The organism is Rhodococcus sp. 05-339-2, assembly GCF_002258965.1.
Taxonomy (GTDB): domain Bacteria; phylum Actinomycetota; class Actinomycetes; order Mycobacteriales; family Mycobacteriaceae; genus Rhodococcoides.
Map to the genome: position 1 here is coordinate 576,716 of NZ_NOYW01000018.1, position 230,686 is coordinate 807,401.

A 230,686-nucleotide genomic window follows, 5' to 3' on the forward strand; every position below is an offset into this window, starting at 1 on the left:
CGATTGCTTCTTACTCAGCGCTGACCTCGGCGGGTGCCTCGGAAGCATCGGCGGGAGCAGCCGCGTTGTCGTCCTCGACGGGAACGAGGCTGATCTTGCCGCGGTTGTCGATGTCGGCGATCTCGACGCGCAACTTGGATCCGACGCTGACGACGTCCTCGACCTTGTTGATGCGTTTGCCGTTGCCGAGCTTGGAGATGTGCACCAGTCCGTCGCGGCCCGGGAGCAGCGAGACGAATGCACCGAAAGCCGTTGTCTTGACAACGGTTCCGAGGAATCGCTCGCCGACCTTCGGCAGCTGCGGGTTGGCGATGGCGTTGATCATGTCGATCGCGGCCTGTGCGGACGGGCCGTCCGCTGCACCGACGTAGACAGTGCCGTCATCTTCGATGGAGATGTTGGCACCGGTCTGCTCGGTGATGGAGTTGATCATCTTGCCCTTGGGCCCGATGACCTCACCGATCTTGTCGACGGGCACCTTGATCGCGGTGACGCGAGGTGCGTACGGGCTCATCTCGTCCGGGGTGTCGATGGCCTCTGCCATGACCTCGAGGATCGTCGTGCGAGCATCCTTGGCCTGCGACAGCGCGCCGGCGAGCACCTTGGAGGGGATGCCGTCGAGCTTGGTGTCGAGCTGCAGAGCCGTGACGAAGTCCTTGGTTCCGGCGACCTTGAAGTCCATGTCACCGAACGCGTCCTCGGCACCGAGAATGTCGGTGAGTGCGACGTAGCGAGTCTCGCCGTCGACCTCGTCGGACACGAGGCCCATCGCGATACCGGCGACCGGGGCACGCAGCGGCACACCGGCATTGAGCAGCGACAGAGTCGATGCGCAGACCGAGCCCATCGAGGTCGAGCCGTTGGAGCTCAGCGCCTCGGAGACCTGACGGATGGCGTACGGGAACTCCGCCTGGCTGGGCAGCACCGGCAGCAGAGCGCGCTCGGCGAGTGCGCCGTGCCCGATCTCGCGACGCTTCGGCGAACCGACGCGGCCGGTCTCACCGGTGGAGTACGGCGGGAAGTTGTAATGGTGCATGTAGCGCTTGGACGTCTCGGGCCCGAGCGAGTCGACCTGTTGCGCCATCTTGACCATGTCGAGGGTGGTGACGCCCAGGATCTGGGTCTCCCCGCGCTCGAACAGGGCCGATCCGTGGGTACGCGGGATGATCGCGACCTCGGCGGAGAGCGAGCGGATGTCGGTGATGCCGCGGCCGTCGATGCGGAAGTGATCGGTGAGGATGCGCTGGCGAACCGACTTCTTGGTCAGTGCGCGGAACGCCGCACCGATTTCCTTCTCGCGACCGGCGAAGCTGTCTCCGACCGACGTCAGGACCTGAGCCTTGACCTCGTCGAGCTTGTTCTCACGCTCGGCCTTGCCGGCAATGGTCAGCGCCTCGTTCAGCGGGATCTTGGCGGCGTTCTCCACGGCCTCGAAGACGTCGGACTGGTACGCCGGGAAGACCGGGTAGTCGCCGGTGGGCTTGGCTGCCTTGGCGGCGAGCTCCTGCTGCGCGGTGCACAGCGCGGCGATGAAGGGCTTCGATGCCTCGAGGCCCTCGGCGACGACGGTCTCGTTGGGGGCGGTGGCACCACCCTCGATGAGCTCGATGACGTTCTCGGTGGCCTCGGCTTCGACCATCATGATCGCGACGTCTGCGTCGGCACCGGAGCCGGAGACGATGCGGCCGGCGACGACCATGTTGAACACGGCCTTCTCGAGCTGCTCGTTGGTGGGGAACGCAACCCACTGCTTGTCGATCAGTGCGACGCGAACGCCGCCGATCGGGCCGGAGAACGGCAGTCCGGCGATCTGCGTCGAGGCCGATGCCGCGTTGATCGCGACGACGTCGTACAGATCGGCCGGGTTGAGGCTCATGACCGTGATGACGACCTGGATCTCGTTGCGCAGTCCGTCGACGAACGTCGGACGCAGCGGCCGGTCGATCAGGCGGCAGGTGAGGATGGCGTCGGTGGACGGACGTCCCTCGCGGCGGAAGAACGATCCGGGGATGCGGCCCGCGGCGTACATGCGCTCTTCGACGTCGACCGTCAGCGGGAAGAAATCGAATCCCTCACGGGGGTGCTTACCTGCAGTCGTTGCCGACAGCAGCATGGTGTCCTCGTCGAGGTACGCGGCGACTGCGCCTGCGGCCTGCTGTGCGAGGCGGCCGGTCTCGAAGCGGATGGTCCGCTTGCCGAACGTGCCGTTGTCGATGATCGCAGTTGCTTGGTAGACGCCTTCTTCGACGTCCAATGTTGTGGTTTCCGACATGTGTTCTGTTCTCGTCCTCTCGTCTTTGCCGTGCCCGCGTGGACACACCACGAGCCCTCCTGGCTGTGGCGGCATACCTGTGCCGTCCATCTCCGAGCTTCTCTCGGGACGCGGCTACGCGGAGGCGGCCATCGATCGAAGCCCACCGGATCTCGTATCCGAAAGGCCACTACCGAAGACCGTCACCACGGCGTGACAGGCATACACGGCGGTGTGCGGATGCCGTGCATCCGCTTTCTCGTGCTGGTCGAACTGTTTCTTGCGGTACAAACACAGATAGCCAACGAGGAACAGTCTAAGCACTGCCTCGTTGGCTACTGCACTATTGCTGCGAGTCGGGTGCGCACCGGCGCGTCGAACGGTGCATCGGTGACATCCTCGCGTCTCCGAAGACTATCGACGCAGACCCAGACGCTCGATGAGCGAACGGTAGCGGGTGACGTCGACCTTCGCGATGTACTTGAGCAGACGACGCCGACGTCCGACCAGCAGCAGCAGGCCGCGGCGGGAGTGGTGGTCGTGCTTGTGCGTCTTGAGGTGCTCGGTCAAGTCGACGATGCGCTTGGTGAGCATTGCAACCTGCGCCTCGGGCGAGCCCGTGTCGGTGGGGTGCAAGCCGTACTCGCCGAGAACGGCCTTCTTCTGTTCGGTGGTCAATGCCACTGGTACTACTCCTGATCAATGACGTCCGCGTGAAAGGAAGCAACGCGCCCCGATCGAACGACCGAGGTCGACACGACGGGATCGAAGCCGGTACAGCCGCCACGGACCGCAGCGTGCACCGAGGGGACAGCCTATCAGGCCGTGCTCGCCGCCAGGATCGAGCGGGCACGCTCGGCGTCGCGGCCCATTTCCTCCACGAGAGCTTCCATCGAGTCGAACTTCTCCATGCCCCGTAGTCGGTCGACGAAGTCGACTGCCACATGTTGCCCGTACAGGTCGGCCTCGCCGTCGAGCACGAATGCCTCGACGGTTCTGGTGCGCCCCGAGAACGTGGGATTGGTGCCCACGGACACCGCCGCAGGGTGCCGCTCCCCCGGAGTGACCGTCCCCATGATCGGGCCGGGCCCGAGCACGGTGAACCACGCCGCGTAGACGCCGTCCGCAGGAATGGCCGAGTACATGGGCGGCGCGACATTGGCTGTGGGATAACCCATCTGACGACCCCGGCCGTCGCCGTGCACGACGACACCCTCCACGCGATGCGGCCGTCCGAGCGCGGCGGCGGCTGCGGCGACGTCTCCGGCATCCACGCACGATCTGATGTACGTGGATGAGAACGTCACGGCATGCTCGGCGAGCAGGTTTACTCCGTCCACCGCGAATCCCGATCGTTCGCCGATCTTCCGGAGCATCGGCACCGTGCCGAGCGCCTTCTTGCCGTAGGTGAAGTTCTCACCGACGACGACCTCGGCAACGTGGAGCCGTTCGATCAGGATCTCGTGCACGTACCGCTCGGGGGTGAGTTTCATCAACTCGGGCGTGAACGGCATCACACAGAACACGTCGATTCCCAGTTCCTCGGCGAGTTCGGCTCGTCTCGTCAGGGTGGTCAACTGCGCGGGATGACTTCCCGGCCGCACGACCTCCATCGGGTGCGGATCGAATGTCATGAGCACGCTGGGAACGCCGCGCTTCTTCGCGGCGCCCACCGCTCGCTCGATCAGCTGTGCGTGCCCGCGGTGAACGCCGTCGAAGACGCCGATCGTGAGCACGCATCTGCCCCAGTCGGCAGGTACATCGTCGAGACCTCGCCATCTCTGCACACCGCGAAGCCTACGGCCCGACGGCCGCTCGGTCACTCTCGGACAGGCGTGTCGCGTGCGGTAGCTATGGACAAAAAGGTATCCCCACGGTAAATATTTCGGGGTGCCTAACTTATTTCTTCGCCAGCGTGGATTTCACGCCGGACGGATTCTCGCGAGCTGGGCCGTGGTTGGACTACTGGTAGCAGCGTCGACGGGCTGCGCCCGCGCCGTCGGAGAGGACGATCCGACTGTGCTCGACGACGACAGACCCTTGGTTCTGACGACCTTCACCGTCCTCGCCGACATGGCCGCCAATGTGGCCGGCGACCACCTTCGAGTGGAATCGATCACAAAAGCCGGCGCCGAGATCCACGGCTACGAGCCGACACCGGGAGACCTACGCACCGCGGAGCAGGCCGAGTTGATCCTGGACAACGGGCTCGGGCTGGAGGCCTGGTTCGAGAAATTCGTCGAGCGCATCCCCGCACCGCATGCCGTGGTGAGTGCGAACGTGGATCCGATCTACATCCGCGACGACGCGTACGCGGGCAAAGCGAACCCCCACGCGTGGATGTCCCCCGTCGTGGCCGAGACGTACGTCGAGAACATCGCCGACGCGTTCGTTGCGCTCGACCCCGCCAACACCGACGACTACCGCGCGAACGCAGCGGCGTACGTCGAGCAACTCCGCCGGGTCGGTGCCGAGCTGGACGCCGATCTCTCCGGACTGCCCGCTCGTCAACGTGCGCTGGTCACCTGTGAGGGCGCATTCGGGTATCTGGCTCGTGACTTCGATCTGCAGGAGGCGTACCTGTGGCCGGTCAACGCCGAGCAGGAAGGCACGCCGAAACAGGTGGTGCGCACCATCGATTTCGTTCGTGACAACGACGTACCCGCCGTGTTCTGCGAGTCGACCGTCTCGGACAAGGCGCAGCTGCAGGTCGCCGAGGACACCGGCGCGCGGTTCGGCGGACAGCTCTACGTCGATTCACTGAGCGATGCGGCCGGCCCCGTCCCCACGTACCTGGACCTACTGCGCTACGACGCACGGTTGATCGCCGACGCACTGGTGGGAGAACGATGAGCGAGCACACTGGCGCCCCGAATCACAGGGCCCCGCACGAGAACGAGGCAGCGCTTGCGGTGGACACCGTCAATGTCCGATACCGCGACGTCGTGGCGCTCACCGATGCCAGTCTGACGCTCGCACCGGGCCGGGTGTGTGGGTTGGTCGGCATGAACGGATCGGGCAAGTCGACGCTGTTCAAGGCCGTCATGGGAGTGGTCAAGCCGAACTCCGGATCGATCACCGTGTTCGGCGGCGACCCGGCTCGGGCGCGCAAGGCAGGAACGGTGAGCTACGTACCCCAGGCCGAATCCGTCGACTGGACGTTCCCGATCAGCGTGCGCGACGTGGTGATGATGGGCCGATACGGGAAGCAGAATTTTCTTCGCACTCCCCGAGCAGCCGATCGACGGGCCGTCGACGAGGCTCTCGAGCGCGTCGACCTGGCCGAACTCGCGAGCCGACAGATCGGTCAGCTCTCCGGCGGTCAACGCAAGCGTGCGTTCGTCGCCCGCGCCATCGCCCAGGAGGCGTCGTTGCTGTTGCTCGACGAGCCCTTCGCCGGCGTGGACAAGAAGACCGAAGCCACCATCACCCGGCTGCTCCGCGAACTCGCCGCACACGGCGCCTCGGTTCTCGTGTCGACGCACGATCTCCATGCTCTGCCGGATCTGTGCGACGAGGCGATTCTGCTGCAGCAACGGGTGCTGATGCACGGCAGTCCCGCCGAGGTACTGCGTCCGGAGAACCTGGCGCTGGCCTTCGGCATCGACCCGTCGAAGGTCGACCAACTCGGTGCAGGCAATCGAACCCAGGCCACCCCGACCACGGAAGCGAGCTGAACCGTGTATCTCGTCGATTTTCTCGTCGAACCACTCGAATACACCTTCATGCAGCGGGCCCTCCTGGTGACCGTGACCGCCTCGATCGTGTGCGCGGTGCTGAGCTGCTGGCTCGTTCTCATCGGGTGGTCGCTGATGGGCGACGCCGTCTCGCACGCCGTGCTGCCCGGCGTCGCATTGTCCTATCTGCTCGGTGCACCGTTCGCGATCGGCGCTCTTCTGTTCGCCCTCATCGCGGTCGGTGCCATCGGGGTCGTGCGCAACACCACCATCGTCAAGGAGGACGCCGCCATCGGCGTCGTCTTCACCACCTTGTTCGCGCTCGGTGTCGTCCTGATCTCCAAGTTTCCGAGCCAGATCGACCTCAACCACATCCTGTTCGGCAATCTGCTCGGCGTCTCGCAGGCGGACATGATCCAGGTGTTCGTACTCGGCGGCATCGCGTTGGCCGTCATGATCGTCAAGCGTCGGGACTTCACTCTCTTCGCCTTCGACCGCACCCAGGCCCGCGCCGTCGGCATCAATCCGACGGTGATCTCGGCCGTGATGCTGACCTTGCTGGCTTTGACGACCGTGGTGGCACTTCAGGCCGTCGGCGTGATTCTCGTGGTGGCCATGCTCATCACCCCAGGTGCATCGGCATATCTGCTCACGCACAGCTTCGGCCGCATGCTGGTACTGGCACCGCTTGTTTCGGTGGGTTGCGCGCTGGTGGGAATCTACGCCAGCTTCTATCTCGACGTGTCCTCCGGTGGCAGCGTCGTGCTCACTCAGGGGTTGGTCTTCGTCCTTGCCTACCTCTTCAGCCCCTCACAGGGCATCGTCGTCCTCGCCGTGCGCCGACGCGGACAGGTACCGGTGGCTCCGGCCGGGTGAGATGTCTTTTTCCATTGGATTGCCTAAGCTCGGCGACGTGGCGCAACGAAAAGACGATCCCGCACCGGCCGACGAGGGCGTCCAGCTGTCCGCGGTTGCGCAGGATTACCTCAAGGTCATCTGGACGGCCAGTGAGTGGAGCGAGGACTCCGTCAGCACCAAGATGCTCTCCGAGCGCATCGGCGTTTCCGCATCGACGGTGTCCGAGGCGATTCGCAAGCTCGCCGACCAGGGCATGGTCGACCACGCCCGCTACGGAGCCATCTCGTTGACCGAGAAGGGCCGCCTGGCTGCCATCGGCATGGTGCGTCGGCACCGTCTGATCGAGACCTATCTGGTCCGGGAACTGGGGTACGGCTGGGACGAAGTGCACGACGAGGCAGAGATTCTCGAACATGCAGTCTCGGATCTGATGATGGATCGAATCGACGCCAAATTGGGTCACCCCGAACGGGACCCGCACGGCGACCCGATTCCGTCGGTGGACGGTGCGATCGAGACTCCGTCCGCGACTCGCCTGAGCGAGTACCTCGACGGACAATCCGGCCGAGTCGCCAGAATTTCCGATTCCGATCCGGCCATGCTCCGCTACTTCGATTCCGTCGGCATCACGCTGGACCTGCCGATCACGGTGGTCGAACGACGTGACTACGCCGGCACCGTCGCCATCGAGCTCGCCCGCACCGACGCCACCGACTCGATCGACCTCGGGCACCGCGCCGCCGAAGCGATCTGGATGGTTCCGGCGAACTGACGTCGGTTCGCTTCAGTGTCCGCGCAAGGTCGCGGGGCGCACCACCATGACCGAACTGGCGCGCTTGCCCTTCTCCTGAAGCAGAGCGATGGTGTGACCCGTGGGATCGACCGCCGCGTACACCCCGTCGATTCCGACCGGATCCAGCCACCTTCCCTGGCTCAACGACTCCGCCTCACCCGCGTCGATCTGCCGGTGCGGAAAGGCCGTTCGCGCCGCCTGGTCGATGTCCAGGCTCACGGCCGGGTTCTCGGCCAGCTCTTCGAGCGTCCGCGCATGGTCGAGGGTGAAGGGTCCGACGCGAGTGCGACGCAGCACGGTCAGGTGGCCGCCGACGCCGAGTGCAGCGCCGAGATCGCGCGCCAGGGCACGCACATACGTCCCGGACGTGCAGTCCACCTCGACATCGAGGTCGACGAATGCCGATTCGTTGTCCGCGACATCGCGCCTGGCCGTCACGTCGAATCGGGTGACGCTGACCTTGCGGGCGGCGAGGGTGAACTCCTCACCTGCGCGGGACAGTTTGTGGGCGCGTTGCCCGTCGACCTTGATGGCGCTGACGCTCGCAGGCACCTGCTCGATGTCGCCCGTCAGGGCAGCGATGGCGGCCTGGATCTCGGAGTCGGAGACGTGCACGGCCGAGACATCGGCCAGCACGTCGCCCTCGGCGTCGTCGGTCGTCGTGCTCCGGCCGAGCCGGATGGTCGCGGTGTAGGACTTGGTGGTCAGCGAGAGCAATCCCAGCATCTTGGTCGCACGCTCCACGCCGAGCACCAGCACGCCCGTCGCCATGGGGTCCAGAGTCCCCGCGTGGCCGACCTTCCTGGTGCGCAACAGTTTTCGACACGACGCCACCACGTCGTGGCTCGTCACACCCGGCCCCTTGTCGACCACCAAGAGGCCGGCACCGACGAGACCGGACGAAATCTTTTCACGGGCACTCACGAGAGAGCATTGTGCCAGGCCCGCGAATCCGGCCGTCACATCACCGAGATCGCCGTCATCACCAGACCGCCGGCCACCATCCAGCGACCGTCGAACGCCGACAGAGGCGGGCCGGAGACGGTGTCGCCCGGCACCAACAACTCGGAATGGAACGTTCCCGAGAGGTCGTCGCCGGAGCCGGTTCGCTCGAAGGTGATGTGCGCGTCCTCGAAACCGAGCCACCGTCCGGTCAACGGCTCCCAGGCCTTGTACGTCGCTTCCTTGGCACAGAACAACACTCGGTCCCAGTGGATGTCCTCACGACCGGCCGTCTCCAGCCACTCCCGCTCGGCCGGCAGGCTCACCGCCTCGAGCACGCCGTCGGGCAAGGGGCCGTGCGGCTCGGCGTCGATCCCCACCGACCGCACCTGCATCGAATAGGCCAGCACCGCGCCGCGATAGCCGTCGCAGTGGGTCAAGGATCCGACCACACCCTTCGGCCACTGCGGTGCACCGGACTTGCCGCGCATGATCGGCGCGGGCTCCACGCCCAACTTCTCCATCGCCACCCGAGCACAGTGTCGAGCCGAGGTGAACTCACGCTTGCGCTTGTCCACCGCCTTGGCCACCAGCGGAGCTTCGAGCGGATGCGGCGTCAAACCCGGTGGGTCCGCGAACAATTCGGCCGAGACGACGCCGTTGGGAAGTATCGATTCGATCACTTGCCTGCCCTCATCTTCTCTACCTCTGCCTCCATCTCGGGCGTCACCGTGAAGTGTCCGCCCCACTTGTTCAACGCACCCGGCGGATACTCGGGGACCGGAAGAATCTGGCGCAGAACGTTCTTCGGCAGGCCGCGGCGCTGCCATTCGCGCGGGTAACCCACCGACACCTCCTCGAAGCGAACGCCGTCGTAGTAGGTCGTCCGCGGGATGTGCAGGTGTCCGTACACCGAGCAGATCGCGTTGTACCGCGTGTGCCAATCCGCCGTCAGAGTGGACCCGCACCACAGCGCGAACTCCGGGTAGAACAGCACCTCGGTGGGCTGCCGGACCATCGGGAAGTGGTTGATCAACACGGTCGGAACGGAGGTGTCCAACGCATCGAGACGCTCCCGGGTGGCGTCGATCCGCGCGTGGCACCAGGCATCTCGCGTCGCGTACGGCTGCGAGGACAGCAGGAATTCGTCGGTGGCGACGACGTTCTTCTCTCGCGCGATCGCCAGGCCGTGCTCCTTGTCGCGCGCTCCCTGGGGCAAGAACGTGTAGTCGTACAGCAAAAACATCGGCACGATCGTCGCCGGGCCGCCTTCACCCTCCCAACGCAGGTACGGATCCTCCGGGGTGACGACGTCGATCTCGCGGCACAGGTTGACCAGGTACTCGTAGCGGGCGGCACCGTGGATCTGGACAGGATCTTTCACCGTCGTCCAAAGCTCGTGATTTCCGGGAACCCAGATGACCTTCGCGAAACGGCTACGGAGCAGTTCGAGCGCCCACTTGATGTCGTCGGTCTTCTCCGACACGTCGCCGGCAACGATCAGCCAGTCGTCGGGAGATTCGGGAAAGATGTCCTCGGTCACGGGTCGGTTACCCCGATGTCCGACGTGAATGTCGCTCACTGCCCACAGCTTCGCTGCCACTGAAAATTCCTTCCGATGCGCTCGGCCGCCGGCGTCGAATCGCCAGAACCGTCCGAGAACGTACCAACGTCCAATACTCCATGCAGATTCCGCGCAGTGTCCGGGCGGGGTGACGCGGCGATTCGGTCGACGACCGGACGGTGTTGCTCACCGACACCGAGATCGAGTCGGAAGACCCGCAGATTCGGGTATATGGTGCCTCTCATGACTTGTTTGCGGAAGTTTTCTGGGATTGCGCCCCGATGACAGTGCCCCCGGTCCGCGTTCGTGACGCCGCAGCCCTCCTCGGTGTCAGTGACGACACCGTGCGCAGATGGATCGACAGCGGAGCGCTGCCCGCGCTCGAGGACGAGACCGGACGCAAGGTCATCGCCGGTCGCGACCTCGCGGACTACGCACGCGAACATGCCGTTCCTCCGCCCGAGATCTCGTCGGGTGGCAGCTCCGCCCGCAACCGGCTCGTGGGTTTGGTCACCGAGGTCGTCTCGGACGCGGTGATGAGCGAGGTGAGCATGCAGTGCGGGCCGTTCACGATCGTGTCGCTGATGAGCACCCGATCGGTTCGCGAACTGGGGCTCGAGCCCGGCAAGGTCACCGTCGCTGTCGTCAAGGCGACCACCGTCATCGTCGAGACACCGTAGAACGCAGGAGATGTTCGTGAAGACAATGCGCCAGGTATCCGCCCTCGTGGTTGCAGCCACCCTGATGCTCGTCGGATGCAGCTCGCAGTCCGATTCGACAACGCCCGATGCGGCCTCGGACGCCCATGCAGTCGGAGGCGAGATCACGGTCTTCGCCGCAGCATCGCTTCGCGCGACGTTCACCGATCTCGGTACCCGCTTCGAGGCCGAACACCCCGGAACCTCGGTGGAGTTCAGTTTCGCGGGTTCGTCCGATCTGGCCGCACAGCTGATCTCCGGCGCGCCCGCCGACGTCTTCGCCTCCGCGGATACGAAGAACATGACCGCGACGGTCGACGAGAATCTGGTGGCCGGCAGTCCCGTCGACTTCGCGTCCAACACTCTGACCATCGTGACCGCCCCCGGAAACCCGAACCGCATAGCCTCGTTCGCCGATCTGGCGAACCCCGATGTTCTGACCGTGATCTGCGCGCCCCAGGTGCCCTGCGGTGCGGCGACGGCCGCGGTCGAGACCGCAACCGGCACGCTCGTCCCGGCCGTGAGCGAGGAATCCTCGGTCACCGACGTACTGGGCAAGGTCACCTCGGGGCAGGCCGATGCCGGACTGGTCTACGTCACCGACGCCGCCGGAGCAGGCGCAGCCGTGACCACGGTGCCCTTCGAGGAGTCGAGCGAGGCCGTCAACACCTACCCGATCGCGACACTGCGAGGTTCCGGCAACCCCGACACAGCGCGCGCATTCACCGAGTTCGTCACCGGACCCGACGGCCGAGACGTGCTCGGTCGAGCCGGTTTCGCGGCACCGTGACCGCCAGAGCCGTCGACGGCGGGCAACCATCGGCAGGACGCCGTCCGACCGTCGGGGTACCGCCGTGGATATTCGCACCGGCCGCCGTGGGCGCCCTGCTCGTCGTGTTGCCGTTGGCCGCGATGTTCACCCGAATCGACTGGTCGAATTTTCTCGAACTCGTCACCTCCGAATCCGCCGTCGCAGCACTGGTTCTGAGCCTGAAGACAGCGACGGCCAGCACCGCAGTGTGCGTGCTTCTGGGCGTGCCGATGGCAATCGTGCTCTCGCGCAGCTCGATTCGTGGGCTGTCGATCCTTCGCTCTCTCGTCGTACTGCCCTTGGTTCTTCCCCCGGTGGTCGGCGGCATCGCGCTGCTCTACACCTTCGGACGCCAAGGCCTGTTGGGCGAGCACCTCGAAGCCTTCGGTATTCGAATAGCGTTCACCACCTCGGCCGTCGTGTTGGCGCAGGTGTTCGTGTCGCTCCCCTTCCTCGTCGTCGGCGTCGAGGGTGCCCTCCGTACGGCCGGCGACCGATACGACGTGGTGGCTGCCGCCCTCGGTGCCACCCCCACGACCGTCCTACGGCGGGTCACCGTTCCACTGATTCTTCCCGGACTGATGTCCGGAACAGTCCTCGCCTTCGCCCGCGCACTCGGAGAATTCGGCGCGACGTTGACCTTCGCCGGTTCTCTCGAAGGTGTGACCAGGACGCTACCGCTGGAAATCTACCTGCAGCGCGAGAGCGACCCCGATGCCGCGGTGGCGCTGTCGCTGGTGCTGATTCTGGTCGCGGCACTCGTTGTCGTCACCGCACGCGGCACCCGATCGTCGGGAACGCTGTGAGTTCACTACACCTGAGGGCCACCCTCGGTATCCGCGGCATCGATCTCGAACTCGATGCCCGCGAGGGCGAGACGGTGGCTGTTCTGGGGCCGAACGGGGCGGGCAAATCGACACTGCTGCAACTCGTCTCGGGCGTGGTGGCACCCGACCACGGAATCGTCCGACTGGGCGAGGACGTGTTGACCGACACCGCCTCGAACACCGCCGTGCCGATTCATGCGCGAGGCGTTGCGACCCTCGCTCAGGAAGCTCTGCTGTTTCCTCACATGGACGCTCGCACGAACGTGGCCTTCGCACCACGCAGCGCCGGCGCGGACCGCGCCACCGCCCGGACAGTCGCCGATACCTGGCTCGACGCCGTCGGAGCCTCCCACCTGGCCGATCGCCGCCCTGCGCAGTTGTCCGGCGGCCAGGCCCAACGTATCGCCATCGCGCGCGCTCTCGCGGCCGATCCACGCCTGTTGCTGCTCGACGAACCCCTGGCGGCACTGGATGTCGACACGGCACCGGGCATTCGGCGCGTGCTGCGCACAGTGTTGCGCGAGAGCGGTCGCACGGCCTTGATCGTGACCCACGACCTGCTCGACGTCGTTGCACTCGCCGATTCCGTCGCAGTCGTCGACGGCGGGCGCGTCGTCGAGCGAGGCTCGGTCACCGAGGTCCTCACTGCCCCCCGCAGCGAATTCGGTGCCCGCATCGCCGGGGTGAACCTGATCTCGGGACGGGCCGTCGACGCCGACGACTCGACGTCCCTGACCACCGCCTGGGGAGTGACGGTGCACGGCTCCGGGCGGCACGCCACCGACACTCCACTGGTAGCGGTGTTCTCCCCCGCCGCTGTGTCGGTACACCCGACACCACCGCATGCAAGCCCCCGCAACGTGTTCGAGGTGGTGATCGAGGAGATGGAGGTGCAGGGCTCCGGCATTCGTGTTCGGTCACGTCCGCAACCCGACGGTTCCCCCGGCATGGCCGCCGACATCACCCCGGCTGCGGTAGCGGATCTCGGGCTCGAGCCCGGACGCAGCGTGTTCTTCGTCGTCAAGAGCCACGAGGTGGCGTTGCACCCCGCGTTGCCGTCGCAGCCCTGACCGACGGTCAGTGGCGTAGTTGGCGGTCGCTGCCGACGACCAGCCACTTACCGGACAGCACCCGTCCCGCGACGGCGAGCATGCGTAGCCCGACGAAGACCCCGAGCCCGGTCCAGATCCCGACCAACCCCCAGTCGAACACCAGAGCCGACCAGATGAACGGTAGAAAGCCCACGACGGCGCACGCCATTGTCGCGTTCCGCAGAAACGCAGCATCGCCACTGCCGAGCAGCACTCCGTCCAGCGCGAACACCACGCCCGCAACGGGAATGATCGCCACGAAGATCCACCAGATCGCATGCATCTCGTCGATGACCGATGCGTCGGTGGTGAACAACTCCGGGACGAACGAGCGTCCGACCGCGAACACGCCTGCGAGGACGACCGCGAACACCGTCGACCATGCGGTCAGCCGCCACGCGAGTGCGCGCGCGTCGTCGGTCCTGCTCGCGCCGAGGGCGGCACCCACCAGGGTCTGAGCGGCAATCGCCAAGGAATCGAGCATCAGGGACACCAGGTTCCACATGTGCAGGACCACCTGATTGGCGGCGACCGACGCCGCACCGAAGCGCGACGCGACCGCGGCGGCAGACAGGAAGCAGGCCTGGAACGCCAGGCTGCGCACGATCAGGTCGCGTCCCAACACCAGCTGCGCGCGCATCACCGACCAGCGCGGGCGCAACTCGGTGCTCGCTCGCACGACTGCGAACACGAACAGCGCACCGGCGAGGCCCTGCCCGATCACGTTGGCCACGGCCGATCCCACCAGCTCCAGACGCGGGAATCCGAGCAGCCCATGAACCAGCAGTGGGCACAGAACTGCCGACACACCGAAGCCGAACACGACGAAACGCAGTGGGGTCACCGCGTTCTGGACTCCGCGCATCCATCCGTTCCCGGCCAGAGACACCAGGATGAACGGCACACCCAGCAGAGCCACCCGTAGCCACGCGAGAGCCTCGGCGGCGATGTCGCCGCCTCCGGTGAGTACCGACACCACGGGCTCTGCCGCGAGTTGCATCACCGCGACGATGGCGATACCGATCGCGAAGGCCAACCAGGTTGCCTGCACACCCTCGCCGACAGCATCACGTTCGCGACCGGCACCGTGCATACGAGCCGCTCGCGCGGTCGTGCCGTAGGACAGAAAGGTCAGCTGGGTGCTGACCTGGGCCAGCACGAGCCCGCCGATCGCCAGGCCCGCGAGGGCCAAGGCACCCAGCCTGCCGATCACGGCTGCGTCGAACAACAGGTAGAGAGGTTCGGCGGCGAGGACGCCGAGGGAGGGCAGCGACAGGCCGAGAATCTTTCGAGCGGTGACCGGAGTGGAGCTCACGACGTGGACAAGGCTCCGCGCAGCGCTTCGATCACGTCGGACAATTCGCCGGTCGCGGTGTAGCCGGCTGCATTCCGGTGCCCGCCGCCGCCGAGTTCGCACGCCACAGCCGAGACGTCGACCTCGGTCTTCGAGCGCAGGGAAACCACCCAGATCGAGCCGAAGTCCTGTTGCTTGAGCACGGCGGCCACCTCGGCTTCGGAGGTGGTGCGCACGATGTCGATCACGCTCTCGATCTCCTCGGAGCGCAACCCGGCCGAATCCTCGCTGCGAATCACGGCGTACACCAGCCCGCGTCCGTCGACGGCATCGGGAATCAGCGAGGCCGAACCCAGCACCGAACCGAGCATCGGGAGCCACTCGAACGGATGGGTGTCGAGCAGTTTGCGAGCGATGTGGGCACCGTCGATGCCCGTCGCCAGCAGTCGTTCGGCCAGCAGGTGCGACCCGGGACGAACCCACCGGAACGAACCGGTGTCGGTGACCAGGCCCGCGAACAGCAGGTGCGCCAGATCTGCGTCGATCTCCACACCCCACTGGTCCAACATCCGCGCGATCACAGCGGTGGTCGACTCCGCGGAGGCATCCACCACGTTGACCGTTCCGAATCGGGTGTTGCTGCGGTGATGATCGATCACGAGGCTCGCCGACGCGGAATCGAGCCGATCGCCCAGCGAACCCAGCCGACCCCGACTTCCGGCGTCGACGGTGACCACCAGGTCGACGGTGTCCGTGACCTTGTCGGCGTCGACGAGAAGGTGCCTTCCCGGCAGCTCGTCCATCGACTCGGGCAGAGACGACGGAGCTGCGAACGCCACCTGGACCCTCGCACCGCGACGTTCGAGTACCGAACCGAGCGCGAGCCCACTGCCGATCGTGTCGGCATCGGGCTGAACGTGACACAGCACGGTCACCGAGGATGCACGTTCGAGCATCTCGATCGCCCCGGTCAGATCCTCGTCGGTCTCCGACACCGACCCCGAACCATCGGCCATGTCAGTCGGCTTCGGCGGGCTCGACGTCTGCAGGCTCGCGCGGGGCTTTGTATGGGTCGGGGTCGCCTGCGGGCTTGGCGTTCGCACGGGCGCGGGCCAGTTCCTCGTCGGCCACTCGGGCGCGTTCGAGAAGGTCTTCCATGTGGCGTGCGGTGTCGGGCACCGTGTCGGTCACGAACGTCAACGTCGGCGTGTACCGCACACCCGTTCCTGCCCCGACCTTCGAGCGCAGGACGCCCTTGGCCTTCTCGAGTCCTGCTGCGGCAGCCTGCAGGTCGGGCGGAGTATCGAGGTCTTCACCCATGACGGTGTAGTACACCGTTGCGTCGTGCAGGTCGGCGGTCACCTTGGTATCGGTGATGGTCACGAACGCCAGCCGGGGATCCTTGATCTCGTGATCGATCGCCGTCGCAACGATGGCGGCGATTCGCTTGGACAACTTTCGAGCCCTGGCCTGATCCACCACGACAATCACACTCCTCTTTCATGGCCGGACGTCGATTCTCGCGACGTACCGACGGTTGTGCACTCCACCTCTGCCGGACAGTGCTCGGCACAGGCACCGGATCAATCCTCGGGTCCGAAGATTCTCCGGCGTACCGCCAACAGTTCCAGATCGTTGCGTTCGGCGACATGCCGTTCGCACTCGTCCAGTTTGTCGTGCAGTAGATCTACATCGGTACCGGCTGCAGCGACCCCCAGCAGGGACCGCCGAATACGTTCTCGCTCACCGGTTTCGGCCGCCGACACTCCCAGCCGTTGGAGATCACCGAGGACCGGTTCCACCATCGACCTTTTCTCGGCGAGCGAACGCACGTCCCCCAACAACACGTCCAACTCCAAAGCACCCAGATACACGCTGACGTCCTTCGATCAGCTTCGACGACAAAGCCGGTGGTGGTACAGCTGTCGTACCACCACCGGCTCGAAAGTCGGAGCGCAGTGTCACTCCCCTGGCTTCACCACCGAGCCGACGCGACCGGATGCGGAGCCGAACGGCTCCGCATCGGTTCTAGTCGCGCGGCTTTTCACGGAGTTCGTACGCCTCGATGACATCGCCCACCTTGATGTCGGAGTACGTCACCGTCAAACCACACTCGTATCCCTCACGAACCTCCGTCGCGTCGTCCTTCTCGCGGCGGAGAGAGGAGATCGTGACGGTTTCCGCGACAACTGCACTGTCTCGGATGAGCCGCGCCTTTGCGTTGCGACGGATCGTACCGGAGGTGACGAGGCAACCGGCGATGTTTCCGACCTTGGAGGAACGGAACAGCGCGCGGATCTCGGCCTGCCCGAGGGCGACCTCCTCGTACACCGGCTTGAGCATGCCCTTGAGGGCCTTCTCGATCTCGTCGATGGCCTGGTAGATCACCGAGTAGTACCGGATGTCGACGCCTTCGCGGTTGGCCAGCTCGGTGGCCTTGCCCTCCGCTCGAACGTTGAAGCCGATGATGATCGCGTTGGATGCCGACGCCAGGTTGACGTTGGTCTCCGTGACGCCACCGACACCGCGGTCGATGACGCGCAGCTCCACCTCGTCGTCGATCTCGATACCGAGCAGCGCCTCTTCGAGTGCTTCCACGGTTCCCGAGTTGTCGCCCTTGAGGATCAAGTTCAGCTGCGAGGTCTCCTTCAGAGCTGCATCGAGATCGTCGAGGCTGATGCGCTTGCGGCTCTTGGCAGCCAACGCATTGCGCTTGCGCGCATTTCGACGGTCGGCGATCTGACGGGCGATCCGATCCTCGTCGACGACCAACAGGTTGTCGCCTGCACCGGGCACCGACGTGAAGCCGATGACCTGCACCGGACGGGACGGCATCGCTTCGGTGACGTCCTCGCCGTGCTCGTCGACCATTCGACGAACGCGTCCGTACGCGTCGCCTGCGACGATCGAGTCACCGACCCGGAGCGTTCCGCGAGCGATGAGCACGGTCGCGACGGGGCCACGACCACGGTCGAGGTGCGCCTCGATGGCGACACCCTGCGCGTCCATGTCCGGGTTGGCACGCAGATCGAGCGACGCGTCGGCCGTCAGCAGCACCGCTTCGAGGAGGGCATCGATGTTGGTGCCCTGCTTGGCGGAGATGTCGACGAACATCGTCTCGCCGCCGTATTCCTCGGCGACCAGACCGTATTCGGTGAGCTGCTGCCGGATCTTGTCCGGGTTCGCGCCTTCCTTGTCGATCTTGTTCACCGCGACCACGATCGGCACGTCGGCCGCCTGGGCGTGGTTGATGGCCTCCACCGTCTGCGGCATGACGCCGTCGTCGGCTGCGACCACGAGGATCGCGAGGTCGGTGGCCTTGGCACCACGGGCACGCATGGCCGTGAAGGCCTCGTGACCGGGGGTATCGATGAACGTCACGAGACGCTCGTTGCCCTCGAGCTCGGTCAGCACCTGGTAGGCACCGATGTGCTGCGTGATTCCGCCTGCCTCGCCTTCGCGCACCGTGGTGTTACGAATCGAGTCGAGCAGTCGCGTCTTACCGTGATCGACGTGGCCCATGACGGTGACGACCGGGGGACGCTGTTCCAGGTCTTCCTCGCCGCCGGCATCCTCGCCGTAGGTGAGGTCGAACGAGTCGAGCAGCTCACGATCCTCGTCCTCGGGGCTGACGACCTGAACGACGTAGTTCATCTCGCCGCCGAGAAGCTCCAGCGTCTCGTCGTTGACGGACTGCGTCGCGGTGACCATCTCGCCGAGGTTGAACAGGGCCTGCACGAGTGCGGCTGGGTTCGCGTCGATCTTGTCCGCGAAGTCCGACAGCGATGCGCCGCGGGCGAGACGGATGGTCTCACCGTTGCCGCGGGGCAGCCTGACGCCGCCGACTGCGGGAGCCTGCATGCTCTCGTACTCGGCGCGTTTCGCCCGCTTCGACTTGCGGCCACGACGAACTGCTCCGCCGGGACGACCGAATGCACCTGCTGCTGCGCCGCGCTGACCGGGGCGTCCACCGCCGCCGGGACGGCCGCGGAAACCACCTGCGGGAGCTCCGCCTGCGGGGGCACCACCGGGAGCACCGGGAGCGCCGCCGCCGCGGTAACCACCGCCACCACCGCCGCCGCCGGGACGTCCGCCCGGAGCGCCACCGGGACGACCGGGACGACCTGCTGCGGGACCGGGACGTGCCGAACGGGTCGGCATGGCACCGGGGTTGGGGCGAGGAGGCATCGAGCCCGGGCTCGGACGAGGTCCGGCCTGGCCCGGTGCGGGACGGGGCCCACCCTGGCCGGGAGCCGGACGAGTGCCACCGGACGGTGTTGCGGGACGGGGTCCACCCTGTCCGGGAGCCGGCCGTCCGCCACCGGGGCGCGGAGCACCGGGTGCGGGACGGGGAGCCGGTCGCTCCACGGGAGCCGAGGAGTACGGGTTGTTACCGACACGCGGAGCCTTGGGACCGGGCTTGGGGCCGGGACCTGCTGGCTTGGGAGCTGCCGGGGCCGGTGCAGCGTCGCTGGTCGCAGCCGACGCGGCCGGAGCCTGCTCGACCGGAGCGGCGGGCGCTGCTGGCGAAGGGGTCGGCGCTGCCGGGGCCGGAGCCGGTGCGGCTGCCGGAGTTGCGGGTGCAGCGGGAGCTGCCTCCGCCGGAGCTTGCGCTGCGGGTGCTTCCGGCTCTGCCGGACGGGGTGCCGGCTTGGGGCCGGGACGGGGTCCGCCCGGTTTCGCTGCGCCCGGCTTCGCGGTGCTGCCTGCAGCGCGATCGGCCGCTGCGCGACCGTTCGGTGCAGCTGCGGCGGGTGCGGACGCGTCCGCACCGTCGGACGGGAAGGATTCACGAAGTCGACGTGCCACTGGGGCTTCGACTGTGGATGATGCGGACTTGACGAACTCGCCCTGCTCTTTGAGCCGTGCGAGTAGTTCCTTGCTGGTGACACCGAGTTCTTTTGCCAACTCGTGCACGCGGGCCTTGCCTGCCACTGCTCTCCTCACTGAGAGGCCGAGCGAGGCTTGGTGCCCGCACGACCTCGGGTTATCTCCGATGGACGTTCATCGTTGGTGCTTCACGGTGTGCTCATCAGTGCTGTTGCCTGTTCTTGTCGACGGGTGTTGCTCTTGTCGTGTTCTCGGCCTGCAGCTGCTCGTACTCGTCGAGCACGACTGTCACTGCGGACGAGTCCACATTTCCCGATATCCGAAACGCACGACCGAAGACTCGGCGTCGTTCCGCATTGTGCAGGCATTCTCGGCTGTAGTGCAACCACGCACCACGGCCGGACATCGAATGCCGGACGTCGGGGACGAGAGCGAATTCGTGCGAACCAGCTTCTCGAACCACGATCCTCAACAGATCGGCGGCCGGCAGTCGCTCCCTGCACCCGATGCATGTACGAATCGGCCGGCTTGTCACCACCGGATACTCGCGTTCATGCCTCTGGGCCGAGAGGTCGTTACCGAACCATCGACCACTCTACCGCTGTATTGCCCCGAACTCCGCATTCCGGCCCTATGCGCTGGTCGTCTCGGGTGCCGCCGCATCGCTGCGGATGTCGATGCGCCAGCCGGTCAATCGAGCGGCAAGTCGAGCGTTCTGCCCTTCCTTGCCGATGGCCAGAGAAAGCTGGTACTCGGGAACCACGACCCGGGCCGCGCGAGCAACCGCGTCGACGACCGTCACAGAGACAACCTTCGACGGGGACAGTGCATTCCCGACGAACGTGGCCGGATCCTCGTCGAAATCGATGATGTCGATCTTCTCGCCGGCAAGTTCGCTCATCACGTTGCGCACGCGCTGCCCCATCGGCCCGATGCACGCGCCTTTGGCGTTGAGACCGGACACGGTGGAGGCAACGGCGATCTTCGAGCGGTGCCCCGACTCGCGGGCCACTGCGACGATGTCGACCGAACCGTCGGCGATCTCGGGCACCTCGAGGGCGAACAGCTTGCGCACCAGATTCGGATGGGTGCGCGACAACGTGATCTGCGGACCCCGATTACCTCGGGCGACTCCGACGACGTAGCACTTGATTCGTTCGCCGTGCTCGTAGCTTTCACCCGGCACCTGCTCGGCGGGCGGCAGGAGGCCGTCGGCTCCGTTGGCGTCACTGCCGATGCGGACGATGACGGTGCCCTTGGCGTTGGCGCGCGTGTCGCGCTGGATGACGCCGTTGACGATCTCGCCCTCGTGTGTGGCGTACTCACCGAACGACCGCTCGTGCTCGGCGTCGCGCAGGCGCTGCAGGATGACCTGACGCGCCGTGGTCGCCGCGATGCGTCCGAAGCCTTCCGGGGTGTCGTCCCACTCGGAGATCACATTGCCGTCGGCGTCGATTTCCTTGGCCATCACTCGAACGGAACCGGTCTTGCGATCGACGTCGATCCACGCGTTGGACTGGTGCCCCTCGGTGTGCCTGTAGGCCGTCAGCAACGCGGTCTGAATCGTCGAGATCACCATCTCGATCGGAATTCCCTTGTCCGCCTCGATGGCACGCAATGCGGCAATGTCGATATTCACTTGTCCGACCCTTCTTCCGGTGCTTCCACGTCCACGATCTCATCGGTGTTCGCGGGTGACGGCCGACCTCCGACCACACCACCCGCCAGGTCCATCTCTTCGGCACTCGGCCGCGAGAACTCCACCTGTACAACAGCTTTCACTACATCGGACAGTGCAACGGAGCGAGTCGCCAGCACACCCTTCTCCTTGGTCACCACGGTGACCGAATCACCGTCGAGCACGCCCACGCGACCGTCGAACTTGCCGTCGCCGAGCTCGATACGCACCTTGCGTCCGCGGGCCCGACGCCAATGCCGAGCCTCGGTCAGCGGGCGGTCGATTCCGGGGGTGGTGACTTCCAGGGTGTACGGGGCTTCCCCGAAATCGGTCACGGCATCGAAGGCGTCCGAGATCTCGCGGCTCAGTTCCGGGAGCGCGTCGAGGTCGATTCCCTCTTCGCGATCGACCATGATCCGCACTGCACTGTGTTTTCCTGCGGCGACGACGTTCACGTCTTCGAGGTCGTAACCCCGTTCCCGAACGAGGTCGGCGAGCAGTTCGACAACCCTTTCCTTGGACGGAACAGGCATGTCGCGAACTCCTCGTGTGTAGTTGTGGGCGATCCGGCGTGCGGCAGCCGGACTGCGTTTGGTGAACCAACAGCCTACCGCCCCGCAGGCACTGCTCGTGACCACGATCGGTCGACGCGACACACGGGCACGGCGCGTGCCGGCGCTGCGGTCTGGCACGATATCGGAGTGCCAACGCCGACCGTCCCCTTCGCGCTCAGTCGCCGCGGGTTGTTCCGACTCGCCGGTGCCGCCGTACTGTCGGCGACCACCGTTTCCACGATGGTCGCCTGCGGCAGAGAAGAGATCTCGGGTCCTGCCCTCGATACTCTGACCGCGCAGTTGCGCGCAGCCCGAGCCGATGCCGCCGATGCGACCGCGGCCGCGGCCGTGATCGCCGACTACGCGGCCGCACTCGGAATCGTTGCGGCGCAGCGGACCGAACACGCCGATGCGCTCGACACCGAGATCGCCCGCGCCACCGGCACCTCGGCCGACACGTCGTCGGTCACGGCCACCACCACACCGGCTCCCACGACGCCGCCGCCCGACCTGGCCGCCGTACGGGAGATGTTGACTGCGTCCGCTCGCAGCGCAGCGGATGCGGCTCGCAACGAAAGTGGTTACCGGGCAGGCCTTCTCGGATCGATCAGCGCCTCGTGCACCGTCTCGGCCCTGGTGGTTCTGGCATGAGCGATCTCGGTCCGGAACAGCAAGGCCTGGTCGACGCCCTGCACGCGGAGTACGCGGCGGTGTTCGCCTACGGCGTCGTCGCGGCGTTCTCCAACCCGACGCGCGCCGAGCTGGTGGCGTCGAACACTGCCGCTCACCGCGCGCGCCGAGACGCGACCATCGATGCGCTCCAGGCGGCGAGCGTCACTGTGCCACTGCCCGACCCGGCGTACGCGTCCCCGTTCCCGGTGACCGACGCGATCTCGGCTGCGCAGTTGGCCGCGCAGGCGGAGATCGACACGAGCATCGCGTGGCGTTCGTCGATCGAACGCAGCCGGTCGGGAGCGACCCGCGACATGGCGGTGCAGGCACTGACCGACGCCGCGGTTCGCCTCGCGACGTGGCAGCAGATTCTGGGCGTCAGTCCGTCGTCGACGGCGTTTCCCGGCCAACCGTGATCGCGCCTGCCGGTCCGGCGGAACGTCCCGGCATGAACAGCGCCGCCACGAGTCCGATCGTCACTGCCCCTGCACCGACCAGCAGTGCCGGTGCCAGGGCGTCGGTGTAACCGGTGGGCGTCAGTGATCCACCCGCTCCGATGAACACCGCAGTCAGCACCGCGATGCCGAGCGCGATACCCACCTCCCGCACGGTGGAGTTCGCGCTGCTCGCGGTGGCGTGATCGTCGTCCTTCATATCGCGCAGCACCGCCGTGGCGGACGGAGCGAACGTCAGTCCCATGCCCACTCCGGCCATCAGCAACGCCGGGACCATCGCCGGGTACTCGGTATCGGGTCCCAGAATCAGCGCCATCCACACGAGCGAGACCGACTGCAGCGCCAGGCCGCCGACCAGTAGTCCGCGCAGGCCGACGCGCTCGGCGAGCAGACCGGCGATCGGTGCGACCACCATCGGTGCGGCAGTCCACGGCAGTGTGCGTAGTCCGGCCTGGAACGGCGTGTAGTTCATGACGATCTGCAGGTACTGCGCGAGGAGGAACACCGCACCGAACATGCCGAGCGAGAACATGATTCCGATGATGTTGGCGATAATGAAGCTGCGCGAACGGAACAGGGCAAGGGGCAGCACCGAGTATCGGGTGCGCGAGGCACGCAGGACGAAGGCCACGAGCAGTACCGCCGAGCCGATGAAGCCGGCGAGCACCGTCGCCGACGCCCACCCGTCGTCGTTGCCGTGCACCACCGCCCAGATCAGGAGGAAGACTCCGCCGCCCGAGAGGAGCACGCCGAGCAGATCCAGCGGTTGGCTACGCCCTGCGGTTTCCTTCAGCGCGATGTACGCCAGCGGTATTGCGACGAGTGCCACCGGTACGTTGATCCAGAAGATCGCCTGCCATGAGATCCCGTCGACGACGGCTCCGCCGACCACCGGCCCCAGTGCGACGCCGAGGCCGGAGACTCCTCCCCAGATACCGATTGCCATCGCACGCTTGCCCACCGGCACGACCGCGGCGAGCAGGGCCAGGGACAAGGGCATGATCGCGGCAGCACCGATTCCTTGTACTGCGCGTGCCGCGATGAGCATCGCTGGAGTCGTGGCGAGCGCGCTGGCAACAGAGGCGGCGGTGAAGACGGCGATTCCGCCGAGGAACACCGCGCGTCTGCCCCATCGGTCACCGAGCGTCGCCGCTGTGAGCATGAACGTCGCGAAGCTGAGGGTGTACGCGTTGAGGAACCACTGCAGTTGTCCGACAGAGGCGTTCAGATCCTGCTGGATGACCGGGAGTGCACTGGTCATCACGAGATTGTCGAGCGTTGCCATGAACATCGGCAGGGATGCTGCGACGATGCCGAGCCACACCGGAACGTTCCGAGTGGCCGGTTGCACTGCAGGCGGAGAGGTTGTGGCGGTCATGGTGGACGTCCCGTCTCGGAGCTTGTAAGCATCGAATGATTACTTAATCCAGACCGTAAGTTATCGACTGATAACCTGTCAACATGTCCGACGCCTCGATCGCCAAGCCCAGAGCCACCCGGATGGACGCGGCCGACCGCCGCGAACTCGTCCTCGACGCCGCGACACAGGCGTTCGCACGCGGGGGTTACGCCGGAACGAGTACCGACGCAGTGGCGAAACTGGCCGGCGTATCGCAGCCGTACGTGGTCCGTATGTTCGGAACCAAGGTCGAATTGTTCCGGCTCGTGTTCCAACGCTCCATCGACGGCATCATGACGGCGTTCGACCGAGTCCTGGCTTCGGGCCCCCTCGACCCGACCGACGACCGGACCTGGGCCGACCTCGGGGGTGCCTACGCCGACCTGGTGGCCGATCGTGACCTGTTGATGGTCATGATGCACGGGTTCGGCGCAGGGGCGGTACCCGAGATCGGCCGGCAGGCCCGAGAAGGAATGGGCGCGATCTACAGCCAGATCCGCAACGGAACGGGCTGTTCGGAAGATCAGGCACGCGCGTTCATCGCGCACGGAATGCTTCTCAACGTCCTGATGTCGATGCAGGCACCGGAGCATCCCGAGGACAGCGCCGGACTGCACGAGATGACGATGTGCGCGTTCGGGACGAAGCTCGTTCCGACCGATCCCGGAGCGCTGTGACGATCAGGGACGCATCTCGTACCGACCGTCGTACGAGACGACCTCGTTCCAGACCGTCTCGAAACGGCCTTCGTCGACCACCGGCTTGCGAATCGCATCCAGAGCCCACTGTTGTTGTGCAGCAGTCGACGACGGCTTCCCGTACAGCGCGACGGCGTAACCGGAGAAGTCCCTGATCTGGAAATCGAAGATCTGGTCCATCATCTCGGTCGAGATCTCGTCGGCCTGCTCGAGCAGAAGGTGACCGTAGACGACGAGCGAGAACAGGTGGCCGACCACGAGCAGGAAGTCGAGGTCCTTCTGCTGCGCTTCGTCGGGCGCGCACTCGGCGAGAAACGCCCTGAACGCCTGCGCCTGCTCGTAGAACCGTCCGACATTGGGGATACCGGAGTGCTTCCGGTACACCGGATTCCAGTCGTGGAACCGCACCGAACTCGCACCCCTTGCCGGGCCCTGAGCGAAGAAGAAGCTGTCGTCCACCGGCTCGGTCCGAGTGCCGACATCGGGGTAGTCGGTGGGCGAGAACATGTAGGCAGGCATGAACTTGAGCATCAGGGCGACGTTGACGTGCACGGTGCCCTCGAGTTTGGGAAGTGTTCCGATCAACTGGGCTGCCTCACGGAAGTAGGTGTTCTTCTCGTACCCCTTGGCCGCGATGACGTCGTGCAACAGACGGACGACCGTTTCGCCCTCCGAGGTGACCTTGGCCTTGGTCATCGGATTGAACAGGAGGTAGCGCCGATCCTCGGCTCCCGCGCCGCGGAAGTAGTCCAGCGCCCGAGCACTGAACAGCTTCATGGCGATCAGACGCGAGTAGCCGTCGACGAATGCGCTGCGCACGTGCGGGAAGTCGGTGACGCGATTGCCGTACAGAATTCGGTTGTTCGCGTGCGTGATCGCCTCGTAGAACGCGTGCTCGCAGATGCCGATGGAGCCGGTGCAGAGGTTGAATTTGCCGACGTTGACCGTGTTCAGCGCGGCCGAGAACGCATCGGAACCGGTGTGCAGGATGTCCTGCTGCCGGACGGGGTAGTTCTCGAGCGCGAACGTGCTGACGTACATCTGCCCGTGGACGACGCTCTCGCGAAGCCGATAGGCCGGATGCGAGCTGTCGGCCACGAAGAACACGTACGAATCGGGTCCGTCCACGTCGGTGCGTCGGCCGAACACCGAGACCATGCCCGCAACGTTGCCGTTTCCGATGTAGTACTTCTCCCCCGACGCGGTGAACTCGAGCTCGGAATCCTCGGACGCGGGCGTCAACAGCATGTCCGTGGAGTAGACATCGGCTCCGTGTGCGCGCTCGGACAGTCCGAACGCCATCACACCGCCGCGGTCCAGCTCGCGTGCGGCGCGGCGTTTGGCGTCGTCGTTCGCACTCATCCAGATGGGGCCCAGACCCAGCACGGTGACCTGCCAGGTGTACCAGTAGGCCAGTCCGTAGAACCCGAGAACCTCGCTCAGGGCAGCGTTGCGTGCAGCGTCCCACCGCGTGTTCGGCGATCCCTCCGCGTACGCGGCGGGCGTGGAGAAGGTCGCGAACAGCTTCTTCTCGGCGACGAATTCGAGAAAGTCGGCCGGCCAGACGCTGTCCAGATCGTCGGCCAGGAGTCTGCCCTTGCCGCGACTTTCGAACCACTCGATCAGTGCGCGCAGTTGTCGGCGAGATTCCTCGTCCAGTTCGGCCGGATCGAACGTTGTCGGATCGAACAGCGCATACTGAGCCACGGTGTGACCTCTCCTAGTCGGTGACCCGAAGCTACCAGCGGGTAAACGACCGCGCAGAAAGATCGCGAGACTGTCCTACGGTGTGCGCCGCACGGCCTCGACGATCCCCTCGACCGCCGAGTCGATGTCGAGTTCGCGACTCTCACCGGTGAAGCGATCACGGATCTCGACCTTGCCGTCGGCCCAACCGCGGCCGAGAACGACCACCAGCGGAACACCGATCAGTTCCGAGTCCTTGAACTTCACTCCGGGCGAGGCCTTGCGATCGTCGAACAGCACCTCGATGCCCTGGGAATCGAGTTGTGTCGCAATGGATTCCGCACCCGCTCGCGCAGCGTCGTCCTTGTTCGCGATCACCAGGTGGACATCGGCAGGTGCAACCTCCGACGGCCACCGCAGACCCTTGTCGTCGTGCATCTGCTCGGCGATCACGGCGACCAGACGCGAGACGCCGACGCCGTAGGAACCCTGAGTCAGGCGAACCGGCTTGCCGGTCTCACCGAGGACGTCGACAGAGAACGCATCGGTGTACTTGTAGCCGAGCTGGAAGATGTGTCCGATCTCGATTCCGCGAGCACTGACGAGCGGTCCACGACCGTCGGGAGACATGTCGCCGTCACGCACCTCGGCTGCTTCGATGGTGCCGTCGGGAACGAAATCGCGACCGGCGACAAGGTTCACCACGTGCTTGCCCTTGACGTCCGCGCCGGTGATCCACGACGTGCCGTCGACCACCCGGGGATCGACGAGGTACCGAACTCCGTTGGCCTGCAACGCACGAGGCCCGATGTACCCCTTGACGAGGAACGGATTGGCCGCGAAGTCCGCGTCGGTGAGCAGAGCGAATTCGGCAGGCTCGAGTGACGCTTCGAGGCGCTTCTCGTCCACCTCGCGGTCACCGGGCAGGCCGATGGCGAGCAGTTCCCACTCCCCTTCGGCGCCCCGCACCTTGAGCAGGATGTTCTTGAGTGTGTCCGCGCCGGTGACGGTGCGTCCGAGATCGGCGGAGTTGGCCCACTCCACCAGGGTCGCGATGGTGGGGGTGTCGCCGGTCTCGTGATCGACGGCAGCGGGCTGCCCTTCGATCGGCAGCGGCGCAGGTGCCGGCGTGGTGACGGCCTCGACATTGGCCGCGTATCCCGACTCGATGCAGCGCACGTAGGTGTCCTCACCGATGTCGCTCTCGGCCAGGAATTCCTCGGAGGCGCTGCCTCCCATGGCACCGGACGTCGCGGCGACGATGACGTAGCTGACCCCGAGGCGGGCGAAGATGCGCTGGTACGCCTCACGGTGGGCGGCGTAGGACTTCTTCAGTCCGTCCTCGTCCATGTCGAAGGAGTACGAGTCCTTCATCACGAACTCGCGGCCACGCAGAATGCCGGCGCGGGGACGCTCTTCGTCGCGGTACTTGGTCTGAATCTGGTAGAGCGTGACCGGCAGGTCCTTGTACGAGTTGTACTCGGCCTTGACCGTCAGCGCGAACAGTTCCTCGTGCGTGGGACCGAGCAGCATGTCGTTGCCCTTGCGATCCTGCAACCGGAACAGGGCGTCGCCGTATTCGGTCCACCGATTGGTGGTCTCGTACGGCTCGCGCGGCAGCAGTGCGGGCAGGGATATCTCCTGCGCACCGATGGCGTTCATCTCCTCGCGCACGACACGCTCGACCTGCCGAAGCACCCGCAGACCCAGCGGCAACCAGGAGTAGACGCCCGGCGCGATACGGCGGACGTAACCGGCGCGGACCAACAACTTGTGACTGTCGACCTCGGCGTCGGCCGGGTCGTCGCGAAGGGTACGAAGGAACAACTGCGAAAGACGGGTGATCACAGGTTGTCAGACTAGTCGCTCACGCAGTGGCTGTGAGCAGGCGGCCGTGCAGTGAGTAGCCTCGAGCCCGTGCTGATTCTGCTGCCTCCCTCCGAGACGAAGTCCGACGGCGGTTCCGGAGCACCCCTGGATCTGGACCGACTGTCGCTGCCCTCGCTGACGCCGCTTCGTCGAAAGCTCGCCGACGCGCTGGTGGAACTGTCCAGCGACGTCGACGCATCGATCACGGCGCTCGGCCTCGGCCCCACTCAGGTCGGCGAGATCGAACGCAACGCCCGGTTGTGGACCTCACCCACCACACCTGCGCTGCAGCGGTACACCGGCGTGCTCTACGACGCCCTCGACGCGGCGTCGTTCACCCGTGCCGGTCGGGCCCGAGCGAACGCGAGGCTGTGGATCGGCTCGGCACTGTTCGGGGCCGTCCGTGCCTCCGATCCGATTCCGTCCTACCGTCTCTCCGGTGGCTCGACCGTTCCGAATTTCGGGACGCTGCGATCACATTGGAAGCCCGAACTCTCCGATGCCATCGACGCCGAGGACGAGGGGATCGTCGTCGACCTGCGATCGGGCACCTATCAGCAACTCGGTCCCGTCGCGGGCGCGATCACCGCAACGGTACTCACCGAGAAGCCCGACGGCAGCCGATCGGTGGTGAGCCACTTCAACAAGCATCACAAGGGTCTGCTGGCACGCGCATTGACCCTGACCACCGCCGAGCCGAAGGACGTGAAAGCTGTTGCGCGCGTTGCATCCAAGGCCGGCCTTCGGGTCGAAGTGGCGTCGAGCACCGAATTGATCGTGCTCACCGAATGAACGACATTCCGGGACTGCTCCGCCTCGGTGCCGACGCATCGGTCGGCAAGACCAGGAGCCAGCGCGTCGCCGACGACGTCGCGGATCGGCTGGTGTCGATGGACGCGACAGAACTCGGCTCTCGGGCGCTGACGAACATGATCGAGGCGATGTACGAAAACGGCTGGCAGCCCATGGATCTGGTGCATGTCGTGCGGCGTCAGCACACGGTGGCCGTCGCCGATCTCGCTGCCGCGGTGCTGCTGCATCAGGCCGACCTCACCGACGCCGATGCACGGGCCCCGCAGGACTGGGTGGATCAGATGTCCACGATCTGTGAGCAGTTCCCCAAGGTTGCGGCGCGGGTGGAGGCCACGCCCGATTTCCTGACCGCGTACCTGGCCTCCTCGGGTAAGTCCGATTACATCGCAGCCAGTGATCAATGGCTCGACGTACTCACCCTGCTCGGCCGATGGCAGACGCTGCCCCGGTGGCCTCAACTCGGCCCCAAGCCGTCCCAGTGGCCGCGCACTCGTCCCACGGTGACCGGTGTCGCCGGTACCGACTCACCGAACACCAAGATGCTGAGCAAGATTCGCGGTCTGCTGGCCAAGGCCGACGCCACGGATTTCGAGGAGGAGGCCGAGACACTGACGGCCAAGGCGCAAGAGTTGATGACGCGCTACTCCATCGACACCATGCTGCTCTCTCAGGGCCACATCGACATTCACGGCCGACGGGTACATGTCGACGGCCCCCATGCGCCCGCCAAGGCGCAACTGCTGCACGTCGTCGCAACCGCCAACCGCGTCAAGGCGATCTGGGATCCGGAGTTCGCCGTCGCAACCCTGGTCGGGGCTCCGGTGGACGTGGAACAGACCGAGTTGCTGTTCACCTCGCTGCTGGTTCAGGCAACGCGCGCCCTCGGGCATTCACCGCAGGCGAAGAAGCGCAGGAAAGCCGGATCGGCGGCGTTCGGCAAGGCGTTTCTGTACGCCTATGCCGTCCGCATCGGAGACCGCCTCACCGATGCCGACGCGCTCGCACTCGAAGAGGCCAGTCACGAATCAGGTGATCTACTACCGATTCTCGCCGCGCAGACCGTCGCCGTCGAAGCCGAGTTCGATCGACTGTTCCCGACGGCGAAGCCGATGCGCGGCCCCCGCCTGGACGCCGAGGGCTGGGATTCGGGGCAGGCTGCGGCGGATCGAGCGGACCTCTCGCGCTGAGGTGTTCGAGTCCACCGCTAGTACGCAAGGCAAAATGGTTCCGTGCCCGAAACTCTCGACGACATCATGACCCGTACGTCCGATCTGCTGACCGACCGCGACATGGCCGCCCTGTCCACCCTGATGGCCGAGCTGTCGACCACCGATGCGGTGCGCATGCTCGAGCGGGTCGACTCGTCTCGACGAGCGGTGTTGTTTCGTCTGCTGCCGAAGGACGAAGCGGTCACCGTCTTCGAGCGGTTCGACGCCACCGTTCGCGGCGAGTTGTTCGAGAGTCTTCGCAGTGACGATGTGATCGCTCTGTTCGAGGATCTCGACCCCGACGACCGTGTCGAACTTCTCGACGAACTCCCGTCCAACGTGGCACATCGACTGTTGGTTGGCCTGTCTCCCGACGAGCGCGCGCTCACCGCCCCCATGCTGGGGTACGAGCGCGGGTCGGTCGGTCGCCGCATGAGTCCGGAGTTCGTTCGGCTGCGCAGTGCCGCGACCACTGCCGACGCACTCGATGCCGTGCGACGCACCGGCTCGGACGCCGAGTCGGTGTACCTGTTACCTATCACCGACGATCACCGAACTCTGCTGGGGGTGGTGACCCTCGCCGATCTGGCGACTGCGGCACCGACCACTCCCGTCGGCAAGCTGTACTCGGATCATCCGGTGGTCAAGGCCGATTCGTCGGCGGAGGAAGCTGCCCGGCTGTGCTTCGAGCACCGCAGTCCTGCAGTGGTCGTGGTCGATTCCGAGCAACGGCTGATCGGCATTCTCACTCTCGAGCAGTCGTCACGAATCCTGGAAGAAGCCGAGGACGAGGACGCTGCCCGCGCCGGCGGCTCGGAGCCGCTGCGCAGGCCGTATCTGTCGACGCCTGTGCTGTCCATCGTTCGCTCCCGCGTGGTGTGGTTGCTGGTGCTGGCCCTGTCGGCGATCCTCACGGTGCAGGTGCTCGAGATCTTCGAGCACGCGCTCGCCGCCGTCGTCACTCTCGCGCTGTTCATTCCGCTGCTGACCGGAACCGGGGGCAACACCGGCTCGCAGGCCGCGACCACCGTCACGCGGGCACTCGCGCTCGGTGACGTGCGACCGCGAGACATAGCCGCGGTGCTGTTTCGCGAGATTCGGGTCGGAGCGACGATGGGTGCGATGCTCGGCACCCTCGGCTTCGTGATCGCAGGACTCGTCTACGACTGGCACCTCGGGCTCGTCATCGGTACGACGCTGTTGTCGATCTGCACACTCGCAGCCACTGTCGGCGGAGCGATGCCGCTGATCGCCAGGAAGATCGGTGTCGACCCGGCGGTCTTCTCGACACCCTTCATCTCCACCTTCTGCGACGCGACGGGATTGATCGTCTACTTCCTCATCGCCAAGGCCGTCCTCGGCGTGTGATCGGCGCTGCTGGTCACCCCTTCTGGGCGTTTTCCTGAGCGGCCTGGGCCTGTGCGACCTGCTGCGGGGTGAAACGAATGAACACCGCAGCGATTCCCGCGATCACGGCGCAGACGGCGCAGCAGAACAGCGCGAACATGTAGCCCGAGCTCAACGCATCGAGCTGGGTGTCGTTCATCAGCGTCGCCGGTCCGGAAATGCCGCCCAACGACAGGGTGCGGGAGGTCACCAGCGCGCCGATCACGGCCAGCGCCAAGGGCCCGCCGAGGGTCTGAGCAACCAGGGCGATGGCGGTCAAGGGGCCGATCTCGGTGGGGCTCACTCCGGCGATGGCGCATAGCGGGAGCGGCACGACCGTCAGGCCGACGCCGAATCCGATGCCGATGACGGGGAAGAACAGTCCGGGGAAGTACGACGAGTCCGCGTTCATGGTCGCAACCGACACCATCAGCCAACCGACCATGATGACGGCACCGCTCAGAATCAGCCACCGTGGGGCGATGCGCGTCACCAGCTGCGAGGCCAGGAATGCGGCGGCACCGAGCCCGAAGGCGAACGGCACGAACGCCAGGCCCGCGTGCAACGGGCTGTATCCCAGGATGTCCTGAACGAACAGTGCCACGTACGCGGCGAGGCAGAACATCACCCCACCGGCGAAGAAGATGGCCACGAACGTCGCCACGCGGTCTCGGCTGCCGAACAGCGAGAACGGAAGCAGTGGGTTGTCGGCGCGTCGCTCGACCATCAGGAACAACCCGAGGAACAGCAGGCCGGCGAGCAGCGAGACGATGACGATCGGGTTGGTCCAGCCCAGTTCGGTGCCCTCGCTCAGAGCCAACACAACGCCGGTGCAGCCGAGCGTCGCCAGAATCGCTCCCGGCACGTCGAGCGGTAGCCTCGCCCCAACCGTCTCCTGGAGCGACACGACTGCGAGCACCACGATGACGACACCGATGGGGACGTTGATCAGGAAGATCCACCGCCACGACACCTCGGTCAACGCACCGCCGATGATCAGCCCGGCGATGGAGCCGACACCGGTCATGGCCGCGTAGATCGCGATGGCCTGATTTCGAACCGGGCCCGGCGCGAACGTGGTCGCCACCAAAGCGAACGCCGTGGGCGACGCCACCGCGGCTCCGACGCCTTGGAGCGCACGAGCCGCTACCAGCGTCGCCTCGTTGACCGCGAGCCCGCACAGCAGGGAGGCGACGGTGAACAGTACGACACCGGCCAGGAACATCTTCTTGCGGCCGAAGGCGTCACCGAGTCTGCCGCCCAGGAGCATCAGCCCGCCGAAGGCGAGGGCGTACGAGGTGAGCACCCAGTTGCGTCCGGCATCGGAGAGACCCAGATCGGCCTGCAACGGTGCCAGAGCGAGATTGGCGACGGTGCCGTCGAGCACCACCATCAACTGCAGGCCGCTCAGGACGATGATCGCCAACCCGAACGCGCGGGTCGTCACCGGGTACTTGACCTCGGTGCTGGAGGTATCGGGCATCGATGATTCAGGCACGGGCGTTCACGTTACCGGCGTGTACAGAGAAACCGGCAACGGTTCCGATGACCACGATGGCCGGAGGCCTGATCTCCGCGTCGCGAACAGCATCGGCGACGGTGCTCAGAGTGGCGCGCACTTCGCGCTGGGTGCGCATGGTGCCTTCCTGAACGACGATCACCGGGGTGTCGGACGGCCGACCACCGGCGATGAGAACGTCGGCGAACAGACCGATGCGTTCGACGGCCATCAGCAGCACGATGGTGCCCTTGAGCTTGGCCAGCGCATTCCAGTCGACGAGCGAATCGGGATGGTCGGGTGCCACGTGGCCGCTGACGACGACGAACTCGTGGGTGACGGCGCGGTGCGTCACCGGAATCCCGGCGGACGAGGGCACCGAGATGGCGCTGGTGATTCCGGGCACCACCGTGACCGGGATTCCCTCGGCGGCGAGCGCTTCGAGTTCTTCGTATCCCCGACCGAACACGTAGGGGTCGCCGCCCTTGAGCCGGACGACGAACTTGCCTGCCTTCGCTCCGTCGATCAGCGCCTGGTTGATGGCCTCCTGCGCCATCGCGCGGCCGTACGGAATCTTCGAGGCATCGATGACCTCCACGTGCGGACCCAATTCGGCGAGCAGCTCGGGCGGTGCGAGCCGATCGGCCACCACGACGTCGGCGTAGGCGAGCAACCTGCGGCCGCGGACGGTGATGAGGTCCGGATCGCCCGGTCCCCCACCCACCAGTGCCACGCCGGTCAACGGCGCATGCGCCGAATCGGCGACCACACCGGACTGCAGAGCGTCGATCACGGCATTGCGCACCGCGGCCGATCGACGGTGCTCACCGCCGGCGAGAACGCCGAGGGTCAGACCGTCCCATTCGGCCGACGCCGGGGTGACGGCGGTGCCGTCCTTGGCGATATCGGCTCTCACGCAGAAGATTCTGGACGCGGTGGCCTCGGCGACGATCGCGATGTTGGTCTCGGCCTCGTCGGTGCAGGCGACGGCGTACCAGGCGTCGGCGAGGTCGCCCTCTCGATAGTCACGCAACTCCATCGTCACCTGTCCGAAGGTCGCCATCGCCTCGACTGCCGGTGTGGCCTCGCGCGTGATGACGTGCACCACGGCACCACAGGAGATGAGCAGTGGCAATCGACGCTGCGCGACGGTGCCGCCACCGACCACGACGACGCGTCGACCTTCCAGATTGAGGCCGACCAGATAGGGAGAATCAGTCGCGTTCACGAGAGGAAACGCTACCGCGCGCGCTGCACCCGCTTCTCGTCCCATACGGGCTCATCGGATTCGTAGGCCTGACCGGTGCTGCCGAACACGAGGAATCGGTCGAAGCTCCGGGCGAACCACCGGTCGTGCGTCACGGCGATGACGGTGCCGTCGAACGCGGCGATCGCGTCTTCGAGTGCATCGGCCGACATGAGGTCGAGGTTGTCGGTCGGCTCGTCCAGCAGCAACAGGGTGGCACCGGACAGTTCGAGCAGCAGAATCTGCACGCGCGCCTGTTGGCCGCCGGAGAGGTTGTCGTAGGACTGCTCGGCGGCTCGGGCCAGACCGTAGCGGTCCAATGCCCGTCCTGCGGCCTCGCGGCCCATACCGTCACGATGTTCGTTGCCCATGTGCAAGATGTCGAGCAGCGTGTTGCCCGCGAGATCCGGACGAGTGTGGGTCTGCGCGAACAGACCGGGCCGGACGCGCGCGCCGAGCACCGCGGTGCCGGTGTGCGGAACCGGATCGAGTGCCAGTTCTTGAACCGGCTCGTGCTCCTTCTCGGGATCGGTGCCACCGTTGGCCAGCAACCTGAGGAAATGCGATTTACCGGAACCGTTGGAGCCCAACACCGCAACGCGGTCGCCGTACCAGATCTCGGTGTCGAAGGGCTTCATCAGTCCGGTCAGTTCCAGCGCCGTACACACCAACGCGCGCTTGGCTGTTCGGCCGCCACGCAGCCGAACGGTGACGTGCTGCTTCAGCGGCACCGCCTCGGGCGGCCCGGCCTCCTCGAACTTGGCCAACCGAGTCTGCGACGCGTGGTACCGAGCAGCGACACCGTCGTTGAACTTGGCCTTCTCTCGCAGGCGCAGCACCAGCGCCCGAAGTTTCACCAGTTCCTCGTCCCACCGCCGTCGTAGTTCGTCGAGCCGAGCATTCCGGTCCTCACGCGCGGCGTGATACGTCGCGAACCCGCCGCCGTGCACCCACGAGGTGGCCCCGCTGACGCCCGGTTCCAGCGTCACGATCCGGTTCGCGGCGTTGGCGATGAGTTCCCGGTCGTGGCTGATGAACAGGACGGACTTGTCGGAGTCGCGGATGGTCGCTTCGAGCCAGCGCTTGCCCGGCACATCGAGGTAGTTGTCCGGCTCGTCGAGAAGGAGCAGATTGTCCGAGCCGGCGAACAGAGCCTCGAGCACGAGACGCTTCTGCTCGCCGCCACTGAGGGTCGACGCAGCGCGCCACTTCGCGCGGTCGAACGGCATTCCGAGTGCAGCAGTGGTGACCTTGTCCCAGAACGGCTCGAGGTCGTAACCGCCGACGTCACCCCAATCCGAGAGGGCCTGCGCGTATCTCATCTGGGTCTTCTCGTCGTCGACCTCGATCATCGTGTTCTCGGCGGCGTCGAGGGCCGCAGCGGCCGTCTGCACGGCCGGCGACGCAACCGACAGCAGCAGATCACGCACGGTCGAGTCGTCTCGCAGCTGACCGACGAACTGCCGCATCACCCCGAGCGAGCCCGAGCTCGACACCGATCCTTCGTCGGGGGTCTCGTCCCCCGCGATGATCCGCGTCAGTGTCGTCTTGCCGGTTCCGTTGGGACCGATCAACGCCGTCTTGGCACCGTCGCCGACGCGAAACCCGACACCGTTGAGCAGCTGCCGTCCGTCGGGCAGGAAGTAGACGATGTCGTTCAGTTCGAGGTGGGCCACAACGAACCAGCCAACCTCATCGGCCCGGCGATGGCCAATCGTTTACTCGCCCGCTAGGCGAGGGCCAGGACCGACGTCTCCGTGAGCACCTGTTTGCCCGCATCGTCGACGTGCGCGTGGTGCACTCGCAACCGGGCCGAGTCGCCGTGCAGGGTCAGCAACATGACACCGTTGTCGAACCAGGGGCCCGCCTCGGCCTCCCACTCGACACCGGACGGGCCCACGTGTGCCGCCCGCGCCAGCTTCGACAGAATGCGGGCCGCGGGACGTTTGATGGCCAGCTTGTTGACGGCGCGAATCGGCAGATCGAGCGGATTGCGGAACGGCGACATGGTCAGCTGATACGTGGCCGGTACCTCGCGCCCGCCGACCCCGAAGTCCGCGTTCGCCACGTACGAGCAGTGCACGTCGCCCGAGAGCCACATGATCGAGGCGGGTGTGTTCTCGCCGCGAGAGAGCTCACGCGTCAACGCCGCCATGTCGTTGAAGGAGTTGGTGAAGGCCGCCCAGTGTTCGAGGTCGAGGCCGATCCGCATCTTCTCGGCCACCTTGGCCGACATCGACCCCCAACTGCCCTGTGCCACGGCCTCGTTCCACTGTTCGAGGTAGTGCAGGGCGGGCAGCATGAGGTAGGGCAACGACGACCCGAACAGCAGATGTCGCGGGGTCTTCTCGAGTGCGCGCTCGCGTACCCACGCCCACTCCTTCTCGTCGACCATCTCTCTGTTGTTCGGATCCAGATTCCGCGAGCACCGCGAGTCGATCATGATCAGCCGAGTGTCGCCGAAATCTCGGTAGAAGCTCCATCGTCCGGTCTCGGGCCTGCGGTCGACACGTAACGCGAAGTCGGCCAACAGCTTCTCCCGCTCGGCGTCGGTGTCGGCAGACCGAACTGCGGCGTACATCTCGTCCTGCGCCAGCTCCTTGGGCGAGAGGTTGCCCAGGTGCTGGTACACCCAGTAGGACGAGTACGCGCCGACCACACGATCGTTCCACCACGGCCGTGTCACGATGTCCCGACGCCAGGAGGCCGACGAGTTCCAGTCGTCGCGCAGATCGTGGTCGTCGAGGATCATGCACGACGGGATGCTCGCCATCAGAGTCCGTACCGGCTCGAGTCCCCACGATTCCCGGTACAGCCAGGAATACTCCTCGAAATCGCAGATCTCGTTCTCCGCGTCGGTACCGATGGCGCTCTGCGGTCCCTCGCCCGAGCTCCGGCGCGCCTGGAGTCGTTCGACGATCTCCGGGGACGGGTCGTCGGCGTAGACCTGGTCACCGAGGAGCAGCAGCGCCTGCGGCCATCGACTCGGATCCTGCTCGATCAGCGCGTTCCCCAGCCCGGCCAAGGCGTCGGCCCCGATCTGCTTCAAGGATTCGTCGCTGTAGTTGTCACCGCGCCGACACGAGCCGAAGGCCAACGTGACGGGTCCCTCGGCGTCGACGGTGTGGATGGCCGCCGTCCGACCTTCCGGGGGCCACACGCGACGCTCGTCGACGAACACCTCGTAGTTCACCGTTGCGTTGGCCGGCAGTCCTTCGAGCGGTACCAGCGCGTAATGGTGGCCGTGCACTCCCCACGTACGTTCGGAACCCCGGACGCCGGCGTCGGTGACCACGGAAACCGTCGACGATTCGGCCATCTCGAACCACAGGGTCGCCGTCTCGGTGCCGACGTACCGGACGATCGGGCCGAGCAGGACGATGCTGTCGGAAGTCATTGGATCCACATTGCCTGCGTCGGCCCGCTTTCGCCAGTCGGTGGCGCGGATCGGTCCTCAGGAACGGGCTGCGACCACGACCTTTCCCCGTACGTGCCCGGTCTCGACCAACCGATGTGCCTCGCGTAGCTGCTCGGCGTCGATCGGAGAGAGGACCGTCGTCGCGGTCGTCCGCACCGAACCCGCATCGACGAGTTCGGCCACCCTGGTCAGTAGCTCGTGCTGACGAATCAGATCCGCAGTCTCGTGCATGGGGCGAGCGAACATGAATTCCCAGTGCCAGGAGATCGCCTTCGTCTTCAGCGGGAGAACGTCGAGTGTCTCGGGATCGTCGATCGCCACTATCTGTCCGAACGGCGTCAACAGGTCTGCATAGATCTCGACCTGGCCGGCGGAATGTGCAGTGAACACGTAGTCGATGCCGTCCGGTGCCACTCGACGTACTTCGTCGCGAAGATCGCGGTGGTGATCGACCACCTCGGCTGCTCCGAGAGAACGAACCCACTCCACCGCGTCCTCACCCGCTGCCGTCGCGATCGCGCGCACACCAGGAACCAGGGTCCGAAGTAGTTGCAGCACAACAGATCCCACACCTCCGGTGGCACCGACCATCAGCAAGGTTCCGGTGCTCTCGGCAGTGATGCGGAGCTTGTCGAACAGTCCTTCCCATGCGGTGATCACGGTCAGCGGTAACGCCGCGGCCTGTGCGAAATCGAGGGTCGTCGGTTTCTTCGCCACGATGCGTTCGTCCACCGCATGGAACTGCGAGTCGGTCCCGGGTCGGCCGATGTCTCCCGCGTAGTAGACCTCGTCCCCCGGCGCGAACATGGTGACGTCGGCGCCGACAGCGCGCACCACACCAGCGGCGTCGAACCCGAGCACCTTCGGCTCGCCCTGCGGATCGTTGCCGGCACGGACCTTGACATCGACCGGATTCACCGACACGGCTCGCACCTCGACCAGCAGGTCTCGCGGCCGCACGGCGGGTACGTCGACGACCACATCGGTGAGGCTGGCAGGGTCGTCGATCGGAAGCGAGCGGGTGTAGGCAACGGCTGTCATCGTCTCGGTCATACCTACAGGATGGCCCGAACCCCCGGTCCACCGTCAAGGCAGAGCTCGACCACGGCAACGGTGACACCGGCCGAACCGAACCTGGGCACCGTCAACTGCGTCGAACCGCCGGCCAGCAATGCCGCCGCCTCGGCGACGCTGGCACTTCCGACGGCACGGAGCACCCGAACCGATGTCGTCGGCGTGACGACGGTCGACAGTTCCCTCGCCGAGTAGGTCACTCCCCGAACCCCCATGCTCGACGCCACCGCCGCCACCAGTTCTGCTTTCCGGTCGATCGAGGCGATGGCCTCGACACGCCAGTCCGGTTGCAGCACCGTGGCGATCGCGGCCACGACGGCGGCGGAGCCGACGCCGGCTCGGGCACCGATTCCGACGACCACCCGCATCTCGCGACCTCTCTTACACGCGCACGTAATCGACGGCGGCCGAGACGAATCGGGTGATCGACTCGGAATTGCCTGCGGCGTGGGTGTGCAGATACGACGCGTGGACGCCGCCCTGCACGAAGCCCTCGCGCACTGCAGTTCTGCCGTCGGGGTTCTGCCTGTGCCAGCCCCAGGCGGCCGGCACCGCCTCGCGCACGTCCCTGGATCGGTTCGTTCCTGCAGGCTCCACTCCCACGACGAGCTTCGTGCGATGGAACTCGTGGCCGGTGACGCGGGTACCCGCGTCGAACAGTGTCGACGATTCGAGGGCAACCGCGTCGCGGTATCCCAGAGTGAGGGTGTTCCCGAATTCCGCGTCCACATCTACGACCCCGGCCATGGCATGACCGTCCAATCGCCGTGCCAGATACAGCAATCCGGCGCATTCGGCGTGGATCGGCAATCCCTGGGCCGCCGCGGCTCGAATGTCGGCGAGCAACACCTCGTTCGCCGACAGTGCGGCTGCGTGTTCCTCCGGGAATCCGCCGGGTAGTACGACTCCTGCTGTGCCGGTGGGCAATCCGTCACGCAGCGGGTCGAACACGGCCACATCGGCCCCGGCCGCGCGGAGCAGTTCGACGTGTTCGGTGTAGCCGAAGGTGAATGCCGGTCCACCCGCCACCGCTATCACGGGCGATCCCTCGCAGGTGCGTACCTCGTCCTCCGGGGACCACTGCGGCGCGGTCACCGACGATCGAGCCAGTGCGCTCACAGCCTCGATGTCGACGAATCGGGAGACCAAGGCGCTCATTGCGTCCACGGCATCGGTTGCGGCACCACCGTGTTCGACCGCGGTGATCAGCCCCAGGTGCCGTGACGGGACGACCAGTTCGCTCATGCGCGGCAGCGCGCCGAGTACCGGAACACCCACCCGTTCGCACGCTTGACGCAACACGTCCTCGTGCCGCTGACTGCCGACGCGATTGAGAATCACACCCCCGATGCGGACGCTGGCATCGAACGTCGAGAACCCGTGCAGCACCGCGGCGAGCGACTGACTGTGCCCGCGGGCGTCCACAACCAGGATCACCGGCGCACCGAGCATCGCGGCCACCCGTGCAGTCGATCCCTCGGCAGACGCCTCCCCGGGGCCGGTCATGTCGATCTTGCCGTCGAACAGTCCCATGACGCCTTCGACGACCGCGATGTCGCAGCCTCGACTGCCGTGTCGGAACAAGGGTCCGATGCGGTCGGCACCGACCATCACGGCGTCGAGGTTGCGGCCGGGGAGCCCGGCGGCGAGCGAGTGATAACCGGGGTCGATGTAGTCCGGCCCCACCTTGAACGGGGCGACGGTGCGGCCGGCGCTGCGCAGCGCACCCATCAGCCCGGTTGCCACCGTCGTCTTTCCGCTGCCCGACGCGGGGGCCGCAATGACCACGGCGGGGCACGACGGAGTCACCATTCGATGCCTCGCTGTCCTTTGCGGCCGGCATCCATCGGGTGCTTGACCTTTGCCATCTCGGTCACGAGATCCGCGGCCTCGATCAGCTCATGGGGCGCATCCCGTCCGGTGATGACGACGTGTTGGTTGCCCGGTCGATGGGTCAGAACCTCGACCACCTCCGCGACATCGACCCAACCCCACTTGAGCGGGTAGGTGAACTCGTCCAACACGTAGAAGCGGTGTGACTCCTGCTCGATCCGCCGGGCGATCTCCCGCCAACCCTCTGCTGCCGCCTCGGCGTGGTCGACGTCGCTGCCCTTCTTGCGGGTCCACGACCACCCCTCGCCCATCTTGTGCCATTCGACGGCTCCGCCGACCCCGGTGCTCTCGTGCAGGTCGCCGAGTGTGCGAAACGCCGCTTCCTCCCCGACCTTCCACTTGGCGCTCTTGACGAACTGGAACACTCCGACGTCGAATCCTTGATTCCAGGCCCGCAACGCCATCCCGAATGCGGCCGTCGATTTCCCCTTGCCCGGTCCGGTGTGCACCGCGAGCACGGGCAGATTGCGGCGCTGACGCGTCGTGAGGCCGTCCTGCGGAACGGTTCCGGGAGCCGGTACACCCTGAGGCATCGCGTACTCCTACGCCGCTGCGCGAACGACAGCGGCGACCTGCTCGGCCGACAGGTCCGCGAGGGCCACGTAGCCACCGCCGAGGCACGCCGCGAAATCGGCAGCGAGTCCGAGGCGGACCATTCCCGATTCGCAGTCCACCACGACGGAGGCGATCTTGTCCGACGCGACGCGCCGGGCGGCAATGCGGGCCCGGCCGACCGGATCGGTACCGCCGGTGGCCCGTCCGTCGGTGAGCGCGACCAGCAGAGCGCGGCGCAGCGGATCTCGAACACGCTCTCGCAGAACGAGTTCACGCGCCTGCAGAAATCCCTGCGCCAGTGGCGACCTACCGCCGGTCTTCATCTTCCGCAATCGAGTGACGGCCACGTCCACCGACGACGTCGGTGGCAGTACGGTCTCGGCTTGCGTGCCGCGCACGGTGATCACGGCAACCTTGTCGCGGCGCTGATACGCATCGCGCAGCAGCGACAGCACCGCACCGGTCACCGCGGAGAGCCGATCTCGCGCAGCCATCGATCCCGAGGCGTCGACGACGAAGACGATCAGGTTGCCTTCACGCCCCTCCTTGATCGCGCCCCGCAGGTCCGCGGGCTCTAGCTTCAACCGGCCGGCGGTGCGGCCGCGGACGACCTGCTGCTCGGCCGCGGCGAAGAGGGTGCCCACCAGGTGCAGACCTCTGCCTGGCTCCACAGTGGGCCGTACCGACCGTCCGTGCGAGGACCGCGACCGCGACCGTCGGCCGGGCGCGCCCTCGCCCACTCCTGGAACCTCGAGCAACCGCGCTCTGAACTGTGCTCCCGGCGTGCCTGCCTGCTTCTCGCTGCCGGCACCCGAGGACGGCGGTGGTTGCTTCGACTCGTCGCGTGAATCGGAGGACTCGGAGTCGGAGGACTGGGACTGGGACTGGGACTGGGACCCATCGTCTGGGGCCTCGGGCTCGGGCGCTCCCCCGCCGTCGGGATCGGGCTCCGGGTCGGGATCGGGCTCCGGGTCGGGTTGTTGCTCGGCCTGTTCCGCAGCGTCGCGCATGGCGTCGTCCAACTGCTTGTCGTCGATTCCCGGCTCGTCGAAGGGGTCGCGCCGACGCCGGTGCGGCAGAGCCAGTTCGGCGGCGATTCGCACGTCCTCCTCGGCCACCTCGCTCGCCCCTCGCCAGGCGGCGTGCGCGGACGCGGTACGCGCCAGCACCAGATCGGCGCGCATGCCGTCGACGTCGAAGGAGGCACACAGCGCGGCGATACGACGAAGTTCCTTGTCGCTCAACACCACGTCGTCGAGAATCTTCCGGGCGGCCAGAATCTGCTCGGCCACGGCGATGTCGTCGTTGCGGAACTCTGCGGCGAACGCGTGCGGATCACGCTCGTAGTTCATCCGGCGGCGGACGACGTTCATGCGGACGTCCACGTCCCGCGATGCCGTCACCTCCACTGCCAGACCGAACCGGTCGAGCAGCTGCGGACGTAGCTCGCCCTCCTCGGGATTCATCGTGCCGACGAGCACGAATTGTGCAGGGTGAGAATGAGATACACCGTCCCGCTCGACGTGTACCCGGCCCATCGCGGCCGCGTCGAGCAGCACGTCGACCAGATGATCGTGCAGCAGGTTCACTTCGTCGACGTAGAGCACACCACGGTGCGCGGCCGCGAGGAGACCGGGTTGAAAAGCACGTTCGCCGTCGCGCAGAACCTTCTCGAGGTCGATGGACCCCACCACTCGGTCCTCGGTTGCGCCCACCGGAAGTTCGACGAGTTTCGCCGGGCGCGACCCGTCCTCGTCGTCCACGGCGGGCAGTAGGGTCGCGAGCGCCCGCACCACCGTCGATTTCGCGGTGCCCTTTTCTCCTCGAACCAGTACGCCGCCGATACCGGGGTGTACGGCGCACAGAATCAGCGACAACCTCAGCTGATCCTGACCGACGATCGCACTGAACGGATATCCCGGTTCGGGAACACTCCCATTTCGCTGCACAGCCAATTCCCTTCGTGCCCGGAGTTCCGCGCCGGACGTTCGGTCGAGATACACGAAGCCGGGCGGCGATCTGGCTGACAGGGGAATCTTCCGATCGAAGAGTCTCCTGAACACAGTGGCGGGACCGCGCCTGATTGACACAGGACTTCTCCGCGACCGACTTCGAACGGAACACTACCGCCGAACGAACGAATGCCACACACGGTGTGGACCGGGTGTGGCATTCATTCGTCGAGTACTACAGGAGGTCAGGCCTCGCTCCAGGCGGTGCCGCCGCCCCGGCGCATCGGGGTGTGCGGGATGCCGTCCTCGAGAACTTCCTCGCCGTCGGGCAGGAACCCGTGCTTGGCGTACATGTCGACGAGGTAGCTCTGCGCGTTGATCCGGCACGGCGCAGAGCCGACCTCGGCAAGCGCCGCGCGCAGAATTCGCGTCGTGTGGCCCTGTCCCCTGGCGGAGCGTTGCGTGCAGAGCCGGCCGATACGGAACGCCTTCTCGCCGTCGTCGTGCTCCTCGAGCAGGCGAAGGGTGCACACCACTTCGCCGTCCCGTTCGAGCCAGAAGTGTCGTGTCTCGGTCAGTAGGTCACGCCCGTCCAACTCCGGGTAAGCGCATGCCTGCTCGACCACGAACACCTCGACACGCAGCTTCAACAGGTCGTACAACGTGCTGTTGGACAGGTCTAGTGCCCATGATCGTTTGAGAGCTGCTGCTTGCGTATTCATACCTTTTGCTATCACACACCCGAGGGCTGTGCGAGCTCACGAGCATTTTCCAGTTCCAGCGTCTTCGACGTCCAGGCCCAGACCTCGTCGAACAGGGAGCTGTTCTGCGCCAGCTTGACCCCGAGCGAGGGAACCATCTCCTTGAGCTTGGGCTGCCATGCGTCGTACTTGTCGCCGAAGCACCGCTGCAGCACGTCCAGCATGGCCGGAACGGCGGTGGATGCGCCGGGCGATGCACCGAGCAGTCCCGCGATCGTGCCGTCCGCAGCGTTGACCACGGCCGTGCCGAACTCGAGCACGCCGCCGCGACCCTTCTTGCGGATCACCTGCACGCGCTGACCCGCGGTGACGAGCTCCCAGTTCTCGCCGAGCACCGAGGGTGCGAACTCGCGCAGCGTCTCGACACGATCCGCCTGCGACTGAGCCAGCTCACTGACCAGGTACTTGACGAGTCCGAGTTCGGTCACGCCGACTCCGAGCATCGACATCAGGTTGCCGGGCTTGACCGAGCCGGGCAGGTCGGTGATCTTGCCCTGCTTGAGGAACTTGGGCGACCAACCGGCGTACGGGCCGAACAGCAGACCCTGCTGGCCGTTGATCACGCGGGTGTCGAGGTGCGGCACCGACATCGGCGGAGCGCCGACCGACGCCTTGCCGTACACCTTGGCCGAATGCTGCTCGATCAGTGCCGGATCGGTGCATCGCAACCACTCGCCGCTGACCGGGAAGCCGCCGAATCCCTTGATCTCCGCGATCCCGGACTTCTGCAGCAGGTGCAGTGCGCCGCCGCCTGCGCCGACGAACACGAACTTGGCGTTGACGGTCTTCTTCGCCCCGGTGCGCTGGTTGGCGACCTTGACGTCCCAGGTGCCGTCGGACTGCTTGGTGATGTTGCGCACATCGTGCCCGAAGTGCACGGTGCCGCCCGCGGACGACAGGTAGTTGAGCAGCTGCTTGGTGAGCGCACCGAAGTCGACGTCGGTGCCTTCCTGGCTCCAGTTCAGCGCCACCGGGTCGGAGAAGTCACGGCCCTTGGCCATCAACGGCAGTCGCGCGGAGAACTCGTCCTTGGAGTCGATGTACTCCATGCCTGCGAACAGTGGGTTGCCCACGAGCGCCTCGTACCGCGCCCGGAGGTACTTCACGTTCTCTTCCCCGTGCACGAAGCTCACGTGCGGAATGGGGTTGATGAAGTTCTTGGCGTCGGAGAGAACACCGGTTTCGATACCGTGTGCCCAGAACTGACGCGACACCTGGAACTGCTCGTTGACGTTGAGCGCCTTGGCGATATCGACGCTGCCGTCCTTGTTCTGCGGCGTGTAGTTCAGCTCGCACAGGGCCGAGTGGCCGGTGCCCGCGTTGTTCCACGCATCGCTGCTCTCGGCTGCGGCCGCGTCTAGCCGCTCGTAGACGTCGATCGACCAGTTCGGCTCGAGCTGACGGAGCAGCGCACCGAGGGTGGCGCTCATGATTCCGGCACCGACCAGAACGACGTCGGTCTTGATCCGCTTACCCTGCTCATCTTTGGACACTGGAGAATCGACTTCCTTGTCTGTCGAGATCTCGGCCGGTGGCGGCATCGACCGAAGAACTCTGTTGTAGAGGGGCTACTCACCCGGTGCGGTCAGGTTACTAGCTGGGCCTACCCCATCGGACACCACGTCAACCCGGTCTCGATTGTGCTCCTCGGACGCCGCTCGCGGCGCCCACTACAGTTGTGATCTGTGACTACCTGGGTGCCCGATGTCCTCGGCGACGGCTACGAACAGACGACCATTCCACTCGGTGACGATCCGGACGGCGAGGGGCAGGTCGAGGCCACTCTCGTGCGGTATCAACCGTCGGGCGCCGCGAACGTCGAGCGCGCGGTGATCTACGTCCACGGATTCACCGACTACTTCTTCCAGCGACACATCGCCGAACACTTCGCCGCGATGGGCTACGCCTTCTACGCGCTGGACCTACGCAAGTGCGGACGGTCGCGCCGTGAGGGTCAGACCGCGCACTTCGTCACCGATCTGGCGATGTACGACGCCGAGCTCGACGAGGCTCTCGCCCTGGTCCGCGCCGAACGCGCCGATGCCCCGGTGCTGCTCATGGCGCACTCGACGGGCGGACTCGTACTGCCGCTCTGGCTCAACCGCCTCAACCGCCGAGAAGGCGGGTCGGCCGGCCTCGGCCTGTCGGGCGTCGTGCTCAACAGCCCCTGGTTCGATCTGCAGGGTCCACCGGCGATACGCAGCGTCGGCACCGCAGCGATCGACGTGATCGGACGGTTCCGAGCCAAGGCGCAGGTGCCGGGCAGCGGCCTGGACACCTACGGACTCTCGCTCGCCGCCTCCGAGAACGGCGAATGGGACTACGACCTCGACTGGAAACCGCTCGCGGGCTTCCCCATCACGTTCGGCTGGATCCGCGCTGTCCGCCACGGTCACGCCGAACTGCATCGCGGCCTCGATATCGGCATTCCGTCGCTCATCCTGCGCTCGAAGGTGACGCACTTCTCACGCCGGTACAGCTCCGCGGTCGACGCCGCAGACGCCGTCCTCGACGTCCGCCAGATCGCCCGCTGGGCCGGCTGCCTGGGCGACCGCACCACCATCGTCCCCATCGAGGGAGCCCGTCACGACGTGTTCCTGTCCACCGAGGAGCCACGTGCGCGGGCCTTCGAGGAAATGGACGAGTGGATCGAGTGGTTGCATCGAAGCGAGGGCACCGACCACGCGTCGGGCAAGGACCACACCGAGAGCGGGCACATCTCATGACCGAGCATTTCGACGTCGCGATCATCGGCTCCGGATCGGGCAACTCCATCGCCGATTCGCGCTTCGAGGACAAGAAGATCGCACTTCTGGAAGAGAACTCGACATTCGGCGGCACCTGCCTCAACGTCGGCTGCATCCCGACGAAGATGTTCGTCTACGCCGCCGAAGTCGCCCGTACGGTGCGTGATTCGTCCAAATACGGTGTCGACGCCCATGTCGACGCGGTGCGCTGGCCGGACATCGTCGACCGCGTCTTCGGCCGCATCGACCCCATCTCGGAGGGCGGCAAGCGCTACCGCGCCGAAGGCAGCCCCAACGTCACATTGTTCGAGGGCCACGCGACGTTCGTGGGCCCCCGCACGATCGACACCGGCACCGGCACCGTCATCACTGCAGACCAGGTCGTCATCGCGGCCGGATCCCGGCCGGTGGTGCCGCAGTCCATCGCCGATTCGGGTGTCAGCTATCACACCAACAGCGATGTGATGCGGCTGCCGGAGCTTCCCGAGCATCTGGTGATTCTCGGATCCGGTTACATCGCAGCGGAATTCGCGCACGTGTTCTCCGCGCTCGGCTCGAAGGTGTCGATCGTCGCCCGCAAGGACACCTTGTTACGCGCACTGGACGCCGACATCTCCAAGCGGTTCACCGAATTGGCCCGCGCCAAGTGGGACGTCCATCTCGACTCCGGTGAGACCCGCGCCGTCACCGAGGGCGCGCTGCACGGCGTCGAATTGGCCGACGGCACCAAGGTTCTCGGGGACGCGTTCCTGGTGGCCGTGGGCCGCGAGCCGAACGGCGATCGGCTGGATCTGGACACGGCAGGCATCGACATGGACGACGAGGGCCGCATCGTGGTGGACGAGTTCGGCCGCACCACCGCCGAGGGCGTGTTCGCGCTCGGCGACGTCTCCTCGCCCTACCAGCTCAAGCATGTGGCCAACCAGGAAGCACGAGTGGTCCAGCACAACCTGCTGCACGACGCTTGGAACGGTGACACCGCCGCGCTGCGCGCCAACGACCACCGTTTCGTTCCCGCGGCGGTGTTCACCGATCCGCAGATCGCCGAGGTGGGCATGACCGAGGAGCAAGCCCGTGACGCCGGCCTGGACATCACCGTCAAGGTCCAGAACTACGGCGACGTCGCCTACGGCTGGGCGATGGAAGACAGCGAAGGTCTGTGCAAGATCATCGCCGAGAAGGGCACCGGGAAGATCCTCGGCGCGCACATCATCGGCGCTCAGGCCCCGACCCTGATTCAGCCCATCATTCAGGCGATGAGCTTCGGTCTGTCCGCACAGGACATGGCCCGCGGTCAGTACTGGATTCACCCCGGCCTGCCCGAGGTGGTCGAAAACGCTCTGCTGGGACTCGACCTGTAGTTCCGGTCACCACGGGCTGGTGCGGAGCACGATTTCCGTTGCCAGCGCGGCCGGCTCGTCGGCGACGACGTTCACGCTGCCGTCTAGCTGGACCACGCGAAAATCCGAGTAGACGAACCGGCCGCTCGCGTCGGCGGATGCGCGGCCCAGCGAGGACCCGACGACCAGTGTGGTCGGCAACTCGACTGGGGGGCAGTCCGCGGCGCGCACGGCGCCTTGCTCGTCGGCGATCGCGGGGTGGCAACGGTTCACCACGATCAGACTGGCGAAGCGCCCGAAGGTCTTGGCAGCCAGCGTCCACGCCGACTCCGCACCTGCCCCGCTGCCGACGAGGTGCACCCACGACAGCTTCAGCTCGTCGAGAACCGCCAGGATCGTATCGTCGCTGATGCCGTCGATGCTCTCCAGCGCAACGGTTTTCAGATCCGAGTTGTGCAGCCGTTCACCGACGGCGTCGTACACGTCCACCGAATCGCCTGCATCGGGAAGCAAGAGAACGGCGTGCCTGCTGTCCGGGCCTGCGACCCGAACCGAACATTGCCCACCCGCAGCACTCACATGCGTGAACTCCATGGGGACGACGGTACTGCCTGCGGTCGAAGCGGAGGAAGAGCAGGCCCCCCGACCGACCGACTCACGAACCGAAGGCCTGGTCGGCCTACCGGTGTGTCTCCGGCCGATCACGACACGCGGCTGACGATCGTGTCGAGCCTCGGATCGACACCGTGCTCGATGAGGTCGAGCACGGCGTCGACGTCGAGGTTGTCTTCCACCAGATCCGCCAGCAGGTCCAACTGCTGCTCGCGCAACGCAGCGACCGATGTCGCGGGGGCCACCACGAACCCGGAACGGCCCGATTTCCCTGCTACCCAGGTGAGGAAAGATCGCCGGAAATCATCGGACTCGAGCAGGCCGTGCCAGTGGGTTCCCACGACAGTGCCGCGCACACTGCCCTCCGGGATGTCCGACGCATCGGCAACGAGCGCGTCGTCACCGTTCCGCACGACCCGACCGTGGTGAATCTCGTAGCCCGACACGCTGTTCGAGCCGAATTGGTTCGATCGCCCCGTCACCTGCGTCAGTATCTTCTCGACGGCGAATTCGATATCGAGATCCAACAGACCCAGGCCCTCGACCACACCGACCCCCGACTCCACCGCATCCGAAATCGTTCGACCCAGCATCTGATACCCACCGCAGATCCCCAGAACCGGACGTCCCGCAGCCCCGCGTGCGGCGATCGCATCGGCAAGACCGCTGCGCCGCAGCCAGTCCAGATCCGACACGGTGGACTTGCTACCCGGGACGACCACCAGATCGACATCCTCGAGCCGGGACGGCTCGGTGACCCAGTGCACAGACACCCCGGGCTCGCAGGCCAACGCCTCGACATCGGTGGTGTTGGAGATTCTCGGCAGACGCACCGCCGCGACGCGCAGCCACTGCGAGCCGTGCGGTGGACGCGGGCGCCCCACCGGAGCATCGGGGACGGTTCCGAGCGAATCCTCGGCGTCCATCCACAAGCCGTCGGCGAACGGGACGACACCGTACGTCGGCCGACCCGTCAACGCGCGCAACTGGTCGAGACCGGGTGCCAGCAGAGCTGGATCGCCCCGGAACTTGTTGATCACGAACCCGGCGACGAGCGCCTGATCCTGCGGAGACAGCACGGCCACGGTGCCGAACAGATGGGCCAGCACTCCCCCACGATCGATATCCCCCACCACGATCACCGGAAGGGACGCAGCCGTCGCCAACCCCATGTTGGCCAAATCCGTTGCGCGCAGATTGATCTCGGCGGGCGAGCCAGCGCCCTCGCAGATCACCACATCGAAGTCCGAACGCAGAGAAGCCAATTCGTCCGCCACCACCGCGCGCAAAGACTGCCGATGCTCGATGTAGTTGCTCGCACTCACCTGCGCCACGGCCCGCCCCCGCACCACCAACTGCGATGTCCGGTCACTCCCCGGTTTCAGCAACACCGGATTGAAACGCACACTCGGCTCCAGGCCACAGGCCGCCGCCTGCATCGCCTGGGCTCGACCGATCTCGCCGCCGTCGAGCGTGACCACCGAATTGTTGGACATGTTCTGCGCCTTGAACGGAGCCACCCGCACACCCCGACGCGCCAACATTCGGCAGAGCCCGGCGACCAGCACACTCTTGCCCGCGTCGGACGTCGTCCCGGCGACCAACAGAGCGCCTTTCACGGCGCTACCAGATCTCGATTCGCTACGCAGGCTCGGCTCACGGCAGTGTCAGGATCTCGCTACCCGTCTCGGTCACCACGAGCGTGTGCTCGAACTGCGCGGTCCACTTCTTGTCGTGCGTGACCACCGTCCAGCCGTCGTCCCACATCTCGGCGTTGATCGTACCCAGGTTGATCATCGGTTCGATCGTGAACGTCATCCCCGGTTCGATGACGGTGTCCACCGACGGCTGGTCGTAGTGCAGCACGACCAGACCGTTGTGGAAGGTGGTACCGATACCGTGGCCGGTGAAGTCCTCCACCACGCCGTAGCCGAACCGGTGCGCATACGACTCGATGACGCGGCCGATCACGTTCAGCGCGCGACCAGGCTTGACGGCCTTGATGGCCCGCATGGTGGCCTCGTGGGTGCGTTCGACCAGCAGTCGGGCCTCCTCGGAGACGTTGCCCGCCAAGAAGGTTGCGTTGGTGTCGCCGTGGACGCCGTCGATGTACGCGGTGACGTCGATGTTGACGATGTCGCCGTCCTGGATCACCGTCGAATCCGGGATGCCGTGGCAGATGACCTCGTTGAGGGAGGTGCAGCAGGACTTCGGAAAACCCTTGTAGCCCAACGTGGACGGGTATGCGCCGTGATCGATCATGTACTGGTGGGCAATGCGGTCCAGCTCGTCGGTGGTGACGCCCGGTGCCACTGCCCGGCCCGCTTCCTGCAGCGCCCTGGCCGCGATCTTCGACGCCACCCGCATCTTCTCGATGACCTCGGGGGTCTGAACCCAGGGCTCGCTGCCCTCGGCCACGGTCGACTTCCACGCGTATTCGGGGCGCTCGATCGACTTGGGCACCGCGAGGACGGGCGAGACGACGCCTGGTACGAGTGGCTGACGGGGCTTGCTCTCGGCGGTCACAGACATGGACCCAAGAGTAGTCGGCTCGCACTCGGCCGCGGACCGCAGCGCAGTGCCCGTACCAGTCGAAACAGCACATGCCGGTGCAGATATGATCTGGATCACGTTCGTCGCTCGTGCAGTCGACACGAGAAAGGAAGCCCCGTGGTCCATTCGAATTTGTTGCGGCCCCGCGACGGTGATGCCCTGCGCGCGGAGCTGCGCCAGGTGGCAGCAACGTCCGAGGTACCCGTCGTGTTCGGCGGCGAGGTCTCCTCGGAGACCCTGTACCTGAGTGAATTCCACGGAACCAGAACCCGAGGCCTGGACGGACTCGCCATCCCACCCAGATCCGGCCTCGGCGGTCGAGTCATGGAACAGCGCAGGCCCGCGGCCGTCAGCGATTACGGCGCATCGATGTCGATCACCCATCACTTCGATCGACCCGTGCTCGGCGAGGGCCTCAAATCGATACTGGCGGTACCGGTGGTCGTGGCCGGAGTCGCGCGAATAGTGATGTACGCGGCGCTGCGCGAACGCGGCCCCCTCGGAGATCGTGTCGGCGACATCATGACCACCGCCGCCAGGCGTCTCGGCCAGGAGATCTCCGTACGGGACGAGGTCGACCGCAGGATCCGTCTGCTGGCGACCATCCGCTCGCCGCTCGACTCGGATGTCTCGCGGACCGCCGAGCTGCGCAGTGTCCACGAGGAACTGTCCGATCTCGCCCGGTCGGTCGGTGACGCAGCGATCCGGCGCAGACTCGACGCAGTGGCAGCTCGCGTGGCCGCGTCGTTCGGACAGAACACGCCCGACGACCCACGAGCCCAGGAGGTGTCGCAGTCGTTGACGCCACGCGAGGTCGACGTCATCTCGCAGGTTGCCCTGGGCTGCACCAACGTCGAGGTCGCTGCGCGCCTGTCGATCGGTGCCGAGACGGTCAAGTCGTACCTGCGCAGTGTCATGCGCAAAACCGATTCGCACACCCGATACGAAGCCGTGGTGGCGTGCCGTCGACTCGGCGTTCTGCCTTCCTGATCGAACGCCGCAGCGTCGTCAGTACCCAGGTGGAAGTTGCTCGAACATCTCTCGGGTCACCGCGACCGCGTTGTCCGAGCTGCCGCCGCGCACCACGAGGGTGGCGAAGGCGATATCGCCGCGGTAACCGACGAACCACGAGTGCGAACCGCCGTCGACCTCTGCTTCGCCGGTCTTTCCGTAGACCTCGCCCTGGTCTGCGATGCGTTCGGCCGTACCGCTGGTGACCACCGACCGCATCATCCCGCGCAATCCGTCGACCATCGCCGGTTCGATCGGCGGATGATCTCCGGTGATCACGGTGTCGCGTCCGACCAGGAGGTTCGGCACCGGCGTCGAACCGTGAGCCACCGTCGCGGCGGCCAGGGCCATACCGAACGTCGACACGACCACCCTGCCCTGACCGAAGCCGTCCTCGGTGCGCTGAACCAGTTCTTCGGCCGGCGGCACCGAACCGGAGTCGGTCGGCAATCCGACGACGTCGTAATCCGGGCCGACGCCGAATTGAGAGGCCGCGACGGTCAGCGCATCGGGTGTCATCTCGCTGGCCAGCTTGGCGAACGAGGTGTTGCACGATCGAGTGAAGGCGGTACTCATCGTCACGTCACCCAGTGAGAACTCGTTGTAGTTGGGCACACTGCGCTCACCGATCACGATGCGCCCCGGACACGGGACGGTGCTGCCCGGAGTCGCGAGTCCGCTCGCGATGGCGGCACCGGCGGTGATGATCTTGAACGTCGATCCGGGTGGGTACAGGCCGGCCGACGCCACCGGCCCGTCCCGATCGGCAGCCGGGTTCTGTGCCACCGCCAGGATGGCACCGGTGGACGGCTGGATGACCACCGTCATCGCCTGCTCGGTGCGCGCATTCACCGCTCGCTGTGCCGCGACCTGAATGTTGCGATCGAGACTGATCGAGAACGACGGCGAGGGCTCCGGCGGGGTGTCGGTGAGGACATCGATGTCGACGCCGTTGCGGTTCGTGGTCACCACGCTCCACCCCGCCTTGCCGTCGACCTCGTCGATGACGGCCTTCTTGACCTGGCCCACCAGGTCCGGCGCGAACGTGGGGTCGGTGGACACCAGATCCGATTCGTCGGACGCGGTGACTCCGGGGATCTCGGTCAGTGCGGCCGAAATCGGCTGGTAGTCACTGTCTCGAAGCAAAACCACCGGGTAGTCGCCGTCGACCGAGGTGGCGGATTCGACGATCGACTGCGCAGTGATGGACGCATCGAAAGGCGTCAGCAGCGTCGACAGCGCCGTTGCCGAGGCGACCACGTTGTTCGCATCAGCGGCATCGAATTTGATTCGGTGCACCACCCCTGGCACCAGCACGTCGGTCCCGGAGCGTTCGTTGACCCGAGCCCGCGGAGCCGCCGTGGACCGCAAGGACATCGTCTGAGTGTCGCCGAGCTTGGGATGGATGTCCGACGCCGTCCAGCGCACCACCCACTCACCTTCGCTGCGGCCCATGTTCAGCTGACCGTCGTACGTCCACACGCGATCCCTCGGCAGCTGCCACGTGTAGGTGTAGCCGACCGTGGCCGTGTCGCCGTCGACCTGTACCGACGTCGTCTCGGCTTCGAGCGCCTCGGCCTGGAGGTTGGTCCACGCCTCGGTCAGTGCCGTCGCCGCTGCGTCGGGCTTGTCGGTATCGGCAGCCGCGGCGGCGATGTCGTTGGCCTCGAACGCGGCGAGAAATGCCTGGGCGGCCGGCTCCGGGCCGTCGGGCTTGGGGGTACATCCGGTGAGGGCGGCGGCAACGACGGCTGCGACCACCGACACCGCTCCGACTCGATACCGCACTTCGGTTGCACCACGTGATCTCATTGCGCCCCATCGTAATAGGGCGCTGCCTTCGGCCGCGGCAACGAATCGCGGTTCGCCACGACCCGATCGAGCGACGTCGGAGTCAGTCGAGGAGGACCGTCGTGAAGGTCGCCACCTGGGTCAGGCCGATCTTCGCGTATGCGCGCCGGGCGACGTAGTTGAAACTGTTGACGTACAGGCTCGCGGTGCGGCCCTGGCGGACCACCGAGTTCACCACCGCTGCGGTACCGGACGCGCCGAGGCCGTGCCCGCGCCGATCGGGATGAACCCACACCCCCTGGATCTGACCCACCGTCGCCGACTGCGATCCGATCTCGGCCTTGAACACCACCCGACCGTCCTCGAATCGAGCCCACGCACGCTGCGCGGCAATGAGACTCGAGATCCGTCGCCGGTATCCACGGCCGCCGTCGTTCTGTCTCGGGTCGACGCCCACTTCCTCGATGAACATCGCCACTGCCGCACTCAGATACACGTCCAGTTCCTCGGGACGAACGAGGCGTACGTGCGGATCGGGCGTGATCGACGATCGAACCGACGTGGCCAGCAACGGCTGCTCATCGCGAACCTCACGGGCCGGGCCCCAGTCGGTCTCGAGCATCTCCCACAACGGCAATGTCAGTTCGGCTCGACCGACCAGTGACGAACACAGCCGCGGGCCGCGGCACGCGCGATCGGCGAACGAGCGCAGATCGTCGCCGGATCCGAGCAGAGGAACCAGGTTGGCACCGTAGAAACACAACGACTCGTCCGGTCCACCTCGGCTCCACATCTCACCGTGGAACGACCTCGGATCCAGCCCGGATTCCTGCACCCGAGCGGCAACCATGCAGGTGGCGACCGGGTCGGCGTCGAGCACCCGCAGGACGTGCGCAACATCCCGATTACCGAGAGGCTTCGCACCGAGGAGCTTGAGCACCTACCGACCTCCTGACCACCTACCGCATACACACCGACCGAGCGTGTACCGAATCATTCCAGAGAACCCGTTCCGCCGGTGGCAGAGCGGCAAACCGGACACCGAACCGGTCGAACCCGCTCAGCTGACGGTCACGACCGGTGCGCCACCGTCTGCGGTCTCATCCTTGTCGAATTCCTCGGCGATGCGCATTGCTTCCTCGATCAAGGTCTCGACGATCTGCGCCTCGGGCACGGTCTTGATGACCTTGCCCTTGACGAAGATCTGGCCCTTGCCGTTGCCCGATGCCACGCCGAGGTCGGCATCGCGCGCCTCTCCCGGACCGTTGACGACGCAGCCCATGACGGCGACGCGCAGCGGAATCTCCATGCCCTCCAGGCCTGCGGTGACCTCGTCGGCAAGGGTGTACACGTCCACCTGTGCCCGCCCACACGACGGGCAGGAGACGATTTCGAGCTTGCGGGGACGCAGGTTGAGCGACTGCAGAATCTGGTTGCCCACCTTGATCTCCTCGGCGGGCGGTGCCGACAGGGAGACGCGGATGGTGTCGCCGATTCCCCTGGACAGCAGGGCACCGAACGCCACCGAGGATTTGATGGTGCCCTGGAACGCCGGCCCGGCTTCGGTCACGCCGAGATGCAGCGGGTAGTCACACTGTGCAGCGAGCTGCTCGTAGGCAGCGACCATGACGACCGGGTCGTTGTGCTTGACGGAGATCTTGATGTCCCCGAATCCGTGTTCCTCGAACAGGCCCGCCTCCCACAGCGCGGACTCCACGAGCGCCTCCGGCGTCGCCTTGCCGTACTTCTTCATCAGCCGAGGGTCCAGCGATCCGGCGTTGACGCCGATACGAATAGGAATGTTCGCGTCACCGGCCGCCTTCGCGACCTCCTTGACGCGGCCGTCGAATTCCTTGATGTTTCCCGGGTTGACGCGCACCGCGGCGCAACCGGCGTCGATCGCCGCGAAGATGTACTTGGGCTGGAAGTGGATGTCGGCGATCACCGGGATCTGACTCTTCCTGGCGATGATCGACAGCGCGTCCGCGTCCTCCTGTGTGGGGCATGCCACACGGACGATGTCGCAGCCGGACGCCGTCAGCTCTGCGATCTGCTGCAGCGTGGCGTTGATGTCGTGGGTCTTGGTGGTGCACATCGACTGCACCGAGATGGGGCTGTCGCTTCCCACTCCCACCGACCCGACCTGGAGCTGCCTGGTCTTTCGACGCGGCGCGAGTACTGGAACCGGCGGTGCCGGCATTCCCAATCCGACTGACACGGACACAGTGGCCTTCTTTCCTAGCTACGACTGTCGAGTCTACTTAGAACAATTGAATCGGGTTGACGATGTCCGCCGTGAGTGTCAACAAGGAGAACCCGATGAAAACGACGATCACCACGTAGGTGACCGGCATGAGCTTCATGTAGTCCACCGGCGCACCGTCGGGCAGGCCGCGACGGTTGCGGAAGATGTTGCGGATCCGCTCGTACACGGTCACCGCGATATGGCCACCGTCGAGCGGCAGCAACGGCACGATGTTGAACGCTCCGAGGAAGAAGTTCAACGACGCGAGCAGTCCGACGAACGTCGCCCAGTTGTTCGTCTCGGCAGCCTGACCGCCGATGACACTGGCACCGACGACACTCATCGGAGTGTCCAGTCCACGCTCGCCGCCGAAGATCGACTCCCACAGGGCCTCCACCTTCGTCGGCAGCTGCACGAGAGCCTTACCGGTCTGGACGAAGATCTCTCCGGTGAAGGCGAACGTCTCGGGGACCGCCTCGATCGGGTTGTATCGAATGGGTGGAGGGGCGATCGTAGAGCCGCTGACCCCGACCGCGCCGACCGTCGTCGACTCCTTGGCTCCGGTATCCGGGTCGGTGACGTAACGCTGCACCTCGGTCACGGGAATCGTCAGGTCGATCGACGCTCCGTTCCGCTCGACCGTCAGATCGACCGATCCCGACGACGCCTGCACGGCCTCGACGACCTCGGACCAGTACTGAGCCGGTACACCGTTCACCGCGGTGACCACGTCGCCCGTGCGGAGCCCCGCTTGCTGAGCCGGGCTGGCTCCCGAGCACGGCGCGAGTTCCCCGTCCTCGGACTGTGTCGGCGCGATACACACGACGTCACTGACCCGAACGGTCGGCGGCGTCACCCGATCCGGCGTGCCCCAGCCGAGTACCAGGGCGTAGACCAACACGATGCCGAGCACGAAGTTCATCGCGATACCGCCGACCATCACGACGATGCGCTTCCACGTCTTCTGGCGGTACATCGCCCGCTCGACCTCGTCCGGTGCGAGCTCGTCGATCGCCGTCATTCCGGCGATGTCACAGAATCCGCCGGCGGGGATCGCCTTGAGCCCGTACTCGGTCTCGCCGCGTCGGAAGGAGAAGATCTTGGGGCCGAAGCCGATGTAGTAGCGGCGGACCTTCATGCCGAGCGCTTTCGCGGTCCACATGTGTCCCGCCTCGTGCAGCGCGATCGACACACCGATGCCGACGGCGAACAGCACCACACCCAGAGCGAACAGCATGTGAGTCTAGAAGCCCTTCTGTTTCAGAAGCTCACGCGCGTGTGCGCGAGCCCAGGAATCCGCTGCGAGGACGTCGTCCACGGTAGTCGGCACCGCCGACCAGTCCCCGCCGCCGTCGTTCAGAACCGACCGCACCGTGTGCACGATCTCGGGGAATTCGATGCGACCGGACAGGAATGCGTCGGCGGCGATCTCGTTGGACGCGTTGTACACCGCAGTCATGCACCCGCCCATGATTCCGGCCTCGCGGGCCAGCTGTACGGCGGGGAAGACTCGATCGTCCAGTGGCTCGAAGTCCCAGGAGAACGCTGCAGTGAAATCGAGTGCGCGCGCGACGTCGGGCACTCGATCCGGCCATCCGAGCGCCAACCCGATCGGCAGCTTCATGTCCGGCGGGCTGGCCTGCGCGATGGTGGATCCGTCCACGAACGTGACCATCGAATGGACGATGGATTGCCGATGCACCGTGACGTCGATCTTCTCGTAGGGCACCCCGAACAGCAGATGCGCCTCGATCAGCTCGAGGCCCTTGTTGACGAGAGTTGCCGAGTTCAACGTGTTCATCGGGCCCATCGACCAGGTGGGATGAGCTGCGGCCTGAGCAGGGGTCACCGACTTCAGTTCCGCTTCGCTCCAGCCCCGGAACGGTCCACCCGATGCGGTGAGGATCAGGCGATCCACTTCGCTCCGGTGGCCACTGCGCAGGCACTGCGCCAGCGCCGAATGCTCCGAGTCCACCGGAACGATCTGACCCGGCGCGGCGGCAGCGAGTACGAGTTCGCCGCCTGCCACCAGCGATTCCTTGTTGGCCAACGCCAGCCGAGCGCCGGTCTTCAGCGCCGCCAACGTCGGTTCGAGACCGAGCGAGCCCACCAACGCGTTGAGCACCACATCGGCCTGCGTCGACTCGACGAGCTCGGTCACCGCACCGGGCCCACTCAGCACCCCGGGGAAGTCGAGCTCGGCGGCAGCGGCGGGGTCGGCCACAGCGACACGTCGAACACCGGTCTCGGCGATCTGACGGCGAAGGAGGGCGATGTTTCCGCCGCCCGCCGCAAGACCGACGACGACGAAACGGTCGGGGTCGGCGGCGATGACGTCGAGCGCTTGGGTTCCGATCGAGCCGGTGCTCCCCAACAGCAACACACGAATCGGCTCGGCACGATCCGAGGAGGTCGTTCGCTCACGATGGTCTGGCACCGGTCCATTGTTGCCTACCGAGGCTGAGAAACCCCTATGCGTCGCCGTAGCTGGCACGCTGGAGGGCATGGACGTCTCGAAGTATCGCGCGGCACCGTTCAACTACGCCGATGTGGGGGCGACGAGCGGCAGGCTCCCGGCCGGCTACCACCACGTCGAGACGTCACGGGTCATCGGATCCGGAGTCGAGGACTTCGTGGCCGCGGCCGACGCGCTGATGCGCTGGGACATGCATCGCGGCGCCGGACTGAAGGTTCACTCCAGCGTCGACCACGCCGTCCCCGACGCCGTGGTCGTTCTCGGACTCGGGCCCGTCCGCATCCCGTGCCGGGTCGTCTACGTCATCGACGAGGCCAACCGTCAGGGCTTCGCCTACGGCACACTCGACGGCCATCCCGAATCCGGCGAGGAGCTGTTCCACGTCGACTACTCCCCCGAGGACGGGACCGTCTCCGCGCAGATCACCGCGTTCTCGAACCCGGGCCGCTGGTACACCAAGCTCGGCGGACCGGTGGGCAGGCGGGTCCAGGCCCTGTTCACCGATCGCTACCTGAGTGCGTTGGAAACGCAGTGTCGGTCGCCGCACTGACCCGAGACCTCCATCAGGACACGGGTGGGTGCACCGCGCGCCAGTGCTCGGCGATGTCTATTCGTTTTGCGACCCATACTTTCTCGTGGGACTGAACGTGGTCGAGGAAACGTTCGAGGGCGGCGATACGCGCCGGCCTGCCGACCAGCCTGCAGTGCAGTCCGACCGAGAGCATCTTGGGACTGCCGTTCTCCCCCTCGGCGTAGAGCACGTCGAACGCGTCCCGCAGATGCGCGTAGAACTCGTCCCCGGTCGAGAAGCCGCCCGGCGAGGCGAACCTCATGTCGTTGGTGTCGAGGGTGTACGGCACCACCAGATGATCGACCACGTCCGAGCCGCGAGTCACCTTCTCCCAGTACGGAAGATCGTCGGCGTAGGAATCCGAGTCGTACACGAATCCGCCGTGCTCGACCACGAGCGACCGGGTGTTCGGAGAGTCACGACCGGTGTACCACCCGAGCGGGGCCGATCCGGTGAGGCCCCGGAGGATGGCCACGGCCTCGGCCATGTGCTCGCGCTCGACGTTCGCGTCGATCTGCTGGTAGGACAGCCACCGCAGTCCGTGACAGGCGATCTCGTGGCCCATTTCGGCCAGGGCGGCGACCACTTCCGGGTTTCGTTCCATGGCTTTCGCAACGGCGAAGACCGTCAGGGGTAGGTCTCTCTTCTCGAACGCCCGCAGCACTCGCCATACGCCTGCCCTCGAGCCGTACTCGTACAGCGATTCCATGCTCATGTGGCGATTCGGAAAGGCTTGTGCCCCGATCATTTCCGACAGGAACGTCTCGGACTTGGTGTCACCGTCGAGGACGTTGTTCTCGGCACCTTCCTCGTAGTTGAGGACGAACTGGACGGCGATGTTGGCCTGACCCGGCCACTGCGCATGCGGCGGCGTGCGGCCGTACCCCACCATGTCTCGTGGGTAGCTCAGCGGAAACTGGGTCAACGGATGCGGAAGGCGCTCGGACGTCACCGCCGCAGTCTCTCACCGAACTCGGCAGTCTCGCCGAGTGAGCGCGCAACCCTGATGGCTACGACGGACGGTCGTATGCCAATATTGTCCGAACGCGGCAGGCTCGACGCCTCGTGAACAGCGACTTCGAGAATTCATCACCCGAGAGGACCGACCGGTGGCAAATACCGAACTGGAATCCGCTTCGTACGACCCGGTCGTCGATACCCGCAACGAGGTGCCGGACGTGCCGTCCGCCGAGTGGGGTTGGAGTGGTGAATCGAACCGCGCGATGCGCGTGGCCGCCCTCGTCGTCGCCGCGTTCCTGCTGTTCATGATGATCGGAAACCACACCGGCAAGGTCGAGGATCTGTGGTTGATCGGATTCGCTGCCACGCTGGTCGGGCTCGTCGTGCGAGATGTGATCGTCCGCCGCAAGCCCCGCTAGCAACCGATTCAGTTCTCGGCTGCCAGCTGACCGCACGCCGCGGCGATTTCCTGACCGCGGGTGTCGCGGACGGTGCACGAAACACCCTGGGCAATCACCCGTCGAACGAATTCTCGCTCCACCGGCTTCGGGCTGGCGTCCCACTCGCTGCCCGGAGTCGGATTCAGTGGGATCAGGTTCACGTGGACCCGGGATCCGAGTGCCTTGTGCAGCTTCTTTCCCAGCATGTCGGCCCGCCACGGCTGATCGTTGACGTCTCGGATCATCGCGTATTCGATGGACACCCGTCGTCCCGTCTGGTCGGCGTAATACCGCGCTGCGGACAGCACCTCGGCAACCGACCAACGGTTGTTGACGGGAACCAACGTGTCGCGGAGTTCGTCGTCGGGTGTGTGCAGCGATACCGCCAACGTCACCGACAGCCCTTCGTCGGCCAGCTTCCGAATCGCCGGTGCCAGACCGACCGTCGACACCGTCACCGAGCGCTGCGAGAGGCCGAGCCCGTCGGGTGCAGGCGAGACGATCTTGCGCACTGCGGCGACGACGCGTTTGTAGTTGGCCAGGGGCTCGCCCATCCCCATGAAGACCACGTTCGACAGACGACCCTCCCCACCGGGGACAACACCGTCGCGCATGTCCGCGGCCGCCGACCGCACCTGGTCCACGATCTCGGCCGTCGACAGGTTCCGGGTCAGACCGGCCTGACCGGTGGCACAGAACGGGCAGGCCATTCCGCAACCGGCCTGGCTCGAGATGCACAGCGTCGCGCGGTCCGGGTAACGCATGAGGACGCTCTCGAGCAGAGTGCCGTCGTTGGCTTTCCACAGGGTCTTGCGGGTGTCACCGTCGTCACACGCCAGATGTTTGATCGCCGTGAGCAAAGTTGGAAAAAGGTCGGCTCCGACCTTCTCTCGCGCCTCGGCGGGAAAATCCGTCATCTTCGTCGTGTCGGCTTCGAGCCGGCCGTAGTAGTGCCGAGCCAATTGATCGGCACGGAACGCAGGCAGGCCGAGTGCCTTCACGGCCTCGCGCAATCCCTCTCTGTCCAGATCGGCGAGGTGGCGCGACGGCATACCGCGACGTGGGGCGGTGAAGACCAGGGGGAGATTCGGCCTCTTCTGCTCGGTCGATGTGTTCGTTGCGTCGGGGGCCTCACTCATACCTCCATTGTCCACCCGTTTGCCTCGCAGTCCTATTCGCGCCGGTTTCCGTCCGTTATCCGATGGGTATCGAGGTCGTGGCCGGATGCGCGTGCATTCGGCCTTCACGTGCGGAAGGATCATCGACATGGCCACCAGAGCTGACGACAGTCACGAGACATCGCTGGACAAATCAGGCGCGGTTCATCCCGGCGACCACAGCGCCTCGGGTGACCTCGCGCCCATCACGACGCCGGATTCGGACGGTCGTTCGGCACCGGATCCGGAGTTCGCCCCGGAGCCACAGGCAAGCACTTCGACCGACGTCGCTCACACCCGCACCGCTGCGCTGTGGACCGGCCTGGTGGTCGGAGCCGTTGTCCTCGTCGTTCTGCTCGTCTTCATCGTGCAGAATCTCGACTCCGTCACCGTCCAGATCTTCGCCTGGCAGCTCGATCTGCCACTGGGCATCAGCATGCTGCTCGCAGCGATCGCAGGCGCACTGGTGATGGCGATGGTCGGCGGAGCGCGAATCCTTCAGGTCAGACGCGCAGCGAAGAAGAAGTAGCGGCACGGACCGTGAACACTATGCACAGAAGGTGGCGCTGATCGACTGAATCGATCAGGATTTCGGGTGCCCCACTTCACTCGAGGAGCATGACGTGACAACTTTCATGGAGACACCCGTGGCATCCGGCGTTGCCCCCGACCGCGCACGGTCCTGGCTGCTCGTACCGGCCACCAAGCCCGAAACCTTCGGCGACGCCGTCGCGTCGGGAGTCGACGCAGTCATCCTCGACATCGAAGACGCAGTCGCTCCGGCCAAGAAGCCGGCCGCGCGCGAGGCCGTCGTTCGATGGCTCGGTGAAGGTAACTCGGCGTGGGTCCGCATCAACGACGCCACGACCTCGTACTGGGCCGACGATCTCGCCGCGTTGTCCGGCCTGCCCGGACTGGTCGGAGTCATGCTCGCGAAGACAGAGAGTGGTGGCCAGGTCGAGGCCACAGCTGCTCGCCTGGCACCCGGCACCCCGATCCTGGCACTGGTGGAGTCGGCGATGGGCCTCGAAGCCGCCACGGAGATCGCCCGCGCGGATTCGACGTTCCGACTCGCATTCGGTAGCGGGGACTTCCGCCGCGACACCGGCATGAGTGACGACCCCCTGGCGATGGCGTACCCGCGTTCGCGCCTGGTCGTCTCCTCACGCGCAGCGCGCATTCCGGGACCGATCGACGGACCGACGCTGACGGCCAACGACAGCATCCTCGGACGCGATGCCGCACTGACCCTGTCCATGGGCATGACGGGCAAGTTGTGCATGCATTCGGAGCAGGCTGCCATCGTCAACCGCGAGCTCGCCCCGTCACCGACGGATGTGTCGTGGGCCCGTGACGTCATCGATGCCCTCGGTGCCGACGGAGCGCACGTCAAGGACGGAAGCGACCTTCCGCGTCTGGCGAAAGCACTCAAGATCAACGAGTTGGCCGAGATCTTCGGGATCTCCGCCGCTTCCTGACAACGCCCGCGGTCGAGGTGCTTCGGCCGAATCCGACCGGCTCGTTACCGCACCTCGATTCCGGTCGGCTTGTATCGGACGTGCACTCGATACCGCACGTCGAACGAGACACCGTCCACCGACTTCACCGCATCGCGCGCAACGCGTGGCCCGAACTCGATTCCCAGCACGTCGCGCAGTATGCGTCGGTTCGGAAACGTCCACCTCGTGTCGACGCGGGTGAGCGCGAAACCCTGTGCTTCGAAGAACGCCTCGACCGTCGACGGGGCGTAGTGCGGTAGATCCGCCCGCATCCAGTCCCCGTACGGCGACGCGGTCGCGTCCAGATCCACCACGACCAGCGCTCCGCCCGGCCGGAGTACTCGCATGGCGTCGACGATTCCCGGCCCACAGCCTGGTCCGAAGAAGTACGCGGTGCGCGCATGGACGACGTCCACGGTGCCGTCGCCGATCGGGAGTGAATCCGCCCGCGCGGTCTTCACCTCGACGTTCTGCAGGCCCGCGACTCGCCTTCTCGCCGCGTCGGCAAGTGGTTCGTGCGGCTCGATGCCCAGCACCCGTTCGGCGTCGGCCGCGAACACCGGAAGATGAAAGCCGCTTCCGCAACCGACGTCGACGACCGTCCTCGCTGTCCAGTCCGCTACCGACCTGATCGCATCGAACACAGCACCGTCGACGTCCTGAGCGCGATTCTCCGCCTCGTACAGGTGCGGCCAATTCCAGATGTTCGGGCTGGGAATCACCCCGGTGACATCACTGCGCACGCCGGACAGCAGTCCGCTCAGAGGAGCACGGTGAACACGAGCCATGCCACGAACGCCGAGGGCAGCAGCGAATCGAGCCTGTCCATGATGCCGCCGTGGCCGGGCAGCAGCGTGCCCATGTCCTTGATGCGAAGATCACGCTTGACCTGCGACTCGATCAGATCGCCCAACGTGCCGGTCACCACGAGCACCACACCGAGAAGGATGCCGATCAGCGAGTTGGCCTCGAGAATGAGCGTGACGGTCAGCAGACACCCGATGATGCAGAAGATGAGAGACCCGACGAGCCCTTCCCAGGACTTCTTCGGGCTGATGGCCGGTGCCATCGGGTGCTTGCCGAACAACACACCGGCGATGTAACCGCCGACATCCGAACAGACGACTCCGATCACGAACACCAGGATGCGTCCTGCCCCGTTGTCCTGCAGCACCATCAGAACGGCGAACGAGGCCAGGAGTGGCAGCCAACAGGCCACCAGGACGGTCACGGAGAGTTCTTCGAGGTAGTTCTTCGGTGCTGTGCCGAATCCTTGGCGCAGCAGCAGCCACACCATGCAGACCACGACGGTTCCGACCGCGGCACTGAGTACGCCGACCGCCCCGAACGGCCAGCCCAGCCAGATCATGGCCTGCCCGCCGAGAATCAGTGGGATGCGCGGAACCAGCACACCGCCCTCACGCAGGCGCTTGGACACCTCGTACGTCGCGACGGCCAACGCAACCGCAACGACCCCGATCCACACCAGCGGGACGAACACGAGCACGAGAATCAACCCGATACCCAAACTGCCGCCGACGCCGATCGCGGCAGGCAGATTACGGCCGGCTTTCCCGGCGGACTTCGCTGCGGCGACACCGGACGAGGCAGCGGGCGTACCGCTGCCCTCCTGCCGATCCGGTCCCACCACTGTCGTCATCTCCTCGAAATTCATCGTCGTCCGTCTCGAAAAAGCAGCTGTCGAGGTCGAGTCAGACCTCCATCAGCTCGCCCTCTTTGCGCTTGACGAGTTCGTCCACGGAGGCGGTGTACTTCGCAGTGGTCTTGTCCAGATCGTTCTCGGCGCGGACGACCTCGTCCTCGCCTGCCTCGCCGTCCTTCTGGATCCGCTTGAGCTCTTCCATCGTCTTTCGGCGGACGTTGCGAATCGACACCTTTGCGTCCTCGCCCTTGCCCTTGGCCTGCTTGACGAATTCGCGGCGACGTTCTTCCGTGAGCTGCGGAACTCCGATCCGAATGAGGTTGCCGTCGTTGGTGGGATTGACGCCGAGGTCGGAGTTGCGAATAGCGGTCTCGATGGGTCCGAGCTGGCTGGACTCGTACGGCTTGATGACCACCAGGCGCGCTTCGGGGACGCTGATACTGGCCAGCTGAGTGATCGGCGTCGGAGCACCGTAGTACTCGATGACGATGCGAGAGAACATTCCGGGGTTGGCACGTCCGGTGCGAATCGAGGACAGATCGTCACGCGCAACCGATACGGCCTTTTCCATCTTCTCTTCGGCATCGAAGAGAGCTTCGTCAATCACGATCTGTCCTCCATCGTCTTCGTCTTCGATTCGCTCGCGTCACCGTCGGCAACGATCACGACGTGACCAGCGTGCCGATCTTCTCACCGGACACAGCGCGAGCGATATTTCCCTGAATCAGCAAATTGAACACCAGCATCGGCATCTGATTGTCCATGCACAGACTGAAGGCCGTCGCGTCGGCAACCTTGAGTCCCTGTTCGATGGCCTCGCGATGCGTGATGGTGTCGAACATCGTCGCATCGGGATCGAGGCGCGGATCGGCCGAGTACACGCCGTCGACTGCCTTGGCCATCAACAACACCTCGGCACCGATTTCCAGGGCACGCTGCGCAGCGGTGGTGTCGGTGGAGAAGTACGGCATGCCCATGCCGGCTCCGAAGATCACCACGCGCCCCTTCTCCAGGTGCCGTCGCGCGCGAAGCGGAAGGTACGGCTCGGCGACCTGACCCATCGTGATCGCCGTCTGCACCCTGGTGGCGACGCCCTGCTTCTCCAGAAAGTCCTGCAGCGCAAGACAATTCATGACGGTACCGAGCATGCCCATGTAGTCCGAGCGAGACCGGTCCATGCCGCGCTGCTGCAGTTCCGCACCACGGAAGAAATTGCCACCACCGATCACCACGGCGACCTGAACCCCGGTGGCCACCACCTCGGCGATCTGTTCGGCAACGTTGTTCACGACATCCGGATCGAGACCGACCTGGCCGCCTCCGAACATCTCCCCACCCAGTTTGAGCATCACGCGGCGGAACCCGGGACGGTCAGGGGCCGGATCGGTCATAGCTCTCCTCGGTACTCGTCGAACACTACGGTTTCCTCTTGGATCATCCTGCCCTATCGAGGCCCGGGCGATGGACAGGGCTCCTGCATGCACACCCACCTGCCCCGCGCACGAGCGATGCCGCCCACTCGATGGAATCGAATGAACGGCATCGCCTCGACCGAACCGGTACGCAGACTAGCTGGCACCGACCTCGAACCGTGAGAAGCGCGTGATGGTCACGCCGGCCTCGTCGAGAATGGCCTTGACGGTCTTGTTGCCGTCCTGCACCGACTTCTGCTCGGTGAGAACGACGTCCTTGAAGAATCCGTTGACGCGACCTTCGACGATCTTCGGCAGCGCCTGCTCCGGCTTGCCTTCTTCGCGAGCGGTCTCCTCGGCGATGCGACGCTCGGCGGCAACGAGATCCTCGGGGACCTCGTCGCGCGTGACGTACTTGGCCTTGAGGGCCGCGATCTGCATCGCGGCGGCACGCGCAGCATCGCCCGCGGCATCGCCGTCACCGGTGTACTCGACCAGCACGCCGACGGCAGGCGGCAGGTCCGCGCTGCGCTTGTGCAGGTACGTCGCGGTGTTGCCGTCGTAGGACACGACGCGGCGCAGTTCGAGCTTCTCGCCGATCTTGGCCGACAGCTCGTTCAGAGCCGTTTCGACGGTCTTGCCGTTCAGGTCGAGCGCCTTGAGGGCGTCGACGTCGGCAGGCTTGCCTGCTGCAGCCGTCGACGCGACGGACGCGGCGAACGTCTGGAACTCGTCGTTCTTGGCCACGAAGTCGGTTTCGGAGTTGATCTCCACGAGCACTCCACCCTCGGCGACGACGAGGCCTTCGGCGGTGTTGCGCTCGGCGCGCTTGCCGACGTCCTTGGCACCCTTGATACGCAGGTACTCGACGGCCTTGTCGTAGTCGCCGTCGTTCTCGGCGAGCGCGTTCTTGCAGTCCATCATTCCGGAGCCGGTGAGCTCACGGAGCCGCTTGACGTCGGCGGCAGTGTAGTTCGCCATCGTGGGCGAGCCTCCTCAAAAGTCTGGGTACGGGCGTTGACGAAAAATGCTGTTCTCAGGGCGTGATCGACGAGCTCGCAACGGAGCCGGACCGATCACAACCCTGACATACCGAAGCGGCCCCGGCCCACCCCTGAGGGTGAACCGGGACCGAATTCGATCAAGCCTGAGCGGCCGGTGCTTCTTCTGCAGCCGGTGCTTCTTCTGCTGCCGGTGCGTCGGCGGCCGGAGCCTCTGCTGCCGGGGCGTCCGCTGCGGGAGCGTCGGCTGCCGGTGATGCCTGTGCGAGCTGCTCGAGCTCCCACTCGGCGAGGGGCTCGCCTGCGCCGACCTCGGGCTTGGCGTCGGACGCGGTGTTCTGACCCGCGCGGGCCTGCACACCCTCGGCCACTGCGGATGCAACGACCTTGGTCAGCAGCGCTGCGGAACGAATGGCGTCGTCGTTGCCCGGGATCGGGTAGTCGACCACGTCGGGATCGCAGTTGGTGTCGAGGATCGCGATGACCGGGATCTTCAGCTTGCGCGCCTCGCCGACGGCGATGTGCTCCTTGTTGGTGTCGACGATCCAGATGGCCGAGGGAACCTTGGCCATGTCCCGGATGCCACCGAGGGTGCGGTCCAGCTTGGTCATCTCACGCGTGAGCATGAGGATTTCCTTCTTGGTGCGACCCTCGAAGCCACCGGTCTGCTCCATGGCCTCGAGCTCCTTGAGGCGGAGCAGACGCTTGTGGACCGTCTGGAAGTTGGTGAGCATGCCACCGAGCCAGCGCTGGTTCACGTAGGGCATACCCACGCGAGTTGCTTCAGCGGCGATGGACTCCTGCGCCTGCTTCTTGGTACCGACGAACAGAACCGTGCCACCGTGGGCGACGGTCTCCTTGACGAACTCGTAGGCCTTGTCGATGAAGGTCAGAGTCTGCTGCAAGTCGATGATGTAGATGCCGTTGCGGTCGGTGAAGATGAATCGCTTCATCTTCGGGTTCCAGCGACGGGTCTGGTGTCCGAAGTGTGTGCCGCTGTCGAGCAGCTGCTTCATTGTTACTACAGCCATGGCTGAAGAACTCTCTTTCGATGGTGCGGTTGACGCAGAGTGTCGGTGACCTCTGCCCTGGCGGCCGCTGAAGTTGCCGGACCCGACATCACGAAGATCTCGGGACCGCCGACAACCGGTTCTCGTATCGTCGATTCTGCGCAAGGCAGACGATGCGATGGAAGCGGACGCGCGAAGTCGACCCGTGCACGCACAGGCCGCAGTACGAGTGTAGACCTGCCATCGCCCCCGTCATAACCAGGCCCGTCTGTCAAGAGTTTCCGAGACCTGTGGACAAAGAAATCCCTTGTCCACAAATCTCCTCCACGGTCGTTCGGTCGGCCCGATCCAGGAGATGGTCGACGGGTGAACGTCTGCCTCCCGCGCCGCACTTTCGCGGTGTGCCTCGCGACCGCGGTTGCACTCTCGACGCCGGTCGCATCGGCACAGCAGGGCACATTCGCCTGGCCGCTGCAGCCGAGGCCGCAGGTCGTCACCCCCTTCGACCGCCCGGAACAGAATTGGCTGCCCGGCCATCGCGGTGTCGACCTCGCCGCACCGGAAGGCCGATCGGTACTGGCCGTCGCCGACGGCACCGTGGTGTTCGCCGGGTCGGTCGCGGGAAAGCCCGTCGTATCGGTGGATCATCCGGGCGGACTGAGATCGACGTACGAACCGGTGGTGGCCTCGGTTGCCGCCGGCGCGCGTGTTCGGCGAGGGACCGTGCTGGGTTCGTTGGCGTCGGGGCACGAGAGCTGTCCGTCGACGTGCCTGCACTGGGGCGTCAGACGTGGCCGCGAGTATCTCGATCCCACGGCGTTGGTGCGCGTGAGTCCGATCAGGTTGAAACCGCTCGACGAGGACGGCAGATGATCGTCAGCGCTGTGGGCCGGAGTGTCTGCCGGACGCCGCGGGAAAGTCGTCGGCCACCATGGCAGCGAGTTCGACGAACGCGCTTCGAGTCTGGGGGCGCAACTGGTCCAGATCGACCACGGCTCCCTCTGCGAGGTGTTCGTCGAACGGAACCACCAGCACGGCGCGACAGCGCTCGAGGAAGTGCTGCTGCAACAAGTTCATGTCCACCGCCGACGAACCCGGGCGAACCGAGCTGATCACCACCACGGTGCGCTCGACCAGATGGCCGTAGCCGTGCAGCTCCAGCCAGTCCAGCGTCGCGGCAGCACTGCGAGCACCGTCGACCGCAGGCGAGCTGACCAGAACCAGCGCGTTCGCCAGTTGCAGCACCCCGTTCATCGCCGAGTGCATGATCCCGGTACCGCAATCGGTCAGGATCAGGTTGTAGTACACCTGCAGCATGTCGATGACGGCGCGGTAGTCCTGCTCGCCGAACATCTCCGACGCGGCGGGGTCACGTTCGCCGGCCAACACCTCGAGTCGACTCGGTGCCTGCGAGGTGTGCTCGCGGATGTCGGAGTAGCGACGAATGTGCGGTGCCGCGGCCAGCAGATCTCGCACGGTCGACGACGTCTGACGCGGAACTCGCTCCCCCAGAGTGCCGAAGTCGGGATTTGCGTCGACAGCGATGACGCAATCTCCGCGCAGGGAAGCGAAAGTCGAGCCGAGGCCCAGCGTGGTCGTTGTCTTGCCGACACCACCCTTGAGCGAGAGGAACGCGATCCGGTAGTCGCCGAGCACCGGCTGCCGAATGCGTTCGACCTGGTTTCGGTACCGCTCTTCGGCCGTCGATTCTCCGGGGCTGATGACCCCGCCCGTGAGCCGGTGCACCCCGCGCCGCCAGCCCGAGCTCGACGCTCGCTTGGGGCGCTTGAGCAACGAATCCGCGCCCAGCTCCTGACTGTTGGGGCGGTAGGCGTTGGGCGCTCCCGACCACGGTTGCGGCGACCATCGATCGGGCTGCGCTCGAGCATCCTCGGTGTACGGCGGCGCCGGCAGATACCGGTCCGGCTGCACCGGCGGTGGCCCGGGCTCGAGCGGCACGGGAGGGTTGTACCGCGGCGGCAGGGGCTGCCGGTCGCCCGAGTCGGGCGTCTGCCACGGTGGTGGCTGCCGAGGAGTCGAGCGAGGTGCAGACATCGAATCCGACGATACGGGCCTGTCGCCGGTGTCGCGTGCGTCGTCCGACCGACCGTCGGGACTCCGTCGGTCGGCGGAAGAGCCGTTACGGACATGCATGGACCACGTCTCCGAAGTACCTTGCGGTCGGTCGCGGTCCACGGTCCCCCGTATTCGGTGTCGTCAGTCGGACACGACGCTACCAAACGTTGTGCCGCCGACGCTCGGCTCAGGCTCGGGGATGCGCCTGATCGTGCACGGCCCGCAACCGTTCGACCGACACGTGAGTGTAGATCTGGGTGGTCGCCAACGACGCGTGACCGAGCAGCTCCTGCACCACTCTCAGATCGGCTCCTCCCTCGAGGAGGTGAGTTGCCGCGGTGTGACGTAGGCCGTGCGGACCGAGGCTGGGACCACCGGGGACGGTCTCGAGTACCGCGTGCACCGCCGTTCTGGCCTGCCGTTGATCGAGCCGTCCACCTCGACGTCCCAGCAGCAGGGCCGCACCGGATCGATCACAGACCAGTTCGGGTCTGCCGCTGACCAGCCAGTTCTCGATTGCATGTGCCGCCGGCGCACCGTACGGAGCCGAGCGTTCCTTGTTGCCCTTGCCGATGACGCGGATCAGGCGGCGATCGGTGTCCACGTCGTCGACGTCGAGGCCGCACAGCTCCCCCACCCGCACTCCGGTCGCGTACAGCAGTTCCACGATGGCCCTGTCCCGCAGCGCGATGGGATCGAGCTCCGCGGCACCCGATTCGGCAGCGGCCAAGGCCTGCGCCGCCTGGCTGTGGCGAAGAACACCGGGCAATGTGCGATGGCCGGCCGGGCCGGCCAGGCGTTCCGCCGGTGCTGCTGTCACCGCTCCCACCCGCTCGAGCCACTTCCCGAAGGTCCTCGCCGACGAGGTTCGCCTCGCCATCGACGTTCTGGCCGAGCCGGCTGCAGAGTGCGTGGCCAACCACGAACGCACCGCGCGGAGGTCGAGGTCGGCGATGCTCGCATCCGGAGAGGACTCCGCGAAGTGCGCGAGCAAGGAACGCGCATCGGAGACGTATGCCCGGATGGTGTGCTCCGATCGCTCTCGACCGAGTCGCAGGTGCTCGGCGAATTCCTCGACGTGAATCTCGAGGTGCGGCGGCAGCGAATCGGTCATCGACTCAGCTTGAGCGCCCGCAGGCCGGGCGACAACCGGACACGCCGTCGGAGGTGGTTCGTCGTGGGATCAGGCGTCGACTGCGGATTCGGCCTGTGCGAGTTCGCGCTTCCACACTCGGAACGTCTCCTCGGTTCGGCCGCGACGCCAGTAACCCGAGATCGAGGCCCATTCGGCACCGACCCCCCGCTCCTTGCGGATGTAGGGCCGGATGTTGTGCATGACGGCCTGCGCTTCTCCGTGCACGAAGACCTGCGCCTGCCCGGGCAGCCATTCCGTTTCCTTCACCGCTGCGATCAACGGCGCATTGTCTCCGGCCCGGTCGTCTCCGACCTCGTTCGAGGACGCACCTCGGTGGACCCAGGTCACATCCACGACGGCGAGCGTCTCCATGTAGATCTCGTCGTGCCGGTCGGCAACTTCGATGAAAACCTTGGCGACGGCGTCTTCCGGAAGCGCCTCGACGGCAGCCGAGATCGCCGGAATCGCCGATTCGTCGCCGGCGAACAGATGCCAGTCCGCGTCGGGGCGCGGGGCGTACCCACCGGACGGGCCGTAGAACGACATCTCGTCTCCCGGCTTCGCCCGAGTGGCCCACGGCCCGGCGACTCCTTCGTCGCCGTGCACCACGAAATCTATGGCGATCTCCCGCGCGCCGGTGTCGACCGACCGAACGGTGTATGTGCGCATGATCGGTTCGTCGTCGGTCCCGAAGAACAACTTGACGTAGGCGTCGGTCTCGTCGATCGCATCGAAATCGTCGAAGTTGGCCCCACCCAGGTAGACCCGGTGCATGTGCGGGGTGAGCGCTTCGGTGCGCAGGACGGACAGGGTGGTTTTCTTGCGTGGCACTTCGGACCCCTCTTCGAGCGAACGACGCCGATACCCGATGCATCGACTAAGCATTACCTAACACCCTACCGTTCGGGCTCGAGGTCGTGGTGCGCTCATCCACGCACCACGCGGAACCATCCGGTCTCGTCGCTGGCCACGAATCCGTCCATCTCCAGTACAGGCAGGGATGCACGCACCTTGCTCAGCGGCACACCGGAGTGCTCGGACAACTCTCGACTCGACAACGATCCGGTCGCCGGCAACGCGTCGTAGATCAACAGGGCGGTGTCCGAGAGCGCATCGGTCTCGCGAAAGAGCTCGGGCCGAGACTCCTCGGGCGACCCGAGTGCGCCCGCCTCGGCGACCACGTCGTGAGAGCTCGACACGAGCACGGCCTCGCCCTCTCGGATCATGCGATGACAACCCGTCGAGGTGGGTGAGGTGACCGGACCGGGTACCGCGAGCACCGGACGGCCTAGTTTGGCTGCCCACGCCGCCGTGTTGCGTGCACCGCTGCGCCACCCGGCCTCGACGACCACCACAGCCGATCCGAGTGCCGCGACGAGCCTGTTGCGAGCGAGGAAGCGATGCTTCGCCGGGGTCGTGCCCGGCGCATATTCGCTGAGAACCAGTCCGCGAGCAGCGATCTGCCGCAACAGCCGCGAATGGCCCGCTGGATACGCACGATCGACACCACAGGCGAGTACCGCCATCGTCGTCCCCTCGACTCCGAGAGCCGCTCGATGTGCCGCGGCATCGATGCCGAAAGCCGCTCCCGAGATGACGGTCCAGCCGTCGAGCGCCAGATCGGACGATATCTCCGCCGTCACATGATCACCGTAGGGACTCGATGCGCGTGTCCCCACGATGGACACCGATCGCTCTGTGATCGTAGCGACCGGACGAGTTCCCAGCGCCCACAATGCAATCGGTGGACAGGTGTCCACCCCTGCGGTCATACCCGGTCCGTCGAATCCGAGGAAGCGCCACGCCGGCCACTCGTCGTCGTCCGGGGTGATCAATCGGCCTCCGAGCGCAGCGATGTGATCGAGGTCTGCTGCCGCAGTGTCGAGGTGGGCGCGAACCGCGAGCCGCTCCCCCAGCCCACCGGCCCGCACCGCTGCTGCCGTCGATTCGGGACCGTGAGCTGCAGCATGATCGACCACCGGTCGATGCGGGCCCTGCGCCACGCGGGAGAGATACGCCCAGGCCAGTCGTCGCGAGTCGTGTGTCATGCCACTCCCCTGTCCCTGAAGTCCAACGCGGCTCCTACCTCGTCGGCACCGGGGACCGCGCCGCCGGCGAGATCGTTCAGCGTCCACGCCACCCGAATGGCTCGGTCTGCGCCGCGCGCGGTGAGCGATCCGTTGCGCAACGCCCGCTCGACCGGAGCGAGCGTCGAGCGCGCCAATCGAAATCGTTGGCGCAGAGCGGGTCCCGGCACCTCTGCATTGGTCCTCCACCCGAACTCCCGCCACCGCTCCGCAGCGGCGTCCCTGGCCCCGGTCACGCGTGCGCGTATCTCGCTCGTACCCTCCCCCACGTCGTCGACCAGTGCGCCCGTCGCCACACCCATCATCTGTATGCGCAGATCGACACGGTCGAGCAACGGCCCGGACAGCTTGCCGAGATACTTGCGCCGCGCTGTGGGCGGGCAGACACAGTCCACTTGTCGCGCCGGCGCACACGGGCACGGATTGGCTGCGAGAACCAACTGAAATCTGGCCGGGTACCTGGCAACACCGTCGCGGCGAGCAATGCGAATCTCACCGTCCTCCAACGGAGTACGCAATGCCTCGAGTACCCGAACGCTCATCTCGGCGCACTCGTCCAGGAACAGGACTCCCCGATGTGCTCGGCTGACCGCTCCCGGTTTGGCCATTCCGGTTCCGCCCCCGACCAAGGCACTCACCGAGGTCGAATGGTGTGGCGCGATGAACGGCGGCGACGTGATCAGAGGCCGCGCCGTGGTCAACAGACCCGCCACCGAGTGAATGGCTGTCACTTCGAGCGCTTCCGATTCGGTCAGCGGCGGGAGAATTCCCGGAAGCCGTTGCGCGAGCATCGTTTTTCCTATTCCCGGCGGCCCGGTCAGCATGATGTGATGCGCGCCCGCAGCGGCGACTTCCAGGGCCCATCGCGCATCGGCCTGTCCGGCGACATCACTGAGATCCGGGTAGGCCTGCTCGTGCCATTCGGTCGGGACGGGCGACTCGAGGGCCTGCTCACCACGAAGCCACGCCACCACGTCCCCGAGCGAACCCGCACCCAGCACCTCGATTCCGTCCACCAGACCCGCCTCGGGTAAGCACTGCAGCGGAACGACCACCCTCTGCCACCCCGCACTCTTGACCGCGAGCACCCCGGGCAGGACCCCACGAACTGCGCGCAGCCTGCCATCGAGTGCCAACTCACCCAGAAATACGGTGTCGGACAGGCATCCGCGCGGAATCGCCTTCGCGGCATCGAGAACCGACAACGCGAGCGCAAGGTCGTACACCGATCCGCCCTTGGGCAACGTCGCGGGTGACAGCGCGAGAATCACCCGACTGTCCGGCCAGGTGCCACCCGAATTCTTCACGGCGGCTTTCACGCGATCACGCGATTCGTTGAGAGCAGTGTCGGGCAACCCGACCAGATGCGTACCGGGCAGGCCCTGCCCGATATCTGCTTCGATTTCCACCAGCACACCGTCGACCCCGTTGACCGCCACCGAATGCGCTCTCCCGAGCGGCATCAGAATGCCGACCGAACGTGCGTGACGACCGGTTCGTCGTGCGGACCGACCACTATCGCGATCACGTCGAAGCGGATCTGCACCCACGGTCCCTGCTGCAGAGAGAGCCACCGCAGCGCGAGCCCTCTGATCCGAGTCCGTTTCGCGTACGTCACCGCTTCGGCGGGCGTTCCGTAACCGATTCCCGATCGGGTCTTCACTTCGACGAACACCACTGTCTCGCCCTCGCGCGCAATGATGTCGAGTTCACCGGTTCGATGCCGCCAGTTCCGCTCGACCACATCCAGGCCGATGTCCTCGAGATAACGCACCGCGAGTTCCTCACCGCGCGCACCGAGTTCCTGGTTGGTTGCCATGTCCGCCATTCCTCCACTCTCCGACCGCTCAACGCGGTCGATTCGGTCGCCTCGACGGTGGCACGACCCGGAAGAGCAATAGCGAAGAAAGCGCAGGTGGACGATTGCCCTGTGGACAACTGTTCGGCTGGGGAACAACGGTCCGATCATCAGCGGCGATTCAACCGCTGTGTCGGACGGCCGTGCTAGGGCTCGAGCACGTCCGAGTTACCGGCCGAGAACTGACCCGACAAGCAAAAAGCTCCGTCCGGATTCGGACGGAGCTGATGCGGTGTATCGGTACGACGGCGAAAGTACCGATACGAAAACGGTGCCGAGACCTCGCGCCTCGGTTCGAGAAGAACGGTCAGTGAGCAGCCTCGTAGGCCGCCTGCACATCCTGGCTGATGCGGCCACGGGCACTGACCTCGTGGCCGTTCTCGCGCGCCCACGCTCGAATATCCGACAGATCGACCTTGCCGCGAACCGGTGCTGCTCCAGCGCCGCCCTTACGGGTGCGGCGGCCGGAAATCTTCTCGGCATGCTCGATCCAGAATGCCAACTGTTCGTGCAATTCGTTCGCATGCTTGAGATTCAAATCGATGCGGTACTGGTTTCCACCGATGCCGAATTCGATGGATTCACCTTGGCCTTCTTTGATGACCGAACCGTCTACATCGTCGATCATCTGCACAAGTGTCTTGCGTGCCATCTCGTACCTCTTACACGTCTGGGGGATGTGATATTCAAGTTGTACCACCCATTCTCGTTTTCACGCAAAGAACTGCAAGCGTTTCGCGACGTGTCGAATCGACGAATATCGGTGCAGAAATTCGACGGTTTTTCGAGTGAGTAATCGCTGATATCGAACAACCCTGTTGCGCAATCGTTTTCACCTGCACTACCCACCTGCACCGTTCGACGCAGAACAAATCTTCGGGACATCGAACACAGAAACAGAACATGCGGACCGATTTGGCCGGGTGTCCAGCTTTTCGTCCGGCAATACGATCGGAACTTCGACGATCGATTCGAATCAGGCGGTTCGCAGCCGGTCCCTCCGAGCCGGATGTGCGGCACGTTCACTCGAGCCCGATGTTCGGGCCGCTCGGCCACGCCGCACCGTCGGACGAGGAGAGCTATTCCGGCAGGCGAAGATCTGGTTTGTCCAACTCTTCGATGTTGACGTCCTTGAAGGTGATCACCCGGACATGCTTGACGAATCGGGCGGGGCGATACATGTCCCACACCCACGAGTCGGACATTCGCAATTCGAAGTAGATTTCACCGTCGGCGTTGTGCGGAATGAGTTCGACGGAGTTCGCCAGATAGAACCGACGCTCGGTTTCGACGACGTAGTTGAACTGACCCACGATGTCCCGGTACTCGCGATACAGCGAGAGCTCCATCTCGGTTTCGTACTTTTCGAGATCTTCGGCACTCATCGGTTTCTTTCATCCTCCAGTCGGGCGTGAACTGCAATCATCGCGTACCGGCGTCGCCGCAGTCCATTCGCCCCAGGGCGTCGACGGCGTCACGAGAGAGCCCTGCGGCCGCCGCTGCGACATTCGCGTAGGACATTCGATGTTCGCAGCTCGGGCCGAGGGCGATCATCGCGGCGGAATGTGCGCGCGTGCTGTACCCCTTGTGCACGGCGAATCCGTAGCCGGGAATCGACTCGTCCATCTTCACCATCGATCGATCCCGGGAGACTTTCGCCAGCACGCTCGCCGCGGCGATGCACGCCGCGGTGGCGTCGCCGCCGATCACCGGTAACGACGGAACCGGAAGACCGGGTACTCGAAAGCCGTCGGTGAGTACGTAGCCCGGGGTCATGCCGAGCCCGGCAACCGCGCGTCGCATTCCCTCGATGTTCGCCACGTGGACTCCGATGCGGTCGATCTCGGCCGCATCGATCGACACCACGCTCCATGCCAGTGCCAGCCTCTGGATCTTGGGAAAGAGTTCCTCGCGTCGTCGCTCGGTCAGCTTCTTCGAGTCGTCCAGGTCCGCGAGAGCGGCATGAGCCCGCGCACCGAGAACACACGCCGCAACGGTCAGTGGACCGGCGCATGCTCCTCGTCCCGCCTCGTCCACTCCAGCGACCGGTCCGAGACCGTTGCGCTCGAGCGCGGATTCCATCGTCCGTAGGCCTGCCGCTCGGCGGATGACCGGACGCGGCGGCCACGACGACCGAGTCAGGGTTGCGCGCGCACGCGGCGCACGCCTGGGGGTCGAAGTCATCGACCTTGGATGTCAGGAGAATCCAGGATGCCGGTTCGTGACGGCGGCAGCGCGATGAACACGGCCTTACCGATCACGTTGTCGAGGGGAACGGTGCCGGTGAGCTCGTCGGTGACGTGATACCGGGAATCCCGCGAGTTGCTCCTGTTGTCACCCATGACCCAGATGTTGCCCTCCGGCACGGTGACGGGGTCGAAGCACCGTCCGGACTTCAACTCGGTGTCGCACGTCATCGTCCCCGGGGTGAACGGGAAATCCATCTGGATGTACGGCTCGTCCAACGGCTGTCCGTCGACGAGGACTCGACCCTGGTCGTCGCAGCATTCGACGGTCTGACCGCCGGTGGCGATGACGCGTTTGACCAGATCGTTCTCGTCGGGAGCGACTACGCCGATCAGCGAGCCGACTTCCTGTGCTCCCCGAATCACCGCGTTGTCGGACCGTTGTGACACGAATTCGTCGTTCCACGAATCCGGGCCGCGGAAGACGACGATGTCGCCGGGCTTCGGGTCGCCGAACCGGTATCCGATCTTCTCCACCACGATGCGGTCACCGGTGCAGCCGGTGCAGCCGTGCAGGGTCGGCTCCATCGATTCTGACGGGATCAGATAGACCCGGGCAACGAATGTCTGGAGCAGAAAACTCAGTACCAGCGCTACCAGAATGAGAATGGGAAGCTCACGCCAGAACGATCGGGGCTTGCGTTCCCGACGCTTCTTCCGTGAAGACTCGTCGTCGGGCTCGTCGGTTGGATCCTGTGGGGACTGCGTCACGTGATCAGGTTAGCCGGAACCGTCGCCCGCACGGCCGGACGGTGTGCGCATGGGCGGTTCGCGGCTGTCGATCCGCTCGCCGGCCGGGAGAAACGTGGGACGACAGCGGGTGGAAAGCACCATGCCGCGTCGCCCTGACGGGCAACGCGGCATGGTGTGAACTGATGTGTCCGGGCGGAACCGGTCAGCGCTTTTCCTTGATCTTGGCGGCCTTGCCACGCAGATCGCGGAGGTAGTAGAGCTTGGCGCGACGGACGTCACCACGGGTGAGGACCTCGAACTGCGCGATGTTGGGGCTGTGCACCGGGAAGGTGCGCTCGACGCCGACGCCGAACGAGACCTTGCGGACCGTGAACGTTTCGCGAACGCCACCGCCCTGACGTCGGATGACGACGCCCTTGAAGATCTGAATGCGCTCCTTCGAGCCTTCGATGACCTTGACGTGCACGTTCAGCGTGTCGCCGGGGCGGAAATCGGGGATGTCGCTACGCAGCGACTGATTGTCGAGAAAGTCCAGAGTGTTCATCGGTTGTGCCATCCTTGCGTTCTGCGCATGAGTAGAGGAACCGAGCGGCTCGCTGATGCAACGGCTCGACTGGTTCGTACTCCGAGTGAGGTCCGTGCCTGCTAGAGGCAACCCGACCATTGTGCCAGACCATCAGGCGTTCGACGAAATCGGCGCTTCTCGGCTCGACGCCGTCTCGCTCGCCATCGGCGCAGGTAGGACCGTCCGCGCCAATTCATCCTCGGTGGCCTCGCGTGCGTGCACGATGCTCGGCTTGCCTGCGATCGCGTCCTGGAGATAGATCTTGGCCCGGATGATCGGCCGTCGCCACCGCTTCTCTCGGCGCAGAGCGCGTTCCATCTTCTTCGGCCTGGTGGTGTAGCGCCACCTCGCCCACGGTGCGCTCGGCCTGCTCAACCGCACTGCGGCCAGAACGAGGATCGGCAGGACGAACAGCCCGAGCAGTCCGGTCCAGATCTTGCCCTTGAGCAGAACGATGACACCGAGCGCGAGATTGGCCAGGGCCAACACCGCCAGGGTGCCACGCACCCACGGGTCGGGATCGGCCCGGAAGTCGGCCGGGCTGAGCAACTCCAGGGGGTGGAAGCCGAGCAGCAGCAGGCCGGTGAACGCCACTGCCGCGAACACGGCGTCCACCGACGTGCGGCCCTGTTCGGACCAGTAGACATCACGGAGATAGAAGATCAACGCGAACTCGTCGAGGACGAGAGCGGCACCGATGCCGAAGATCGCCGCCAACGCCGCGCCGACCGGCTCGGAACCGTCGACGTACACCGCGATCAAGCCGATCCCCGCCAGCAGCATCAGCACGATTCCGAACACGACGTGGTGGATGTGCTGACCCCCGGGCGTGATGTTTCCCGGCCACCATTTCACGTCTGCGCGAATCATCCTGACACTGAGGCGGATCAGGAGGAACCCCGCCAACAGCCCCAGCAGGAAACACAGCAGCGGCAGGCGGCCGTGATCGATGACCCCGTGTTGCAACCACCTCACGTGTGCCTCACGTCCTTCCTGCCGAACGACCGGTGATCGCGTTTCACCCTATTCGCGTCCGGGACCACCCAGGGCAGCATCGACCGAGGAACCGTTCGCTATTTTCCGAATCCCGCCTTCCGCAACGCGTCGGCCATGGAACCGGCAGCCGGTGTCGCCGCACCGGCGCCCCCGGCCGTTCGACGATCCCGTTGCGGGCGTGCGTCTCGTCCGCGGCCGGCCTGATGTGCGCCCGCGCCCCGTCCCTGGCCTCGCGGACGGTCACCCTGCTGTCCGCGGGCGGCGTCCTTGCCGCCGGACGCGCCGGGTTCGTCGTCCAGCCGCAGGCTCAGACCGATGCGCTGACGGGGGATGTCGACCTCCATCACCTTGACGCGAACGACGTCACCGGACTTGACGACCTCACGCGGGTCCTTGACGAAGTTGTGCGACATCGCCGAGACGTGCACGAGCCCGTCCTGATGCACACCGACGTCGACGAACGCCCCGAACGCCGCCACGTTGGTCACGACTCCCTCGAGCGTCATGCCGGGCACCAGGTCGGCGACCTTCTCGATACCGGCGGCGAAGGTCGCGGTCTTGAACTCCGGACGTGGATCGCGGCCCGGCTTCTCGAGTTCGGAGATGATGTCGGTGACGGTGGGCAGACCGAATCGGTCGTCGGCGAATTCGGCGGGGTCGAGCCCGCGCAGCAGTGCTGTGTTGCCGATGACCTCGCGCACCCCGACGCCGGCCTTGCCGACGATGCGGCGCACAACGGGATATGCCTCCGGGTGAACACTCGACCGGTCCAGTGGATCCTCTCCCCCGGAGATGCGGAGGAATCCGGCGCACTGCTCGAAAGCTTTGGGCCCCAACCGCGGAACGTCTTTGAGTGTGCTGCGGCTGGAGAACGGACCGTTCTGGTCACGGTGTGCCACGATGCTCTCGGCAAGAGAGCCGGCGATACCGGAGACCCGCGAGAGCAACGGTACCGACGCGGTGTTGACGTCGACGCCGACGGCGTTCACCGCGTCCTCGACGACGGCGCCGAGAGATCGGGCCAGCAGAGTTTCGGAGATGTCGTGCTGGTACTGCCCGACGCCGATGGACTTCGGATCGATCTTGACCAGCTCGGCCAGCGGATCCTGCAACCTGCGGGCGATCGAGACGGCACCGCGGATCGACACGTCCAGTTCGGGCAGCTCGCTCGAGGCGTACGCGGAGGCGGAGTACACCGACGCTCCGGCCTCGGACACCACCACCTTGGTCAAGTTGGCGGCAGGGAACTTGGTGATCAATTCTGCTGCCAGCGAGTCGGTTTCACGCGATGCGGTGCCGTTGCCGATGGCGATCAGTTCGACCTTGTGCTTGGCGGCGAGTCCGGCGAGGGTGGCCACCGCCTGATCCCACTTGCCCTGCGGTTTGTGCGGGTAGATGGTGTCGTGGTCGACGACCTTTCCGGTGGCGTCGACGATCGCGACCTTGGTGCCGGTACGGAAGCCCGGGTCCAGGCCCATCGTGGTGCGGTTGCCCGCGGGCGCGGCGAGCAGCAGGTCCTTGAGGTTGCTCGCGAACACGTCGACGGCGTCCTTCTCGGCCGATTGCCGCAGTCGCATGCGGGTATCGAGGGAGACGGTCACCAGCATCTTGGTACGCCACGCCCATCGGACGGTATCGAGCAGCCACTTGTCGGCGGGCCGTCCTCGATTCGCGATCCCGAACTTGGTAGCGATCCGACCCTCGTAGACGCTCGGGACGCCGGGGGTCGGTTCGTCTCGCTCGGGCTCGAAGCCGAGCGAGAGTACTTCTTCCTTCTCGCCTCTGAGCGTGGCGAGGATGCGGTGCGAGGGCAGGCTGGTGAACGGTTCCGAGAACTCGAAGTAATCGGAGAACTTGGCACCCTCTTCCTCTTTGCCCTTGCGAACGGACGCGACGAGCTTGCCGGACGTCCACATCAGTTCGCGCAGTTCACCCACCAGATCCGCATCCTCGGCGAAACGCTCGACGAGAATCGCCCGCGCACCGTCGAGTTGCTCCTGATCGAACTGGGCCGGGTCGGTGGTGGGGTCGGAGAACAGGGCGTCGGCGACGGGCTCGTGCCCGGCCTCCCGTGCGATCTGAGCCTTGGTTCGGCGCTTGGGCTTGAACGGCAAATAGATGTCCTCGACGCGAGCCTTGGTGTCGGCCAGCATCAACGACTGCTCGAGCGCTTCGTCGAGCTTGCCCTGCGAGCGGATGGACTCGATGACGGCGTCCCTGCGCTCGTCGAGCTCGCGCAGGTACCGCAGCCGCTCGTCGAGCTGACGCAGCTGCGTGTCGTCGAGGGTGCCGGTGACTTCCTTGCGGTAGCGCGCGATGAACGGGACCGTCGACCCGCCGTCGAGCAATTCCACGGCGGCACGAACCTGTTCTTCACGAACGTCGAGTTCTTCGGCTATGCGCTTGTTCACAGATTTCAGAGCAGTGGTCACGGCGATGGACCCTACCGCTACTGTGGGACGAGTCGGTCGGCGGTTCAACGTGTGGGAGAGTTTCGCGGATGGTCAGGTTGTCTCGATTCCTGGCTGCAGCCTGCGCCTCCCTGCTGCTGGTCGGCTGTTCGGTTCCTCCCGACGATCAGGTCGGTGACTCCGCGTCGAAGGAGACCGCCGAGACGTCGGCATCGCCCTTTCCCGATATGGACAAGGTCGACGGCGTCGCCCTCGAAGCTCGTATCCCGATGGCGATCGCCTCGGCCCAGGCCCGTGGCGCCGATGTGGATTTCGCGCTGTTGGATCGTCAGACGGGCTCCTACTACAGCAGCAATGCCGATGTTCAGGTCGAAACCGCGTCGGTGTCCAAGCTCTTCATCGCCGACGAGGTGTTGTTCCGAGCGCAGTCGGAGAACCGCCCGGTCTCCGCCGACGATCTGGCCACCATGACCAGCATGCTCGAGCTGTCCGACGACAACGCCGCGTACACGCTCTGGTACCGCTACGGCTCGTCCGACATCGTGCGCACGGTCGCAGCTCGCTACGGCCTGACGAGTACCACAGCTCCCGGCGACGACCAGTGGTACAACACCGAGACCACGCCCAGTGACCTGGTCGGTTACTACGCGGGGTTGCTGGGCGGCACCGGCGGTTTGACGACTGCATCGACGGACGTGGTGATCGGAATGCTGCGGCGTTCGGCACCGATCGCCGCGGACGGCTACAAGCAGCATTTCGGGATCGTCGACGGTCTTCCCGGAGAGAGCGTGCACGCTGTGAAACAGGGTTGGATGTGCTGCGTGTCCGATCGGTGGGTCCACCTGTCGACAGGCACGATCGGTGTCGACAACCGCTACGTTCTGGCTCTGTCCTCACGCGAGGACATCTTCTACGCGGACGACATGGAAAGCTATCCGGACACCGCCGTCGTCGACGTCAGCGACGACGCCAGCGCACTGCACGCAAGGGAAACTCTCACCGGATTCGTCTCGATGCTCTTTCCCGACGGCACCGTCAGCTGAATTCGTCAGTCCTGCAGCAGGTCCGGACGACGCTCGGCGGTCCTGTCCAATGATTGCTCTCGACGCCACGCTGCGATCTTCGCGTGATCACCCGAGAGCAGCACCGACGGAACGTCGAGATCGCGCCACCGAGCGGGGCGCGTGTAGCTCGGCCCTTCGAGCAGACCGTCGGAGAACGAATCCTGCTGATGCGACTGTTGATTGCCCAGAACCCCCGGCATCAGTCGCACCACGGCCTCGGCCATGACGAGGACGGCCGCCTCGCCGCCGATGAGCACGTAATCGCCGATGCTGACTTCCTCGACACGCACGCGCCGCGCGGCGTCGTCGAACACGCGTTGGTCGATGCCTTCGTATCGGCCGCAGGCGAATACGAGATGCTGCTCGGAGGACCATCGCTCGGCTGTCCGCTGGGTGAACGGCACGCCGGCCGGGGTCGGGACGACGAGGAGAGCATCGTCCGTGAGCACGTCGTCGAGTGCGTCGCCCCACACCGTCGGCTTCATGACCATCCCGGGCCCGCCGCCGTAGGGCGAATCGTCGACGGCCTTGTGCACATCGTGAGTCCACGACCGCAGATCGTGAACCTCGACCGAGACAAGGCCACGGTCGATTGCTTTGCCCAGCAACGCAGTTCGGAGCGGCGTGAGGTATTCGGGAAAGATGGTGACGACGTCGAGGCGCACGATCTACTCCGGATCCAGCAGACCCTCGGGCGGATCGACCTCGATCGTCTTGTCGGCCAACGACACCGTCGTCACGATGGCCGCTACGAACGGCACGAGAATTTCGGCGCGGGTGGCTTCGCCGAAGCCCGGACTCGGCGTGATGGAGAGCAGCTCCCCCGCTGCGGAGTGAAGGACCTCGCGGACCGTTCCGACGACGGTGCCGTCGGTCAGGATCACCGTGAGGCCTTCGAGTTCGTGGTCGTAGTACTCGTCCGGATCGTCGGACGGCGGAAGGTCGGTGGATTCGACGACGAACAATATGCCGCGCAGTTGGTCAGCGGCAGTCTTGTCGTCGATACCGTTCAGACGCAGCAGAAGCCGTCCGGAGTGTTCCCGGACGGCTTCCACTGTGTACGAGGCCGGTTCCGCGTTCGATCGGGGCCTGCGGCCCGAGAGAACGGTTCCTTCGGCGAAGCGGTCGTCGGGGTTGTCGGTGCGAACCTCGACGACGACTTCGCCTTTGATGCCGTGCGACTTCGCGACACGGCCGATGACCAGCTCCATGATGGGTACGTGACCTACTGGTCCGTGTCGACCACGTCGACACGGATGCCGCGACCACCGATTCCCGAGACGAGCGTGCGCAGCGCCGTAGCGGTACGACCGCCACGGCCGATGACCTTGCCCAGATCGTCGGGGTGCACGTGGACTTCCACGGTGCGGCCACGACGGCCGGTGATCATCTCGACGCGAACGTCATCGGGATTGGCGACGATGCCGCGAACGAGATGTTCGACGGCATCGGCGACAACGGCACTCACTTCTCAGCAGCCTCGGCGGCCGGCGCGTCTGCCGTCTCGGTTGCTGCAGCGTCGGTGGTCTCCGCTGCGGCGTCGTCGGCCTTCGGAGCCTTCTTCTTCTTGGCGGTGGTGGCCTCGCCCTGCGGCTCGGAGTCGGCCTGCGCCAGCGCTGCGTTGAACAGGTCGAGCTTGGAGGGCTTGGGCTCGGCGACGCGGAGGGTTCCCTCGGCACCGGGGAGGCCCTTGAACTTCTGCCAGTCACCGGTGATCTTGAGCAGTGCCTCGACAGGCTCGGTCGGCTGTGCGCCGACGCCCAACCAGTACTGAGCCCGCTCGGAGTCGATCTCGATGACGCTGGGGTCCTGCTTGGGCTCGTACGTGCCGATGGTCTCGATCGCACGGCCGTTACGACGGGTGCGAGCATCGGAGATGACGACGCGGTAGTGCGGGGTGCGGATCTTGCCGATACGCATGAGCTTGATCTTGACAGCCATGTTCTGGTGGAGCCTTTCGAAAGTTGGTCACGGCGCAATTCAGCGGTTCGCACGGCATGCGAGCCCGGTTTTGCGTTGAGGGTTGTTGTGACCGCCGCGCGGTACGTAACCGGAAGACGGGCGAACAGCTGTTCATTGTGCCAGACGGGCGGCTCGATCGGTGAATCGGGCCTGTGGACCCCTCACCTCACGCGAACAGGACCACCAGGGCGGGGAGGGTGTTGTTCACCGAGTGCGCCGTGGTCGACGCGACGATCGAACCGGAACGCATCCGTGCGATGCCGATCGCGAATCCACCCCACAGCAGCACCACGAAGCGCCACCACTCGCGGTGCCAGATCGCGAACACCACCGCGGTGATCGCCAGGACGACCCATCGATTGCCCAACCAGGCCATGGGCATCGGGCGGGTGCGTTTCTCGAGTGCTCCCCACAGCATGCCGCGGAACATCGTTTCCTCGCAGATCGGTGCACCGAGCCAGATCCACACGGCCAGAGCGATTTTCCAGCCGACGGTCGTGTCGGTGACGTCGCCGAGCGGCATCGGATCGTCCAACTCGATACCGGACAACAGAATCAGCGCCAGCAGGAGGCCACCGACCACCGCGACGCCACCCCACGCCAACCCGGATCGGAGGTGACCGAGGAATTCGGGGGTCGACCTGGGGAGGCCGAAGTCGACGACGGGTCCGTTTCCTCGGGTCGTCGAGACGGCCACCGCCACGCCCGCAGCGAGAAGGCTCGGAATCATGATGCCCACCACGAAGACGGCCGAGGCGTCCGACGTCACGACGAGCCCGAGTATCAGAAATCCCGTCAGGTTGAGCCCCAGCACGAGCGCCGCGGCCGGCAGTCCCCACCGTTGACCGCTTCTGCGTTCGAGCGCGGCCTGCTCGGCTCGCCAGTAGGTTTCGGACAACCCCGAACCCTGCTGCTCAATTCGATTCATCGGTGCCATTGCGGCCCAGCTGGGTCGGTTCGGATCGGGCTGTCCTGCATCGCTTCTCGGATCGGTCACCCTCGGCCCACCGGCCCGTTCGTCGTGCGGCCGCGCCGATCGGTCACGCGTCCGCGCAGGATCACCAGCTCCGGATCGGCCAGCACGTCCGGTCCCCCTCGCGGATCGTCGGAGTAGACGACCAGATCCGCGGGCGCGCCGTGCTCGAGTCCCTGCCGACCCAGCCACGACCGGGCGTCCCAGCAGGCAGCACCGAGCGCGTCGGTCGGAGAGAGACCCACGGCGGCCAGCGCGGCTACCTCGTCGGCGATGCGTCCGTGCGCGATCGATCCACCGGCATCGGTACCTGCATAGATGGGAATGCCTGCGTCATGGGCTCGTCCGACGGTGGCGGCGACGCGTTGGTGGAGCGCCCGCATGTGCCGGGCGTAGACCGGATACCGGGTGGCGGAATCGGCGATGCCGGGGAACGTCTCGATGTTGATCAGCGTCGGTACCAGAGCGGTGCCGTGGTCGACCATCATCTCGACGGTCTCGTCGGTCAGACCGGTGCCGTGCTCGATGCAGTCGATTCCCGCCGCGATCAGACCGGGCAGCGCATCCTCGCCGAACACGTGGGCTGTCACCCGCGCTCCCTCGGCGTGGGCGGCAGCGATGGCGTCGACGAGGATCGAGTCGTTCCACAGTGGCCGGAGATCTCCCACCGAGCGGTCGATCCAGTCGCCGACGAGCTTGACCCAGCCGTCGCCGAACCGGGCCTGCTGAGCCACCGCCTCGGGCAGTTGCGATTCGTCCTCGATGTCGATCGCCAGACCCGGGATGTATCGCTTGGGTGATGCGATGTGGCGGCCCGCTCGGATGATGCGAGGTAGGTCCTCGTACTCGTCCAAGGCGCGTGTGTCGACCGGGGACCCGGCGTCGCGCAGCAGCAGCGCGCCGACGCCTCGCTCGGTCTCGGCCTGTCGGATCGACCCGATCAGGTCGGTGTGTCCCCCGCCGTATTCGATCCCGACATGGCAGTGGGCGTCGACCAGGCCGGGCAGGACCCACCCGCCGTCGTGGACGAAATCCGCATCCGCAATGGGCTCGGTGGACAGAACACCGCCCTCGATCCAGAGGTCGATCTCCGTCCCGTCCGGCAGTCCGCGGCCCCGCACCCGCATGGCCGACACGTGCGCGCGCTTACTTCTTGGGCAGTTTCAGTTGCGACAGGTCGATGCCTTCCAGCCCTGGCGGCAACTGGTCGAGGCCCTTGGGCATGGACGACAGATCGGGCATTCCCGCCGGCATTCCACCCGGCATGCCGGGGAATCCACCGCGGATCTTCGGCTGCGTCGGACCGCGAGCGCCCTTCTTGCCTTTCTTGCCCTTCTTGTTGTTCCGTACCTGCTTGCGCGCGCCCGGCATGCCCATCCGACCGGCCATGGCCGACATCATCTTGCGAGCCTCGAAGAACCGGTCGACCAGCTGGTTGACGTCGGAGACCTTGACGCCCGAACCGTTCGCGATACGCAACCGTCGTGACGCGTTGATGATCTTCGGGTCGGTACGTTCCTGCGGCGTCATGCCGCGGATGATGGCCTGAACCCGGTCGAGTTGCTTCTCGTCGACGTTGGCGAGTTCTTTCATCTGGCCGGCACCGGGCAGCATGCCCAGCAGGTTTCCGATCGGCCCCATCTTGCGGACGGCCATCATCTGCTCGAGGAAGTCGTCGAGCGTGAGTTGCCCCGAGCCGATCTTGTTGGCCGTTGCCTCGGCCTGCTCGGCATCGAAGTGCTGCTCGGCCTGCTCGATGAGGCTCAGCACGTCGCCCATGCCGAGGATGCGGCTCGCCATGCGATCGGGGTGGAAGACGTCGAAATCCTCGAGCTTCTCACCGGTCGACGCGAACATGATCGGCTGGCCGGTGACCTCACGGACGCTCAGCGCAGCACCGCCGCGGGCATCGCCGTCGAGCTTGGTGAGTACGACACCGGTGAAGCCGACGCCGTCACGGAACGCCTCGGCGGTGCTGACGGCGTCCTGACCGACCATCGCATCGAGAACGAACAGTGTCTCGTCCGGCTCGACCGCGTCGCGAATTCCCGCGGCCTGATTCATCAGCTCGCTGTCGATGCCGAGGCGACCTGCGGTGTCGACGATGACCACGTCGTACTGCTTGCTGCGAGCCTCGGCGATGCCGGCCCTGGCAACCTCGACGGGATCCGCTGCCGAGACTCCGAGTGCATTGTCGCCGCCGCCGATGGACGTGCCGGGGTGCGGCGCGAAGACGGCGGCACCGGCGCGCTCGCCCACGATCTGCAGCTGGCTCACGGCACCGGGACGCTGAAGGTCGCACGCGACGAGCAGTGGGGTGTGGCCCTGGCCCTTGAGCCATTTCGCGAGCTTGCCCGCCAGCGTCGTCTTACCCGAACCCTGCAGACCGGCGAGCATGATCACCGTGGGCGGGTTCTTGGCGAAGACGAGCCTGCGAGTCTCGCCGCCGAGGATGCCGACCAGTTCCTCGTTGACGATCTTGACGACCTGCTGGGCCGGGTTGAGCGCACCCGAGACCTCGGCACCCTTGGCCCGGACCTTGATGCGGTTGATGAATTCACGTACGACGGGCAGTGCCACGTCCGCTTCGAGCAGGGCCAGACGGATCTCGCGGGCCGTGGCGTCGATATCCGCGCCGGACAGTCGACCTTTGCCACGCAGGTCCTTGAGAGTCCCGGTCAACCTGTCGGAAAGGGATTCGAACACCGATTGCACTCCTGAGCTAGCCGATCACCGAAAACGAGCCGAATCCGGCACGGTCACCAGACTAGCGGCAGCACGCCTCGTCGTCGCTGGGGCGTTCGACTGTCGTGTCGAACGTGTCGATGCCGACCGGTCAGGCGTTGCGCGCGGAATCGTTCCACGTCACTGCCACACCTCGGGTGGCGAGCCACTGCGCGGGGTCGACCTTGACGCCGGAGGGATCGTGCACCTCGAAGTGCAGGTGTGGGCCTGTCGACTGGCCACGGTTGCCGACGGTGGCGATCTGCTCACCGGCCGACACACGCTGGCCGGGATGAACGGAGAAGTCGTTGACGTGTCCGTAGACCGTCTCGGTGCCGTCGTCGTGCCGCACCTTGACCCAGAGACCGAAGCCGGATGCCGGTCCTGCGTCGGACACGGTGCCGTCGGCGGCGGCGTAGATGGGCGTTCCGATCGGTGCCGCGATGTCGAGGCCACTGTGCTGGGTGCCCCATCGCGAACCGAAGTTGGAGGTCAATACCCCTGCCACGGGCTGCACTGTGCCCTTCTTCAGCGAGCGCAGGCTCTCGAGGGGTGACTGAACACCGGCTCCCAGCTGCCCCAGGCCGACATCGTCGAGCCATTGCTGGGCGGCAGCGCCGGGATCGGCTCCGAATGCGGCCAGTGGGTCGGAGGTCGGTGCGGGTGCTGGTTCCGCAGCGGGCGCGGTTTCGGCAGGCGCGGCCTCGGGCGGTGCGGGCTGCGACGGCGAAAGCGGGGGCGCGAGCTGTGGGGGTACGAACTGCGGGATCTCGAGTTGGGGTAGCTCGAACTGGGGTAGCTCGAATCCAGCGGGCAGTAGTCCCTCCGGTACGGCGAACGGGAGTCCGGCTGCGGGTGGCTCCGGAATCGGCGCGGCCGCGGCGGTGCCTGCACCCATCGACGTCGCGCCGACGACGATCGCGCCGGTCGCGGCGACGATGGTGGCCGCCCGTCGACCGACGACGGGGCTGTCCGGTACGGCGCGGTGCCTGCCGCCCGTGGGACGCGCTGCGAAGTCGGTCGGTGTGTGGACGGTCGACCGTCGGTGGGATCCCACAGTTCGTGCCTCTCGAATGACCAGGAGTGGAGCCTGCAGGAACGACGTGGTTCGAGCAGTGTGGAGTGTGCAGGAACGGCTGAGAGTGTCGTTTCTGCGTGGGGACGAATGTAACAAATCGGCATCGGCGGCAGTTCCGTCGGCCGGAAGTTCGTGAGAAGTCACCACCGCGAGTCGGTCTGCTGTCGCATTCCGACCCGCGGTCAGGTGCCTTCCGGCTTTTCCGGAGGCTTGGGCGGTTCGGGGGCGGGTACGACCGCGAGGATCGCTCGCTCGAGGTCCTCGCGCACCGCCCTGCTGTCTGCTCCCGCCAGGTCGATGCAGAACGAGTCGACCACCGAGCTGCCCAGGGTCGACACGCGTGCCCACCGGATGTCGGATCCCTGCTGTTCGATCGCGCTGGCCAACCGGCAGAGCAGACCGAGCCGGTCCTCAGCTCGTAGCTCGAGTACCACCTGACCTGGTTCGTTGTCGTCGAACCAGAGCACCCGAGGCGGAGCTTGAGCGTAGAGAACCGGGACGGCCGAATCCTCTGCGTCGTCCTCGACGGTGTCGGCTCTTGCGTCGCGTTCCTTGGCGTCGAGCACGGCGACGAGGTCGAGTTCGCCGGCCTGAGCGCGGATGATCTCCTGCCGCAGCAGACCGGCCTGCGGCGGGGATCCGAAGAGCGGCGCGACATCGAACGAGTTGATCGCCGATCCCTCGTGACTTCCGAGAGAGGCCGAGAGCACGCGCAGCGAGTGCAGTGCGAGGACTCCCGCGGCATCGGACAGCAGCCCGGGCGTGTCGGGGGCGATGACGGTGACGACGAAGGTGTGCAGCCCGTCGGTCGGCGCGATGTCGACGTGGACGCCTCCCCGCGCGGCGAGTTCGATGTGCGCCGGGTCGAGTGGATCCGGTGAGGGCAGACTCTCCCCCGCCATCACCAATCTGCAGCGACGCACGAGCTCACGGATGAGCGAGGCCTTCCAGTCACCCCACACCCCGGGGCCGGTGGCGAGCGAATCCGCTTCTGCCAGTGCGTGAAGCAGCTCGAGCAGAATCGTGTCGGCACCGAGCGCGTCGACGACGGTTTGCACGGTTGCGGGGTCGTCGAGGTCGCGTCTGGTGGCGGTTTCCGGCAGCAGTAGGTGGTATCGCACCATCGCCGTCAGCAGTGCCACGTCGGAAGGCCACAGGCCGAGCCTGTTGCCGATCTGGATGGCCAGATCTGCGCCGACGACACTGTGATCGCCGCCGCGTCCCTTGCCGATGTCGTGGATCAGTGCGCCGAGCACCAACAGGTCAGGACGCGCAACACGGGTGGTCAATGCGCTTGCGTAGGCTGCGGTTTCGACCAGATGTCGATCGACCGTCCACGTGTGCACCGCATCTCGCGGCGGTAGGTCGCGTACCGCGCCCCACTCCGGAATGAGCCTGCCCCACAGTCCGGTTCGATCCAACGCCTCGATCGCCGCGATCGCCTTGCGACCCGATCCGAGCAACACGAGCAGATCGTTGAGTGCTTCCTTGGGCCAGGGTTCCCGAAGCTCGGGGGCACTGTCGGACAGCCGGTTCAGGGTCGAGGCGGACATCGGCATTCCGGTCTGGGCCGACGCCGCTGCGACTCGCATGATCAGGCCGGGATCCTTGTTCGGTCGAGCGTCGCGGGCGAGAACGACCTCGCCGCCGTGTTCGACGACTCCCTCGTCCAGCGGGCGTCTGACCGGGACTCGACGCAGTCTCGAAAGACCCCGTCGCGGTAACGAATTGCCTGCGGTTCGCAACCCGACGTCCACCGAATAGCTGATGGTCCGAGCCGAATCGCTCAGCACGCGCGCGAGATCGAAGCGATCCCCGATGCGCAGCGCGGCACCTATCTCGTCGGCGTCCTGCGCGCGCAGTTGATCCCGTGCTCGACCGGCGACGCGGTGCAGTTCGGTGCGCACGTCCAACAGGCGTCCGTGCGCGAACGCCAAACCGCCACCCGGTGATTCGGGTCCGAGCCCGGGCATACCGTCGGTCAACTGTGCGATGGAGAGGGCGTCGAGCAACTGGACGTCACGCAGTCCCCCGCGGCCGCTCTTGAGATCGGGTTCGGCGCGGTGTGCGATCTCACCGCTGCGCGACCACCGTCCGCGGGTCTGCTCGATCAGCTCGTCGAAACGCCCTCGAATACCGTTGCGCCACTGGCGACGTACGCCGCCGATGAGAAGATTGCTCAATTCGACGTCGCCGGCGATGTGACGCGCCTCGAGCATTCCGAGGGATGCCGTCATGTCTGCTGCAGCGACCTGCAGAGCCTGCGGCACCGTGCGCACACTGTGATCGAGCTTGATGTGCGCGTCCCACAGTGGGTACCACAGCTTGTCGGCGACATCGGAGACGATGCGTGGTTCGAGATCGTCGTGCAGCAGGATCAGGTCCAGATCCGAATAGGGCAGCAGTTCACGACGAGCAAGACCGCCGACAGCGACGATCGCGAAGCCGGAGTCCGGTTTGATCCCGAGCTCGGCACCTTTGGTGGTCAGCCAGAACTCGTGGAGATCGACCAGAGCCTGCCGGAGCGAGGGTGCATCGAGTCGACGATTGCGTGTTCCGCCGTCGAGTAGTTGTTTTCTGGCCCGAGCGAGATCTGCTGCAGCATCGCTCGTGCCCTTCGATGCGGAGCCCGTGGAGACCGAAGGCCCCGATCCTGACGCTTTCGCGCCAGAACCGGGGCCCACGGCCCGAGACCCTTTGGGGTCAGAGTGCATCAGCGCCACGTTCTCCGGTGCGGACTCGGATGACCGAGTCGACCGGGGAAACCCAGACCTTGCCGTCACCGATCTTGCCGGTGCGTGCAGCCTCGACGATGACCTCGACGACCTTCTCCACTGCGGCGTCGTCGACGACTACCTCGACGCGGACCTTCGGGACGAAGTCCACCGAGTACTCGGCACCTCGGTACACCTCGGTGTGGCCCTTCTGGCGGCCGTAACCCTGAACTTCACTGACTGTCATTCCGAGTACGCCGGCCTGCTCCAGCCCCGTCTTGACGTCCTCCAGGGTGAACGGTTTGACGATTGCCGTGATCAGCTTCATTTTTGCTTCCCTTCACAAGACCTCGAGTGCCCGTTGTCGTACGGTGCAGCGTTCACGTCTATCTCTACCTTGTCAGGCGAAATCATATGCAGTCTCGGCGTGCTCGGCCTCGTCGATGCCGTTCGCCTCCTCCTCATCCGTCACACGCCAGCCGAGAGGCTTGAGCGCGAACGCGATGACCGCGGTGACGATGGCGGTGAAGATCAGCGCGAACAGTGCGATGACGATCTGCACGACGAGCTGCTTGTAGTCGCCGCCGTAGAACAGGCCGGTCTCGGATCCGAGGAAGCCGATTCCGATGGTTCCCCACAGGCCTGCGACGAGGTGAACGCCCACGACGTCGAGCGAGTCGTCGTAACCGAACTTGAACTTCAGGCCGACGGCCAGTGCGGAGAGCACACCGGCGATGACACCGAGGATCATGGCTCCGACCGGCGTGAGTGCGCCTGCGGCCGGGGTGATCGCGACCAGACCTGCAACGATGCCCGAGGCGGCGCCGAGGCTGGTGGCGTGTCCGTCGCGGATGCGCTCGGTGATGAGCCAGCCCACGATGGCGGCTGCCGTGGCTGCGGTGGTGTTGACCCAGGCCACACCGGCGATTCCGTCGGCCGCGAAGGCGGAACCGGCGTTGAATCCGAACCAGCCGAACCACAGCAGAGCTGCGCCGAGCATCACGAACGGAAGGTTGTGCGGGCGGTAGGCGACCTTGCCGAAGCCGGCGCGCTTGCCGATGATGATCGCCAGAATCAGACCGGCGATACCGGCGTTGATGTGCACGACGGTGCCACCGGCGAAGTCGATCGGAGCGACGTTGGCGACGAGTCCGCCTTCACCGTCGTCGGTGGTGCCGAAGATCATTGCCGCAAGACCGTTCTCGGATCCGGAGAGCAGTCCGCCGCCCCAGACCATGTGTGCGAGCGGGAAGTACGCGAGGGTGACCCAGATACCGGCGAAGGCGAGCCAGGTGCCGTACTTGACGCGGCCTGCGATCGAGCCGCTGATCAGTGCGACCGTGATGATGGCGAAGGTGACCTGGAATGCCACGTCGATGACGTTGGCGTAGCCCCATGCTCCGACGATGTAGTTGCCGTCCGCGTCGGTGATCGAATCCTTGAGTCCGAAGAACTCGAACGGGTTGGCGAAGACTCCGCCGATGTCCTGGGTGCCGTAGGACATCGACCAGCCCCACAGGAAGTAGATGATCGAGACGACGGCCATTGCTCCGAACGACATCATCATCATGTTCAACACGGACTTCTGCTGCGACATACCGCCGTAGAAGAACGCCAAGCCCGGCGTCATCAGCAGTACCAGCGATGCTGCCATCAGCATCCACGCGGCGTTGCCGGAGTTGGCCAACATATCCTCGGGACTCACGTACACCCTCCATTCTCCTGCACACCGGTTGGCGCGCCGTTAAGCAAGAAGAGTGGTTTCACGAGGTTTCATCCGTGACACTCGGGTGTTTCGGGCATGTGAACGCATGACCGGATTCTGTTGCAAAAAGGTTTCGTGCTGGCGTTTGTGCTTTTTCCCCGTTTCGCAGGCCACCCTGCGGGGTCGATCAGCCGAGCAGCGCGTCCACGAACGCACCGGGCTCGAACGGTGCCAGATCGTCGGCACCTTCCCCGAGACCGACGAGCTTGACGGGCACTCCGAGCTCACGCTGCACCTGAAAAACGATGCCACCCTTCGCGGTTCCGTCGAGCTTGGTCAGCACGACACCTGTGATGTTCACGATCTCGGCGAAGACACGGGCCTGCGTCAGTCCGTTCTGGCCCACGGTTGCGTCGAGAACGAGCAGAACGTCGTCGACGTGGGCCCTCTTCTCGATGACACGCTTGACCTTGCTCAGTTCGTCCATCAGACCCGATTTGGTGTGCAACCGTCCCGCGGTGTCGATGAGAACCACATCGACGCCGTTCTCGATCCCTTTGCTCACCGCGTCGAAGGCGACCGCAGCCGGATCCGCTGCCTCCTTGCCGCGAACCACCTCGGCACCCACTCGCTCGGCCCAGGTCTGCAGCTGATCGGCCGCAGCAGCGCGGAACGTGTCGGCGGCACCGAGCAACACCCGCCGCCCGTCCGCGACCAGGACCCGAGCGAGTTTGCCCGTGGTGGTGGTCTTGCCGGTGCCGTTGACTCCGACCACCAGCAACACCGCGGGGGCACCGTCGTGTGGCAGAGCACGAATGGACCGGTCGAACTCGGGGTGCAACTGCGCCACGAGAATCTCGCGCAGCAGGGCCCTGGCATCGGCTTCGGTGCGAATACTGCGGGCCGCCATCTGCTCACGTAGCGTCCGCATGATCTCCGCGGTGGTCGCCGAACCGATATCGGCGATCAGCAGAGTGTCCTCGACCTCTTCCCACGAATCCTCGTCCAGGTCGCCGCCGCCGAGCAGTCCCAGCAGGCTCTTGCCCACCGCGGACTGAGATCGTGCGAGCCGGCCACGGAGCCGATCGAGCCGGCCCTCGGTCGGGTCGATGGTGTCCAACCGGCGAGGCGCAGGAGCAACGGCGTCTTCCCCCGGAGGCTCGGGCGCAACAGGCTCGGCGACGGTGACATCGGTCGCCGGGGCCTCGGGTTCGAGCACTTCCGGCTCGATCCAGACGGTCTCCGATTCGACCGGTTCGGCGGTGGGAACCACCGGCGGCGGCTCCACCGGCTTCGGCTCGGCCGGCTTGGGGGCCTTCGGGATCACGGGCTCGGCTGTCGCCGTTCCCTGACTGAACGAGAAACCGCTGCCCGCGGTGTAGCCACCGGATCTGTCCTTGGTGGCCGCGTCCTCGATTCGCGCCGCCTCGTCCGACTTGAGGGACACTCTCCGACGACGGGAGAGCACCAGCCCGACGACGAGGACGACGAGCAGGACGGCAGCGATCGCCGCGACGATGATCCACGCTTGGTTACTCACGTGGAACATCCTCTCAGGCGATCGTGGCCGCTCGTCACCGGTGGTGCACCGACCGCGAAAAAGCGCTTCCCGCCCGGGAGTTCGAGTCGATAGCATTCACGGTCATGGAGTGGACCACGGTGCGTGACGCCGCCGAGCTGACCGAGATGTTCGGAACGCCGAGCTTCCGAGCCGCGAACAAGGACCGACGCACGCTGCACCCCCTCGACGTGCAGTGGCTCGCTGCCTCACCGTTCTGCCTCCTCGGAACCTCCGACGCGAGCGGGAGATGCGACGTCTCACCCAAGGGCGATCCGGCCGGCAGTCTGGTGCACGTCCTCGACGACGCCACGATCGCTCTCGCCGAGCGGCCGGGCAACCGCCGGATGGACGGCTATCGCAACATTCTCGAGAACCCGTTCGTCGGCCTGAACTTCTTCGTCCCCGGCCGCGGCGACACCCTTCGCATCAACGGTCGCGCGTCCCTGGTCACCGACGCGCCGTTCTTCGACGAGCTTCGGGTCGAGGGTCATCGCCCGATCTTGTGCCTGGTCGTCGACATCGAGGAAGTGTTCCACCACTGTGCGAAGGCGTTCATGCGGTCCAAGTTGTGGCAGCCCGAGACGTGGGACGCCGACGCCATCCCCGATGTCGCCACTCTGACGAAGGCGTTGATTCCGCAGGCTCCCGAGACGGTGGAGGAACTACGCGAGTACTACGGACCGTCCTACGCGGAGCAGCTGTATCCGAAGCAGTAGCTGCGGCGGACGAACCTCAGGAGACGGTGTCGGGTTCGGCGACGACGGATGCCGCGTCCGTCTCGTGGGCGTCCGGCTCCACCGCGTCCGGCTCCACTGCGTCCGGCTCCACTGCGTCCGACTCGGCCGCGGGCACCGCGACGCGTTCTCGGTTCAACCGCTGCGAGATGACCGTGGTGATGCCGTCGCCGCGCATGCTGACGCCGTACAGCGCGTCGGCCACCTCCATCGTCGGTTTCTGGTGCGTGATCACGATCAGCTGCGACTTCTCGCGAAGCTGCTCGAACAGTCCGATCAGACGACGCAGGTTGGTGTCGTCCAGTGCGGCCTCGACCTCGTCCATGACGTAGAACGGTGACGGTCGGGCGCGGAAGATGGCCACCAGCATGGCCACCGCGGTCAGCGATTTCTCGCCACCGGAGAGCAACGAGAGTCGCTTGACCTTCTTGCCGGGCGGGCGGGCCTCGACCTCGATGCCGGTAGTGAGCATGTCCGACGGGTCGGTCAGGATCAGTCGTCCTTCACCGCCGGGGAAGAGCTTGGCGAACACCCCGGTGAATTCTCGTTCGACGTCGAGCCAGGCCTCGGTGAAGACCTGCAGGATCCGTTCGTCGACGTCGGCGACGACGCCGAGAAGATCCTTACGGGCGGACTTGACGTCCTCGAGCTGGGTGGATAGGAAGTTGTAGCGCTCCTCGAGGGCCGCGAACTCCTCGAGGGCGAGCGGGTTCACCTTGCCGAGTGTGGCGAGGTCGCGCTCGGCGCGTTTGGCGCGCTGCTCCTGGGTGGCTCGGTCGAACGGCATTGGAGCAGGTGCCACCACCTGCTCACCCCGCTCCTTGGCCGCCTCGTACTCGGCCATCTCCAGTTCGGTGGGAGGCAGGGCAACATCGGGCCCGTACTCGGCCACCAGATCGTCGAGGCCGATGCCGTGCTGTTCGAGAATCGTCGTCTCGAGTTGTTCGATCCGCAGCGCTGCCTGCGCACGGGCGACCTCGTCCCGGTGCACGGCGTCGGTGATCGACGCCAGCTGACCCTGCAGGGCTCGGACCTGCTCTTTGACCTTGTCGAGCTCGATTGTGCGCGTTGCACGCTCGGCGGACAGCTCGTCGCGCCTACGGGCAGCGGCCGCAACGACCGTGGCCAACCGCGCGGCGACTTCTTCGCCCGCTTCCCCGACCGCCGCCGCCACTGCGGCCGCATGCCGACGCGCTGCGCTCTCGCGCTCGGCTCGCGCCCTGGCCTCACGCTCGGCTCGCGCCGCCCGTCGAAGCGAATCCGCCCGGCCTCGTACGGACTGTGCGCGCTCTTCGGCGGTCCGCACGTTCAACCGAGCTTCGACCTCTACCGCACGCACTTCGGTCAATGCCGCTGCCGCCATCTCCCGTTCCATGGTGGTCGCAGCGTCACCGCTCTCGCCGTCTCCCGCGAAACCGGATTGCTCGTCTTCTGCCGTCCGCAGGTTCTCTTCCAGCTCGGCCAGCCGCGCGATCGCTTCTTCTCGACTGGCCTCGGCAGAGCTACGCTGCGTCGTCAATCGCGCCGACTCCGCGTGAGCCGAACGCGCCAGTTGACCCAATCGGCCCAACTGTTCGTACACCGCGGCCATCGCGGCGTCGGATTCGTTGAGTGCTGCGAGCGCTTGCTCGGCCGATTCGCGCCGATCCCGTTGTTCTTCCAACGCGCCTGCCAACGCCGCGTCGAGCTCCTCCGCGCGGCGGACGGCCGCGGCCAACTCCACCGTCGACGTGTCGATGGCCGACTGAACCTCGAGGGTGCTCGGACGACGGTCCGAGCCACCGGTGACCCAACCGGCTTCGACGACGTCGCCGTCCTTGGTCACCGCACGCAGCTCACCGGAATCGGAGACCAGACGGTGGGCCGCGTCGAGCGAGTCGACGGCGACCACACCGTCGAGCAGGGCCGCCATGGCCCCGGCCAGCCGGTCCGGATACTCGATCAGGTCCAGCACCCATCGAGCGCCGTTCGGGAGGTCCGGACGTGGAACCGATTGCGCTGCAACGACATTGCCGTGCACGATGGACGCGCGACCACCGTCGGCCGCACGCAGCGCCAGCACGGCATCACGCGCGGCATCGAACGATTCGGCGTGTGCGGCATCGGCGGCCGGACCCATGGCCACTGCCACCGCGATCTCGTATCCCGGCTCGACCGTGAGATGGCCCGCGAGCAGACCCGACAGACCGTCCTGCTGATTCTCCACCAGCCACCCGGCACCGTCCTTGCGTTCGAGGCCCATCGTGAGCGCCTCGATCCTGGCCTCGAACGACGCCACCTTCTTGCCCGCGATGCGTTCTTCTGCCTGCAGCTCCGTCACTCGGGCGTCGGCATGTCGCAGCGCAGCGACGGCTCGCTCGTAGTGCGTGTCGAGGCTCAGTTCGCTCGCGTCGAGGGTGCCGATCTGATCCTGCACACTCTCGAATTCGCGCTGAGCCGATTCGCCGCGCTCGCGGGCCTCGTCGATGGCCACCGACAAACGCGCCACCTCCGCGTCGATCGACTCGACCTTGGTTCGGAAGGTATCGACTCGGCCGGACAGACGCGCGAATCCCTCGCGGCGGTCGGCCACCGCGCGCACGGCAGCGAGGTGGGCACGCTCGGCGGCCGCAGCGGCGGCTTCACGCTCGGCCAGCTGCTCACGTGCCGCCTCGAGGGTTTCGCGTGCCATCTCGACGGCCTCGACGAGTTCCATCTCTTCTTCGGCGACTCGATCGGCCTGCGCTTCGAGCTCGTCCGGGTCCTGTCCCCGACCGGTGGATTGCACGGCGTCGAGATGCCGAGCACGTTCGTGGGCGATTCGAACCGTCGCGTTGACGCGTTCGGCGAGGGCCGACAGACGGAACCACGTCTGCCCGGCGGCCTCGGCGCTGGGGGTCAGCCGGGCGACGGCCTGTTCGTGTTCGCCGAGTGCCACCGAGCCGGCTTCGAGGGCGTCCTGCACCATCGCGTACTGCTCACGCGCCGCTTCCTCGTCCTGGGTCTGGTTCGCGAATTCCTCGCGCCTGGCCACCAGGTCGTCGGCCACCAGTCGCAGTCGGGCGTCGCGCAGGTCGGCCTGGACGGTCTGCGCGCGACGCGCGACCTCGGCCTGCCTCCCGAGAGGCTTGAGTTGGCGGCGCAATTCCGTCGTGAGGTCGGTCAACCGCGCCAGGTTGGCCTGCATCGCGTCGAGCTTGCGAACGGCCTTTTCCTTGCGCTTGCGGTGCTTGAGCACCCCGGCTGCTTCCTCGATGAAGGCTCGACGGTCCTCGGGCCGCGATTCCAGGATCGCGGCGAGCCGGCCCTGCCCGACGATCACGTGCATCTCGCGACCGATACCGGAGTCGCTCAGCAGTTCCTGAACGTCCATCAATCGGCACGAACTGCCGTTGATCTCGTACTCACCCGCGCCGTCACGGAACATACGGCGGGTGATCGAGACCTCGGAGTAGTCGATCGGGAGTGCGCCGTCGGAATTGTCGATCGTCAGAGTGACCTCTGCGCGGCCGAGCGGGGCTCGACCCGACGTGCCCGCGAAGATGACGTCTTCCATCTTCCCGCCGCGCAACGCCTTGGCGCCCTGTTCACCCATCACCCAGGTCAGGGCATCGACGACATTGGATTTGCCGGAGCCGTTGGGGCCGACGACACAGGTGATTCCGGGCTCGAAACGAAGAGTCGTCGCCGAAGCAAAGGACTTGAAGCCCTTCAGCGTCAGACTCTTGAGATACATAGCGTCCGTACTTTACCGGCACGCTGCCCGAAAGTGCGCCGAGCCTCCCGCAACGGACGATCAGCGTTCGACGAATCCCGTCAGATCTCCGCGGGCGGTGTCCCAACTCTCCACGACGAGCGTGACCCTGCCCGGAGTCCGATCACCTCGGAGCAGGGCCAGGAGCGCCTCGAGATGCTCACGTGGGCCCTCCGCTATCACCAGGACTCGTCCGTCCGCGTGATTGGTCGCGTGACCGACGAGTCCGAGTTCGAGTGCGCGCGAGCGAGTCCACCACCGAAACCCGACGCCCTGAACGAGCCCGTGCACCCACGCCGTCAACCGTTCGTCGTTCATGCCTGCCACCCGGGCTCGAGCTTCCTGACAGTTCCATCGAAACTGGTGGCGTACAACGCTTTCTCGTCGAATCCGACGCCGCCGAAGGCGACCGACGAGGTCAGCGGAACGCCGGTCGCTATCACACAGGAGGCGCCGGATTCCGGATCGATACGGACCACCCTGCCGGCGAGATTCTGTGCGAGATAGACCGTTCCGTCGTCGCCGACGGTCAGGTCGTCCGACATCGCCAGTGGTCCGACACCGTCGATGCGAATGCGCGCGGACGGTCCGGACGGATTCTGCTCGTCGAGCACGGTGAGCGTGGTCTCGAGATCGAACGTGTTGGCCACGTACATCTTTCCGTTACCGATTCCGATGCCGTTGGCCGATCCCAGATCGGTACGCACCGTCGACACCGAACCGTCGACCGCAACGCGCATCAGGCCGGAGGGGCCACCCAGGTTGCGGGTGGTGAACAGATCACCGGTCGCCGATCGCGCCAGCCCGTTGGGCATCGTCAGGCCCGACGCGTACGTCGACCGAACCCCCGTGCCGAGATCGATCGTGTCGACGGTGCCGGTTCGGGTATCGAGAAGACCTGCGGCAGCGCTGTTTCCGGTCGTGAAGTACAGCGTGTCGGCGTCGCGGACCAGTCCGCCAGGCGACTGGACGTCGGCGACGAGTGTGCCCCGTGCGCCGTTGGGGGCCACGGTACGCAGCGCGCCGGGTCCGATGAGAGAGGTCTCGGACACGATCATCGAGCCGCGGCCGTCGAACTCGAGGTTCTCGAGCACCCCGAATCCCGACGCCACCGTGCTCACCGACCACGGAGTGCAACTGCTCGACGCCTCGGCGGCGGGAGCCAGGGCGGTCGCCGTGCCGAGGATCAGACCCGCGACGATTACGGCTGCCCCGGCTCTCATCAGGCGTCCACGTCGATGTCCAAGGTGATCTTCGTACCCGCCTTCAGGGTGCGCCCGACGGTGCACACCTTGTCGATGGCGCGCTCGACGACGGTGAGCAGACGCTCCTGCGCCTCGGGGTCCATCGCGCCGAGGTCGACTCGGAGAATCTCGTTCAGTTCCGGGTACAGCTCGTTTTCGCGATCGGCGGCCCCGGAGACCTCGACGGTGGCTGCGTAGTCGTCGCCCAGTCGCCGCGAGAGCGGTAGGTCCGAGCTCATGCCGGTGCATGCGGCGAGTGCGATCTTGAGCAGCTCGCCGGGGGTGAAGACGCCCTCCACCGATTCCGACCCGATGAGCACTTCGGCTCCTCGGGAGCTGCGGCCGGTGTAGCGACGGGTGCCTGTGCGCTCGACCCAGAGGTTGGTCGGCGTGCTCTGTTCTGCCATGACGGGAATACTAGGCGGGCTGTTCAGGAGTCGAACCCGCGGAATGACCTGGGCGCTGTCAGCTGCGCAGGTGTCGGGGTCGCGGCTGGCAGGTGGGGCAGCTGAACGAGCTGCGGTTCATGAACTTCTCGCGTCTGATCGGGGTTCCGCACCGCGAGCACGGCAGACCCTCCTGACCGTAGGCGTCGAGGGAACGATCGAAGTAGCCGGACTGTCCGTTGACGTTGACGTACAACGCGTCGAACGAGGTTCCACCCTGCGCGAGGGCCTCGCCCATGACGGCGTGCACTGCGGTCAGAAGGCGCCGCAGCGCCGGCCGCGTCAGCGCCTCCGCGATTCGATTGCCGTGGATCTTCGCGCGCCACAGCGCCTCGTCGGCATAGATGTTGCCCACGCCCGAGAGCACCGTTTGATCGAGCAGTGCCCGCTTGATCTCGGTGTGCTTGCCGCGCAACACGTCGACCACCGATTCGGCGTCGAACAGTGGATCGATCGGATCACGGGCGATGTGTGCGACCGGTTCGGGTAACTCCGTGCCGTCCACGGTGACGATCGGGGCGAGCGCCCAGCCGCCGAAGGTGCGTTGATCGACGAAGCGCAGATCGGCGCCGTCGTCGAGTCGTGCTCGGATCCGGAGGTGCTTCTCGTCCGGGGCGGATGGCGGCTGCACCAGCATCTGTCCGCTCATGCCCAGGTGCACGACGGTGGCGAAGTCGCCGGGTTCCATCACCAGCCACAGGTATTTACCGCGCCGCCGAGCCGAGGAGACGCGCTGACCGCGCAGCTGGCCGATCAGATCGAGGCCACCGAGATCGTGACGCCGCACGGCGCGAGGGTGCAGCACTTCCACCGATTGCATCGTCCTGCCGACGACGTGAGATTCCAGACCGAGCCGGACGACCTCGACCTCGGGGAGTTCCGGCATCAGGATTCGTCGGTTGCCGGCTCGCCGGGAATCGCGGTGTCGTTGTTCGACAACGTGTTCCACGCCAGACTGGCGGCTTTCTGTTCGGCTTCCTTCTTCGACCGACCGATACCGACGCCGCGCGGGAATCCGCCGACCAACACGGTCGCGGTGAATTCCTTGTCGTGGTCGGGTCCGGTCGACGAGATCTCGTACGCCGGAACGCCGAGTGCACGTTCGGCGGTCAGTTCCTGCAGGCTCGTCTTCCAGTCCAGCCCGGCACCGAGCTTGGGAGCTCGATCGAGGAGGCCTGCGAACAGCGTCAGGACGACGGTGCGGGCGACGTCGATGCCGTGCTGGAGGTGGATTGCACCCAGCAACGACTCCATGCCGTCGGCAAGGATGCTCGGCTTGTCGCGCCCACCGGTCTGTTCCTCGCCCTTACCCAGCAGCAGATGGCGACCCAGTCCGCCGTCACCGAGACCGCGCGCGACTTCCGCCAAGGCGTGCATGTTGACCACGCTCGCCCTGATCTTGGCCAGCTGACCTTCGGATTTGGTGGGATGCACCGCGTAGAGGTGCTCGGTCACCGCAAGACCGAGGACGGAATCTCCCAGGAACTCGAGCCGCTCGTTGGTGGGCAGACCACCGTGTTCGTACGCGAACGATCGGTGCGTCAGCGCCAACGTCAGCAGAGGTTCCGACAGGGAAACACCGATAGCGGCGAGGAGCGACTCTCGGTCGTCCCCGCCGCCGGCGGCAGTGGAGCTATTCTTCTGTGAACCGCTGTTGTGCCGGTCCACTACTTCGTTTGTCACGTAAGCGGAAATCAGACCGCTGCGACGACCTGGCGGCCCTTGTAGGTGCCGCACGAGGGGCACGCGATGTGGGGCAGAGTCTTCTCGCCGCAACCGCGGTTGGGGCACGTCACGAGGGTGGGCGCAGTGGTTTTCCACTGTGCACGACGCGACCTCGTGTTGGAACGCGACATTTTGCGCTTCGGGACAGCCACTTACTTCTCCTCGGCTTCGTTGTTCACAAGTTCTGTGCTCGGTTCTGGATCCACGCCAAATTTGGCTGCAAGACCAGCCCAGCGAGGATCAATTGTATCGTGACTGTGGCCGGATTCAGCAATCGCCAGGCGAACGCCGCATTCTGGGCACAATCCCTCGCACTCGTCGCTGCACACGGGGTGGAGTGGAAGCTCCAGACCGACCGCGTCGACAATGACGGGTTCGAGATCTATCAGGTCGTCGACGATGCGGTGAATCTCGTCCGCATCGGTTGTCTCCTCGGTGATGCTGTTCGGGTACGCGAACAGCTCCGTCAAGTAGACGTCGACGTTGCCACCGACCGGGTCGAGGCAACGAGTGCACTCCCCGGCCGTGGCCGCTCGTACGGAGCCGGTGACGAGAACGCCCTCCGAGACCGCCTGCAACTGCAGATCGAGCGAGACCGGAACACCGGCTTCGATGGCTATGGCATCGAGGCCGATTCGGGAAGGAGCCGGAACCGTCCGCTCGATGGCCTTCGTCGACCCGGGTCGACGACCGAGGTTGAGAATGTCCAGAACGAATCCGTCGTCCAATTCCGGACGGGTCGTTCTCTTGGGCGGGGGCACGTCTGTTCTTCCTTACTGTCGGTATGCCTACTGTCGGTAAGCAACCTCACAACGATACGCATACGTGCATACGAGGGCAAATCGCTGCCGATCAGTGGCGGCTGCGACGCCCCTGCTCCTGGCTCCCGTACGCGGATTCTCCGTACGGCTCACTGCCGTACTCGGGCACGCCCGAGCCGGTTCGCAGCTGCTGACGCCCACGTCCGACCGAACGAATGGTGCCGCTGAGGAACTCCTCGAACTCTGCAAGCTTGGTGTCGACGTAGACGTCGCACTCGCTGCGCATCCGGTCCGATTCGGCGTGAGCGCTGTCGATCACCCGAGCCGACTCGGCGTGGGCCGCCTGAACGACCTCGGTCTCCGACACGAGACGGTTCTGTTCGGCAGTACCGTCTGCGACGGACCGCTCGTACGACGCCGTCCCGGACTCGATCATCCGATCGGCCTCGGTGCGGGCGCGAACGGTCAGAGCCTCGTACTCGCGCTGGCCTTCGAGCACCGTTCGCTCGGCCTCCGCCTCGGCATCGGCCACGAGCTGGTCGGCATGCGCCGACGCCTCGGACACCATGCGATCTGCCTGCGCCTTGGCGTCGGCGAGAATGCGATCGGCCGAATCCCGAGCGTTCTCGACCGTGTTCTGGGCCTCGGCGTTGGCGGTGCCGACCGTCTTCTCCGCGGTGGCCCTGGCATCGCCGACGAGCTTGTCGCGATGGTCCAGTACGTCCTGGGCGTCGTCCAGCTCGCCGGGGATTGCGTCCCGAACGTCGTCGAGCAGTTCCAGGACATCGCCGCGAGGGACGACGCACCCGGCAGTCATCGGAACGCCGCGCGCCTCCTCGACAATGGCGACGAGCTCGTCGAGCGCCTCGAATACGCGGTACACCGGTTACCCCAATCGTCGAATCTGCCACTGCGCGGTCTTCACTCGCAGTGCTGCGCTGTTCAGTCTGCCCGCCGAGGCGGACGTCTGCGCTATACCGGCTCGGTGTGTCGCTCTTCGAACTACTCTGCGGCTCGCTCGGCGATACGGGCGGTCAGGCGGTCCTGAACGAAGGGCGGCAGCATCCCGGTGACGTCTCCTCCGAAGGTCGCGACTTCCTTGATCAGCGAACTGGACAGAAAGCTGTGCGCTGGATTCGCCGGGAGGAACAGCGTGTCCACTCCGGTGAGGGTTCGATTCATCTGCGCCATCTGCAACTCGTAGTCGAAATCGACCGAACTGCGCAGACCTTTGACGATCGCCGAAAAGCCTTCTTGCCGAGCGTAATCGACCAACAATCCGTACCACGAGCCGATCCTGACGTTCGGCAGATGCTCCGTGGCGACCTCGAGCATCTCGATCCGCTCGTCGATGCTGAACATTCCCTTCTTGCTCTTGTTCACCATCACCGTGACCACCACCTCGTCGAAGGCTGCGGCCGCCCGCTCGAAGATGTCGAGGTGACCGTTGGTCACCGGGTCGAAGGATCCAGGGCAGAGTGCGCCAGTCATGCCCGCGAACCTATCAGCCGATCCCGTGCACGCTCGCTACGCACGTGCAGCGATCTCGATTCGACTCTCGCCGTACTTCTTCGACTTCTCCGGGACCAGTCCGGTCGGCCATCGGGTCTCCGGCGAACGCGACGACCGCTCCAGGACGACGACCGCATCGGGTGTGAGCCATCCCCCGACGACGAGCCTGTCCAACAGCCCGGCGACGGCAGTGTCGGTGACGGCATACGGCGGGTCGGCCAACACCAGGTCGTACTCGGCATCCGCTGCCCCGGCCAGCACGGAGGCCACCGGGGCGCAGCGGACCGAAGCGCCGGGCAACCCCACCGACTCGATGTTCTTTCGCACCACCGCTGCCGCTCGGGCATCGGACTCGACCAACACCGCCGACGACGCTCCACGCGAGAGTGCCTCCAGCCCCAGTGCTCCCGATCCCGCGAACAGATCCAGCACCGCGGCACCGTCGAGTTCCATCCGACTCTCCAGCGAGCTGAACAGCGCTTCGCGAACTCGCTCGGAGGTGGGGCGGGTGCCCTGGCCGGGAACCGACAATCGTCGACCACCCGCGACACCCGCCACGATCCGCGTCATTCGCTGCCGGCCTCTTCGCCCGTCGACCCCCCACCGATGACGACGAGCAGATCGCCGCCTTCCACCTGCTGCACACCGGAGATCGCCAACCGGGTCACGGTGCCGCCGCGGGGAGCGGTGATCGCGGCCTCCATCTTCATCGCCTCGATCGTGGCGACGGTGTCTCCGGCCGAGATCTTCTGCCCCTCCTCGACCGACAGCGTCACCACACCGGCGAACGGTGCCGGAATATGACCGGAGTTGGATCGATCCGCCTTCTCGACCGTGGGGGCCTCGCTCGAGATGGACCGGTCACGCACCGAGACCGGACGCAACTGTCCGTTCAGGATGCACATGACGGTGCGCATTCCGCGCTCGTCGGGGTCGGAGATCGCCTCGAGCCCGATCAGCAGTTCGACGCCCTTCTCCAGGGCCACCCGATGCTCCTCGCCCTGCCGCAGGCCGTAGAAGAACTGATTGGCCGACAGCCGCGTCGTATCGCCGTACTTCTCGCGGTGAGCGGCGAGTTCGGCTGTGGGACCGGGGAACAACAGACGGTTGAGAGTCTCGCGGCGCTGAGCCGAGGTGCCGTCGAGGTTCTTCTCGTCCTCATCGGTGAGCGGTGTCACCGGCTTGCCCTCGCCACGACCCTCCAGCGCCTTCGTCCGCAACGGTTCCGGCCATCCGCCCGCAGGCGTACCCAGATCGCCGCGCAGGAATCCGATCACCGAATCGGGGATGTCGTAGCGACCGGGATTCTCGGCGAATTCCTCGGCGGACGCGCCTGCACCGACCAGAGCAAGTGCCAGGTCGCCGACGACCTTCGAGCTCGGTGTCACCTTGGTCAGACGGCCCAACATGCGGTCGGCTGCAGCGTAATTGGCCTCGACGGTCTCGAACCGATCACCGAGCCCGAGCGAGATGGCCTGCTGCCGTAGGTTCGAGAGCTGTCCGCCGGGGATCTCGTGGGTGTACACGCGACCCGTCGGTGCCGGCAGACCGGACTCGAACGGCGCGTACACCTTTCGCACGGCTTCCCAGTACGGCTCGAGGTCACAGACGGCCTGCAGATTCAGACCGGTGTCGCGCTCGGTGTGCGCGGCAGCCGCCACGATCGCCGACAACGCAGGCTGGCTGGTGGTGCCTGCCATCGCGGCGCTGGCACCGTCGACGGCGTCGGCCCCGGCCTCCCATGCGGCGAGGTAGGTCGCGAGCTGACCACCGGGTGTGTCGTGGGTGTGTACGTGAACGGGCAGATCGAAGTTCGAGCGCAGTGCCGTCACCAGAGTCCTGGCTGCGGGTGCGCGAAGCAGTCCTGCCATGTCCTTGATGGCGAGCACGTGCGCGCCTGCGTCGACGATCTGCTCGGCCAACTTCAGGTAGTAGTCGAGGGTGTAGAGGTTCTCGTTGGGGTTCGACAGATCACCCGTGTAGCTCAGTGCCACCTCGGCGAGCGCCGTGCCGGTCTCGCGCACGGCATCGATGGCCGGACGCATCTGATCGACATTGTTGAGCGCGTCGAAGATGCGGAAGATGTCGATGCCGGTGTCGGTGGCCTCGGCGACGAAGCTGCGGGTCACCTTCTCCGGGTACGGGGTGTAGCCGACGGTGTTCCTGCCGCGCAGCAACATCTGAATTGCGATGTTCGGCACGGCCTCTCGCAGGCTGGCCAATCTCTCCCACGGATCCTCGTGCAGGAATCGCAGTGCCACGTCGTAGGTGGCACCGCCCCACGCCTCGATGGAGAGCAGCTGCGGCGTGGTGCGCGCGACGTAGGGAGCGACTCCGAGCAGTCCGCTCGTCCTCACGCGCGTGGCCAGCAACGACTGATGCGCGTCGCGGAACGTGGTGTCGGTGACGCCGAGGGCTTTTCGATTGCGCAGATCGCGAGCGAACCCCTCGGGTCCGAGCGCAAGCAGCCGCTGCCTCGAACCGTCCGGGATCGGGGCTGCGAAGTCCACCGGCGGCAGCTTGTCGTGCGGGTACACCGACGACGGACGCTCGCCGTGCGGCTTGTTCACCGTCACGTCGGCCAGGTACGCGAGAATCTTGGTGCCGCGGTCGCCCGAGGAGCGCGAGGTGAGCAGTTCGGGGCGCTCCTCGATGAACGAGGTGGTGACCCGGCCCGCGGTGAAGTCGGGATCGACCAGAACCGCTTGCAGGAACGGGATATTCGTGGCGACACCGCGAATCCTGAACTCCGCCAGGGCTCGTCGGGCACGCGCCACGGCGGTGTCGAAGTCACGGCCTCGGCAGGTGAGCTTGACGAGCATGGAGTCGAAGTAGGCACCGACCTCGGCACCCAGAGTGGTACCACCGTCGAGGCGCACTCCGGCACCGCCCGGCGTCCGGTACGCGGTGATGCGTCCGACATCCGGGCGGAATCCGTTCGCCGGATCCTCGGTGGTGATGCGGCACTGCAGGGCCGCACCACGCAGCACGATGTTCTCCTGCTGCAGACCGAGATCGGCAAGTGTCTCTCCCGAGGCGATCCGCAGCTGGGACTGCACCAGATCCACATCGGTCACCTCTTCGGTGACGGTGTGCTCCACCTGAATTCGAGGGTTCATCTCGATGAAGACGTGATTGCCGCGGGTGTCGAGCAGGAACTCGACGGTACCGGCACACGAATAGCCGATCTGCTTCGCGAACGCGACGGCGTCGGCGCAGATCTTCTCCCGCAATCCCTCGGGCAGATTCGGAGCCGGAGCGAGCTCGATGACCTTCTGATGCCGACGCTGCACGCTGCAGTCTCGCTCGAACAGGTGCACCACGTTGCCCTGGCCGTCGGCCAGGATCTGAACCTCGATGTGCCGGGGATCGATCACGGCTTGCTCGAGGAACACGGTCGGATCACCGAAGGCCGATTCCGCCTCGCGCGCAGCAGCTTCGATGGATTCGCGCAGCTGCTCGGGCTCGGCCACTCGGCGCATACCGCGGCCGCCACCGCCCGCGACGGCCTTGACGAACAGCGGGAACGTCATCGACTCGGACTCGGCGACGAGCGCGTCCACATCGGACGACGGTTCCGACGACGCCAGTACCGGAAGTCCAGCCGCCTTGGCTGCCGCGATCGCGCGGGCCTTGTTGCCGGTCAGTTCGAGAACATCGGCGGACGGGCCGACGAAGGTGATGCCTGCTTCGGCGCACGCCGCGGCCAGATCCGGGTTCTCGGAAAGGAATCCGTATCCGGGGTACACCGCGTCCGCACCGCTGCGCTTGGCAGCGGCGACGATCTCGTCGACCGAGAGGTACGCGCGAACGGGATGGCCCTTCTCCCCGATCTGGTACGCCTCGTCGGCCTTCGTCCGATGTACCGAGTTCCTGTCCTCGAACGGGAACACCGCAACGGTCGAGGCCCCGAGTTCGTAGGAGGCGCGGAAGGCACGGATGGCAATTTCGCCGCGGTTGGCAACCAAAACTTTGGAGAACATTGGCTCAACTTACCCGGCAGCGTCGGCCACCGAGGCGTACTGATCTCATCATGCGGGACGATGTGCTCGATTTTCTCCACTGAAACGGTGCAGTAGGTAACGACCGACCCCTCGACCGCTCCTGCCCACCCGTCAGGACTTCTGCAGGTAATCGACTCGATCCGATCGCCAAGCCGATCGCATCATCGACGCGATGCCGGGATCGTTCGCCAGCGACGGGTCCTGCGCGAACAGGGACCGGGCGCAGTCCTGCGCGTCCGCGATGATGTCCTCGTCGTCGATGAACGAGAGCAGCCGCAACCCGCTGACCGTGCCCGACTGTGCAGCTCCGAGAACGTCGCCCTCGCGACGAGTGGCCAGATCCAGCTTGGCCAGCTCGAAACCGTCGTTGGTCGCTGCCACCGCCTCGAGCCGGGCGAACGAGCCGCCCGCGGGGCTGAGATAGCTGATCATGATGCACAGGCCCTGATGCCCACCTCGGCCGATTCGGCCTCGCAACTGGTGCAGTTGGCTCACGCCGAATCGGTCCGCATCCATGATGACCATGACCGTCGCGTTGGGAACGTCCACTCCCACCTCGACCACCGTGGTGCAGACCAGGACGTCGATCTCGCCGGAGTTGAACTCGGACATGGTGATGTCCTTGTCGTCTCCCGACAGTCGTCCGTGCAGCAGACCCACGCGCAGATCGTGCATCGGTCCGGTGGAGAGGGTCTCGTACAGATCCACCGCAGCCGTGGTCTCGGGGCCGTCCTCCGCGCTCGCACTCTTCTTCTTCGCAGCGCTCTTCTTCCCCGTCTCCGCGTCCTCGTCGTCGCCGATGCGGGAGCACACCACGTAGGCCTGGCGACCGGCTGCCACTTCCTCGTGAATACGCTGCCACGCTCGATCCACCCAGCCCGGTTTGCTCCTGGCAGGCACTACGTTGCTGACGATGGGCGATCGGCCGCGGGGCAGTTCGGTGAGCACCGACGTCTCGAGGTCACCCAACGTCGACATCGCGATGGTCCGCGGGATGGGGGTTGCGGTCATCACGAGCAAGTGCGGACTGGTGTTGTCGCGAGCTTTCGCGCGCAACGCATCTCGTTGCTCGACGCCGAACCTGTGCTGTTCGTCGACGACGACCATCGCGAGATCGAGGAATTCGACGCGGTCCTCGATCAGGGCGTGGGTGCCGATCACGATGCCTGCATCACCGGTGACGGCGTCGAGCAGCGCGGATCGCTTGGCCGCAGTGGACATCGAACCGGTCAACAAGGCGACCTTGGTCGCCAGCTCGTGCGATCCGAGTTCGCCGCCGGCCGCGAGGCTCCCGAGCATCGACCGAATCGAGCGCGCGTGTTGGGAGGCGAGAACCTCCGTCGGTGCCAGCAACGCACACTGATGCCCGGCATCGATCACCTGCAGCATCGCCCGCAGTGCAACGATCGTCTTGCCCGAGCCGACCTCACCCTGCAACAGTCGCGACATCGGATGCGGTGCCGACAGATCGTGGGCGATCTCGGCTGCCACCTGGTGCTGGCCGGCCGTCAACTCGAACGGCAGACGCCGATCGAACTCCGCGGCGAGACCGTCGGTGATCGGTGGGCATCGCGGAGCCACGCGGGTGGATGCGTCGCGTCGGCGGTCGGCGAGGACGAGCTGAACGGCGAGCGCCTCGTCGAACTTCAGCCGCTTGCGCGCAGAGTCCTTGTCCTGTGCGGTATCCGGGAAATGGACCGACCGCAGCGCGGTGTCGATGTCGACGAGACCGCGCTGCGCACGAACCGACTCGGGCAACGGATCGACCACGTCGTCCAGTTGGTCGAGCACCTGTCGGACACAGCGCATGAAGGTCCAGCTCTCGACGTCCTTCGCGGCCGGGTAGATGGGCACGAACGCGCGATCGAACACCGACATGTCCACGGCACCGGAGGAATCGACCGAGCCGCGAGCGAGTCCGGCCAGGGTGCCACCGCCGACGATTCGACCTGCAGGCACGACGGCACCGTCGTTACCGTCTCCGCCGAGAATCACGTAGCTGGGGTGCGTGAGATTCCACCGCTTGCCGAAGTACTTGACCTTGCCCGAGAACATTCCTCGACGACCGGGCAGCAGAACGTGCTTGAGCTTGTGCGGACTGAAGAAGGTGGCGTCGATCCGCTGCCCGTCGGCGGCGAGTGTCACGGCGAGGAACTGACCGTTGCGGTTCTTCATCGAACGCAGCGTCGCGGACTCGACCGTTGCGACGATGGTGATGTGCTCGCCCTCGGGCGGCTCCTTCTCCCCCAGCTCCGAACCGTGCGTCATGTAGCGGTGCGGATAATGCCGCAGCAGGTCCTCGACAGTGTGAATTCCGAAGACGTCGGCCAGCGGCGTCGCCGCCGCGGCTCCCAGGATGTGATCGAGCCGATCCACCAGCGTTGCCATTGTCCGAGATTCCCTATTCCACTCCGAATTGCACGAGATCCCCCGGCTGTCCACCTGTATAGACCACCACGTCGACTCCGGGATGTGCGCCCGCCACGTACTCGGCCAACCGATCACCGAAGTCATCCGACGCCTGGGCCCCGACGAGCACCGTCACCAGCTCCCCTCCCGTGGCCAGGAGCTGATCGAGCAACCGACACCCCGCATCGAGCGGACGAGCGGCGACGATCACCACCTCCTGCCCCGCCAGCCCGATGCAGTCGCCCGGCTCGCAGGTGCCGACCCACGTCAGAGATCGCTCCTGTGCGATACGCAGAGAACCCCACCTCGTGCCCGCCGCCGCCTCGGACATCGTGAACGCGTCGTCGACTGCGGCGCGGGCGGCATCGTGCACCGCGAGCGCGGCCAGTCCCTGCACCATCGCCGAACACGGCAACATCACCACGTCCTTGCCGTCCGCTCGGGCAGCGGCGCCGACCGCTACGAGTTCCTGCGCGGACAACGCGCCGTTCGGCAACACCAACACCTCACGATGCTTCATCCCGACGATCGCGCGATGCAGCACCGAGGAGTCGATCGCCTCGTCGCACCGCACCACCGTCGCACCTTCCTGAACGTAGAGGTCTGCGGCACCGTCACCGGCCACCAGCGCCAAAATATCGCGACCGACCGACAGCACCGCTGCGTCGCGGCTTTCGGGGATCGCGACTGCGGCGAACTCGGCCGGACCGAAACACGAGATACGCACTCCGCGAACATCTCCGGCGGCGATGCCGCGGTCGACGGCACCACCGGGGTCGGTGGTGTGTACGTGCGCGGACCAGGCCCCGGAACCGTCACCGGCGACGACGACCGAGTCTCCGATGTCGGCCAGTGCTCGGCGAAGTTCGGCCGCCCCCGCGTCGTCCGGCCCGTGCACGACGTAGACCACCTCGTACCCGAGGGAGCGAGACGATCCGTACTCCGACACCGCGACGGGTGCACGGCCGCAGTCCGACGAGAGGTTCGGCGCATCGTCGCCCGTCCGGCGTTCGTGCTCGTGTGGGCGACGGTATCGCCTGCGCGGCGGGGTGCGGCCGATCACCACCTCCACGAACGCGTCGACGATCACCGAGAGACCGAGAGCTCCTGCGTCCACGACACCGGCCTCGCGGAGTTCGGCGAGTTGGTCCGTCGTGCTGTCGACTGCTCGAGCAGTGGCCTCGGCGATGTCGACCACCAGCGTGGCGAGGCTGACATTGGCATCGTGCGCCGAGGCTTCGCGATCGGCTGCGGCCAGAACGGTGAGCATCGTGCCCTCGACGGGAACGCTGACCGCGCCCGCGACCAGGACTCTGGCGCGACGCAGCATCGCCTGCATCGACACCGTGTCCAGCGGGCCGTCCGCTGCGGCCTCGGCGACGGCGCGCAACAGCTGGGACACGATCACTCCCGAGTTCCCCCGCGCCCCCGCGACCGCCCCCACTGCCAGCGCTCGCCCGATGGAGCGGGCGTCCGCAGCGGGCCCGGCTGCGCGCATCGATTCCACCGCGGCGCGGAAGGTGAACATGAGATTGGTGCCGGTGTCCGAGTCGGGGATGGGGAACACGTTGAGTGCATTGATCTCGTCGCACCGTGCGGTGAGGGAATCGACGCAGTGGTAGGCCCACCGACGCAGGGCCGCGGCATCGATCGATTCGAGAACGTCGACCACCTCGGCCAGCCTCCCCCCGCGTCACGTCCCTCACCTCGTCCGAACTCCCTCGCGGACAGTGCCCGAAGCTTAGTCGGGCATGATCGGCGGCGCGCCGGACGTGAGCCCCGCGGAGCGTCTGCCGTGGCGGTTTGGTGATTGCGTGCGACGCCGCTATTCTTGCAGGGTTGCCTCGAGGCGATCTTCACGCATTGCAATCCTTGCATCTGCTCGTAGTTCGTTTCGATGTCTTCGACCACATGTATCGATCAACATCTATCAAGGAGTTCGCGACTATGGCTGCCGTCTGCGACGTATGCGCCAAGGGGCCCGGCTTCGGTAAGTCGGTCTCGCACTCGCACCGACGGACCAACCGTCGTTGGAACCCGAATATCCAGACCGTTCACGCTCAGGTTGCGCCTGGTAACTCCAAGCGCATGAACGTGTGCACCTCCTGCTTGAAGGCAGGCAAGGTGGTCCGGGGCTGATTTCGGCCTCGCTCTTCGTTTTCCTCCACGGCGTTCCTCGCGTGCGAGAACTGTGCCCCGCCCCCGTATTCGGAGGCGGGGCACAGTCGTCGGTGCACTCGAACACTTGGACGTCCATTAGAATTCCGATCGTGAGTGATTCGGATGACTACGGTCCCAGCAAGGTCAGCATCGAGGACGGCGTGCTGCGCATCGTCGTCGCCACCGAGGCGGGCGGTGCCTCTCTCGACCTCGAAGGGATCGACGCCGGCACGGCGGCACTGCGATCCGTCAACGCCGGTACCACCGCGATCGGAAGTGTGCTCCTCATCGGCCGCGGGCCCAACTTCTGCGCAGGCGGAAACGTACGCGATTTCGCCGGAGCCGACGACCGCGGCGCATTCGTCGGTTCGGTCGCCGACACGTTCCATGCATTCGTCCGCGAACTGGCCGCCGTCACCGTCCCGGTCGTCGCCGGGGTCCACGGCTGGGCGGCCGGGGCAGGCATGAGTCTGGTCTGTCTCACCGATATCGCCATCGGCGGACCGTCGACCAAACTGCGCCCTGCGTACCCTTCCATCGGATTCACCCCGGACGGAGGAATGTCCTGGACACTCCCCCGAATCGTCGGTTCGGGCCGCGCGATGGACATACTTCTGGGCGACTCGATCATCAACGGAGAGGACGCCGTTAGGCTCGGAATCCTCAGCCGGCTGGTGGGCGACGACATCGTCGACAGTGAGGCCGAGCGCCTCGCTCGAACCCTCGCCAACGGCCCGACATCGGCGTACCAGGGTATCAAGAGACTACTCGGAAGCTCCGAATCAGCAACTCTGACAGAACAATTGGACGCCGAAGCCGCCTCGATATCGGTCGCTGCGGCGTCACCGGCCGGACGTGAAGGCGTCGACGCGTTCGTCGAGAAGCGTCGTCCCGACTTCTCCTGAACCGGTCACGGCAACGTCCAGTCGATCGGTTCGTCTCCGCCTTCGACCAACAGTTCGTTGACGCGGCTGAAGGGCTTGGATCCGAAGAAACCGCGTGAGGCGGACAGCGGTGACGGATGAGCGGATTCGATGAAGGGCACCGATCCGAGCATCGGCTTCAGGGTTGCCGCGTCACGTCCCCAGAGAACTGCCACCAGTCCGGGCGCGTCGGGGTTCTCCGCTCGGGCGACCAATGCCCGAATCGCCTGCTCGGTCACCGCTTCCCAGCCCTTCTTGCGGTGTGACGCCGCCTGCGACGGTTCGACGGTGAGCACCCTGTTGAGCAACATCACTCCTTGCTCCGACCAGGGTGTGAGATCGCCGGTGCTCGGCGTGGGCAGACCGAGATCGTCGGAGTACTCCTTGAAGATGTTGCTCAGACTCCGCGGTACGGGTCGCACGTCGGGCGCGACAGAAAAGCTCAGGCCCACTGCGTGTCCCGGCGTGGGATACGGATCCTGACCGACGATGAGCACGCGAACCCGATCGAAGGGGTAGCGAAAAGCGCGCAGTACGTTCTCACCCGCGGGCAGGTAGTGCCGTCCGGCGGCGAGTTCGGCTCGCAGGAAGTCGCCCATCGCAGCGACATTCGTCTCGACCGGAGCGAGGGCAGCAGCCCAGCCCGACTCGACGCTCTCGGACAGCGGCCGGGGCGTCACCGGTCGATCCGGCGCAGCGCGTCGCGGTAGTACGCGGCATTGGCCGAGTACATCTGCACGTTGATGTCGACATGCCCGTCGGGAACCTGGTAGCCCTCGCGGATCTTGGCGGGCACGCCGAGCGCCATGGAACGTTCGGGAACGACGAACTTGAACGGCACCACCGCGCCTGCACCGACGATCGAGCCCGCCCCGATCTTCGATCCGTTCAGTACCACCGAGCCCGACGCGATGAGGCAGTTGTCCCCGATGGTCGCACCCTCGACGTGCGCATTGTGGCCCAGTACGCACCCGGAACCGATGACCGTTGCGTCGATCGGAGTGCAGTGAACCACGGTCCCGTCCTGCACGTTGGTGCCCTCGCCGATCGAGATGGTGCCGTAGTCGGCCCGCAGAACCGCAGTGGGCCACACCGACGATCCGGCAGCCAAGGTCACCGCTCCGATGACGACGGCGTCGGGATGAACGTAGGCGTCGGGGTGGATGTCGGGTTCGCGATCACCGAGCGCATAGATAGCCATCTCTGCAACTTAGCCGACTCGACCGACCCGACCCGCGTTCACTCGCCCTCGAAACTCGACCATCCCGAGCTACCCGCGTGGACGCGTCCGCCGACCGTCACTCGACCCGCAGGCGCACCGTCTCCGTGCTCGACGCGGCCGATCACCGTCCATCCCCCGGGAACGGCGGCGGCGTCGGGGAAGGTGCCGACGAGCGCGTGATCCTCGCCTCCGGTCAGTACCCACTCCAGCGGATCGTGCCCCGTCAGCGTTGCTGCCGAACGCAGTTCGACGGGGATCTCCAGCAGGTCGGGATCGAGGTCGACGAGAACGCCCGATGCGTCGGCGATGTGGCCGAGATCGGCCAGCAGCCCGTCGGAGACGTCGGTGAGCGAGGTCGCACCCGCCTCTGCGGCGTCGATCCCGGCGCGGTACGGCGGGACGGGCACTCGGTGTGCGTCCAACACGGCGTCGTGGCCCGTTCCGTCCCGGTCGCCGAGCAGTAGGGCCAGGCCGGCCGCGGACCAGCCGAGCCGCCCCGCATAGGCGATCACATCACCGGCACGCGCCCCCGATCGAAGAACCGGGGCCCGGCCCTGGAGATCGCCGAGCGCGGTGATCGAGATCACCAGCTCCGGCGATTGCACCACATCGCCACCGACGACGGCCGATCCCGCAGCAACCGCCTCGAGCCACATGCCCTCGTTGAGACCGTCGGTCACGCTCACCGGAGTGTCGGCCGGGCATCCGAGAGAGACGAGAAAACCCGAGCACTGCGCGCCCATCGCGGCGATGTCCGCGCCGTTCTGCGCGATCGCCTTGCGGCCGATCTGTATCGGACTCGACCAGTCGAGCCGAAAGTGCCTGCCGTGCACCAACATATCGGTCGATGCCGCGATCCGACCGTCGGACGCGGCGACCACGGCTGCGTCGTCGCCGGGCCCGACGATGGTCGACGACGGCTGCTCGCGGCCTGTGATGGCCCGAGCGATCACGTCGAATTCGCCGACCTGCGCGACGGTGCGCTCGCTGCCGGTGGCCGAGTCGATGACGGTGTCGTCGATGATGTTCCTCCCTGAGAACGCGGTGCGTGCGCGACGGTCTCGCGCGGAGCGAGTGCCGCGCCTGCGGTACCTTTTAGCGGCGGTCGGGACAGTACCGATGCAGCAGGTTACGTGCGAAGAGAACGTAGTCGAACCAACCTACAGTCGAGAAGTCCGGCAGGGGAAAGGGACCACCGATGGTGCAAGCATTCGTTCTCGTTCAGACCGAGGTCGGTCGTGCGACGGCCGTCGCACAAAAGATCGAGGCCGTCGACGGTGTCGTGTCGGCCGAGGCAGTGGTCGGGCCCTACGACGTGATCGCGCGCGCCGACGGTGCCTCCGACGCCCAGATCGCCGAGATCGTCTCTCGCATTCAGAAGGTCGATGCCATCACTCGCACCCTCACCTGCCCCGTGGCCCCTCGGTCGACGACGTCCGTCGGATAGCTCGTGAATTCACCCGACACCGGCAACGACGCCGGCACCGAAGACGGCCCCGCCGAGACCGAGGGCACTCGCGAGCAGCGCCATCCCGCAGTCATCGCCACCGCGATCGCGCTACCGGTCGCGCTCGTCGTCGGAGTTCTGGTTGCCGCCATCGCGGTGAATCGCTCACCCGTCCTCGATCCGGTCGCGCTCGGCCCGGTCGACTCCCCCGATGCCGCGAGTGCGCAGTGCACGTCGCTGCTCGACGCCCTGCCCGAAGACCTCGGCGACTACACGAGAGCCGAACTGGCCGACCCGGCCCCGGTCGGCGTCCGCGCGTGGGTCTCGGCCGAGGAGAACGCCGAGCCGGTCGTGTTGCGCTGCGGTCTGCCCCGGCCGATCGGGTTCGATGTGGCCGCGCCGCTTCAGGTGATCAACGGCGTTCAGTGGTTCGAGGTGTCCGGCGCAGACGACGGGATCGATGCCAGCACGTGGTTCGTCGTCGATCGCGGTGTGTACGTTGCCCTGACGATTCCGGGCGACTCGGGCCCAACCCCGTTGCAGGACGCGTCCTCCGCCGTGTCGGGCGCGCTGCCCCAGCAACCTCTCGACCCGGCTCCGTTGCAGTAGCGCCGGGCCGCAACAGATCTAACGCAAACCGGTACCGCGGGCGAGAGCGGTGTCGATCAGGGTGGCGATCAGCATCGGGTAGTCGACGCCCGATTCGGCCCACATCTTGGGGTACATCGAGATCGAGGTGAACCCGGGCATGGTGTTGATCTCGTTGATGACCGGGCCGTTCTCGGTGACGAAGAAATCCACCCGCGCCAGGCCCTGGCAGTCCAACGCGCGGAAGGCGGCGACGGCGAGCTCACGAATGCGGTCGCTCGTGGCGTCGTCGAGGGCAGCCGGGATGTCGAACTCACTGACATCGTCGAGATACTTGGTGTCGAAATCGTAGAAGGCATGATCGTCGATGTCCGCGTCGGGAATTCGGATCTCGGCGATGGCGCTCGCGCGCACGGTGCCGTCGGGAAATTCGAGCACTCCGCACTCGACCTCGCGGCCGTGGATCATGCCCTCGACGATGACCTTGGGGTCGTGTTCGCGTGCGACGGCGATCGCGGTGGGGAGTTGGTTCCACGCGGTGATGCGTGAGATTCCGATGGACGATCCGCCTCGGGCCGGCTTGACGAATGCGGGCAGGCCGATTCGGTCACGCTCGCCGGCCGTCAGGTCGTCGACCCCGCGTCGGAGTACCACCTGGCGACCGATCGGCAATCCTTCGGCACCGAGCAGCTTCTTGGTGAATTCCTTGTCCATCCCCGCAGCGCTGGCCAGCACGCCCGGCCCGACATACGGAACGCCTGCCAACTCGAGCAGACCCTGCAGGGTGCCGTCCTCGCCGTACGGTCCGTGCAGAACCGGGAACACGACGTCGACGGATGCGAGCACCGTCCCGCCTTCCCCCTCGCCGAGGGCGAGCAGAGCGCCGGCGTGACCCGGGTCCGTACTGAGAGCCAGCGCTGCCCCGGTCTTGTCCACGGTGGGCAGGACGCGGTCGTGAATCGTCAGCGCGTCGATGTCGGAGGAGCCGAGTACCCACGCACCGTCCGGGGTGATTCCCACGGGAACCACCTCGTACCTGGCCGGATCGAGGTTCTGCAGCACGCTACCTGCCGATACACAGGACACAGCGTGCTCGCTGCTGCGGCCCCCGAAGACGACGGCAACTTTGATGCGGGGAGTACTCACGATGAGAAACCGTACCGCCGCGGCTCGTCGAACGCGGATTCGCCCTGTTCGTCGCGAGACCGCGATCACTGCCTCACTCGGGCTTGATGCGACGTCCCAGCAGGTGCCCGACCGCATCCGGTACGGACATGCCGCCGTGACAGACGCGATGCACGGCGTCGGTCAGCGGCATCTCGACGTCGTAACTCTCGGCGAGCGCCCGGACCGAGGTGCACGACTTGACGCCTTCGGCAACCTGCCCGTGCGCTGCTTCCTGCGCACTCTCGAGGGAGCCACCCGAACCCAGTCGTTCTCCGAACGTGCGATTACGCGAGAGGGGGGACGAGCAGGTGGCGACCAGGTCGCCCACGCCGGCCAGGCCCGACAGCGTCGACGGCTTGGCACCGAGTGCTACTCCGAGGCGGATGATCTCGGCCAGGCCCCTGGTCATGATCGACGCGAGGGTGTTCTCGCCGTACCCGACGCCTGCGGCCATCCCGCACGCGAGGGCGATGACGTTCTTGCAGGCACCCCCGATCTCGGCACCGATGACATCGCTGTTGGTGTAGGGCCTGAAATATCCTGTGGCACAAGATTTTTGAATCTCGAGGGCACGCTGGGAGTCGGAGCACGCGATGACCGTCGCGGCGGGCTGTCCCTCGGCGATCGGGCGCGCGAGGTTGGGCCCGGACAGGCACGCGACCCGGCTGGGATCCGCGCCGGTGACCTGAGAGATCACCTGGCTCATCCGCATGAGCGTTCCGGTCTCGATCCCCTTCGCCAGGGAGAGCAGCGTCGCGTGCGGCGGAATCGAGTCGGTCCACGCCCCCAGATTGGCCCGCAGACTCTGTGAGGGCACGGCCAGCACCACGATGTCGGCACCGTCGAGTGCACGGACGGGATCACTCGTCGCGCGAATCGAGGACGGCAGCTCGATTCCCGCAAGGTAGTCCTTGTTCTCGTGGTCGTCGGTGATGGATGCGGCGAGTTCCTCACGGCGGGCCCACATGGTGACGTCCGTTCCGGCATCGGCCAACACCTTGGCGAATGCGGTGCCCCACGAACCCGACCCCAATACCGCTGCTCTGCTCATTCCGCCAACCCCTCGCCTACTTCGCCGATGCCCTGTCCACGCGCGCATCACCCTAACGCGCAGACCTGCTCGGGCGGTCGGAGTCGGCACAGATCCATGACGCTGGCAGGATCGAGCACCATGGGTGCATCACGAGACGACGACGGCGACCGCGTCGTCAGGGTTCTCATCGCGGTGAAGGATCTGGCCACGGCGAAGTCGCGCCTGGCGGCGGAGTTCTCGGCACCCGACCGGACACGATTGGTGCTCGCGATGCTCAGCGACACCGTGGCCGCCGCAGACTCGGTGTCGGCGGTCGATTCGGTCACGGTGGTCACCCCGGATCCTCTCGTCGCGGACACCGCCCGCAGAATCGGTGCACGGGTGTTCGACGAACCGGTCCGCGATCCGGCACTGCAACCGGACGAACGCCTCAATCACGCGTTCGCGGCCGCGGCGCACGTACTGCGTCACGGTCACGTCGGCGCGGACGTCGATGGGGACGAGACCGTCAGCGCGGGCCACGTCGACATCATCGCGTTGCAGGCAGACCTTCCGGCGATGCGTTCGACAGAACTCGCCCAGGCCTACGAGCGCGCCCGGCGGGGAGGCAGATCACTCGTGGTCGATCATCACGGCACGGGAACCGCTGCCCTGATCCTCAAGGATTCCCCCGACGAGTTGACACCGCTGTTCGGGCCGGACTCCGCACGCCGCCATACCGCCTCGGGCGCACGGGAACTCGACGGCGAGTGGCCTGGCCTTCGACTGGACGTGGACACCGCCGACGACGTCCGCAGAGCGCATCGTCTGGGAGTCGGACCGGCGACGGCGGCCGTTCTCCACTCGCTCGGGTGGAACGACGAGGCATCCGCGACGACTGCGTGACGGTAGGGACCGCCACGGCAGCCGGGTGAACACTGGCCCGAGTTCGGCCATCGGAGTTTCACCGACGCCGGGTATGGGGGATGATCGTGCGGTGAGCAAAGACGACGTGCAGCCAGCGAACCAGGATCCGCCGATCGAGACAGGAAAGGCCGCAGGCTCGGAGCCGGCGTGGAGCGCGCCGATCGCGTCGACGATGCCGAGCATCCCGTCCGCTCTACCGGCCGCCACACCGGAATCGGTGGACGCTGCGACCGTTCTTCCCGAAAATCGCTATCTCAACCGAGAATTGAGCTGGCTCGATTTCAACTCGCGTGTCCTCGCTCTCGCCGAGGACTCCTCGCTGCCCTTGCTGGAGCGGGCGAAGTTTCTCGCCATCTACGCGTCCAATCTCGACGAGTTCTACATGGTCCGGGTCGCCGGTCTCAAACGTCGCGACGAAACCGGTCTGTCGGTTCGATCGGCCGACGGAATGACTCCTCGCGAACAGCTGGCGGTGATCGGGCAGCGCACCCAGGAACTTGCGCTCAAACACGCGCGAGTGCTGCTGGATTCGATTCTGCCCGAGCTCACCGCCGAGGGCATCGCGATCATCCGGTGGTCCGATCTGGACAGCGACGAGCGTGCGCGACTGTCGGACTACTTCACCGAACAGGTGTTCCCGGTTCTCACACCGCTGGCCGTCGACCCGGCGCACCCGTTCCCCTACATCAGCGGCCTGAGCCTCAATCTCGCTGTGACAGTGAAGGACTACTCCACGACCGGGGAGCACTTCGCCCGCGTCAAGGTCCCCGACAACGTCGATCGCTTCGTGCGCGTCAAGCGCGGCGAGGGCACTCACCGCATCGACGCCTTCCTGTCGATGGAGGAGTTGATCTCCGCTCACCTCCATGTGCTCTTCCCCGGCATGGAAGTCGTCGAGTCCCACGCGTTCCGGATCACGCGCAACGCCGATTTCGAGGTCGAGGAAGACCGCGACGAGGACCTGCTGCAGGCTCTGGAGCGAGAACTCGCTCGGCGGCGCTTCGGCTCGCCGGTCCGTCTCGAGATCGCCGACGACATGACCGAGCACATGCTCGAACTGCTGCTGCGTGAGCTCGACGTCGATCCCGGCGATGTCATCCAGGTTCCCGGACTGCTGGATCTGTCCTGCCTGTGGCAGGTCTACAGCGTCGACCGCCCCAACCTCAAGGACGCACCCTTCGTTCCTGCCACCCACCCCGCGTTCGGTGAACGCGAGACCCCCAAGAGCGTGTTCTCGACTCTGCGCGACGGCGATGTCCTGGTGCACCATCCGTACGATTCCTTCTCCACCAGCGTCCAACGCTTCATCGAGCAAGCAGCGGCCGATCCTCAGGTGCTCGCCATCAAGCAGACGCTCTATCGCACCTCGGGAGATTCGCCGATCGTCAACGCACTCGTCGACGCGGCCGGAGCGGGCAAGCAGGTCGTTGCACTGGTCGAGATCAAGGCGCGTTTCGACGAACAAGCCAACATCGAGTGGGCACGCAAGCTCGAAAAGGCGGGCGTGCACGTGGTCTACGGCCTCGTCGGCCTCAAGACGCACTGCAAGACCTGCCTGGTGGTGCGCCGAGAGGGGTCGGTCATTCGCCGGTACTGCCACATCGGTACCGGCAACTACAACCCCAAGACAGCGCGTATCTACGAGGACGTGGGCCTGCTGACGTCGTCGCCCGAAATCGGGGCCGACCTCACCGATCTGTTCAACTCGCTGACCGGATACTCGCGAAAGTCCAAGTACCGCAACCTTCTGGTCGCTCCGTACGGGGTGCGGCGCGGCATCGTCGAGCGCATCGAAGCGGAGGTCGAACACCTCAAGAGTGGCCGTGCGGCCGGAATTCGCCTCAAGGCCAACGCCTTGGTCGACGAGCAGGTCATCGACGCGCTCTACCGAGCATCGATTGCCGGAGTGCCGGTGAAGGTGGTGGTCCGCGGAATATGTGCGCTCAAGCCGGGAGTTCCCGGGCTGTCGGAGAACATCGAAGTTCGTTCCATCCTCGGTCGATTCCTCGAACACTCACGGGTTCTGCATTTCCAGGGTGCGGACGAGTTCTGGATCGGCAGCGCAGACATGATGCACCGCAACCTCGATCGCCGAGTGGAGGTGATGGCTCAGGTCAAGGATCCCCGACTGGCGAACCAGCTCAGCGACATCTTCGATTCCGCCCTCGACCCCACCACTCGATGCTGGGAGTTGGGACCGGACGGCGGCTGGGTCGCGTCACCTGCTCGGGGCGAGAAGGTTCGTGAACATCAGGTCGACCTGATGCGCAGTCGGAGGAATCAGGCGTCCTGATGGGCACTTCCGACGGTTCTCCCCGCGCCAACATCTTTGCGGCCGGCTCGATCCTGTGGCGTCGTTCACCGAGCGGCGACTCCGGCGTCGAGGTCGCCTTGGTGCACAGGCCCAAGTACGACGACTGGTCGTTCCCCAAGGGCAAGCTCGATCCCGGCGAGACAGCTGTCGACGCAGCGGTCCGAGAGGTGAAGGAGGAGACCGGATTCGACTCACGACTGGGACGGTCGCTGTCCTACGTCACCTACCCGATTCCGGGGCATCGTCGGGTCAAGAAGGTGCTGTACTGGGCGGCCGAGGTCACCGGGGGCGAGTTCGTCCCCAATGTCGAGGTGGACGAACTGCGCTGGGTGGCACCCGAGGACGTCGGCCGCGAACTCTCGTACCCCATGGACCACAAGATCCTTCGCCGGTTCGTGGCCAAGCCTGCCGACACCTCGACGGTTCTGCTGGTTCGTCACGGCAGTGCCGGGTCGCGCTCGCGGTTCAAGGGCAACGATGTCGACCGTCCGCTCGACAGGACCGGACGGCGGCAGGCCCAATCCTTGGTCTCTCTGCTTCGTGCCTTCGGCGGTGATTCCGTGTACGCAGCCGACCGTGCTCGATGCGTCCAGACAGTCGCTCCGTTCGCCGAATCGTTGGGTGTGGACATCACTCCCGAGCATCTGCTGTCCGAGGAAGGCTACGCCGACGACCCTCGCAAGGGGCGACATCGCGCTCGCGACATAGCCGAACTGCCCGGCACCCCTGTTGTCTGCAGCCAGGGAAAGGTGATTCCCGACTTGATGCGATGGTGGGCGGAAAAAGACGGAATCACGTTGCCTGCCAACCGAAATCGTAAGGGCAGTGTTTGGGTGCTCTCGCGTCGTGACGGTCGGCTCATCGCTGCCGACCACATCGCCAGTCCGTTGCCCACCCTCACCGCCGACGGCTGAGCGGCGCAACACCAACGACAGAAGGCCCCCGACTCGATGTTCGAGTCGGGGGCCTTCCGCGGTGTTTCACACTGTCGTACGTGAAGCAGGCAGGCTCTACTTCTTTGCTGCGCGCTTCGCGGGGGCCTTCTTGGCCGGTGCCTTCTTGGCCGGAGCCTTCTTGGCAACGGTCTTCTTGGCCGCTGTCTTGGCCGGAGCCTTCTTGGCGGGAGCAGCAGTCGTTGCGGCCTTGCGCGCAGTCGTCTTGGCCGGAGCCTTCTTCGCAACGGTCTTGCGCGCGGTGGTCTTCGCGGGAGCTGCCTTCTTGGCGGCGGTCTTCGCGGGAGCCGCTGCCTTACGAGCTGTGGTCTTGGCCGGTGCTGCCTTCTTGGCGGCAGCGGTGGTTGCCTTGCGGGCGGTCGTCTTCACGGCAGCTTTCTTCGCAGCCGTCTTCTTCGCAGCCGCAGTCTTCTTGGCCGGAGCCGCAGCGGCACCGCGCTTGACGGCAGGACCGGTGGCGGGCAGCTTCTGGCCACCGGCGATGACGGCCTTGAACTGCGCACCCGGACGGAATGCCGGAACGTTGGTCGGCTTCACGCGAACGGTCTCGCCGGTGCGGGGGTTACGGGCGACGCGGGCTGCGCGACGACGCTGCTCGAACACGCCGAAGCCCGTGATCGTGACACTCTCGCCGCGGTGCACTGCGCGCACGATGGTGTCGACGATGTTCTCGACAGCCTCTGTGGCGCTCCGCCTATCAGACCCCAACTTCTCGGTCAGGGCGTCAATCAGCTCTGCCTTGTTCATGGATTTCCTCCGCTATATGGTGGCCCATCGTCGGACCGACTACTACAACGGTAAACCCCAAGTCGTCAAGAGTCTATGCGCCACGCCAATTTTCATTCTGGTGTCGCGGAATGATTCACGGCCGCAAAGCGTGTCGGACCGCCGCCGATCAGCTTTCGGCGGGTGTCTCGATCCGCGCCGGAAGGGTCAGGGGTTTGTATGAAGGCCTTGACTTTTCGTACTCCGTAATGGCCTCTACCTGGCGTAATGTCAATCCGATGTCGTCCAGGCCCTCCAGCAGACGCCACCGCGTGTAGTCGTCAATCGCAAAGGGCACCACCAACGTTCCAGCCGTTACGGTCTTGTCGACGAGGTCGACAATTATTTCCAGACCGGGCTGTTCTTCTAAGGCTTTCCACAGCAATTCGACGTCGGATTGATCCACTTCGGCAGCCAGCAGCCCGGCCTTACCCGAGTTTCCGCGGAAGATATCGGCGAAACGGGAGGCGATCACGACCCGAAATCCGAAGTCCGAGAGTGCCCAGACGGCATGCTCGCGTGACGATCCCGTACCGAAGTCGGGCCCGGCAACGAGCACCGAGCCTCGGTCGTAGGGCTCGAGGTTCAACACGAAGTTCGGGTCCGAGCGCCAGGCGGCGAACAACCCGTCCTCGAATCCGGTGCGCGTGACGCGCTTGAGGTAGACCGCGGGGATTATCTGGTCGGTGTCGACGTTGGACCGCCGGAGCGGAACTCCGATACCGGTGTGTCGAGTGAAAGCTTCCATCGAATGTGCTCCTCTGAGTTCGATCGATCCGAGCGAAGACGCGTTTACGCGAGATCCGCCGGAGACGACAGGGTTCCGCGGATTGCCGTTGCCGCTGCTACCAACGGTGACACGAGATGGGTGCGCCCACCCTTGCCCTGCCTACCCTCGAAATTGCGGTTGGACGTCGACGCCGATCTCTCGCCCGACGCCAATTGGTCCGGGTTCATTCCCAGGCACATCGAGCAACCGGCCTGACGCCACTCCGCTCCTGCGGCCGTGAATATCTCACCCAGACCTTCCTCCTCGGCCTGCGCTCGCACCCGCATGGAACCCGGTACCACCAGCATTCGCACTCCGTCGGCAACCCGGTGTCCTTCGAGAACGGACGCGACGGCCCGCAGATCCTCGATTCGGCCGTTGGTGCACGAGCCGACGAACACGGTGTCGACGGCGATATCGCGGATGGGCGTGCCCGCTTCCAGGCCCATGTACTGCAAGGCCTTCTGGGCTGCCACCCGCTCGCTCTCGTCGACCATCGCCTCCGGATCGGGCACCGTATCGCCAAGTGGCGCACCCTGACCCGGATTCGTTCCCCACGTGACGAACGGCGTCAACGTGTCGGCGTCGATGTGGACCTCGTTGTCGAACACCGCATCCGGATCGGTCGCCAATTCGTTCCACGCGGCCACAGCCGCGTCCCAGTCGGCTCCGCGAGGAGCGTGCGGGCGTCCCTTCAGGTACTCGTAGGTGACCTCGTCGGGTGCGATCATGCCTGCCCGCGCTCCGGCTTCGATCGACATGTTGCAGATGGTCATTCGCGCTTCCATCGACAGCTTGCGAATGGCCTCACCGCGGTATTCGAGGACGTAGCCCTGACCGCCGCCGGTGCCGATCTGTGCGATGACTGCGAGGATGAGATCCTTGCTCGTCACACCGGGGGCGAGTTCTCCGTCGACGGTGATGGCCATCGTCTTGAAAGGACGCAGCGACAAGGTCTGCGTGGCCATGACGTGCTCGACCTCACTGGTGCCGATGCCCATTGCGATCGAGCCGAAGGCACCGTGCGTCGAGGTGTGACTGTCTCCGCACACCACGGTCATGCCGGGCTGGGTGAGACCCAGCTGTGGGCCGATGATGTGCACGATGCCCTGATCGAGATCGCCCATCGGATAGAGCCGAACACCGAATTCCTCGCAGTTGCGTCGAAGGGTGTCCACCTGCGTGCGCGAGACCAGATCGGCGATGGGCGCGAAGATGTCGGCCGTCGGGACGTTGTGGTCCTCGGTCGCGATCGTCAGATCGGGACGACGCAGCCCGCGGCCGGCCAAGCGAAGTCCGTCGAACGCCTGCGGGCTCGTCACCTCGTGCACCAGATGGAGGTCGATGTAGATCAGATCCGGCTCACGCGCCCCGCCTTCGCCGCCGCCTCGGACCACCACATGCTGGTCCCATACCTTCTCCGCCAAAGTCTTCGGTGTTTCGGACATCGCTGTCGCGGACCTCGTCTTTCCCTGTCGTCGTCGCGCCGGTGAACGGGCTGGTTCACCTCGCGTGATCGTCTCGACATCATGCCCCCGACGCGCACCGAAGATGTCGTAGTTGTGCAATCTCAGCATGCGGGAGGCTAATATCGTTCTATGAGACAGCATAGCCCCAATGGCCTCGTCGACAAATCGAGCGGTATCGGTGTCCTCGACAAGGCGATGACGGTGCTGCACGCGGTGGCCGAGAAGCCCTGCAATCTGGGTGATCTGTGCGCTCGAACGAGCCTGCCCAGGGCCACGGCCCACCGGCTCGCGGTCGGCCTGGAGACCCACCGGCTTCTGGTACGAGATGCCGACGGCCTGTGGCGGACCGGGCCGGGACTGGGCGAGCTCGCGGCGAGCGCATCGGATGCCCTCCTCGATGCTGCTGCCTCGGTACTCCCCCGCCTACGCGAGATCACCGGCGAGAGTGTGCAGATCTATCGGCGCGAAGGAACGGTGCGGGTGTGCGTGGCGTCCATGGAGCCGCCGACCGGACTTCGAGACACCGTGCTCGTCGGAGCACGCCTGCCGATGACGGCCGGGTCGGGTGCCAAAGTGCTTCTCGCATGGGCAGATTCACAGACTCAACGAACAGTTCTGCCCGATGCGGAATTCGGTGAGCGCACCCTCCTCGAGGTTCGACGGCGCGGTTGGGCGCAGAGTGCGGGCGAGCGCGAACCGGGCGTCGCGAGCGTTGCCGCGCCGGTGCGCGACAGCAACGACGCTGTGGTGGCGGCGATCTCGGTGTCGGGACCGATCGATAGAATCGGGCGCAAGCCCGGAGCGCGCTGGGCCGCCGATCTCCTGGCGGCCGCGGACGCACTGCACAAGCGACTCTGAGGCAGGGCGCAGACCTGTCGGCCCGAGGAAAACCAGCTGATCGCGCTGCGAGAGTGGGGTACCTTCGTCTCGAGCGGCCTACCCGGCCGGTCGTCGACTGCGAGGAGTCACCCATGCCCGAATCCGGCAGTGAAGAACTGAAGAAGAAATTCCGCGAAGTCCTGGAACAGAAGAACAGCAAGTCCCACAATTCCGTCGAACACAAGGACGGTGGGCCGAAGGTCAACAACGCTCACGGTCCGGCCGACCATCAGAAGATGTTCCGCCGCAAGAGCGTCTGAGACGCCCACACCGAAACGACAACACCCTCCCGATCCACGGATCGAGAGGGTGTTGTCTGTTGTAGCCCCGACGGGATTCGAACCCGCGCTACCGCCTTGAGAGGGCGGCGTCCTAGGCCGCTAGACGACGGGGCCAGGAACTTCACCTGCATTGTTGTTCGAGCTTGTAACGCTGAGCCAGCTTAACTGCCTCGGCCTCGGCGACAAAATCGCCCTCACCTGCTCGCTGGGGTACCAGGACTCGAACCTAGAATGGCGGTACCAGAAACCGCTGTGTTGCCAATTACACCATACCCCAATGGACTTGAATCGAACTGCGCACCACGATCGATGTGCACTGCGTTTCGAGCCGGGATAGAGACTATCAAAGGTGACTACCCATTCTGCAAATCGGCTGCTCAGAGCCACCGAAACCGCGCGGCGCAGACGTCGGGGCCGGCCCGAGTCGCAGCTTCCTCGGGCCCCAGGAGCCCCCTCGACGCCTCGTCCGACCAGTGGAGCAGACTTGTTCTCCGTGACCGATCGCAGACCCAGCCGAGTCCGATGAGGGTTCTGCTCGTTCCTCAGGGCGAGCAGGCGGTACTGACGTACCTCGCCGACGACGGCTCGATGCAGCGTGAACCCACGGTGGCCGAGGATCCGGTCGCGGCCGTTGCCGGGCTGGAGCGAGACGAACGGCCGAGGTGGGTGTGGGAGGACACCAGCCGGATCTACCCTCGGTTGCTCGAACGAGGAGTACGCGTACGCCGCTGTCACGATCTGGCCCTGGTCGGTGCGATTCTGGCGATGCGCGCCGGCTCGGCGACTGTCCCGTCGGCTCCCGCCGACCTGCGGCCGGGGCTGTTCGACGCGAACCCCAACTCCGATCCCGCGGCCGTGCTCACCGAGTATCGGCGTCAGCTTCGCGACATCGGTGACGATCGCGCACTGCACCTGCTGGCGGCGGCCGAGTCGGCCGGGGGCCTGGCCGCCGCGGAGATGACCTTCGACGGGTTGCCGTTCTCGGCGTCGGCACATCGCCGTCATCTGGACACGATGCTCGGTGCGCGGCCGCTGGACGGTTCTGCACCCCCGGCTCTGGTCGAGCTCGAGAACCAGATCTCGTCGGCGTTCGGGCGGCGCGTCAACCCTGCCTCTCCCGTGGAGCTGGTGGCCGCGTTCGCGCGCGTCGGTATCGAACTGACATCGACTCGAGCGCACGTCATCCGCGACATCGATCACCCGGCAGTTCCGCTGCTGCTGCGCCACCGCGATCTGTCGAAGCTGCACGCTGCGAACGGGTGGGCATGGCTCGACGCGTGGGTTCGCGACGATCGTTTCCGTCCGGTCTATGTTCCCGGCGCTGTGGTCTCGGGCCGGTGGGCCAGTCGCGGCGGAGGCGGCCTGCAGATTCCGAAACCCCTGCGCGCCAGTGTGATCGCCGATCCCGGGTACACGTTCGTGGCCGCCGACGCCGGTCAGCTCGAACCGCGCATTCTCGCTGCGATGTCCGGCGATCCCGGTATGGTCGCCGCGGCAGGCACCGCAGATCTGTATGCACCGGTGGCGGCAGCATCGTTCGGTGGCGATCGCAGCCACGCCAAGGTTGCCGTTCTCGGGGTCCTGTACGGGGCGACCTCCGGCGAGGCGCGTTCGCTGCTGACGCGACTACGGGCCTCGTTCCCCGGTGCCGTCGCACTGGTGGAGGAGGCCGCCCGCGCGGGAGAACGGGGCGAGGTCGTTCGTTCGTGGCTCGGACGGGCCTGCCCACCGCCCTCGCCGCAGTGGTGGTCGGAAGGTGACGCGCACGCGCGGGGCCGGTTCACGCGCAATTTCGTCGTACAGGCCACCGCCGCCGAATGGGCGCTGTGCTTGTTGGCCGATCTGCGTGGCCGGTTGGCCGGGAGCGGAGCCCGCAGGAGCGACGGGGATTCCGGGACCAGCAGCGAGTTGGTGTTCTTTCAACACGACGAGGTGGTGGTGCATTGTCCCGCCGCCGACTCTGAGCGTGCCGCCGAAGCGATTGCAGCATCGGCGTTGTCGGCAACTCGGCTGATGTTCGGCGACACGGCCGTCCGGTTTCCGATGGAGACGAGAATAGACCGCTTCTACGGCGCTTCGGCTGCAGGCTCGGAGCCGGATTCGGACTGAGCTCCCGGTGGGTCGGCGAACGTCACGTCGATGTCCTCGAACGGCGTGCTGCGTTGTGCTTCTGCCTGTCCGGTGTAGGTGAGTTTGTCACCTTCGGTCAGTTCGACATCGTCGGTGAACGGGGCCAGAAGGGACCGCGGGAACAGCCTGTCGACACGAACCACGTTGATCTCGATGCAGATCACGATCGATACCGAGGTCACGTACAGAAAGGCCAACAGCCCGAGCACCACTGCAAAGACACCGTTCGTCACCGTCGAACTCGCGGCGACGTATTTCACGTACACACCGCCGAACGTCTGCAGTAGCTGCCACGTCAGACCGGCCACTACGGCTCCCGGGAGTACCTGTCCGATCGACACCGCTCGCACTGTGGCGAGCCGAAACGCAACGACGAACACCCCGACGTACAGCAGCGTTCCGATCACGAAGACGACGAGACCTGATTCCGGGCCGAAATATCCTGCGGCACTGAGCACATTGAGTGCGGTGATAGCCAGTACCGCCAGGCCCACGGTGCTCAGCAAACCCAGTCCCCGCACTCGGGCTCGAATAGGATCGGGCCGGAGATTCTTCGGTACGGCCCATGCGGTGTTCATCGCGTTCTGCAGCGCAACGGACACACCGAGCCCGCCGTACAGCGACCCGAGGATACCCACCGCCAGACCGACCGTGCCGCCACCTATCCGTTCGGGACGCCCCAATTCTTCACCGACCGCCGGGATCTGACCGAGTGCCGAGTTCAGGATCTGTTGTTGCAGCTCCGGGTTGCCCATCAACACGATGCCCAGAATCACGGAGAAGAGCAGCAGCGCAGGAAAGAGCGAGACGAAGGCGTAGTACGTGATCAGGGCGGCGAGGTAGCCGCCCTGATCGTCGACGAACTTGTACACCACCGCAATGGGATAGCCGAGGACCGGCCGCCTGCGCTGGAGTCGATCCAGTCGATCGGAGACACTCATTCGAGGCTGCCCCCGCGGCCCGCGGTGCGCCTGCGGCCGTGCGCCGTCACGCCACCCGGGCGCGTGCTGCAGCCAGGCGTGCCAGGGTCTTCTCGCGCCCGAGCAATTCCATGGACTCGTACAGCGGCGGACTGATGTGCGACCCGGTCACTCCCACCCGAATCGGGGCGAAAGCCTTGCGCGGCTTGAGCTCGAGCTTCTCGATCAGCGCGTCCTTGAGAGTCGCCTCCAGATCGGCCGTGGTCCAGGTCTGCAACGCCGTCAGCGCCTCGACCGTGGCGTCGAGAACGGGTGCGGCATCGGCACCGAGGTTCTTCGCCGCGGCCGCAGGGTCGATCCCGAAGTCCGCCTCGTCGACGAACAGGAACTTCAGCAGTCCCCAGGCATCCGAGAGGACGACGATGCGGGTCTGCACCAGATCGGCCGCGACGGCGAACACCTTCTCGTCGACCGGCTCGGAGAGATGGCCCTGCGCGACGAGGTATTCGCGCAACCGCGCCGCGAAATCGTCAGCTGCCAGCATCCTGATGTGCTCGGCGTTGATCGCGTCGGCCTTCTTCTGATCGAAGCGTGCCGGGTTGGAATTGACCGACGAGATCTCGAACGCCGCCACCATCTCGTCGAGAGAGAAGACGTCGTGATCGTCCGAGATGCCCCAGCCGAGAAGAGCGAGGTAGTTCAGCAGACCTTCCGGAACGAACCCACGATCGCGGTGGATGAACAGATTCGATTCGGGGTCACGCTTGGACAGCTTCTTGTTGCCCTGGCCCATGACGAACGGCAGGTGCCCGAACTCGGGGGTGCGTTCTGCGACGCCGATCCGGATCAGTGCCTCGTAGAGAGCGAGCTGACGAGGCGTCGACGACAGCAGGTCCTCGCCGCGCAGGACGTGAGTGATCTTCATCAGTGCGTCGTCCACCGGATTGACCAACGTGTACAGCGGAACTCCGTTGCCTCGGGTCAGAGCGAAATCCGGTACGGTCCCGGCCTTGAACGTGGTCTCCCCGCGCACGAGGTCGTTCCACGTCAGATCGTGATCGGGCATCCGCAGTCGCACGACGGCCCCGCGTCCCTCGCTTCGATAGGCCTCGCGCTGCTCCGGCGTCAGGTCGCGGTCGAAGTTGTCGTAACCGAGTTTGGGGTCGCGTCCGGCTGCCTTGTGACGGGATTCCACTTCCTCCGGTGTGGAGAACGACTCGTAGGCCTCGCCGGCATCGAGCAACTGCTGCACGACGGCAACGTGTTGCTCGCGACGCAGCGACTGCCGGTAGGGCTCGTACGGGCCACCCACCTCGGGGCCCTCGTCCCACTCGAGGCCGAGCCAGCGCAACGCGTCGAGCAGGGCGGCGTAGGACTCTTCGGAGTCGCGTGCTGCGTCGGTGTCCTCGATGCGAAAGACGAAGGTGCCGCCGTGGTGCCGGGCGAACGCCCAGTTGAACAGTGCGGTTCGGACCAGACCGACGTGCGGGGTCCCGGTGGGCGACGGGCAGAACCGAACGCGGACATCTGTTGCTGTGGTCATGCTCGCCCTACTTCTTCGCTGCGACGGGGTTGGTCAGGGTACCGATTCCCTCGACGGTGATCGACACGCTGTCTCCGTCGGTGATGGGTCCGACTCCCTCGGGGGTTCCGGTGAGAATGACGTCTCCGGGGAGCAGTGTCATCACCGCGGACACCCATTCGATGATCTTCGGAATGTCGTGCAGCAGAAGCGAAGTGCGACTCTGCTGCTTGACCACGCCGTCGACCTCGGTCTTGATCTCGAGATCGGTCGGGTCGAGCGAGGTCTCGATCCAGGGCCCGAGTGGGCAGAAGGTGTCGTGCCCCTTGGCGCGAGTCCACTGTCCGTCGTGCTTCTGGTGGTCACGGGCCGAGACGTCGTTGGCGACGGTGTATCCGAGCACCACCTCGTGCGCCTTGGAGGCCGGGACGTCCTTGCACGGGCGGCCGATGACGATCGCCAGTTCACCCTCGAAGTGCACCTCGTTCGAGGACGGTGGCAGCACGATGGGCGCTCCGGGCCCGACGATGGAGGTGTTCGGCTTGATGAAGATCACGGGGTCCTTCGGAGCCTCACCGCCCATCTCGGCCACGTGCGCGGCGTAGTTCTTACCGATGGCGATGACCTTGCTGGCGAGGATGGGGGCGAGCAGTCGCACGTCGGCCAGAGGCCACGACCGACCCGTGAACGTGGGTGTGCCGAAAGGATGTTCGGCGATTTCCTTCGCAGTCTGCGAGTCACCCTCACCTTCGATACTCACGAATGCCACACCATCAGGACTTGCAATTCGACCGAGACGCATGCCGGAAGTCTATCGACCGTCGTTCTCCGCACGTCGACGCCGTCCGATCCACCGATCTTTCGCCGGTGTAAAGTTCGCGTTGATCCACATAGCAAGATCGTATGTCCATATTTTGAGACGAAAGGCCGGAATGAGCGACACGAAGCAGTTGTCCAGCATCGGCGAGACGCGACGGTGGTTCATGCTCGTGCTCGGGATGCTCGCGCAGACTGCGGGCGCCGTCTTCATCAACGGTGCTGCATTTCTCATTCCTGCCCTGCACGACGACCGGGGACTCGGCCTTGCGACTGCAGGATTCGTGGTTGCGATGCCCACCGTCGGCATCATGCTGACCCTCATCGCATGGGGCGTGCTCGTCGACCGCATCGGCGAACGTCTCGTTCTGGTGATCGGGCTCGGGCTCACGGCCGCAGCGAGTCTCGGCGCGGTGGTCAGCACGTCCATCCCGGTGCTCGCCGTCCTGCTGCTGGTCGGCGGTATGGCAGCGGCCAGTGCGAACAGCGCCAGCGGACGCGTGGTGGTGGGATGGTTCCCGCCGCATCGCCGTGGACTGGCAATGGGCATCAGGCAGATGTCGGTGCCCCTGGGCGTTGCCCTTGCCGCCCTCACCATCCCACCCATCGCCCGTGACCACGGCGTCGGAGTGGCACTGCTCGTACCCGCTGCCGTGTGCGCTGCGAGCGCCCTGCTGTGCCTGGCGGTCGTCGACCCTCCCCGTCCGAATCGTATCGACGCAGCGGCGCAGGGTCTGCTCGACAATCCGTACCGAGGCAGCAGCCAACTGTGGCGCATTCATGCCACGTCCATCCTGTTGGTGGTTCCGCAGTACGTGGTCTGGACGTTTGCGCTCGTGTGGCTGATGACCGACCGAGGGTGGACTGCTGCGGCTGCGGGCGTCCTCGTCACCGTCACCCAGATCCTCGGTGCACTGGGCCGGATGAGCGTCGGAGCACTCTCCGATCGGGTCGGTAGCCGCATGCGGCCCCTACGGTGGGTTGCGGCCACCGCCACCGTCAGCATGCTGGGGCTCGGCATCGCCGACTGGTTCGACTCCCCCGCCGCGATCGTCCTGCTCGTCGTCGCGTCCGTCGCCACCGTTGCACCGAACGGCCTTGCCTTCACTGCTGTTGCAGAGATATCGGGACCGTATTGGAGCGGACGCGCCCTCGGCGTGCAGAACACGAGTCAGTACGTGTTCGCGTCGGCCGTACCGCCGATCTTCGGGGCGCTTGCGACGGTCAGCTTTCCCGTCGCATTCCTGGTGTCGGCGATCTTCCCTGCACTCTCCGTACCGATCGTCCCCGACGATCCACGTCCCGAGACTCCCGACGAGAATTCCGACAGCGCCGGCTGATCCAGACCTGCGGGGATGCCCGAGAAACACGACATGCCACGGTGGGCAGTCGGCCCACCGTGGCATGTCGTGACGGCCCTGCTACAGACGCGCTGCGATTCTCGCGCCGATGTCCTTCGTCGACGCGGTTGTGGTTCCTCGCTCGGCGAGATCCGCTGCGACAGCGGCTTCCACCCGCGCCGCACCTGCCGCATCGCCCAGATGATCGAGCAACAACGACACCGACAGGATCGCGGCCGTCGGGTCCGCCTTCTGCTGCCCTGCGATGTCGGGAGCACTGCCGTGCACGGGCTCGAACATACTCGGATTGGTTCCGGTCGCATCGATGTTTCCGCTTGCGGCCAAACCGATTCCGCCGGTCACCGCCGCCGACAGGTCCGTCACGATGTCTCCGAACAGATTGTCGGTGACGATGACGTCGAACCGGCCCGGGTCGGTCACGAGGTGAATCATCGCGGCGTCGATGTGCTGGTACGCGACCTCGACGTCCGGGAACTCGGCCGCGACCTCGTCCACCGTGCGAGCCCAGAGGCTGCCTGCGAACGTGAGCACATTGGTCTTGTGCAGCAGCGTCAGATGCTTGCGCCGAGTCAGAGCCCGCTCGAAACCGTTGCGCACCACCCGCTCGACCCCGTAACGGGTGTTGACACTGACCTCGGTGGCCACCTCGTGCGGGGTGCCGACACGAAGCGCGCCACCGTTGCCGGTGTACGGCCCCTCGGTGCCCTCCCGCACGACCACGACGTCGATGTCCTTGTCACCGGCGAGTGGGCCGACGACACCCGGGTACAGCTTGGCCGGACGCAGGTTGATGTGGTGATCGAGCTCGAACCGAGCGCGCAACAGCAGTCCGCGCTCGAGCACGCCGCTCGGAACCGACGGATCACCGATGGCTCCCAACAGAATCGCGTCGTGCTCGCGCAGTTCGGCCAACACCGAGTCCGGCAGCAGTTCCCCGGTGGCGTTGTAGCGACGCGCGCCGAGGTCGTACTCGGTCTTCTCGGCACCGGGTGCAACGACGTCGAGCACGGCGAGCGCCTCGGTGACGACCTCCGGTCCGATACCGTCTCCGGCGATGACGGCCAGCTTCATCTCACTCCTCGTGATTCTTCGACTTCGTTCGATCGACTGCGAGCGATGCTCAGGACAGGTCGACCAGTTCGATGGTGGACGCGCCGACCGCGGTGGCAATGCTTGCGCTCAACTCCTCCGACACGTCCTTGTCGACGCGCAGCAGAATCGTTGCGCCGTCGCCCTCGGAGTCCTGGCTCAGTGCGGCGGCCTGGATGTCGATGCCGGCATCGCCGAGCAGGGTGCCGATCCGGCCGAGGCTGCCGGGCTGATCCGCGTAGTTGACGATGAGGTTCTTGCCCTCGGCACGGAGGTCGAAGTTGCGGCCGTTGATGTTGACGATCTTCTCGACCTGCGTGGTGCCGGTCAGAGTGCCCGCGACGTTGAGCACCGAGCCGTCGCCGTAGACGGCGCGGATGTCGACCACACTGCGGTGGTTCTCGCTCTCGGACGCGGTGGTGACCTCGGCGGTGACGCCACGCTCCTCGGCGAGCGACGGGGCGTTGACGAACGTGACCGAGTCCTCGATGACGGCGGAGAACAGACCGCGCAGCGCCGAGAGCTTGAGGATCTCGACGTCCTCGGCGGCGAGTTCGCCGCGGACGTCGACCGACAGCGACGTGGGAAGTTCGGTGGACAGAGCGCCGAGCAGCACACCCTGCTTACGCACGATCTCGAGCCACGGCGACACCTCCTCGCCCACGGCACCACCCTTGACGTTGACGGCGTCGGGCACGAATTCGCCTGCGAGAGCGAGCAGAACCGACTTGGCGACATCGGTGCCCGCCCGGTCCTGTGCCTCGGTCGTCGACGCGCCGAGGTGGGGGGTGACCACGACCTGCGGCAGCTCGAACAGGGGGCTGTCGGTGCACGGCTCGGAGGCGTAGACGTCGATTCCGGCGGCGAACACGTGGCCACTGGTGATGGCGTCGGCCAGGGCCTGCTCGTCGACCAGTCCACCGCGAGCGGCGTTGACGACGATGACACCGGGCTTGGTCTTGGCCAGGGCTTCCTTGCCGATGATGCCCTTGGTCTCCGGGGTCTTCGGGAGGTGAACCGAGAACATGTCGGCGCGCTCGAGCAGCTCGTCCAGGCTCACCAGTTCGATGCCGAGCTGGGCGGCACGCGCAGCCGAGACGTAGGGGTCGTAGGCGATGATGTGGGTCTCGAACGCAGCGAGACGCTGCGCGAACAGCTGACCGATGCGGCCGAGTCCGACGACACCGACGGTCTTGCCGAAGATCTCGACACCGTTGAACTTGCTGCGCTTCCACTCGTGCTGACGCAGAGTGGCGTCGGCAGCGGGGATCTGGCGCGCGGCCGACAGCAGCAGTGTCACCGCATGCTCGGCGGCGGTGTGAATGTTCGACGTCGGGGCGTTGACGACGAGGACACCGCGCTCGGTGGCTGCGGGTACGTCGACGTTGTCCAGGCCGACGCCGGCGCGGGCGACGATCTTGAGATTGGTTCCGGCGGCGAGAACCTCTGCGTCGACCGTGGTCGCGGAACGCACCAGGATCGCGTCGGCCTCGGGGACCGCGGCCAGCAGCGCGGGGCGATCCGGGCCGTCGACCCAACGGACCTCGACGCCGTCGCCCAATGCCTCGACGGTGGACGGCGCAAGTTTGTCGGCGATCAGAACGACAGGACGGCCTGGCTGGCTCACGTGAAGAACTCCCTATGTCGGTTCGAGACTGTTGTCGGTGAAAAGTCGGAGCTGGTGCAGCAGAAACAGTTTAGAGGCCGGAGACGTCGAACTGTGACGCCACCTGCCTCACGCATCGAAGGGCACCCCTACGGATGCAGGGGTGCCCTTCGATCAGCATGCGTGAGAACGTGATTCGATGAGAATCAGGCCGTTTCGGTGATCGGGCGATCGACCCAGCTCATCAGGTCGCGCAGCTTCTTGCCGGTGACCTCGATGGGGTGCTCGGCGTTGGCCTTGCGCAGGCCTTCGAGCTCGGTGTTGCCGTTCTCGACGTTGGCGACGAGGCGACGGGTGAACTCACCCGACTGGATGTCGGCCAGGATCGCCTTCATGCGCTCCTTGGTGCCTGCGTCGATCACGCGCGGTCCCGAGAGGTAGCCACCGAACTCCGCGGTGTCGGACACCGAGTAGTTCATCCGAGCGATGCCGCCCTCGTACATGAGGTCGACGATGAGCTTGAGCTCGTGCAGCACCTCGAAGTACGCCATCTCGGGCGCGTATCCGGCCTCGACCATGACCTCGAAGCCCGTCTTGACGAGCTCCTCGGTGCCGCCGCACAGCACGGCCTGCTCGCCGAAGAGGTCGGTCTCGGTCTCTTCCTTGAACGTGGTCTTGATGACGCCTGCGCGCGTTCCGCCGATGCCCTTGGCCCAGGAGAGGGCCAGCGCCTGACCTTCGCCCTTGGGGTCCTGGTCGATGGCGATGAGCGCGGGAACGCCCTTGCCGTCGACGAACTGGCGACGCACGAGGTGGCCGGGGCCCTTGGGTGCGACCATGCCGACGGTGACGAACTCCGGTGCCTTGATCAGGTCGAAGTGGATGTTGAGTCCGTGCCCGAAGAACAGCGCGTCGCCGTCCTTCAGGTTGGGCTCGATCTCCTCGGAGAAGATCTTGGCCTGCGCGGTGTCGGGTGCGAGCACCATGATCACGTCGGCCCATTCGGACACCTCGGCGGGAGTGCCGACCTTCAGGCCCTGCTCCTCCGCCTTGGCGCGGGACTTCGAGCCCGCAGCCAGGCCGATGCGCACATCGACACCGGAGTCGCGCAGGCTCAGCGAGTGCGCGTGGCCCTGGCTTCCGTAACCGATCACAGCGACCTTGCGGCCCTGGATGATCGACAGATCAGCATCGTCGTCGTAGAACATCTCGACTGCCACTGTTTGTAACCTTTCCTCTTCGATTTCGCTGAAAATCACGTCCGTCGCTCAGCGCGACGCTGTGATCGATTTCGGTCCACGTCCGACGGCAACGACTCCCGACTGAACTATTTCTCGAATTCCATAGGGGTCCAACATCTTCAGCAACGCATCGAGCTTCGAGCGGGTGCCCGTCGCCTCGACCGTCACGGCCTCGGGAGATACGTCGATCACCTTGGCGCGGAACAGGTTCACCGTTTCGATGACCTCACTGCGCACACTGGCGTCGGCGCGGACCTTGATCAGCACCAACTCGCGAGCCACCGAGGAGTCGTCGTCCTGCTCGACGATCTTGATGACGTTGATGAGCTTGTTGAGCTGCTTGGTCACCTGCTCGAGCGGGAATTCGTCGACGGTGACCACGATCGTCATCCGCGAGATCTCGGGAATCTCGGTACCGCCGACGGCAAGCGAGGAGATGTTGAAACCACGGCGCGAGAACAACGCGGCGACGCGGGCCAGCACACCTGGCTTGTCCTCGACGAGGACGCTGAGGGTATGGCTCGTGCTCACTTGTCGGTGCCTTTCACGTCGTCGATCTGCGGGTGTGGGGCCTGCTCGCGCTCCATGGCCTCGTCGAGGCCGGGCTCGCTTCCCACGGTCTCGTCCTCGTCGAACAGCGGACGGATTCCGCGCGCGGCCATGATCTCGTCGTTGCCGGTACCGGCAGCGACCATCGGCCACACCTGTGCGTCGGCTCCCACGATGAAGTCGATGACGACCGGACGATCGTTGATCGCTCGTGCCTGAGCGATCACCGCGTCGACGTCCTCTTCCCGCTCGCACCGCAGCCCGACGCAACCGAGCGCCTCGGCGAGCTTCACGAAATCGGGGATGCGAACGGCACCGTGGGTACCGAGATTGGTGTTGGAGTAGCGCTCCTCGTAGAACAGGGTCTGCCACTGGCGAACCATGCCGAGGTTGCCGTTGTTGATGAGTGCGACCTTGATCGGTATGCCCTCGACCGCGCAGGTCGCGAGTTCCTGATTGGTCATCTGGAAGCATCCGTCGCCGTCGATGGCCCACACCTCGGCGTCGGGGAGGCCCCTCTTGGCACCCATTGCGGCCGGAACCGCGTACCCCATCGTGCCGAGGCCGCCCGAGTTGAGCCACGTACGCGGCTTCTCGTAGTTGATGAACTGTGCAGCCCACATCTGGTGCTGACCGACGCCGGCGCAGTAGATCGCGTCGGGGCCGGCGAACTTGCCGACCGAGCTGATGACGAACTCCGGTGACATCGATCCGTCGGACGGGCGGTCGTAACTCAGCGGGTAGGTCTTCCGGATGCCGTTCAGGTAGACCCACCACTGCTCGAGATCGAGCGTGGTTCCGGTCGCACGGTCCGCCCGCAGGGCCTCGATGAGCTCGGTGATGACCTCACGGCAGTCGCCGACGATCGGCACGTCGGCGTAGCGGTTCTTGCCGATCTCGGCCGGATCGATGTCGGCATGGATGACCTTGGCATCCGGCGCGAAGGACGAGAGCTGGCCGGTGACTCGGTCGTCGAACCGGGCACCGAGCGTGATCAGCAGATCGCTCCGCTGCAATGCGGCCACCGCGGCGACGGTGCCGTGCATACCCGGCATGCCGAGGTTCAGATTGTGCGAGTCGGGGAACGCGCCGCGGGCCATCAGAGTGGTCACGACAGGAATTCCGGTCAGTTCGGCCAGCTCGAGCAGCTCCGCCGAGGCGTCGGCCTTGATGACGCCGCCACCGACGTAGAGCACCGGCTGCTTGGCGTCGGCGATGTAGCGGGCCGCTTCGCGGACCTGCTTGCCGTGCGGCTTGGTGACCGGACGGTAGCCGGGCAGACGCATCTCCGGCGGCCACGAGAACGTGGTCTGCGCCTGCAGGACGTCCTTGGGGATGTCGACGAGCACCGCACCGGGACGGCCCGAGGCGGCGATGTAGAACGCCTCGGCCATGATGCGCGGGATGTCGGCACCGTCGGTGATGAGGAAGTTGTGCTTGGTGATCGGCATCGTGATACCCGAGATGTCGGCTTCCTGGAAGCCGTCGGTCCCGATGAGACTACGGGCGACCTGGCCGGTGATCGCGACGACGGGAACCGAATCCATCTGAGCGTCGGCGAGTGGGGTGACGAGGTTGGTCGCGCCGGGACCGGATGTTGCCATGCAGACGCCGACCTTGCCGGTCGCCTGGGCGTAGCCGGTCGCGGCGTGGCCTGCACCCTGCTCGTGGCGCACCAGAATGTGGCGCACCTTCACCGAGTCGAAGAGCGGGTCGTAGACCGGGAGAACCGCGCCACCGGGAATGCCGAATACGGTGTCGACGTCGAGTTCTTCGAGGGCCCGAACGACCGACTGTGCGCCGGTGACCTTCTCCGGTGCGACGTGGCGTCGCGATCCGTTGGTCACTGCGTCTGCGGACGGGCTGGCGGCTGTCCCCGACTTACGGGTCGTGGGCCCTGGGCGTGCGGTTGGTGCGCTCACTGATTGCTTCCTCAGGAATGTGAAATTGCTGGGCGATCTCTGGGCAAGAAAAAACCCCCGTCAGCGTGAGCTGTACGAGGGTGGCGCGTCGATGCGAGTTTGAACAACCGGCTCAGGCGTTGACGCGCCGGCCGATTACGAGTATCCAATTCCGCTTCACGCGCTCGACGGTAGGCGCGCGCACAGGGAAGAGTCAAACTCGTCACGACGCAATCCCATTATGTGAGATCGCGTAGATGCAATGCGAAGATGAATGGGTGTCGTCTTCGCAGCAGTCCGAACCACCTCGGCCATCATCCCACACCGCACCCGAGTCACCGAACGGTGCCGAGGGACCGCAACCACCGACAGCGCAGGTCATTCGAGTCCCGCGCCTCGCGCTCCTCGGCGTAGGCCTCTTGCTCTTCGGCACCGGACTGACCGCCGCCAGCTGGCCCCTGGCCATGGGCTGGCTGCTCATCCTGCCCATCGTCGCCGGCATCTGGGTGTTTCGGGTGCGCACGGTCGTCTCTCCCGAGGCGATCACGGCTCGACGGTTCGTGGGTTCGGATGTGATCACGTGGGACTCGGTGGTGGGTCTGCACTTCCCGGACCGTCGATGGGCGCGTGTGGTCCTGACCGACAAGAGCGAGAAGTCCCTACCGCTGGTGCGATTCGACCTACTCCCCCAGCTCGCCGCGGCCAGCGGCGGCCGTATCACCGACCCCTACGCCGCGGCCGCCGCTGCTGCCGCCGCGGAGGATCGGGACCGTGAGGAAGCCGACGACACCGAGGGCGACGGCGAACAGGCACCGAAGGACCGGTAGTCGGCGGCGAGTAATCTCCTCGGTGCGAGAAACCGCTGCAACGAACGAGGACAACGCACTATGCCGCCGCTACGCTCACGGGTCACCACTGTCGGACGCAACGCCGCGGGCGCACGCTCGCTGTGGCGCGCCACCGGAATGACCGATTCGGACTTCGGAAAACCCATCGTCGCCATCGCGAACTCGTACACCCAGTTCGTCCCCGGCCACGTGCATCTGAAGAACGTGGGCGAGATCGTCGCCGACGCCGTACGAGCTGCAGGCGGCGTACCCCGGGAGTTCCACACCATCGCCGTCGACGACGGAATCGCCATGGGTCACGGCGGCATGTTGTACTCGCTGCCCAGCCGCGAGATCATCGCCGACTCCGTCGAGTACATGGCCAACGCCCACACGGCCGACGCCTTGGTGTGCATCTCGAACTGCGACAAGATCACTCCCGGCATGCTCAATGCCGCGATGCGCCTGAACATCCCTGCCGTCTTCGTCTCCGGTGGACCGATGGAGGCAGGCAAGGCGGTGGTCGTCGACGGCGTCGCGCAGGCACCGACCGACCTGATCACCGCGATCTCCGCCAGCGCCAACGACGCCGTGTCCGAGGCGGGCCTCGACGAGGTCGAGCGCAGCGCGTGCCCCACGTGTGGGTCGTGCTCGGGCATGTTCACGGCCAACTCGATGAACTGCCTCACCGAGGCGCTCGGTCTCGCCTTGCCCGGCAACGGCTCCACGCTGGCCACTCACGCGGCCCGCCGCGCGCTGTTCACACGTGCCGGCACCACCATCGTCGAGGCAGCGCTGAAGTACTACCGCGACGAGGACGAATCGGTCCTCCCCCGCAACATCGCCACTCCGGCCGCGTTCCGCAACGCCATGGCTCTCGACGTCGCGATGGGCGGATCCACCAATACGGTGCTGCACACCCTCGCTGCCGCGCAGGAAGGCGAGGTCGACTTCGATCTGGACTCCATCGACGCCATCAGCCGCAAGGTCCCGTGCCTGTCGAAGGTCTCCCCCAATTCCGACTACCACATGGAAGACGTGCACCGCGCCGGCGGAATCCCGGCCCTGCTCGGCGAATTGCGACGCGCGAACCTGCTCGAAACCGATGTCTCGACCGTGCACACGAAGAGCTTCGAGGAATGGCTCGACACCTGGGACATTCGATCCGGCAAGGCCTCCGCCGAGGCCGTCGAGCTGTTCCACGCCGCCCCGGGCGGTGTCCGCACCGTCGAACCGTTCTCCACCGGCAACCGCTGGTCCTCGCTCGACACGGACGCCGCAGGTGGCTGCATCCGCGATCTCGAGCATGCCTACACGGTCGAGGGTGGCCTGGTGGTACTGCGCGGCAACATCGCCGTCGACGGTGCGATCCTCAAGACCGCAGGGATCGACGAGGACCTGTTCTCTTTCCAGGGTCCGGCACTGGTCGTCGAGTCGCAGGAAGAAGCGGTCTCGGCCATCCTGCAGAAGAAGATTCGGCCCGGTGACGTGCTGGTCGTCCGCTACGAGGGCCCCAAGGGCGGCCCGGGCATGCAGGAAATGCTGCACCCGACGGCCTTCCTCAAGGGGGCCGGACTGGGCAAGGTCTGCGCACTGATCACCGACGGCCGCTTCTCCGGCGGAACTTCGGGACTGTCCATCGGACACATTTCCCCCGAGGCCGCCGCCGGCGGTGTGATCGGGCTCGTCGAGAACGGCGACCAGGTTCGAATCGACGTGGCCACCCGTACCCTCGAGATCCTCGTCGACGACGAGACCCTCGAGACGCGACGCGCGAAGATGAACGCGTCCGAGCGGCCGTGGCAGCCGGTCGATCGCCAGCGCACGGTCACCACGGCTCTACGCGCCTACGCCGCCCTGGCGACATCGGCGGACAAGGGTGCCGTTCGCTACGTCCCCTGAGGGCGAAAACCACGTGAGCGGAACTTCGTAGCAGGCTACGAAGTTCCGCTCACGTGGTCGGGCGGCTGTCAGAGGTCAGCGAACGACGGGGTTGGCCCCGTTGAGGAAGATCCAGATGCACACGCCTGCGGCGATGCCGACGACGAGCGCCAGGAACGAACCGATCCGCGGCCGGGTGGCCCATCCACGTCGGCCGTCGAACGCGATGCGTCCCGGGCCGGTGAGAATGATCGCCGCTGCAGCGAAGCCGAGGACCGTCTCGTACTCGACACCGCCGCTACCCGAGAACTGCAATCCGGGCTCGACGGCCTGCTTGAAGCACCAGGCGTTGATGATCGTGGCCAGCACGGCCGCGCCCGCCAGTGGTGTCGCCAGACCCAGGATCAGCAGCGCTCCACCGAGGGTTTCGCCTGCCGCGGCCGCGATCGCGAGAATTTCGGGGTAGCGGAATCCCGAACTCTCCAACAGGTTCTGGAATCCGTCGAGGCCGGGGCCGTTCCACAGTCCGACGAGCTTCTGCAGTCCGTGACCGAGAAACACCGCTCCGATGGTGACACGGAGGACGAACAGACCGAGGTCGGTGCTGCCGCGGCGTGCGGGAACCTCGACGGTCTCGGTACGAACTTCGGGCTCCGGGGCAACGGCCGCCGCGGGCGCTGCCGCTGCGGTGGTCCCGAGGTACTCGGTGGAGCGATCGGAGTACGCACTCGACGTCGTGCTCTCCGAGGTCGACGGGCGATCGGACGTCGAATCGGCGAAGGCCGACGGTCGATACGTCTGCATCTTCTCCGTGGGCTGTGCGTCTGCCGAGCGTGCGTCGGACGACGACGAGTACGGAAAGTCGAGTTCGTCGTCGGTTCGCGGCAGTCGGTCCGAGCGCTGGGCACCGAACGCCGTGGTCGGCGGACCCGCGGCGTCGGTGCGATCGGACGCCGACGTCTCCGAGGTGGAGCGCGAGGGTGGAATCTTCTCCGTGGGATTGTCGTACGGGCTCTCGGCCGGTTCGTACGACTGATCCGGCCGGTTGGGGTCGCGCGGTGTATCGGTCACCTCCCCACAGTAGAGCCGAAGTGCGCTCCTCACCGACGTCGACGCTCACGGCCGCGTGGCGTGTCTCCCTCCACGTTCCGTAACGTTCGAAGCATGAAGCCGGTCGGAGCGTCGCCACGAACTGCAACCGCTGCCGTCGTCGCCCTGTCGATGACCGCAGCCCTGCTCGCCGGGTGCGCCCGTTTCGACGACTCGAACGCCTCTCCGTTCACTCCTGCGCCGGAGGTGGGCGCGGCCGAGCTGGAGCCGACGACTCCCAGCGACACGCCGCCGCCGTCCGATCCGAACGCGCCGCCGCCGCCGTCCGGTCCGTGTGTCGACCCGGATTCGGCGGTGATCGCGACATGTCTGGACACCACGGGCGGTCTCGTCGCGCTCCCCGACGGACAGTCGGCACTGGTCGCCGAGCGTCGCACCGGTCGCATCATGGAGGTCGCTGCCGGCCGCACGCCGGTCGAGGTGGCTCGAATCGATGTCGACGGCACCGGCGACGGCGGCCTACTCGACATCGCGCTGTCTCCGACGTACATCGAGGACGGGTTGCTCTACGCCCTCATCACCACATCCGCGGACACCAGAGTGGTCAGACTCGCTCAGGGCGATGTACCCAAGGACATCCTGACCGGCATCCCCCGCGGCGCGACGGGCAATCGCGGAGCCATCGACTTCTACACACCGAACGAACTACTGGTACTCACCGGCGACAACGGCGATCCGGCCGCGGCCGCGAGCCCGAACTCCCTGTCCGGCAAGCTGTTACGGGTGACGTCGCTGTCCCCGACGACAAACCCCCCACGCCCGCAGATCGCACTCAGCGGCATCGGCACAGCGGGCGACGTCTGCACCGACGGCACCGGAAACATCTACGTCACCGACCGCACCGCGCTGGAGGATCGCCTGCAGCGCATCGACACTCTCGGTGCAGTGTTCAACCCGGTATGGACGTGGCCGGACCGTCCCGGTGTTGCCGGATGCGCAGCGGGCGCAGGTGGGGTGGCCGTGGCCCTCACGACGGCCAAAGCTGTTGCAGCACTGACCACGGACCCGAACACCGGAGCTGTCTCGGCCGAACCGACACTGCTGATCCAGGACGAATACGGCCAGTTGAACGGCGCGACGAGCTCGGCCGATGGACAGATCCTGGTGGGCACCGTCAACAAGAACGGACCGACCGTCGGACCCACCGACGACCGCGTCGTCAAGGTGCCGTTCCCCGGCGGCGGCGGAGGCGGCTTCGACTGAACGACGAACGACTGCGGCCGAACGCGATACGCGCTCGGCCGCAGTCGTTCTCGGTCGTGATCAGGGCTGACCGCAGGCCTCGAGTACCAGTTCCTTGACGCGGGCGGCATCGGCCTGGCCGCGCGTCGCCTTCATCACCGCACCGACGATCGCCCCGGCGGCCTGAACCTTGCCGCTGCGGATCTTCTCGACCACACCGGGATTCGCTGCGAGCGCCTCGTCCACGGCGGCCTGCAACTTGGTGTCGTCCTTCTCCAGTACGAGATTGCGCGCCGCCATGACCTGCGCAGGCTCACCCTCGCCCGCCAGCACCCCGTCCACCACCTGACGGGCACCGTTGTTGTTGAGCTTGCCGTCGGCGACCAGCGCAGCCACCTCGGCAACCTGAGCCGGGGTGATGGACAGATCGGTCAGTCCGACGCCGGCGATGTTGGCCTGCTGCGCCAGGTACGACACCCACCACGAGCGTGCCGCCTGCGCCGACGCACCCGCCTCGACCGTTGCCGAAACGAGCTCGAGTGCACCGGAATTCACCAGATCGCGCATCTCCTCGTCGGAGACACCCCACTCCTTCTGAATCCGACCACGGCGCAACCACGGCAGCTCGGGCAGCGTCGTCCGAAGCTCCTCGATCCAGGCCGCGTCGGGAGCGACGGGCGCAAGATCGGGCTCGGGAAAGTAGCGGTAGTCCTCGGCGGTCTCCTTCTTGCGGCCTGCGGTGGTGGTGCCGTCCGACTCCTGGAAGTGCCGAGTCTCCTGCGTCACCTCCCCACCCGATTCGAGAACTGCCGCCTGACGCCGCATCTCGTACCGAACGGCAACCTCGACGCTCTTGAGCGAGTTGACGTTCTTCGTCTCGGTGCGGGTGCCGAATTCGGTAGCCGTCTTCTCCATCAGAGACACATTGGCGTCGCAACGCAACGAGCCCTGATCCATCCGCACATCGGACACGTTCAGCGATTTCAACAGGTCACGGAGCGCGGTGACGTACGCACGTGCGACCTCGGGCGCACGCGCACCGGTCCCCGTGATGGTCTTGGTCACGATCTCCACCAACGGCACACCGGCACGGTTGTAATCGAGCAGCGAGTGCGACGCCCCCTCGATGCGCCCGGTAGCCCCGCCCACGTGCGTCGACTTACCGGTGTCCTCCTCCATGTGCGCGCGCTCGATCTCCACACGAAACGTGCTGCCGTCGTCGAGCAGCACATCGAGGTAACCCTCGGTCGCGATGGGCTCGTCGTACTGCGAGATCTGATAGTTCTTCGGCTGATCCGGGTAGAAGTAGTTCTTGCGAGCAAACCGCCCCCACGGGGTGATCGAGCAATTGAGAGCCAGCCCGATCCGAATCGCCGACTCCACGGCAGAAGCGTTCACCACCGGAAGCGCGCCGGGAAGGCTCAGGCACACCGGGCACACCTGGGTGTTCGGCTCCGCACCGAACTCGGTGGGGCAGCCGCAGAACATCTTGGTCGCCGTGCCCAACTCCACATGGACCTCCATGCCCAACACGGGGTCGAACTTGGCGAGCACATCGTCGTAATCGATCAAATCGACGGTTGCAGCAGTCATGCACGCAAGTTTATGTCCTACCCACCGCCAGCCGTTCCCGCAGGCTCCACTCCCGCCTCCATGGGTCGTTGTAGCAGGCTCCACTCCCGCCCACAACGCGCGAGTAACAACGAGTCCTCGTTACCGTGCACGGGTGACTCCCCCAGAGCGACAGACATTGTCCATGACCGTGCTGATGACACCCGACATGGCCAACTTCTCCGGCAATGTCCACGGCGGCACGATTCTGAAGTTCCTGGACCAAGTGGCGTACGCCTGCGCCAGTCGCTACGCGGGGGCCTACGTCGTCACCCTGTCGGTCGATCGCGTCGTGTTTCGCGAACCCATCCACGTCGGAGAACTGGTCACGTTCTCTGCGTCGGTCAACTACACCGGCCGCACCTCCATGGAGGTCGGCATCCGAGTGGAGACCGAGAACATCCAGTGCGGTGAATTACGCCACACCAACAGCTGCTACTTCACCATGGTTGCGATCGGCGACGACGGCAAGCCGAAGACACTGCCCCAGTTGACGCCGACCACCGAGGTCGGTGCGCAGCGTTTCGAGGCGGCGCGACGACGGCGCGAACTACGCCGCGAGACCGAGGAACGTGAGGCCGAGATCCAGGAAGCCTCAGGACGTATCTGACGGCCGACGCCCCGCCCGATCAGCCGAAGAACGCGGCGGCGTCGTCGTATCGAGTCTGGGGTACCCGCTTGAGTTGCTTGGTGGCCTCGGCCAGAGACACCAGGCCGATCTCGGTTCCACGCAACGAGACCATCTTGCCGAAGTCGCCCGAATGGGCCGCATCGGTCGCATTGACGCCGAATCGTGTTGCGAGAACGCGATCGTACGGCGTCGGTGTTCCACCGCGTTGGACGTGGCCGAGCACCGTGGTCCGTACTTCCTTGTTGATGCGGCGTTCGATCTCGACACCGAGTTGGTGGGCGACTCCGGTGAATCGAACGTGGCCGAACTCGTCGATACCGCCGTCGAGAAGCTTCATCGAGCCCTCCATCGGCTTGGCACCCTCGGCGACGACACAGATGAAATGCGAGTCTCCGCGCTGAAAACGCTTGCGCACCAACGTGCATACTTCTTCGACGTCGAACGGCTGCTCGGGGATCAGCGTCATGTGCGAACCGGACGCCAGACCGGCGTGCAGAGCGATCCACCCCGCGTGCCGACCCATCACCTCGACCAGCATCACGCGCTGGTGGGATTCGGCGGTGCTGTGCAGACGGTCGATCGCATCGGTGGCGATCGTCAGCGCCGTGTCGAAGCCGAATGTGACGTCGGTGCAGTCGATGTCGTTGTCGATCGTCTTGGGCACGCCGACCACGGGCACACCCTCCTCCGACAACCACGCGGCAGCGGTCAGGGTCCCTTCGCCGCCGATCGGGATCAACACGTCGATGCCGTTGTCCTCGAGAGTCTGCTTGACCCGATCGAGTCCGGCGCGCAACACATCCGGATTGGTGCGCGCGGTGCCGAGCATCGTGCCGCCCTTGGTGAGCAACCGGTCGTTACGGTCGTCGTTGCGCAGTTGCACCCGACGGTCTTCGAGAAGCCCGCGCCATCCGTCCTGGAAACCGACGACAGTGGAGCCGTACCGCGCGTCGGCGGTGCGTACGACTGCGCGAATCACCGCATTGAGCCCCGGGCAATCGCCGCCTCCGGTCAGAACTCCGATGCGCATCGATTTTCGCCTCTCTGCTCGCGGGTCCGTGAAGCGGACCCGGTGACGGACGTCAGCCTAATCGGGCGTTGGATGCTGCGCGCGTCGGTACCGTCCGGTCCTCACTTCGGCGTGACGACGCCGGTCTCGTAGGCCAGGACGACCGCCTGAGCGCGATCGCGCAGTCCGAGCTTCGCGAGGACCTTGCCGACGTGCGTTTTCACGGTCTGCTCGGCCAGGAACAGCGAACCCGCTATCTCGGAGTTGGACATACCGGTGGCGATCAGTTCGAGAACCTCGCGTTCCCGCGGAGTCAGATCGCTCAGACGCGCGGACGTGTGCCGCCGAGCTCCCCGCCGGGAGGTGACGTCGGCGATGAGCCGTCTCGTCACCGACGGCGCCAACAACGCCTCGCCTGCGGCGACGACCCGAACACCCCTGATCAACTCCTCGGCCGGAGCATCCTTGAGCAGAAAGCCACTCGCGCCGAGCGCCAGGGCCTCGTAGACGTAGTCGTCGATGTCGAACGTCGTCAGCATCAGAATGCGCACCGGCGACGGAAGTGACGCAGAGAGAATGGCGCGAGCGGCATCGAGGCCGTTCATCTCGGGCATCCGAACGTCCATCAGCACCACGTCGGGCAACAACCGGGCGACCTCGCCGACCGCGGTCCTACCGTTGTCGGCGTCTCCGACGACCGAGATGTCGGCCTGCGCACCGAGAAGGGCACCGAACCCCTGCCGCACCATTGCCTGGTCGTCGGCGATGAACACCGTTGTAGCCACGCGCAACAGCCTAGGCGAGATCGTGCCGAACAACCGGTGCCGTCGAGATCGGCATGCCGTTCGGAACGTGCACCGCGACCTCGAATCCTCCGTCGGGCAGATAAGTGGCGTGCAGCGTGCCGTGCGCCGCGCGCGCACGATCGCGCATACCTGTTATCCCGTGCCCACCGGTATCGGCTCCAGCAGTGCGTCGGACACTCGTGCTCGGCGACGCAGTGTTGATCACGGTCATGACGACCGTACTCGGCCCGACCGTGATGTCGACGGTCACCGCGGCCCCGGGGGCGTGCCGGGCAGCGTTGGACAGCGACTCCTGCAGAACTCGGTACAGCGCCAACCCTGTTGTGTCGGAGATCGATTCGATCCGGCCGGTGACAGTCCACCGCACGTCCATACCGGCCTTGCGGCTCGCGTGCAGGGTGCGTTCGAGGTCGAGTGCATTCGGTGCCGGTGCGTCCTGCCACTGCGCTCCGTCGCTGCGCAGCACGCCCAGCATTCCCCGAATCTCGTTGAGCGCTTCCCGGGCGGTGACGGCGATCGACTCGAATTCCTGTGCTGCGGAATCGGATACATCATCGAGTCGATACTGCGCGCTCTGCGCCTGGACGACGACCATCGACATGTGGTGCGCAACGACATCGTGCAGATCGCGGGCGATCTTGGCTTTCTCCTCGAGAACGGTGCGTCGGGTGCGCTCGAGCTCACTGACTTCCTCTTGCTGCGCGAGCTGCCTACGGAAGAGAACGAGCCAGCGGATCAACAGTCCGAACACCACGATCGCGGTCAGACCCACCGACCAGCCGACGCCGTCCGCGCCCGGCATGTAGGCGAAGAACACCAGCATGCTGGCCGGCCAAGCGACGAGCAGCACCGATATCGGCGAGCGAACCGCGACGGCGAACAACAACGCCAGAAGAACGAGTATGTGCACCACCTGCCACGGGTAGTCGTAGCCGGGTACACGGTCGAACGCTACCGGTATCACCAGAGCGAACAGAGCCGAGACGGCCCATCCCAGTGCGGGATTGACGCGGATCAACGCGAAAGGAAACGCGGCGAGTGCGCCGACGATGGGCAGTAGCGGACCCGAGACCTGATGGGTGACCGGCAGAGTCGGCCATGCAATCGAATACAGCGTTGCAGTGATCGCAACGATCAGCACGTCGATCGCGCGGAATCCACCGAGTCGGGTCGGCACTCGACGCCGAATCGCTCCGAGTTCGGCGTCGCCTGATCTGTTCCTTCGCACGCACCGAGCCTAGGGACTGTGAGCCGACGAGGTCGTCATACCTGGGTATCAGTTCTGTGCAGTATCCAGGTATCGGATTTCCCCTGGGGAACCACCGATGCACGTACGGCAGAACGAGACTTCGGTGCGATGACCGATGAATACGCCGCTCCCTAGCGTCGAAAGCCATGAACAGGAACACTTCTCGCGTCGTCATGTGCGCGGCGGCGGCGATCGCAGCGGTGACGGCAACGACCGGCGCGGCATCGACACCGCCTGCTGCCGAATCGACTTCGCCTGTCGCGGTCTCGGTACACGAACTGGTCACCGAGTCGGCGGACGTCGCCGCCCTGACCATCCCCGACGACTTCGGATCGGTGATGGGATACCGGCCTCGGGTGCAGGACGACATGGCAGAGAACCCACACGGCGATTGCTCGTCGCCCGTTCCGCTTCCGTCCGAGTTCGATTCCGCATGCAGGGCCCACGACCTGGGCTACGACCTGATTCGGTACGCCGCTGCCACAGGAACGACAGTGGATCCGCAGTGGCGCAGATCGTTCGATGCCCAGTTGGAGGGGCGTATGCACGCCGCCTGCACGGACCGGGCCGACGACGGGCCCCGTCAGGTCTGCGACGCCGCCGCATCGGTGGCTGCCACGGCCGTCGACCTCAACTCCTGGCGACAGTCCTTCGGCGCACCGGTGGCCGAGCCGGCATTGCCCTTCGTGTTCGGCGGCGCGGGGATCGTTCCGATTGCACTGTGGGGCATCGCGACCGGCCGACATGCGCGCCGACGCGTGCTGACCACCGAGCCGGTGTCCCGGACGATCGAGCCCGCATGATCGCGCCGATCGTCGCAGGCACCCGAGTTGCCGGTTCGGCTCACCCGACTGCCCCGGCCGAGACGGGTGTCCGATTCCCCCGAATCGGCACCTCGGTGGCCCTCACCGTTGCGGTGATGGTGTCCTCGGCTCCCTCGTTGCTCCCACGGCCGGCCGTCACCCAGGCCCTGTTCACCGGCACAGTGATGGCGACGGCACTCGCGGCCGCATGGTCGGCCCGGCGCGTGTTCGGCTCGTGCACGCCCGCTCGGCGGCGCCTGCAGGCCTGGTCGGCGGGTGTCGGGGCAGGGATATCCACCTGCTCTTTTGCAGCGAATATTCTCTGGCAGAACCGATTACGGATCTCTATGGACGTCGGGACGGTGGACTGGCGGTACGCAGCGGAGGTGTCCGCAGGGGCGATCTGTGTTGCGGTGGTTCTCTGCGGACTCGGCCGTGCGGCTGTCGGAATCGGCGGCGCACTCGGCCGTGGTCGATCGGTGATTGCGGTTGCCATCGTCGGTCTTGCGTCGTTCGTTGCCGCGCCTTCGGTCGGGTCGGCCGTATCGGACTCGTTCTCGGCCTCGAACTCCGTTGTGGACGACGCGGAGCCCGCTCCGAGCTCGAACACGAGATCAGGAGCTCCGGCCTCGCTCGTCCCGTGGCGCACGCTCGGCGCAGAGGGCCGGAAGTTCGTCTCCGGCGGTCTCGCTCCCGGCACCGTGCGCGCCTACGCGGGTCTGGATTCGGCCCCGACGCTCGATCGCAGGGTGGCGTTGGCCGTCGCGGACCTGGATCGAGCCGGGGGTTTCCAGCGCAGCGTCGTGGTCGTCGCGATACCGACCGGATCGGGGTGGGTGGACGAGAACGCCGTCACCGGTGCCGAGAGCAGATTCGGTGGTGACGTCGCCACAGTGGCGGTGCAGTACTCGAGCGCGCCCAGTTGGGCGACATTCCTGTTCGCCGAGGACGACGCGCGTAGTTCCGCGGACGCGGTGGTTCGCGCTGTGGCGACGCGCGCGGCATCGGAACCGACACCGCCCGACATCATCGTGTACGGCCAGAGTCTGGGCGCGGTGGCGGGAAGCGACGTGTTCCTCTCGATCGGACGGAGCGATCCGGGTATCTGCGGTGCCGTGTGGGCGGGTCCGCCCGCCGGGGCCGTGAACACCGACGGCGCAACGGTGGTGGCCAATTCCTCGGACCCCGTCGTCCGGTGGTCGACCGACCTGCTGTGGTCACCGCCGAACACGTCGAGCACCCGACTCGACGCGCCCACACCGATGTGGCTGCCCGGCGTGAGCTTCCTCCAGACGTCCGTCGATCTTGCGGCCGCACTCGACGTCGGAGCCGGTCACGGCCATCGGTACGGAACCGACCAGGGTACGAGCATGCAACGGTGTCGGTGACGACCACGCCGGGCGATTCAGTCGACAAGCCCCAATCGCCTACCGAGCCAGTCCATTTCCTGCTCCAGCGCGGGAGCCCACACCTGCATCGAGTGCCCGCCGGGCAGCTCGCTGTAGTGCACCTCGAGACCCGCAGCCTCTGCAGCCTTGAAGGTTCGCTCGGTCTGCGGCCGAAATTCCTCGTCGTCGGCACCTACCACGAATGCACCGGCCGAATCGGGAAATCTGTTGCGCGAGAGTATGTTCAGTGGCGTCGATCGCTCGAAACGCGCCTCGTTCGCCGGGGTGTCCGTGCCGTATGCCGCCGCAACGGATTCGCTTCTCGTCCCGCGCCGTTGCTCGTCCTCGCCGGAGATGTCGAGAAAGGTGGGGTACACCGACGGTGCAGTCACCGCCAGCTGCAGCGCGCACGTTCCGCCGTAGGAATAGCCGCCCACCGCCCACGCCCTCGGATCCGAGGACACCCGGAAGTTCGACCGAACCCACTGCGGCACATCGACGGACAGGTACGTCGCGGCATTCCCGAGGTCTGAATCCATGCACATCGGATTCGCCTCGGTGTCGCCGAGGCCGTCGGCCACCACGACGATCGGGGCCGCGCCGTCGTGACGTGCCGCGAAGGCGTCCATCGTCTGGGCCAGACGACCACCCTCGATCCAGTCGACGACATGGCCGGGTTGGCCGGTGAGCAGCACCAGCACCGGTAAATCGCTCGCTCCTGCGTCGTACGACGCCGGAACGTAGACGGTCGCGGGTCGCGCGTCGAAGTGCGACACCGTGCCGGGCACGTCCATGTCGATCAACCTGCCGGTGCCCTCGATCGGGACGGCCGGTCGGTGGCCGAGCGCCACGGCCACCGTCGGGTACCGAGTGACGGTCAGATTGGTGAGCACCGTCGCCGCCACCACAAGCGATCCCACGAGACCCAGAGCACTCAGCGGGCCGAACACCGTTCCCAGCGTTCGGCCTCGCCGTGTCCTTCGGACTACCGCGAACACGAGGACGGTCGTCAGGACCGCCGTCGCAGTCAGTGCGACCGCGGGCACTGCACCGGACAGCAGTGGCTGATGAGCCAGATCGGCAGCCCACCGATGCAGCACCTCGAACTACCTCAGATCGCCGCGGGCGGCCTCGTATGCGGCACCGACACGGTAGAGCCGCTCGTCCGCGAACGCCGGAGCCATGATCTGCAGACCGACGGGCAGTCCGTCCTCGGAAGCAAGACCCGACGGCACCGACATCGCGCAGTGACCCGCGAGGTTCGTGGGCAGGGTGCACAGGTCGTTGAGATACATCGCCATCGGATCGTCGACCTTGTCCCCCAACGGAAATGCCGTGGTCGGGGTAGTCGGCGACACCAGCACGTCGACCTTCTCGTACGCGGCGTCGAAGTCACGGGCGATCAGGGTGCGCACCTTCAGGGCAGAGCCGTAGTAGGCGTCGTAGTATCCCGCGGAGAGTGCATAGGTACCGATCATGATGCGACGCTTGACTTCCGGTCCGAACCCCTGTGCGCGCGTGGTGGCCATGACCTGCTCGGCGCTGTGCTTGCCGTCGTCACCCGCCCGCAACCCGTACCGCATGCCGTCGAACCGAGCCAGGTTGGACGACACCTCCGACGGAAGAATCAGGTAGTAGGCGGCCAGTGCGTGCACGAAGTTGGGGCACGACACCTCGACCACCTCGGCGCCGAGTTCGGTCAGTGTCGCCACCGCGGCGTCGAAGGACGAGATCACACCGGGCTGGTACTTGTCCGAGTGCAATTCCTTGACGACACCGACACGCACTCCCGTCAGGTCACCGCGAGCACCCTCTCGTGCCGCCTCGACCACCGGTCGAACTGCAGTCTCCACCGACGTGGAGTCGCGCGAGTCGTAGCCGGCGATGACCTCGTGCAGCAACGCGGTATCGAGCACGGTTCGACCGCACGGGCCACCCTGATCGAGAGAGGAGGCACAGGCGATCAGTCCGTAGCGCGAGACGCTGCCGTAGGTCGGCTTGGTTCCCACGGTGCCGGTCAGCGCCGCCGGCTGGCGGATCGATCCTCCGGTGTCGGTGCCGATGGCCAGCGGGGCCTGGTACGACGCGAGCGCCGCAGCACTGCCGCCGCCCGAGCCACCGGGGATGCGGGTGGTGTCCCAGGGGTTCTTGGTCGGTCCGTAGGCCGAGTTCTCGGTGGACGAACCCATCGCGAACTCGTCCATGTTGGTCTTGCCCAGCACCGGAATGCCCGCGGCCCGCAGCTTCGTGGTGAGCGTCGCGTCGTACGGCGACATCCACCCGTCGAGAATCTTCGATCCGGCCGTCGTCGGCATGTCGGTCGTGGTGAACACGTCCTTGAGGGCCAGCGGCACGCCTGCCAGAGCCGAGGCAGGTGCGTGTCCGGCGGACAATCCCGCATCGACGTCGGTCGCCGCTGCGAGTGCCTCGGATCCTGCGACGTGCAGAAAAGCGTGCAGGTCACCATCGACCTCGGAGATCCGGTCGAGATGCGCCTGAGTCACCTCGACGGCGCTGACCTCACGCGCATGGATTCGGGTGGCGAGCTCGGACGCGTCGAGCTTCGTCAGGTCGGTCATTCGCTCTCTCCCAGAATCTGCGGCACCGCGAAACGGCCCTCCTCGGCGTTCGGTGCGCCGGACAGTGCTTGTTCCGGCGTCAGGCCCGGAACGATCACGTCGGGACGCGTCACGTTCACGATGTCGCTGGGGTTGGCGGTCGGTGGGACGTCGTCGGTTGCCACCTCCGCCACCGTCTTGACGTGATGAAGAATCGAATCCAACTGGCCGGCGAACTCGTCGAGTTCGGCGTCGCTGAGAGCCAAGCGCGACAGCCGGGCGAGGTGAGCGACCTCGTCGCGGGAGATGTCTGGCACCGCGTAGACCCCTTTCGGACATAGGAGGGGAGCCTGCAGAAGCGGCCCCGTATTCGTGCAGAGCGAACCTCGTGGGTTCGCGAACGCGGTCCAGCCTAGTGCGCAGCATTACGCGGACTTCACTCACGCCTCGTGGCCGCGTGGAGTGTCGGAATTGTCACGGCCCGCGTTGCGCGACGTACCCGACGGGTCGAAGATGCAAGGATTGCTCGCGCCGGGGTGCACAGTGTTCCCAGGAGCGGAGCCTGCCGAACGACCCAAGAGCGGCACGCTACTCGCCAGCAACGACCGATGACGCTGGGGTGGCCGAAATACGCCAGAAGTCGAAAGGGAGCGTGACATGTCCTACCTGCTCCGCGTCCAACTGCCGGACCGGCCGGGCAGCCTCGGATCGTTGGCCGTCGCGCTCGGTTCGGTCGGGGCGGACATCCTCTCCCTCGACGTCATCGAACGCGGTGACGGTTACGCAGTCGACGATCTTGTGGTCGACGTCGCTCCGGGTTCGCTTCCCGACACGCTCATCACTGCTGCCGAGAACCTGACCGACGTTCGGGTCGATTCCATCCGCCCGTACACCGGCGTCCTCGATACGCACCGAGAACTGGAATTGATCGATCGGGTCGCGGCGGCGTCCGACGACCGACTTCAGGTGCTCGTCGACGGAGCCCCCCGCGTTCTGCGGGTGGGGTGGAGCACAGTCGTTGCCACCAACGCACACGGTCCGTTCCGTCTGGTGGGCAGCTCGGGGGCTCCCGAGACGCACGCCGCCGAGCTGCCCTGGTTCCCACTGAACGCCCCTGCCGCTCTGGATTCGGACGCCGACTGGGTGCCCCAGGTCTGGCGGGACATGGACACCAAGATCGCCGCGGCTCCCCTCGGTACCACCGGAACCGTGCTGATGTTGGGCAGGCCCGGGGGCCCGGAGTTCAGGCCCTCGGAGATCGCCCGACTCGGGTATCTCGCCGGCATCGTCGCGACGGTTCTGAACTGACGCGTCCGAACCGACGCGTTCCCGGCCCGATCAGTCCGAGGATTCGGGTTCTGCGTCGGTCGGAGCCACGGCATCGGGGCCCTCGGCCAGAAGCAGGGTGAATCCCTCTTCGTCGAGCACCGGCACGCCGAGCTCGATCGCCTTGTCGTGCTTGGACCCCGGAGCGTCGCCGACCACAACGAACGCCGTCTTCTTCGATACCGAACCTGCAGCCTTGCCACCGCGCAGCAGAATCGCTTCCTTGGCCTCGTCACGCGAGTACGACGTGAGCGACCCGGTGACCACGATCGACAGTCCCTCGAGATTGCGCTCGATGGACGCGTCCCGCTCGTCTTCCATGCGCACGCCCGCGGCCTGCCACTTGTCGACGATGGCGCGGTGCCAGTCGACCTCGAACCACTCGGAGACTGCGGCTGCGATGGTGCCGCCCACCCCGTCGACCGCCGAGAGTTCCTCGACCGACGCTGCCCGGATTCGGTCGAGGCTGCCGAACTCCCCTGCCAATGCGCGCGCTGCCGAGGGACCGACGTGCCGGATGGACAGACTGACCAGCACCCGCCACAGCGGCTGGTTCCGTGCGGTGGCCAGGTTGTCGAGCAACTTTCGACCGGTGGCGGACAACGCCCCGGACTTGGTGCGGAAGATCGCCGTCTTCATCAGATCGTCCTCGGTGAGCGAGAACAGGTCACCTTCGTCCTCGATGGCCCCGGTGGCCAACAGGTCGGATGCGGCCTCGTAGCCGAGTCCCTCGATGTCGAATCGCTGCCGCTCGGCCACGAAGAACACCCGCTCGCGACGTTGCGCCGGGCAGAACTGCGAGTTGGGGCAGCGCAGGTCGGCGTCACCCTCCTTCGCCGGGGCCAGAGGCGTCGAGCACTCCGGGCACTCGGTGGGCATGACGAACTCGGTCTCAGCACCGGTCCTGGCGTCGACGACGGGGCCGAGAACCTCCGGAATGACCTCTCCCGCTTTGCGAATGGTCACCGTGTCGCCGATCAGAACGCCTTTGCGCTTGACCTCCGACCCGTTGTGCAGCGTCGCCAGCGACACCGTCGAGCCGGCCACGAGCACGGGCGTCATGTAGGCGAACGGCGTCACTCTGCCCGTGCGGCCGACGCTGACCCGGATGTCGAGCAGCGTCGTGGTGACCTCCTCGGGTGGGTACTTGTACGCGATCGCCCACCGCGGCGCGCGAGACGTCGTCCCCAGTCGACGATGCAGCGACATGTCGTCGATCTTGACGACCAGGCCGTCGATCTCGTGTTCGACGTCGTGTCGGTGCTGGTCCCAGTAGACGACCTTCTCGATGACGGCGTCGACGCCCTGCACTCGGGTCGTGTGGGTGGAAATGGGCAGACCCCAGGCGCGGAGAGCCTCGTAGGCGTGCCATTGCGACTCGGGCGTGAAACCCACCATGCGACCGAAGCCGTGGCAGATCATTCCCAGACGCCGCTTGGAGGTGACCGCCGGATTCTTCTGTCGCAGCGACCCTGCCGCCGAATTTCGTGGATTCGCGAACGGGGGCTTGCCCTCCGCCACCAGTGCGGCGTTGAGCGCCTGGAAGTCCTCCAGCCGGAAGAAGACCTCGCCGCGTACTTCCAACAGTTCCGGGACGGGGTACTGCTCGCTCCCGGTCAGGGTGTCCGGGATGTCGTCGATCGTGCGCGCGTTGAGCGTCACGTCCTCTCCGGTACGTCCGTCACCTCGGGTGGCGCCGCGCACGAGCGTGCCGTTCTCGTACACCAGATTCAATGCGACGCCGTCGATCTTGACCTCGCACAGATACTCCAGATCCGGCCCTGCTTCGGTCTCGACCCGTTTGGCCCAGGCTCGTAGCTCGTCGTGATCGAACACGTTGTCCAAGCTCAACATTCGTTCCAGGTGGTCCACGGCGGTGAATTCCGTCGCGAAGCCGCCCCCGACGAGTTGGGTCGGTGAATCCGCCGTGCGCAGATCCGGATGCGCCTCTTCCAGCTCGTTCAGCTCGCGCAGCAGGGCATCGAACTCGCCGTCGGACACGATCGGCGAATCTCGGACGTAGTAGCGAAACTGGTGCCCGCGAACTTCCTCGGCCAGCGTCTGCCATCGCTCGCGATCGGCAAAGGACGCAGCATCGAGTTCCACACCGACCGTCCCTGCGCTGTCGTCGGTTCCTGCGGGTGATTCGGTCGGCTCGGGCACGTATCGAAGATTATCCGACCCCACCGACAGTGCCCCATCGGCCGACACCGTGCGGCTAGCGACCCATGAGTCCCAGCAGCAATGTCGCGGCGACGATCGCCACCGCGCAGATTCCGGCGGTCAGAGCGAAGCCGGTCACGAAAGAGTCCGCGTAGATGCCGCCGAGCACGGACGCCATCACCGACAACAGCACTCCGGCGGGTAGTCCACGTCGCTGGGCATCCGATAGCCGATACATCGCACGATCATCGCAGAGGTCGCACCCGAGCACACCGACGCATCGACGCACGTCGGTTCGAGGCCTCAGATCTCTTCGACGACCAAACTGTTTCCACCGGACTGTTTGGACCGGTACATCGCCGCATCCGCCGTACGGGCTGCTCTGCCGACGACGGACGTACCGACGTCCCACAGAGCCGAGTCCTCGCGCAGCAACGCCATTCCCACGCTGACGGTGACGGGGATGTCGTCGCGGCGGTCCCAGAGGACCCGAACGATGTCGAAGCCGAGATCGACCATCCCCCGCGCATCACCGACCATGGCGACGAGGAACTCTTCGCCACCGGTTCGAGCGAGCACTCCCCCCTGATGCCGGACCACGCGGCGCAGCCGATCGGCGACCCGCACGATCACTTCGTCGCCGCGGCTGTGCCCGAATCGGTCGTTGACGGCCTTGAACTTGTCGATGTCGACAACCAGGAAAGCCATGGACATGCCGCGCTTACCGGCCTCGTGCCACAGGTCCAGCAGTTCACTGTCGATGCCGCGCCGGTTGTACACCCCGGTCAGGGGATCGAGAACCGACCGCTTGGCGTCGTTGGACAGCGTCGTCCAGGCCACCTGAGCGAACACCGGTACTCCCACCGTCGCCAGGAGCAGAACCACCGTCGCCGTCACCACCGCGGGCCCGTCGATGTAGTCCACCTCGTCGCTCGTCACCGACAGGAAGGTGCGGATACCGAAACCGACGATGAACGTTGCGGTCCACACCAGATGCGCCACCAGCAGTCGCGGACTGAGGAAGTAGGTGCAGAACGCTCCTGTGACGGCGAACAACACCGTTCCGATCAGGGACGCGACAGGCGCGTACAGAATCAACACCGAGGTCGTGAGAATGTCCCCGAAGGCCAGGAACGCGACGAAGAACTTCTTTCCCGGGATCGGGCCGAGCACGCACCGGGCGGCGACGAACACCTGAGTGACCAGAACGAAGAGGACCCAGCCGATGGCCGTCGGTCCCTGCGGCCCGAGATCGCTGAACAGCATCAAGATCGAGGTGACGGCGTACATCAGCGTGGCGGTGCCGAACACCACGCGGATGATCCCGGTCAGCGGACGGGTCGATCTGTGATTGATGATCCACTCGAAATCGTGCGGCGCTCGGTACCAGTCGGAGGTGGCCGCGGCCAGTTTCGCCACGAGTCCTCGACGGTGCCTGCCGGAACGCCGGAGGGAGGCGACCTCGTCGAAGTCGCGACCACCTGATGCCATTTCCGAACTCCCGCGTGTTCAACAGACCCCCGACGGCCATGTGAATAGTGTCACACCTGTTCGGCGTCCTAACAGCAGTGGGTTCGATCGGCCCGAAGTCGACAGCGTTTCACTCCGAGCGGCTGTGTGATCTCACAACGAATCGGGGGAATCCGCGAACGCGGCAGCCACGTCGCGGGCGAGTCCTGTTGCGCGACGGGCCCACTCCGGTGTACTTCCGGCCAATCCACATGCAGGCGTCACGGAGATACGGGAGGCGAGAATCGATCTGTCGAATCCGAGTCGGTCGATCAACGTGACGCCCGGCTCGGCCAGTTCGCGCCAATGCGGTGGCCGCTCCGGCGTTTCGGACGGAATCAACCCGAGCATCAGTGTCTTGCCGGATTGCAGCAGCTCGCCGACTCCGTCGAAATCGCTGCGGCGCAGCGCAGTCGCGTCGACGGCGACTGCGACCGCGCGCGAACGGCGAAGCAGATCGAACGGAACGTCGCCGGCACAACAGTGGACGGCAACGGGACGATCGATCGTCTCGATCAACGAATCGAGCAGGTCGAGAACATCCGGTTCCGGGACTGCCCGCACAGAATCGAGCCCGGTGATGCCCGTCAGGCTGCCGGCCAGAACGGCTGCGAGACTGGGTTCGTCGAGCTGAACGAGGACGTCGACTCCGAGCCGACGCGTCACTTCCGCGCAGTGCAGGCGCAGTCCCTCGCCGAGGGATTCGGCGAAATGCCGCAGCGCACCGCGATCGGTCAGGGCCCGATGCCCGTGCCGAAGTTCGACCTGCGCCGCCATCGTGAACGGACCGGCCGCCTGGACCTTGATGGTGCGGCCGCTGCCGCGAAGCCCCGACACCTCCCACAGTTCCTCGAGCACGTCGAGGTCCTCGGCCAGGAAATCGGTCGCCCGCCGGCCGGCGAGCATCGGACGTGGCACGACGCGATAACCGGAGGTGCGCACGTCGAGCTCGACGTCGACCATGATGGCTCCGGTGCGTCCGATCATGTCCGCACCGAGGCCGCGAGCCGGAAGTTCGACGACGTGTGGGAGCTCGGTGAACTCCCCGACGACGACCGCAGCGGCCTCACGGATGTCGGTGCCCGGCCACGAACCGATGCCGGTCGCCAGTCCAGCGAAGACGCCCGGGGTCACTCGCGCTCGGATCGAGTACCCGAGATGGTCGAGCTGCCGATGACGATGTCGCCATGAATGTCCTTGCGGTACAGCACAGCAGCCTGGCCCTTGGCCACACCGGTCAGTGGAGCCCGCAGTTGGATCTCCATGCCGTCACCCGCTGCCTCGGCGACCGCCTCGGTCAGTCCGCCGTGCGCACGGACCTGGACGACGCACTCGATGGGGCCGGTCGGGGCGGTACCTTCGGTCCATACCGCGCGATCTCCACTGATAGCCCAGACGTCGAGCTTCTGTGCCGAGCCGACCATGACGGTGCCACTGTCGGGTTCGATCGACGTCACGTAGCGGGGACGGCCGTCCGCGGCCGGGCCTTCCACGCCGAGGCCCTTGCGTTGCCCGATGGTGAACCCGTGCACGCCTTCGTGATCGGCCAGTTCGGCTCCGGTCTCGGAGTCGACGACCTTGCCCGGGCGTACGCCGATCCGCGCGCCGAGGAATGCGCGAGTGTCGCCCGACGGGATGAAGCAGATGTCGTGACTGTCCGGCTTGTCGGCGACGGCCAACCCACGCTCGGCAGCCTCCTCGCGAATCTCGGACTTCGGAGTGTCCCCGATGGGGAACATCGCACGCGAGAGCTGGGCCCGGTTCAGCACGGCCAACACGTAGGACTGATCCTTGTCCGCGTCCACGGCACGTCGCAGCACTCCGTCGTGCAGTTGCGCGTAGTGCCCGGTCGCCACGGCATCGAAGCCCAGTGCGAGAGCGCGGTCGGCCAGAGCGGAGAACTTGATCTTCTCGTTGCAGCGCAGGCACGGATTCGGGGTCTCACCTGCGGCATAGGACGCGACGAAATCGTCGATGACGTCCTCTTTGAAGCGATCCGCGAAATCCCATACGTAGAAAGGGATTCCGAGTACGTCGGCAGCTCGACGAGCGTCACCGGCGTCTTCCTTGGAGCAGCAACCACGCGAACCGGTGCGCAGAGCGCCGGGAGCGGTCGACAGAGCCAGGTGCACACCGACGACGTCGTGGCCCTCGTCCACGGCACGGGCCGCGGCAACGGCCGAGTCGACTCCCCCGCTCATAGCAGCCAGAACACGCATCAGCGATTTCCTCCTCGAGCTCCGACGCCGGCCAATCCGGCGGCACGAGCGCGTTCGACGACCTGCGGCAGAGCCGCAAGCACAGTGGTGACGTCCGATTCGGACGAGCCGGTTCCCAACGAGAACCGCAGTGATCCGCGGGCGACGGCCGGATCGCACCCGAGCGCGATCAGAACATGACTGGCGCTGGCCACGCCGGCAGTACACGCCGAGCCCGTCGAGCATTCTATGCCTGCCGCATCGAGCAACATCAACAGCGAATCACCCTCACACCCGGGAAAGGTGAAGTGCACGTTCCCGACCAGCCGATCGTCGCCTTCCGGCCCGTTGAGGACGGCGTCGGGAACGGCGTCTCTGATCCCGACGATCAACCGGTCGCGCAGTGCTCTCAGTTCGGCGCGGTGCCGCGACGAGTTCTCGACGGTCGTACGCAGCGCAGCCGCCATGGCCACGACGCCCGCAGTGTCCGGAGTGCCCGATCGAACGTCTCGCTCGTGCCCCCCGCCGTGGAAGAGCGGAACGCACGGGACCTGGCGGCCGAGCAGAAGTGCACCGACCCCCTGCGGTCCACCGAACTTGTGTGCCGCGATGCTGAGCGCGGACAGACCGCTCTCGGCGAAGCCGACGGGCAGATGCGGCACCGCCTGGACCGCGTCACTGTGCATCGGAACTCCGTATTCGGCGGCCACGGCCGCGAGCTCGGCGACCGGCATGACGGTTCCGATCTCGTTGTTGGCCCACATCACGGTCACGAGCGCAGTCTCGTCGGCATGCAGGGCCAGCTCGGCGCGCAGCGCGTCCGGAGTGACTCGCCCCTCTGTGTCGACCGGGAGCCAGGTGACGCTCGCACCTTCGTGTGCGACGAGCCACTCCACCGCGTCGAGCACCGCGTGATGCTCCACCGAACTGGCGATGATCCTGGTCAATGCGGGGTCCGAATCGCGCCGGGCCGCGAAGATGCCCTTGACGGCGAGGTTGTCGCTCTCGGTACCACCGGAGGTGAAGATCACCTCGGACGGGCGCGCGCCGAGGTCCGCAGCGATCGACTCGCGCGATTCCTCCACTCGGCGCCGAGCGGACCGCCCGGAGGTGTGCAGCGAGGACGCGTTGCCCACCGTGGCGAACACAGCGGTCATCGCCTCGATCGCGCTCGGCAGCATCGGGGTCGTCGCTGCGTGATCGAGGTACACCGGTGGCCGCGGCGGGACGGAAGCAGTCGTACTGCGCACTGAAGGCATAACAGGCTAGACGATACCCGCTGCCGTGACCGCGGACCTACCTGCGCGAGGCGGGTCCGCGGTCACGGTGATCGATGCTCGTTCAGGCCGCCGCAACCGTCGGCGGCATCGGCCTGCGTTCGGACTCGGCCATCACCTCGTGCACGGTGGGGTCGAAGACGTCCTTCCCGTATCGTTCCGCAAGCTCCACTCCGTCGCGTCGAATCGCCACCTCGCATCGTCGAGCGAGGTCGCGTCGATCGCCACCGGGTGCCTCCGGGGCGGTGAACTCCACCTCGGCACGCAGGCCTCGCAATCGGAAGATCCGGCCGATGGATGCGCCGATCGTCTCGTCCCCCACGAAGCACGTAGCGGTGGTCTGTTCGCCGGTCCGGTCGAGGTAGCGCAGTCGAATCGGCTGTACCCAGGTCTCCGAATCGATCGCGGCCTGAAGCAGCGCAGGCCGAAGCGAGCCGTACGCGCGACCACACCAGGTGGTGGCTTCGGGGAAGACGACGACCGATCCGCCTGCGCGGACGCGATCGGCCACCTGATCGACGACGCCTGGGAGCTGATGCAGTCGAGCTCGATCGATCGGAAGTACCTTCATGGCCCGCGCGAGGCGGCCGAGCACCGGCCAGTCGATGAGGTCGGCACGCGCGACGAAGGTCGACGGCTGTACTGCAGTGAGTACCACGACGTCGGTCCAGGAGATGTGACCGGCGACGTGCAGTGCGCCTGCAGCGGTTCGGGAGCGTTCCCGTTCCGAGCGGGCGTCGAGCACGGTCAGGTCGATTCCGATGGCGAACAGCAGGGTCCGAGCGCCGATCCGCGTCAGCGAACGGCGAACCCGCGGGAACGGGACCCCGAGGACGACCAGCACCGGCAGTAACCCGAACGCGGCCAGCGCCAGTACGACTCGCAGCACGAGGACGATTCGTCCCACCGTCGGTGGGTTCTTCGGCAGACAGCCGTCACTGCACGGCGACGACGGCATCCACGCGTGCGCATGCTCGATCGGTCGAGTCACCGGACACCCGACTCGAACGTCGTTGCTGCCGAGCGCAAGCGGTCGAGATAGCGAGTGTTGGCCTCGTGCAGGCCGAGCACCGCGACGAAGTCCGCGACACCGAATTCGGGATCGTGGGCGGGCTCACCACAGATGGAGGCACCGAGCCGAAGGTAGCCGTTCATCAACGGCGGCATCGACGTTCGCGTCGCGGGTTCGATGTCGATCAGGTCCACCCCGTCGACGACGACCGGGGAGTACGGCCTGACCCGACGGTCGAGCGGCGTGGCGTGCTTGCTCAACAGGCGGTCTCGAACACTGCGAACGTTGGCCCCGATGGGGTCCCCCGGTGCCGACTGCATGGGCACCGACACGCAGCCCATCACCCACTCGTATCCCGTCACATCGAGGTAGTGCAGGATTCCTGCCCACATGAGCCCCAGGACGGATCCGGACCGATGATCGGGATGAACCGCAGCCCTTCCCATTTCGACGATATTCATGCCGACCGGATCGAGTGCGGATATATCGAATTCGGTTGCCGTGTAATACCCACCGGCAGAGACGGCGGCCTGCGGCGGCAACATGCGGTAGCAGCCGACGAACGTGTCGGTCCACTGGTCACGAACGAGCAGGTGATCACAGAATTCGTCGAACCGATCGGCGTCGAGGCCGTCGGTATCGGTGGGAACGGAAAATCCCGGCTCGGAAGCGAACACCTCGTAGCGCAGACGCTGCGCGGAGAGTCGGTGCTCCGGGTCGGTGGACAACACGAGCGAGTAGCGGTCGGTGGCCGGGACGATCGATGCAGTCGAGCTCATGACGGAAGTGGTCATGAGGTGTGTCTAACGAGCGGGGAAGGCCACCGGGCATCGTCGGGGAAACGTGTCGGAAGAGTTTGCGTGAACAAGGTTGCGCCGATCGACACGACAGGCCCTCACCGCGCGGGCGGTGAGGGCCTGTCGGGGAACAGCGCTCGGAGCTATCCCTTGTGCTTCTTGACTGCCTCGGTCAGCTGCGGTGCGACGTTGAAGAGGTCACCGACGATGCCGTAGTCGGCGATCTCGAAGATGGGCGCTTCCTCGTCCTTGTTGACAGCGACGATCGTCTTCGAGGTCTGCATGCCTGCACGGTGCTGGATGGCTCCGGAGATACCCAGTGCGACGTACAGCTGTGGGGAGACGGTCTTACCCGTCTGACCCACCTGGAACTGGCCCGGGTAGTAGCCGGAGTCGACAGCGGCGCGCGAAGCACCGACTGCGGCACCGAGCGAGTCGGCCAGCTCCTCGACGACGGAGAACTTGTCGGCACTGCCGACACCGCGTCCACCGGACACGACGACCGACGCCTCGGTGAGCTCCGGACGGTCGCCGCCGACGATCGGGTCACGCGAGGTGACCTTGACGGCCCCTTCTTCCTGCGCGGGGACCTCGACGGTTTCGCGGGTGCCCGCTCCGGCCTTCGGCTCGGCCTCGACTGCACCGGGGCGCAGCGAGATGACCGGAACGTCGCCGTTGGCCTTGGCCTCGACGGTGAACGCGCCACCGAAGATGGAGTAGACGGCACTGCCGTCGCCGTTCAGTGCGACGACGTCGTTGTGGTAGCCCGAGCCGAGGCGTGCTGCGAGTCGACCCGCAACTTCCTTGCCCTCGATCGTGGCTGCGGTGATGATCGCCGCAGGCGAGACCGACTCCGCAAGAGCCGACAGCACGTCGACCTTCGGGGTGACCAGGAATCCGTCGACCGCGTCGGATTCGGCGGCGTAGATCTTCTCGGCACCGGCTTCGGTCAGCGCGTCGGCGACCTTGTCGGTGGTGCCGACCGGGCCGGTGACGACCGCGGACGGCTCACCCAGCGCACGAGCGGCGGTGATCAGCTCGGTGCTGACCTTCTTCAGTGTTCCCTCGACGTGCTCCACGAGCACGAGTACTTCTGCCATGACTTGCTCCTCGTTTGTCTTCGATTGCTCGGTGGGGCGGGATCAGATGATCTTCTGGCCGACGAGGTAGGTGGCGATCTTGTCGCCGCCGTCGCCCTCGTCGGTGAGCCGCTCGCCTGCAGTCTTGGGAGGCTTGGGGGTGGACGACGTGACGGTCGTTCCCGCGTTGTCGACGCCGACGATGCCGTCCTCGACACCGATGTCGGCCAGCGTGATGGTCTGCACCGTCTTCTTCTTGGCGGCCATGATGCCCTTGAACGACGGGAAGCGCGGTTCGTTGATCTTCTCGGTGACGCTCACGATGGCGGGCAACGCGGCTTCGAGGCCGAAGATGCCTTCGTCGGTCTCCCGCTCGCCGGTGACCTTGCCGTCCGCTACGGTGAGCTTGCGCAGCTGCGTCAGGGCCGGGATCTGCAGGTATTCGGCGATGATCGCCGGAACGGCACCGGTGCGGCCGTCGGTGGCCTCGTTGCCTGCGATGATGAGATCGGCCGGCTCGTCGTTCTCGAATGCGACGTTGCCGAGCGCTGCGGCCAGCGCGTACCCGGTCTGGATCGCGTCGGAGCCGTGCAGGGTCGGGTCGTTGAGGTGCACTGCGCTGTCTGCACCCATCGACAGCGCCTTGCGGATGGCATCGGTGGCGCGATCGGGGCCTGCGGACAGAACCTTGACCTCACCGCCCTGGGCTTCCTTGATGAGCAGTGCCTCTTCGACGGCCCGCTCGTTGATCTCGTCGAGGACGGCGTCGGCAGCCTCGCGATCGAGGGTGTAGTCACCGTCGGTGAGCTTGCGCTCGGACCACGTGTCTGGAACCTGCTTGATCAAAACAACGATGTTCGTCATGGGTCTGCGTCGACCTCCTGGTCATGTTCTGCTGATCGTGAGTGTTCTAACGGTTCGTGCAGTTCTACGGTCTGGGACGAGGTTACCTCACCGTAGTTACCCGTGGGTAACATACCTCCCTGCCTGTCCGACCATACATCTGTACCCCGACTGTTATGGAGACCACGTTGGCTTACCTCCCCCGCGTCTCCACTAACCTTTCGTCGGTGAACGATTCATCGGCTCAGGCACCGGCACCGGCACCACTGCCCCTCACCGGGGAGCGCACCGTGCCCGGCATCGCCGAGGAGAACTACTGGTTCCGCCGCCACGAGGTGGTCTACCGCGCACTCGTCGAGCACTGCCGCGACCGAACGGTGCTGGAAGCGGGATCGGGAGAAGGCTACGGAGCCAACATGATTGCCGATGTCGCGACGACAGTCCTCGGTCTCGACTACGACAGGTCGGCCGCCGCGCACGTGCACGCCCGCTACCCGAGGGTGACGATGCTGCGCGGCAACCTCGACCGCCTCCCGGTCGCCGATTCCTCGATCGACGTCGTCGTCAATTTCCAGGTGATCGAGCACCTCTGGGATCAGGGTGCGTTCCTCGCCGAGGTGCACCGGGTGCTCGCGCCCGGCGGCATTCTGTTGATCAGCACGCCCAACCGCATCACGTTCTCGCCCGGACGCGACACCCCGCTCAACCCGTTCCACACCCGCGAACTCGACGCGGCCGAACTCACCGAGCTTCTCGTGGACGCTCGGCTCGAGGTCGACGAACTCACCGGAGTCCGGCACGGACGCACGCTGGCCGCACTCGACGCCAAGCACGGCGGTTCGTTCATCGACGCACAGATCGAACGGGCCCTGGCCGGTGAGCCCTGGCCGGCCGAACTCACCGAGGACGTCGCGGCCATCTCGATCGAGGACTTCGACATCGCCGCCGACCGCATCGACGACAGCCTCGATCTGGTCGCCGTCGCCCGCAAGAGTTCGAGCGCGGTGATCGGGTGACATCCGGTGCCACCGTGCCGGGCATGTTCTCCCTCGTGCTGCACTCCCACCTGCCGTGGCTGGCCAATCACGGGCGCTGGCCCGTCGGCGAGGAATGGCTGTACCAGTCCTGGGCGGACTGCTATCTACCGATCACCGAGGCGCTCGAGCGGCTGGCCGAGGACGGCCACGGCAACGTGCTCTCGCTGGGGGTCACCCCGGTACTGGCCGCTCAACTCGACGATCCACACTGCCTGTCCGGAATGCACCACTGGCTCGGGAACTGGCAGCTCAGAGCCCACGAGGCGACAGACCGCGACCTGTCCGTTCGGGAACACCGAGGTTCTGCCGCCGCGCTCGATCGATTCGAGACCCGGTGGCGGCACGGCGGGTCCGCGGTCCTTCGACCGCTGATCGACACCGGAACCGTCGAACTGCTGGGCGGCCCGTTGGCGCACCCGTTCCAGCCGCTGCTCGATCCCCGACTCCGCGCCTTCTCGCTCCGAGAAGGACTGCTCGACGCCCACACCCGCTGGGGCACAACGCCCCGAGGAATCTGGGCACCCGAATGCGGATTCACCCCGGGCATGGAAACCGAGTACGCCGCGGCCGGGGTCTCGCACTTCATGGTCGACGGTCCGGCAATGCGCGGAGACACCTCCCTCGGCAGGCCGGTGTGGGACTCCGACGTCGTCGCGTTCGGACGCGATCTCCCGGTCAGCTACCGCGTGTGGTCACCGAAGTCCGGCTATCCCGGCCACGGTTCCTATCGAGATTTCCACACCTACGATCACGCCACCGGTCTCAAACCGGCCCGGGTCACCGGCCGCTCGGTCGCGTCGAACGACAAGGCTCCCTACGACCCCGAACGGGCCGCGGCGACGGTGGACCGTCACGTCGCCGACTTCGTCGATGTGGTGCGCAGGCGGTTGATCTCCGAATCCGATCGCATCGGTCGCGACGCCCTGGTCGTCGCAGCATTCGACACCGAGCTGTTCGGGCACTGGTGGCACGAGGGCCCACAGTGGCTCGGCAAGCTCATGCGCGCGCTTCCCGCCGCAGGCATCACCGTCGGCACGCTGAACGACGCCCGCGAGCAGGGTTACGTCGGGGCGCCGCTCGAACTGCAGGATTCGTCGTGGGGATCGGGCAAGGACTGGCGCGTGTGGGCGGGCGACGACGTAGCCGATCTGGTCGCGCTCAATTCCGAGGTGTCCCGGGCCGCTCTCGACGCCGTCGATACCGCCCGAGACGCTCGGCGTCGCGCCGGTGGACCCGAACTACGCAATCGCGTCAACGATCAGATACTGCGTGAGACACTGATGGCCGTGGCCAGCGACTGGGCATTCATGGTCAGCAAGGATTCCGCCGCAGGCTACGCGCGGGAGCGGGCGCACGTCCATGCACATGCGCTGCGCGAGATCGCTGCCGCGGCCGCAGCTGGATCACCGGTCCGTGCAGACGAGTTGGCTCGGCAATGGAACCGCGCGGACGGACTGTTTCCTGCGTTGGATGCGCGCCGGCTGCCCGGTGCACACGGTGGCCGCGAGCGAGAAGGTGCAGGGGGGCGTCGATGAAAATCCTGATGGTGTCGTGGGAGTACCCACCCGTGGTGGTCGGCGGACTCGGTCGGCACGTGCACCACCTGGCAACCGAGTTGGTTCGATGCGGGCACGAGGTCGTGGTTCTGTCGCGTCGCCCCACCGGAACCGACGCCGCCACCCACCCGACGTCTCACCACATCGAGGACGGGGTGCTCGTCGTCGCCGTCGCCGAGGACCCGGCCCACTTCGTCTTCGGGGAGGACATGCTCGCATGGACCCTCGCGATGGGGCACGCGATGGTGCGTGCCGGCGTCGCGCTGGGAAAGCCCGGTCTGGGCGACGGTTGGCAGCCCGACGTCGTTCATGCCCACGACTGGCTCGTCGCACACCCGGCGATCGCACTCGCCGAGTTCTACGACGTACCGCTCGTCTCGACCATCCACGCCACCGAGGCCGGACGCCACAGCGGGTGGATATCCGGGCGCGTCAACCGCCAGGTGCACTCCGTCGAGTGGTGGCTCGCCAACGATTCCGATGCGGTGATCGCCTGCTCGACATCGATGAAGGACGAGGTCACCACCCTGTTCGGAGTATCGGAGTCGTCGGTGAAGGTGATTCGCAACGGAATCGACCGCTCCACCTGGCACTTTCGGCGACGAGAGCCTCGATCCGAGCCGGCCAAGTTGCTCTACGTCGGCCGCCTCGAGTACGAGAAGGGCATCCAGGATGCCATCGCAGCTCTGCCCCGCATCCGACGGAGCCACCCGGGTACCACCCTGCACATCGCCGGCGAAGGAACACAGTTCGCCTGGTTGGCCGGGCTGGCGCGCACGCACCGGGTTGCCCGCGCTGTGTCGTTTCTGGGCAATCTCGACCACACCGAACTCCTCGGCTGGCTGCACGGAGCCGACGCCATCGTCCTGCCCAGTCGGTACGAACCTTTCGGCATCATCGCGCTCGAGGCCGCGGCCGCGGGCACCCCGCTGGTCGCGTCCACGGCAGGCGGTCTGGGTGAAGCGATCGTCGACGGCGTGACCGGCCTGTCCTTCGAGCCCGGCGACGTCGGCGGGCTGGCCGCTGCAGTGCGGCGCGTTCTCGACAATGCGGACGCCGCACAGGAGAGGGCCGTGGCCGCCCGCGAACGCCTCACCGTCGACTTCGACTGGAAGCACGTCGCCGAGACGACCGCCCAAGTCTATCTGGAAGCCAAACGCAAAGTTCGGCATCCGTTGGCCCGACCGCACATCGTCGAGCGCGCTCTGCCCGGCCGTACCTGAGACCAGCAGAGTCAGTTCTCTCGTGCCGCCTCGGCCTGTCCGAGCGCCTTCTTGCGAGCGATATCCTCCAGCGCGGCAATGTATTTCGCGCGTTCGGCGGCACCGGCTTCCCAGGCGACCTTGCGATTGCGGACGACCTTGGCCGGGGCACCGACCGCGATGCTGTAATCCGGGATCTCACCCTTGACCACGGCATGGGCTCCGAGCACGCAGCCCCGACCGATCCGGGTCTCGCGCAGAATCGTCACCTTGGCCGCGATCCACGTGTCCGGCCCGATTCTCACCGGCCCCTTGACGATTCCCTGATCCTTGATCGGCATGTTCACATCGTCCATCCGATGATCGAAATCGCAGATGTAGCACCAGTCGGCCACCAGCGTCGACGCGCCGATCTCGATGTCGAGGTAGGTGTTGACGACGTTGTCCTTGCCGAAGACCACCTTGTCGCCGATCCGCAGCGAACCCTCGTGGCAGCGAATGGCATTGCCGTCGCCGATGTGTACCCAGCGCCCGATCTCGAGGCGCGAGAGCTCGGGAGTGGAGTGGATCTCGACGTTCTTGCCGAGAAACACCATGCCCTTGAGGATCACGTGCGGATTGGCCAGCTTGAACTTCGCGAGGCGGTAGTAGCGCACCAGGTACCACGGCGTGTACGCCTTGTTGGCGAGCACCCAGTCGAGGGACGCACGCGTGAGGAACCGCGCCTGGTCGGTGTCGCGTCGTCTCGACCCGCGCCAGCGTGTCCGCAGCGGCGCGTTCCACATACTCGTCATGGTGGTTCACCCTAGTTTCTCGTTCGCCCGCTCTCTGCCGCCACCCTCGCGCGGGCTAGGGTTGTCTGTCGACCGTTGCTCGTCGGCGGAACGAACACAGACGCCCCGGCACCGTGTCGGGCACGGACTCGAGTCATGGGGAGCGATCGATGCGCGGCGTCAGGGCCAACGGTAGGACCGGCAGAAAGGTCACCGCTTTCGCAGCAGCGCTGGCGCTGGTGACCGTGAGCGGCTGTGGTACCGACACCTCGGCCATAGAGCCGCTCTCTCCCGATTCGTGGCCTGCAGCGCACGCGAATTCCCACAACAGCGCCACCACCGGGGTGTCGGTGTCGACCCCACTGTCCCTGGACTGGACGCGCCCCACCGGCGGCACGGTGACCTCCCCGGTGTCCATCGGATCGACCGGTCAGATGTTCGTCACTGCCGCCACCGAATCCGGTTGCAACCTCTTCTCGTTCGAGATCGACTCCGCCCGTAAGCGCTGGTGCAATCGCGTCGGACCGTCCGTCGTCACTGCAACGCCGACGGTCGATTCGGCGATCAACGTCTACATCGGCGACGACGGCGGCATGAACTCGTACAACGACCACGGCCAACTACGTTGGCGCACACCGGTGTACGGAGTGCCCAAGTCCGCGCAGTTCCTCGGGGACGGCAGCGTGCTCTCGATCACCCAGCTGGGGCAGGTCAGCGTTCTGGATTCACAGAACGGGCAACTTCGAGTACCGATTCTCGATCTCGTTCCGACACCGAACTTCCTGACCGCCCCGAATTCGGATTTTCTGCCGGTCGATACCGGACTCGACCGGTGCAGCTCGGGCGGATCCGAGTGCCCGGTACCCGCCGCACCCGCCGTCGACGCCGCGACCGGGTCGATCTACCTGACCCTGTGGCGTCCGGGTTCGATTGCACCGCAACTCGTTTCACTGCAGTACGAACGCGATGGCACGCCAGGGCTCGTCGAGCATTGGTCCTCGGACCTGCTGCCCGCCGGGGTCGCGTCCAGTCCGGTGCTGTCCCAGGACGGATCGACGGTCTACCTGGCCGATGTCGACGGCAGGCTGACAGCGTTCGACACCGCCGACGGGCGACAGAAGTGGACCGAGGGTACCGGCCTCGGCATCGGTGCCGCTCCGTCGATCGCCTCGGACGGCACGATCGTGCCGTCGGGCGGCGACGGCACTCTCGTCGGCTTGCGCGACAACGGAGATTCGGCCGAGCGAGTCTGGGTCCGCGACGACGTTCAACAGGCAGGCACGGCAGCTCAATCCGCCGACGGACGCGGCCACACCGTCGTGCGTGAGGACGACGGACTGGCGCTGCTCACGTTCGACGCGGCCACCGGTGAGACGGTGGATGTGCAGCCCGTTCCCGACGTCGTCGGCACCACCGTCGGAACGTCGATCGGCCCGGACGGCCAGGTCGTCACCGCGAGCTACCTCGGCGAGATCTTCACCTACACGGGCTGACCGACAGCCCCTGGCCCGCAGACGAACGCCACCGCGGACCGATCGACTCGGGCGATCACCACCGACAGCGCGACGGACCCCCGAAGTTTGAGCTTGGGCCGCAGCAGCGCCGGATCCACGTCGACTCCGCGGACCAGAATTTCCACCGAGCCGCAGTCCATCCGATTCAGTTGTTGCCGAAGCACCTTCTCCGAGAACTTGGCCTGCTCCAGAATCCGAAACCCGCGCACCCCGGCCGGGACCGTGTCGCCGGTCAGATACGCGATTCTCGGATCGAGTTGCCACAGACCGAATCTGGCACCGTAGTGCCGAACCAAACCGGCCCTGACCACCGCGCCGTCGGGATCGACGATGTAGCTGCCTGGGGGCCGAACCGGAATGTCGTCGGATTCCGAATCGGTGATCTCGAACACACCGCCGTCGGACCGAAGGACCGCAGCACGACGCCGAACACCGTTCTCGCTCAACCCTTCCGACCAGAGGCACGCTTCTCGCACTCCCCCGTCCAGCGAGACCACCTCGACCTCACCCGCCCAGTCGACAGAGTCGAAATCCAGGCCGGGCGCACATTTGACGACCAGGTCTCGGCCTCGATAGGCGTCGAGCAGGTCCGGTAGCGGTGGTTGCAACGCCGCCGGGTCGTGGCGTCGCCGCCCACCCGCTCGGCGGCCGGGATCGGCGACGACGACGGTGTCACGCGTCGTCGGGGTCAGCGCGTCGGCGCGCAGTACGGTGGCGCCCGGGACGTTGTGTGCGGCCATCCGAAGCCGAATCGGGTCCAGATCGCTGCCCACCGCCAACTCCGCGGTGCCGATCAGGACCGACAGTTCGCTGCCGATCGAACACGTGACATCGTGCACCCGTCGTCCGGCGAGTCGAGCGGCCCGCCTGCGCGCGACGAGCGTCGGCGTTGCCTGCTGCACCGCCTCGTCGGTGACCCACCATCGGTAGGAGTCGAGTAGTTTCGCCCGCGCCTTGCGGCGGACGGTCACGGTTTCGATCAGGGCACCCGCGTGGGCGGGGAATCGCTCCCGGATCGAGGAGATGTCTCGCACCGCTGTTCTCGTACCGAATTCGAGGCCGTCCGCAGCGTCGAGTGCCTCGATGCCGACCTCGCTGTGCATGAAATCGAGGTCGGCACCGGTGAAGTCATATCCCACGGCAGGCCCCGCCGTCGACCCCTGCGGCGTGACTGCCTGTCAATCGCGAGGTGCAGGCTTGGTGCCGGTGATCATCACGTTGTAGAACAGCCCGCGCGGCACGACGTGTTGCAGCACGTTCTCGTCGACCCAGCTCAGTGTCTTCCAACCACCGAAGGCGAACTTGGCCCAGTTCCACCCCAGCTTGCCCGCTGGCACTGCGGCCTCGAAGGTCCGCACCGGCCAGCCGAGGAGAGCGGCGGCGAACTCCTCGGTGTTTGCCTGCACGGACTCCGCACCGGCCGAGAGCGCGATGTGCTCGAGATCGGTCGGATCGAACGTGTGCAGGTCGACGACGGCTTCGAGTGCCGCTGCTCGCGAAGACTCGTCGAGCTCTTCCTGTGGCTTGCGCCAGCTCGCCAGGAACGGGAGCTTGGTTGCGCGGGTGGTCGCCTCCCACGTGATGCGTCCGAGCCAGCGTGCGTAGAAGTTGCCGACGGTGGTGGGTTCGCCCGCGAAGACGAAGCGACCGCCCGGCTTGAGCACCCGCAACACCTCACGCAGGGACTGTTCGACGTCCGGGATGTGGTGGAGGACGGCGTGCCCGACGACGAGATCGAACGTGTTGTCGTCGTACGGAATCGTCTCCGCGTCGGCGACGCGGCCGTCGACGTCCAGGCCGAGGTGCTCGGCGTTGCGAAGTGCGACCTTGACCATGCCGGGCGAAAGGTCGGTGACCGAGCCCTTCTCCGCTATCCCGGCCTGCATCAGGTTGAGCAGGAAGAATCCGGTACCGCAACCCAGTTCGAGCGCGCGGCCGTACGGCACGTCGGACTGTGCGGAGGCGTCACCGGAAACGGCCTGATCGAACCTGCCGCGTGCGTAGTCGATGCATCGCTCGTCGTAGGAAATCGACCACTTGTCGTCGTAGGTCTCGGCTTCCCAATCGTGATACAGCACCTGCGCCAATTTGGTGTCCGAGCGTGCAGCCTCGACCTGCTCGGCAGTGGCGTGCGGATTCGGGGCGGGATCGACCTGGCGGTCATCGGACTCGGCCGAGGCCAGGGACGTCGAGTTCGAGAGCGAGCGATCGACACCGTCGTGGGGGCTTGCAGTCATCAGGCGAGCCTACTATCCGGTAGCTGTGGAACAACTCTTCTCCGGTCGGGCCGGTGCTTCACCGCCCGGTGAAGGTCGCTTTTCCAGGGCCGTCGGCCACGAACGACGTCATGCCGACGGTGCGATCCTCGGTGGCGAACAGGGCCGCGAACTGCTGGGCCTCGATTCGCAGACCGGTGGTGAGATCGACGTCGAGCCCCTGGTCGATCGACGCTTTGGCCGCTGCGAGCGCTCGCGATGCACCCGTGGTGAACTGCATGGCCCAGGTGCGGGCGGCGTTGTACACCTCGTCCGGTGCCACCACCTCGTCCACCAAGCCGATGCGCAGCGCTTCCTCGGCACCGACGAAGCGGCCGGTGAAGACCATGTCCTTGGCACGGCTCGGTCCGATCAGCCGCGCCAGCCGCTGTGTTCCGCCGCCGCCGGGAATGACCCCGAGCAGCACCTCGGGGACACCGAACTTCGCGTTGTCGCCCGCGATCCGGCGGTCCGCCCCCAGTGCGACCTCGAGCCCACCACCGAGTGCGTATCCGGTCACGGCCGCAACGACGGGCTTGGGAATGGTGCTGAGCGAGCCGAGCGCGGACTGCAGATCTCCGGCGATCTCGGCCATCTCGGCCGCGGACAACGAGACCATCTCCTTGATGTCGGCACCGGCGGCGAAGACCTTCTCACCGCCGTAGACGACGACGGCCTTGACCTCGGAATTCACGGTGGCCTCACGCGCCGCCGCGCGAATCTCCTCCTGCATCTGCCGGTTCAATGCGTTCATCGGTGGGCGATCCAGGCGGATGGTGCCGATACCGTCCGATACCTCGAGATTCACGAACTCAGCCATGGGCCGAAAGGCTACCGGGCCTCGTCCCGGCGATCGGACCAGGGATGTCGCGTTCCGGCGTAGTAGTCCTCGTCGCCGTCGAAGAGCACTCGTACGGTGCCGTCGTCTCGGGTCAGTACCGGCAGGACCGGGGTTACCTCGCGTTCGTGCGCAACGACCTCCGCGACCGTGTCGAACCGGGACAGCGCATCCAACTGGCTCCAGGTCGGCGGAAGCAGGATGGTGTTTCCGGAGCGCCAATCCGCCAGTGCATCACCGGTCGAGCGCCAGCTGACCGACGCCGCCTCGCTGGTTTCGCCGTCCGCATTCTGGCCCTCGGGCAGCACGGCGACGAAGAATCGGGTGTCGTACCGTCGCGCTTCACCGACCGGAGTGATCCAGTGCGACCAGGGCCGGAGGAGATCCGCTCGCAGGACGAGGTCGTGGGCGGTGAGAAATTCGGCGAACGAGATCTCGCGGCGCTCGAGCCGACCGCGCTCCGCAGCGAACGGAGCGGTATCGGCGACGATCGACTCCGGCGTCGAGCCGGCCAACAGCACCCCGCACTCCTCGAACGTCTCACGCGCTGCAGCACACACCAGGGCCTGCGCCCTGCCCTCGTCGGTTGCGAAGCGCTCGGCCCACCACGACGGCGGCGGACCTGCCCAGCGGACGTCCGCTGCCGCGTCCGCAGGGTCGACGCCGCCACCGGGAAACACCGTCATCCCTCCCGCGAACGCCATGCCGCCGACGCGTTCGAGCAGGAACACCTCGATGCCCGGCCGTGACAGACCGTCACGAATCAAGATGACGGTCGAGGCATCCCGCGCCTGCACGTGATCGGCAGCACCAGTCGAACTCATGAAAGGCAACGTACCGCTGCGCTGCGCAACGCCGTCGCTCGGTCCGCGCTATCGGCGGTCCGCGCTATCGGCGGTGCGCGCCGGCAGCGCGGGTTCGCCGCGCGAAGAACCGACCGTCGACGCGATCGAGCGTGATCGACTGGCTGAACGCCTCGGTCAGGTTCTCTGCGGTGATGACGTCGTCGACCAGTCCCTGTGCCACCACCCCGCCTTCCTTGAGCAACAACGCGTGACTGAATCCCGGCGGAATCTCTTCCACGTGGTGGGTGATCAGCACGGTGGCGGGAGCGTCGGGATCGGCTGCGAGGTCGGTCAGGCGTGCCACCAGTTCCTCGCGTCCGCCGAGGTCGAGGCCCGCCGCCGGCTCGTCCAGCAAGAGCAGTTCGGGATCGGTCATCAGGGCACGGGCGATGAGAACACGCTTTCGTTCGCCTTCGGACAACGTGCCGTAGGTGCGGGTGGCGAGATGTTCGGCACCGAGGCTCTCGAGCATCTCGACTGCGCGCTCGGTGTCGACCGCGTCGTATTTCTCTCGCCAGCGCCCCAGTACCGAGTAGCCGGCGGACACGACCAGATCGGACACGAGTTCGTCGGCCGGAATGCGCTGCGCCAGCGAGGAGGAGGACAAGCCGATCCGCGGTCGGAGTTCGGAGACGTCGACCCTGCCCATGACCTCTCCGAGAACGTGGGCGACACCGGACGTGGGATGGATCTCGGCGGCAGCGATACGCAGCAGAGACGTCTTTCCGGCACCGTTGGGGCCGAGCACGACCCACCGTTCGTCCAGTTCCACCTTCCAGGTGACGGGTCCCACCAGGGTCGCACCGCCCCGGCGGACGACTACGTCGGTGAAATCTACGAGCAGGTCGGGATCCGGTTCAGACACGACGCCTATCTTCTCGCACATCGACCGCGCATTCACGGCAGGATGTGCACGCGTGTCGCCCAATGACGAAGTACCCCGCACTTCCCGCCGGACCTCGGACCGGGAATCCGGCGCGAACCCACCCGGATCACCGTTCCCGCTGGGTGCCACTGCACTGTCGACTGGCACTCAATTTGCAGTCCATGCGCCCGAGGCCGATGGAGTCGAGGTGTGTCTGGTGGATCCGGACGGTGGTGAACGACGGGTGGAACTGACCACCCGCACGTTCGGAGTTCGACATGCCTTCGTGCCGGGAGTTCGACCCGGTGACCGATACGGGTTCCGCGCCCACGGGAGGTGGGATCCGCACTCCGGACGACGGTTCAACGGCGCGAAGATTCTGCTCGATCCCGCAGCACGCCAGGTGTCCGGAACCTTCGGCGACCCATCGGCACTGCTCGCCTACGAGGACGATCCGTTCGGGGCACCCAGTTCTCGAGACTCGCTCGGACACCTCCCGCTCGGAGTGGTCCGCGCGGCCGCAGATCGCGTGGGCCGGCCCGCGCGCCCCGATGTGCCCTGGGACCGAACCGTTCTCTACGAGCTGCACGTGGGCTCGTTCACGGCCCGCAATCCCGCTGTGCCCGAGCATCTTCGCGGTACGTACCTCGGGCTCGCCGAGCCGGCGGTACTCGAACACCTCGCTCGCATCGGCATCACGTCGGTCGAATTGTTGCCCGTACACACCACATTCACCGAACCGGGCGTCCGCGCCCGGGGTATGCGAAACCACTGGGGGTATTCGACGGGTGCGTACTTCGCCCCGGATCCGCGCTTCGCCGCCGTTCCCGGTGCCGAGGTGGACGAGTTTCGCACCATGGTCGACGCGCTGCACGCTGCCGGGATCGAGGTGATCCTCGACGTGGTCTACAACCACACGTGCGAATCCGCGGTCGACGGCCCCTCGATCAGTTGGCGTGGGCTCGATGCGCCCGGCTACTACCTGCTGGACGGACGCGGATCGGACGTCGATCTGACCGGCTGCGGCAACACTCTCGATTCCGCTTCGCCCGCGGTGGTGCGGATGGTGTGCGACAGCCTTCGGTACTGGGTCGAGGACATGGGTGTGGACGGGTTCCGATTCGACCTGGCCAGCACCCTCGGTCGACCCGGTGGTTGGCGATTCGATTCTCGCGCACCGTTGTTGACGGCCGTTGCCACCGACCCGGTCCTGGCTCGGGTCAAATTGATCGCCGAGCCGTGGGACGCCACCGGTGCCGGCTATCAGGTCGGCAACTTCGGAGTGGCGTGGTCGGAATGGAACGATCGCTACCGCGACACGGTGCGACGCTTCTGGGCGGGCCAGCACGGCGTCCGCGAATTGGCCTCGCGCCTGGCCGGTTCGGAAGACCTCTTCGCAGGCAACGGACGCCTGCCGTGGGCGTCGATCAACTTCGTCACCGCGCACGACGGGTTCACCGCCCGAGACCTGGTGTCGTACGAGCGGAAGCACAACGAGGCCAACGGCGAAGAGAACAGGGACGGCACCGACAACAACTCGTCGGTCAACCACGGCATCGAGGGTCCGAGCGAGGACCCGTCGGTCATCGAGGCCCGGGGACGCCATGTTCGGGCGCTACTGGCAACCCTGACGCTCTCCACCGGAACGCCGATGCTGCTCGCCGGCGACGAACTGGGACACACCCAGGGAGGCAACAACAATGCGTACTGCGTCGCCGAGAACGCTCCGGCGGCAGAGAGCTGGGCCATCGACTGGGACGGCGCGGATCAGAACATGATTCGCTTCGTGGGTCGACTGCTCCGCGTCCGAGCGAGCGCGCCGACCCTTCGTCAGCAGGAGTTCTTCACCGGCCGCGCGACACCGACCGGCCGACCCGATCTGGTCTGGTTCGATTCCGCCGGAATCGAATTCGACACGGACCGATGGAACGACGACTCGGTGCGCACCATTCAGGCCTGGGTGGACGGTTCCGACGTCCGCTCCTACGCCTCCGACGGTGGGCAGGTCGACGACGCGAGCTCGCTCCTCGTGCTCCATTCCGGTGGCCCCGCCGAGATCACTCTGGCGTGCCCGAGTTGGTCGTCGTCGCGGTTCGTTCCGGTCCTCGATTCCTCGTGCGCGGACGGGGTGCCCGCGGATACCACTGCGCTGGAACCGGGTTCGACGATATCGGTGACCGGATCGACTGTCCTGGTACTGCGCAGCGCAGGCAGGTGAGTCATGAACAGTTGCACGAGCGGACCGACTCCGAGCGCATAGAGAACCGTCCCGACGCCGAGCGTCCCGCCGAGCAACCAACCGGTGAGTACCACCGACAGCTCGATTCCGGTGCGGGTCAGCCGAATCGACCATCCGGTCCTGGCCACCAGACCGGTCATCAGTCCGTCTCGTGGCCCCGGGCCCATCCCGGCACCGATGTACAGCGCGGTTGCGAATGCGTTGAGCACGATGCCCGACACCATGGCAACGGTCCTGATCGGGAGTCCGTCGAGATGCGGCAACACCGCGGACGTCGCGTCCACGGCAACGGCGATCACCACGACGTTGCTCACGGTACCCAGGCCTGGACGTTGCCGCAGCGGGATCCACATCAGCAGTACGGCCACTCCGGTGATCGCGGTGATGGTTCCGAAACTCAGCGACAGGTGACGTTCGAGACCCTGGTGGAAGACGTCCCACGGGTTGACGCCCAGTCCACCCGCGATCATCGACGACATCGACGCCCCGTACAGCCACAGCCCCACGTAGAGGGCAGCCAACCGAGAGGGAAGCCGGCGACCGGCGACGACACGACGTGGTGAGGTGAACATGCCTCCAGTCTCGGGGCTACTGGATATGTTCGGCATAGCCAGTTGTACGACAGTGGACCCCAGCTCTAGAGAACGGCAATCACCGTCGTCGAGCCGGGTGCCACTTCGGTGAAGCCGGCATCCCGCACCGCGACGGCGCGCCCGGCGCGAACCTCGCCCAGTGCACGTGTCCATCGGTCCGGGTTCGCGGATCGGACCGAACATGCGTAGCCGGCCGCGGCCCACTCGCGGCATTCCTCGGTGCCCATCGCACCCGCGAGCAACATCGACGCGTGCCCCACCTGAGCGGCCGCCTTGCCCACCGTCATGGACAGGGAAGCGTCGATCCACAGCACAGGGCCCGCCGAGACCGCAGGCTCGTCCTCGGCCGCCACGTCGGTCCCACCGATCTGCAGCCGCTTGATCCGCGGGTCCAGATCTCCGACCCGACCCGGCACGAAGGCACGGGCCGACGCTCCCCCCACGTCGACCGTCACACCCGGAACGTCCTGCGCTGCGAGCCAGTGTGCGCCGCGTGCCCGTCGAGCAACTTTTCGGATCCGAGCCGACGTCCATTCGGTGAAGGCCGCGTTCCACGACGCGCCGACGCCCACCCGTGGGTCCAGGCACAGCGACACGGTTGCTCGGGCAGCCGCCTCGAGCAACTCGCTACGCCGGGGCGGATCGGATTTGGGGATGTGCAGCACCAACGGCATGGCCAGCACCTGTGACGGATCGGCCGGGTCCTCGGCTCCGCCGTACCCACGAGCGAGTTCGGCGTGGCGCGAGGCGAACGTGTTGTCCGGTGAGAATTCCTCGGCCGCCGCCGCGGCGTTGCCCACGTCGTCCGGTCCGGCACCGGTCATCGGACCGTCGGTCATGTCGTCGCCGGTCATGGGATCGCCGGTCATGGGATCGGGACGCGGCGGACTCCCCCGTCGACCGCGTCCGCAGCTTCGATCTCGTTGCGGGTGACACCGAGTATGAACAGAACCGCGTCCAGATACGGATGCGAGATGGCCGTGTCGGCGATCTCCCGCAACGCCGGCTTGGCGTTGAAGGCGACCCCGAGGCCCGCGGCCGTCAGCATGTCGATGTCGTTCGCTCCGTCACCGACGGCGACTGTCTGCTCCATCGGCACTCCCGACTGTGCCGCGAACTCGCGCAGTGCCGTCGCCTTCGCAGCACGATCGACCACTTCTCCGATCACCCGGCCGGTGAGCTTGCCGTCGACGATCTCGAGGGTGTTGGCCTTGACGTAGTCGAGTTCGAGTTCGTGTGCGAGTCCCTCGATGACCTGTCGGAATCCTCCGGATACGACGCCGCAGGCGAATCCGAGACGACGGAGGGTACGGATGGTGGTCCTGGCCCCCGCCGTCAGCTCCAGGCTCTCGCCCACTTCGTCGATGACGGATTCGTCCAGCCCTGCCAACGCGGCAACTCGCTGTTCGAGCGACTCCGCGAAGTCGATCTCACCGCGCATGGCAGCTTCGGTGACCGCACGAACTTCGTCCTCTCGCCCGGCACGGGCAGCCAACATTTCGATGACCTCACCCTGGACGAGCGTCGAGTCGACGTCGAACACGATCAGTCGCTTGGATCGCCGTGCGATCCCGCCGCGCTGCACGGCGATGTCGACGCCGATGCCGGCTGCGATTCCCGCGAGGCCGGCACGCAGTTGCACATCGGCATCCGGCGAGGTGTCGGTTGCGGTCACCTGAAGTTCGAGGCCCGTGACGGGATAGTCGGCGATTCCGCGAATGGCGTCGATGTTCGCGCCCTGGCGGGCGAGCTCACGGGAGATGGTGCTGAAGGCACGAGCGGTCACGGGTCGGCCCAGAACGACGACGACGTGGGTGGCCAGGCTCTGCCCGCCGCCCCGCGCGGTGTCGATCTCGACATCGACGTGCACGCCGACCGTCGCCATCGCGTCCTCCAGCTCCTCCTGGAGCGCTTCGGGGTCGCGGGGGCAGGACAGGAGAACGCCCAGAGTCAGCCTGCCGCGAATGACCACCTGCTCGACGTCGAGCAGGCTGACGTTGTGCCGTGACAGTGCTGCGAACAGCACCGATGTGACGCCCGGCTTGTCTGGTCCCGTCACCGTCACCAGCACTGCGGTGTCGCTCGAAGTCACCGGATCTCCCTTTCGCACACGGCCAGCGGCCGGATAGGTCTTCGTGTCACCTGTGGTGGACGAGCAAGCCCGAACACGCCACGAGATTGTCGCAAGCGAAGAGCCCCACCCGGTAGCCGGGAGGGGCTCTCGCTGTGCTGTGGACTACTTGGGGTCCGGGTCTCCGGATCCTTCGTGATCGCTGGTGGCGATCGGAGCCCGGCGGGCCTGTTCGAGGACGGCGGTGGTCTTACCACCGTGCGCTCCCGGCCCGACGTGCGCTTCCGCGCGCATCCGTTCGACCATGTGCGGGTAGTGCAACTCGAACGCCGGACGCTCGGAACGGATCCGAGGCAGTTCGGTGAAGTTGTGTCGCGGCGGCGGGCACGAGGTGGCCCACTCCAACGAGTTTCCGTAGCCCCACGGATCGTCAACCGTGACGACCTCGCCGTATCGGTAGGACTTGAACACGTTCCACACGAACGGCAGTGTCGAGGCACCCAGGATGAAGGCACCGATCGTGGAGATGACGTTCAACTCGGTGAACCCGTCCGAGGGCAGGTAATCGGCGTAGCGACGCGGCATGCCCTCGTTTCCGAGCCAGTGCTGCACCAGGAACGTGGCGTGGAATCCGAAGAACGTCAGCCAGAAGTGCCACTTGCCCAGCGCCTCGTCCATCATCCGGCCCGTCATCTTCGGGAACCAGAAGTAGATGCCGGCGTACGTTGCGAACACCACGGTGCCGAACACCACGTAGTGGAAGTGGGCGACCACGAAGTACGTGTCGGTGACCTGGAAGTCGATGGGCGGCGACGCCAGCAGAACACCGGTGAGTCCGCCGAAGACGAAGGTGATCAGGAACCCGATCGAGAACAGCATCGGGGTTTCCAGAGTCACCTGGCCTCGCCACATCGTGCCGACCCAGTTGAAGATCTTCACACCCGTCGGCACCGCGATCAGGAACGTCATGAAGGAGAAGAACGGCAGCAACACCGCGCCCGTGGCGTACATGTGGTGCGCCCACACCGCGATGGAGAGGGCGGCGATGGCGATAGTCGCGTAGATCAGACCCGAGTAGCCGAAGATCGGCTTACGCGAGAAGACGGGGAACACCTCGGAGACGATTCCGAAGAACGGCAGCGCGATGATGTACACCTCGGGGTGACCGAAGAACCAGAACAGGTGCTGCCACAACAGCACTCCGCCGGTCGCCGGGTCGAACAGATGCGCCCCCAGATGTCGGTCGGCCGCCAGCCCGAGCAACGCAGCCGTCAGCAGGGGGAATGCCAGCAGGATCAGGATGGACGTCACCAGGATGTTCCAGGTGAAGATCGGCATGCGGAACATCGTCATACCGGGAGCACGCAGGCAGATCACGGTGGTGATCATGTTGACGCCACCGAGGATGGTGCCGAGACCGCCGACGGCCAGGCCCATGATCCACAGGTCCGCACCGACGCCGGGCGAGTGCAGAGCCGAGGTGAGCGGGGTGTACGCGGTCCACCCGAAGTCGGCAGCACCGCCGGGGGTGATGAATCCGGCCGTGGCGATCAACGCACCGAACAGGTAGAGCCAGTACGAGAACGCGTTCAACCGCGGGAACGCGACGTCGGGAGCGCCGATTTGCAGCGGAAGGATGTAGTTGGCGAATCCGAAGACGATCGGCGTCGCGTACAGCAACAGCATGATGGTGCCGTGCATGGTGAAGAGCTGGTTGTACTGCTCGTTGGACAGGAACTGCATTCCTGGAATGGCCAACTCGGCGCGCATCAGCAGCGCCATGAGTCCACCGATCAGGAAGAACGCGAACGATGTCGCGATGTACATGATTCCCAACACCTTGGGATCGGTGGTCGTCACCGCTTTGTGCAGGAACGACCCCTTCGGTCCCGTCCGCGGCGGGAACGGCCGAGCAGCATCCACCGCGGGAGCGGGCCTAGGCGCTAGGGCAGTCACAGATCCTCCTGATTGCGCGTCGGACCTCGAACCACGAGGCGACGTCATCTAGTCGTGCGCTCCTCGAATCGTAGACCGTCGGACCGACACTTGCCGAACCGGTCCTACCGTGTGTCGTATTGGCCCCGATCGAGCACGCCCACATCGCGCGATCTGCCTGCGCTGTCGGCCTTTCGGACGCATTCGACAACGCTTCGATCGTCGCCGATTCCGGACGCTCGACGGCGTCCGTTCGAGTGTTCTGCGACGGCCGCCTTCCGATACTGTGTGAGACCACCCGACCCGTCGAAGGAAGTCCCGCGTTGCCACTCCACCCACGACTCCCCCGTTCGTGTGCACCGCGCAGGATGGGCGCCGTCGCCGCCGTGTGCCTTGCCGCCGCCATGGCGCTGGTCGGCTGCTCCGATTCCGAAGCGCAGGACGACGCATCCACCATCATCCGCACCACCACGAACATCGCCGGTGCCGGAGTGGTCGGGAACAATCGGGACACCGTGGGACTGTGCCCCGCGCTCGCACCACTCGACCCGACCGGAATCGAGGGTGACACCCGACCCGTAGGACATGCCGAGGGGATCAGCGCCATTCCGGCCGACCCGCAGCGCATCGTCGTGCTCGACGCCGCAGGCCTCGACGCGAGCTGCGCGGTCGGAATCTGGGAGCGGGTCGTCGGAGCGGCCACGATCGACCCCGATTTCCGCGGTGACGGCGATCAACCGCTGTATCTGGGCACCGGATTGGCGTCCGTCCCGTCCGTCGGCCCGGTGGGTGCACCCGACATCGATGCCATCGCCGCCCTCGATCCCGACCTGATCCTGGCTGCCGATTCTCTCGGATCGAACACCTACGACGACCTGACGGCCATCGCCCCGACCGTCTTCACGGCGACCGGACAGGGGTGGAAGGACACGTTCTTGCAGTCCGCGGCTGCGCTCGGTCGCGGCCAGGCAGGATTCGAGGCACTCGCGTCGTTCACCGCGGATGCCGAGCGGGTCGGTCGCGAGATCGACGCCACCCAGACCCAGGCGTCCGTCGTTCGATTCGACGCGGACTCCATCGAAGTGGACGGTCCGAACTCCTTTGCCGGCCAGGTGCTCGCCGAAGTGGGGGTCGCGCGACCGCAGAGCCAGCGCGACGCCGATTTCTCGGTCGAGGCGAACGATCTCTCGCCGGTGGAGGGAGACATCGTCTACGTGCGATTCGCAGGCCCCGACGGCGAGACGTTCGGCCGCGAGGTGATGGACAGCGACGCGTGGCACGATCTGGGCTCGGTCACCGACGGTCGTGTGTTCGCGGTGAACGACACGGTGTGGTCCGGCAGTGGGGTCGTCGCGGCTCGGGCGATTCTGGCCGATCTGTCCGCGTCGCTGAACGCCTACGTCTCCTGACGCGATGCCCATTCCCGAATTCGTGCAGGCGCTGCGCAGCGTCGTCGGCACGTCGCCGCTGTGGTTGTCCGGTGTCAGCGCGGTCGTCCTCGACGACGACCGGCGTGTGCTGCTGACTCTGCGCGCGGACAACAACACCTGGGCCGTGGTCTCCGGAATCCTCGAGCCCGGCGAGGAACCTGCTCCGGCCGCCCTGCGTGAGATCGGGGAGGAGACCGGCGTCGACGCCACGATCGTGCGACTGACGAGTGTCGACGTGACGGAGCCGATCACGTACCCCAACGGCGACGTCGCGCAGTATCTCGACATCACGTTTCTTGCTCGGTACACCGGCGGCATTCCTCACGTGGCCGACGACGAGAATCTCGACGTCGCCTGGTTCGCACTCGACGCGCTCCCGGAAAACCTCACGGCCACTTCGCGATTGCGAATCGAGAAGGCCATCGCCGATGAGCCGTCGGCGTGGTTCCGGCGCTGACTCCCCCGCCGAACGACAGTGAGCGGTTCCCACGATTTCCGTGCTCGTCGATGCTTAATGTGATATCACTTTAGTATCACCATCGAGAGGGAGGTTCTCATGTCCGCACCTGCAACCGTCGCCGAGAAGCCGACGGGTACCCCGACCACCACCATCGCCGAGCGCCCGGGCTGGGATCTGCCCGGCTGGTCGATGCTCGGCATCGGTCTCGCGCTGTTCCTCGGCGGAATCGCCGCGTTCGCGCTCGGACTCGTGTTCACCGTCGTCGCGCTGGTCGTGACCGGAGTCGTCCTGTTCGTCCTCTCCTTGCCCGCACTCATGGGCCTGACGCTGGTGCAGCCGAATCAGGCTCGCGTTCTTCAGCTGCTCGGGAGTTCGTACAGCGGCACCCTGCGGACGCCGGGGCTGCGTTGGACCAATCCGTTGACCTACCGCCGGGCCATTTCGACGCGAATCCGCAACCACGAGACCGGCCAATCGAAGGTCAACGACGCCGACGGCAATCCGATCGAGATCTCCGCCATCGTCGTCTGGCAGGTTGCCGACACCGCACTGGCATCGTTCCAGGTCGACGATTACGAGGAGTTCGTCGCCGTCCAGACCGAGTCGGCCGTCCGCCACATCGCCGGCAGCTATCCGTACGACGCCGAAGGACGAATGTCGTTGCGGGAGAACGCCGACGAGATCACCGCTGCCATGTCGGAGGAGGTGCACGCACGAGTGCGTTCGGCCGGTGTCGAGGTGATCGAAACACGAATCAACCGGCTGGCCTATGCCCCGGAGATCGCCCAGGCCATGTTGCGACGTCAGCAGGCCGGGGCGGTCATCGCGGCCCGTCAGCAGATCGTCGAAGGTGCCGTCGGAATGGTGGAGATGGCGCTCGGGAAGCTGGAGGAGAAGCACGTCGTCGAGCTCGACGAGGAGCGCAAGGCCACGATGGTGTCGAATCTGCTCGTGGTGCTGTGCAGCGACCGCGACACGCAACCTGTCGTCAACACCGGATCGCTGTATCAGTGAGCCATGGCCGTCGAACGTAAGAAGATTCTGCTGCGGTTGGACCCAACGGTGCACGACGCCCTCGCCCGTTGGGCCTCCGACGATCTCCGGAGCACCAACGCTCAGATCGAGTTCCTACTGCGTCGAGCATTGAGCGAGCAGGGCCGAATGCCGAAGGATGCACAGGACATTCGCGCGCCGGGACGCCCACCGAAAGAGTGAGCGGCCCGACGTGCGAGCGAATCTCTAGAAGTCCCAGTCCTCGTCTTCGGTGTTGACGGCCTTGCCGATGACGTACGAGGAACCCGAGCCGGAGAAGAAGTCGTGGTTCTCGTCGGCGTTGGGTGAGAGCGCCGACAGGATCGCCGGGTTGACGTCCGTCTCGTCCTTGGGGAACAGGCCCTCGTAGCCGAGATTGTTCAGTGCCTTGTTGGCGTTGTACCGCAGGAACTTCTTGACGTCCTCGGTCAGGCCGATCTCGTCGTAGAGGTCCTGGGTGTACTCGACCTCGTTGTCGTACAACTCGAACAGCAACTCGAACGTGTAGTTCTTGAGTTCCTCGCGCTGCGCCTCGCTGACCTTTTCGAGACCCTTCTGGTACTTGTAGCCGATGTAGTACCCGTGCACGGCCTCGTCGCGGATGATCAATCGGATCAGGTCCGCGGTGTTGGTGAGCTTGGCCCGCGAGGACCAGTACATCGGCAGGTAGAAGCCGGAGTAGAACAGGAACGACTCCAGCAGCGTCGACGCCACCTTGCGCTTGAGCGGATCGTCACCGTGGTAGAAGTTCAGGACGATCTCGGCTTTGCGCTGGAGGTTGACGTTCTCCTCGGACCAGCGGAATGCATCGTCGATGTCGCGGGTGGAGCTGAGGGTGGAGAAGATGGAGCTGTAGCTCTTGGCGTGCACCGACTCCATGAACGCGATGTTGGTGTACACCGCTTCCTCGTGGGGAGTGATGGCATCCGGGATGAGGCTGACAGCGCCGACGGTGCCCTGGATGGTGTCGAGCAGTGTCAACCCGGTGAATACACGCATCGTCAACTGCTTCTCGACGGCGGTCAGCGTTGCCCACGACGGGATGTCGTTGGACACCGGCACCTTCTCGGGCAGCCAGAAATTACTGGTGAGGCGCTCCCACACTTCGGAGTCCTTGTCGTCCTGGACCCGATTCCAGTTGATCGCGGAGACGCGATCGATGAGCTTTACCATGGGTGCCTACCTACAGGTCGATGAGCGAGAGACGGGGACGGAGCTACGTGAAAAGCCGCTGATACGAACACTACCCGTTGTGTCCGACAAGTCCGGTAGGCACTACAAAGTGTGCCGGGAGTGTTGCCCGCAGGGATGACCTCTACGGCAGCTTCGGTCGGTCACCACCCCACCGAGCACGGGACGGTTCCGGCCTCGACGGCAGCGACCAACTGCGCGTGATCACGCTCGTTCTGATCGGCGTAGGCATGGGCGAACCTCGCCATCGCCCGACCGACGTTGTCTCCGCGGCCGAGGTAGTCGGCGATCGCCTCCGCGTCACCACTGCGGGCATGCGCTCGCGCGAGAACTTCACCGCATGCGGTGGCGAATTCGGTGAGGTACGGCCCGATGATCTCGCCGTCGGGAATGACCTTCATGTCACGGAACTGCCGAACGTAGAAGTTCATGGTCCCCACTGCCGTCCATCCCACGAACATGTCGGTCGCGCTCTGCAGCATTCGCTGCCCGTTGACCACGCGGGCACCGTGATTGTCGTACCGGCTCGGTTCGAGAAACTGCTCGAACACCGACGGCCCTGCCTGCTTGATCTGCAGGAAGAACGGATCCTTCGTTCGACGTTCTTCGAGCAGCGCCAGATACACCCGCATTCCGACGCTCCCGACGCCGACCACCTGCCGCACGACGTCGAGAACCCGGAACCTGGTCAGCAGACTCCAGATATGGTCGTCGACCGACTCGCTGTAACCGGCGATCACCGCCTGCACCAGCTCGATCTGGGAATCACCGACGTGAGTGCGAAAAGGTGCGTCCTCGCGAATCCTTCGACGACCGTCCCTCGTCTCGGTGAACTTGCGGGACGCCCCACGGCTGGTACGACGCTCGGCTTTCGTTTCGATGAGTTTCTCTGCGTGTCGAGCGATGCCCGAGGAGAAGTGACCGAGCAGACCGGCGACGTCGATGCGGTCGTACCAGATGTCGATCTCCGGCGTGCTCGCGTATGTCCTCATCTTTCGGCAGTACGCAGCCGTCATCGCCGATACCGCCCGATCGGAGCGTCGCGCATCGACCCCGTTCTCCCGCCCGAGAACCACGAGAGAGGTCGCCAGCCGTTTGAGGTCCCACTCGAACGGGCCGGGCAGCGTTTCGTCGAAGTCGCGGAGGTCGAAGTACAGGTTCCGTTCGGGAGTGGCCCACAATCCGAAATTCAACACGTGGGCATCGCCACACAGCTGGACCTCGACGCCGGTGTGCGGAGTCGACGCGAGGTCGGCTGCCATCACGGCCGCGGCACCGCGGAAGTAGGTCCACGGCGATGCGGACATTCTCGCGTATCGGATCGGTAGCAGCTCCGGCACCCGAATGATGTTCTGCGCGAGCACCGTGTCGAGCGCATCGTGACCACGCGAGACCGGATCCCATTCGCCCAATCCGCTGCGGGGTACGCGCCGACGGGCGTGTCGACCACGCGAGAATTGCTCGGAAGGACGTGCATCCTTCCGAGTAATCTTCACGTCGATATCGGATTCGACCTCGTCGTCCGCCTCGGTGTCCATGCCCGATTATGCTCCGCAGCGGACCGCGAGATCGCGGTATTCGCCACAGGACTACCGACCGAGCCGGCTACAGCATGCAGGACACGCAACCCTCCACCTCGGTGCCTTCGAGAGCCAACTGGCGGAGGCGGATGTAGTACAGCGTCTTGATGCCCTTGCGCCATGCGTAGATCTGCGCGCGGTTGATGTCGCGAGTGGTGGCGGTGTCCTTGAAGAACAGCGTCAACGACAGGCCCTGATCGACGTGTTGTGTTGCGGCAGCGTAGGTGTCGATGATCTTCTCGTAGCCGATCTCGTACGCATCCTGGTAGTAATCCAGGTTGTCGTTGTCGAGATACGGTGCCGGGTAGTAGACGCGACCGATCTTGCCTTCCTTGCGGATCTCGATCTTCGACGCCACCGGGTGAATCGACGAGGTGGAGTTGTTGATGTACGAGATGGAGCCCGTCGGCGGAACGGCCTGCAGGTTCTGGTTGTAGATGCCGTACTCCTGCACCGACGCCTTCAACGTCGTCCAATCCGCCTGGGTGGGAACCGATACGCCCGAGTCGGCGAACAACTTCGCGACCTTGGGCGTGGCCGGCTCCCAGACCTGGTCGGTGTACTTGTCGAAGAATTCACCCGACGCGTACTTGGACTCGGGGAAACCCTTGAAGTACTGACCGCGATCCTTCGCCAGCTGATTCGACGCCTGAAGCGCGTGGAACAGCACGGTGTAGAAGTAGATGTTCGTGAAATCGATTCCCTCGGTCGAGCCGTAGTGAATCCGCTCGCGCGCCAGGTAGCCGTGCAGATTCATCTGCCCGAGGCCGATCGCGTGGGAATCGTTGTTGCCCTGCTCGATCGACGGCACAGAGAAGATGTGCGTCTGATCGGACACCGCGGTGAGGCCACGAATGGCCACGGCGATGGTCTTACCGAAGTCGGGCGAGTCCATCGTCTTGGCGATGTTCAGCGAACCCAGGTTGCACGAGATGTCCTTGCCCACATGGCTGTACGAGAGATCGTCGTTGAACGTCGACGGCGTCGAGACCTGCAGGATCTCCGAGCACAGGTTGGAGTGAGTGATCTTGCCCTTGACCGGGTTCGCACGATTGACGGTGTCCTCGTACATGATGTACGGGTAGCCGGACTCGAACTGCAGCTCGGCCAGAGTCTGGAAGAACTCGCGAGACTTGATCTTGGTCTTGCGGATCCGCTTGTCGTCGACCATCTCGTAGTACTTCTCCGACACGTTGATGTCGGCGAAGGGCACACCGTAGATGCGCTCGACGTCGTACGGCGAGAACAGGTACATGTCCTCGTTCTTCTTCGCCAGCTCGAACGTGATGTCCGGGATGACGATTCCGAGCGAGAGCGTCTTGATGCGGATCTTCTCGTCCGCATTCTCACGCTTGGTGTCCAGGAACTTGTAGACGTCGGGATGGTGTGCGTGCAGGTACACCGCGCCTGCGCCCTGACGTGCACCGAGCTGGTTGGCGTACGAGAACGAGTCCTCGAGCAGCTTCATGATCGGAATGACACCCGAGGACTGGTTCTCGATGCGCTTGATGGGCGCGCCGGCCTCGCGAATATTGCTCAGCAGCAACGCAACTCCGCCGCCGCGCTTGGACAGCTGCAGGGCGGAGTTGATGGAGCGGCCGATGGACTCCATGTTGTCCTCGATGCGCAGCAGGAAGCAGGATACGGGCTCGCCGCGCTGCTTCTTGCCGGAGTTGAGGAAGGTCGGCGTCGCGGGCTGGAAGCGGCCGGCGATGATTTCGTCGACCAGATCGGTGGCCAGAGCCTCGTCGCCGGCGGCCAGCGTCAACGCCACCATGCACACCCGGTCCTCGAAACGCTCGAGGTAACGCTTGCCGTCGAACGTCTTGAGCGTGTACGAGGTGTAGTACTTGAACGCCCCGAGGAACGTGGGGAACCGAAACTTCTTCGAGTACGCGTGGTTGATCAGGAACTTGACGAACTCGCGAGAGTACTGATCCAGAACCTCGGGCTCGTAGTAGTTCTCCTCGACGAGGTAGTCCAGCTTCTCGTCCAGATCGTGGAAGAACACGGTGTTCTGATTGACGTGCTGCAGGAAGTACTGATTGGCAGCCTCGCGATCCTTCTCGAACTGGATCTCACCGTTGGGGCCGTACAGATTGAGCATCGCATTGAGCGCGTGGTAATCCATGTCGCCGTCGCCGCGGACGGTGGTGGGTACGGGTGCTGCGTCGGTGATGGTCGGTGCCACGGCGATGCTCCTACTGGGTATGTGGGGTGTGGTGCTCTAGTGCGTGTGGGCGGCGCGTCGGACTTCACGTTCCCAGAAGTCCTCCAGCCCCTCGCGGACCCGCACTACGTCCTCGGGGGTGCCCATCAATTCGAATCGGTACAGATACGGAACTGCGCACTTCTGCGAAATGACATCTCCCGCAAAGCAGAACGAGTCACCGAAGTTCGTGTTTCCGGCAGCGATGACAGCTCGGATCAACGAACGGTTGTGCTCGTCGTTGAGAAACTTGATCACTCGCTTGGGGACGTAGTTGGTGTCGCGGCCGGCGTACGTGGTCCCTCCCCCGTACGTCGGCACGATGAGTACGTAGGGAGAGTCGACACGAAAGGTGCCGTTCGGATCACGCAGAGGGATTCGTGTCGCGGGAATGTCCAGCTTCGAGACGAAGCGATGGGTGTTCTCGGACGCGCTGGAGAAGTAGACCAGTGAGTGGGAGGACTGCGGTTGCGAACTCACCGCTCACTCACTCTCTCGTACTGTTCAAGCAGCGTTCGCTGCGAGGGTCTTGATGCGATCCGGACGGAAGCCGGACCAGTGATCGTCGCCCGCGACGACAACCGGAGCCTGCAGGTAACCGAGTGCCATGACGTAGTCACGTGCTTCGGGATCCTGCGAGATGTCGATCACGGAGTACTCGATACCGGCTTTGTCGAGGGCGCGGTAGGTGGCATTGCACTGAACGCAGGCGGGCTTGGTGTAAACGGTGATGCTCATGGTGTCCCTCTTTCCGTTGTCGCCATCGGGTGCACCGACGCGACCGATGTGCTCTGCGTGTGGCACCGAGAACATCTCCCGCTCAGGGCGACTTCGACCTGCTCGAACCCGTTTGTGCACGTTCTTCGAGTTGTGGCCTCTCGGTCGGTCAAACACTACACCTAGTGTCCGACATCTGCCTAGAACACGAGATGTTGCGAACAACATCCGTGGTATTCGCTGGTCACGGCGTTGCCGAGCCACGAGAATCGACCCATATCGGCGTGTCGCACGTCACACCGGCAACGTGTTGTCCATCACAACGAAAGTCGGCCCGAACCATGACATGTGCCGACGGCCGCCGACACTCCCGGACACGACGAAGGACCCCCGGATGTCTCCGAGGGTCCTTCGCGGTCGATCACGCGATCGTCAACGCTGGCGCGCTTTGAACCGCGGTTCTTTCTTGTTGATCACGAACACCGTGCCACGGCGCCGAACGACCTGTGCGCCGGGCTTGTTCTTGAGCGATTTCACCGAGTTTCTCACCTTCATGCAACCAGTCTACATGAAAACGATTATCGAAACCGTGAGATGGTCACGCACTCACGAGATCGTCGGCGGCCTTCACCAGTTCGGCGACGACGTGCCCGATCTCGCCTGAGACCTCGACGTTCTCGCGCGGGTGGGCCGAGCCGAACTTGTCGATGGTTCCACCGATGGAGAGCTGGACGTCCTCGAGGACGGTTCCGCCTGCGATGCGTACGGCCTTGCTGGCGTCCTCGTGCGCCCACTTGGCTCCGTTGCCGCTGGGCGACGCGCTGATCACGACGACCGGCTTGCCCACCATGGCACCCGCACCGTACGGGCGCGAGAGCCAGTCGATGGCGTTCTTCAGCACGGCCGGGATGGTGCCGTTGTATTCGGGCGTGACCAACAACAACGCCGTAGCCTTCTCGGCAGCGGCCCGCAGAGCGAGAGCGGCTGCAGGTGCCGATCCTTCGACATCGATGTCCTCGTTGTAGAAGGGGACATCTCCGAGACCGTCGTACACCACTACCTCTGCACCGGCGGGAGCCACTGTGACAGCAGTCTCGGCGATTCGCTTGTTCACCGACTCGGCGCGCAGGCTTCCGACGAGAACGAGTACATGAGCGTCTGACATGAGGTTATTCCTTCGCAAGTTCGGTTGACGTGATCGTCGGATCAATTCCTACCATGCAAACGGACCGTGGTCCATTTATGTTCCCGGCAAGGTAGGCTTCCACTGTGACCGGCCCGATGCTGCCCATAGCGGGCGAGGAATCCGAACGGTGCGACGCAGCGCGCAACCGTCGCTTGCTCCTCGACGCCGCAACCGATCTGGTGGCGACCGTCGGAGCCGATGCCATCACCATGGACGCCGTGGCGAGCAAGGCCGGAGTGGGCAAGGGCACAGTGTTCCGTCGCTTCGGGAACCGGGCCGGGCTGATGCGCGCGCTGCTCGACCACACCGAGAAGAAACTGCAGCACTCGTTCATGTTCGGCGAACCCCCGCTGGGTCCGGGTGCCGACCCCATCGATCGTCTCGTCGCCTTCGGCCGAGCTCGACTCGAATTCGTCAACGTCCAGGGGGAAGTGCTGCGCGCCGCGGAGAGCGCCGACGACGCGCGGTACTCCGCCCCGGCGCACATGGTCAACTTCACCCACGTCCTGTCGCTGCTCCGCGCAGCCGAGGTGGACGGGGATCTCGAATTGCTCGCGTACTGGCTGCTCACACCGCTCGAAGCCACGCTGGTACTCCACCAGTACCGAGATCTGGGGATGCCGATGGATCGCCTGGCCGACGGCTGGGAAGATCTGGTACGCCGAGCAACTCGCACTCGGTAGATCCCTCGCTCACAGCCCGACGACGGCCGCAGCCGCCGCGTGCAGCGCCGTGCCGTAGGAACGGCCGTGACCGGCAGCATGAACTGCGAGTGGATGCAGCTGATGCACAGCCGTGCGCTCGCGCCACCCGGATCGCAGCGGCCGTACCGTCTCGTAGCCGCCGACGACGGCGTCGAGGTGGGCGCAACCGAACAGCGCCAACATCGCCAGATCGGTCTCGCGGTGCCCACCGTGCGCCGCCGGGTCGATGAGCACCACTCCCGCGTCGGTCCAGAACACGTTGCCGTTCCAGAGATCACCGTGAATACGGCTCGGCGGCTCTGCATCGTCGAAGTCGCCGTCCGCGATACGTCGGCACGCCGACTCGACGATCGCCGCCTCCCCGGGCGTCACAGTGCCCGCGTCCTGCGCGATCGAAAGAAACGGCAACACTCGTTCTGCGGCGTAGAACGCTCCCCATGAGGTGTGCACTGTGCTGGTCATGGGCCGAGCACCGATGAACAGCTGACCCGAGAAGGCGACGCCGTCGGCATCCACCGGTGGCGCACCGAACCCGGCGGCTCCAGCGGAATGCATCGCGGCCAGAGCGCGGCCGAATCGTTCGGCTGCGCCCGGCGTGGGGCGGGCCGCAATCAGCCGCTCGAGTTCGATGTACGTCCGGCCGTGCCCGAGGACTCCGACGACAGGGGCCGCCGCGTCGCCGAGCCACCGAAGCCCGGCGGCCTCGGCCGCGAAGAAATCGGGATGCGCGTGCGGGTTTCGCTTGACGAAGGTGTCGGAGGATCCACTCACGTCCGTCGACACTACGCACGGCGCGAAGCACCACACCGGCACCCGTCATTAGGATGACGTGATGGGACACATCAACTCGGAATTGCGCTCGGGGATCATGCGCGAGCTGGCCGTGCAGTCGACCATCGACCCGATCACGGAGGTCCGCAGGCGCGTGGACTTCCTGAAGGACTACCTGACGTCGACCCCGGCCTCGGGCTTCGTACTCGGCATCAGTGGCGGTCAGGACAGCACGCTCACCGGCAAGCTCGCCCAACAGGCAGCGACGGAGCTCCGAGCCGACGGACACGAGGCCGAGTTCGTCGCCGTTCGACTCCCCTACGGCGTGCAGGCCGACGAGGACGACGCATCGATCGCGCTGAAATTCATCGATCCCGACCGCACGGTGACGGTGAACATCAAAGCCGCTGCCGACGCCGCAGCGGCCGCGACGGCGGAGGCACTCGGTGGTACCGAAATTCGAGATTTCGTCCGCGGCAACATCAAGGCGCGCCAGCGCATGGTCGCGCAGTACGCCCTTGCCGGCGAACTCGGTTACGTCGTCGTCGGCACCGACCACGCCGCCGAGGCGATCACCGGGTTCTTCACCAAATTCGGTGACGGCGGGGTCGATCTGACTCCGCTCACCGGGTTGAGCAAACGTCAGGGTGCAGCGCTGCTGCGCGAACTGGGAGCCCCGGAGAGCACCTGGCGCAAGATTCCCACCGCCGATCTCGAAGACGATCGACCAGCTCTACCCGACGAGGAAGCGCTGGGCGTGACGTACGAACAGATCGACGACTACCTCGAGGGCAAGGACGTCACCGAGGAGATCGCCGACAAGCTGGAGACGATGTTCCTCGCAACTCGGCACAAGCGCACGGTGCCTGTGACGCCGTTCGACGATTGGTGGAAGAGGAGCAGCTGAATTCTGCGCCGCCACCTGTCGGTGGCGGCGCGGCGAACCGCGTGCGCTCAGCCGCCTGCGAAGGGCGGCAGTACGTCGACCCTGCCGCCGATCGCGCGCCCGAGATCGCGGGTGAGATCGTCTCCGACCAGGTAAGCCGACACCCTGAGTATCGGCTCCATCGGCGCGCCGTGCCGGGACAGGATCAGTTCCCGCAGATCTGCGAGAGTGGCTCCGATCGGTACGGTCAGGTACTCGGACTCGCAGTGCGACGCGTCGACCGCTGCAGCGAAGTACCGCACCTCCACCTGGGTCTCACCCACCGATGGCTCCCATGCTGCGGGTGGGAGGTACGAAGCCGTCGGCGTCGATGCCGTGACCCGCCCACTTGTTCCACATCGCCCCACGCCACACGGCTGCCAGTTCGTCGTCGGTGGCACCGCCGCGCAGAGCTGCCCGCAGATCGGTTTCGTCGTCGCTGAACAGACAGGACCGAATCGTTCCCTCTGCAGTCACTCTGGTGCGGTCGCAATCACCGCAGAACGAGCGGGTCACCGACGCGATGATGCCGACGGTGGCGTCGGTACCGTCGACACTCCATTCCTCGGCCGGGGCGGAGGGATCGACGCGCCCCACCTCACGCAGGTCGAACTCGGTGGACAGTTCGTCGAGCAGGGTCTGAGCATCGATCATGTTGGCGCGGGCCCACTCGTGGTCGGCGTCGAGCGGCATCTGCTCGATGAAGCGCAGAGCAACGCCTTCGTCGAGGCACCAGCGCAGCAGATCGACGGCACCCGACAGGGTGTCGCGCATCAGAACGGCGTTGACCTTGACCGGCCCGATCCCGGCACGCTGCGCTGCCCTGATTCCGGCGAGCACCGACGGCAGCCGATCTCGTCGGGTCAAGCGCGCGAAATCCTCGCGGTCGACCGAATCCAACGAGACGTTCACTCGGGTCAACCCGGCGTCAGCCAACGACTGTGCCCGATGTTCGAGACCGACGGCGTTGGTGGTCATCGACAGCGGCACACCGTCCGCGACGTCGGCGCACAGCCGCAGAATCTCGTCGAGATCGCGGCGCATCAACGGCTCGCCTCCGGTGAAGCGCACGTCCCGAATACCGAGCAGGCGTACCGACACCGAGACCACTCGGGCAATCTCGGCGGGTGTCAGCAGCGCCGCAGCCGGGATCGCCGGAAGGCCTTCCTCTGGCATGCAGTAGGTGCAGCGCAACGAGCACTTCTCGGTGATCGAGACGCGCAGGTCGCGGGCCACTCGGCCGAAACGATCGATCAGATGCGGCACGTCCGGCCGGTCGGACACGGAGTTCGCACTGCCTGCAGCCGAACCCGTGGTGGTACCGAACCCGGGAATGCCCAGCGAGGTGACACTGTCCACCGTCACCTCGTACCTCGTCTCCGTCGAAAATCACGTCTGTCGTATATGTGTCTACCCATTATGCCGCAGCCCACACCGAGTCGACGGACCGGCGTGCTTAGGATTGGCACCCATGACGGTTGAGCACACGCACGCGATCACTGGATCCGCACGGTGACCGCTGTATCGGTCGAGGAACACGCCGCCGCGGTCGACACTCTGCTCGCGGCGCTGACCACGAGAACAGCTCAGCGAATTGCTCTCGACAACGCGCTGGGACGCGTCTCGTTCGAGGACGTACGGTCCCCGGTCGATCTGCCCCTGTTCCGCAACTCGCAGATGGACGGCTATGCCGTGGATTCGCGATCCGTGTCCACCACCCCGGTGACGCTTCCGGTCTCGACGATCATCGCCGCAGGCCCGACGGAATCGGCAGTGCTCGCCTCGGGCAGTGCCGCCAAGATCATGACCGGTGCCCCCATTCCGGACGGAGCGGACGCCATCGTCCCCGTCGAAGACACCTCCGTGACGGCGGAAGGTTCGGTGACGATCCACAAGGGCCGCGCAGCAGGTGAATTCGTACGCGAGCAGGGAAGCGACGTGCGGGTCGGAACAGTCCTCGTCGAGTCGGGTCGAGTGCTCGAACCCCGTCACATCTCCGTTCTCGCTGCCGTCGGCTTCGGTGAGCTCGACGTCCGCTCACGTCCTCGTGTGGCCGTCGTGACCACCGGTGCCGAGCTGGTCGACGCGGGCTCGACGCTGACGCCCGGTCAGATCTACGACTCGAACGGGATCACCCTCGCCGCACACCTACGCGCCAGCGGTGCCGAGGTGGTCTCCGTCGCGCGCAGCTCGGACGAGCCGAGCCGCTTCCGCGAGATCCTCGACGCGGCAGCGGAATCGGCGGAGCTGATCATCACGTCCGGCGGAGTGTCGATGGGCGACTTCGAAGTGGTCAAGGACGTACTCCGACCGCTCGGCGGCAATTTCGGATCGGTTCGCATGCAGCCGGGCGGACCACAGGGCATGACGCTGTTCGACGGTGTTCCCGTGCTCAGCTTTCCCGGCAATCCCGTCAGTACCGTCGTCTCGTACATCATGTTCGCGCGCAACATCGTTCGGAAAGCGGCCGGCCTGCCTCCGGTGCTCTCGACCACTGTGGCCCTGCACGAATCGATCGTGTCACCGCCCGGTAGACGACAGTTGCTCCGTGGCCGAATGCGCGAGGACGGTCGGGTGGAGCTCGTCGCCGGTCCCGGCTCGCACCTGGTCGCCGCACTGGCATGGGCCGATGTGTTGATCGACATCGATTCCGAGACAACCGAACTCGCTGCAGGATCCGACGTGGAGGTGTGGCCGCTGTGACCACCGATGCCCAGCTGTCTCATCTCGACGATCAGGGCCGCGCCCGCATGGTCGATGTGGCGCACAAGAAGGAAACCTCGCGCACGGCCGTCGCCGCCGGTGAGTTCGTCACCACTGCCGAGGTCATCGCCCTCGTACGCGCGGACGACATGCCCAAAGCCGACGTCCTCGCCACTGCCCGCATCGCCGGCATCTCGGCAGCGAAGCGGACATCGGACCTGATTCCGCTGTGTCATCAGCTCGCCCTCTCCTCGGTGAAGATCTCGTTCGGGTTCACCGAGTCGTCCATCACGGTCGAGGCCACCGCCCGCACCACCGGACGCACCGGGGTGGAGATGGAAGCACTGACCGCGGTCGCCGTCGCGGGCCTGACCCTGCACGACATGGTCAAGGCCGTCGATCCCGGTGCCACCATGAACGGCGTCCGGTTGCTCACGAAAGACGGCGGCAAACACGGGCATTGGCAACGGGACGGTGCGGAGGGCACCGACGAGGCTGCGGGTGATCCCGTGTTCGAGTCCGCACGGTCCGCAGTCGTTCTGGTGGCCTCCACCGGCGGCGCGCGCGGAACTCGACCGGACACCACCGGCCCCGCCATCGCCACCTGGTTGACCGATCGAGGCTTCGCCGTGCGAGGCCCACTGGTCTACGCCGATGCCGACATCGCGGCCGGACTGCACGACGCCCTGCGCGGCGAACCGTCGTTGATCGTCAGCACGGGCGGAACCGGGGTGTCCCCCACCGACGCGACCCCGGAGGCGACGGCCGCACTCCTGGACATCGACATGCCGGGGATCGCGGATGCGATCCGCACCCGCGGAACATCCGCGACGCCTCATGCGGTGCTCAGCCGCGGTGTCTCGGGTCTGATCGGACGCACGCTCGTCGTCAACCTGCCGGGCTCACCGGGCGGTGTGAAGGACGGACTCTCCGTCCTCGACCCGCTCCTCGACCATGTACTGGCACAGATCGCCGGAGGAGGCCCCCACGATGAGTGAACTCGTCGCACGAATTTCCAGTGAACCGTTGAGTACCGCCGAAGTCGAAGCAGCGGTACAGGATTCGCGGCACGGAGCGGTCGTGCTGTTCAGCGGAATCGTTCGTGACCACGACGGCGGACATGCCGTGGAGACCCTGGAGTACCGCGCACACCCCGACGCGGAACGCTTCCTGAGCCGATGCTGCTCGGAGGTATCGGCAGAGACCGGATTGGCGGTCGCCGCAGTGCACCGCGTAGGCGATCTCCGGGTCGGCGACCTCGCACTCGTCGCTGCCGTCGGCTCGGCTCATCGCGCCGAGGCATTCGAAGCCTGCGCGCGACTCGTCGAGCGCATCAAGGCCGAGGTCCCGATCTGGAAGCGTCAGGGATTCGAGGGCGGACGCACCGAGTGGGTCGGGCTCTAGCGAGCTAACCGGTCTCGAGGTAGCGATGGACCGGAAGCATGGCAGAGGCGTCGTCGGGGTCGTCCGGTCCTCGCACACACGCGCGCAACCGCTGCTCGACGGCCGAGGCATCGAGATCGCTACCGATCAGCACCAGTGAGGTCTGCACGGGCTCACCCCTCGACCACGACGCGGCCTCGAATCGAATGTGTCGACCCACCGTGTGCACGACGAACTTCTGGGTGTGGCCGGCGATGCCGAAGTGTACGAATCCCTTGATGCGGTAGAGGTTTCCGGAAGGATTCTCCAGGAACTCGATCAGTCGCCGGGGTTCGACGGGATCCGTACTGACGAACTCGGTGTGCGAGTACTGCGCGTGCAGGTGACGATCGTGGTCGTGATCGTGGTTCTCCCGAAGTAGTTCGTCGAACGACAGCTGCACCGCCATTGCCGAATCCACCGACCGATCCTCGCGCCGATCGAACAGCAGCAGCGGGTCGACGCGACCGAAGGCAACGGGTACGACGGGCACATCTGCGACGACGGCCTGCACCGTCGAGCGCACCGCGGAGCGTTCGGACTCGGTCACCGCATCGGACTTGTTCAGCACCACCAGATCGGCCAGTTGCAGGTGCTGGTCGATCTCGGGATGCCGCGCACGCGTCTGCGGGAACTCGACCGCGTCGACGACCCCGACGAGCCCGCCGTAGACGATGAATTCGTTCTCGCTACCGCGGACCATCCTGATGAGGTTTCTGGGTTCGGCCAGACCGCTGGCCTCGACAACGATCACGTCGATGGCGGACCGGCGGTGTGCGAGGACATCGAACATCGCGTCCATATCGCTGATGTCGACGGCGCAACAGATACAGCCGTTGCCGAGGGAAACCATCGAATCGACCTGGCCGGCCACGAGCATCGAATCGATGTTGATCGCCCCGAAGTCGTTGACCACAACACCTATTCGGATGCCGGAATCGTTGCGCAGCAGGTGGTTCAGGAGGGTGGTCTTACCTGCGCCGAGAAAGCCGGCCACTATCACCACCGGAATTCGTCGACGCGCCACGGCGTCCGAGACTACCGGTCGGCGAGAATCTGCTTCAGCAGGCCTTGCGCGAACGTGGACACACTGCTCACGTTGCCCGGGGTCGCCAGTCCTTCCAGGCCGTCGACGCCGAACGAGTCGACGTACGGGGACACACTCTCGAGCAACCGGGACAACGCGCTGCGTCCCTCGGCCGTGGGGCCAACGCCGCCGGGTGCCGTTGCGGCGGTGCCGGTCGTCGCAGTCGGGTCAGGGGTAGCGGGCGTCGTGGTGGCGGTAGCCGCCGGCGTGGTGGCGGCAGACGCCGGCGTGGTAGCGGCAGTTGCTGACGGGGACGGGGTTTCGGCCCCGAGAAGGTAGTCGATGATTCCCGTCGAGATGGCGATCGCATGCTTCAGCTGACCGTCCGAGCTCTCGAGAAGAGCTGCGTCGTCGGGGTTCGATCCGTTGCCCATCTCGACGAACACGAGGGGCACCGTGGTCAGTGCGGGCCCGGCGACATCGGATCGCTCCTGTATCCCGTTCTCGACTCCCGCATAGTTGGCAGGCTCGAATCCGGCCCGCACATAGGAGTCCCGCATCAGCGTCGATGCCGAGCGTCCGCCCTCGGACTGGGCAGCGTCGGCAGCCGCGTTCGGAATCGGCAGCGTGGGCACGATCAGATGGAAACCGTGCTTGTCGGCATCGGTCGTCGTACTCGTGGAGTCCGCGTGGATACTCACGGCCACGTCGGCCCCGGACTCGCTGGCCGCCCGCGCCCTGTCGTCGACGCATCCGCCCCATCCGGTGTCGTCTGCTCGACTCGTCTTCACCGTCGCACCCAGACTCTCCAGGCTCGATCGAACGAGTTCGCTCACTTTCCAGTTGATGGTGTGCTCGGGCACGCCGTCCAGGGTGGTCATGCCGGTGGTCTGACAATCCTTGGTGCCGCCGCGCCCGTCGTTCACCTGCCGCTGCAGATTCTCCGAATGTGCGGTGCCCTGGTGGCCCGGATCGAGGAACACCGTCTTTCCGGACAGTTCCGTACTCGCGGCAGGTGCCGCGTCTGCCGGCGTCGCACTGGCCGGTACGGACGCGAGTACCCCGGCACCGAGAATTCCGGCGCACATCAGCGCCGTCAGTGCCGACCTGGTCATCGGTGCAGATTTCATATGGTCTGGCGCAACGGTGGTACTCGCTGCGCAACTCCCCTTTCGGCCCCTCGGACACCGCTGATCCGAACGGGTCACCGCATCACGGGACTCCACACGTCACAACAGACACTTGCGCATCAAGTGAAGCAGATATCGCGATCGACGAGTATCGAGCGATCTTTCGTTAGTAAAACGATTGCGTTTCGTGACCGATTCGTAGCCCGAGGCCACGGATCCAGAGTGGTACCGGCAGATCGTCGCTCGATCGCACTCGAACCGACCCAATGGATGGCACTACCAATTCGAACCGGACGGTTCGTCTTTCTCTCGGATAACGACGAACACCGATCGCCGAGAGAATGCCACGGACAATCACCTCGTCGGTTTCGGAGAAGATGCGAGCCGATATCTGTGGGAATTCTGCGAAACGCGTAACAATCCTACGACCCGCATGGATGAACACAATGTTCAGCCGTATAGTCGCATCAGTTCGATCTGGACATCCCCGCATCATCCCCTGCATCATTGGAGAGCTTCAGCATGGCCAGAAAAGTCTATGTGCAACTTGTCGATGACATCGACGAAAAACCGATCGAATCCGGTGGCGAACACATAACCTATTCGGTCAACGGAGTCAGCTACGAAATCGACCTGAGCGACAAGAACGCGAAGGAATTTCACCGCAAACTCGACTATTACATCGAGCACTCCACCAAGGTCGGTGGAAAGCGAACGAAGAAGTCGAGCGCCCCCGCAACCGGTGCCAAGCGCGACGCCAATCAGACCAAGGCCATCAGAGAATGGGCCAAGGCGAACGGCCACAACATCTCGGCCCGCGGCAGAATCCCCGCCGAGGTCGAGCAAGCATTCGACGCCGCTCACTGAGCTGACGACAGCCGAGTCGGCATCCCGGCACGACGCCCGGATGCCGACTCGGCGGTCGGTGTCACCGAAACACGAAAAGCGTCGCCCTAGGGCGACGCTTTTCTGATTCTCGGTGGAGCTAAGGGGACTCGAACCCCTGACCCCCACACTGCCAGTGTGGTGCGCTACCAGCTGCGCCATAGCCCCGAGTTACTGCGTGCTCCCGCTCATGCGGTTGCTCGAACGAAGTTACACCATCGGTCGCAGCAGCAACAAATCACCTGGTGCAGCCGGTACCGAATCCTCGACGACCGGCCGCACGAACGCCCGAGATCAGTTGATCGACGCCAGCCATTCCGAGTCACCGAGCGCATCGACAACCTGACCGTCGACGAGGACTCCTGGTGTTCCGCGGGCACCCGACGCCGCCAGCGCATCCCGTCCTGTGTTCGCATCCGCCACTGCCGTCTCGCGCTGCGCACCGGCGGAGATGCAGTCCGCCGCCAGATCGCTCGCTCCTGCGGATCGAGCGAGTTCTGCGAGTTCGGCATCGGTCCGGTCGGAGTCGCTTCCTTCTTCGGGGCGAAATTCCGGGTCGAACAGCCCGGCATGAAATGCGGAGTAGACCCGCGCGTTCTCCGTCGCTGCCACGCAGTGCGACGCCGCAACGGCACGCGTCGAATAGTCACCGGACGCCGATTGTGGATCCAGGAAATTGACCAGGTGGTAATTCACCGAGACGATGCCGTCGTCGATTTTCTGAGCCAACTCCTGGCCGTGTTTCACTTCGAGGTCGCCGCAGAACGGGCACATCGGATCCTCGAAGACATCGATGACTCGCTGCGCTTCCGGACGCGACAGCTGAACCACCCCGTCACCCGGCAACGACAATTCGACCGCCGGATTCTTGACCGTTCCGTAGCCGTCGTTGCGTGGAGCGTCGCTTCCGCTCTGCCACATGATCGCCACCCCGATGACGACCACAACTACGACGAATGCGATGCCGCCCAATACGTAGGTCATCGTGTTCGAGGTTGCCTCGGGTGTGTGTTTCGTACTGGATGTCTTCTTCTGGCTCACACAGCGAATACTACGGTTGCGTCGGTCGGGTGCGCTCGCGCCCGAGCGTGTCCGGAACTCGCGACCACCACAGTCCTGCCAGGAGAAGCAGCGCGCCCGTCACGGCGAATGCCGGACCGAACGAGACCTGTTCGACGATCATCCCGGCGACGATCGGGCCGATGACCGCGCCGACATCGGATGCCATCTGGAATGCAGCCAGCACGGGCCCACCGCGCGCCTTCGAGCCGATCACGTCCGCAACCGAGGCCTGCTGGGCAGGACTCATCAGACCCGATCCGATTCCGGCGATCAGCGACACCACGAGAAACAGCACGGGATCGTGGACGTACCCCATCACGACGGTTCCCAGCCCGCACACCGCCAGCCCACCCACCATGAACGGCTTGCGTCCGCGCACGTCGGACAGGCGGCCTGCACTGGTGAGCACCAGGGCATTTCCCACTGCGAACACGGTCAGCGCGATACCGACGAACACCTCGGATCGCTGCATCGCCTCGACGACGAACAACGGCACCAAGGCCACTCGAACACCGAACACTGCCCACCCGTTGGCGAAATTCGACGCCAACGCAGCCCGATACGACGGGATCCGCAGCGCGGCGAGCAACGACATCGTGGGTGGTGCCGAACCCTTCTCCGGCTTGACGAGGTCGGAGTTGCCCAGGGTGAAGTACACGACGGCCGCCGCGATCACGAGCGCTACGGCATAGATCACGAACGGCACCCGCAGCCCGAATCCGACGAGAGCGCCGCCGACGAGCGGACCGCCGATGGTTCCCAGCAGGAACGCGGTCGCATAGAGGCCGGAGATGCGGCCCCGACTGGTCGCAGGGCTGATCCTGATCAGCAATCCCAGTGCCGACACCGAGAACATCGTCGAGCCGATGCCGCCGAGTCCTCGAAACACCAACAGCTGCCAGTACGTCTGAGCCAGCGCGCAGGCGCCGGTGGACACCGCAACGATGAGCAGTCCGATCAGGTACACGGGCCGCTCGCCGAGCCGCTGCACCAGAGCACCACTGGCGGGCGCGAACAGCAACCGCATGAGAGCGAACGCACTGATGACCGCCGACGCCGCCGTGTATCCGACGCCGAATTCCCGGGCGAACTGCGGCAGAGCGGGCGCGACGATACCGAATCCGAGCGCGATGACGAACGCCGCCGATACCAGTACCCAGATCTCCGGTGGGAGCTTGCCTCCGGGTCTGAATGCGGGCTCGGGAGCCGAACTGTCGTGGTCGGATGGAGGTGAGTCGGTCACGAGCTCTCGAGTGCGGAGGACACCAGCTCACGTGCGGCGGCTTGAACCCGGGCCAGATGGTCCTCGCCCTGGAACGACTCCGCGTAGATCTTGTACACGTCCTCGGTTCCGGACGGGCGCGCAGCGAACCAGGCGCTCTCCGTCGTCACTTTCAGGCCACCGAGGGCCGCTCCGTTGCCGGGAGCCTCGGTCAGCGTTGCCGTGATCGGTTCTCCCGCCAGCTCGGTGGCGGTGATCTGATCGGGCGACAGCTCGGCGAGAACGGCCTTCTGCTCGCGGGTGGCAGGTGCATCGACGCGGGCATACGTCGGATCGCCGAACTTCGCGGTGAACTCGGCGTAGCGCTGCGACGGCGTGGATCCGGTGACAGCGGTGATCTCGGATGCCAGCAAAGCCAGCACGATTCCGTCCTTGTCGGTGGTCCAGACGCGGCCGTTGTGTCGGAGGAACGACGCTCCGGCGCTCTCCTCACCGCCGAATCCGAGCTCGCCTGCGAGCAGACCGGGGACGAACCATTTGAAACCGACCGGCACCTCGAGCAGACGACGGCCGAGACCCGAGACGACCCGGTCGATCATCGACGAGCTCACCAACGTCTTGCCCACTGCCGCCGTGGGCGACCAATCGGGTCGGTGGGTGAACAGGTAGTCGATGGCGACGGCGAGAAAGTGATTGGGGTTGAGCAGGCCACCGTCGGGAGTGACGATGCCGTGTCGATCGGAGTCGGCATCGTTGCCCGTCGAGATGTCGAACCGATCGCGGGCAGCGATGAGCGAGGCCATCGCGTTCGGCGACGAGCAGTCCATCCTGATCTTGCCGTCGGTATCGAGAGTCATGAAGCGGAATGTGCCGTCCACCAACGGGTTCACCACGGTCAGGTCGAGATTGTGCCGCTCGGCGATGGCATCCCAGTAATCGACACTCGCTCCACCCAACGGATCTGCTCCGATACGCACTCCGGCCGCGCGGATCGCGTCGAGATCGAGCACGTTCGGTAGGTCGTCCACGTAGGTGCCGAGGAAGTCGTAGCGAGAGACGCTCCCCGCGAACGCCTGGGCAAGGGTCACCCGTTTGATGCCCGAAATGCCATCGCGCAGAAGCTCGTTGGCGCGAGCGGCAATGACCGACGTGGCATCGCTGTCGGCCGGACCACCGTGCGGAGGGTTGTACTTGAATCCGCCGTCCCGCGGCGGATTGTGCGAGGGAGTCACCACGATGCCGTCGGCCTTCGCCGACGGTCCGGACTCGTTGTGGCGAAGAATTGCGTGGCTGACGGCGGGGGTGGGCGTGTACCGATCGCCCGAATCGACCAGTACGTCGACACCGTTGGCAGCCAACACTTCCAACGCCGTCGTCCAGGCGGGTTCGGACAGAGCGTGAGTGTCCCGACCGATGAACAGCGGGCCGGTGATGCCCTGTGCGGACCGGTACTCCACGATCGCTTGCGTCGTCGCCACGATGTGCGCCTCGTTGAACGCCGAGTCCAGACTGGACCCTCGATGTCCGGAGGTGCCGAACACCACCTGCTGACTCGGTTCCGACACATCGGGAACCCGCGAGTAGTACGCGGTCACGAGCTGCGAAAGATCCACCAGATCCTCCGGCAGTGCAGTGGTTCCAGCTCTCTCGTGCGCCACGATGCGCCTCCTCGTTGATCGACGAAACCGAACTTCTCGACCAACCCTAGCGCCGCCCCCGCACCCGTGAGCTACTTGCTGTGCTGCTTCGGTGGCCGCGGGAGGAAATAGCTCGTTCGCTGCTGGTATTCGCGATACCCCGGTCGCTTCTCCATGCTGCGCTCGAGCAACCGTGCACCGGTGGCGAACACCAGGAAGTATGTCATCGCGATGGGCGAGAGAAGCGTGAACACCCCGGGCCACGCCGACGCCGAGACGAGGAACAGTCCCCACCAGACCGCCGAGTCGCCGAAGTAGTTGGGGTGCCGCGTCCAGGCCCACAGACCCCGGTCCATGATCCGGCCCTTGTTCGAGGAGTCGGCCTTGAAAGCTTTCAACTGCGCATCGCCCAATGCCTCGAACGTCCATCCGAGAATCCAGACCAGTACTCCGAGCACGACGACCGGCAGAACGGATCCGTGTGCGACAGCGGATACCTGCAGCGGCAGGGACACGAACCACAATGCAACCGCCTGCGTCAGGTAGATCTTCCGCAGGGCGTACAGGGTTTCGTTACCGGGGGCCTTGGCGAGCATCTCGGTGTAGCGCGGATCTTCGCCGTGCCCGCGCGAGCGTCGAAAGACGTGCACGGCAAGGCGAAGCCCCCACACACCGACCAGGACGAGCAGTAGTAAGCGACGCCACAGTTCACCTGTTCCGGTCGCAGCCGAGATCGAGGCGATCAGAACGAATCCGCCGCCCCACGTCACGTCCACGACGTTGTGGCGTCCGATACGCGCGCCGATGAGGGCGGTGACGATCATCAGGACAGCGGTACCGCCGAGGCTCGCCAGCGATACGGTCAGGAAGTCGGACCAGTTCACCGCGGGCACACCCACACCGGTCGAACCGGTTCCATCTCGGACGGTCCGCTCCCGGACCGGACCGCCAGAATCTGATCGACGCCCATCCTGTTGTCCCGGAACGCCATTCCACCGCCGATCAGGTACAGCCGCCACACGCGAGCGACCTCCTCCCCGACCATCGCCACCACGTCGTCGAAGCGTGCCTCGAAGCGCTCGGTCCAGACGTCGACGGTCCGCACGTAATGCTCCCGGAGGGCGTGGACGTCGCGAACCTCGAGTCCGGCCTCCTCGATCATCGCGACGGTCCGCCCGACCGGGCGCATGTACATGTCCGGCGCGATGAACGATTCGATGAATGCTCCGCCGCCGGGGTTGTCGCCTTCCCTCCGCGACATCTGTTGGATCAGCACGCGGCCGCCGGGCTTGACGTTGGTATGCAGGGCGGCGGTGTAGGTCGGGTAATTGGCCTCCCCCACATGCTCGCCCATCTCGATCGACGCCACCGCGTCGAAGGGCCCGTCCGGAATCTCTCGATAATCCTGGATTCGGATCTCGACGCGGTCCTGCAGTCCTCGGTCGGCGATGCGCTTGTCGATGAAGGCCTTCTGCTCCCGGGAGATCGTCACTCCGACGACCTTCGCTCCGTACTCCTGTGCCGCGTGCAGGCTCAGTGATCCCCAGCCGCAACCGACGTCGAGGAAGCGTTGCCCTACGCGCTTGTCGAGGCCGATCTTTCGACATACGAGGTCGAGTTTGTCGCGCTGAGCGTCGTCGAGGGTGTAATCCGGCGAATCCGAGGTCCAGTACGCCGACGAGTACGCCATGTGCGAATCGAGGACCAACTCGTAGAAGTCGTTCGACAGGTCGTAGTGGTGACTGATCGCAGCGCGGTCGCGGAGCACCGAGTGCAGCCGCCCCTTCACCGAGGCCTGCGACACGGGCGGCGGCAGCGGACGGCCGAACACCCCGAGATCCTTGGCCAGTTTCGCCAACCGTAGTAGCGAGGCCGGCCCCGGACGGATCGCCGAGAGTCGACGCTCACGCACCACACCCCAGACGTGATCGAGAGCCGCGGCGAGGTCGCCGTCGACGTCCAACTCGCCGGTGACGTATGCCTGCGCAGCACCGAGTTCACCGGGGCTCCACAGCAATCGCCGAAGAGCGCTCGGACTGCGCAACAGCACCCTCGGTGCCGAGGCATCGCCTGCGACGGATCCGTCCCACGCCTGCAGCCGAACGGGAAGCGGACCACCCACCAGGGGTTCCACCAACTCGGCAATTCGATGCGCGACGCCGACTCGTCGATCGGTCCGGTCCACGGAGAGTGTCGAGGTGGTCATCGGTTGTCCCTTCGGTCGAGCACGATCTGTTGAACATCGAGGTACCCGGATCGAAACCCGGCCTCCGAGTAGCACAGGTAGAAGTGCCACATCCGTGCGAACACCTCGTCGAAACCGAGCTGCTCTGCCTCGCTGCGGTATTCGCGGAAACGCCTGTCCCACAGCGCGAGGGTTCGCGCATAGTGATCACCCATGGACAGTCGCTCCCGTACCCGAAGCGAGGTGCTCTGCTCGGTGACCTCTTCGATGGCTCGCACCGACGGCAGGAACCCGCCGGGAAAGATGTACTTGTGTACCCAGGTGTACGTGTTTCGAGTAGCCAGCATTCGGTCGTGCGGCATCGTGATGGCCTGCAGGGCAACTCGCCCACCCGGCGCGAGCAACGAGTCGATCGTCTCGAAATACGTTGCCCAGTACTGATGCCCGACGGCCTCGATCATCTCGACCGACACGATCGCGTCGTACTCGCCGTCGACCAGGCGGTAGTCGAGAAGATCGATCCGGATTCTGTCCGCGTAACCGGCAGCGGCACAGCGCTTACGCGCCAGCTCCTGCTGTTCGGTCGACAAAGTCACCGACCGTACCGTCGCACCACGAGCGGCCGCACGAATGGCCAGCTCGCCCCATCCGGTGCCGATCTCGAGCACTCTGGTTCCCTCTCCGACGCCCGCGCGGTCGAGTAGCCGATCGATCTTGCGGCGCTGAGCGTCGGCGAGCTCCGCACTGTCGTCTCCGCTCCCCGATTCGGCGAACAACGCACTCGAGTAGGTCATCGTCTCGTCGAGGAAGAGTTCGAAGAGATCGTTCGACAAGTCGTAGTGGCGCGAGATGTTCGATCGCGTGTTCTTCGTCGTATTACGCTCGCTCCGTGGGGGTTTCGGGATGTACAGCCCTCGGAGTCGCTGCAGCGACTTGGGAATCAGCGACGCCATTCGCCGGGCGAAGACCTCGAGCACGGCAGTGAGGTCCTCGGCATCCCAGTCACCGGCCATGTATGCCTCACCGAATCCGATGAGTCCGCTGTCCCCGACTCGTGCGGCGAAGTCGTGTGGCCGATGGACGGTCATCAACGGTGCCTCGGCCGAACCGGCACCGATCACCTCGCCGTCGGGCATCGCGACCCGAACCTGCAGGCGTGCCACCGCACGGCGAAAGAGAAAGTCGGCCACGGGTGCGGCCACCGCAACCTTTGCACCACCGGGAACATGGGCGATCTGGGGCCAGACCTGCGGATCGACCAGCGGGCTCGGACCACCAGTGGCACCACCGTACGGGTTCGACACTGAATCGGCCTTCGACACAATTGTCATCTGTGAGCCCCTTCCTTCTGGAATTCTCGCGCCCCGGGAGGGGCAGGTTTCTGCACGATCTTCAGCCCCCGCGCCCAGAGCCGAATCCCTTGCCATCGGATCTGTACCACCACTCGTAGCGGCGCAATCGGGATCTCGACTGCAGTGCGAAGAATCGACTGCGTCGTCACTTCTCGTCGGCGGCCGTCGACGGTCGCCACGAACGGGGGCTGACCGGCACGTTCGAGGACGATCGAGAGCCGAAGCGCAGCGTCCGGCTCGGGTAGCAGCATGGAGTATTCGCCGTCGACGTCGTTGAACGGAGAGACGTAGAACTCCTTGGTCGTACGGGCCGCGCCGCGATGATCGGTGTGCACCAGGTACCGGTATCGCTCACCGTAGGTGTTGTGCACCTCGGCGACGACGCAGCGGAGCTCTCCGTCGTTGTCGTGACACCAGTACACACTCAGTGGGTTGAAGGTGTGACCGAACACCCGTGCGCTCGCCAACATCGTGATCCGTCCGCCGCCGAGATCGATACCGTTCTCCGCCAGGAACGCATCGACGTTCTGGCGAAGACTGGCGTCGGGGTCACCGAGGTGGTCACGGGAGTCGAACGAGGCCAGCGGTCGCAGTATCCGGGGCAACTCGGGAAGCGCGTCGAGGTCGACGAACCAGCTGTAGCTCCGGTACGAGAACGTGTTTCGAACCGGCGCGCGCCGAACGTGGTCGATTCGAGTGCGATACAGAGCCGCCCCGTGCGCGCGGGTGGCCGGCAGAAGAGACGTCAGAGCCACGTGGCACCCACCCGTTGCGCGGCCCGCGCACCCGAGAGCGCACCGTCCTCGTGAAATCCCCAGCCGTGGTAGGCACCGGCGAATGCCACGGTGTCGGTGTCCAATTCGGGAAGTCGACGCTGCGCTGCAACCGATTCCGGGGTGTACTGCGGGTGTTCGTAGGTCATCTCGTCCAGCACCCGACCCGGGTCGATACGATCCGCTCCACCGAGGGTGACCAGCATTCTGCGATCGGTCTCCCCCAGGCGTTGCAACCTGGTCAGGTCGTAGCTGACCAGCACCCGGTCGGGTTTGGCCGCGCACGACGGGAGGTGATAGTTCCACGACGCTCGCGCCCTCGTGTTCTTCGGCAGTACAGACGAATCTGTGTGCAGTTGCGTGTGATTGGTCGAGTACGGCATCGATCCCAGGATGCTGTGCTCGAGCGCAGTCGGTTCTGCGAGCATCTTCAGCGCGGCACCGGGGTGCACCGCGATCACGGCCGCGTCGAACGTACGCAGGTCGTCGCGGGCGTCTCGGATCTGCACGCAGTCCTCGGACCTGTAGACCGCGTGCACGGGGGTATCGAGCAACACCTCGTCGATGTGCCGAGCAACCCGGCGAACGTATTCGATGGATCCACCGGTGACGGTGCGCCAGGTGGGAGAGCCGGTGACGGTGAGCATCCCGTGGTGCCGAAGAAAGGTGAACAGGTAGCGAGCCGGGTACGCGAGAGCAGTGTCCGGATTGCACGACCACACCGCGGACACCAACGGCGTCATGAAGTGGGATTCGAAGTACGCCGAGAACGAGTGCTCTGCGAGAAACTGCGCGAGAGTCGTCTCGGACTCCACCGGTTCGGAACTGTCCAGCAGTTCGTTGGCCAGGCGATGAAAACGCTTGACATCGAGCAGCATCGAGACGAATCGCGGCTTGAACACCGCTGTGCGTTGCGCGAGGATTCCGCGCATGCCCTGGCCGCCCGAGTATTCGAGGCCGCACCCGTCGCACCGCACGGACATGCTCATGTCCGAATCCTGAGTAGGCACCTCGAGCTCGTCGAACAGTCGAAGCAGCGTCGGATACGTCCGGTCGTTGTGCACGATGAACCCGGTGTCGACGCCGACGCGGCCATCGGGTCCGTCCACGTAGTGGGTGTCCGCATGGCCGCCGAGACGGGAGTCCGCCTCGTACAACGTCACCGACGACGTCGACGAGAGCGCGTACGCCGCCGTCAGACCGGCAACACCGCTCCCCACCACCGCGACCCGGCGCCGCGTCACGATTGCCTGCCCATGCAGTCGGCCGGCGCATCGGCAGCGATACCGAGAACGAAGTCGCGCGTTGCCCTGGACCAGACCCGCGGATTGCGCAGCATGAAATGCCCACCCGGCACCGAGAGGTAGCGAGCGTCCACCCCGCGCGCCGCCGCACGTTCGGTCGCCCGGCGGGACGTTCTAGGATCGGTCCACCTGTCGGCAGTTCCGTGCATCACGAGCAGCTTCCTACCCGGTTCGAACGCATCGACCTCCGTGCCCTCCGGCCACCACGGAGCCAGGGCCACGACACCCACGATCTTCTGGGTCGTTCCTGCAGGCTCCACTCCTGGGATGGAAGGATCGCCGACCAGTGCAGCGGCGGTGCGGCCACCCATCGAATGGCCGACGACCACCACGTGAACGTCCGGGAACTCGTCGTGAATTCGGTTCAGCGCCCATCGGGCATCCTCGACCGGAGACCGTTCGGGCGCGTTCCAGCCCCGGAACCGGTACTGCAACTGCTGCACCGATATGCCGCGTGTACGGCCGACGCGCCGAAGCATCCAGGTGAACGTCCACATGCGCAGACCGGCCAGGTGCCACGGCCGACTGCGGGCCCGACTCACGTCTTTCCCGCCGCCGAGGACCAGCACGACCAGTGACGGCGCGCGCACCGGTCTGCCGGTATGCAGAACTGGAGTGGGCTCGTTGCTCATGACCACTATTCGACACCGCGGTCGCTTCGGGTTGGATGAGTTCGACCGAGTCGATTGTGACCTGGCCGACAAAGAAGAAGACCGGGCCGAGAGTGTCTCTCGGCCCGGTCTTCGTCGGTGGAGCTGCCGGGAATCGAACCCGGGTCCTCTGCTGCATTGCCAGGGCTTCTCCGTGTGCAGTCCGCTATGCCTCTACTTGGATCTCCCGATCTCGCGAACAAGTCAGGATGACGATCCCAGCCACTGTTTGATGTTCCTCATCATCCCGCGGCCGGATGAATCGGTGAGCCCTCTAGCTGATGCCAGTACCCGGGCCGAGGGCAAGCCCGGACTGACAGACACGCAGTCGCTACTTAGGCAGCGAGTGCGTAGTCGCGCTGATTGGAATCGGCGCTTATAAGGTTGCGATGACGCTTACGGTGGTCTCTCGCCTGCACCGACACGCTTCCCCTGACTCAACATACAAAGTCGAAACCGTTCAGCCCCGTATGTTCCCGAACACCGTGTCCGGGCTGTTCAGTGTAACGCCTCCCCCGGACACATTCATTCCATTAACGGCCGACTCGGCGATCCGCAGAATTCGAGGCAGCGTCGGCGTCGACTCGTTGCACCACCGTGCGCAGCATCCGACGGGCCATCACCAGGCGTACGGGCAGCGAGGCGTACCAGACCGCCCGGCCGGCCAGTCCACGAGGGAAGAACACCAACCGCTGCTCGATCGTCGGCTGCTTCGCAGTTCCCCCGACCGTCAGGTCCAGCCAGGCCTCGCCGGGAAGTCGTGTGGAGGACTTGAGCCGCGTGGTGTGCTCGGTGCCCGACGCGGATGCGTCGGGTCCGGTGGCGTCGCGATGCCAGCCGGTGAGAACGTCGGCGTCGGCCAATCGTTCGAGTGCGGGCCTGATCGCGGTCGACTGCGCTGCACTGCGGGCGACCCGGGTGTCGGTGTAGACGACCTCGCCTGCCCAGGTCGGATCCGAAGGCAACGGATCCGACGGTGCCGCGGTACCGGTGGCATCTGTCCACCGAGTCTCCACCTCGCCGTCGTCGATCTTGCGCAGCGCCAATCTCACGGAATCGCGGTAGCCGGTCAGGCCGTCCTCCGGGCGCGGGACGACGGCATCGATGTCCATCTCGTGACCGATGGCGTCGTATTGCAGTGATTCGATGAGCGGCATCGCCAGCCCGCGCGGAATGGGAGTCACCAGCCCGATCCAGTGACCGGCCAGTCGCGGAGTCAACACCGGGAGCACGATGATCCGACGCTGCCGCAGACCCGCGACGTCGGCATAGATGTTCATCATCTCGCCGTACTGCATGACATCGGGACCGCCGATGTCGAATGTCCTGGATTCGGTGATGGGCGCACTCGCGGCCCCGATCAGGTAGTGCAACACGTCCCGCACAGCGATGGGCTGGATGCGATTGTGTACCCACCGCGGTGTGGTCATCACCGGAAGCCGATTGGTGAGGTGCCGGATCATCTCGAACGACGCCGAGCCGGATCCGATCACGACACCGGCCTGCAGAACGATCGTCGGGACTCCCGAGTCGATCAGAATGCGTCCCACCTCGGCACGCGATTTCAGGTGCGGCGAGAGTTCACCGGTCGGCGGATGCAACCCGCCGAGGTAGACGATGCGCCCCACACCGCATTCCGCCGCCACGGCCGCGACGTTCTCGGCGCTGTCGCGTTCGGTGTCGGCGAAATCCGAGTGCCCTGCGGTGCCCATCGAGTGCACCAGGTAGTACATGACGTCGACTCCGCTGAGCGCTTCCTTCAACGATTCCCGATCGCTCAGATCGCCCTGCACGATCTCGACATCGGTCGCCCACGGCACGGAGTCGAGCTTGGCGGGCGTGCGTGCCAGCACGCGGACCGTGTACCCCTCGTCGAGCAGTCGCGGGGCCAACCGACCGCCCAGATATCCCGTGGCACCGGTGACGAGGACGCGCGGCGACTTGTCGGGCGCGGCGGTGTCGGAGGCAGAGTCGAAAGCTGTCATAACCGGAGTCATTACCCCCGGGCGGTGCGGTTCAACCAGAGAGCGCGATCATCGCTATCGCACCGAGCGCCAACGCCATTCCGATCTTCTGCAGCATTCCCACTCGCTCGCCGAGCATCACCATCGCCAGCAGTACCGTCGCCGCCGGATACAGCGATGCGATGACACTGACCAAGGAGAGCAGACCACCCTGATAGGCGTAGATCATCGCCGCGTTGGCGACGACGTCGAGCACGCTGACGAAGGCCGCGAGTTTGAGCACGCTGCCGTGCGGCGGTGCGAAGTGGCCGGAAGCGAGGGCCACGATCCAGACCACCGCGGTCGCGGATGCGCGCGATGCCGCCAGCGGCCACAGCCCGCTGCCGTCGCCGATCCGGTGCAGAAAGATGAATGCGAACGCGAACGTCACCCCCGAACCGACCGTCAACCAGGCGACTGTTCGGGTGAACTTCATCTCGCGTCCGCCGGCCACCTCGCCGGTCACCTCGTCCGGGGATTCTCTGCTCACCAGCACCACGGCCACCAGTGCTACGGCGATACCGACGAACGCGATGATTCCGGGACGCTCTCCCATGGACAGCCCCACCAGGACCGGGATCCCGGCGACCAGGACGGCGGTGACCGGTGAGACCACGGCCATCGGCCCGGCAGCGAGGGCCAGGTAGAACCACCACACCGCAACGCCACCGGCGACACCCGATGCCAGCCCCCAGAGCATCGCCGGGAGCTCGATCGTGCCGCCGACGAAGGGTGCGACGAGCAGCACGATCACCAGCGACAGGGGGTAGGACACGATGACCACCCGGAGGGCGGCGACTCGGCGGGATGCGACTCCGCCGACGAAATCGCTCACTCCGTAGCCGACGGCGGCTACCAGGGCGAGCAGTACAGCGGTCAGCGCATTCCCTTCACGCGACGACCGAGCTCGCGAGTGACCTCGCGTTCGGCGGTGCGCTTGGCCAGCGACTGTCTCTTGTCGTAGTCCTGCTTGCCCTTGGCCAGTGCCAGCTCGACCTTGACCTTGCCGTCGGAGAAATACATCGACAACGGCACCAGCGTCAGGTTTCCCTCTTTGACCTTGCTTGCCAGGCGATCGATCTCGCGGCGATGAAGGAGCAGTTTGCGGTTTCGCCGCGGCGCGTGGTTGGTCCAGCTCCCGAGCGTGTACTCGGCGATGTGCAGCCCGCGCAGCCAGATTTCACCGTCGTCGACGGTCGCGAAGGCGTCGACCAGTGAGGCCTTACCGTCGCGCAGACTCTTGACCTCGGTACCGACGAGGGCGACTCCGGCCTCGAGGACGTCGAGTATGGAGTAGTTGTGCCGCGCCTTGCGATTGGTCGCGATGGCCTTGCGGCCCTTCTCTCTCACTGCAGGGCCCTTTCTCGAGCATGCGCCGCGTGGATCGGTTCCACGGGCAACCGCTCCAGCATAGAACCGAACGGCAACCGATTTTATTCGCGCACGTACAACCGCAGCGTGATGTACGCCGTCACCGCAGCCATGCCCACTCCCACCAGCGCGAGGAACGGCGAGACGAGCAGAACGTCACTGTTCGATATTCGGGCCAGAATGTTGGCCTGATACACATCCGACAGAACGTCGTCGATGAACATGTTCTTCGCGGTGAACAGGCCGGCGATCGCGAGCGCCGAGCCGATCAACGCCGCCACCACCGCCTCCAGGAGGAAGGGCAACTGCGTGTACCACCGAGTGGCACCGACCAACCGCATGATGCCCACCTCGGTTCGTCTGGTGAACGCAGCGATCTGAACCATGTTGGCGATCAACAGGATTGCCGCGATCGCCTGCACCGTGGCGATGGCGAAAGCCGCGTTGCGCACGCCGTTGAGCACACTGAACAGACGCTCGACGAGATCGCGCTGATTGAGAACGCTCTGCACGCCCGGTCGATTCTCGAAGTTGTCGTTGATGACCCCGAACCGTTCGGGATCGCTCAGACGCACCTTGAACGACGCGGGAAAGCTGTCGGCACTGACCAGTTCGGCCAACTCCGGCTGATCCTTGAACACGCGCTCGGTGGCGTCCTTCACCGCATCCTCACGATTGAGGTACTGCACCGAGACCACCGACGGAGTGCTCTCGAGATCCGATCGCAGGGTGGCACAGGTCTCCTGCGCACAATCGGCGTCGCTCGCCGAGATGTCGTCGGTGAGGAAGATCTGCACCTCCACCCGATCGAGGAAGATCTGTTGGGTCTTTCCCGCCATCTGGACCACGAGCAGCCCTCCGCCGAACAGGCCCAGAGAAATTGCGGTCGTCAAGATCATGGCGATCGTCATGGTGATGTTGCGGCGAAGTCCGGTGAGGACCTCGCTGAAGATGAAACTTGCGCGCATCGCGGAATCCGAGCCCTTCGATTCGTTCGGTCGTGACGTCTGTGCGGTCCTGAGTCGGCGGCGGCGTCAGCGACCGACGCCGTAGACCCCGCGGGCCTCGTCACGAACGACTCGTCCGTTGTCGAGTTCGACGACGCGTCGGCGCATCGAGTCGACGATGTGGTTGTCGTGGGTGGCCATCAGCACCGTGGTTCCGGTGCGGTTGATGCGCTCGAGCAGCAGCATGATGTCCTGGCTGGTGTCCGGATCGAGGTTTCCGGTCGGCTCGTCCGCGAGCAGCACGAGTGGACGATTGACGAACGCGCGAGCGATCGCCACCCGCTGCTGTTCTCCACCGGACAACTCGTTGGGCAGACGATCCGACTTACCGCCGAGTCCCACCAGGTCGAGAACTTCGGGAACGGTGCGCTTGATCATCGAGCGCGGCTTGCCGATCACTTCGAGAGCGAACGCCACGTTCTCCACCACCGTCTTCTGCTGCAACAGGCGGAAGTCCTGGAACACGCAGCCCATGCTCTGCCGCAGCCGGGGGACGCGTCGGGCCGCCAGTCGGTTGACGTGGAAATCGGCGACGTGGATGTCGCCGGAGGTGGGCGTCTCCTCCTTGAGGAGCAGCCGCATGAACGTCGATTTGCCCGAACCGGACGGACCGATCAGGAACACGAACTCACCCTTGTCGATGGAGACCGTCACCTTGTCCAGGGCAGGCCTGGTGGAGGTCTTGTAAGACTTGGAGACATTCGAGGTGCTGATCACGGGTCGCCAGTGTAGTCCTTACCGTCCGGTAACCGCCGGAACCGAGGGAGCACCGCGGCGAGTCCCGAGAGACGGTAAAGGATGCCTCAGCGAGACGACGTCGGCGCAGGCTGGCTGGGTATCAGCGACTGAATCACCGGTGGCAGCGGGACACCGAACGGCGCGGTGGTCGTCGACGGCAGGGTCGTCGTGGTCGCCGGCTGCCCTGATTCGTCGACGCTTCCCGATCCGTCGGGATCGGTGGTGGCAGTCGGAGTGGGTGTGACGGTGGTACTCGAATAGGTCGGTTCCACGGCTTGCGGCTGGGTGTAGGGGGTGAGTTCGCCTGGGTCCACGGCAACCGGGCCCTGGATACGTTCACTGTCCCTCTCGGCGATCTCTGCACTGACCTGGCCGTACCACAGACCGGTGAGCACGAAGCAGATCCCGAACGCGACTGTGGACGTGCGGACGCGGCCGTTGATCTTGGCCGGAATGCGCCACTGTCGCCAGTTCCGCTGCGGCCCTTCGGTTCCGGTATCGGGCGTATTCATCGATCCTCCGTCCGATCTCGTCCCGACGCTTCCGGCGCGACCCCGGCCGTACTGACGTCGGGAGCAACGCTGATGCCCTCGGGTCGCAGCGCGGCGGCCACTCGGACTCGAAGTTCTCGTCCTACCTGGAACTGCTTACCCGGCAATGTTCGCGCAACGAGGCGAACGTTGACCTGTCCCACCTCGATGCTCTCCACACCCATCACGGTCGGTTCGTCGAGCAACAGCGGACGCAACCGAGCGTCTGCGAACGCGTCGCGGCCGACCGATCGGAGCAGCGCATTCACCTGGGTGAGATCGGCGGTGCTCGGCACGGGAACGTCGACGACGGCGCGCGCCCAATCCTTCGACAGGTTGATCGCCTTGACGATCTGCCCGTTCGGCACGGTGATGACCTCACCGTCGACGCTGCGGACCCGGGTGACGCGTAGTGTCACGTCCTCGACCGTGCCCTCGGCGTCCTCGGCAGAACCGTTGACGGCGATCTGCACGACGTCACCGAATCCGTACTGACGTTCGGTGATGATGAAGAACCCGGCCAGAATGTCCTGGACCACGCGCTGAGCACCGAAGCCGAGCGCTGCGCCGATGACCGTCGCGGGTGCCACGAGCCCGCCGACGCCGAATCCGAAGCGACGCAGCACTTCGATGGTGACGAGGATGTAGATGAGGGTGACCACGACCCAGGTGATGACCTGGGCCAGCGCGTGCCGATGCTTGGCGGCCTCGGACCGCACGAGCGCATCGCTGTGCTGGTAGTTCTGATCGATTCGGGCAGTGATGCGGGACCCGGTCCAGGTGACGAACCGCGCGGCCAGCATTCCGCCCAGGATGTACAGCACGATCCCGAGGGCGTTCAGCTTCAGGTCGAGCGTCGGGTTCAGCCAGCTGGTCATCGGAACGACGGAGCGGATCCTGCGCAATGACCGGTCATCTACTGCTCCCCTCGCATTCGCCAACGAATTCCCGATTCCAGGAATCCGTCTATGTCCCCGTCGAGAACTGTAGACGGATTGTTGACTTCGTACTCGGTACGCAGATCCTTGACCATCTGGTACGGGTGCAGAACGTACGAGCGCATCTGATTACCCCAGGAGCTACCGCCGTCACCCTTGAGCGCATCCATCTCGGCACGCTCTTCCTTGCGCTTGACCTCGAGCAGCTTGGCCTGCAGCACCCGCATGGCCGAGACCTTGTTCTGCAGCTGAGACTTCTCGTTCTGGCAGGTCACCACGATCCCCGTCGGGATGTGCGTCAACCGAACGGCGGAGTCGGTGGTGTTGACCGACTGCCCACCGGGACCGGACGAGCGGTACACGTCCACGCGAATGTCGTTCTCGGGGATCTCGATGTGGTCTGTGGTCTCTACGACCGGAAGCACCTCCACCTCCGCGAACGAGGTCTGGCGACGACCCTGGTTGTCGAACGGGCTGATCCGCACCAGCCGATGCGTCCCCTGTTCCACCGACAACGTGCCGTACGTGTACGGAGCCTTGACCGCGAACGTTGCGCTCTTGATACCGGCCTCTTCGGCGTAGGACGTGTCGTAGACCTCGACGCCGTAGCCGTGCTTCTCGGCCCAGCGGATGTACATACGCATGAGCATCTCGGCCCAGTCGGCCGCGTCGATTCCGCCTGCACCGGAACGGATGTTGACCAGTGCGTCGCGTGCGTCGTACTCACCGGAGAGCAGGGTCCGCACTTCCATGGCTGCGATGTCCTCCCGGAGCGCGGCGCGTTCGGCGTCGGCATCGGCGGTGGCGGATTCGGCTGCCTCGCCTTCTTCACCCTCGGCGAGCTCGTACAGAACCGGCATGTCCTCGAGGCGCTGCCTGAGTTCTTCGACGCGGCGAAGCTCGGCCTGCGCATGGGACAGCTGGCTGGTCACCTGCTGCGCGTGTTCCTGGTCGTTCCACAGGTCCGGCGACGCCGCCTGATGCTCGAGTTCGTCGATGCGTCGCCGCAGTTCCTCGACGTCGAGCACCGACTCGACGGTGGACAGAGTGGTGTCGAGCTCGGCCAGGTCTGCAGAAACGTCGGGATGCACGAGAGTCAAGGTTACCGGCACGCGAACCCGAACCCGACCGCCCCCGATTCCCCCGGCCCCCACGAGCCGAACGGAGACCGACGTCGAGGGTTCGAACCGCGAAGATTTCAACTCTCGTCAGGCCATCGGTGGACTGCTAGCTTTCGGCTCATCGACACATTCGCATCTCGACATGCCTGCCACCGCCCGGTGCCGGCCACACCCGCAGTACACAGGAGCGTCGCATGACCGTCACCGACCAGTACCTCGAGAACAACAAGGCGTACGCCGAGACGTTCGACGGTCCCCTGCCGTTGCCGCCGTCGAAGCACGTGGCAGTGGTGGCGTGCATGGACGCCCGACTCGACGTCTACCGCATCCTCGGTCTCCACGACGGCGAAGCCCACGTGATCCGCAATGCGGGCGGTGTCATCACCGATGACGAGATTCGCTCACTGGCCATCAGTCAGCGTCTGCTCGGCACGAAAGAGATCATCCTGATCCATCACACCGACTGCGGCATGCTCACCTTCACCGACGACGAGTTCAAGAAAGATCTACAGGACGAGACGGGCATCAAGCCACACTGGGCTGCCGAGTCGTTCACCGACTTGGACCGCGATGTTCGCCAGTCGCTCGCCCGCATCGAGCAGAGCCCGTTCGTCACGAAGCACGAATCCGTTCGAGGCTTCGTCTTCGACGTCGCAACCGGAAAGCTGAACGAAGTCACCGAATAGGCCCGACCACCCATGTCGCCGCGTACGAGCAGCCCGTGCGCGGCGATAGTCTTCTCCGGTGACCGATTACTCCTCCGATCTTGCTCTCGCCCTCACTCTCGCCGACGAGGCGGACGCCATCACGCGCCGACGGTTTCTCGCCATGGACCTGTCGGTCGTATCCAAGCCGGATCTCACCCCGGTGTCCGACGCGGATCTGGCCGTCGAGACGGCAATCCGCAACTCGCTGGGTGCGCAGCGCCCCACCGACGCGTTGCTGGGCGAGGAGTTCGGCGGTACCGCGACCTTCAGCGGCCGCCAGTGGGTGGTGGATCCCATCGACGGCACCAAGAACTTCGTCCGCGGCGTGCCCGTCTGGGCGACCCTCATCGCGTTGCTCGACGACGGCGTACCGCGAGTCGGAGTCGTCAGCGCGCCTGCCCTGAACCGACGCTGGTGGGCCGCACTCGATCAGGGGGCCTGGACGGCACCGGACGGCGGCACCCCACGCCGGATCGAGGTCTCGAAGGTCGATGCACTGTCGTCGGCCAGCCTGAGCTTCTCCAGCCTGTCCGGCTGGGCCGACCTCGGCACCCGAGATCGGTTCCTCGATCTGACCGACTCCGTGTGGCGGGTACGCGGCTACGGCGACTTCTTCTCGTACTGCCTCGTGGCCGAGGGGGCAGTCGACATCGCCGCCGAACCCGAGGTCTCGCTGTGGGACCTGGCGGCCCTCGATGTCCTGGTGCGCGAGGCAGGCGGCGAGTTCACCGCGCTCGACGGCACCGCGGGCCCACACGGTGGCAGTGCCGTGGCCACCAACGGCCTACTGCAGCACGCGGTCCTCGAGCACCTGTCCCCTCGGGCCTGACATTCGCCTAGAGAACTGCAGCCACAACCAGCGCGATCAGCGGTGTGATGCCCTGAACGAACGCCGCTCGAAAGTACTTTGCGCCACCGGTCGCGAGCACGAGTGCCGCGCCGACGATGCTCGCGCAGGCGAAGTACACGATGGCGTCGCCCGCGGAGCCGCCCACGACGAGGCCGACCACGATGCCGATGGCCAGGAACAGGTTGTAGAAGCCCTGGTTGAAGGCCATCGGTTTGACGACGTCGGCGTCGTGCTGACTGGCGACGCCGAAACGCGACCATACTGCGGGCCTGGACCAGGCCACGCTCTCCATGACGAATATGACGACGTGGAGGGCCGCGGCGAGGCCGGCGAAAACCTGGGCGATCGGATGCACCGGATCAGCGTGCCATATCCAGCCCGGCCTGGCGTGATGCACTCGGCAACCACTCGGCTCGGTGCGTGAACTTACTCGATAGTAGACAGCTATCTTACTCGGGAGTAAGATCTGTGGAGTCCGTGACCGACGCCGAGGAACTGGTGATCATGAGCAAGCAAGACAGTGTGGTCGACGCGAAGGCCCCCAAGGTGCCCCGCGATACTTCTGCGGTTGGCCTCAACCCGTTCAAGAGGGATGCGATCGGAACCGCGATGCGCGTTCTGACCGCCATCACCGGATCCGAACTGGCGGAGAAGTACAACCTTCGTCAGACGATCGACCGGGTGACGTACGAGAGCACCAAGACCGGGTTCAAGACGCTCGGCGCGGCAAATCGCACGTTCGCCAAGGTCACCGGTGGCGGTAAGCCCAAGCGTCTCGACGACGGTGCCGCCAAGAACCTGAGCTACTTCGACCTGACGCCCGACGACGAGCAGCGCATGATCGTCGAGACGGTCAAAGAGTTCGCCGAGGAAATCCTCCGGCCTGCCGCATTCGATGCGGACCACAACGCGTCCTCGCCCGAGGACCTCGTACGTCGCTCCGCCGAACTCGGCATCACCCTCATCAACGTTCCCGAGGAGCTCGACGGCGCTGCCACCGAGCGCGGGGCCGTCACCAACTCGCTCGTCGCCGAGGCGCTGGCGCACGGCGACATGGGCCTGGCCCTGCCCATCCTTGCCCCCTCCGGCGTCGCCGTCGCGCTGACCCAATGGGGAACGGACGCACAGCAGAAGACCTACCTGCCCGCGTTCGTGGGCGAGAAGGTTCCGAACGCTGCGGTGGTCGTCAACGAGCCCCGCGCGCTCTTCGATCCGTATGCGTTGCAGACCAAGGCCGTTCGCTCCCCCAGCGGATACAAGCTCAACGGCGTCAAGAGCCTCGTGCCTGCTGCAGGCAGCTCCGAGCTGTTCGTCGTCGCCGCAGAACTCGAAGGCCGCCCGGCATTCTTCATCGTCGAGTCCGACTCGAAGGGTCTCGTCGTCGAGGCCGATCCGAGCATGGGACTGCGCGCTGCCGGACTCGGTCGCCTGATCCTGACCGATGTCGCAGTTCCCGAGTCGGCATTGCTCGGTGACGGTGACGCGGACCAGCGGGCCGCCGAGTACAGCGCTGCCATCGGTCTCGCACGACTGGGCTGGGCGTCACTGGCCGTCGGTACGAGCCAGGCCGTGCTGGACTACGTCGTCCCCTACGTGAACGAGCGTGTGGCCTTCGGCGAGCCGATCAGCAACCGACAGGCCGTGGCCTTCATGGTCGCCAACATCGCCATCGAGCTCGACGGCATGCGGTTGGTGACGCTGCGCGGCGCTTCGCGGGCCGAGCAGGGACTGTCGTTCGCCCGCGAATCGGCGCTCGCGCGTCGACTCGCCTCCGAGAAGGGCATGCAGATCGGTTCCGATGGCGTCCAGTTGCTCGGCGGTCACGGCTTCACCAAGGAGCACCCGGTGGAGCGGTGGTACCGCGATCTGCGATCCGTCGGCGTCGCCGAAGGCATCGTTCTCATCTAGCCGTCCGCCCCGAATTCCATGGCACTCACCCAAGGACACACACCATGATCAATCTTGAACTTCCCAAGAAGCTTCGGGCGCAGGCGAATCAGGCTCACCAGGTCGCTGCCGAGATCTTCCGCCCGATTTCCCGCAAGTACGACCTCGCCGAGCACGAGTACCCGGTCGAGCTCGACACCATGGCGTCGATGGTCGAAGGCATGTCCGACGCCGGTGGCGAAATCGGCGGAGCCGCCGGTGGCCGCGAGAAGGACAGCGAGTCGGCCAAGCCCAGCAAGACCGCGAACGCCAACGGCGGCAACATGTCTGCCCTGGTGAACGTGATCGAGACCTGCTGGGGCGACGTCGGCCTGACGCTGTCGATCCCCTACCAGGGCCTGGGCAACTCGGCCATCGCAGCGGTGTCCACCGACGAGCAGCTCGAGCGCTTCGGCAAGGTGTGGGCCTCGATGGCCATCACCGAGCCCAGCTTCGGCTCGGACTCCGCAGCGGTGACCACCACCGCCGTCCTCGACGGTGACGAGTGGGTACTCAACGGCGAGAAGATCTACGTCACCGCCGGTGAGCGTTCCACCCACATCGTCGTATGGGCGACGGTCGACAAGTCACTCGGCCGCGCGGCCATCAAGTCGTTCGTCGTTCCGCGTGACGCACCGGGCCTGTCGGTTGCACGTCTCGAGCACAAGTTGGGCATCAAGGCGTCCGACACCGCTGCGCTGCTGCTCGAGGATTGCCGCATCCCGAAGGACAATTTGCTCGGCACCGCCGAGGTGAACGTCGAAAAGGGCTTCGCAGGCGTCATGCAGACCTTCGACAACACCCGCCCCCTGGTTGCCGGTATGGCCATCGGTGTGGCGCGGGCGGCACTCGAAGAGCTGCGATCGATCCTGGTCGATGCCGGAGTCGACATCTCGTACGAGACACCCGCCTACAACCAGCACGCGGCGGCTGCAGAGTTCCTCCGCCTCGAAGCGGACTGGGAAGCAGCACATCTGCTCGCACTGCGGGCAGCGTGGATGGCCGACAACAAGGAGCCCAACTCGCTGCAGGCGTCGATGTCGAAGGCCAAGGCGGGCCGCTCGGCAGTCGACATCACCCTCAAGGCAGTGGAACTCGCCGGTACCTACGGCTACTCCGAGCGCCCGCTGCTCGAGAAGTGGAGCCGCGACTCCAAGATTCTCGACATCTTCGAGGGAACTCAGCAGATCCAGCAGCTGATCGTTGCTCGTCGAGTACTCGGGAAGTCGTCCGCAGAACTGAAGTGATACCTGGCTCGTCGTCGAGCCGAGATGTCGCCGCGAAACGGCATCGGACCCCGCGTCCGATGCCGTTTTTCGTGCGTCGGAAAGAAAAATTTTGGGACGGTGTCGATATCGTGGTCTGCCGGACGTCGTCATCGTGAACGGCGACTCGCGCCGCGACAACGAGGTACCGAACCCAGGAGCGCACCATGAAGTACATCCTCTTGATCAACGCCGACACCACGCCCGGAGCAGCACCGGGCTGCAGCAGTGTCGAGGACTGGATGACCTACGAGAAAGAGATGAAGGAAGCCGGCGTCTTCGTCTCCGGGTACGCCATGGCCGATCTGACGACCGCCACCGCGGT

218 protein-coding genes, 3 tRNA genes, 1 other RNA gene and 2 pseudogenes (2 of these 224 cut by a window edge) are annotated in these 230,686 nt (G+C 65.7%); 62 read left to right on the top strand and 162 right to left on the bottom strand.

Translation table 11 applies throughout. The annotated features are described in order from the left end of the window. The 4 genes from CH273_RS20410 to CH273_RS20425 form a co-directional block, all read right to left on the bottom strand. Nucleotides 1-48: the 5' end (the start) of a M16 family metallopeptidase gene (locus CH273_RS20410; RefSeq protein WP_179272755.1), read on the bottom strand. 1,344 nt of this gene lie to the left of the window's left edge; 48 of the gene's 1,392 nt are visible here — the first part of the coding sequence; it begins with the start codon at nucleotides 46-48; its stop codon lies off the left edge, out of view. Beyond that, the gene (locus tag CH273_RS20415) at nucleotides 11-2,272 is read right to left on the bottom strand and encodes a polyribonucleotide nucleotidyltransferase (RefSeq protein WP_032397848.1); all 2,262 of its coding nucleotides are present in this window, start codon (nucleotides 2,270-2,272) and stop codon (nucleotides 11-13) included. The genes CH273_RS20410 and CH273_RS20415 overlap by 38 nt, the downstream gene beginning before the upstream one ends. A 393-nt stretch (nucleotides 2,273-2,665) precedes the next feature. Beyond that, nucleotides 2,666-2,935, bottom strand: a complete 270-nt coding sequence (gene rpsO, locus CH273_RS20420) for a 30S ribosomal protein S15 (protein ID WP_032397847.1) — start codon at nucleotides 2,933-2,935, stop codon at nucleotides 2,666-2,668. 134 nt (nucleotides 2,936-3,069) lie between these two features. After that, a complete protein-coding gene (locus CH273_RS20425; RefSeq protein WP_176459297.1) occupies nucleotides 3,070-4,038 on the bottom strand; it encodes a bifunctional riboflavin kinase/FAD synthetase in 969 nt (322 codons plus the stop codon). Between the two features lie 103 nt (nucleotides 4,039-4,141). Here CH273_RS20425 and CH273_RS20430 point away from each other — a divergent pair, with 103 nt between their 5' ends. Genes CH273_RS20430 through CH273_RS20445 form a run of 4 tightly spaced genes read left to right on the top strand, consistent with a single transcriptional unit; the run spans nucleotide 4,142 to nucleotide 7,558 of the window. Continuing rightward, nucleotides 4,142-5,104 (top strand): metal ABC transporter substrate-binding protein, encoded by a 963-nt coding sequence (locus CH273_RS20430; RefSeq protein WP_032397845.1) that lies wholly within the window; start codon nucleotides 4,142-4,144, stop codon nucleotides 5,102-5,104. Then, nucleotides 5,101-5,928, top strand: coding sequence for a metal ABC transporter ATP-binding protein (locus CH273_RS20435; RefSeq protein WP_052050301.1), 828 nt, complete (start codon nucleotides 5,101-5,103; stop codon nucleotides 5,926-5,928). The genes CH273_RS20430 and CH273_RS20435 overlap by 4 nt, the downstream gene beginning before the upstream one ends. Nucleotides 5,929-5,931: 3 nt before the next feature. Continuing rightward, nucleotides 5,932-6,804 carry a metal ABC transporter permease gene (locus CH273_RS20440; protein WP_032397844.1) on the top strand — a complete coding sequence of 291 codons (873 nt, stop codon included), beginning with the start codon at nucleotides 5,932-5,934 and terminating at the stop codon, nucleotides 6,802-6,804. 1 nt (nucleotide 6,805) lies between these two features. Next, entirely contained in the window at nucleotides 6,806-7,558 is a 753-nt protein-coding gene (locus CH273_RS20445; protein ID WP_371828393.1) for a metal-dependent transcriptional regulator, read from the top strand. Between the two features lie 12 nt (nucleotides 7,559-7,570). Here CH273_RS20445 and truB read toward each other — a convergent pair whose 3' ends face one another. From truB to CH273_RS20460, 3 genes are read right to left on the bottom strand one after another with little or no spacing between them, the layout of a single operon-like run. Continuing rightward, nucleotides 7,571-8,503 carry a tRNA pseudouridine(55) synthase TruB gene (truB, locus tag CH273_RS20450; protein WP_032398375.1) on the bottom strand — a complete coding sequence of 311 codons (933 nt, stop codon included), beginning with the start codon at nucleotides 8,501-8,503 and terminating at the stop codon, nucleotides 7,571-7,573. 35 nt (nucleotides 8,504-8,538) lie between these two features. Beyond that, a complete protein-coding gene (npt, locus tag CH273_RS20455; RefSeq protein ID WP_032397842.1) occupies nucleotides 8,539-9,204 on the bottom strand; it encodes a 4'-phosphopantetheinyl transferase Npt in 666 nt (221 codons plus the stop codon). Continuing rightward, nucleotides 9,201-10,124 carry a metallophosphoesterase family protein gene (locus tag CH273_RS20460; protein WP_032397841.1) on the bottom strand — a complete coding sequence of 308 codons (924 nt, stop codon included), beginning with the start codon at nucleotides 10,122-10,124 and terminating at the stop codon, nucleotides 9,201-9,203. The genes npt and CH273_RS20460 overlap by 4 nt, the downstream gene beginning before the upstream one ends. Before the next feature lie 242 nt (nucleotides 10,125-10,366). On the opposite strand from CH273_RS20460, the gene CH273_RS20465 reads away from it, so the two are divergent. Genes CH273_RS20465 through CH273_RS20480 form a run of 4 tightly spaced genes read left to right on the top strand, consistent with a single transcriptional unit; the run spans nucleotide 10,367 to nucleotide 13,491 of the window. Further along, nucleotides 10,367-10,765, top strand: a complete 399-nt coding sequence (locus tag CH273_RS20465) for a TOBE domain-containing protein (RefSeq protein ID WP_032398374.1) — start codon at nucleotides 10,367-10,369, stop codon at nucleotides 10,763-10,765. Nucleotides 10,766-10,775: 10 nt separating this feature from the next. Continuing rightward, complete coding sequence (modA, locus tag CH273_RS20470; RefSeq protein WP_371828392.1) at nucleotides 10,776-11,573, top strand: molybdate ABC transporter substrate-binding protein; 798 nt, start codon at nucleotides 10,776-10,778, stop codon at nucleotides 11,571-11,573. Further along, nucleotides 11,570-12,400 carry an ABC transporter permease gene (locus CH273_RS20475; protein WP_032397840.1) on the top strand — a complete coding sequence of 277 codons (831 nt, stop codon included), beginning with the start codon at nucleotides 11,570-11,572 and terminating at the stop codon, nucleotides 12,398-12,400. The genes modA and CH273_RS20475 overlap by 4 nt, the downstream gene beginning before the upstream one ends. Beyond that, nucleotides 12,397-13,491 carry a sulfate/molybdate ABC transporter ATP-binding protein gene (locus CH273_RS20480; RefSeq protein WP_094638049.1) on the top strand — a complete coding sequence of 365 codons (1,095 nt, stop codon included), beginning with the start codon at nucleotides 12,397-12,399 and terminating at the stop codon, nucleotides 13,489-13,491. Before CH273_RS20475 ends, CH273_RS20480 begins: the two co-directional genes overlap by 4 nt. A gap of 7 nt (nucleotides 13,492-13,498) precedes the next feature. Here CH273_RS20480 and CH273_RS20485 read toward each other — a convergent pair whose 3' ends face one another. From CH273_RS20485 to rimP, 8 genes and pseudogenes are all read right to left on the bottom strand, one after another. After that, nucleotides 13,499-14,827 (bottom strand): MATE family efflux transporter, encoded by a 1,329-nt coding sequence (locus CH273_RS20485; RefSeq protein ID WP_032397839.1) that lies wholly within the window; start codon nucleotides 14,825-14,827, stop codon nucleotides 13,499-13,501. Then, nucleotides 14,824-15,822 (bottom strand): DHH family phosphoesterase, encoded by a 999-nt coding sequence (locus CH273_RS20490; RefSeq protein WP_032397838.1) that lies wholly within the window; start codon nucleotides 15,820-15,822, stop codon nucleotides 14,824-14,826. The genes CH273_RS20485 and CH273_RS20490 overlap by 4 nt, the downstream gene beginning before the upstream one ends. 1 nt (nucleotide 15,823) lies before the next feature. After that, nucleotides 15,824-16,288, bottom strand: coding sequence for a 30S ribosome-binding factor RbfA (gene rbfA / locus CH273_RS20495; protein ID WP_032398371.1), 465 nt, complete (start codon nucleotides 16,286-16,288; stop codon nucleotides 15,824-15,826). Between the two features lie 101 nt (nucleotides 16,289-16,389). Continuing rightward, entirely contained in the window at nucleotides 16,390-16,680 is a 291-nt protein-coding gene (locus tag CH273_RS20500; protein ID WP_032397837.1) for a DUF503 domain-containing protein, read from the bottom strand. Between the two features lie 154 nt (nucleotides 16,681-16,834). Then, nucleotides 16,835-19,741: a translation initiation factor IF-2 gene (infB, locus tag CH273_RS20505; protein WP_032397836.1), complete on the bottom strand. Its 2,907-nt coding sequence runs from the start codon at nucleotides 19,739-19,741 to the stop codon at nucleotides 16,835-16,837. A 220-nt stretch (nucleotides 19,742-19,961) separates the two neighbouring features. Next, nucleotides 19,962-20,174: pseudogene (locus tag CH273_RS28495) on the bottom strand (YlxR family protein); the annotation flags it as partial. Nucleotides 20,175-20,267: 93 nt separating this feature from the next. After that, nucleotides 20,268-21,275, bottom strand: coding sequence for a transcription termination factor NusA (gene nusA, locus CH273_RS20515; RefSeq protein ID WP_032397835.1), 1,008 nt, complete (start codon nucleotides 21,273-21,275; stop codon nucleotides 20,268-20,270). Then, nucleotides 21,272-21,847, bottom strand: a complete 576-nt coding sequence (gene rimP / locus CH273_RS20520; RefSeq protein ID WP_032398369.1) for a ribosome maturation factor RimP — start codon at nucleotides 21,845-21,847, stop codon at nucleotides 21,272-21,274. Before rimP ends, nusA begins: the two co-directional genes overlap by 4 nt. A gap of 168 nt (nucleotides 21,848-22,015) precedes the next feature. Here rimP and CH273_RS20525 point away from each other — a divergent pair, with 168 nt between their 5' ends. Then, complete coding sequence (locus tag CH273_RS20525) at nucleotides 22,016-22,519, top strand: hypothetical protein (protein ID WP_032397834.1); 504 nt, start codon at nucleotides 22,016-22,018, stop codon at nucleotides 22,517-22,519. Further along, nucleotides 22,516-22,956, top strand: a complete 441-nt coding sequence (locus CH273_RS20530) for a ferritin-like domain-containing protein (RefSeq protein ID WP_032397833.1) — start codon at nucleotides 22,516-22,518, stop codon at nucleotides 22,954-22,956. Before CH273_RS20525 ends, CH273_RS20530 begins: the two co-directional genes overlap by 4 nt. Here CH273_RS20530 and CH273_RS20535 read toward each other — a convergent pair. Beyond that, the gene (locus CH273_RS20535; protein ID WP_032398368.1) at nucleotides 22,919-24,373 is read right to left on the bottom strand and encodes an MFS transporter; all 1,455 of its coding nucleotides are present in this window, start codon (nucleotides 24,371-24,373) and stop codon (nucleotides 22,919-22,921) included. The genes CH273_RS20530 and CH273_RS20535 overlap by 38 nt on opposite strands. An 83-nt stretch (nucleotides 24,374-24,456) precedes the next feature. On the opposite strand from CH273_RS20535, the gene CH273_RS20540 reads away from it, so the two are divergent. Next, nucleotides 24,457-25,071, top strand: coding sequence for a TetR/AcrR family transcriptional regulator (locus CH273_RS20540; protein ID WP_032397832.1), 615 nt, complete (start codon nucleotides 24,457-24,459; stop codon nucleotides 25,069-25,071). A 3-nt stretch (nucleotides 25,072-25,074) separates the two neighbouring features. On the opposite strand, the gene CH273_RS20545 is transcribed toward CH273_RS20540, so the two are convergent. Continuing rightward, nucleotides 25,075-26,799 carry an acyl-CoA dehydrogenase family protein gene (locus CH273_RS20545; protein ID WP_032397831.1) on the bottom strand — a complete coding sequence of 575 codons (1,725 nt, stop codon included), beginning with the start codon at nucleotides 26,797-26,799 and terminating at the stop codon, nucleotides 25,075-25,077. A gap of 75 nt (nucleotides 26,800-26,874) precedes the next feature. Beyond that, nucleotides 26,875-28,626, bottom strand: a complete 1,752-nt coding sequence (locus tag CH273_RS20550) for a proline--tRNA ligase (RefSeq protein WP_032397830.1) — start codon at nucleotides 28,624-28,626, stop codon at nucleotides 26,875-26,877. A 69-nt stretch (nucleotides 28,627-28,695) separates the two neighbouring features. Here CH273_RS20550 and yaaA point away from each other — a divergent pair, with 69 nt between their 5' ends. The 3 genes from yaaA to mgtE are packed head-to-tail and all read left to right on the top strand — an operon-like array spanning nucleotide 28,696 to nucleotide 32,036. After that, the gene (gene yaaA, locus CH273_RS20555) at nucleotides 28,696-29,439 is read left to right on the top strand and encodes a peroxide stress protein YaaA (protein ID WP_032397829.1); all 744 of its coding nucleotides are present in this window, start codon (nucleotides 28,696-28,698) and stop codon (nucleotides 29,437-29,439) included. Next, the gene (locus CH273_RS20560) at nucleotides 29,436-30,647 is read left to right on the top strand and encodes a DUF2786 domain-containing protein (RefSeq protein WP_032397828.1); all 1,212 of its coding nucleotides are present in this window, start codon (nucleotides 29,436-29,438) and stop codon (nucleotides 30,645-30,647) included. Before yaaA ends, CH273_RS20560 begins: the two co-directional genes overlap by 4 nt. Before the next feature lie 42 nt (nucleotides 30,648-30,689). Next, nucleotides 30,690-32,036, top strand: a complete 1,347-nt coding sequence (gene mgtE / locus CH273_RS20565) for a magnesium transporter (RefSeq protein WP_094638050.1) — start codon at nucleotides 30,690-30,692, stop codon at nucleotides 32,034-32,036. A gap of 13 nt (nucleotides 32,037-32,049) precedes the next feature. On the opposite strand, the gene CH273_RS20570 is transcribed toward mgtE, so the two are convergent. The 11 genes from CH273_RS20570 to mqo form a co-directional block, all read right to left on the bottom strand. Next, nucleotides 32,050-33,537 (bottom strand): MFS transporter, encoded by a 1,488-nt coding sequence (locus tag CH273_RS20570; RefSeq protein WP_032397827.1) that lies wholly within the window; start codon nucleotides 33,535-33,537, stop codon nucleotides 32,050-32,052. 7 nt (nucleotides 33,538-33,544) lie between these two features. Further along, on the bottom strand, nucleotides 33,545-34,780 hold the full coding sequence (gene cobA / locus CH273_RS20575) for a uroporphyrinogen-III C-methyltransferase (RefSeq protein ID WP_032398366.1): 1,236 nt from the start codon (nucleotides 34,778-34,780) through the stop codon (nucleotides 33,545-33,547). Nucleotides 34,781-34,791: 11 nt separating this feature from the next. After that, nucleotides 34,792-36,474, bottom strand: a complete 1,683-nt coding sequence (locus CH273_RS20580) for an ATP-binding cassette domain-containing protein (protein WP_032397826.1) — start codon at nucleotides 36,472-36,474, stop codon at nucleotides 34,792-34,794. A 53-nt stretch (nucleotides 36,475-36,527) separates the two neighbouring features. Next, nucleotides 36,528-38,195 (bottom strand): DUF7800 domain-containing protein, encoded by a 1,668-nt coding sequence (locus CH273_RS20585; protein WP_032397825.1) that lies wholly within the window; start codon nucleotides 38,193-38,195, stop codon nucleotides 36,528-36,530. Between the two features lie 57 nt (nucleotides 38,196-38,252). After that, a complete protein-coding gene (locus tag CH273_RS20590) occupies nucleotides 38,253-39,269 on the bottom strand; it encodes a zinc-binding alcohol dehydrogenase family protein (RefSeq protein ID WP_032397824.1) in 1,017 nt (338 codons plus the stop codon). 2 nt (nucleotides 39,270-39,271) lie between these two features. Beyond that, nucleotides 39,272-39,658: a cobalamin biosynthesis protein gene (locus CH273_RS20595; RefSeq protein ID WP_045195548.1), complete on the bottom strand. Its 387-nt coding sequence runs from the start codon at nucleotides 39,656-39,658 to the stop codon at nucleotides 39,272-39,274. 13 nt (nucleotides 39,659-39,671) lie between these two features. Next, nucleotides 39,672-41,102: a cobyrinate a,c-diamide synthase gene (locus CH273_RS20600; protein ID WP_032397823.1), complete on the bottom strand. Its 1,431-nt coding sequence runs from the start codon at nucleotides 41,100-41,102 to the stop codon at nucleotides 39,672-39,674. Next, nucleotides 41,096-41,716 carry a cob(I)yrinic acid a,c-diamide adenosyltransferase gene (gene cobO, locus CH273_RS20605; protein ID WP_032397822.1) on the bottom strand — a complete coding sequence of 207 codons (621 nt, stop codon included), beginning with the start codon at nucleotides 41,714-41,716 and terminating at the stop codon, nucleotides 41,096-41,098. Before cobO ends, CH273_RS20600 begins: the two co-directional genes overlap by 7 nt. Nucleotides 41,717-41,725: 9 nt before the next feature. Next, nucleotides 41,726-43,693, bottom strand: a complete 1,968-nt coding sequence (locus CH273_RS20610; protein ID WP_052050465.1) for a magnesium chelatase subunit D family protein — start codon at nucleotides 43,691-43,693, stop codon at nucleotides 41,726-41,728. A gap of 242 nt (nucleotides 43,694-43,935) precedes the next feature. Beyond that, a complete protein-coding gene (locus CH273_RS20615; RefSeq protein WP_027496727.1) occupies nucleotides 43,936-44,412 on the bottom strand; it encodes a GNAT family N-acetyltransferase in 477 nt (158 codons plus the stop codon). 11 nt (nucleotides 44,413-44,423) lie between these two features. Beyond that, nucleotides 44,424-45,992, bottom strand: a complete 1,569-nt coding sequence (gene mqo / locus CH273_RS20620; protein WP_230597003.1) for a malate dehydrogenase (quinone) — start codon at nucleotides 45,990-45,992, stop codon at nucleotides 44,424-44,426. A gap of 144 nt (nucleotides 45,993-46,136) precedes the next feature. On the opposite strand from mqo, the gene CH273_RS20625 reads away from it, so the two are divergent. Both CH273_RS20625 and mtr read left to right on the top strand, forming a co-directional pair. Then, nucleotides 46,137-47,177 carry an alpha/beta hydrolase gene (locus CH273_RS20625; protein WP_032397821.1) on the top strand — a complete coding sequence of 347 codons (1,041 nt, stop codon included), beginning with the start codon at nucleotides 46,137-46,139 and terminating at the stop codon, nucleotides 47,175-47,177. Then, nucleotides 47,174-48,559, top strand: coding sequence for a mycothione reductase (gene mtr / locus CH273_RS20630; protein WP_032397820.1), 1,386 nt, complete (start codon nucleotides 47,174-47,176; stop codon nucleotides 48,557-48,559). The genes CH273_RS20625 and mtr overlap by 4 nt, the downstream gene beginning before the upstream one ends. A 6-nt stretch (nucleotides 48,560-48,565) precedes the next feature. On the opposite strand, the gene CH273_RS20635 is transcribed toward mtr, so the two are convergent. The 3 genes from CH273_RS20635 to map all read right to left on the bottom strand — a co-directional run bounded on the left by CH273_RS20635 (nucleotide 48,566) and on the right by map (nucleotide 51,682). After that, on the bottom strand, nucleotides 48,566-49,132 hold the full coding sequence (locus tag CH273_RS20635) for an alpha/beta fold hydrolase (RefSeq protein WP_032397819.1): 567 nt from the start codon (nucleotides 49,130-49,132) through the stop codon (nucleotides 48,566-48,568). A gap of 107 nt (nucleotides 49,133-49,239) precedes the next feature. After that, complete coding sequence (locus CH273_RS20640; RefSeq protein WP_032397818.1) at nucleotides 49,240-50,769, bottom strand: cobyric acid synthase; 1,530 nt, start codon at nucleotides 50,767-50,769, stop codon at nucleotides 49,240-49,242. A 37-nt stretch (nucleotides 50,770-50,806) separates the two neighbouring features. Further along, nucleotides 50,807-51,682: a type I methionyl aminopeptidase gene (map, locus tag CH273_RS20645; protein WP_045195561.1), complete on the bottom strand. Its 876-nt coding sequence runs from the start codon at nucleotides 51,680-51,682 to the stop codon at nucleotides 50,807-50,809. A 138-nt stretch (nucleotides 51,683-51,820) separates the two neighbouring features. Between map and CH273_RS20650 the strand changes: the two genes are divergently transcribed. Beyond that, on the top strand, nucleotides 51,821-52,693 hold the full coding sequence (locus tag CH273_RS20650; RefSeq protein WP_032397817.1) for a helix-turn-helix transcriptional regulator: 873 nt from the start codon (nucleotides 51,821-51,823) through the stop codon (nucleotides 52,691-52,693). 18 nt (nucleotides 52,694-52,711) lie between these two features. On the opposite strand, the gene CH273_RS20655 is transcribed toward CH273_RS20650, so the two are convergent. The 5 genes from CH273_RS20655 to dxr form a co-directional block, all read right to left on the bottom strand. Next, the gene (locus CH273_RS20655) at nucleotides 52,712-54,526 is read right to left on the bottom strand and encodes a penicillin-binding transpeptidase domain-containing protein (RefSeq protein WP_032397816.1); all 1,815 of its coding nucleotides are present in this window, start codon (nucleotides 54,524-54,526) and stop codon (nucleotides 52,712-52,714) included. An 82-nt stretch (nucleotides 54,527-54,608) separates the two neighbouring features. Next, on the bottom strand, nucleotides 54,609-55,445 hold the full coding sequence (locus tag CH273_RS20660; RefSeq protein WP_032397815.1) for a GNAT family N-acetyltransferase: 837 nt from the start codon (nucleotides 55,443-55,445) through the stop codon (nucleotides 54,609-54,611). A 120-nt stretch (nucleotides 55,446-55,565) separates the two neighbouring features. Further along, on the bottom strand, nucleotides 55,566-56,729 hold the full coding sequence (gene ispG / locus CH273_RS20665) for a flavodoxin-dependent (E)-4-hydroxy-3-methylbut-2-enyl-diphosphate synthase (protein WP_176459303.1): 1,164 nt from the start codon (nucleotides 56,727-56,729) through the stop codon (nucleotides 55,566-55,568). A gap of 37 nt (nucleotides 56,730-56,766) precedes the next feature. After that, on the bottom strand, nucleotides 56,767-57,987 hold the full coding sequence (locus CH273_RS20670) for a M50 family metallopeptidase (RefSeq protein WP_032397814.1): 1,221 nt from the start codon (nucleotides 57,985-57,987) through the stop codon (nucleotides 56,767-56,769). Nucleotides 57,988-57,993: 6 nt separating this feature from the next. Continuing rightward, the gene (dxr, locus tag CH273_RS20675; RefSeq protein ID WP_442981394.1) at nucleotides 57,994-59,256 is read right to left on the bottom strand and encodes a 1-deoxy-D-xylulose-5-phosphate reductoisomerase; all 1,263 of its coding nucleotides are present in this window, start codon (nucleotides 59,254-59,256) and stop codon (nucleotides 57,994-57,996) included. Here dxr and CH273_RS20680 point away from each other — a divergent pair. After that, nucleotides 59,255-59,776, top strand: coding sequence for a DUF1990 family protein (locus CH273_RS20680; protein WP_032397813.1), 522 nt, complete (start codon nucleotides 59,255-59,257; stop codon nucleotides 59,774-59,776). The genes dxr and CH273_RS20680 overlap by 2 nt on opposite strands. Before the next feature lie 13 nt (nucleotides 59,777-59,789). Here the strand turns inward: CH273_RS20680 and puuE are convergent, their stop codons facing one another. Further along, complete coding sequence (gene puuE, locus CH273_RS20685) at nucleotides 59,790-60,689, bottom strand: allantoinase PuuE (protein ID WP_032398359.1); 900 nt, start codon at nucleotides 60,687-60,689, stop codon at nucleotides 59,790-59,792. A gap of 217 nt (nucleotides 60,690-60,906) precedes the next feature. Here puuE and CH273_RS20690 point away from each other — a divergent pair, with 217 nt between their 5' ends. Next, nucleotides 60,907-61,176, top strand: a complete 270-nt coding sequence (locus CH273_RS20690) for a DUF2631 domain-containing protein (RefSeq protein ID WP_032397812.1) — start codon at nucleotides 60,907-60,909, stop codon at nucleotides 61,174-61,176. Nucleotides 61,177-61,184: 8 nt separating this feature from the next. Here CH273_RS20690 and rlmN read toward each other — a convergent pair whose 3' ends face one another. Further along, nucleotides 61,185-62,336, bottom strand: coding sequence for a dual-specificity RNA methyltransferase RlmN (gene rlmN, locus CH273_RS20695; protein WP_052050297.1), 1,152 nt, complete (start codon nucleotides 62,334-62,336; stop codon nucleotides 61,185-61,187). A gap of 127 nt (nucleotides 62,337-62,463) precedes the next feature. Here rlmN and CH273_RS20700 point away from each other — a divergent pair, with 127 nt between their 5' ends. Beyond that, on the top strand, nucleotides 62,464-62,883 hold the full coding sequence (locus CH273_RS20700; protein WP_032398357.1) for a LapA family protein: 420 nt from the start codon (nucleotides 62,464-62,466) through the stop codon (nucleotides 62,881-62,883). 106 nt (nucleotides 62,884-62,989) lie between these two features. Then, nucleotides 62,990-63,832, top strand: a complete 843-nt coding sequence (locus CH273_RS20705) for an HpcH/HpaI aldolase/citrate lyase family protein (RefSeq protein ID WP_032397811.1) — start codon at nucleotides 62,990-62,992, stop codon at nucleotides 63,830-63,832. Between the two features lie 44 nt (nucleotides 63,833-63,876). Here the strand turns inward: CH273_RS20705 and CH273_RS20710 are convergent, their stop codons facing one another. The 6 genes from CH273_RS20710 to rpsB all read right to left on the bottom strand — a co-directional run bounded on the left by CH273_RS20710 (nucleotide 63,877) and on the right by rpsB (nucleotide 68,960). Beyond that, on the bottom strand, nucleotides 63,877-64,575 hold the full coding sequence (locus tag CH273_RS20710; RefSeq protein WP_032398356.1) for a class I SAM-dependent methyltransferase: 699 nt from the start codon (nucleotides 64,573-64,575) through the stop codon (nucleotides 63,877-63,879). 38 nt (nucleotides 64,576-64,613) lie between these two features. Further along, the gene (locus tag CH273_RS20715; protein ID WP_052050459.1) at nucleotides 64,614-65,513 is read right to left on the bottom strand and encodes a phosphatidate cytidylyltransferase; all 900 of its coding nucleotides are present in this window, start codon (nucleotides 65,511-65,513) and stop codon (nucleotides 64,614-64,616) included. 52 nt (nucleotides 65,514-65,565) lie between these two features. Further along, nucleotides 65,566-66,123, bottom strand: a complete 558-nt coding sequence (gene frr, locus CH273_RS20720) for a ribosome recycling factor (RefSeq protein WP_032397809.1) — start codon at nucleotides 66,121-66,123, stop codon at nucleotides 65,566-65,568. A 55-nt stretch (nucleotides 66,124-66,178) separates the two neighbouring features. Next, entirely contained in the window at nucleotides 66,179-66,907 is a 729-nt protein-coding gene (gene pyrH / locus CH273_RS20725) for a UMP kinase (RefSeq protein ID WP_032397808.1), read from the bottom strand. Between the two features lie 177 nt (nucleotides 66,908-67,084). After that, entirely contained in the window at nucleotides 67,085-67,909 is an 825-nt protein-coding gene (gene tsf / locus CH273_RS20730; RefSeq protein WP_032397807.1) for a translation elongation factor Ts, read from the bottom strand. Nucleotides 67,910-68,069: 160 nt separating this feature from the next. Further along, nucleotides 68,070-68,960, bottom strand: coding sequence for a 30S ribosomal protein S2 (rpsB, locus tag CH273_RS20735; RefSeq protein WP_032397806.1), 891 nt, complete (start codon nucleotides 68,958-68,960; stop codon nucleotides 68,070-68,072). A 345-nt stretch (nucleotides 68,961-69,305) separates the two neighbouring features. On the opposite strand from rpsB, the gene CH273_RS20740 reads away from it, so the two are divergent. Then, entirely contained in the window at nucleotides 69,306-69,812 is a 507-nt protein-coding gene (locus tag CH273_RS20740; RefSeq protein WP_032397805.1) for a M23 family metallopeptidase, read from the top strand. A 3-nt stretch (nucleotides 69,813-69,815) separates the two neighbouring features. Here the strand turns inward: CH273_RS20740 and CH273_RS20745 are convergent, their stop codons facing one another. From CH273_RS20745 to CH273_RS20805, 13 genes are all read right to left on the bottom strand, one after another. Further along, nucleotides 69,816-70,994, bottom strand: a complete 1,179-nt coding sequence (locus CH273_RS20745; protein WP_306436896.1) for a MinD/ParA family ATP-binding protein — start codon at nucleotides 70,992-70,994, stop codon at nucleotides 69,816-69,818. A 208-nt stretch (nucleotides 70,995-71,202) separates the two neighbouring features. Beyond that, nucleotides 71,203-72,129, bottom strand: coding sequence for a tyrosine recombinase XerC (locus CH273_RS20750; RefSeq protein ID WP_032397804.1), 927 nt, complete (start codon nucleotides 72,127-72,129; stop codon nucleotides 71,203-71,205). A 69-nt stretch (nucleotides 72,130-72,198) separates the two neighbouring features. Further along, the gene (locus CH273_RS20755; protein WP_032397803.1) at nucleotides 72,199-72,981 is read right to left on the bottom strand and encodes a siderophore-interacting protein; all 783 of its coding nucleotides are present in this window, start codon (nucleotides 72,979-72,981) and stop codon (nucleotides 72,199-72,201) included. A 95-nt stretch (nucleotides 72,982-73,076) separates the two neighbouring features. Next, complete coding sequence (gene dprA, locus CH273_RS20760; protein ID WP_032397802.1) at nucleotides 73,077-74,198, bottom strand: DNA-processing protein DprA; 1,122 nt, start codon at nucleotides 74,196-74,198, stop codon at nucleotides 73,077-73,079. Beyond that, entirely contained in the window at nucleotides 74,195-75,700 is a 1,506-nt protein-coding gene (locus CH273_RS20765) for a YifB family Mg chelatase-like AAA ATPase (protein WP_032397801.1), read from the bottom strand. Before CH273_RS20765 ends, dprA begins: the two co-directional genes overlap by 4 nt. Continuing rightward, a complete protein-coding gene (locus CH273_RS20770; RefSeq protein ID WP_032398354.1) occupies nucleotides 75,700-76,056 on the bottom strand; it encodes a YraN family protein in 357 nt (118 codons plus the stop codon). Before CH273_RS20770 ends, CH273_RS20765 begins: the two co-directional genes overlap by 1 nt. Before the next feature lie 346 nt (nucleotides 76,057-76,402). Then, nucleotides 76,403-76,747: a histone-like nucleoid-structuring protein Lsr2 gene (locus CH273_RS20775; RefSeq protein WP_032397800.1), complete on the bottom strand. Its 345-nt coding sequence runs from the start codon at nucleotides 76,745-76,747 to the stop codon at nucleotides 76,403-76,405. 427 nt (nucleotides 76,748-77,174) lie between these two features. Next, nucleotides 77,175-77,480 (bottom strand): DUF2469 domain-containing protein, encoded by a 306-nt coding sequence (locus CH273_RS20780; RefSeq protein WP_008717288.1) that lies wholly within the window; start codon nucleotides 77,478-77,480, stop codon nucleotides 77,175-77,177. Between the two features lie 37 nt (nucleotides 77,481-77,517). Next, entirely contained in the window at nucleotides 77,518-78,279 is a 762-nt protein-coding gene (locus tag CH273_RS20785; protein WP_082073708.1) for a ribonuclease HII, read from the bottom strand. After that, nucleotides 78,276-79,052 (bottom strand): signal peptidase I, encoded by a 777-nt coding sequence (gene lepB, locus CH273_RS20790; protein ID WP_032397798.1) that lies wholly within the window; start codon nucleotides 79,050-79,052, stop codon nucleotides 78,276-78,278. The genes CH273_RS20785 and lepB overlap by 4 nt, the downstream gene beginning before the upstream one ends. Nucleotides 79,053-79,236: 184 nt before the next feature. Continuing rightward, nucleotides 79,237-79,578: a 50S ribosomal protein L19 gene (gene rplS, locus CH273_RS20795; RefSeq protein WP_027496692.1), complete on the bottom strand. Its 342-nt coding sequence runs from the start codon at nucleotides 79,576-79,578 to the stop codon at nucleotides 79,237-79,239. 132 nt (nucleotides 79,579-79,710) lie between these two features. Continuing rightward, a complete protein-coding gene (locus CH273_RS20800; protein ID WP_032398353.1) occupies nucleotides 79,711-80,565 on the bottom strand; it encodes a hypothetical protein in 855 nt (284 codons plus the stop codon). A gap of 107 nt (nucleotides 80,566-80,672) precedes the next feature. After that, nucleotides 80,673-83,027 (bottom strand): Tex family protein, encoded by a 2,355-nt coding sequence (locus CH273_RS20805; RefSeq protein ID WP_032397797.1) that lies wholly within the window; start codon nucleotides 83,025-83,027, stop codon nucleotides 80,673-80,675. 68 nt (nucleotides 83,028-83,095) lie between these two features. Here CH273_RS20805 and CH273_RS20810 point away from each other — a divergent pair, with 68 nt between their 5' ends. Then, a complete protein-coding gene (locus CH273_RS20810; RefSeq protein ID WP_032397796.1) occupies nucleotides 83,096-84,049 on the top strand; it encodes a serine hydrolase in 954 nt (317 codons plus the stop codon). Nucleotides 84,050-84,054: 5 nt separating this feature from the next. On the opposite strand, the gene trmD is transcribed toward CH273_RS20810, so the two are convergent. The 12 genes from trmD to ftsY all read right to left on the bottom strand — a co-directional run bounded on the left by trmD (nucleotide 84,055) and on the right by ftsY (nucleotide 96,766). Then, nucleotides 84,055-84,735, bottom strand: coding sequence for a tRNA (guanosine(37)-N1)-methyltransferase TrmD (gene trmD / locus CH273_RS20815; RefSeq protein WP_032397795.1), 681 nt, complete (start codon nucleotides 84,733-84,735; stop codon nucleotides 84,055-84,057). Nucleotides 84,736-84,738: 3 nt separating this feature from the next. Then, a complete protein-coding gene (gene rimM, locus CH273_RS20820; RefSeq protein ID WP_032397794.1) occupies nucleotides 84,739-85,281 on the bottom strand; it encodes a ribosome maturation factor RimM in 543 nt (180 codons plus the stop codon). Between the two features lie 14 nt (nucleotides 85,282-85,295). Continuing rightward, nucleotides 85,296-85,538 (bottom strand): RNA-binding protein, encoded by a 243-nt coding sequence (locus CH273_RS20825; protein WP_027496687.1) that lies wholly within the window; start codon nucleotides 85,536-85,538, stop codon nucleotides 85,296-85,298. Then, nucleotides 85,535-86,011: a 30S ribosomal protein S16 gene (rpsP, locus tag CH273_RS20830; RefSeq protein ID WP_032397793.1), complete on the bottom strand. Its 477-nt coding sequence runs from the start codon at nucleotides 86,009-86,011 to the stop codon at nucleotides 85,535-85,537. The genes CH273_RS20825 and rpsP overlap by 4 nt, the downstream gene beginning before the upstream one ends. A 187-nt stretch (nucleotides 86,012-86,198) precedes the next feature. Further along, nucleotides 86,199-86,960, bottom strand: a complete 762-nt coding sequence (locus CH273_RS20835) for a type II CAAX endopeptidase family protein (RefSeq protein ID WP_230597001.1) — start codon at nucleotides 86,958-86,960, stop codon at nucleotides 86,199-86,201. 65 nt (nucleotides 86,961-87,025) lie between these two features. After that, the gene (locus CH273_RS20840; RefSeq protein ID WP_094638054.1) at nucleotides 87,026-88,132 is read right to left on the bottom strand and encodes an amidohydrolase family protein; all 1,107 of its coding nucleotides are present in this window, start codon (nucleotides 88,130-88,132) and stop codon (nucleotides 87,026-87,028) included. Nucleotides 88,133-88,151: 19 nt separating this feature from the next. After that, a complete protein-coding gene (gene ffh / locus CH273_RS20845; RefSeq protein WP_032398352.1) occupies nucleotides 88,152-89,711 on the bottom strand; it encodes a signal recognition particle protein in 1,560 nt (519 codons plus the stop codon). Between the two features lie 130 nt (nucleotides 89,712-89,841). Next, the gene (locus tag CH273_RS20850) at nucleotides 89,842-90,786 is read right to left on the bottom strand and encodes a M23 family metallopeptidase (RefSeq protein WP_032398351.1); all 945 of its coding nucleotides are present in this window, start codon (nucleotides 90,784-90,786) and stop codon (nucleotides 89,842-89,844) included. A gap of 203 nt (nucleotides 90,787-90,989) precedes the next feature. Next, nucleotides 90,990-93,521, bottom strand: coding sequence for a [protein-PII] uridylyltransferase (locus CH273_RS20855; RefSeq protein WP_032398350.1), 2,532 nt, complete (start codon nucleotides 93,519-93,521; stop codon nucleotides 90,990-90,992). Continuing rightward, nucleotides 93,511-93,849 (bottom strand): P-II family nitrogen regulator, encoded by a 339-nt coding sequence (locus tag CH273_RS20860; RefSeq protein ID WP_019664269.1) that lies wholly within the window; start codon nucleotides 93,847-93,849, stop codon nucleotides 93,511-93,513. The genes CH273_RS20855 and CH273_RS20860 overlap by 11 nt, the downstream gene beginning before the upstream one ends. Nucleotides 93,850-93,921: 72 nt before the next feature. Then, on the bottom strand, nucleotides 93,922-95,211 hold the full coding sequence (locus tag CH273_RS20865; RefSeq protein WP_176459326.1) for an ammonium transporter: 1,290 nt from the start codon (nucleotides 95,209-95,211) through the stop codon (nucleotides 93,922-93,924). A 202-nt stretch (nucleotides 95,212-95,413) separates the two neighbouring features. Next, nucleotides 95,414-96,766, bottom strand: coding sequence for a signal recognition particle-docking protein FtsY (gene ftsY, locus CH273_RS20870; RefSeq protein WP_032398349.1), 1,353 nt, complete (start codon nucleotides 96,764-96,766; stop codon nucleotides 95,414-95,416). Between the two features lie 104 nt (nucleotides 96,767-96,870). Between ftsY and CH273_RS20875 the strand changes: the two genes are divergently transcribed. Next, nucleotides 96,871-97,503 (top strand): MSMEG_1061 family FMN-dependent PPOX-type flavoprotein, encoded by a 633-nt coding sequence (locus CH273_RS20875; protein WP_032397789.1) that lies wholly within the window; start codon nucleotides 96,871-96,873, stop codon nucleotides 97,501-97,503. 16 nt (nucleotides 97,504-97,519) lie between these two features. Here CH273_RS20875 and smc read toward each other — a convergent pair whose 3' ends face one another. The 14 genes from smc to CH273_RS20945 all read right to left on the bottom strand — a co-directional run bounded on the left by smc (nucleotide 97,520) and on the right by CH273_RS20945 (nucleotide 115,027). Continuing rightward, nucleotides 97,520-101,236, bottom strand: coding sequence for a chromosome segregation protein SMC (gene smc / locus CH273_RS20880; RefSeq protein ID WP_052050291.1), 3,717 nt, complete (start codon nucleotides 101,234-101,236; stop codon nucleotides 97,520-97,522). 60 nt (nucleotides 101,237-101,296) lie between these two features. Then, complete coding sequence (locus tag CH273_RS20885) at nucleotides 101,297-101,572, bottom strand: acylphosphatase (protein ID WP_032398347.1); 276 nt, start codon at nucleotides 101,570-101,572, stop codon at nucleotides 101,297-101,299. After that, nucleotides 101,569-102,477: an SMP-30/gluconolactonase/LRE family protein gene (locus tag CH273_RS20890; protein ID WP_032397788.1), complete on the bottom strand. Its 909-nt coding sequence runs from the start codon at nucleotides 102,475-102,477 to the stop codon at nucleotides 101,569-101,571. The genes CH273_RS20885 and CH273_RS20890 overlap by 4 nt, the downstream gene beginning before the upstream one ends. Further along, a complete protein-coding gene (locus CH273_RS20895) occupies nucleotides 102,477-102,905 on the bottom strand; it encodes an OsmC family protein (protein ID WP_032397787.1) in 429 nt (142 codons plus the stop codon). Before CH273_RS20895 ends, CH273_RS20890 begins: the two co-directional genes overlap by 1 nt. A 58-nt stretch (nucleotides 102,906-102,963) precedes the next feature. Then, nucleotides 102,964-103,830, bottom strand: a complete 867-nt coding sequence (gene mutM / locus CH273_RS20900) for a bifunctional DNA-formamidopyrimidine glycosylase/DNA-(apurinic or apyrimidinic site) lyase (RefSeq protein ID WP_032397786.1) — start codon at nucleotides 103,828-103,830, stop codon at nucleotides 102,964-102,966. Further along, nucleotides 103,830-104,612, bottom strand: a complete 783-nt coding sequence (rnc, locus tag CH273_RS20905) for a ribonuclease III (RefSeq protein WP_032397785.1) — start codon at nucleotides 104,610-104,612, stop codon at nucleotides 103,830-103,832. The genes mutM and rnc overlap by 1 nt, the downstream gene beginning before the upstream one ends. A gap of 26 nt (nucleotides 104,613-104,638) precedes the next feature. After that, nucleotides 104,639-104,821 (bottom strand): 50S ribosomal protein L32, encoded by a 183-nt coding sequence (rpmF, locus tag CH273_RS20910; RefSeq protein ID WP_032397784.1) that lies wholly within the window; start codon nucleotides 104,819-104,821, stop codon nucleotides 104,639-104,641. Beyond that, nucleotides 104,822-105,430: a YceD family protein gene (locus CH273_RS20915; RefSeq protein ID WP_032397783.1), complete on the bottom strand. Its 609-nt coding sequence runs from the start codon at nucleotides 105,428-105,430 to the stop codon at nucleotides 104,822-104,824. Between the two features lie 91 nt (nucleotides 105,431-105,521). Further along, on the bottom strand, nucleotides 105,522-106,313 hold the full coding sequence (locus CH273_RS20920) for a DivIVA domain-containing protein (protein WP_032397782.1): 792 nt from the start codon (nucleotides 106,311-106,313) through the stop codon (nucleotides 105,522-105,524). Nucleotides 106,314-106,432: 119 nt separating this feature from the next. After that, complete coding sequence (gene coaD / locus CH273_RS20925) at nucleotides 106,433-106,921, bottom strand: pantetheine-phosphate adenylyltransferase (protein WP_032397781.1); 489 nt, start codon at nucleotides 106,919-106,921, stop codon at nucleotides 106,433-106,435. A gap of 36 nt (nucleotides 106,922-106,957) precedes the next feature. Then, nucleotides 106,958-107,512: a 16S rRNA (guanine(966)-N(2))-methyltransferase RsmD gene (gene rsmD, locus CH273_RS20930; RefSeq protein WP_032397780.1), complete on the bottom strand. Its 555-nt coding sequence runs from the start codon at nucleotides 107,510-107,512 to the stop codon at nucleotides 106,958-106,960. Next, nucleotides 107,509-110,925 (bottom strand): pyruvate carboxylase, encoded by a 3,417-nt coding sequence (locus CH273_RS20935; RefSeq protein ID WP_032397779.1) that lies wholly within the window; start codon nucleotides 110,923-110,925, stop codon nucleotides 107,509-107,511. The genes rsmD and CH273_RS20935 overlap by 4 nt, the downstream gene beginning before the upstream one ends. A gap of 132 nt (nucleotides 110,926-111,057) precedes the next feature. Further along, a complete protein-coding gene (gene recG, locus CH273_RS20940; protein WP_032397778.1) occupies nucleotides 111,058-113,334 on the bottom strand; it encodes an ATP-dependent DNA helicase RecG in 2,277 nt (758 codons plus the stop codon). Between the two features lie 13 nt (nucleotides 113,335-113,347). Then, a complete protein-coding gene (locus CH273_RS20945; protein WP_082322652.1) occupies nucleotides 113,348-115,027 on the bottom strand; it encodes a DAK2 domain-containing protein in 1,680 nt (559 codons plus the stop codon). Nucleotides 115,028-115,302: 275 nt separating this feature from the next. Between CH273_RS20945 and rpmB the strand changes: the two genes are divergently transcribed. After that, nucleotides 115,303-115,494 carry a 50S ribosomal protein L28 gene (gene rpmB, locus CH273_RS20950; RefSeq protein WP_008717389.1) on the top strand — a complete coding sequence of 64 codons (192 nt, stop codon included), beginning with the start codon at nucleotides 115,303-115,305 and terminating at the stop codon, nucleotides 115,492-115,494. Nucleotides 115,495-115,625: 131 nt separating this feature from the next. After that, the gene (locus CH273_RS20955) at nucleotides 115,626-116,420 is read left to right on the top strand and encodes an enoyl-CoA hydratase/isomerase family protein (protein WP_032397776.1); all 795 of its coding nucleotides are present in this window, start codon (nucleotides 115,626-115,628) and stop codon (nucleotides 116,418-116,420) included. 5 nt (nucleotides 116,421-116,425) lie between these two features. Here the strand turns inward: CH273_RS20955 and CH273_RS20960 are convergent, their stop codons facing one another. The 3 genes from CH273_RS20960 to CH273_RS20970 are packed head-to-tail and all read right to left on the bottom strand — an operon-like array spanning nucleotide 116,426 to nucleotide 118,667. After that, nucleotides 116,426-117,118: a uracil-DNA glycosylase gene (locus tag CH273_RS20960; RefSeq protein WP_032397775.1), complete on the bottom strand. Its 693-nt coding sequence runs from the start codon at nucleotides 117,116-117,118 to the stop codon at nucleotides 116,426-116,428. Continuing rightward, the gene (locus CH273_RS20965; protein ID WP_032397774.1) at nucleotides 117,115-117,639 is read right to left on the bottom strand and encodes a gamma carbonic anhydrase family protein; all 525 of its coding nucleotides are present in this window, start codon (nucleotides 117,637-117,639) and stop codon (nucleotides 117,115-117,117) included. The genes CH273_RS20960 and CH273_RS20965 overlap by 4 nt, the downstream gene beginning before the upstream one ends. Nucleotides 117,640-117,677: 38 nt before the next feature. Continuing rightward, the gene (locus tag CH273_RS20970; protein WP_052050287.1) at nucleotides 117,678-118,667 is read right to left on the bottom strand and encodes a thiamine-phosphate kinase; all 990 of its coding nucleotides are present in this window, start codon (nucleotides 118,665-118,667) and stop codon (nucleotides 117,678-117,680) included. 191 nt (nucleotides 118,668-118,858) lie between these two features. Between CH273_RS20970 and CH273_RS20975 the strand changes: the two genes are divergently transcribed. After that, on the top strand, nucleotides 118,859-119,107 hold the full coding sequence (locus CH273_RS20975) for an Lrp/AsnC ligand binding domain-containing protein (RefSeq protein WP_032397772.1): 249 nt from the start codon (nucleotides 118,859-118,861) through the stop codon (nucleotides 119,105-119,107). Nucleotides 119,108-119,110: 3 nt separating this feature from the next. Continuing rightward, nucleotides 119,111-119,716, top strand: coding sequence for a DUF3515 domain-containing protein (locus CH273_RS20980; protein ID WP_032397771.1), 606 nt, complete (start codon nucleotides 119,111-119,113; stop codon nucleotides 119,714-119,716). An 18-nt stretch (nucleotides 119,717-119,734) separates the two neighbouring features. Here CH273_RS20980 and CH273_RS20985 read toward each other — a convergent pair whose 3' ends face one another. Beyond that, a complete protein-coding gene (locus tag CH273_RS20985; protein ID WP_032398346.1) occupies nucleotides 119,735-120,841 on the bottom strand; it encodes a D-alanine--D-alanine ligase family protein in 1,107 nt (368 codons plus the stop codon). Between the two features lie 73 nt (nucleotides 120,842-120,914). Further along, nucleotides 120,915-121,913, bottom strand: coding sequence for an NAD(P)H-dependent glycerol-3-phosphate dehydrogenase (locus CH273_RS20990; protein ID WP_032397770.1), 999 nt, complete (start codon nucleotides 121,911-121,913; stop codon nucleotides 120,915-120,917). A gap of 102 nt (nucleotides 121,914-122,015) precedes the next feature. On the opposite strand from CH273_RS20990, the gene cofC reads away from it, so the two are divergent. The 3 genes from cofC (at nucleotide 122,016) to CH273_RS21005 (ending at nucleotide 126,029) form a co-directional block, all read left to right on the top strand. Then, a complete protein-coding gene (cofC, locus tag CH273_RS20995; RefSeq protein ID WP_371828404.1) occupies nucleotides 122,016-122,780 on the top strand; it encodes a 2-phospho-L-lactate guanylyltransferase in 765 nt (254 codons plus the stop codon). 193 nt (nucleotides 122,781-122,973) lie between these two features. Continuing rightward, nucleotides 122,974-125,094 (top strand): RNA degradosome polyphosphate kinase, encoded by a 2,121-nt coding sequence (locus CH273_RS21000; RefSeq protein WP_230597037.1) that lies wholly within the window; start codon nucleotides 122,974-122,976, stop codon nucleotides 125,092-125,094. After that, nucleotides 125,094-126,029 carry an NUDIX hydrolase gene (locus CH273_RS21005; protein WP_032397769.1) on the top strand — a complete coding sequence of 312 codons (936 nt, stop codon included), beginning with the start codon at nucleotides 125,094-125,096 and terminating at the stop codon, nucleotides 126,027-126,029. Before CH273_RS21000 ends, CH273_RS21005 begins: the two co-directional genes overlap by 1 nt. A gap of 96 nt (nucleotides 126,030-126,125) precedes the next feature. On the opposite strand, the gene CH273_RS21010 is transcribed toward CH273_RS21005, so the two are convergent. The 3 genes from CH273_RS21010 to leuC all read right to left on the bottom strand — a co-directional run bounded on the left by CH273_RS21010 (nucleotide 126,126) and on the right by leuC (nucleotide 129,050). Continuing rightward, nucleotides 126,126-126,815 carry an HU family DNA-binding protein gene (locus CH273_RS21010; RefSeq protein ID WP_032397768.1) on the bottom strand — a complete coding sequence of 230 codons (690 nt, stop codon included), beginning with the start codon at nucleotides 126,813-126,815 and terminating at the stop codon, nucleotides 126,126-126,128. A gap of 148 nt (nucleotides 126,816-126,963) precedes the next feature. Next, a complete protein-coding gene (gene leuD / locus CH273_RS21015; protein ID WP_032397767.1) occupies nucleotides 126,964-127,581 on the bottom strand; it encodes a 3-isopropylmalate dehydratase small subunit in 618 nt (205 codons plus the stop codon). A 44-nt stretch (nucleotides 127,582-127,625) separates the two neighbouring features. Then, complete coding sequence (gene leuC / locus CH273_RS21020) at nucleotides 127,626-129,050, bottom strand: 3-isopropylmalate dehydratase large subunit (RefSeq protein ID WP_032398343.1); 1,425 nt, start codon at nucleotides 129,048-129,050, stop codon at nucleotides 127,626-127,628. Between the two features lie 150 nt (nucleotides 129,051-129,200). On the opposite strand from leuC, the gene CH273_RS21025 reads away from it, so the two are divergent. Both CH273_RS21025 and CH273_RS27805 read left to right on the top strand, forming a co-directional pair. After that, complete coding sequence (locus CH273_RS21025) at nucleotides 129,201-129,929, top strand: IclR family transcriptional regulator (RefSeq protein ID WP_032397766.1); 729 nt, start codon at nucleotides 129,201-129,203, stop codon at nucleotides 129,927-129,929. A 113-nt stretch (nucleotides 129,930-130,042) separates the two neighbouring features. Further along, nucleotides 130,043-130,210 carry a DUF5302 domain-containing protein gene (locus CH273_RS27805; RefSeq protein WP_170946045.1) on the top strand — a complete coding sequence of 56 codons (168 nt, stop codon included), beginning with the start codon at nucleotides 130,043-130,045 and terminating at the stop codon, nucleotides 130,208-130,210. A 62-nt stretch (nucleotides 130,211-130,272) separates the two neighbouring features. Here the strand turns inward: CH273_RS27805 and CH273_RS21030 are convergent. Together CH273_RS21030 and CH273_RS21035 are read right to left on the bottom strand one after the other, a co-directional pair. After that, nucleotides 130,273-130,345, bottom strand: a tRNA-Glu gene (locus CH273_RS21030). Between the two features lie 91 nt (nucleotides 130,346-130,436). After that, nucleotides 130,437-130,508, bottom strand: a tRNA-Gln gene (locus CH273_RS21035). Nucleotides 130,509-130,753: 245 nt separating this feature from the next. On the opposite strand from CH273_RS21035, the gene CH273_RS21040 reads away from it, so the two are divergent. Next, a complete protein-coding gene (locus CH273_RS21040; protein ID WP_032397765.1) occupies nucleotides 130,754-132,340 on the top strand; it encodes a bifunctional 3'-5' exonuclease/DNA polymerase in 1,587 nt (528 codons plus the stop codon). On the opposite strand, the gene CH273_RS21045 is transcribed toward CH273_RS21040, so the two are convergent. The 3 genes from CH273_RS21045 to CH273_RS21055 are packed head-to-tail and all read right to left on the bottom strand — an operon-like array spanning nucleotide 132,298 to nucleotide 135,605. Beyond that, nucleotides 132,298-133,302, bottom strand: coding sequence for a YihY/virulence factor BrkB family protein (locus CH273_RS21045; protein WP_032397764.1), 1,005 nt, complete (start codon nucleotides 133,300-133,302; stop codon nucleotides 132,298-132,300). The genes CH273_RS21040 and CH273_RS21045 overlap by 43 nt on opposite strands. A gap of 46 nt (nucleotides 133,303-133,348) precedes the next feature. Beyond that, the gene (gltX, locus tag CH273_RS21050; RefSeq protein WP_032397763.1) at nucleotides 133,349-134,824 is read right to left on the bottom strand and encodes a glutamate--tRNA ligase; all 1,476 of its coding nucleotides are present in this window, start codon (nucleotides 134,822-134,824) and stop codon (nucleotides 133,349-133,351) included. Between the two features lie 7 nt (nucleotides 134,825-134,831). Then, complete coding sequence (locus CH273_RS21055) at nucleotides 134,832-135,605, bottom strand: fumarylacetoacetate hydrolase family protein (RefSeq protein ID WP_032397762.1); 774 nt, start codon at nucleotides 135,603-135,605, stop codon at nucleotides 134,832-134,834. Nucleotides 135,606-135,735: 130 nt separating this feature from the next. Between CH273_RS21055 and CH273_RS21060 the strand changes: the two genes are divergently transcribed. Beyond that, nucleotides 135,736-136,959 (top strand): MFS transporter, encoded by a 1,224-nt coding sequence (locus CH273_RS21060; protein ID WP_032397761.1) that lies wholly within the window; start codon nucleotides 135,736-135,738, stop codon nucleotides 136,957-136,959. A gap of 81 nt (nucleotides 136,960-137,040) precedes the next feature. Here the strand turns inward: CH273_RS21060 and CH273_RS21065 are convergent, their stop codons facing one another. The 5 genes from CH273_RS21065 to CH273_RS21085 all read right to left on the bottom strand — a co-directional run bounded on the left by CH273_RS21065 (nucleotide 137,041) and on the right by CH273_RS21085 (nucleotide 143,387). Next, nucleotides 137,041-138,051: a 3-isopropylmalate dehydrogenase gene (locus CH273_RS21065; protein ID WP_032397760.1), complete on the bottom strand. Its 1,011-nt coding sequence runs from the start codon at nucleotides 138,049-138,051 to the stop codon at nucleotides 137,041-137,043. A gap of 49 nt (nucleotides 138,052-138,100) precedes the next feature. Beyond that, a complete protein-coding gene (gene serA, locus CH273_RS21070; protein WP_032397759.1) occupies nucleotides 138,101-139,696 on the bottom strand; it encodes a phosphoglycerate dehydrogenase in 1,596 nt (531 codons plus the stop codon). A gap of 185 nt (nucleotides 139,697-139,881) precedes the next feature. Next, entirely contained in the window at nucleotides 139,882-140,883 is a 1,002-nt protein-coding gene (gene ilvC / locus CH273_RS21075; RefSeq protein ID WP_170944858.1) for a ketol-acid reductoisomerase, read from the bottom strand. 60 nt (nucleotides 140,884-140,943) lie between these two features. Continuing rightward, nucleotides 140,944-141,447, bottom strand: a complete 504-nt coding sequence (ilvN, locus tag CH273_RS21080; RefSeq protein ID WP_032397758.1) for an acetolactate synthase small subunit — start codon at nucleotides 141,445-141,447, stop codon at nucleotides 140,944-140,946. Then, nucleotides 141,444-143,387 (bottom strand): acetolactate synthase large subunit, encoded by a 1,944-nt coding sequence (locus tag CH273_RS21085; protein ID WP_032397757.1) that lies wholly within the window; start codon nucleotides 143,385-143,387, stop codon nucleotides 141,444-141,446. The genes ilvN and CH273_RS21085 overlap by 4 nt, the downstream gene beginning before the upstream one ends. Before the next feature lie 257 nt (nucleotides 143,388-143,644). Here CH273_RS21085 and CH273_RS21090 point away from each other — a divergent pair, with 257 nt between their 5' ends. Both CH273_RS21090 and ilvD read left to right on the top strand, forming a co-directional pair. Further along, on the top strand, nucleotides 143,645-144,193 hold the full coding sequence (locus CH273_RS21090; protein ID WP_179275527.1) for a PH domain-containing protein: 549 nt from the start codon (nucleotides 143,645-143,647) through the stop codon (nucleotides 144,191-144,193). A gap of 60 nt (nucleotides 144,194-144,253) precedes the next feature. Then, a complete protein-coding gene (gene ilvD, locus CH273_RS21095; protein WP_032397755.1) occupies nucleotides 144,254-146,095 on the top strand; it encodes a dihydroxy-acid dehydratase in 1,842 nt (613 codons plus the stop codon). Nucleotides 146,096-146,170: 75 nt separating this feature from the next. Here the strand turns inward: ilvD and CH273_RS21100 are convergent, their stop codons facing one another. Next, on the bottom strand, nucleotides 146,171-147,145 hold the full coding sequence (locus tag CH273_RS21100; RefSeq protein WP_032397754.1) for a DoxX family protein: 975 nt from the start codon (nucleotides 147,143-147,145) through the stop codon (nucleotides 146,171-146,173). A 93-nt stretch (nucleotides 147,146-147,238) separates the two neighbouring features. Between CH273_RS21100 and CH273_RS21105 the strand changes: the two genes are divergently transcribed. Beyond that, a complete protein-coding gene (locus tag CH273_RS21105; RefSeq protein ID WP_032397753.1) occupies nucleotides 147,239-148,387 on the top strand; it encodes a PQQ-dependent sugar dehydrogenase in 1,149 nt (382 codons plus the stop codon). A gap of 60 nt (nucleotides 148,388-148,447) precedes the next feature. Here CH273_RS21105 and gatB read toward each other — a convergent pair whose 3' ends face one another. Next, nucleotides 148,448-149,959 carry an Asp-tRNA(Asn)/Glu-tRNA(Gln) amidotransferase subunit GatB gene (gatB, locus tag CH273_RS21110; protein ID WP_032397752.1) on the bottom strand — a complete coding sequence of 504 codons (1,512 nt, stop codon included), beginning with the start codon at nucleotides 149,957-149,959 and terminating at the stop codon, nucleotides 148,448-148,450. Between the two features lie 163 nt (nucleotides 149,960-150,122). Here gatB and CH273_RS21115 point away from each other — a divergent pair, with 163 nt between their 5' ends. Continuing rightward, nucleotides 150,123-150,587 carry an acyl-CoA thioesterase gene (locus CH273_RS21115; RefSeq protein WP_176459328.1) on the top strand — a complete coding sequence of 155 codons (465 nt, stop codon included), beginning with the start codon at nucleotides 150,123-150,125 and terminating at the stop codon, nucleotides 150,585-150,587. 19 nt (nucleotides 150,588-150,606) lie between these two features. Here CH273_RS21115 and CH273_RS21120 read toward each other — a convergent pair whose 3' ends face one another. The 3 genes from CH273_RS21120 to CH273_RS21130 all read right to left on the bottom strand — a co-directional run bounded on the left by CH273_RS21120 (nucleotide 150,607) and on the right by CH273_RS21130 (nucleotide 153,600). Continuing rightward, nucleotides 150,607-151,638: an ATP-dependent 6-phosphofructokinase gene (locus CH273_RS21120; RefSeq protein WP_032397750.1), complete on the bottom strand. Its 1,032-nt coding sequence runs from the start codon at nucleotides 151,636-151,638 to the stop codon at nucleotides 150,607-150,609. A gap of 101 nt (nucleotides 151,639-151,739) precedes the next feature. Continuing rightward, entirely contained in the window at nucleotides 151,740-152,402 is a 663-nt protein-coding gene (locus CH273_RS21125) for a response regulator (protein WP_032397749.1), read from the bottom strand. A gap of 10 nt (nucleotides 152,403-152,412) precedes the next feature. Continuing rightward, a complete protein-coding gene (locus CH273_RS21130) occupies nucleotides 152,413-153,600 on the bottom strand; it encodes a sensor histidine kinase (protein WP_032397748.1) in 1,188 nt (395 codons plus the stop codon). Nucleotides 153,601-153,818: 218 nt separating this feature from the next. Here CH273_RS21130 and CH273_RS21135 point away from each other — a divergent pair, with 218 nt between their 5' ends. Together CH273_RS21135 and CH273_RS21140 are read left to right on the top strand one after the other, a co-directional pair. After that, nucleotides 153,819-154,475, top strand: coding sequence for a hypothetical protein (locus CH273_RS21135; RefSeq protein ID WP_143546255.1), 657 nt, complete (start codon nucleotides 153,819-153,821; stop codon nucleotides 154,473-154,475). Beyond that, a complete protein-coding gene (locus CH273_RS21140) occupies nucleotides 154,472-155,863 on the top strand; it encodes an alpha/beta-hydrolase family protein (protein ID WP_052050284.1) in 1,392 nt (463 codons plus the stop codon). Before CH273_RS21135 ends, CH273_RS21140 begins: the two co-directional genes overlap by 4 nt. Nucleotides 155,864-155,880: 17 nt before the next feature. Here the strand turns inward: CH273_RS21140 and CH273_RS21145 are convergent, their stop codons facing one another. Genes CH273_RS21145 through gatC form a run of 3 tightly spaced genes read right to left on the bottom strand, consistent with a single transcriptional unit; the run spans nucleotide 155,881 to nucleotide 158,738 of the window. Next, nucleotides 155,881-156,963 (bottom strand): alpha/beta hydrolase, encoded by a 1,083-nt coding sequence (locus tag CH273_RS21145; protein WP_052050281.1) that lies wholly within the window; start codon nucleotides 156,961-156,963, stop codon nucleotides 155,881-155,883. Nucleotides 156,964-156,969: 6 nt separating this feature from the next. Beyond that, the gene (gene gatA / locus CH273_RS21150; protein WP_032397746.1) at nucleotides 156,970-158,442 is read right to left on the bottom strand and encodes an Asp-tRNA(Asn)/Glu-tRNA(Gln) amidotransferase subunit GatA; all 1,473 of its coding nucleotides are present in this window, start codon (nucleotides 158,440-158,442) and stop codon (nucleotides 156,970-156,972) included. Beyond that, nucleotides 158,439-158,738: an Asp-tRNA(Asn)/Glu-tRNA(Gln) amidotransferase subunit GatC gene (gene gatC, locus CH273_RS21155; RefSeq protein WP_032397745.1), complete on the bottom strand. Its 300-nt coding sequence runs from the start codon at nucleotides 158,736-158,738 to the stop codon at nucleotides 158,439-158,441. Before gatC ends, gatA begins: the two co-directional genes overlap by 4 nt. A gap of 340 nt (nucleotides 158,739-159,078) precedes the next feature. On the opposite strand from gatC, the gene CH273_RS21160 reads away from it, so the two are divergent. Continuing rightward, nucleotides 159,079-159,729, top strand: a complete 651-nt coding sequence (locus CH273_RS21160) for an ACT domain-containing protein (RefSeq protein WP_032397744.1) — start codon at nucleotides 159,079-159,081, stop codon at nucleotides 159,727-159,729. A 30-nt stretch (nucleotides 159,730-159,759) separates the two neighbouring features. On the opposite strand, the gene ligA is transcribed toward CH273_RS21160, so the two are convergent. The 10 genes from ligA to CH273_RS21210 form a co-directional block, all read right to left on the bottom strand. Next, nucleotides 159,760-161,853, bottom strand: a complete 2,094-nt coding sequence (ligA, locus tag CH273_RS21165; RefSeq protein WP_032398340.1) for an NAD-dependent DNA ligase LigA — start codon at nucleotides 161,851-161,853, stop codon at nucleotides 159,760-159,762. Between the two features lie 112 nt (nucleotides 161,854-161,965). After that, complete coding sequence (locus tag CH273_RS21170) at nucleotides 161,966-162,148, bottom strand: hypothetical protein (protein WP_032398339.1); 183 nt, start codon at nucleotides 162,146-162,148, stop codon at nucleotides 161,966-161,968. 65 nt (nucleotides 162,149-162,213) lie between these two features. Beyond that, nucleotides 162,214-163,401 carry a GGDEF domain-containing protein gene (locus CH273_RS21175; protein ID WP_052050278.1) on the bottom strand — a complete coding sequence of 396 codons (1,188 nt, stop codon included), beginning with the start codon at nucleotides 163,399-163,401 and terminating at the stop codon, nucleotides 162,214-162,216. 132 nt (nucleotides 163,402-163,533) lie between these two features. Beyond that, nucleotides 163,534-164,553, bottom strand: coding sequence for a methionine synthase (locus tag CH273_RS21180; RefSeq protein WP_032397743.1), 1,020 nt, complete (start codon nucleotides 164,551-164,553; stop codon nucleotides 163,534-163,536). After that, a complete protein-coding gene (mnmA, locus tag CH273_RS21185; RefSeq protein WP_032397742.1) occupies nucleotides 164,550-165,638 on the bottom strand; it encodes a tRNA 2-thiouridine(34) synthase MnmA in 1,089 nt (362 codons plus the stop codon). The genes CH273_RS21180 and mnmA overlap by 4 nt, the downstream gene beginning before the upstream one ends. Next, a complete protein-coding gene (locus tag CH273_RS21190) occupies nucleotides 165,638-166,876 on the bottom strand; it encodes a cysteine desulfurase family protein (RefSeq protein WP_052050274.1) in 1,239 nt (412 codons plus the stop codon). The genes mnmA and CH273_RS21190 overlap by 1 nt, the downstream gene beginning before the upstream one ends. An 82-nt stretch (nucleotides 166,877-166,958) precedes the next feature. Beyond that, nucleotides 166,959-167,885, bottom strand: a complete 927-nt coding sequence (locus tag CH273_RS21195) for a lysophospholipid acyltransferase family protein (protein ID WP_230596999.1) — start codon at nucleotides 167,883-167,885, stop codon at nucleotides 166,959-166,961. After that, the gene (locus CH273_RS21200; RefSeq protein WP_032397740.1) at nucleotides 167,882-168,700 is read right to left on the bottom strand and encodes a GNAT family N-acetyltransferase; all 819 of its coding nucleotides are present in this window, start codon (nucleotides 168,698-168,700) and stop codon (nucleotides 167,882-167,884) included. The genes CH273_RS21195 and CH273_RS21200 overlap by 4 nt, the downstream gene beginning before the upstream one ends. 146 nt (nucleotides 168,701-168,846) lie before the next feature. Beyond that, nucleotides 168,847-169,803, bottom strand: a complete 957-nt coding sequence (locus CH273_RS21205; protein WP_032397739.1) for an electron transfer flavoprotein subunit alpha/FixB family protein — start codon at nucleotides 169,801-169,803, stop codon at nucleotides 168,847-168,849. A gap of 42 nt (nucleotides 169,804-169,845) precedes the next feature. Then, nucleotides 169,846-170,646, bottom strand: coding sequence for an electron transfer flavoprotein subunit beta/FixA family protein (locus CH273_RS21210; RefSeq protein WP_032397738.1), 801 nt, complete (start codon nucleotides 170,644-170,646; stop codon nucleotides 169,846-169,848). A gap of 155 nt (nucleotides 170,647-170,801) precedes the next feature. On the opposite strand from CH273_RS21210, the gene CH273_RS21215 reads away from it, so the two are divergent. The 3 genes from CH273_RS21215 to CH273_RS21225 are packed head-to-tail and all read left to right on the top strand — an operon-like array spanning nucleotide 170,802 to nucleotide 174,441. Then, a complete protein-coding gene (locus tag CH273_RS21215; RefSeq protein ID WP_052050271.1) occupies nucleotides 170,802-171,641 on the top strand; it encodes a class I SAM-dependent methyltransferase in 840 nt (279 codons plus the stop codon). Between the two features lie 23 nt (nucleotides 171,642-171,664). Next, on the top strand, nucleotides 171,665-173,197 hold the full coding sequence (locus tag CH273_RS21220) for a 1,4-alpha-glucan branching protein domain-containing protein (protein WP_052050441.1): 1,533 nt from the start codon (nucleotides 171,665-171,667) through the stop codon (nucleotides 173,195-173,197). Next, on the top strand, nucleotides 173,194-174,441 hold the full coding sequence (locus tag CH273_RS21225; protein WP_032397735.1) for a glycosyltransferase family 4 protein: 1,248 nt from the start codon (nucleotides 173,194-173,196) through the stop codon (nucleotides 174,439-174,441). Before CH273_RS21220 ends, CH273_RS21225 begins: the two co-directional genes overlap by 4 nt. An 11-nt stretch (nucleotides 174,442-174,452) precedes the next feature. Here the strand turns inward: CH273_RS21225 and CH273_RS21230 are convergent, their stop codons facing one another. Next, nucleotides 174,453-175,214 (bottom strand): acyltransferase, encoded by a 762-nt coding sequence (locus CH273_RS21230; protein ID WP_032397734.1) that lies wholly within the window; start codon nucleotides 175,212-175,214, stop codon nucleotides 174,453-174,455. 149 nt (nucleotides 175,215-175,363) lie between these two features. On the opposite strand from CH273_RS21230, the gene CH273_RS21235 reads away from it, so the two are divergent. After that, nucleotides 175,364-176,686 (top strand): outer membrane protein assembly factor BamB family protein, encoded by a 1,323-nt coding sequence (locus CH273_RS21235; protein WP_032397733.1) that lies wholly within the window; start codon nucleotides 175,364-175,366, stop codon nucleotides 176,684-176,686. Here the strand turns inward: CH273_RS21235 and CH273_RS21240 are convergent. The 5 genes from CH273_RS21240 to CH273_RS21260 form a co-directional block, all read right to left on the bottom strand. Then, a complete protein-coding gene (locus tag CH273_RS21240; protein ID WP_032397732.1) occupies nucleotides 176,674-177,846 on the bottom strand; it encodes a THUMP-like domain-containing protein in 1,173 nt (390 codons plus the stop codon). The two genes, CH273_RS21235 and CH273_RS21240, sit on opposite strands and share 13 nt — an antisense overlap. 39 nt (nucleotides 177,847-177,885) lie before the next feature. Next, complete coding sequence (locus tag CH273_RS21245) at nucleotides 177,886-178,944, bottom strand: class I SAM-dependent methyltransferase (RefSeq protein WP_032397731.1); 1,059 nt, start codon at nucleotides 178,942-178,944, stop codon at nucleotides 177,886-177,888. Between the two features lie 58 nt (nucleotides 178,945-179,002). Beyond that, nucleotides 179,003-179,782: an enoyl-CoA hydratase/isomerase family protein gene (locus CH273_RS21250; RefSeq protein ID WP_032397730.1), complete on the bottom strand. Its 780-nt coding sequence runs from the start codon at nucleotides 179,780-179,782 to the stop codon at nucleotides 179,003-179,005. 11 nt (nucleotides 179,783-179,793) lie between these two features. Then, complete coding sequence (locus CH273_RS21255) at nucleotides 179,794-180,624, bottom strand: NUDIX hydrolase (protein ID WP_032397729.1); 831 nt, start codon at nucleotides 180,622-180,624, stop codon at nucleotides 179,794-179,796. Between the two features lie 64 nt (nucleotides 180,625-180,688). Then, complete coding sequence (locus CH273_RS21260) at nucleotides 180,689-181,531, bottom strand: ABC transporter ATP-binding protein (RefSeq protein ID WP_032398336.1); 843 nt, start codon at nucleotides 181,529-181,531, stop codon at nucleotides 180,689-180,691. A gap of 31 nt (nucleotides 181,532-181,562) precedes the next feature. Between CH273_RS21260 and glgX the strand changes: the two genes are divergently transcribed. Beyond that, nucleotides 181,563-183,728 carry a glycogen debranching protein GlgX gene (gene glgX / locus CH273_RS21265; RefSeq protein ID WP_032397728.1) on the top strand — a complete coding sequence of 722 codons (2,166 nt, stop codon included), beginning with the start codon at nucleotides 181,563-181,565 and terminating at the stop codon, nucleotides 183,726-183,728. Nucleotides 183,729-183,739: 11 nt separating this feature from the next. Here glgX and yczE read toward each other — a convergent pair. From yczE to ctaD, 4 genes and pseudogenes are all read right to left on the bottom strand, one after another. After that, nucleotides 183,740-184,495 (bottom strand): annotated as a pseudogene (yczE, locus tag CH273_RS28235) (membrane protein YczE); the annotation flags it as partial. Next, nucleotides 184,387-185,166, bottom strand: a complete 780-nt coding sequence (locus CH273_RS21275) for a peptidyl-tRNA hydrolase (protein WP_032398334.1) — start codon at nucleotides 185,164-185,166, stop codon at nucleotides 184,387-184,389. The pseudogene yczE and the gene CH273_RS21275, both read right to left, overlap by 109 nt. 41 nt (nucleotides 185,167-185,207) lie before the next feature. Further along, nucleotides 185,208-186,434, bottom strand: a complete 1,227-nt coding sequence (gene serB / locus CH273_RS21280; protein WP_032398333.1) for a phosphoserine phosphatase SerB — start codon at nucleotides 186,432-186,434, stop codon at nucleotides 185,208-185,210. A 144-nt stretch (nucleotides 186,435-186,578) separates the two neighbouring features. Continuing rightward, entirely contained in the window at nucleotides 186,579-188,369 is a 1,791-nt protein-coding gene (ctaD, locus tag CH273_RS21285; protein WP_032397727.1) for an aa3-type cytochrome oxidase subunit I, read from the bottom strand. 347 nt (nucleotides 188,370-188,716) lie between these two features. Between ctaD and CH273_RS21290 the strand changes: the two genes are divergently transcribed. The 4 genes from CH273_RS21290 to CH273_RS21305 all read left to right on the top strand — a co-directional run bounded on the left by CH273_RS21290 (nucleotide 188,717) and on the right by CH273_RS21305 (nucleotide 191,453). Further along, nucleotides 188,717-189,757 carry an ABC transporter substrate-binding protein gene (locus CH273_RS21290; RefSeq protein WP_032398332.1) on the top strand — a complete coding sequence of 347 codons (1,041 nt, stop codon included), beginning with the start codon at nucleotides 188,717-188,719 and terminating at the stop codon, nucleotides 189,755-189,757. A gap of 4 nt (nucleotides 189,758-189,761) precedes the next feature. Then, a complete protein-coding gene (locus CH273_RS21295) occupies nucleotides 189,762-190,235 on the top strand; it encodes an NUDIX hydrolase (protein ID WP_032397726.1) in 474 nt (157 codons plus the stop codon). A gap of 99 nt (nucleotides 190,236-190,334) precedes the next feature. Beyond that, entirely contained in the window at nucleotides 190,335-191,252 is a 918-nt protein-coding gene (locus CH273_RS21300) for an SPFH domain-containing protein (RefSeq protein ID WP_032397725.1), read from the top strand. Nucleotides 191,253-191,255: 3 nt separating this feature from the next. Beyond that, on the top strand, nucleotides 191,256-191,453 hold the full coding sequence (locus CH273_RS21305; protein WP_032397724.1) for a type II toxin-antitoxin system antitoxin: 198 nt from the start codon (nucleotides 191,256-191,258) through the stop codon (nucleotides 191,451-191,453). A 24-nt stretch (nucleotides 191,454-191,477) separates the two neighbouring features. On the opposite strand, the gene nrdF is transcribed toward CH273_RS21305, so the two are convergent. From nrdF to CH273_RS21340, 7 genes are all read right to left on the bottom strand, one after another. Continuing rightward, entirely contained in the window at nucleotides 191,478-192,443 is a 966-nt protein-coding gene (nrdF, locus tag CH273_RS21310) for a class 1b ribonucleoside-diphosphate reductase subunit beta (RefSeq protein ID WP_008717549.1), read from the bottom strand. A 161-nt stretch (nucleotides 192,444-192,604) separates the two neighbouring features. Continuing rightward, nucleotides 192,605-193,999 (bottom strand): DUF2252 domain-containing protein, encoded by a 1,395-nt coding sequence (locus CH273_RS21315; protein WP_082322649.1) that lies wholly within the window; start codon nucleotides 193,997-193,999, stop codon nucleotides 192,605-192,607. A 67-nt stretch (nucleotides 194,000-194,066) separates the two neighbouring features. Beyond that, entirely contained in the window at nucleotides 194,067-196,232 is a 2,166-nt protein-coding gene (nrdE, locus tag CH273_RS21320) for a class 1b ribonucleoside-diphosphate reductase subunit alpha (protein ID WP_032397723.1), read from the bottom strand. A 36-nt stretch (nucleotides 196,233-196,268) separates the two neighbouring features. After that, nucleotides 196,269-196,730 (bottom strand): class Ib ribonucleoside-diphosphate reductase assembly flavoprotein NrdI, encoded by a 462-nt coding sequence (gene nrdI / locus CH273_RS21325; RefSeq protein ID WP_032397722.1) that lies wholly within the window; start codon nucleotides 196,728-196,730, stop codon nucleotides 196,269-196,271. 24 nt (nucleotides 196,731-196,754) lie between these two features. Then, on the bottom strand, nucleotides 196,755-196,988 hold the full coding sequence (locus CH273_RS21330) for a redoxin NrdH (RefSeq protein ID WP_032398330.1): 234 nt from the start codon (nucleotides 196,986-196,988) through the stop codon (nucleotides 196,755-196,757). 411 nt (nucleotides 196,989-197,399) lie between these two features. Then, a complete protein-coding gene (gene ykgO, locus CH273_RS21335) occupies nucleotides 197,400-197,522 on the bottom strand; it encodes a type B 50S ribosomal protein L36 (RefSeq protein WP_032397721.1) in 123 nt (40 codons plus the stop codon). 43 nt (nucleotides 197,523-197,565) lie between these two features. Then, a complete protein-coding gene (locus tag CH273_RS21340) occupies nucleotides 197,566-198,132 on the bottom strand; it encodes an NAD(P)H-dependent oxidoreductase (protein ID WP_032397720.1) in 567 nt (188 codons plus the stop codon). 104 nt (nucleotides 198,133-198,236) lie between these two features. Here CH273_RS21340 and CH273_RS21345 point away from each other — a divergent pair, with 104 nt between their 5' ends. Further along, nucleotides 198,237-198,836, top strand: coding sequence for a TetR/AcrR family transcriptional regulator (locus CH273_RS21345; RefSeq protein ID WP_032397719.1), 600 nt, complete (start codon nucleotides 198,237-198,239; stop codon nucleotides 198,834-198,836). A gap of 9 nt (nucleotides 198,837-198,845) precedes the next feature. Here CH273_RS21345 and CH273_RS21350 read toward each other — a convergent pair whose 3' ends face one another. Beyond that, nucleotides 198,846-199,628, bottom strand: a complete 783-nt coding sequence (locus CH273_RS21350) for a fructosamine kinase family protein (protein ID WP_032397718.1) — start codon at nucleotides 199,626-199,628, stop codon at nucleotides 198,846-198,848. A gap of 61 nt (nucleotides 199,629-199,689) precedes the next feature. Here CH273_RS21350 and nadE point away from each other — a divergent pair, with 61 nt between their 5' ends. Next, nucleotides 199,690-200,535, top strand: coding sequence for an ammonia-dependent NAD(+) synthetase (gene nadE / locus CH273_RS21355; RefSeq protein ID WP_032397717.1), 846 nt, complete (start codon nucleotides 199,690-199,692; stop codon nucleotides 200,533-200,535). 47 nt (nucleotides 200,536-200,582) lie between these two features. Here the strand turns inward: nadE and CH273_RS21360 are convergent, their stop codons facing one another. Further along, entirely contained in the window at nucleotides 200,583-200,837 is a 255-nt protein-coding gene (locus CH273_RS21360) for a MoaD/ThiS family protein (RefSeq protein ID WP_032397716.1), read from the bottom strand. Then, entirely contained in the window at nucleotides 200,830-201,888 is a 1,059-nt protein-coding gene (gene moaA / locus CH273_RS21365) for a GTP 3',8-cyclase MoaA (RefSeq protein WP_045199932.1), read from the bottom strand. Before moaA ends, CH273_RS21360 begins: the two co-directional genes overlap by 8 nt. Nucleotides 201,889-202,065: 177 nt before the next feature. On the opposite strand from moaA, the gene CH273_RS21370 reads away from it, so the two are divergent. From CH273_RS21370 to CH273_RS21380, 3 genes are read left to right on the top strand one after another with little or no spacing between them, the layout of a single operon-like run. Beyond that, nucleotides 202,066-203,256: a molybdopterin molybdotransferase MoeA gene (locus CH273_RS21370; RefSeq protein ID WP_032397714.1), complete on the top strand. Its 1,191-nt coding sequence runs from the start codon at nucleotides 202,066-202,068 to the stop codon at nucleotides 203,254-203,256. Beyond that, entirely contained in the window at nucleotides 203,253-204,254 is a 1,002-nt protein-coding gene (gene moaCB, locus CH273_RS21375) for a bifunctional molybdenum cofactor biosynthesis protein MoaC/MoaB (RefSeq protein ID WP_032398329.1), read from the top strand. The genes CH273_RS21370 and moaCB overlap by 4 nt, the downstream gene beginning before the upstream one ends. After that, complete coding sequence (locus CH273_RS21380) at nucleotides 204,247-204,660, top strand: molybdenum cofactor biosynthesis protein MoaE (RefSeq protein ID WP_032397713.1); 414 nt, start codon at nucleotides 204,247-204,249, stop codon at nucleotides 204,658-204,660. The genes moaCB and CH273_RS21380 overlap by 8 nt, the downstream gene beginning before the upstream one ends. A 4-nt stretch (nucleotides 204,661-204,664) precedes the next feature. Here the strand turns inward: CH273_RS21380 and CH273_RS21385 are convergent, their stop codons facing one another. Both CH273_RS21385 and CH273_RS21390 read right to left on the bottom strand, forming a co-directional pair. Beyond that, nucleotides 204,665-205,705, bottom strand: a complete 1,041-nt coding sequence (locus CH273_RS21385) for a CobW family GTP-binding protein (RefSeq protein ID WP_032397712.1) — start codon at nucleotides 205,703-205,705, stop codon at nucleotides 204,665-204,667. Nucleotides 205,706-205,716: 11 nt separating this feature from the next. Further along, nucleotides 205,717-206,820, bottom strand: coding sequence for an N-acetylmuramoyl-L-alanine amidase (locus CH273_RS21390; protein WP_032398328.1), 1,104 nt, complete (start codon nucleotides 206,818-206,820; stop codon nucleotides 205,717-205,719). Nucleotides 206,821-207,357: 537 nt separating this feature from the next. Here CH273_RS21390 and CH273_RS21400 point away from each other — a divergent pair. Continuing rightward, on the top strand, nucleotides 207,358-207,702 hold the full coding sequence (locus CH273_RS21400) for a histone-like nucleoid-structuring protein Lsr2 (protein ID WP_032398327.1): 345 nt from the start codon (nucleotides 207,358-207,360) through the stop codon (nucleotides 207,700-207,702). 113 nt (nucleotides 207,703-207,815) lie between these two features. Here CH273_RS21400 and CH273_RS21405 read toward each other — a convergent pair. The 19 genes from CH273_RS21405 to prfB all read right to left on the bottom strand — a co-directional run bounded on the left by CH273_RS21405 (nucleotide 207,816) and on the right by prfB (nucleotide 225,583). Beyond that, nucleotides 207,816-207,888, bottom strand: a tRNA-Ala gene (locus CH273_RS21405). Nucleotides 207,889-208,014: 126 nt separating this feature from the next. Further along, nucleotides 208,015-208,761 carry a DsbA family protein gene (locus tag CH273_RS21410; protein ID WP_032397710.1) on the bottom strand — a complete coding sequence of 249 codons (747 nt, stop codon included), beginning with the start codon at nucleotides 208,759-208,761 and terminating at the stop codon, nucleotides 208,015-208,017. 10 nt (nucleotides 208,762-208,771) lie between these two features. Further along, nucleotides 208,772-210,025: an MFS transporter gene (locus CH273_RS21415; RefSeq protein ID WP_371828391.1), complete on the bottom strand. Its 1,254-nt coding sequence runs from the start codon at nucleotides 210,023-210,025 to the stop codon at nucleotides 208,772-208,774. Then, complete coding sequence (gene pgm, locus CH273_RS21420) at nucleotides 210,022-211,662, bottom strand: phosphoglucomutase (alpha-D-glucose-1,6-bisphosphate-dependent) (protein ID WP_032397709.1); 1,641 nt, start codon at nucleotides 211,660-211,662, stop codon at nucleotides 210,022-210,024. Before pgm ends, CH273_RS21415 begins: the two co-directional genes overlap by 4 nt. A gap of 71 nt (nucleotides 211,663-211,733) precedes the next feature. Next, nucleotides 211,734-212,534: a DUF1295 domain-containing protein gene (locus tag CH273_RS21425; RefSeq protein ID WP_032398325.1), complete on the bottom strand. Its 801-nt coding sequence runs from the start codon at nucleotides 212,532-212,534 to the stop codon at nucleotides 211,734-211,736. After that, nucleotides 212,522-213,847 (bottom strand): SAM-dependent methyltransferase, encoded by a 1,326-nt coding sequence (locus CH273_RS21430; protein ID WP_045195697.1) that lies wholly within the window; start codon nucleotides 213,845-213,847, stop codon nucleotides 212,522-212,524. The genes CH273_RS21425 and CH273_RS21430 overlap by 13 nt, the downstream gene beginning before the upstream one ends. Next, entirely contained in the window at nucleotides 213,844-215,157 is a 1,314-nt protein-coding gene (locus tag CH273_RS21435; protein ID WP_082322648.1) for an SAM-dependent methyltransferase, read from the bottom strand. Before CH273_RS21435 ends, CH273_RS21430 begins: the two co-directional genes overlap by 4 nt. Then, on the bottom strand, nucleotides 215,154-215,933 hold the full coding sequence (locus tag CH273_RS21440; RefSeq protein WP_082322647.1) for a DUF1365 domain-containing protein: 780 nt from the start codon (nucleotides 215,931-215,933) through the stop codon (nucleotides 215,154-215,156). The genes CH273_RS21435 and CH273_RS21440 overlap by 4 nt, the downstream gene beginning before the upstream one ends. Next, entirely contained in the window at nucleotides 215,924-217,213 is a 1,290-nt protein-coding gene (locus tag CH273_RS21445; protein ID WP_371828403.1) for an NAD(P)/FAD-dependent oxidoreductase, read from the bottom strand. Before CH273_RS21445 ends, CH273_RS21440 begins: the two co-directional genes overlap by 10 nt. Beyond that, a complete protein-coding gene (locus tag CH273_RS21450; RefSeq protein ID WP_230596998.1) occupies nucleotides 217,192-217,887 on the bottom strand; it encodes an alpha/beta hydrolase family protein in 696 nt (231 codons plus the stop codon). The genes CH273_RS21445 and CH273_RS21450 overlap by 22 nt, the downstream gene beginning before the upstream one ends. A gap of 115 nt (nucleotides 217,888-218,002) precedes the next feature. Continuing rightward, nucleotides 218,003-218,373: a transfer-messenger RNA gene (gene ssrA / locus CH273_RS21455) on the bottom strand. 65 nt (nucleotides 218,374-218,438) lie between these two features. Continuing rightward, entirely contained in the window at nucleotides 218,439-219,890 is a 1,452-nt protein-coding gene (locus CH273_RS21460; RefSeq protein ID WP_032397706.1) for an SDR family NAD(P)-dependent oxidoreductase, read from the bottom strand. A gap of 31 nt (nucleotides 219,891-219,921) precedes the next feature. Beyond that, nucleotides 219,922-220,776 (bottom strand): DMT family transporter, encoded by an 855-nt coding sequence (locus CH273_RS21465; RefSeq protein ID WP_032397705.1) that lies wholly within the window; start codon nucleotides 220,774-220,776, stop codon nucleotides 219,922-219,924. 8 nt (nucleotides 220,777-220,784) lie between these two features. Next, nucleotides 220,785-221,258, bottom strand: coding sequence for an SsrA-binding protein SmpB (smpB, locus tag CH273_RS21470; RefSeq protein WP_032397704.1), 474 nt, complete (start codon nucleotides 221,256-221,258; stop codon nucleotides 220,785-220,787). Between the two features lie 83 nt (nucleotides 221,259-221,341). Beyond that, nucleotides 221,342-222,247: a permease-like cell division protein FtsX gene (ftsX, locus tag CH273_RS21475; RefSeq protein ID WP_032397703.1), complete on the bottom strand. Its 906-nt coding sequence runs from the start codon at nucleotides 222,245-222,247 to the stop codon at nucleotides 221,342-221,344. A gap of 66 nt (nucleotides 222,248-222,313) precedes the next feature. Continuing rightward, the gene (gene ftsE, locus CH273_RS21480; RefSeq protein ID WP_027496574.1) at nucleotides 222,314-223,003 is read right to left on the bottom strand and encodes a cell division ATP-binding protein FtsE; all 690 of its coding nucleotides are present in this window, start codon (nucleotides 223,001-223,003) and stop codon (nucleotides 222,314-222,316) included. An 86-nt stretch (nucleotides 223,004-223,089) separates the two neighbouring features. Next, on the bottom strand, nucleotides 223,090-223,536 hold the full coding sequence (locus CH273_RS21485) for a hypothetical protein (protein WP_032397702.1): 447 nt from the start codon (nucleotides 223,534-223,536) through the stop codon (nucleotides 223,090-223,092). Continuing rightward, nucleotides 223,533-224,432 (bottom strand): mechanosensitive ion channel family protein, encoded by a 900-nt coding sequence (locus CH273_RS21490; RefSeq protein ID WP_032397701.1) that lies wholly within the window; start codon nucleotides 224,430-224,432, stop codon nucleotides 223,533-223,535. The genes CH273_RS21485 and CH273_RS21490 overlap by 4 nt, the downstream gene beginning before the upstream one ends. A gap of 38 nt (nucleotides 224,433-224,470) precedes the next feature. Further along, on the bottom strand, nucleotides 224,471-225,583 hold the full coding sequence (gene prfB, locus CH273_RS21495) for a peptide chain release factor 2 (RefSeq protein WP_032398321.1): 1,113 nt from the start codon (nucleotides 225,581-225,583) through the stop codon (nucleotides 224,471-224,473). Nucleotides 225,584-225,807: 224 nt separating this feature from the next. On the opposite strand from prfB, the gene CH273_RS21500 reads away from it, so the two are divergent. Further along, nucleotides 225,808-226,299 (top strand): beta-class carbonic anhydrase, encoded by a 492-nt coding sequence (locus tag CH273_RS21500; protein ID WP_032397700.1) that lies wholly within the window; start codon nucleotides 225,808-225,810, stop codon nucleotides 226,297-226,299. Between the two features lie 58 nt (nucleotides 226,300-226,357). Beyond that, nucleotides 226,358-227,149, top strand: a complete 792-nt coding sequence (hisN, locus tag CH273_RS21505; RefSeq protein WP_032397699.1) for a histidinol-phosphatase — start codon at nucleotides 226,358-226,360, stop codon at nucleotides 227,147-227,149. Nucleotides 227,150-227,156: 7 nt separating this feature from the next. Here the strand turns inward: hisN and CH273_RS21510 are convergent, their stop codons facing one another. Beyond that, nucleotides 227,157-227,525 (bottom strand): DUF1304 domain-containing protein, encoded by a 369-nt coding sequence (locus CH273_RS21510; protein ID WP_032398320.1) that lies wholly within the window; start codon nucleotides 227,523-227,525, stop codon nucleotides 227,157-227,159. A gap of 143 nt (nucleotides 227,526-227,668) precedes the next feature. On the opposite strand from CH273_RS21510, the gene CH273_RS21515 reads away from it, so the two are divergent. The 3 genes from CH273_RS21515 to CH273_RS21525 all read left to right on the top strand — a co-directional run. Further along, nucleotides 227,669-229,078: an acyl-CoA dehydrogenase family protein gene (locus CH273_RS21515; protein WP_032398319.1), complete on the top strand. Its 1,410-nt coding sequence runs from the start codon at nucleotides 227,669-227,671 to the stop codon at nucleotides 229,076-229,078. 44 nt (nucleotides 229,079-229,122) lie between these two features. After that, entirely contained in the window at nucleotides 229,123-230,343 is a 1,221-nt protein-coding gene (locus tag CH273_RS21520; RefSeq protein WP_032397698.1) for an acyl-CoA dehydrogenase family protein, read from the top strand. Nucleotides 230,344-230,528: 185 nt separating this feature from the next. After that, on the top strand, nucleotides 230,529-230,686 hold the beginning of the coding sequence (locus CH273_RS21525; protein WP_032397697.1) for a YciI family protein. The gene runs 187 nt beyond the window's last position; 158 of the gene's 345 nt are visible here — the first part of the coding sequence; it begins with the start codon at nucleotides 230,529-230,531; its stop codon lies off the right edge, out of view.

Excerpts from the sequence above, each read along its gene's own strand:
- CH273_RS21460 (WP_032397706.1), bottom strand. The coding sequence starts at position 219,890 with ATGACAGCTTTCGACTCTGCCTCCGACACCGCCGCGCCCGACAAGTCG.
- CH273_RS21255 (WP_032397729.1), bottom strand. The coding sequence starts at position 180,624 with ATGAGTTCGACTGGTGCTGCCGATCACGTGCAGGCGCGGGATGCCTCG.
- rpsB (WP_032397806.1), bottom strand. The coding sequence starts at position 68,960 with ATGGCTGTAGTAACAATGAAGCAGCTGCTCGACAGCGGCACACACTTC.
- gltX (WP_032397763.1), bottom strand. The coding sequence starts at position 134,824 with ATGACCACAGCAACAGATGTCCGCGTTCGGTTCTGCCCGTCGCCCACC.
- gatB (WP_032397752.1), bottom strand. The coding sequence starts at position 149,959 with ATGACTGCTGCAACCGTCGATTTGATCGATTACGACGATGTGCTCGCC.
- CH273_RS20875 (WP_032397789.1), top strand. The coding sequence starts at position 96,871 with ATGGAGTGGACCACGGTGCGTGACGCCGCCGAGCTGACCGAGATGTTC.
- CH273_RS21450 (WP_230596998.1), bottom strand. The coding sequence starts at position 217,887 with ATGAGCAACGAGCCCACTCCAGTTCTGCATACCGGCAGACCGGTGCGC.
- CH273_RS20765 (WP_032397801.1), bottom strand. The coding sequence starts at position 75,700 with ATGCCGCTCGGGAGAGCGCATTCGGTGGCGGTCAACGGGGTCGACGGT.
- CH273_RS20635 (WP_032397819.1), bottom strand. The coding sequence starts at position 49,132 with ATGGAGTTCACGCATGTGAGTGCTGCGGGTGGGCAATGTTCGGTTCGG.
- rpsP (WP_032397793.1), bottom strand. The coding sequence starts at position 86,011 with ATGGCTGTCAAGATCAAGCTCATGCGTATCGGCAAGATCCGCACCCCG.
- rimP (WP_032398369.1), bottom strand. The coding sequence starts at position 21,847 with ATGCCTGTTCCGTCCAAGGAAAGGGTTGTCGAACTGCTCGCCGACCTC.
- CH273_RS21065 (WP_032397760.1), bottom strand. The coding sequence starts at position 138,051 with ATGAAGCTGGCCGTCATCGCCGGAGACGGTATCGGACCGGAGGTCGTC.
- CH273_RS21120 (WP_032397750.1), bottom strand. The coding sequence starts at position 151,638 with ATGCGCATCGGAGTTCTGACCGGAGGCGGCGATTGCCCGGGGCTCAAT.
- CH273_RS21105 (WP_032397753.1), top strand. The coding sequence starts at position 147,239 with ATGAAGCCGGTCGGAGCGTCGCCACGAACTGCAACCGCTGCCGTCGTC.
- CH273_RS21115 (WP_176459328.1), top strand. The coding sequence starts at position 150,123 with ATGACCGTGCTGATGACACCCGACATGGCCAACTTCTCCGGCAATGTC.
- CH273_RS21045 (WP_032397764.1), bottom strand. The coding sequence starts at position 133,302 with ATGAGTGTCTCCGATCGACTGGATCGACTCCAGCGCAGGCGGCCGGTC.
- mutM (WP_032397786.1), bottom strand. The coding sequence starts at position 103,830 with ATGCCGGAACTCCCCGAGGTCGAGGTCGTCCGGCTCGGTCTGGAATCT.
- CH273_RS21170 (WP_032398339.1), bottom strand. The coding sequence starts at position 162,148 with ATGTATCGGCTATCGGATGCCCAGCGACGTGGACTACCCGCCGGAGTG.
- CH273_RS21305 (WP_032397724.1), top strand. The coding sequence starts at position 191,256 with ATGGCCGTCGAACGTAAGAAGATTCTGCTGCGGTTGGACCCAACGGTG.
- CH273_RS20780 (WP_008717288.1), bottom strand. The coding sequence starts at position 77,480 with ATGAGTGCCGAAGATCTCGAAAAGTACGAAACCGAGATGGAGCTCTCG.
- rsmD (WP_032397780.1), bottom strand. The coding sequence starts at position 107,512 with ATGACGCGGATCGTGGCGGGTGTCGCGGGTGGTCGACGATTGTCGGTT.
- gatA (WP_032397746.1), bottom strand. The coding sequence starts at position 158,442 with ATGACCGACCTGACGAAGCTCGACGCGTCCGAGCTCGCCACCCGAATC.
- CH273_RS21025 (WP_032397766.1), top strand. The coding sequence starts at position 129,201 with ATGAGACAGCATAGCCCCAATGGCCTCGTCGACAAATCGAGCGGTATC.
- CH273_RS20965 (WP_032397774.1), bottom strand. The coding sequence starts at position 117,639 with ATGGCTATCTATGCGCTCGGTGATCGCGAACCCGACATCCACCCCGAC.
- CH273_RS21220 (WP_052050441.1), top strand. The coding sequence starts at position 171,665 with ATGTTCTCCCTCGTGCTGCACTCCCACCTGCCGTGGCTGGCCAATCAC.
- CH273_RS21490 (WP_032397701.1), bottom strand. The coding sequence starts at position 224,432 with ATGACCAGCTGGCTGAACCCGACGCTCGACCTGAAGCTGAACGCCCTC.
- CH273_RS20770 (WP_032398354.1), bottom strand. The coding sequence starts at position 76,056 with ATGGCAACCAACCAGGAACTCGGTGCGCGCGGTGAGGAACTCGCGGTG.
- pyrH (WP_032397808.1), bottom strand. The coding sequence starts at position 66,907 with ATGACCGATCCGGCCCCTGACCGTCCCGGGTTCCGCCGCGTGATGCTC.
- CH273_RS21055 (WP_032397762.1), bottom strand. The coding sequence starts at position 135,605 with ATGCGTCTCGGTCGAATTGCAAGTCCTGATGGTGTGGCATTCGTGAGT.
- rplS (WP_027496692.1), bottom strand. The coding sequence starts at position 79,578 with ATGAACACTCTGGACTTTCTCGACAATCAGTCGCTGCGTAGCGACATC.
- CH273_RS21000 (WP_230597037.1), top strand. The coding sequence starts at position 122,974 with ATGCCGAGCATCCCGTCCGCTCTACCGGCCGCCACACCGGAATCGGTG.
- CH273_RS20715 (WP_052050459.1), bottom strand. The coding sequence starts at position 65,513 with ATGACGACAGTGGTGGGACCGGATCGGCAGGAGGGCAGCGGTACGCCC.
- CH273_RS20775 (WP_032397800.1), bottom strand. The coding sequence starts at position 76,747 with ATGGCACGCAAGACACTTGTGCAGATGATCGACGATGTAGACGGTTCG.
- CH273_RS21160 (WP_032397744.1), top strand. The coding sequence starts at position 159,079 with ATGTCCTACCTGCTCCGCGTCCAACTGCCGGACCGGCCGGGCAGCCTC.
- leuC (WP_032398343.1), bottom strand. The coding sequence starts at position 129,050 with ATGTCCGAAACACCGAAGACTTTGGCGGAGAAGGTATGGGACCAGCAT.
- CH273_RS21400 (WP_032398327.1), top strand. The coding sequence starts at position 207,358 with ATGGCCAGAAAAGTCTATGTGCAACTTGTCGATGACATCGACGAAAAA.
- tsf (WP_032397807.1), bottom strand. The coding sequence starts at position 67,909 with ATGGCGAACTACACTGCCGCCGACGTCAAGCGGCTCCGTGAGCTCACC.
- CH273_RS20600 (WP_032397823.1), bottom strand. The coding sequence starts at position 41,102 with ATGGTGACTCCGTCGTGCCCCGCCGTGGTCATTGCGGCCCCCGCGTCG.
- CH273_RS20490 (WP_032397838.1), bottom strand. The coding sequence starts at position 15,822 with ATGGCCGATGGTTCGGGGTCGGTGTCGGAGACCGACGAGGATCTGACC.
- ykgO (WP_032397721.1), bottom strand. The coding sequence starts at position 197,522 with ATGAAGGTGAGAAACTCGGTGAAATCGCTCAAGAACAAGCCCGGCGCA.
- CH273_RS20465 (WP_032398374.1), top strand. The coding sequence starts at position 10,367 with ATGACAGTGCCCCCGGTCCGCGTTCGTGACGCCGCAGCCCTCCTCGGT.
- CH273_RS20540 (WP_032397832.1), top strand. The coding sequence starts at position 24,457 with ATGTCCGACGCCTCGATCGCCAAGCCCAGAGCCACCCGGATGGACGCG.
- CH273_RS20840 (WP_094638054.1), bottom strand. The coding sequence starts at position 88,132 with ATGCGGGTGCGGGGCCGCGGACTGCCGGACGGGACGGAGATCGACCTC.
- CH273_RS27805 (WP_170946045.1), top strand. The coding sequence starts at position 130,043 with ATGCCCGAATCCGGCAGTGAAGAACTGAAGAAGAAATTCCGCGAAGTC.
- dprA (WP_032397802.1), bottom strand. The coding sequence starts at position 74,198 with ATGACACACGACTCGCGACGACTGGCCTGGGCGTATCTCTCCCGCGTG.
- CH273_RS20935 (WP_032397779.1), bottom strand. The coding sequence starts at position 110,925 with ATGTTCTCCAAAGTTTTGGTTGCCAACCGCGGCGAAATTGCCATCCGT.
- CH273_RS20890 (WP_032397788.1), bottom strand. The coding sequence starts at position 102,477 with ATGAGAGCCGGGGCAGCCGTAATCGTCGCGGGTCTGATCCTCGGCACG.
- CH273_RS20680 (WP_032397813.1), top strand. The coding sequence starts at position 59,255 with ATGGACGTCTCGAAGTATCGCGCGGCACCGTTCAACTACGCCGATGTG.
- CH273_RS20810 (WP_032397796.1), top strand. The coding sequence starts at position 83,096 with ATGGTCAGGTTGTCTCGATTCCTGGCTGCAGCCTGCGCCTCCCTGCTG.
- mnmA (WP_032397742.1), bottom strand. The coding sequence starts at position 165,638 with ATGCGTGTTCTGGCTGCTATGAGCGGGGGAGTCGACTCGGCCGTTGCC.
- CH273_RS20595 (WP_045195548.1), bottom strand. The coding sequence starts at position 39,658 with ATGCGGGTGGTCGTCGGAATCGGTGCCCGAGCCGGCGTCGGCTCCGCC.
- CH273_RS21430 (WP_045195697.1), bottom strand. The coding sequence starts at position 213,847 with ATGACCACCTCGACACTCTCCGTGGACCGGACCGATCGACGAGTCGGC.
- CH273_RS21140 (WP_052050284.1), top strand. The coding sequence starts at position 154,472 with ATGATCGCGCCGATCGTCGCAGGCACCCGAGTTGCCGGTTCGGCTCAC.
- CH273_RS20745 (WP_306436896.1), bottom strand. The coding sequence starts at position 70,994 with ATGTCTGCACCTCGCTCGACTCCTCGGCAGCCACCACCGTGGCAGACG.
- CH273_RS20865 (WP_176459326.1), bottom strand. The coding sequence starts at position 95,211 with ATGTTGGCCAACTCCGGCAACGCCGCGTGGATGCTGATGGCAGCATCG.
- CH273_RS20435 (WP_052050301.1), top strand. The coding sequence starts at position 5,101 with ATGAGCGAGCACACTGGCGCCCCGAATCACAGGGCCCCGCACGAGAAC.
- CH273_RS21290 (WP_032398332.1), top strand. The coding sequence starts at position 188,717 with ATGGGCGCCGTCGCCGCCGTGTGCCTTGCCGCCGCCATGGCGCTGGTC.
- leuD (WP_032397767.1), bottom strand. The coding sequence starts at position 127,581 with ATGGAAGCTTTCACTCGACACACCGGTATCGGAGTTCCGCTCCGGCGG.
- CH273_RS21215 (WP_052050271.1), top strand. The coding sequence starts at position 170,802 with ATGGAGACCACGTTGGCTTACCTCCCCCGCGTCTCCACTAACCTTTCG.
- CH273_RS20785 (WP_082073708.1), bottom strand. The coding sequence starts at position 78,279 with ATGACTTCGACCCCCAGGCGTGCGCCGCGTGCGCGCGCAACCCTGACT.
- CH273_RS20585 (WP_032397825.1), bottom strand. The coding sequence starts at position 38,195 with ATGACTTCCGACAGCATCGTCCTGCTCGGCCCGATCGTCCGGTACGTC.
- ilvC (WP_170944858.1), bottom strand. The coding sequence starts at position 140,883 with ATGTTCTACGACGACGATGCTGATCTGTCGATCATCCAGGGCCGCAAG.
- CH273_RS21260 (WP_032398336.1), bottom strand. The coding sequence starts at position 181,531 with ATGTGCGAGAAGATAGGCGTCGTGTCTGAACCGGATCCCGACCTGCTC.
- CH273_RS20705 (WP_032397811.1), top strand. The coding sequence starts at position 62,990 with ATGGAGACACCCGTGGCATCCGGCGTTGCCCCCGACCGCGCACGGTCC.
- smc (WP_052050291.1), bottom strand. The coding sequence starts at position 101,236 with ATGTATCTCAAGAGTCTGACGCTGAAGGGCTTCAAGTCCTTTGCTTCG.
- CH273_RS21300 (WP_032397725.1), top strand. The coding sequence starts at position 190,335 with ATGTCCGCACCTGCAACCGTCGCCGAGAAGCCGACGGGTACCCCGACC.
- CH273_RS20990 (WP_032397770.1), bottom strand. The coding sequence starts at position 121,913 with ATGAGCAGAGCAGCGGTATTGGGGTCGGGTTCGTGGGGCACCGCATTC.
- ilvD (WP_032397755.1), top strand. The coding sequence starts at position 144,254 with ATGCCGCCGCTACGCTCACGGGTCACCACTGTCGGACGCAACGCCGCG.
- CH273_RS21175 (WP_052050278.1), bottom strand. The coding sequence starts at position 163,401 with ATGGCATCAGGTGGTCGCGACTTCGACGAGGTCGCCTCCCTCCGGCGT.
- map (WP_045195561.1), bottom strand. The coding sequence starts at position 51,682 with ATGTCTGTGACCGCCGAGAGCAAGCCCCGTCAGCCACTCGTACCAGGC.
- CH273_RS21330 (WP_032398330.1), bottom strand. The coding sequence starts at position 196,988 with ATGAGCATCACCGTTTACACCAAGCCCGCCTGCGTTCAGTGCAATGCC.
- CH273_RS20445 (WP_371828393.1), top strand. The coding sequence starts at position 6,806 with ATGTCTTTTTCCATTGGATTGCCTAAGCTCGGCGACGTGGCGCAACGA.
- CH273_RS20670 (WP_032397814.1), bottom strand. The coding sequence starts at position 57,987 with ATGCTGTTCGCTCTGGGTGTGGTGCTGTTCGCCGTCGGCATCGGTGTG.
- CH273_RS21225 (WP_032397735.1), top strand. The coding sequence starts at position 173,194 with ATGAAAATCCTGATGGTGTCGTGGGAGTACCCACCCGTGGTGGTCGGC.
- CH273_RS21205 (WP_032397739.1), bottom strand. The coding sequence starts at position 169,803 with ATGGCAGAAGTACTCGTGCTCGTGGAGCACGTCGAGGGAACACTGAAG.
- CH273_RS21340 (WP_032397720.1), bottom strand. The coding sequence starts at position 198,132 with ATGTCAGACGCTCATGTACTCGTTCTCGTCGGAAGCCTGCGCGCCGAG.
- CH273_RS20885 (WP_032398347.1), bottom strand. The coding sequence starts at position 101,572 with ATGAACGACGAACGGTTGACGGCGTGGGTGCACGGGCTCGTTCAGGGC.
- CH273_RS20530 (WP_032397833.1), top strand. The coding sequence starts at position 22,516 with ATGAGCGATCTCGGTCCGGAACAGCAAGGCCTGGTCGACGCCCTGCAC.
- nrdF (WP_008717549.1), bottom strand. The coding sequence starts at position 192,443 with ATGGTAAAGCTCATCGATCGCGTCTCCGCGATCAACTGGAATCGGGTC.
- CH273_RS20860 (WP_019664269.1), bottom strand. The coding sequence starts at position 93,849 with ATGAAGCTGATCACGGCAATCGTCAAACCGTTCACCCTGGAGGACGTC.
- CH273_RS20855 (WP_032398350.1), bottom strand. The coding sequence starts at position 93,521 with ATGCACTCTGACCCCAAAGGGTCTCGGGCCGTGGGCCCCGGTTCTGGC.
- ftsX (WP_032397703.1), bottom strand. The coding sequence starts at position 222,247 with ATGCGCGCAAGTTTCATCTTCAGCGAGGTCCTCACCGGACTTCGCCGC.
- CH273_RS21315 (WP_082322649.1), bottom strand. The coding sequence starts at position 193,999 with ATGGACACCGAGGCGGACGACGAGGTCGAATCCGATATCGACGTGAAG.
- recG (WP_032397778.1), bottom strand. The coding sequence starts at position 113,334 with ATGGCAACGCTGGTGGATCGGCTCGATCACATCCTGGGAGCCGCGGCG.
- nadE (WP_032397717.1), top strand. The coding sequence starts at position 199,690 with ATGGGACACATCAACTCGGAATTGCGCTCGGGGATCATGCGCGAGCTG.
- CH273_RS21010 (WP_032397768.1), bottom strand. The coding sequence starts at position 126,815 with ATGAACAAGGCAGAGCTGATTGACGCCCTGACCGAGAAGTTGGGGTCT.
- puuE (WP_032398359.1), bottom strand. The coding sequence starts at position 60,689 with ATGGTGGGGTACGGCCGCACGCCGCCGCATGCGCAGTGGCCGGGTCAG.
- CH273_RS21040 (WP_032397765.1), top strand. The coding sequence starts at position 130,754 with ATGAGGGTTCTGCTCGTTCCTCAGGGCGAGCAGGCGGTACTGACGTAC.
- CH273_RS20750 (WP_032397804.1), bottom strand. The coding sequence starts at position 72,129 with ATGACCGATTCGCTGCCGCCGCACCTCGAGATTCACGTCGAGGAATTC.
- CH273_RS21230 (WP_032397734.1), bottom strand. The coding sequence starts at position 175,214 with ATGACGAGTATGTGGAACGCGCCGCTGCGGACACGCTGGCGCGGGTCG.
- CH273_RS21295 (WP_032397726.1), top strand. The coding sequence starts at position 189,762 with ATGCCCATTCCCGAATTCGTGCAGGCGCTGCGCAGCGTCGTCGGCACG.
- CH273_RS20895 (WP_032397787.1), bottom strand. The coding sequence starts at position 102,905 with ATGGCAGAACAGAGCACGCCGACCAACCTCTGGGTCGAGCGCACAGGC.
- CH273_RS20615 (WP_027496727.1), bottom strand. The coding sequence starts at position 44,412 with ATGAATACGCAAGCAGCAGCTCTCAAACGATCATGGGCACTAGACCTG.
- mqo (WP_230597003.1), bottom strand. The coding sequence starts at position 45,992 with ATGCCGCCACCGGCCGAGATCTCGACAGACAAGGAAGTCGATTCTCCA.
- CH273_RS21135 (WP_143546255.1), top strand. The coding sequence starts at position 153,819 with ATGAACAGGAACACTTCTCGCGTCGTCATGTGCGCGGCGGCGGCGATC.
- CH273_RS21235 (WP_032397733.1), top strand. The coding sequence starts at position 175,364 with ATGCGCGGCGTCAGGGCCAACGGTAGGACCGGCAGAAAGGTCACCGCT.
- rpmB (WP_008717389.1), top strand. The coding sequence starts at position 115,303 with ATGGCTGCCGTCTGCGACGTATGCGCCAAGGGGCCCGGCTTCGGTAAG.
- CH273_RS20535 (WP_032398368.1), bottom strand. The coding sequence starts at position 24,373 with ATGACCGCCACAACCTCTCCGCCTGCAGTGCAACCGGCCACTCGGAAC.
- CH273_RS21245 (WP_032397731.1), bottom strand. The coding sequence starts at position 178,944 with ATGACTGCAAGCCCCCACGACGGTGTCGATCGCTCGCTCTCGAACTCG.
- dxr (WP_442981394.1), bottom strand. The coding sequence starts at position 59,256 with ATGCCCTCCAGCGTGCCAGCTACGGCGACGCATAGGGGTTTCTCAGCC.
- CH273_RS21435 (WP_082322648.1), bottom strand. The coding sequence starts at position 215,157 with ATGACAATTGTGTCGAAGGCCGATTCAGTGTCGAACCCGTACGGTGGT.
- modA (WP_371828392.1), top strand. The coding sequence starts at position 10,776 with ATGTTCGTGAAGACAATGCGCCAGGTATCCGCCCTCGTGGTTGCAGCC.
- rlmN (WP_052050297.1), bottom strand. The coding sequence starts at position 62,336 with ATGAGTGAGGCCCCCGACGCAACGAACACATCGACCGAGCAGAAGAGG.
- CH273_RS21190 (WP_052050274.1), bottom strand. The coding sequence starts at position 166,876 with ATGCCTTCAGTGCGCAGTACGACTGCTTCCGTCCCGCCGCGGCCACCG.
- CH273_RS20570 (WP_032397827.1), bottom strand. The coding sequence starts at position 33,537 with ATGCCCGATACCTCCAGCACCGAGGTCAAGTACCCGGTGACGACCCGC.
- rimM (WP_032397794.1), bottom strand. The coding sequence starts at position 85,281 with ATGGAGCTGGTCATCGGCCGTGTCGCGAAGTCGCACGGCATCAAAGGC.
- CH273_RS21060 (WP_032397761.1), top strand. The coding sequence starts at position 135,736 with ATGAGCGACACGAAGCAGTTGTCCAGCATCGGCGAGACGCGACGGTGG.
- CH273_RS21390 (WP_032398328.1), bottom strand. The coding sequence starts at position 206,820 with ATGACCAGGTCGGCACTGACGGCGCTGATGTGCGCCGGAATTCTCGGT.
- CH273_RS21520 (WP_032397698.1), top strand. The coding sequence starts at position 229,123 with ATGATCAATCTTGAACTTCCCAAGAAGCTTCGGGCGCAGGCGAATCAG.
- mtr (WP_032397820.1), top strand. The coding sequence starts at position 47,174 with ATGACCGAGCATTTCGACGTCGCGATCATCGGCTCCGGATCGGGCAAC.
- CH273_RS20975 (WP_032397772.1), top strand. The coding sequence starts at position 118,859 with ATGGTGCAAGCATTCGTTCTCGTTCAGACCGAGGTCGGTCGTGCGACG.
- coaD (WP_032397781.1), bottom strand. The coding sequence starts at position 106,921 with ATGACTGGCGCACTCTGCCCTGGATCCTTCGACCCGGTGACCAACGGT.
- CH273_RS21485 (WP_032397702.1), bottom strand. The coding sequence starts at position 223,536 with ATGAATACGCCCGATACCGGAACCGAAGGGCCGCAGCGGAACTGGCGA.
- CH273_RS20415 (WP_032397848.1), bottom strand. The coding sequence starts at position 2,272 with ATGTCGGAAACCACAACATTGGACGTCGAAGAAGGCGTCTACCAAGCA.
- cobO (WP_032397822.1), bottom strand. The coding sequence starts at position 41,716 with ATGCCTCAGGGTGTACCGGCTCCCGGAACCGTTCCGCAGGACGGCCTC.
- CH273_RS21380 (WP_032397713.1), top strand. The coding sequence starts at position 204,247 with ATGAGTGAACTCGTCGCACGAATTTCCAGTGAACCGTTGAGTACCGCC.
- CH273_RS20655 (WP_032397816.1), bottom strand. The coding sequence starts at position 54,526 with ATGAGATCACGTGGTGCAACCGAAGTGCGGTATCGAGTCGGAGCGGTG.
- CH273_RS21500 (WP_032397700.1), top strand. The coding sequence starts at position 225,808 with ATGACCGTCACCGACCAGTACCTCGAGAACAACAAGGCGTACGCCGAG.
- CH273_RS21005 (WP_032397769.1), top strand. The coding sequence starts at position 125,094 with ATGGGCACTTCCGACGGTTCTCCCCGCGCCAACATCTTTGCGGCCGGC.
- CH273_RS20835 (WP_230597001.1), bottom strand. The coding sequence starts at position 86,960 with ATGAATCGAATTGAGCAGCAGGGTTCGGGGTTGTCCGAAACCTACTGG.
- CH273_RS21200 (WP_032397740.1), bottom strand. The coding sequence starts at position 168,700 with ATGACCACTTCCGTCATGAGCTCGACTGCATCGATCGTCCCGGCCACC.
- CH273_RS21250 (WP_032397730.1), bottom strand. The coding sequence starts at position 179,782 with ATGGCTGAGTTCGTGAATCTCGAGGTATCGGACGGTATCGGCACCATC.
- CH273_RS20700 (WP_032398357.1), top strand. The coding sequence starts at position 62,464 with ATGGCCACCAGAGCTGACGACAGTCACGAGACATCGCTGGACAAATCA.
- CH273_RS20560 (WP_032397828.1), top strand. The coding sequence starts at position 29,436 with ATGAACGACATTCCGGGACTGCTCCGCCTCGGTGCCGACGCATCGGTC.
- CH273_RS21210 (WP_032397738.1), bottom strand. The coding sequence starts at position 170,646 with ATGACGAACATCGTTGTTTTGATCAAGCAGGTTCCAGACACGTGGTCC.
- CH273_RS21275 (WP_032398334.1), bottom strand. The coding sequence starts at position 185,166 with ATGACCGGTGCCGGACCGGACGACGTGGGCAACGCCGCGGCGGCGGCC.
- CH273_RS20590 (WP_032397824.1), bottom strand. The coding sequence starts at position 39,269 with ATGACCGAGACGATGACAGCCGTTGCCTACACCCGCTCGCTTCCGATC.